This window comes from Bacillus cereus group sp. BfR-BA-01310 (assembly GCF_022664325.1).
Lineage (GTDB): Bacteria > Bacillota > Bacilli > Bacillales > Bacillaceae_G > Bacillus_A > Bacillus_A paramycoides.
This window is the reverse complement of the sequence record NZ_JAKUHD010000001.1, coordinates 346,029-576,714: the sequence shown is the minus strand read 5'-3', so window position 1 is coordinate 576,714 and position 230,686 is coordinate 346,029. Positions and strand designations below refer to the sequence as shown.

Below are 230,686 nucleotides of genomic sequence, written 5' to 3'. Positions count from 1 at the left end.
CGCTATTCTTTCATACGGGAGTAAAAACCCGTATGGACATCCTCACCAAAGTGTAGTGAGACGATTAAAACAGCGCGGTATAATGCTATATGGAACAAACAAGCGAACAATAGAAATAGAAACAGATGGTGAACATATTGCCATGTGGTCGAGCGGCTGGATGCCATTACTTAAGTAACTAATTATATAAGAGGTTATTGTCCCTTTTTGGAAAAAATGAATAACATATATTATAATTGTGAGAGAAACAATTAATTTCCTTTTTTGCTGAACAAAGAGGAAATTTCATTAGAATGTATAGACAACTACTCGTGTGTATATTAAGATGGGATTAGGCGAATAAGGTAATAATAACAAGTAGGTATTTCATGGGAAAGGATCGATGAAAATGAAAACGCAAGTTGTCATCAATGCCAAAATTTATACAGGTCAAGAAGTAGTGGAAAACGGATTTATTCGTTACGCAGAAACAATTAAAGAAATTGGTTTGATGGCTCAATATGTCTCACAAGAAAATGAAACTGTTTTAGATGCGGCAGGGAAGATTGTGATTCCAGGTATGATTGATGTTCATATTCATGGTGGGTACGATATTGATGCGATGGATGCAAATAGCGATGGATTAGTAACTCTTGGTAAAGAAATGTTAAAAGAAGGAGTTACAACTTACTTCCCAACAACAATGACACAAGCTCCAGAAGCGATTGAAGCGGCACTTAGTGCTGCGAAGGAAGCGAAAGAAAAAGGAGCACATTTCGAATATATTCACTTAGAAGGACCATATGTTTCAAAAAAACGTGCGGGTGCACAACCACTTGAACATATTGTTCCTGCGAGTATCGAGCAATTTAAACAATGGCAGGAAGCAAGCGGTAATCTAATTAAATTAGTAACATATGCGCCAGAAGAAGAAGGTGCGTTAGAGTTTGAACAGTATCTTGCTGAAACAGGTGTTGTTGGCACAATGGGGCACACAGATGCGATGGATGCACAACTGAAAAATAGAAAAATTACACATGCAACACATTTATACAATCAAATGCGTGGATTACATCACCGTGAACCAGGAGTTGTTGGTCATGTGTTATTAAATCCAGATGTAATGGTTGAAGTAATTACAGATGGCATTCATATTCACCCTGATATGGTGAAATTAGCATATAAATTAAAAGGACCGAAAAAAGTAAGTGTCATTACTGATGCAATGCGTGCAAAAGGTCTTGAAGATGGATTATATGAGCTTGGCGGACAGCCAGTACATGTAAAAGATGGAAGTGCCCGATTAGAAGATGGAACGTTAGCTGGTAGTATTTTGAAAATGGATCAAGCCTTCCGAAATGTAATTGAATTTACAGGATGTTCAATCGAAGATGCAGTACTGATGACATCAGTTAACCAGGCAGAAGAGTTTGGATTAAATAATAAAGGTGCGTTAGCGGTAGGTAAAGATGCAGACTTTGTTGTTATGACTGAAGAATTACATGTATATGATACGGTTCGTTTAGGAACTCATATGAAGGAAGGGAAGTAATTAGATGAAAATTCTTGTTGTAAAAACTCCAGAAGAATTAGCAGAAGCAGGCTATAAGTTAATTGAAGAGGTTGTAAAATCAAAAGAAAATCCAACATTAGGAATGGCTACTGGAAGCTCTCCATTAGGTATTTATGCAGAAATGCGAAAAAATAAACTTGATACAAGTCATGCAACCACTGTAAACTTAGATGAGTACGTAAATTTACCACACGAAGATAAAAACAGCTATCACTATTTCATGCAAGAACAGTTGTTTGATCATCTTCCATTTAAACAAACTTATGTACCAAACGGGATGGCAAGTGATTTAGAGGAAGAGTGCAAGCGTTATGAAGGCATTCTAGCAGCTAACCCAGTTGACTTACAGATTCTTGGAATCGGTGAAAACGGTCACATCGGATTTAATGAGCCAGGAACACCATTTAATTCTCCAACTAACATTGTGGAATTAACAGAATCTACGCGCCAAGCAAATCTTCGCTTCTTTGAGAATGAAGAAGATGTGCCGACTCATGCGATTACAATGGGAATTGGAAGCATCATGAAAGCGAAACAAATTCTACTTGTTGCTATGGGATCTAAAAAGGCAGAAGCTATTAAAGAATTATTGCAAGGTGAATATAGTGAGGTGTGTCCTGCTACAGTTTTACAACGTCATCCGAATGTAACCGTAATCGCAGATCCAGAAGCTCTATCTTTATGCAGTGAGGCGATTGCTGATGAACATCGACAAGTATTCACCATTTCCGATCTATTATCAGATTCAAGAGTGGGTGAAACAGCTAATTGAGGACGGCGAATGGAAGCCGGGAGATAAAATTCCATCTGAGAATGAACTTTGTGATAAGTTCGAAGTGAGTCGTATGACAATCAGACAGGCAATTAATAACTTAGTGGAACAAGGATATTTATACCGGAAACGTGGAATTGGAACATTCGTTCAACTTCCGAAAGTGGAGCAAAAGTTGCAAGGAATGATGGGATTCACAGAAGATATGATTTCTCGTGGTATGAAACCGAGCAGCCAGTTATTGAGCTTCCGCCTAGTTCCAGCTACTGCTAAAATAGCAGACCGGCTGAGAATACAAGAGGGAGAGTCGGTTTATGAAGTGAGGCGTACTCGCTTAGCTGATGACGAACCGATTGCATTTGAGACGACATATTTGTCGCCAACTCTTGTGAATGATATTAACGAAGAAATATTGCAACAATCTTTATATGAACATTTAGAGAAAAAACTAGGCTTTAAACTTGTTCGCGCTACTCAATCAATTGAAGCTTCAATCGCAACAGATAATGAAGCTGAACATCTGCATATTCCTAAAAAGGCGCCTGTACTTGTAATGCGTCAATGGTCATATTCAGAAGGTGAGTTACCGTTAGAGTATGTGAAATGTATTTATCGCGGTGATCGTTATAAGTTTATTACTAACATCGCACGTAACAAGTAATATATTTCAGTTTGTGAAGTACAGTGAACTTTCATGTGTTCAACATGTAAAGAAAATAAAAATACGACTCATCCTTATAAGGATCGAGTCGTATTTTTATTTTCTTCTTTATTATGAGCAAGCACTTGGTTAACTGCATCTTTAACAGCATCGACTACATAGTGAGCATGTTCTTTTACCGCGTCATCAGCCTGAGACATAGCAAAACTATGAGGAGTTAGAGTAAACATAGGGATATCATTGTAAGAATCTCCGATGCAAGCAACCTCTTCGGGTTGTATTTGAAACTCTTGTAATAAAATGGAGATAGCGGAGCCTTTACTAACATTAGGTGGCATTACATCTAAGCACTGTTCAGCTGAAATGAAAGTACTAACTTTCCCCTGAAATTTTTCATCAATTTTTTTTTGAAGAACTTGTAAGCTTTCCTTAGTTCCACCAACAGAAATTTTATTTGGAAAAATTGTATCGTCTATTTTCTGTAACAAATGTGGTTCTTCAACGGAAGTCATCGTTACTTGTTTTTCAAGTTCATGAATAAAAGGTGTCTTTTCCTCAATGTAGTAATTATGCTCATCACTTACATAACGGAAATAAGGGTCTTCGTTCGTCATCGCTAACAATTCAGGTAGAATACTGGAATCGAATGTTGCAGATAATAGTTGCTTATTTGCATGAGTATATACGAAAACACCATTCACACTAATACGATGAAAATGTGTATTTACAGCTTTCATTAAGTCTGCGATTTCATTATCAAGTCGTCCGGAAGCGAAACAAAGAATAACATTTTGCTCAGCTAGACTACGAAGTGCTGCAATATCTTGTTCGTCAATTAGACCTCCGTGTTGCATCATTGTACCGTCAATATCACTTACAAACATTTTAATCATGTTGCTATCTCCTTTCTATGTACAGTTGCCCTTACATTATACGCATCATATACAAACATGTCTAAAAAATGAATTTTTAACAAATGGTAGATGTTTTACATTGACGACAAAGAAGAATATTCTGTAACATAACAGTAGGCTATTTAAGTACGAGGGTGGTGTTATATGAGTAATTATCTAGAAATTAAAAAAGTTTTAAATAATAATGTCATCATTGCTAGCCATCCTGAACACGAGGAAGTAGTAGTGATCGGTAAAGGAATTGGATTTGGAAAAAAGGTTGAAGATGTGTTGGAGCAAGAACAAATTGAGAAAATGTTTGTTTTAAAAAATGAACGTGATCGAGAACAATACAAACTTTTAGTGCCACATGTGAGTGAAAAGCTAATTGAATTGATGAATGATATTATGTTATACATTCAAGAAAAAGCGGAGTCTCCATTAAATGAGCATATTCATATCGCTTTAACAGATCATATTTCTTTTGCAATTAAAAGGCTGAAACAAGGACTTACAATAGATAATCCTTTTTTGGTTGAAACGAAAATGCTATATCCAGAGGAATATAAAATTGCTGAAGGAGTTGTACATCTGTTAAACTCTCGTTTGCAAATTACATTGCCAGAAGGGGAAGTTGGCTTTATCGCACTTCATATATACAGCTCGCTTACAAACTCTGATTTATCTTCTGTTAATCAAAATTCCCGTCTTATTGCACAACTGGTGTCTTTAATTGAAACAAACCTACAAATTACATTAGACCAAGAAAGCATTCATTACTTACGCCTTATTCGTCATTTGCAATATGCTATTGAACGGGTAAAAAAAGGCGAAAAAGTAGAAGAGGCACAAAGTTTTGCTGATTTATTAAAATTGGAATATCCAGTCTGTTACAATTTGGCGTGGAAGCTAGTCAAAGTAATGCAGAAAGAATTGCAACTACCTGTATATGAAGCGGAAAGTATTTATTTAACGATGCATTTACAACGGTTAGTGAAAGCAGAGCATGTGTAAAAAGACATATATTTTTGTCTAAAATGAAAACGTTAAAAAAAATGATTGAATCGCTTACAATAGTTATGTATAATAACTATTGCAAAGTTATACAAAATTCGACAAACACATTAAGGTGAGTAACGAAAACGTTTGCCTTAATTATAGTGAACTTATACGTAATCCTATTTTTGACACGTGTTACTGATTCGATCAGGCATGAGTGGAGAAAAGTAAGGAATGTAAGCTAGAGAAAGGGATATACTACCCTTTGTATAGCTATCGTTCTATCTTTTTTTCCTCATGCCTTTTTGGCGTTTGTCGAAAAGTATCAATATAGATAAGAGAGGAAGGGTTTCCATGTTTAAGAATATCTTTGGTGTTCTTCAAAAAGTCGGAAAAGCGCTTATGCTTCCAGTAGCGATTTTACCGGCTGCAGGTATTTTGCTTGGATTTGGTAATGCATTTCAAAATCCACAGTTAACAAATGTTATTCCTGCTTTAAAAGCAGATTGGTTCGTAATGGTTGCGAAAATTATGGAACAATCTGGTGATATTATTTTCGCTAACCTTGCGTTATTATTCGCAGTTGGGGTAGCAATTGGTTTAGCTGGTGGAGACGGAGTAGCTGGTTTAGCAGCATTCGTCGGCTACTTAATTATGAACAAAACGATGAGTGTGTTCTTAGAAGTAGATAAGTTAGTGAAAGTAACAAGCACTGGAACAGATCCAGTGAAAATTGGATTTGCAGATCCTGCATATGCAAACGTATTAGGAATTCCAACACTACAAACCGGAGTATTTGGTGGTATTATCGTCGGGATAGTAGCGGCATATTGCTACAATAAATACTTCAACATTGAATTACCATCATACTTAGGTTTCTTTGCAGGTAAGCGTTTCGTACCGATCGCGACTGCAACATTCTCTTTAGTAGTAGGTATTATCATGTGCTTCGTGTGGCCATACATTCAAGGTGGCTTAAATACGTTCTCGCATCAAATGATTGATGCAAATAGAACGTTAGCAGCATTTATTTTTGGTTTAATTGAACGTTCACTAATTCCATTTGGATTACATCACATTTTCTATTCACCGTTCTGGTTCGAATTTGGTCAGTACACAAATGCGGCTGGCGAATTAATCCGTGGTGACCAAAAAATCTTTATGGCACAGTTAAAAGACGGCGTAGAATTAACAGCAGGTACATTTACAACTGGTAAGTATCCGTTCATGATGTTCGGTCTTCCAGCAGCAGCTTTAGCGATGTACCATGAAGCACGTCCTGAAAATAAAACATTAGCAGCTGGTATTTTAGGTTCTGCTGCATTAACATCTTTCTTAACAGGTATTACAGAACCACTTGAATTTTCATTCTTATTCGTAGCACCAGTATTATTCGGGATTCACGCTGTATTTGCTGGTCTATCATTTATGACAATGCAAATTTTAGGTGTTAAAATTGGTATGACATTCTCTGGTGGTTTAATTGACTTTATTTTATTCGGTGTACTACCAGGCCGTACAGCATGGTGGTGGGTAATTGTTGTTGGTCTTGTACTAGCAGTTATTTACTACTTCGGATTCCGTTTTGCAATTCGCAAATGGGATTTAAAAACACCTGGTCGTGAAGTAGCAAATGCTAATGACGGTGCAGGAAAAGCAGAAGCAGGTGAACTTCCTCGTGAAGTATTAGTAGCACTTGGTGGTAAAGAAAATATCGCTTCTTTAGATGCTTGTATTACTCGTTTACGTGTTCAAGTTAACGAGCAAAAAAATGTAAACAAAGACCGCTTAAAAGAACTTGGAGCAGCTGGTGTACTTGAAGTTGGAAATAACATTCAAGCTATTTTCGGACCGAAATCTGACACATTAAAATCACAAATTCATGATATTATGTCAGGTCGTACACCTCATGTTGAAAAAGAAGAGCCTGTAAAGGTAGAAGAAACTCCTCAAAAAGTTGATGAAAATGAAACAATCGTATCACCAATTGAAGGAAAAATCTTACCGATTACAGAAGTACCTGACCAAGTATTCTCAGGGAAAATGATGGGAGACGGATTTGCAATTGAGCCGACTGAAGGAACAGTAGTTTCTCCAGTAAACGGTGAGATTGTCAATGTATTCCCTACAAAACATGCGATTGGTATTCAGTCTGAAGGCGGAAAAGAAATATTAATCCACTTTGGTATTGATACTGTAAAATTAAATGGTGAAGGCTTTGAAGCACTTGTAGCACAAGGTGATAAAGTGAAACAAGGACAACCATTATTAAAAGTAGATCTTGCATTCGTAAAAGAAAATGCACCATCTATCATTACACCAATTGTCTTTACGAATTTACAACAAGGACAACAAGTCGAATTGAAAAAAGATGGAAATGTTAAGAAGGGCGACAACGCTATTATTGACATTCAGTAGGAATTTGACGCAAAATGTTTATAATTATAATAGGCGATGTGGTTGACCGAACATCGCCTATTATATACAATAGATGATGTAGTACTCACGTCTATACAACTAAAAAAAATCGTAATTTAAAGGAGATAAATTATCATGGAAAAAATCTTTAAAGTAACTAGCGACTCAGGAATTCATGCACGTCCAGCAACTCTACTTGTAAACACTGCAAGCAAATTCGGTTCTGACATTAACTTAGAGTATAACGGAAAAAACGTTAACTTAAAATCAATCATGGGCGTTATGTCTTTAGGTATTCAACAAGGCGCAGAAATTAAGATCACTGCAAATGGTGATGATGCAGCTCAAGCACTAGCAGCTATCGAAGAAACTATGAAAAACGAAGGATTAGGAGAATAATGACTCTTAATATCCAAGGGATCGCTGCATCAAGTGGGATTGCTATTGCAAAGGCTTTCAGACTTGAGAATCCTGAATTTAACATTGAAAAGAAATCAATTACAAACGAAGCTGCTGAAATTGCACGCTTAGACGCTGCGCTTGAGAAAGCAAAATCTGAACTAGAAGCTATTAAGGACCACGCTTTTGCTGAGCTAGGTGCTGATAAAGCTGCTATCTTTGAAGCACATTTATTAGTATTAAATGATCCGGAATTAGTAAATCCAGTAAAAGATAAAGTAAATAGCGAAAAAGTAAATGCTGAATTTGCAATGGATGAAGTTGCATCAATGTTTATTTCTATGTTTGAAAACATGGATAACGAATATATGAAAGAACGCGCTGCGGATATTCGCGACGTAACAAAACGTGTTCTTGCACATTTATTAGGAATTAACTTCTCAAACCCTGGTACAATTTCTGAAGAAGTAATCATCATTGCTGAAGATTTAACACCATCTGATACAGCTCAGTTAAACCGTAAGTATGCAAAAGGGTTCACAACTGATATCGGTGGACGTACATCTCACTCTGCAATTATGGCTCGTTCTATGGAAATTCCAGCTGTTGTTGGTACGAAAGTTGTTATGGAGAAAATCCAAAACGGCGATATCGTAATCATCGACGGTTTAGATGGTGAAGTAATTGTAAATCCATCAGAAGAAACTCTTCGTTCGTTTGAAGAAAAGAAAGCGAAATTTGAAGAGCAAAAAGCTGAATGGGCAAAATTAAAAGACCAAGCTACTGTAACAAGCGATGGACATCACGTTGAGCTTGTTGCTAATATCGGTACACCAAATGACGTACAAGGCATTATCGATAATGGTGGAGAAGGCGTTGGTTTATACCGCACAGAATTCTTATACATGGGCCGTGACAATCTTCCAACAGAAGAAGAGCAGTTCGAAGCGTATAAAGCAGTTCTTGAAGGTGTAAAAGAAGGTCAACCTGTTGTTGTTCGTACACTTGACATCGGTGGAGATAAAGAGCTTCCATACTTACATTTACCAAAAGAAATGAACCCATTCTTAGGATACCGTGCAATTCGCTTATGTCTTGATGAGCAAGATGTGTTCCGTACACAACTTCGTGCATTACTTCGTGCTAGCGTATACGGTAACTTAAAAATTATGTTCCCAATGATTGCAACTCTTGATGAGTTCCGTCAAGCAAAAGCGATCTTATTAGAAGAGAAAGCAAAACTTGTAGAAGCGGGTACAACTGTTTCTGATTCTATTGAAGTTGGTATGATGGTTGAAATCCCAGCTTCAGCAGTATTAGCAGATCAATTCGCAAAAGAAGTTGATTTCTTCTCTATTGGAACAAATGACTTAATCCAATACACAATGGCTGCAGACCGTATGAACGAACAAGTAGCTTACTTATACCAACCATATAACCCATCAATTTTACGTCTTGTAAAAATGGTTATCGATGCTGCTCATAAAGAAGGCAAATGGGCTGGTATGTGTGGTGAGATGGCGGGAGATTCACTTGCTATTCCATTATTATTAGGTTTAGGTTTAGATGAGTTCAGTATGAGTGCAACATCAATCCTTCCTGCAAGAACACAACTAAGCAAGTTGTCAAAAGCAGAAATGGAAACTTTAGCAGAAAAGGCATTAATGATGTCAACTGCTGAGGAAGTTGTTGAACTAGTTAAAAGCATATAATTATAAAAAAACCTGAGTCGATTTGAAATCGGTCTCAGGTTTTTTCTATGAGAAAAGTAAAGCTTATTTTCTTACTATAGAGGATAAGGGACAGAATTAGATAGCGATTGCGATAATATCAGTTGGGCATACACGTAAAATGCCAGTAAAAGTATTTTGGTTTTGATTATTTTGATTGTTCTTATCGTCTTTATTGTTATCTTTGTTGTTATCAGCTAAAGCAGAGAAAAGAGCAACACCGTTACAGAATCCTTCAAAAATTACATTGCGGAATGATTGGTGGCCTCTAATGCTTAAAAGAGAAATTTCTGTTCCAACTGAAATGCTAGCAAGTACGTTACATACAGCAGGTCGTTGTGGTCTAACTTCTTCTCTCTCTTTCTCGGTGGTTGCACTCTCTTTCATGATGATGACATTCTCTAAAGTTATCACAGCATCCAAATGATCCAAACATAATCCTCATCACCCCCTTCACATTTATAATCTATGTAAGTTCGGTAGTTCGTGACTGGACAGAGAGTGGAATTTTTTCTAGGGGATTTTCTCATTTTAAACGACTAGATGGGTGTTTATTACGGGATGATGTTTAAAATAGCATAAAAAAGTGTAAAGACCACCAAAATGAATGAAATAGGTAATCTTTACACTTTTTTACTTTTATATAAAACGATGATATATACGGGAAGAGCTAAAAGTAGTGGTACGATAGATCGTGAGGTATGTAATCCTTCCTCTAATTGGAACGCTTCTTCTTTTGGGAATTGTAACACTGAAATATTTGCAGCATCGCCAATAAAATATAGAAGCAGTACAGTTACGATGTAACTTAAAAGCGCAATAAAGCTTCCGTATGAATTCAATGAAAATCCCTCTCTTGTTATCTATTTGTTACCATTGTATCATAATTGTAACAAAATAACACGCCTATATTTCAACAATCTAACAAACTTCGACATAAAACGTCATATATTTTTATAAAAAGGAAATGAAATTTATGATTTTACATGTATTAATGTCGAAATATCTGATTTGATATTACGAATATATGACAAAGAAAAGTAATAAAAAACGAAGGTAATTCATTACCTTCGTTTTTTATTACTTCGCCCATTCACTTACTTGCTCGACGCTCATGCGTGGTGCAGGGTGACCCTTTAAAGTTGATTCACCAATTGTAATAAGCATAATTGGTACGTAACGAGATGAAACATTGAATTCTTCCATTAATGCTTGTGAGTTGAAACCACCAATTGCGCAAGTATCCCAGCCAGTTGCTTTAGCTGCAAGCATAAGTTGCATTGCTGCTAAAGCTGCATTTGAAAAGGCAGCATCTCGCGGATATTGCTCACGATTATATGCAGATTCAATATTTGTAGCTAAGCGCTCTTTTGCCTCTTTTTTCATAAATCCTTGTTCTACAATTGGGCCGTAAACAGGTTCAATATTTTTATAAGCTTCTAAATCACCTAAAATAGCGACTACGGCAGAAGCATCAAGAATTTGTTGTTGGTTATAAGCAATTGGATGTAATCGTTTTTGTACATCTTCTCCTTGGAAAACAAGGAATTTCCAGTGTTGTAAGTTCCAAGCAGAAGGTGCTTGTGCAGCTGCTTTTAAAATATCGTGTAGTTCTGTAGATGAAATTTCTTTTTCAGGGTTGAATGCACGTGTAGATGTGCGTTCATATAAAACGTTAAAAAAATTATTGTTTGTCATTATATATCCTCCAAATTACATATCAACTTAATAAAAATACATATAATATATTCTACTTACATTTTGTAAGTTATCGAATTTAAGGATATAATATCTTTATTTTAATTGTCAAGTTTTAAACAATAAGGTAGGGCATTCATACAAACGATACACTTCATATAATCATACACTAAAAAAGGAATTTCCAGAGTAGATAAGCGCAGATAACATTCTCAATTAGCTTGTTAATATGTATCCCTCACTAATCGGATTTTTTTGGAACAATCTTTTATAAAATGATTGTGAGGAATTCAGTAGAACAAGATATATGAAGTGAGTGAAGACTAGTGATGAACATACTACGTTTTTTATTAGAGAATACTGTTTTCCAAAATGTATTACAAGATCTTCAGTTGAATGTCCTTTATATAGAAGATGGATGTACACATCAACAAACGATAGAAAATGTCCATCCAAAATGTATGTTTATAGCAAATAGTTTTGAAGAAGGAGAAATATTATTTCATAGAACTAGACCGCATATTGTAATTCTGTATGTAACAGATTTTGCTCAAATAAAATATATAAAGAATATATATGATCCGAAGAGTGCATTCATTGTCATTTGGGATCAACAGATAAACAATGAATTTGCAGATTTACTTATGTTGGGAATACGTAATATTGTTATAGCACCAGTAACCCCACAAGTGGTACTTGAGGAAGTAAATAAGAGTTTGTATCAGCTTTCTTTAGTACGACAAGTAAGTTTACAACAAGAATTACTTCAAATGATGTTTGATTTTCAAAATGATTTATTATTTATAGTAGAAGATGATGAAATTGTTGATTGTAATACAAATTTCTTGGAATTTTTCGGTTATGAAAATTTATTTGCATATCGCGAACAGCATTTAGTCTTTGCAGAACATCTTATTAGAGAGAATGGCTATTATTCGACGACCCACGATATAACATGGCTGGATGATACTTTAACAAATGGAAGAAGAATTAAGATGTACAATTATGAAGGAGAAGTGTCTACCTTTTTATTACGTGCCACACCATTGCCAGAAGATTTATCACGATTTGTAGTAAAGTGCACAGAGATTACAGAATTAGATGAAATCTATCAAGAACAAGAAAGATTGGCTATGATAGATTCATTGACAGAAATATATAATCGTTTAAAATTCCAACAAATATTGGAGACAGAGTGGGACAATGTAATACGTAAGGATGAAAAAATTGCACTTATTTTGTTTGATATAGATAATTTTAAAACAGTAAATGACACATATGGTCATGATTTTGGCGATTTAGCATTAATACAACTTGCAGATCTTATGAAATCTAAAGTTGAACATCAACATATATTTGCAAGATGGGGAGGAGAGGAATTCATAATATTAGTGACAAATACGGTAGAAAAAGAAGCTTTTCAAGTTGCGGAATCATTGCGATTTTTCATTGAAACAAAGCAATTCTCTGGAATTTCGAAATTAACAGCAAGTTTTGGTGTTGCGTTATATGAGCAAGGGATTACAAGAGAAGAATTAATGCAAAGGGCGGATATTGCATTATATGAAGCGAAAAAAAATGGGAAAAATCAAGTGTGTGTATATAGAAAAGAAAAAATGTGATTTTTCGCAACAAATTGTTGCGATTTTTTTTTATTGCCGGATAATAGAATGAGGGGGACTATTTGTAATGAAGTAATTACGGAGGAAATATATGTTTAAAAAAATAATGATTATGGTTTCACTATCTGCTGTTGTTTGCGGAGGAATATACTACTTTCTCTCTAGTCCAAAGGAACAAACAGTATTAACATCTAAAGTAACTCCTGCTATCGAGTCAGAAGTAAAGGATAATATAGAAAAAAAGGAAGAACAACAAATTGATTATGCCAGTATATCTCAACAGTTAGATCAATATTTAGTAGGAAAGCAATTTAATGGGACCGTTTTGGTGACAGATAAAGAGCATGTTATATTGAATAAAGGATATGGATATGCTGACGTTCAAAATAAAATAGAAAATACGCCTCAAACAAAATATCGTATCGGTTCTATTACGAAAACAGTTGTTGCTACATCCATTTTACAGTTACAAGAACAAGGGAAGTTAAATATTCAGGACAATGTAAATAAATACATTCCTTCATTTCCAGCAGATAAAAATATTACTTTATATCATTTATTAACGCATACATCAGGTTTACCGGAAAACGGAAAAGGAAAAGTTAATGTAGCTTCACGTATACATTTAATAAATTGGATTGGAAGTCAGACATTAGCGTTTCCACCAGGAACAGGCTGGAAGTATACGGATTATAATTATATGGTACTTGCTTATATTATTGAAAATGTAACGAAAAAGCCTTTAGGAGATTATATAAAAGAAAACATATTTACAAAAGCAGAGATGCATGAATCAGGTATGGGAGATATGGTACTTGGAGACAAAAATTTTACAAAGGGTTATGTGAAAAAAGATCAAGCACTTGTCCCAGCGCAGAAATTAGGGATGGATTGGTTATATGGCTGTGGTGAGATGTATACGACAGTGGGGGATATGAAAAAATTAGACGAAGCGATTATAAATGGCAAGCTTCTTTCAGAACAAAGTATACAAGCGATGTTTACACCATCTGCAGAGAGAAAATATGCATTTAGTTTTTACATATATCCAGATTATTTCCATAATCATGGTGTACTATCTGGTTGGAATACGTTTAACAATTTTAATAAAGAAAAAGGAACGTTTGTTATTTTATTTTCAAATGTGAAAAATAGTATGGATGATGATTTTAATAAGGAATTTCGAAAGATGGTAAATGATTTATTAGAACAAAGGGGATGAGAAGATGGAATATAAAAATGTATCAGTAGGTTTCATTGGTATTGGTGTGATGGGAAAAAGCATGGTTCACCATTTAATGCAAAATGGTTATAAAGTATATGTATATAATAGAACGAAGGAAAAAGCGGATTCTTTAGTACAAGAGGGTGCGACTTGGTGTGATACACCGAAAGCGTTAGTAAAGCAAGTTGACGTTGTTATGACGATGGTTGGATATCCTCACGATGTAGAAGAAGTATACTTTGGGATAGATGGAATTTTAGAACATGCAAATGAAGGTACGATAGCGATTGACTTTACGACATCTACACCAACATTAGCAAAACGTATTAATGAAGTTGCAAAAAATAAGAACGTATTTACATTAGATGCACCTGTGTCTGGGGGAGATGTAGGGGCGAAAGAAGCAAGACTAGCAATTATGGTAGGTGGAGAGAAAGAAATATATGATAGATGCTTACCTCTATTTGAAAAACTAGGAACAAATATTCAGTTGCAAGGACCAGCTGGGAGTGGGCAGCATACAAAAATGTGTAATCAAATTGCAATTGCTTCTAACATGATAGGGGTATGTGAAGCAGTAGCTTATGCAAAAAAGGCTGGACTTAATGCAGATAAAGTATTAGAGAGTATTTCAACAGGGGCAGCAGGTAGTTGGTCATTAAGTAATTTAGCACCGCGAATGTTAAAGGGAGATTTTGAACCTGGTTTTTATGTAAAGCATTTTATGAAAGATATGAAGATTGCTTTAGATGAGGCTGAAAAATTACAATTACCAGTACCGGGTTTAAGCTTAGCAAAGGAATTGTATGAAGAGTTAATGGAAGATGGAGAAGAGAATAGCGGAACACAAGTATTATACAAAAAGTATACAAGGGGGTAAATGAGATGGATCTTCAAAAGTTTGATACGATGATTGATGCTGTGCAGCGAGCAACTTGTGTACAGATTAATGGCAAGCAAAAAGAGGCTTTTAAACAAAAATATGATTTTGAACCAAATTTCGAATATGGGCGAGATGAACAAGGGCATTATGTTATTCGAACTTCAAAAAAGATGTTAGAAGAAATGGAGTTTTATTTGGCATTGAAGTATGATCGGGATGGAATTGATCTTTACATGCACGCTGAAATTGAAGGTACATGTCATGTATCTGTTAGCTATAGTGAAGAGGCACTACATCTACAAGAATTGTTTCAATTTCTAGAAGAGAATAAATAAAAAGTCCTCATTTGAGGACTTTTTATTTATATAGGTAGGTAAAATATTCAAGTTGTATAATTATAAGCTGGAAGCACGACGGCATCGTTCGATTGGGAATGGAATAACTTGTGCAATGTGATTAGGACCAAACTGTTTTGTGCGAGCATGACGTAATATATAAAATGCGCACAGAATAGAAACAGGAATAGCACCGTACAAACCAAAAAATAAAGCGCTTACACAAGATGCGACAAAACCTAAAACCCCAACTTCTAACTCTTCCATAATAGCTCCTAAAATGACAGGAATAGCTCCGCATGAAACTCCTAGTATAAGTGCGATAAGTAAACTCATGATTATCCCCCTCTGTTTGCAAGATTCTTTTCCTTCTTATTAGTTGTAGTATATCATATATAAAACAGAATTTTCAGAAAAAATTCAAAAAAAGTTCAATAAATGTTCAAAAAGTGTTGAGAAATGCACTTGATAAAGTTGAATTATGATCAGGGGATTTGATATATGCAAACGAAAGGGACAAACCCTTTTAGTAAATAAAAAATCAGGCTTACTTCATTTTTATGAAATAAGCCTGTTCCATAGGAGGATGTATATATGTAGAGTGAATAAAAGGTTGGAAAAGGGGGTCCAAATCCTTTTATTCAACCAACTACCTTAATAAATTGGAACCCAACCTTCTGTTGTAACAAAAATACGAATAGCTACAACTTGGCGATCATCTTGCAAGGTAAAATAATGCCTTGCATTTTCAGGAACAGATATAAGATCACCAGGTTCAAGTTCAACATCAAAGAATCGACCATCTTTTCCTTCAATAGCAAAGATGCCATGGCCACTGACAATAAAGCGAACTTCATCGTCAGTATGATGGTGTTCTTTTTGAAAATTAATTAATAACTCGTCAAGGTTAGGTGTGCTACTTGAAAGTGAAATTACATCATGAGCTTTATAACCTCGGCGTTCTGAAACATCAGCAATTTCTTTTGAAAACAATGCTAATATTTCAGCTTTGTTTTCATCTGTTAAGGAGTAAGTTTCTTTTAAATGAGTAGGAAGTTTAGAAATATTCCATTTCTCATATAAAACACCTTCTCCTTGTAGAAAACTTGATACTTCCACTTCATTTTCAATACGAACATTTACTTCATGAATACGAATTTGCGCCATTAGAAACGCCTCCTTGAATTGATAATAGTTTTATATGGAATTGGAATAAAAACTCATAAGCTTCTAATCTTTTCTTTGCATCAAAGCTATCTCGCCCCCATACGGTAATGCCATGGTTTCGAATTAATACTGCTCCTGAATCCCCTTGTATATGTGTTCGGAATTTCTCTCCAAGTGTTGGAATATGAGCATCATTTTCGATAATAGGGATGTTAATCGTTGCACCTTCTTCCCAAATATCAAGAGCTTTAATGATTTCTTGGTTCCGAAGAGACACTGTATCGCTATACAAATTTGTGATGACATTGTTATCAGTTGTATGAACATGAAGGACGCAACCAGCATCCGTGTTATTATAAATATGTGTATGTAATATTGTTTCAGCTGAAGGGCGTAGTTCAGTATCTGAAACAGGAAGTCCTTCGTGATTTACAAGTAAGAAGTCATCTGGAGTTGTTTTGGTTTTGTCTTTCCCACTTGCTGTAATAAGAAAAGTAAGCGGATCATGGCTTACTTTTATAGAAATATTCCCACTTGTTGCTGGAAACCAATTACGAATTGTTAATTCTTTTTTTATCTCGCTTAAGTTATGCCATTGACGGAAAAGCTGTTTCATGATTTCACCTCCAACAAATGTTGTAACTCAGATTGAATATCGTAAAACGTTTCAAATGGTGTATAAGCAATATGATTCTCCTCACATTTCGTAATAAGGAAGTCGCGAGCGAATACTTTATCGGCTTGTTTTGTTGCTTGTAAATCAGTAATGGAATCCCCTATTACAATATGGAAATCATCTGTAGAGCTTAGTTTACGAATCAATGATGATTTACAGAGACCACAACTATGATGACATTGTTCATCACAAGGATGAGGCCATTTCACTTCAACATAATCTCCTGAAAAATCAGTTGCATTACAATAAATTTGATCTTTAGGGACTATTCCTTGTAAGAGTGGATAGACGAAGAAATCCATCCCGCCAGAAATAACATAAAAAGAAATGTTGTTTTTATTTGCAAATTGTATAAATTCTTTAAAGCCAGCACGAATTTCCGATGTTTCTTTTAGATGCTTAATAATGTCGTTGTGTAAAGTGGTAGGTAATAATTTAAATAATTGAGAAACACCTTCTTGAATAGAAAGTTCTTGTGATAAAATTCTTTCTTTTATTCCCTCAGCTTCTGGTGGTGCGAAATGTTCCATGATGGACATGATATTATCATTATTTGTGATCGTACCATCGAAATCACAAAACACTTGAATACTCATAATTTCACCTCATAAGATGGATTTCCCCATATTTGTAGCGCACTTTGCAAATTAATCTCATTTACTTCATGGAGTGGAATGTTTTGCAAAGTAGCTTCAATTGCTGCTCGGAAAGCCTTTCCGCCGCCCTGTGCTCCATTTGGGTGGCCATGTATACCACCACCAGCGTTAATAACAACATCCTTACCAAAATCACGAAGGATAAAGGGAACGAAACCAGGATGAATTCCAGCAGATGGGACAGGAAAGCTTTGTTTGAAAAACGTGTCTTCTTTAGTCAATTTCTTTGTAATAAGAAGAGCTTCTTCTTTTTCTAATGCGACACTACCGTATGGTGATGGGAATAAAGAGAAATCAGCACCAGCGTAACGTAGTAATTTTCCAAGTAGTAATGGAGAAGAGAATCCGTATAGTTTCGATGAAGCGTAAGCGCCACTTACAGCAGGATGTGCCATAATAGGAATTGGAATTTCATCATCTTCTACAAGTGATTGCAGTACATCTAGCCCGTAAGAAAATACATTGAATAAAAGAATGTCTGCTCCAGCTACCACTGCACGTTTCGCATTTTCTTTTAAATCATAAGTTCGTCCTGTTAAATTTACTGCATACAAAGTTTTATGACCGTATGTTTCATATACAGATTGTAATACTTCTTTTCCACATTCGATTCTTTTCGTAAGTGGTGTTAATGAATTTTCAAATAAGATTTCATCATCTTTTACAATATCTATCCCACCAATTGCTTGATCGCGTAGTTGTGTTTTTAAATATCCAATATTACGGCCTATCATCCCTTTAAAAATACTCATTAGAAGAGGGCGATCTTGAACTTGTAACAGGTTTCGAATACCATCAATTCCAAATTTCGGTCCGGGGAACTGTTTTTTTAATTCGTCTGAGAATGTTAAATCTATTAGTTTAATTTCACCATCTAGCGATAGTTTTCCAAACGTTGTTGTCAAAATAGCTGGTAAGTCTGGGCTGAAGTTCAGTGATGGATAATGAATTTTAATAATTCCACGTGTTACCTTTTTAGCAAGATAAGAGTTTATATGTTCTTGTTCGTCTAATTCTTCTATATGAATGACATTCCCTTTATGTTGTTTTAATTGTTCTTGTAATAAGTGTGGTAAATGAGTCCATGAACCAATTGTTAAACCAATTGCAATTTGTTCCGCTTTTCTTTCTAAGTTGTGAGAATCATCATGGATTAAATATGTCGCTATAATTCCGCTCATTGTTATAACCTCCTAGTTAAATAAAAAAACCTCTCAGCTAAGGAGAGGTTTTTTTACAACCAGCTCCTTATCTGTCAGCGTAACGCTGCGAGAATTAGCACCGTGTCTACAATTGTAGATCGGTTGCCGGGCTTCGTCGGGCTCGTCCCTCCACCTGCTCTTGATAAGAAGTATTTAGAAATGTTTAAATTTTTATGATATCTGAATTTTGTCAGATATCTTTTATGTTGTCAATGACTTTTTGAAAATTTTTAATTTATCGATTCGATTAATGGCTTCTTGCAATCGTTCCTCCGTATGTAATAGACCGACACGAACATAACCTTCGCCATGTTCACCGAATCCAACACCAGGGGCAACAGCAACATGGGCCTCTTCAAGTAACATATCAGCAAATTGTTCAGAAGTGAAACCTTCTGGGACAGGAAGCCATGCAAAGAATGATCCTTTTGGAATAGTTACATTCCATCCGATTGAATGACAAGCTTTAATAAGAGCATTTCTTCGAGATTCATAACAATTTACAAGTTCTACCACACAAGACTGCGAGCTTAATAGAGCCTCACGGGCAGCTTCTTGTACAGCTCCAAAAATACTAACATACATATGATCTTGTAATAAGTTAATCGTTTCAATGACACTTTCATTGCCGACAGCAAAAGCGATACGCCATCCGGCCATATTGAAAGTTTTTGATAAAGTGTAGATTTCAATGCCGGTATCTTTGGCGCCGTCTGCTTGCAAGAAACTAACGGGCTTTTTTCCGTCAAATCCGATAGCACCGTATGCAAAATCGTGAATAACTAATATATTATGCTTATTAGCGAAATGAATTGTTTCATCAAAGAATTCTTTTGATGCTACAGCCCCAGTTGGATTATTAGGGTAGTTCAAAAACATTAACTTTGTTTGTTTGGCAATAGAGTCATCTATTTTTGAATAGTCCGGTAAAAAATTATTTTCTGAGACAAGTGGCATTATTTCAAAGTGTGCTTTGGCTAAAGAAACACCAGATAAATAATCTGGATACCCTGGATCTGGAACGAGAATAGTATCACCAGGGTTTGTAAAACAAAGTGGTAATTCAACGAGTCCAGCTTTTCCGCCAAATAAAATAGCGACTTCGGTAGCGGGATTTACTGTCACTCCGTATTCACGTTCATAAAACGTGGCAACGGCTTCTTTTAAGCTTTCATGTCCGCGAAATGGCGGATATTTATGATGAAGGGTCTTTTCTGCCGCATCTTGTAAAGCCTTTACGATATGCGACGGTGTTGGTTGATCTGGATTTCCTTGACCTAGATTAATAACATCGTGATCAGCTGCAACGACTTTGTTAACTTTTGCAACAAGTGAAGCGAAAAATTGTGTCGGCAATGATGTTACTACCTCGGAAGGTTGAAAATTTTTCATACTTTCCACCTCTTTTGAAAGTTGTTACAATTCTAGTGACAAATGATATAATCTTTCCAGTATTTTGTAAAGAAAAAAATAATGAATGGGGCTGACAAAATGAAAGTCGCATGTATTCAAATGGATATCGCATTTGGGGATGTGGAAAAGAATATTGAAAATACAAAAAAACAAATAAGCGAAGCTATGAAAGAGCAGCCGGATGTTATTGTACTGCCAGAACTATGGACAACAGGTTATGATTTAACGAGGCTTTCTGAGATTGCGGATAGGAATGGATTGGAAACGAAAGATATGTTGAAAGAATGGTCAAAACAATATGGTGTACATATTGTTGGTGGTTCTATAGCAAAGCAAACGAAGCAAGGTGTTACAAATACGATGTATGTTGTAAATCGCGAAGGGCAGCTAGTAAATGAATACAGTAAAGTGCATTTATTTCAGCTTATGGATGAACATAAGTATTTAATCGCTGGTAATGGGACAGGTGAATTTACGCTAGATGATGTAGAGTGCGCGGGAGCAATTTGCTATGACATTCGTTTTCCAGAGTGGATGCGTGTTCATACTGCTAAAGGCGCAAAAGTTTTATTTGTTGTAGCAGAGTGGCCGTTAGCCCGTTTAGCACATTGGCGCTTGCTTTTGCAAGCGAGAGCAGTTGAAAACCAGTGTTATGTTGTGGCGTGTAATAGAGCAGGAAAAGATCCGAATAATGAGTTTGCAGGTCATTCTTTAATTGTGGATCCTTGGGGTGAAGTTGTTGTAGAGGCAAGTGAAGAGGAAACTATTTTATTTGGAGAGCTTAAACTCGAGAAAATTAAAGAAGTACGTAAAGGAATTCCAGTGTTCGCTGATCGCCGTCCAGAATTATACAAATAAAATGTTGACAAGTGATTTTTATTCTTGGTATAGTCTTCATCATAAAGTTGAAAATTCAAAAAAATACAACTCTTATCAAGAGCAGGTGGAGGGATTTGGCCCGATGAAGCCCAGCAACCGACCGTAATACCATTGTGAAATGGGGCGTTTATTACGCCAAAAAGGCACGGTGCTAATTCCAGCAGAAAGTAAACTTTCTGGCAGATAAGAGGGGAGAAGATAAACTTCAAACCTCTTTCTTTGTGGAAAGAGGTTTTTCTTATGTTGAAAAACCTCTGAATTAAAAGGAGGAGAAGACGGTGGGATATTATTCATTAACAGAAGAAACAGCTGTGCAATACGCAAAAGAACATGGCTATTTTGAAAAGAAAGCAACTGTAGTCTGCCATGAAATTGGGGATGGCAATTTAAATTACGTCTTCAAATTAGATGATGGAGAGAAGACGATTATAATAAAACAAGCACTTCCATATGCAAAAGTAGTTGGTGAGAGTTGGCCACTGTCTATAAAAAGAGCGACAATTGAAAGTAAAGCACTGCAAATTTTTGCGAAGTATGTACCGGAATACGTTCCGGAAGTATACAGTCATGATGAGAAGCTGGCAGTAACAGTAATAGAAGATTTATCAAGGTTGACAATTACAAGAAAAGGATTAATAGACGGAGAAGAGTATCCGCTTTTATCCCAGCATATCGGTCGTTTTCTAGCGCATGTTTTATTTTATACTTCAGATTTCGGCTTACGCTCAGAAGAGAAAAGAGTGTTGGATGGCACATTTGTTAATCCTGATCTTTGTAAAATTACAGAAGATTTAGTGTTTACAGATCCATTTGGTCATTATGATACGAATGATTATGAGCCAGATTTGAAACTAGTAGTTGATGAACTTTGGAGTGACAAAACTTTAAAATTAAAAGTAGCGCAGCATAAATATAAGTTCTTAACGAGAAAAGAAGCGCTCATTCATGGGGATTTACATACTGGTAGTATTTTTTCATCACCTGCTGAAACGAAAGTAATTGATCCAGAGTTCGCAACTTATGGCCCGTTTGGATTTGATTTAGGTCAATTTATTGCAAATTTATTGTTAAATGCGTTATCGCGAGAAGAGGAAAAAAGAAATGTGTTGTTTTTCCATATAGAGAAGACATGGAGTTATTTTGTAGAAGCTTTTACGAAGTTATGGATTGGAGAAGGTGTAGAAGCATATACGAAAGAAAAGCAATGGTTACCAATTATTTTGCAAAACATTTTTAGTGATGCTGTTGGATTTGCCGGATGTGAACTTATTCGTAGAACAATTGGCTTAGCGCATGTAGCTGATTTAGATGAAATAGCAGATAAAGAAAGAAGAATCCAAGCTAAGAAACAAGCACTTTACTTAGGAAAAGAACTATTAAAATATGAATCAAAGAGCGCAGATATTCAACTGTTTCGAACATTATTTCAACATACAGTTTTAGGAGGCATAAAGGCATGAGTACAATTATTACTGTTCCGAGATCTGTAAGTTGGAAAGGCGATGCCATTGCGGTATTAAATCAAACCAAACTACCGCATGTCACTGAATACAAAACATTAACGACTATTGAAGAGGTATGGAAAAGCATCATTATGTTAGAAGTACGCGGAGCACCTGCAATTGGAATTGTAGCTGCGTTTGGTTTGGCACTTGCGGCAAAGAAATACAATGCACCAAATATCGATGAATTTCAAAAGAAATTTAATAGAGATTGTAATTATTTAGGGACATCACGTCCGACGGCAGTGAATTTATTTTGGGCAATTGATCGTATGAGAGAATCTATTCGAGAGATTGCTACAATAAAAGAAGCACAAAAAATATTAGAAGACGAAGCGCTTCGCATTCAGCAAGAGGATGAAGAGGTGTGCCGAAGTATTGGAGAACATGGTTTAACATGTTTTAAAGACGGTAATAAAATTTTAACAATTTGTAATGCAGGGAGTATTGCAACTGCTAGATATGGTACCGCATTAGCACCGTTTTATATTGGGAAAGAGAAAGGTGTGCATTTACATGCGTATGCGTGTGAAACGAGACCAGTGTTACAAGGTGGTCGTTTAACGACATGGGAATTAGAGCAAGCAAACATTAATGTAACGCTTATTACGGATAATACGGCAGCTCATGCAATTCGAACGAAAGAAATTAATGCAATTATCGTAGGGGCAGATCGAATCGTTGAAAATGGTGATACTGCTAATAAAATAGGAACATTAAATTTAGCTATACTAGCAAAGTATTTCGGTATCCCATTCTATGTTGCAGCCCCGTTATCTACATTTGATATTACGAAACAAACAGGTGCTGAAATTGTCATTGAAGAAAGAGACGAAACAGAAGTTACGAAAATTTTAGGAAAACAAGTGGCGCCAATAGGTACTTCTGTATTTAACCCTGCATTTGACGTAACACCACATGAATTAATTACAGGTATTATTACTGAGAAGGGTATTTTAAGAGGGAATTATAAAGATGAAATTACGTCATTATTTAAAAAAACAAGCTAATTAATGATAGCTTGTTTTTTTATGCCTAAAGTTTTCTGTTTCCCTTATTTATGTAATGAAGGGAGGAGAGAAGGATGGAAGAGTGGATCTCGATGATAGGTAATGTGGGGTTTCCGATTGTTGTAACATTATATTTACTACATCGTATTGAAAGTAAATTAGATGGAGTAATTGTTGCAATTGAAAAACTCCCGCAACAATTACTAAAGTATGAAGATCCTCGCGATAGAAAATAGAAGAAAGTTTGCTCTTTGTGAGCAAACTTTCTCCCGCTATGTGCGGGAGAATAATCAGTGAGGATGGACAAAATCCTCACTGATTAAATTTTCACGTTATTTCTCTTATTGAGCAGTATAACCACCGTCGATAACGACAGCTTGACCAGTTATACCTTTTGCTTTTTCACCAGCTAAAAATATAGCATAATCAGCAATTTCTTGTACTTGTAACAATCTTTTCTGTGGTACGAGTGGATAAATGACAGCTTCTAAAACATTTTCAAGTGGTACATTCCGTGTAGTTGCTAAGTCTTGTAGTTGATTGCGTACAAGGGGGGTATCAACATATCCAGGACAAAGAGCATTTACAGTAATTCCATGAGTTGCTCCCTCTAAAGCAGCCACTTTTGTTAATCCAATTACTCCGTGTTTCGCACTATTATAAGCAGCTTTTCCAGCAAATCCGATAAGGCCGTTAATAGAAGCAATATTAATAATTCGCCCATATTTTTGGTTCTTCATAATAGGAAAGGCATGCTTAATTGCGATAAACGGAGCAATCTGCATAATTTTAATAAGAAGTTCGAACTTATCCGTTGGAAAATCTTCAATTGGTGAGACATGTTGCATTCCGGCGTTATTAATTAATATATCTAATGAACCGAAATGAGTAACTGTTTGAGAAATTGCTGCTGCAATTTCTTCTTCGGAGGTAACGTCACATTTTAAACCGATAGCTTGAAAACCTTCTTTTTGCAATTGTTCAGCAGCTTCTTTTGCACGATCTTCAAGGCGATCACTAATGACAACTTTTGCACCTTCTTTTGCGAAAGCATTTCCCATTTCATAACCAATACCGCTCGCAGCACCTGTTAAAAAAATAACTCGATTTGTAACCATGATGAAAAACACTCCTTCATAATAAAGTGAAATTTAAATCAGTGGAGGGCATCCCTCACTGATTATTAGCCCACAAATAGCGGGCTAATAGTTCTCTTATTGCTCTATTTAGAGAAGCGATAATGAAATTCCTGCAAACATTTGGAAATAATGTCGTTAGCTATCTTGCTTTGCAAAATAGCCTCTGCTATACTATTTTGTAAAGCAAGGTACTTACGCTTATCTATCTTGTAAAACAAGATAGTGGGAGGATTTGAATTATGTCGACAAGTCAAATGCTAAAAGGGATTTTAGAAGGTTGCCTCCTTGCTATTATTTCTGAAGGTGAAATATATGGTTATGAAATGAGTGAAAAACTAGCGAAATATGGTTTCACAATGGCAAGTGAGGGTAGTATTTATCCGTTATTAATACGAATGCAAAAGGAAGGATTAATAACAAGTGTAATGAAGGAATCTCCATCTGGCCCAAAGCGAAAATATTATACATTAACAGAAAAAGGCGAAGAAGCACTAGATGAATTTATGGATCGCTGGGAAGCAATGCAAAGTAGTGTAGAGCGTCTACTGGAAGGGAAGAGGAGTAGAAAATAATGCTATCAAATGAAGCACGCAAGTTTTTATTAGATATGAGATTATTTTTGATTGCAAAGGTTTTACTTATGTATGGTAGTTTATATGGATTAATGAGATGGTATATAAAAATTGAAGAGAAAAAAGTGTGAATTAGGTGTTTAATAAGAAAAAGGCTGCTTTAGATATGCAAAAAAATATTTCCAAAGAAATATTATATTGGGATTTTTAGAGGGGTTACGTTTACTTTTAGTTCTATATTTTTATTTCTGGCAGCCGGCATTTGCTTTGTTGATGTGAATATGATGTTTTAAACAGTAACAATATTGTTACTGTTTTTTTCTGTGTAATAAAGGACTTTGTAAAGAAAGAGCTTTTTGCTCATTTGTTAATAATGAATTGATATGAACTTGATCAGGGCGGGGGACTATAGGATACATAAGGTTGGATGGAGAAGGATGATGTTCAGAACCTGTTGGAGAATGGGGATCAGCGTGCGTAAGTTTTCCATGAATCCGCCTTGTAAATAAAATATGACCAATTTCGTGAGCGAGGGTGTATATATTTTTTATTGGAGCAGCTGAGTTTGTTAAAACGATATAGCCAGTGAGTTGCTGTTGCTTCGCTAAAGAGTAAGCGCAGGCAATTACTGCCGTTTCTTTGAAATAATCACTAGCGATGTAGCAAATGTACAAATCACAATTTGGGGATTCGGAAATACAAGTGTTAAAAAAAGATGATAATTTCGGTTGGCTTTGAATAGAGTTTTTATAACTAATTTCTCCATTCGTAAAGCGGAATAACTCGTTTAATACAATTACATCTTTAATTTGAAATGTAATGGGATACCATATTGATTCTGCGACAGCTAAATCTTTTGCGATACGTTCGTCTGAAATATCAGCTCCTGGGGTAATGCAAATACATATATTTAAATATTGATCCATCGAAAACACCTCAAATGGAAAAAATTCTTCCTATAATATATGTTAGGAAAAAGTGGTAGGTATGGATAAAAACCCTAGTTGTCATTACTTCTATTTTTGGAGGCGTATAACCGTTTTTGTTGAAATATATATAATATAAGTCGAAAAATTTTCATAGTTCTATAACGTAGTATGGTCATCTTTTTGATATAGTAAAGAAAAGGGGGAGTATATATGTATACATTAAAAATTGTTTCAGACAGAGAAGCTCTTTATCAATTTGCGAGCTATGTAAGAGTTGTGCAAGGGGTTGAAGATGTATATGTAGAGGTGGGAGAACCTTTATATGAACATCCATTAATGAAATTTCATGTACATATTACAATTGAAGAAAAATATGACCAATATAAAGCGCTACAAGAAATAGCTAGATTAGTAGAATTGGGGCGTTTTACATATGTCCATTATCGTAATGAGGAAATTGAAGAGGCTTTTGAAACTGTAAAATACGAAAGTCTTAGAAAATAAAGGTAAAAAAGGAAGCGAAAGCTTCCTTTTTTAATTGAAAATTACATCAACAAAGGGAAGAGAATTTTGTTATGATAAGGAAGGGTGAGGAAAGGAGAGTTTGCATATTGGGGTATATTGAAGAGTTACGCAAAGTAGTTGGTACGAGACCACTTATTCTAGTAGGATCAGCAATTATTATATTAAATGATAATCAAGAAGTATTGCTTCAATATCGTTCAGATACATATGATTGGGGTGTACCTGGTGGGGCGATGGAACTAGGTGAAACGACAGAAGAAACTGCTCGTAGAGAATTATTCGAGGAGACGGGGCTAAGTGCGAAAATAATGCAATTTCTTGGTGTTCTTTCAGGAAAGGAAGTTTATTTCCGTTATCCAAATGGAGATGAAATTTTTAATGTAATTCATCTTTATCAGGCGCATCATGTAAGTGGAGAATTAAGGCTGGATCATGAAGGGCTGCAGCTTCAATATTTTCCGGTAGATAAGTTACCGAAATTGAATGAAACGACAGAGAAGATTTTACAAAAATTTTTATACGCATTAACAGAATAGAAGGTTAATTCCTTCTATTTTTATTATATTAAATATTTTGATTTTTTAGTATGTTTATAGTATGATAATGGTAGACATACATCTTATGGAAATCCATCTAAAAACTTATTAGGGTACATAAGAGAGGGGCAAGTACAAAATGCATAATGTTGTCATTACAGCTGCAGTTCGTTCACCAATTGGAACTTTTGGAGGAGCACTAAAAAATATAACACCAGTAGAATTAGCTGTTCCTGTACTTCAGGAAGCTGTAAAAAGAGGCGGAGTGGAGCCACATGAAGTTGATGAAGTAATTTTAGGTCATTGTATTCAAAGAACTGATGAAGCAAATACGGCAAGAACGGCTGCATTAGCGGCAGGATTTCCTGACACAGTTACTGGTTATACGATTCAACGTCAATGTTCTTCAGGTATGCAAGCGATTATGTCCGCTGCAATGCAAATCCAATTAGGTGTAAGTGATATTGTTGTTGCAGGTGGAGTAGAAGCGATGAGTTCGAGCCCTTATGCATTAAAACAACACCGCTGGGGACAACGTCTACAGCACGGAGAAATTCGTGATACGGTGTGGGAAGTTTTAGAAGATCCGATTCATCATATTATGATGGGGGAAACAGCGGAAAACTTAGTTGAACAATATGAAATTACAAGAGAGGAACAAGATGAAGTTGCGCTTCGTAGTCATACATTGGCGCTGCAAGCGATTGAGTCTGGATATTTTGACGATCAAATTGTTCCTATTACGATAAAAGAACGTAGAAAAGAAGTTGTATTTGCAAAGGATGAACATCCACGTACAGATATTACAGCTGAAAAATTAGCAGGATTAAAACCAGCTTTCCGTAAAGATGGATCAGTAACTGCAGGGAATGCATCTGGTCTTAATGATGGAAGTGCAGTTCTAGTATTAATGAGTGAAGAAAAAGCGAAGGAAAAAGGCTTACAGCCATTAGCTAAAATTGTTGGATATTCAGTAGCTGGAGTAGATCCGAAAATTATGGGGATTGGACCGGCACCAGCAATTCGCAAAGGATTAGAAAAAGTAGAGTGGTCATTAGAAGACGCTGATTTACTTGAAATTAATGAAGCTTTCGCTGCACAATATTTAGCTGTAGAGAAAGAATTAGGTTTAGATCGTGAGAAAGTGAATGTAAACGGTAGTGGTGTAGGACTTGGACATCCAATCGGTTGTACAGGAGCTCGTATTACGGTAAGTTTAATTCACGAATTAAAACGACGTGGATTAGAAAAAGGTATTGCCTCTCTATGCGTTGGAGGCGGTATTGGAGTAGCATTATTTATAGAAGCGCTATAAAAAAGAGGCAGCGATTGCTGCCTCTTTTTTATGACTCAAATAAATGATGAAATAATCGATCGCGATTTTCAAAGAAAAGTTTCGTCGTTTGGTAATGCTCCGTTTCTTCTAATGTCGATTCGTGAATCCCTTCTTGAGTTAAAGAGTATATAGTAGATTCGGGATAAGCCATTAAAATAGGAGAATGAGTCGCAATAACAAATTGTGAACCTTGTTCAGCTAGTTCATGCATACGAATAAGCATTGAAAGTTGTCTCATTGGGGATAAAGCTGCCTCAGGCTCATCTAAAATGTATAAACCTTGCCCTGAAAAACGATTCATAAATAATGAGAAGAATGATTCTCCATGGGATTGTTCGTGTAGTGAAATACCACCATAAGAATTAATAACTTTTTCCCCAAGTCCTTCTGAATCGTTATCCATTTCATCAATGTAAGAAGCGACGTTATAAAATGATTCGGCACGTAGAAAGAATCCGTCTTTTGGTGTGTTGAAACTTTTTGAAATTCGAATGTATTCATGTAAAGGTGAATGTGAATCATACGTGTTAAAACGGAAGTTCTTCGTTCCTCCTTCTGCATTAAAACCTAGAGAAACTGCAATTCCTTCGAGTAATGTTGATTTACCAGTTCCGTTTTCTCCAATAATGAATGTTACATTCGGATGGAAAACGAGTGATTGTAATGTTCGAATGGCCGGTAAACAGTATGGATATGCGGAAAAACTAGGGATATTTTCTTTTTGTAATGAGACACTTTTTAAAAAGGGTGTTTCGATCAATGTACAAACCTCAATTCATAAGGGATTTTGTTTCTAAAAAAGCAGCGAATACAAGTGTAAGACAGCTTGCTAATAATATCGTATATTGAAGTGCGCCAAAACCGAGACCTTCCCATCCGAAAGTCATTCTCTTCAATATAAAAATGAAAAGAACGCTCATAAAGCCAACTAGAGCAGGCGTATATTTTATAATGTTAAAGTTCTTCCATAGAAAAAATCCTATGTATGTACTTATTAAAAGAATAGCAAGAATAAGAGAAAAGAAAAGTGTTAACGACACATGAACCTCTCCTCATTTTCTGAATATTTCATGTGATTATAACATTTAAACTATCATATTCCAATGTGAAAATAAATATTGCATAGAGATTGTTCATGTCGTTATGATAGAATGTATTCTATTGAAAATATGAAAAGGAGTTAAAACATGCCGTTTACATTTGCACATCCAGCAGCTGTTCTCCCTTTCGCTAAGAAACATTCTAGCTATATTTCAGTGACGGCTCTTATATTAGGTAGTATGGCACCTGATTTTGAATATTTTTTACATTTTAGGCCATACGGTATTATTGGACATACATGGTCTGGGTTTTTATATTTGAATTTACCACTTGTTATTTTATTAGCATATGCATATCATCGTATTTTAAAAGGACCATTTATAACACATTTACCCAAGCCTTTTGCTAGTTATTATAAATATGTAGTAGATGAGAAGTGGGGGCTTTATACATGGAAAGATCTTTTTGTATTTTGCTATTCTGCTCTATTCGGTATGGTGACGCATGTAGTTTGGGATGCGTTTACCCATAAGACAGGCTATTTTGTTGTGAAAATGCCGTTGTTACAGCAAGGATTACATGGTATTCCGATTTATAAATATATGCAGCATGGGAGTACATGCTTTGGTCTACTATTACTAATATATGTACTATGGAAATATAGGAGAGAAACGGATAAAGATACTAGTCTAGCTTCGGAAAAAAGGAAATATTGGGCTTCATCAATCGTTGTGGCAGCCATTATATTTATCGTTCACGCGTTATTAGACCCCTATTTTCATATTTTCCAAATAGGAGGTATAATAGTAGCTGGACTGACAAGTTCGTTTTGTGGACTTCTCATTGTTTCTATAGTTTACAAAACAAGGGACTAATTAATGTATTTTAATGAATGATAGTGTTAGGAGAAATTAAATGATGAAAGCATGGAAAAGTATTTTTGTTTTATGTAGTTTTCTTCTTATGTTAAGTGGTTGCTTCCATCAAGAAGAAAAGAAAGCAGAACCTAAAAAGAAAGAATCTATTCCAGAAACAAAAGAGTATGGTGGGCGTGAGCTTAAAAAAGTAGGGCAAAAGGTGAAAGAAAAAGGATGGGGGACTTTTGAATTAGAACAGATCAATTCTGTGAATCAAACATTTGAAGTGGCCCCAATGAAAATTCACGTACAAGACGTTAAAGTAATCTTATTATCACAAATGAGCAAAGATGCAAAAAATACATTAAAAGTGTATACTGCATTAACTCCTGAAGAAGTAAAGCGTAGATTGGGAGATAAAGTTAGTCAAGAAGATGCTGAATTATACGCATCGTTAAGTGGAACAGAGATTAGTGATACGATTCGTTATGTTGAAATTACATATAAGGTAGAAAATAGTGGAGATAAAAATATGCAATTTTTCTCTATGAATGATGTTACAATAAATGACAAACAACATTTTAATGTAGCGACTCAAAACTTTTTATACGATGAAGATACCCTCGTTGGTACAAAGAGTGTATCAAGGGAAGATTATAAGCCTGGTGAGACACGAGAAGGAATTATCGGTCTAATACTCGATGATGGAAAAGAAAAGGTAAAGGATATTAAGTTTACGACAGATGATTTAGCAGCAGGAGATACAAATGAAACTGTTAAAGAACCGCAAACTTTTAATATTTCACTTTCTAAATAAGATATCTTAATAATAATGTAAGAAAAAACAGTCAGCATTCAAAATTATGCTGACTGTTTTTTTAGTTCTTTAACGTATGACTCTACATTTTGAAAAGGCACTTTAATTTTAAAAGCATCTTTTTGTTCATTAAATTGTTTTTCATTATAAGGACCGAATCGTTTATTGTGTTTTACATCGATAATCCAATAATGTTCACTTTTTTTATTTGTTATTGCTGAATCAGGATTATTTGGATCTGATTTTTCCTCAATTTGTTTTGCGATAATATATTTATCATCCCAAGCAATCTCTGTAATTTTTGCAGGGATATACTGTGTTGCATATACAGCATCCTGTGTGGGGAAAAGTTCAAATGCATCTCCAGAAGTATGCATGAGTTCGTATTCATCGTTAATCGTATAGGTTAAATGATTTGTATTGCCTGCACAACCTGTTAATAAGAATGCGGCAAATAGGATTATCCATCTTTTCAATATGGGAACCTCCTTTACAATGCTGTTGTAACACATTGTACAAGAAAAGTAAGAGAAACGCTAGTTTACAATGTTTTTTAGAAGTGGTACGATGAAACGGGTAAAGAAGGATATGAAGGAGTCGACACAGAATGAAGTTAAAGATGCATCGTCCAGCGCTTGTAATGAATCGCATAGGTGCTTCCCTTATTGACATGTTTTTAATCTCGGTTACGTACGGTGCAGTAGTAGCTATTATCACCGGAAACTATAGTGCTATTTTTAATCGTTTTAATATAAGTTTAGGTGACTATAGGTATGACCTCACACTTGTTTTCGTATTAATGGCAATCAATTTTATTGTGTTACCTTTTCTTTGGAACGGTTCTACACTTGGTAAAAAGGTAACAAGAACAAAAATAATCTCATTAACGAGTGAAAAACTAACGTTACAAACATTAATAATACGATTTTTTGTATTATTATTACCAGGCATATTATTACTTGGAATTCCATTAATATGCAATGTATATATGATGTTATTCCGCAAAGATAATTGTGGCTTCCATGATTTAATTGCAAAGACGAAAGTGATGAGTCTTGTATAAGCGATATGTAAATTATGTATTCTATTAAAAATAATAGTAATAAAGAGGGGGGAATCAGCGTTTCTCTCCCTATTGATTATAAGCCATACCAATCGTGTTTTTACGAGCAGCGAGACTCCCATTTAATTTAGATGGGAGTCTTATTTAAATTTTGTAAAAATAATCATTTACCTCTTATTATTTTACAAAATTCGATAAATGGAATTGATATAATGGAATTTATATAGGGCGGATATCTCCTATATAGTACCCTCCATATTGCTGAAGGATGTTTAAAGAAGCGAGTAGCTAATTCAAACATCCTATTTTTTGTTTAATAGATTGAAAATTAAGAAAATGATATAATGAATGCACATAATATTGTTATATAACAAAGGGGGAAGTTAGAATGACGGGAGGTAGCTTGATTTTTTGGGGAATTCTTATTTTTATCGGTTTAATTTTTGATCAATATAATAGTAAGAAAAAAGAAGGAGTAAAAAAGTAAACGTTTACAATTTATAGTGTTAACTTTTCCTGCTTGCAGACCAATCTAATAAAGGAGTATACTGAATGACGGTAAGACTTATAGAAGGGGTAATGAAAATGAAGCTTGCAGGAAAGGTTGCCATTGTAACTGGTGGTGGCATCGGTATTGGACGTAGTACAGCTCTTTTGTTGGCTAAGCAAGGCGCAAAAGTAATTGTGACGGACATTGATCAAGAAAGTGGACAAGCAACAGCGGATGAAATTACGAATCTAGGCGGAGAGGCACTTTTTGTCTCCTATGATATGGAAAAGCAAGGAGATTGGCAACGAGTTATCAGTTTTGCAATGGAGGCATACAGTCGTGTTGATATGCTTTTTCAAAATGCTGGTCTATATAAAATAGATTCTATTTTTTCCCGTCAACAAGAGAACGATTCCAATGTACTTTGTATTAATGACGTTTGGATAGAGATAAAACAATTAACGTCATCTTTTATGAAACAGCAAGAAGAAGTGGTGCTCAGTGACTTACCGGTTTTCGGTATTATTAGCACGAAAGGACAATCATTTCATACAATAGAAGCCCTAGTATAATAATGGAAAACCGCCCTCAGCATATATGTGGACGGTTTTTTTGTATGTTATATATTAAGAATTTACTTTTTAACGAATACGTTGTTCGGTTTGACTATCAAAGAAATGTGCTTTGTTTATATCAAATGCAAGTTTAATTTGGTCACCAGGTGAAAAAGTATGTCTTGCATCAACACGTGCTGCGAAATCTTGACTTCCAAGTTTCATATATAAAATGGATTCAGCACCTAACAACTCTGCAACTTCAATTTTTGTTGTAAAAGTAGTAGTTTGTGAAGCTTCTAAAAATAATAGTTCATCATGAATATCTTCTGGACGAATACCTAAAACAATTTCTTTGTTTACATAGCCTTGTTCGCGTAATAACTTCATTTTTCCTTCAGATACTTTAATCTTTAGTGCATTTTCTATAACGAAATCGGTTTCAGTTAATTTTCCACGGAAGAAATTCATTGCTGGTGAGCCGATAAATCCACCAACGAAAATATTTTCAGGTGTTTCATATACTTCTTTTGGAGTTCCGATTTGTTGGATTTTTCCGTCTTTCATAACAACAAGACGTGAAGCCATTGTCATTGCTTCTGTTTGATCATGTGTTACATAAATTGTTGTCGTTCCAAGGCGGTGGTGTAATTTGGAAATTTCTGAACGCATTGCAACACGTAGTTTTGCGTCTAAGTTTGATAATGGTTCATCCATTAAGAAAACTTTTGCGTCTCGAACAATTGCTCGACCTAATGCAACACGTTGGCGTTGTCCACCAGATAAAGCTTTTGGTTTTCTATTTAAATATTCTTCAAGCCCTAAAATTTGAGCGGCATCTTTCACCCGACGGTCGATTTCATCTTTCGGTATTTTTCGAAGTTTTAATCCAAATGCCATATTATCATATACACTCATATGTGGATAAAGAGCGTAGTTTTGGAAGACCATTGCGATATCTCGATCTTTTGGAGGAACATCGTTCATTAGCTTACCATCAATTGAAAATTCTCCCTTTGAAATATCTTCAAGGCCAGCCACCATTCGTAGTGTTGTAGATTTTCCGCAGCCAGAAGGACCAACGAATACGATAAATTCTTTATCTTGAATGTGTAAATTAAAATCTGTTACGGCTGTTACGTTATTATCATATATTTTATAAATGTTTTCTAATTTCAGTTCTGCCATGATATTTCCCCCTAGAAATTTATGCAAACGTTTTCTTTGAATTCATTATAAACGAATAGATTCAAAAAAGAAATAAAAACACTAGAAAAAAATAAAACGTTTTCATTCTTCTTATGAATATATAATAAGTTCCGTATGTTTTCTTAAAAAAAGAAAATAAACATTGTAAGCGCTATTTTAAATTTGGATAGAATCTGTTATCATTCAGTAATGAAAACGTTTGCGCCTTAAAAAAGAAAAAGAATTTATAGTATAGATGAAATGGGGTAGCATAATGGAAAAGCAATGGTGGAAAGAAAGTGTAGTATATCAAATTTATCCTCGTAGTTTTATGGATAGTAACGGTGATGGTATAGGTGATCTTCGTGGAATTCTTTCGAAGCTAGATTACTTAAAAGAATTAGGTATTGATGTAATTTGGTTATCACCAGTCTATGAATCTCCAAACGATGATAACGGTTATGATATAAGTGATTATTGTAAAATCATGCATGAGTTTGGATCAATGGGAGATTGGGATGAACTATTGCATGAAATGCATAAACGCAATATGAAACTTATGATGGACTTAGTTGTTAATCATACTTCAGATGAACATAATTGGTTTATTGAATCACGTAAATCGAAAGATAATGAATATAGAGATTACTATATATGGCGTCCTGGAAAAGACGGGAAAGAGCCGAATAACTGGGGAGCAGCTTTTAGTGGATCTGCATGGCAGTATGATGAAATGACAGATGAATATTATTTACATCTGTTTTCTAAAAAACAGCCAGATTTAAATTGGGATAATGAAAAGGTAAGACAAGATGTTTATGAAATGATGAAGTTTTGGTTAGAAAAAGGAATTGATGGATTCCGTATGGATGTTATTAATTTTATTTCTAAAGAAGAAGGCTTACCAGCCGTTGAAACTGACGAAGAAGGATATGTTTCAGGTCATAAGCATTTTATGAACGGTCCGAACATTCATAAATATTTGCATGAAATGAATGAAGAGGTATTGTCTCATTATGATATTATGACAGTTGGTGAAATGCCGGGAGTAACGACAGAAGAGGCCAAATTGTATACAGGAGAAGACCGGGACGAATTGCAAATGGTATTCCAATTTGAACATATGGATTTAGATTCTGGAGAAGGCGGGAAATGGGATGTAAAACCATGTTCACTCCTTACATTGAAACAAAATTTAACAAAATGGCAAAAAGCATTAGAACAAACGGGATGGAATAGTCTTTATTGGAATAATCATGATCAGCCGCGCGTTGTATCTCGTTTTGGTAATGATGGGGTTTATCGTACTGAATCAGCGAAAATGTTAGCGACAGTACTTCATATGATGAAGGGAACACCGTATATTTATCAAGGGGAAGAAATCGGAATGACCAATGTTCGATTTGAATCAATTGATGAATATCGAGATATTGAAACACTAAATATGTATAAAGAAAAAGTTATAGAGCGTGGCGAAGATAAAGATAAAGTGATGCAATCTATTTATATAAAGGGCCGAGATAACGCTAGAACTCCAATGCAGTGGGATGATAGAGAACATGCTGGATTCACAACGGGTGAGCCTTGGATTGCGGTAAATCCTAATTACAAAGAGATTAATGTGAAACAAGCGATGCGAGACGAAGAATCAATTTTTTATTACTATAAAAAGTTAATTGAGTTACGCAAAAACAATGAAATAGTAGTGTATGGAGCATATGATTTAATACTAGAAAATAACCCGTCTATTTTTGCTTATGTAAGAACGTATGGAGAAGAAAGACTTCTTGTTATTGCAAACTTCACTGCGGATGAATGTGTATTTGAATTGCCTGAGGACATCATTTATAGCGAATCAGAGTTATTAATACACAATTACGACGTGGAAAGCGGATTGATAGATAACATTACATTACGTCCATATGAAGCAATGGTGTATAAATTAAAATAAGAAAAAGCCTTATGCCCGAGCGGCATAAGGCCTTTTCTATTACCATTTTAATATTGAGAATCCATACGGAAGGAGTGTAACTTGTAGTACACTTGCTTCCGCTGAAAATTCTTCATTTGTATATATATCGATTATTTTTTTTCCGGTAATATGAAGAGGGAGTGGAGCTGTAATTTCGTTGTTAGTAGGATTTAAAACGAAAAAGATAGTTTCACCTTCATATGTTTTTGTATAAGAAATATAATTATGTTCATCATTTGCTTCAATAAATTGAAAAGCACCATTTCCTCCAAATGCTTTATATTGTTTCCGTAATGAAATTAATGTTTGTATATGTGTGAATAATAGGTGGTCTTGTTCTTTTATATCCCAAATCATACATTTACGACAACCTGGGTCCATTCCGCCATCCATACCGATTTCGTCTCCGTAATAAATACAAGGAGAACCAATGAAGGAAAGGGGGAATACATAGAGTAACTTTAACTTGTTTTTATCCCCGTTACATGTCGTTAAAATTCTTGGTGTGTCATGACTGTCTAATAAATGAAATGCAGCCTCGTTTACATTCATAGAGTAGGAATGTAAAGATTCTGTAATTTGTTTCATAAATTCACTTGCTTTAATGGAATCGTTAGCAAAGTAAGAAAGCAAAGCATTTGTAACAGGGTAGCTCATGACAGCATCAAATTGATCACCTTGTAGCCATGGGAGTGCATCGTGCCAAATTTCTCCTAAAATATATACTTCAGGATTTATTGCTTTTATTTCACTTCGGAATTCTCTCCAAAAACTATGATCGACTTCATTTGCTACATCAAGGCGCCAACCATCTATATGGAATTCTCTTACCCAATAACGACCTACTTCAAGTAAGTATTCTTTTACATCTGGGTGTGCAGTATTTAATTTAGGCATATATGGTGTAAACGCGAAAGTATCGTAATTAGGAAGTGGCTCGGTTATGATCGGAAATTCATGAATGTGGAACCACTCTTTATAAGCTGACTTCTCGCCATTTTCTAGTACGTCTTGGAATTTATCGAAAAAATATCCGCTATGATTAAAAACAGCGTCAAGCATTACTTTTATACCATGTTTATGACACGCCTGAACGAGTTCTTTAAAAGTTTCTTTTGTCCCAAATTGTGGATCAATTTCCATGTAGTCAATTGTGTCATATTTATGATTCGAATGAGCTTTAAAAATAGGAGTGAAATAAATGCCGGAGATTCCAAGCTTCGCAAGATAATTAAGATTTTGAAGAATCCCAGCAAAGTCACCTCCGAAAAAATTAGTCGCAGTTGGCTCTGTACTTCCCCAAGGAAGGGTATTCTTTGGATTTATTGCGCTATCCCCGTTAGCAAATCGTTCTGGGAAAATTTGATACCATACTGTGTCTTTAATCCAGGACGGGGCTTTGAAAACATCTTTTGCATGAATAAACGGAAAACAGAAAAAGTTACCAACATCGTCATTTGGGATGTTAGAAAAAAAACCGCGCTCTGTATAAATAAGAGTTTCTGCATCATTTTTTAATTCAAATCCATAACGTAAGCGTTTAAACTTTGGTTCAATCGAAATTGACCAATAATCAAATAGCTCAGTAGAACCAGTTTTTTTCATCGGTGTACTTGCTGTAATCCATTTCCCATCTTGCCATTCGTAAGGATCACCGTAGATAAGAGTGGCGGTGTGAACATCGTTTCTTTTTGTACGCATCCGGATGTGAATCGTTTTTTCGTCGTAAGCGTATGCATAATTATCTTTTGGCCTATGATAAATCGCTTCTTTAAACATATAGAAAATCCCCCTTTAATATCTCTATACATATCGTTCCCTTAAACGTAATAATAAAGAATGTGTTGCAAACGATTGCTTTTCTCATAACTTTAATATTGCTTATAAGAGTAGTATTCATTTCATATAAAGTCAATGTATAAAGAGTAGAAGAAGATTATTTTGAAAATTAATATTTGCAAAATGAATAAAAGGATGTATAATGATAGACAAATAGCGCAAACGTTTTCATAGATTATGATATTGTTTGCGCTTCTATTAAACCATCTAATGCAAACGTTTTCAATCAAAAGGTACATAGACAATTTAGGGAGGTTTTTGGGATGAAGAAAGCATTATCACTATTAACGATTTCAGCATTGTCAATCGGTATGTTATCTGCATGTGGACCGAAAGATTCAGGGAAAAAAGAAGCAAGTAAAGAGAAGAAGGATTATGATCTTCTCGTTTGGGAAGATGAGAAAAAAGGTGTTGGTCTAGAGCCGGCAGTGGAAAGTTTTGAAAAGAAATATAATGTGAAAGTAAAAGTTGTAGAGGTTCAGATGACGAAACAAATAGAAAAACTTCGTCTCGACGGTCCAGCTGGTACAGGACCAGATGTTGTAACATTACCGCATGATCATATTGGTAATGCGGTAACAGAAGGGCTACTTTCAGAGGTGAAAGTGGATGATACGGTAAAAAATAAATTTACAGATCTATCAATAAAGGCACAAACATACGACGGAAAACTATACGGTTTACCAAAAGCAATTGAAACACCAATTTTTATTTACAATAAAAAATTAATGCAAAAAGCACCAGAAACGATGGACGAGCTGTTTAACTTCTCAAAAGACTTTACGAAGGATGGCAAGTACGGATTTTTAGCATTAGGAGATAACTTCTACTTTGCTAACGCGTTTATGGCGGGTATGGGCGGTTATGTATTTGGTGAAAAAGATGGAAAACTGACTCCGACAGATATTGGATTAAATAATAGTGGTGCAGTACAAGGTGCTGAATATATTCAAAAATGGTATAAAGAAAAATTATTACCAAAAGGAATTATTGGTGAATCTGGCGGTTCAGCTGCAGATGGATTATTTAATGAAGGAAAAGCAGCATCTATTATGAACGGACCATGGGCATTCCAAGCGATGGAAAAGGCTGGAATTGATTATGGTGTTGCTCCAATGCCGAAATTACCAAATGGTCAACCGATGAAAACATTTGTTGGGGTAAAAGGATGGCATGTAACAAGCTTCTCTAAACAAAATGATTTAGCTACAAAATTTACTGAGTGGGTAACAAATGAAGAAAATGCAAAAATTCGATTTGAGAAAACAAAAGAAATTCCTCCAGTAAAATCAGTGATGGAAGATCCAGTTATTAAAGATAATGAGGCTGCAAAAGCAGTTGCGACTCAATCAGAAAATGGAATTCCAATGCCAAATATTCCAGAAATGCAAGAAGTTTGGAAACCAGCTGGAGATGCGCTTCAATTAGTTGTATCAAATAAACAAGAGCCAAAAGCAGCACTTGATGATGCAGTGAAACAAATTAAAGGTAATATTGAGGCAAATCATAGTAAGAAAAAATAAGGTGAAATTCGTGCCTCTAAATATGAGAGGCACGAATTCTCTCCCTTCCAAGTAGGAAGAAAAAAGGGGGAAGGAACATGCAAACATCTATAGAACCAACGAAAGATGTGAACGGTTCAAAGCATAGGAAATTAGCGACCATGTTATCAATCATTCCAGGCATTGGTCAACTATATAATAAACAATACGTAAAAGGTCTTATTTTTCTAGTACTAACAGGTTCATTTATTGTAGCATTTGCTGATTTATTAAATATAGGATTATGGGGAATTGTAACACTAGGTACAGAAGTTCCACGCGACCATTCTGTCTTTCTATTAGTAGAAGGGATTTTGGCACTTATCGTCATAGTGTTCGGACTAGGAATATATGCATTTAATTTATATGATGCATATCAAAATGGGAAGAAACGTGATATAGGAACACCATTAAACTCAGTAAAAGAGCAATATCGTAACTTATTAGATCAAGGTTTTCCATATTTAATGGTTTCACCAGGGTTTCTATTACTTATCTTTGTTGTTGTATTTCCAATCATTTTCGTAATTTTAATTGGATTTACGAACTACGATTTGTATCATTCGCCACCAGCTAAATTAGTAGATTGGGTGAGCTTTAAAAACTTTATTGATATTTTCACATTACCAATGTGGAGAGATACATTTTTAAGTGTATTCTCTTGGACTGTCATTTGGACATTCGTTGCAACGACATTACAAGTAGCACTTGGAATTTTTTTAGCGATTATCGTAAATCAGCCTGGTATTAAAGGGAAGGCGATTATTCGTACAATCTTTATTTTACCGTGGGCTGTTCCAGCATTCGTGTCTATTCTTGTATTTGCTGGTATGTTTAATGAGACATTTGGAGCGATTAACAATCAAGTATTAGATTTATTCGGAATTGAAAAGGTTGCTTGGATGACTGATCCATTTTGGTCGAAAATCGCTTTAATTATGATTCAAACATGGCTTGGCTTCCCGTTTATCTTTGCAATGACGACAGGTATATTGCAATCGATTCCAGGAGAATTATATGAAGCAGCTACAGTAGATGGTGCAACAGCTTGGCAACAGTTCCGCAAAATTACATTGCCACTTGTTTTATATGCAACAGCGCCAATATTAATTACGCAATATACGTTTAACTTTAATAACTTTAGTATTATTTATCTATTTAATAGCGGGGGACCTGCTGTGTCTGGACAAAATGCAGGTGGAACGGATATTTTAATTTCATGGATCTATAAGTTAACGATGACTTCGGCGCAGTACGGAAAAGCAGCAGCTCTTACAATGATTTTATCGTTAATCGTTATTACAGTTGCGTTATGGCAATTTAAGAGAACAAAATCATTCCAAGAAGAGGATATGATGTAAATGAATATTAAACGACAAAAGATGTTACGTCTTTCATTAAGTTATTTCGTTATCTTCATAATGTGTGTCATTATTTTCTATCCATTGCTATGGATTATTGGCTCATCGTTTAATCCAGGAGATAGTTTGTCTGGTTCTAGCATTATTCCGAAAAATGCAACGTTAGATCATTATCGTCAGCTACTTGATCTTGATTCAAGTAATTACTTACTTTGGTATAAAAATACTTTAAAAATTAGTGTAATGACGATGATCTTTTCGGTGTTAGCAATTAGCTTTACTGCTTATGCGTTTTCGAGATATCGTTTTGTTGGAAGAAAGAATGGTTTATTAACATTTTTAATTCTCCAAATGATCCCGAACTTTGCAGCGTTAATCGCGCTATATATATTAGCTCAGTTAACAGGATTAATTGATACACATCTTGCATTAATTTTAATTTATGTAGGCGGAGCAATTCCGATGAATACATGGCTTATGAAAGGGTACTTTGATACAATTCCGAAAGAGTTGGATGAATCAGCTCGTATGGATGGAGCAGGGCATTTTCGTATTTTCTGGCAAATTATTATGCCACTTGCAAAACCAATCGTAGCGGTTGTAGCGTTATTCACTTTCATCGGTCCGTTTACGGATTTTATTTTAGCAAGTGTTATTTTGCGCACACCGGAAAATTATACTTTAGCAGTTGGATTATATGAAATGGTAGCGAAAAAATTTGGTAATGAATTTACGACATTTGCAGCGGGTTCAGTATTAATTGCAATACCAATTTCGATTTTATTCCTATCATTACAAAAATACTTTATTTCTGGTTTAACAGCTGGAGGTACGAAAGGATGAAAATGGGACATTACGTCCCATTTCTCTTTTCATCTCCCTATAAAAAATTTGTAGGGAGATGAAAAGAGATTTGACATCACATGCGAAAAGATGTGAAATAAATAGTATATTATAGTATAGGAAAATAAAGCTATATCCCTTACAATACATGGAGAGGGAGAAGATAATAATTTTTGCAAGATAGAACGAAGTGATGAAAGTTTGTGATTTCTCCTATTACTTGCAACGATTGCGAGATAACAATATATGAAATATGGCAGAAAAGTGAGAGGAGGGGATTTTTATGACAGTTACAATTAAAGATGTGGCGAAGAAAGCAAATGTTGCGCCATCGACGGTTTCACGTGTAATTGCTGATAATCCAAGTATAAGTGAAAAAACAAAGCGCCGTGTTCGAAAAGTAATGAGTGAACTAGGCTATCACCCGAATTTAAATGCAAGAAACCTTGCGAACCAAACAACGAAAACGCTTGGGCTCGTTATGCCGAGTTCGGCAAGTAAAGCTTTTCAAAATCCGTTTTTCCCAGAAGTTATAAGAGGAATTAGCTCATTCGCACACATGGAAGGGTATGCGCTCTATATGTCGACAGGTGAAACGGAAGACGAAATTTTTAATGGTGTTGTAAAGATGGTACAAGGGCGTCAAATTGGTGGAATTATTCTTTTATATTCAAGAGAAAACGACCGAATCATTCAGTATTTGCATAATCAAAATTTCCCGTTTGTTTTAATCGGAAAACCATATGATCGAAAAGATGAAATTACATATGTAGATAATGACAATTATACGGCTGCAAGAGAAGTAGCGGAATATTTGATTTCATTAGGGCATAAACAAATCGCGTTCATTGGCGGTGGCTCAGATTTACTTGTAACGAGAGATCGTTTGGCAGGTATGAGTGATGCTTTGAAACTAGCAGACATTTTATTACCGAAAGAGTACATTTTACATTTTGATTTCTCAAGAGAAGGTGGACAACAGGCTGTAGAGGAGTTAATGGGACTTGAACAACCACCGACAGCAATTATGGCAACTGATGATTTAATTGGACTTGGCGTACTAAGCGCACTTTCTAAAAAAGGGTTCGTTGTACCAAAGGATGTTTCTATTGTAAGCTTTAACAATGCCTTATTATCAGAAATAGCTAGTCCACCACTTTCGACAGTTGATGTGAATATTTATCAATTAGGGTATGAAGCAGCAAAAGCTTTAGTTGATAAGGTGGAGCATTCGGAGTCTACTGCAAAATGTATCATTATTCCGCATAAGTTATTGAAACGTCAAACTTGTGATCATTATGCATAAAAAAGCTAAGAGTTTAACTCTTAGCTTTTTGCTTTAGAAAGGCTTCTAAACGGTCACAGCCTTCTTTTAAAGTTTCGATACTATAAGCGTAGGAAAGGCGAAGGTAGCCTTCACCGTATTCAGAAAATGCCGTTCCAGGAACGACGGCCAGCCCAGCTTCTTTTACAAGATCAAGTGCAAAATCAAATGATGAAGATGTTAAGTTTCCGACATATGGGAATAAGTAAAACGCACCCGTTGGCTTCTCGACTGTTAAGCCCATTTGAATGAGTCTATTATATACATAATCAAGGCGCTTTTTATATTGGTGGCGCATCATCTTCGGTGCATCTTTAGCAGCTGTTAAAGCCTCGATTGCAGCATATTGGGCAATGGAAGTAGCGCATGTAACATTGTATTGGTGAACTTTTAAAATATGTTTTGCTAAATAGCTTGGGGCAAATAAAAGTCCGATACGCCAGCCAGTCATAGAGTGTGATTTTGATAAGCCGTTAATGACAATAGTCTTCTCTCGCATTTCTGGGAAATGAGCAATAGACATGTGCTTTTCTTCATATACAAGTTCACTATAAATTTCATCAGAAAGAACGAATATATTTTTATCTTTTAAGACAGATACAATATCTTTTAATTCTTCTTTTGATAGGGTAACACCAGTTGGATTAGAAGGATACGGTAAAACAACGCATCTTGTTCGTTCAGTAATTGCATTTTGCAATGCTTCAGCTGTTAAACGAAAACCAGTTTCACGAACATCTATAAAAATAGGCGTTGCACCGCATAGTCGAATAATAGGCTCGTAACCTGGATAAATAGGAGCAGGTAAAATCACTTCCGTTCCTGGTTCCAAAATTGTACGGAATGCAACATCAATCGCTTCGCTAGCACCGATTGTAACAATGGTTTCGTTTTCAGGTGAATAGTGTAAATCGTAATTATCTTTTACAAAGTTACAAGCCGCCTCGCGTAATTTTAGTAAACCAGCGTTATGTGTATAGCTTGTATAATTTTCTGTAATGGCCCGTTTAGCAGCTTCTTTTACTAGAGAAGGTGTAGGGAAATCGGGTTGCCCAATTGTTAAAGAGATAAGATTATCATAGTTTTGAATCATGTTAGAGAACTGGCGGATTCCAGAAATTTGGATGTCCTTCACTCTAGGGTTAATGAATTGTTCCATTGTATCTCCCTTTCTTCCGTTTGAAAATTAAGTTCATTTTATCATATTTTTCATTATTACGCTTTGTATATAAACTTTATCCTGCTATTGGTGAGCGGTAAGGATCTCCTATATTAAAATTCAATGGAAGTAAGAGATAAGAACAGATTAGGTGTGAGGTAATTAAGATTTCCCTTCAATCTAGGTATAAATGTTGCTGTACGTATTGCACAAAAAAAGCCGCTGAAAGCGACTTTTTAATAACCGTATTCCCAATCTATTTCATCTTCGTTCCAAAGTACTGAAGATACTTTGCCAAGATGGACAACAGATTTATTTACAGCACATGTACAGTTTTCTTCCCCCGTTTTATGTTGCAATTCTTCGTATACTGATTTTTCAACGTTTTCTAGCACAACCAAATTTTCTTCTTTTAAAACAAGCGTAGTACCCGCCATATTTATCTTCCTCCTACTAAAGTAATGATCACTTATTTGTAAACATAGATAGTATGGATTATATGCTGTATTTTGCGATAGTTGTCCGTCCAGTGAAGTGTTTTTTATTTTCTTTGTAATCCGTATTCATTGTATACTGCACGAAGGAAATTTGGTACAGGGTTTACAATCATTTCGGAAATCTGTAACATTTATTATTAGTTGTTAACAAATAATTAACAAATATGTTAAGAAAAATCAAAATTTTAAAACAAATAGACTTATAAATGATATAATCATATCAAAATACATATAGGGGATGAGAGGCTATGGAGCTTATCCGTGATTTAATGATCCAAATTGCCATCATTATTTTGCCACTATTTTTATATGAAGCGATTCGTTTAAATCGTTATCAAGAAATGCTTCCGAAGCCTAATCGCTACTTTATTATGTTTTTATCTAGCGTTACACTCGTTCTCTCCATGACATATTCTATTTGCTTTGGTACCGTTTGCGGATACAATTTTCATCCAATCCCGATTGTTAGTGGTTTTTTATATGGTGGGATTGTTGGGCTCATCCCTGCCATTATTTTTGTTACATATGAATGGTTTTTAAAGGGAATCAGTTGGTTTCCTATCGTAGAAGTAATATTTCTTTCGATAATTCCATTGTTCTTGTCAAAGAAATGGTCTCTTTTTTCAAGAGATAAGAAGCTAATATTAGCTTTTATGATTTCATCAGTTTATGTTCTTGTTTCATTAGTATTTAGCATGTTTAATGTCCTTTTGGAAACAGGTTTTACACCATATATATCTCATCTATATAGTAGGTATATATTTGCTTCACTTATTATGGTTATGACAATGGTATTTCAAGTATATTTGACTGAGTATTTAAATGAGAATGCATTATTGCGTACAGAGATGCAAAAATCAGAAAAACTTAATATTGTAAGTGAGTTAGCTGCAAGTGTAGCGCATGAAGTTCGAAATCCCCTCACTGTTGTACGGGGATTTATCCAATTACTAGAGAGTACGGAAGACGTGAAAAATAAAGAGTATATGCGTCTCGTATTAGCTGAACTAGATCGTGCCGAACAAATTATTTCAGATTATTTGAATTTAGCAAGGCCACAAATTGAAAAGAAAGAACATATTTGTTTATCAGCGCAATTGATTGAAATGACAACTCTTATGTCATCATTTGCAGCGATGCAAGGTGTATATTTGCAAGTTGAGATTTCTGAGAGTCTTTACACAATCGGTGATAAGACGAAGTTGAAGCAAGCTATTATGAATGTTGTTAAAAACGGTATTGAAGCAATTCAAGGAAACAAAGGGTATTTAAAAGTAACAGCTGTTCAAAAAGATGAAATGATCGTAATAAGAGTTAAAGATAGTGGTGTTGGAATGACAAAAGAACAGTTAGCAAGGCTTGGACAACCTTATTATTCTTTGAAAGAAAAAGGAACAGGATTAGGCCTTATGGTAACATTTAGTATTCTACAAGCACATAATGGTACACTGGAATATAAAAGTGAAAGTGGAGAAGGAACTGAAGCGATTATTATATTGCCAGCTGTAAGAAATAAGGAATAAAAGTTACCGGTAGAAGGTAACTTTTTATTTTATGTTACATTAGAAAAATATATATGATTTTACTCATTTGTTTTTTCTTGTTTTGTTCGAACAAATAAACTTCTAAATGATTGAAAGAAGCTTTGCTCTTTTGAGGCGGCGACTAATCTTTTTGTTTCTTGAATTTCGCGAATAACTTGCATAAGCTGTGCATCACGGCTACTGTCTTTATTGTAAATTTGGTTGACAAGTTTATTCATTTTCTCTTCTTGTTTGGATTCTCGCTTATACATATGATTCATTAATAAGTCCATCTTTTCTTTTTGGAGTGCATCTGTTTGAGCAGCATGATCAACTAGCTCTTGTAGCATTTTTTCTTGTGAACCTTCTTTGACATAAACTTGTTGCATCAGTTCATCTAACTTCTCATCTTTTAAACGATTTTGTGTAATAAGGGTAGAATTTTGATGAATAATTGCCTCATTTAATTGAGCGAGCATTTCAAGCTTTAACATGAATTCTTCAAAGTTACGCCCGTCATCTTTTGTTTGTACTTCTTGTTTGTTTTGTGCAATTGGTATTGGGGGATTATCTTTTTCCTTTAAAATAATTGGAATTGTTTCTGAAATATCTTCTTGTAATGTCGCTGCTCTTTCGTGTATGGATTTTAATAGTTTTAAATCATCCATTCTATAAATACGCGCATCAGCAGCTTTTGAAATGATATAACCATGTTCCTCTAAAAGTTGACTATATTTTCGAACTGTATGTTTTGGGATGCCTGTTTTATTCGTGACATCTTTCGTTTTATAAATTGCTTCCATGAAATTTCCTCCCCAAAAAGTATCGTATATACCAATTCAATCTTTTATGATAACTTCCTTTGAAAAAGAATGTCGGAAGGTTATTAGTTTTCTACAGGATTAGTGAAAAGGTGAGGGAAAATGAATGTTTTTGGCGGAATGGAGAGGAAGAGCTAAAATAATGTCTGAAAACATATATAGAAGAAGTTTGTTATAATAACTGAGGAAAAGAAATTGGTAGGAACATGGAGGTACACATGAAGCAATTAAAAGGTATTATCATTTCAATTATTGCAATTCTTTCTCTGCTGGTAGCGGTCTATGAAGTACTTATTCCAGAGGAGACAAGTAATAAAAAAACAACAACTACGTATGATCAAGTTTTAGAGTTCCCGAAAGAACGTTATCCAGAGACGGGAAAACATATAACGGATGCTATAAAAGAAGGGCATTCAGAAATTTGTACAATTGATCGTAATGGTGCAGCGGATAGAAGGAAATTATCGTTAGCACCATATCCGTCGAAGAAAGGTTATGATCGCGATGAATGGCCAATGGCGATGTGTAAGGAAGGCGGAAAAGGAGCTCATATTGAATATATAAGTCCAGCAGATAATCGTGGTGCAGGTTCTTGGGTAGGGAATAAGCTAGATAAATATCCAGATGGTACGCGTGTGAAATTTGAAGTGAAGTAGTAACCGGCGTACATTTCATAGTGGAGGAGAAGGATAGTTATGGAATTAACAATTTCATATTCGCAATTAATGGTGATGAACTCTGATAATCAGCAGCCTTATGTAGATTGGACTCCTGAAGATTTTGAAAGAGGTTATGCTGAGGTGGATGGAGCGATTATTTTTGAAGCAATCTCTGACTATACTTGTGAAGTGGAAGTGACTTGTGGAAAGCATATTGAGAAGGAAGAAGTGGTTCGAACGATATCAGTTCCTTTCACTGTGAAGAATGAAGGAGTTTTTATAACGAGTATTCTTTCTAATAAATTTCATATTCCTATTCCGAATGGGGAATATATGATAGTCTTGCAGGCGACTCCTCTTGAAAAGCCAACAGACGATGAATTGTATAAAGTACGATACGACTTCTGTTTTGAGAGTGTAGAATAAAAAAACGTGTTATCCTTTTTGAAGGATAACACGTTTTTTTATTATGCATTTGTCTTTAGGAGAGAACGAGCGTCTTTCGCTGCCTGAACCATATACTCTAAGGCAGGTATAACTTCTTCGGTTCTTCTAGTTTTTAAACCACAGTCTGGATTAATCCAGAAATATTTAGGATCACATACTTGTAAAGATTGTTCTACGATTGTAAACATTTCGTCTTTACTTGGGACACGTGGGCTATGAATGTCATATACACCTAGACCAATTCCTTTTTCATATGTTGTATGTTTTAATGTATCAATAAATTCCCCATGACTTCTTGATGTTTCGATGGAAATAACATCTGCATCTAATGCGCGAATTGCATCTACAATATCTTCGAAGTTACTGTAACACATATGAGTGTGAATTTGTGTTTCATTTTCTACAGAAGATGTTGCTAAAAGGAATGATTGAACTGCCCATGTAATATATGCATTCCAATCTTTTTCTTTTAACGGCATTCCTTCACGAAGTGCTGGCTCATCGACTTGGATTACCCTAATTCCGGAAGATTCAAGTAATTCAATTTCATGACGAAGTGCTAATGCAATTTGATATGAAACTTCTTTTCTTGAAATGTCATTTCGAACGAATGACCAATTTAAAATAGTGACAGGTCCAGTTAGCATACCCTTTACTACTTTCTCTGTTAAGCTTTGTGCATATACAGTTTCTTTAATAGTCATTCCATTTATAAAGGCAACATCGCCATAAATAACAGGTGGTTTCACACAGCGAGAGCCGTATGATTGTACCCATCCATTTTTAGTAAAGGAGAAGCCAGCAAGTCTTTCACCAAAGTATTCGACCATGTCAGTTCTTTCGAATTCACCGTGTACTAGGACATCAAGACCAATATCTTCTTGGTAACGAATCCACTTCTCAGTTTCCTTTTCAATGAATTGATTATATTGTTCATTTGTAATATCGCCGTTACGCCACTGTTTACGTGTTTGACGAACTTCAGTCGTTTGTGGGAAGCTACCGATAGTTGTTGTTGGTAACAGTGGTAACTGTAAAGCCACTTGCTGTAATTCATATCTTTTTTCAAATGGAAGAGGACGTGAGAAATCATCTTCTTTAAGTGCTGTACGCGCTGCTTTTACATCTTCACGATTACGTGCAGCTGATGAACGGATTGCATGATGTACATTACGATATGTTGTCAGCTCGTCACTGATGCTTTCAACACCTTTAGTAAGAGCAGATTGGATAAGGACTAGTTCTTCTAACTTTTGATTGGCAAATGCAAGTGCATCAAATAGTTCGGTTGATAAATGCTTTTCTTCTGTTTTATCAATTGGAGTATGCAATAAGCTACAAGAAGGTTGAACAATTAAACCTTCGACTGTGACTTGATTTTGTAATGTTGTAAATAAAGAAAGTATATCATCAAGATCAGCTCTCCAAATGTTACGTCCATCTATACAACCGATAGCTAAAATTTTATCAGCTGGGAATCCATATTTTGAAATAGCATTTACATTACCTTCTTTGCCATGAACAAAGTCTAATCCAATACCAGAAACAGGGAATGTAATAATTTCTTCATAGTTTTCTTCTACACTATCAAAATATGTTTGTAGAATAAGGTTAGCATTTGGAACTTCTTTATGAATAGCTTCGTAAAGTTCTTTCGCTTGATTAATTTCATCTTTTGTTAAAGATGCAAAGATTGGTTCGTCAACTTGAATAATTTGTGCTCCAGCTTCGTGTAATTCAGAGAATAATTGTACGTAAGGTGCAACTAGCTGTTTTAAAATAGTGGCAAATTGATCTTCGGTATAACCTTTTGCTAGTTTTAGGAATGTATAAGGTCCTAAAATAACTGGTTTTCCATCGACGCCTAATTCTTTTTTTGCTTCTTCATATAAACGAAGGGGACGATTGTCTTTTAAAGAGATTTGTAACCCTTCTTCATATTCAGGAACAATATAATGATAGTTTGTGTTAAACCACTTTGTCATTTCAGAAGCAACATGATCTTTAGATCCACGTGCCATTGCAAAATATACATCAAGATAAGATGTAAACTCTGAAAAACGTGATGGGATGAATCCTAACATGTAGGCTGTATCCAGAACGTGGTCATAATATGTAAAATCGCCTATTGGAATTAATTCAATTCCTTTTTCTTGCTGTACCTTTACGTGTTGAAGGCGGATGTCTTTCATTGTCGTTAAAAATGTCTCTTCATCAATTTTATTGGACCAAAAAGCTTCCAATGTTTTTTTCCACTCTCGTTGTAGTCCGATACGTGGATAACCTAAGTTACTTGTTTGAATTGCCATTTCAAATTCCTCCCTAATTGAAAGTAAGCATTTCCGTTTACTAGGAAATACCTATAACAAAAAGCATAAAGGCATAGAAAATAAGCCTTCCTTTTTGTTCTTAACACCTCATCATCATCCGTGAGTCTATCAGTGTTGTTAAAATAGGCAGGTCTCCTGACTTATGCTTCATATAATTTCTTTCACCTTCCCGTTTTCACAGTGGCACAAAAAAGAAATCTCAGCATTTACAGTGGCGGGACCGTGTTGGAGTTTCACCAAACTTCCCTTTTAAACACGAAATAAAATTTTCGTGTACCTATTTTCCTTTTGAAAGGAATTTAACAAGCGATATGATATTGAAACAAATTCTAACATAATTTTTGGAATTTTGTCTACTGTTTTAAAATAAGAAAATTCTAAAGTTTTTACTTCTCTGTATTTGTAATTTTGAAAATATTTAGGCTGGTTTTTATACTAGAATGAGGTCGTTTTGAACTGTAACAAAATGGTGGGATTAAGTTTTTCTAAAAGAGGTGATACCTCTTTTAGAAAAACTTAATCAGTCTCTACTCCTATTTCTGAAAGGCGACTTGCAGTTGCATCTTTTAGGAGTGTGTTTAGCCAGCGCAATTCAACATTAATATGCTCAATGACGCTCTGTAAAATATATAGTTGGGCACGAGGTACTGTTTGTTTGTTATGATCGTATATTGTTTGCATTGTATGTAAGTATTGAACCGTATCATCTCTCTTTTTTTCTAAAATAGGAACTAGTGCTTGTTCGTCACTAAAGTGAGCGAAAGAGAGCGCTGAATAAATTGGTTTATATATTTGGTTTTTTGCTTCAAATTGTTTTAATAATAAAGTATGGAAAAGGTTTTTTCCTTCCTCGGTTATATGGAAGATTGTTTTATCTGGTCTATTCGTATCTCGAACAATATTTGTAACACGAATTGCACCTTGCTTTTCTAATTGCTCGAAGGCATAGTATAGTGATCCCTTGGCATATTTAATATAACAATCCATTTGTCTTTCTTTCATTATGTGCTGTACTTCATATGGATGCTTATCCCCTTCGAGTAGCAAGCCGAGAATGACTAATTTCATACTCATGCTGTCTCAACTCCTGTATATAGAAATTTTATACATATTATAAACGGTATATCCTCTTTCATAAAGGGATATACCGTTTCATTTTTCCATATTAGCTTACTTGTTTTTGTTTTTGTTTCGTTTTTGGTCCTGTTAAAAGACGTTCTTTTCCCATAAGTAAAATACAGATTATACTTAGTATAGCTGGGATAAGTGCCCAAAAAAATGTATTAGCAATAGATGTTGCAAGGGCATCCTTAATTCCGCTTAGTATTTCAGGTGGTAGCTTTTCAGTAGCGTTTGGTGATAATAAGAAGCTGGTGTCTCCACCTTTTGGTGCCATTTTTGCTAATTCAGGAGGAAAGACTGCCTTTAATTTATCAGTGAAGATATGATTTTGAATCGTACCGAAAATAGTGACACCAAGGGTCATTCCTAGTGAACGGAAGAATGAATTTGTTGATGTAGCAGAACCGCGATCTCTCATTTCTAGTTTGTGAATAGATGCCATACTTAAAACTGAGAAGGAGAATCCAACTCCAAGTCCAGCGAGAATCATAAACATTGTTACGAGTGTACGAGGTGTTTCCATTGTTAAGGTGCTTAGTAAATAAATACCAAGAACGAAGAAAGCTCCAGATACCATCATAATGTTACGATAGCTTGTTCGTGAAGCTAACTGTCCACCAGTTTGACTCCCGATTACAGACCCTACCATCATTGGTGTTAAAATTAATCCAGCATTTGAGGCCGAACCACCGAGAACACCTTGAACGAAGATTGGAATATAAACTGTGCAGATGATAAAAGCTGCACCATAGAAAAAGGCAACCCCTTGGCTGGCTGCAAATAAAGGCTTTTTAAATAAATGGAAAGAAATAATAGGCTCAATCGCGTTTCTTTCTACGAAGAAGAAAATAATAAGCATAATAACAACTGCTGTAAATAAACCAATAATTACATTAGAATTCCATGCATATTCTTTACCGCCAAGTTCTAGAGCAAACATTAAACAAACGATACTAATGACCAGTGTAATGGCGCCAGCCCAGTCAATTTTTTGTTTTCGATATTCTAGAGACTCGTTGTAGTATTTAGTAATGAAGAAGAAGGAGATAAGTCCTAATGGAATATTAATATAGAAGACCCAGTGCCAGCTTATATAATCTGTAATATATGCACCTAATAAAGGTCCGAAAACACTAGATGTCCCGAAAACAGCACCAAATAGTCCTGTCATTTTCCCTCGTTTTTCAGGTGGGAATATATCATACATGATTGTAAATGCGATAGGCATAAGAGCGCCGCCACCAATTCCTTGAATGGCTCTATAAATACTTAGTTGTTCAATACTTGATGCTGTCCCGCAAAGGGCAGAACCGAATAAGAAAAGAATTAGTCCACCAATATAAAAACGTTTTCGTCCGTACATATCAGACAGCTTACCGAAAATAGGCATTCCGGCCATTGTTGCTACCATGTATGCAGATGTGACCCAAACGAATTTGTCGAACCCTCCTAGGTCTCCGACGATAGTTGCCATCGCGGTTGCGACTATTGTATTATCCATTGCTGCCATTAGAATACCAAGCAATAAACCAGCAACAACAAATTTTGTTTTGCTTGAGTCTTTTTTTGATAGTTGTGTTTCCAAATATAGCCCTCCTTTAATAAAAATTAAACTAACTTAAGTTTTTGGGTGCAGTGCATAAAAAACTTCATGTACAGTTTGTCTCGTTCCGGATTTATTTATAAAAAATTGCACTGACATGATATAAAGATTAGAAATCATAAATTATATTATAGTCAAATTTGACTAAAAGGCAAACTTTTTCTTTCACCAAATTATTCTCTTATCCCGTTATTTACGGGTAGTAAGACTTGACGTTATTACATAGTCAATGAGGGAAAATGTAAAAAAATATTTAATAAAGAATAGCCCCTGTCACCTATTAAAAATGGTTTTTTCTTTATATTGTCGAATAGGATAAAAGGAAGAGAAATAATTAATGCTGTTTGTAACAAGTTCCAATATTTTTTTGTGTGATTTATTATGTAGATAGGCAGAATAAAGTTGTATAGATGATACATCTGGAATGAGGTGAATTTACATTATGAAAATATGGAAACGAATTTCGGATCAAGGAAGGTATTTTATACCGTTGCAGCCTGTTTTGTGGATTGATGGTTCAAAAAAAGAAACGGAAATTCCTAATGTAGCCGTCACATTGCAAATCCGTAGTATGTATAAAGAAAAATTTTCATATGAACTAGCCTTTGATGTCAATGATATACTTATTATTCGTCTTGAAGTTGAAAATAAAGGAGTTGAAATGATTTCACGAGTTGTCGTAAGTCATATGATTCGTGACTATTTTGCGTATATCCCCAATTCTTTAAAGACAGATAAGGGGATAAGTGAATTTTTATTTCAGCTTGTAAGGTGGCGAATCGATAATTTATCACCAAATGAAAAAGTGGAATTAATTTGTAAAATAAAAGCAAATAAAGAGAAAGCTCCTCCAAATTCAGTATTTCAAGCTACATACACATGTCAATATAAAGGATTATCATATGGCCCACTGCAAACAAATGAAGTGGTTGTAAGGCAATGATAAAAAGGAACCTGAGTGAAAGGTTCCTTTTTTAATGAAGATTGTGTTTCTTGAGTAATTTCTTTTGTTCTATCCCTTTTTTTCCTACATAGTTATTTTTGTATCCAACATATAGAATGAATAGAAATGAACTAACATTTACTATAGCGTCAATTTGATCGTTTGTAATGAAGTTTATTCCGAAAGATTTAAATAGTAGTTTTAATGATAATAAAAAACCAGCTAGTAAGCGCATAATATCTGATAGATTTTCTTTTTGAGGCACAAAATCAATTGTATAATTATAGAAATTTGCAAGGTGATGAGTGAAACTTTGATTTGAAGAAGTATGATATGAAGAAATTTTCCTGTAACATTTTTTTGGATTTTGTTACAAAAAACATTTTTTTGTAACAAAATCCTTTAAAAATATATGTAATCAGCATATAATTATGTTGGATGTGTCAATGCATTTTGCACAATGCGTTTTATTTTAAAAGTGTAGAGGAAAATAAGCTCTACACTTTTCCTTTTTAGGAAATTAAAAGAATATTTGTAAGTTGTTGTGAGATAACCTTTGTACTGTGTAAAATGGACAAAGAGATTATTTGATAGAAAGCGGAAAGGGAATGATGGAATGATAGACGTGAGAGACCAACGATCATCTTTTATCAGGTGAATTATTATAGTTGTTCTTGCAGTTATTAAAACTGAGGTAAATTCCTTTGTGTTTGAAGCTATTACATAATTTGAAACTACTACATAATACAAATGTAGAAACGAAAAACGTAATTTTAAGTACTAAATTTGTGCAAGAAAAGAGAGAAACTGTACAAGCATGATAAATAATTATTGATGATCTTCGTAAAAAGATGTGAGGGTGAAATAGATGAAGAATTTACACATTTTGCATGGGATTTTTGGCGCGATGATCGTTTATTAATAGGAGGAATAGATGTTGAAATATAATAAATTAGCAATTGTAACTGCATTATCAATGACTTTACTAGCTGGTTGTTTCGGTCCGAAACCAGAAGAGGAACTATATGTTGCATTTGAGAATGCTGCCAAGCAAGAAAAAACAATGTTTGAAGATGCGAAAAAGCTTGAATCATTAGAGAAAGAAGGACAAGCATTATATAATCAAATTGTTCAAGAAGGAAAAGATAATAATCAGGCTGTTAAGGAAAAGCTTGATCAAGCAGTGAAAAATACAGATGAACGAGAAAAAGTTCTTATTAAAGAAAAAGATGCTTTAAATAAAGCGCAAGAAGAAGTGAAGTCAGCTGATAAGTATGTGGGGAAAATTGAAGATAATAAATTAAAGGACCAGGCGGATAAAGTAAAGAGTACTTATGAGAAACGACATGATTCATTTAAAAAAATGTATGATAGTTATAATAAATCTTTAAAGCAAGAAAAAGAATTGTATACAATGCTACAAGATAAAGGGACAAAATTAAAAGATATTAGTGAGAAAGTAAAGACAGTAAACCAATCTTATAAGGATATTGAGCAAGAAAAAGATAAGTTTAATGAATATACAAAATCATATAATACAGAAAAAGTTGCATTCTATAAGCAAGCAAATATTAAAATTAAAGAAGATAAAAAATAAAACAGTTTGGCCTATATTAGGCCAAACTGTTTTATTTTTTTGTATAGGTACGGCTATACCATGGAACTGGTTCGCTTAATTTTTTTTCTTGTTTTACTGCTTCCGGACCAATATAATCTTGAAGTGTTTTTTTTGCAATAGTTAAAGATAAGGTTGTTTTCGGATTTCGATAGGAGGATTCAAGATGACCAAGATGTGGTAGGGTGCGAAAATCATCTTTCGTAGGAGGGATATGGAAAAAATAATCACCTAAACGTATGAGAACATCAGATTGTTGTTGACTAAAACGCGGATTTCTAGAAAAATGTAATCCTTCTTTGATAGCTTTTTTTTCAGCAATGAGACGTTCTAAAGCGGTCTTTTTTAACCAGTATAAGTATTTAGGATTAGTTGCAGCTTTAGCATGTCGATTCACAACGAAAATAGATTGAGCTAGTCTGTTAATAGAATGTTGGTTATGTAATTGAGATTGTGGTTGTGAAGGTTTCATATTGAATCTCCTTTCAAGTTTTCCTTATTATAACATAAATAAAATAGGTTTTTATTATATGCAAAAAGTGATTGTATATATTTTCAATATTAAAGCAATATTGTTACAAAAAACAACTATTTTGTATAATAGTGATAGAATATGTTTTAGAAATTTGATAATGAAAGAGTGAGAAGTTTGAAAGAAATATTAAAACAACAATATGCCATTATAGACATAGGCTCCAATACAATGCGTTTAGTTATTTATGAAAAACAAAACGGGGGTTTTTATAAAGAGATTGAAAATACGAAAGTGGTTGCTAGGCTAAGAAATTATTTAGTCAATGGTGTATTAATTGAAGAAGGAATAGAAGTGTTGTTGCAAACATTATTTCAATTTCAAGAAAGTACACGATTCTATAAGTTGCATCATGTACTTTGTGTTGCAACGGCAACAATTAGACAGGCTGAGAATCAAGATGAAATTAAAAAACTTGTTGAAGGACAAACAGATTTTACTCTTAGAGTTTTATCAGAATATGAAGAAGCACGTTATGGTTATTTAGCAGTTATGAATTCTACTTCGTTTTCAGAAGGAATTACAGTTGATATCGGTGGGGGAAGTACAGAAGTTACATACTTCCGTAATAGAGAAATTTTAGAATACCACAGCTTTCCTTTTGGAGCACTTTCTTTAAAGCAACAATTTATTCAAGGTGATATTCCTACTATAGAGGAGTTAGATGAGATTAGAAGGTATTTATGTAGTCAATTCCGAACGCTACCATGGATAATCGATAAAAAATTGCCTCTTATCGCAATTGGGGGTAGTGCGAGGAACATGGTGAAAATCCATCAAAATTTAATTTGTTATCCTATAGCTGGACTACATTTATACAAAATGAAAGAAGAAGATATTAAAAATGTGAAAGATGAATTAAAACAATTATCATTCATAGAACTTCAAAAATTAGAAGGATTAGCAAAAGATCGAGCAGATACAATTATTCCAGCTGTCGAAGTATTTCATATGCTTGTTAATGTTATACAGGCACCGGCTTTTGTATTAAGCAAAAAAGGATTAAGAGAAGGTGTTTTCTATGAAGAATTAACGAAAGATTTGGGGATTTCATACTATCCGAATGTAGTGGAAGAAAGTTTACATTTATTATCATATGAATACGAATTAGATATGGAATTTGTTATTCAACTTATTAAACTAGGAACATTAATCTGTAAAAAACTTGAAGGAGTTGGACTCATTTCTATGTCAGCGAAAGACTGGGAAATATTCCATCAAGCAGCGAAAGTATTTAATATTGGAAAATATATAGATGAAGAAGCGAGCCGTTTACATACGTTTTACTTACTAGCGAACAAAACAATTGATGGTATGATGCATAAAGATCGAGTTAGATTAGCACTTATAGCTTCTTATAAATCAAAAATGTTATTTAAACAGCATTTGGCACTGTTTGAAGGGTGGTTTGATAAAAGTGAACAAAAGAAAATTCGATTATTAGGGGCTGTATTACAATTTTCGGCTGCTTTAAATGTGAGACAAAGGCCGCTTATTGAAACGATATATATAACGGAAAGTAAAGAAGGTTTAACATTCAGGATTTTATGTGAACAATCGGCATTAGCGGAAAAAGTCCAAGCGGAAAAACAAAAAAAACAGCTAGAAAGAGTATTAAAAACGAATATTAACTTAGTATTCGAATTAAAACAATAAATGGTACGGATGTCTTTACAAAAAATTAACACTTTAGAATATTGTAATTTGATAAAATAAAAGGAACTAAATTATATTAAAAAAGTTTCAAAGGGAAGTGTGAAGAGAATGGAATTGCTAAAGGGGAATTTAGTAAATTTAAATGATACAGCTTATTATAATAATCGTGAATTAAGCTGGCTAGCGTTTAATGAACGTGTACTACAAGAAGCACAAGATGAAAATAATCCACTTTTAGAAAGATTAAAGTTTATTAGTATTTTCAGTTCAAATTTAGATGAATTTTTTATGGTGCGCGTAGCAGGTTTGAAAGATCAAGTAAGTGCCGGATTTAATCAGCCAGAAAATAAGGCAGGTTTAACACCGAAGAAACAGTTAAATAAGATTGCGATAAAAGCTCATGAGTTAATGACTGTGCAGTATGACACATTTAAAAATTATGTATTACCGGCGCTTGAACTAGAGGGGATTGAACGTTTAACATTCCGTGATTTGACGAAAGAGCAAAGGGAATTTATCGAGGAGTATTTCGATGAACAAATATTTCCAGTTTTAACCCCTGTAGCTATTGATGCGTATCGTCCATTTCCGATGTTATTAAATAAAAGTTTGAATTTAGCTACTATTTTATATGATGAGAAGCAAGCTGAGGAAGAAAATCGAACGAAGTTAGGAATTGTGCAAGTACCTTCATTACTTGAGCGTTTCATATTTTTACCGAGTGAGGGACAAAAGCATAAATTTATTTTATTAGAAGATGTAATTAGTGGTTTTACCCATAAATTATTCACAGGATATAAAGTATCATCAGTTACTCGTTTTCGTATTACACGTAACGCGGATTTAACAATTCATGAAGAAGGTGCACGCGATTTATTAAAAGTAATTGAAAAAGAATTGAAAAAGCGTAAGTGGGGAGCTGCCGTTCGTTTAGAGGTCGGTAAAGAACACATTGATGAAAGAGTATTGGCGTTACTATATGAGGTGTTGGAAGTAAAAGATGAAGATGTGTACATGATGGATGGACCGCTAGATTTAACATGTTTATTCTCCTTATATAAAAAATTAGCGCCTTTATATGAGCATCTTGTATATCCGGCCCTTATTCCTCAACCTCCTCAAGATTTAGGTGATGAGGAAGATGTATTTGAAAAAGCGATAGAACATGATATTTTATTACACCATCCCTTTGAGTCGTTTCAGCCAGTCGTTGATTTTGTCCGTGATGCGGCAGAGGACTCGAATGTACTTGCGATTAAACAAACATTATATCGTGTAAGTGGAGACTCCCCAATAATTCAGGCTTTGAAGGTGGCGGCTGAAAAAGGAAAACAAGTGACGGTATTGGTTGAATTAAAGGCGAGGTTTGATGAAGAGAATAATGTTCATTGGGCTAAAGAACTGGAACAGGCTGGATGTCACGTTATTTACGGAGTAAGTCACTTAAAAACGCATAGTAAAATCACACTTGTTGTAAGGAGAAAAAACGGGAAAATCGAAAGGTTTGTACATCTTGGAACAGGAAATTATAATGATGCAACAGCGAAGTTGTATACTGATTTTGGATATATTACATCGCGAAAAGACTTTGGTGTAGATGCAACGAATTTCTTTAATTATTTGAGTGGTTATACAACGAAACCGCATTTTCATCATCTATCTGTTGCACCGTTTGATATAAGAGAGCAATTTATGGACTTAATAGATGAGGAAATCCGTTATCATAGACAATATGGAAATGGATATATTATCGCTAAGATGAATTCATTAACAGATAAACCATTAATAAAAAAAATGTATGAAGCATCACAAGCTGGGGTAAAGGTAGAGCTCATCGTTAGAGGGACATGTTGTTTAAGGCCTGGGATTCCAAATGTAAGTGAAAATATTCGTGTAGTTAGTGTTGTTGGAAGATATTTAGAACATAGTCGTATTTATTATTTCCATCATAATGGCGATGAAAAAATATATTTATCTTCAGCTGATTTGATGACGCGAAATATGGAAAAACGAGTAGAAATATCCTTCCCAATTTTAGATATTGAAATGAAAGCGAGAATAAAGGCAATTTTACAGCTTATTTTAGCTGATAACGTGAAAACACGTGAACAAAATAAAGATGGTGACTATTACTACATAATTAATAGTAGTATAGAAGAAATTGATAGCCAAGTGAACTTATTTAAGATGGCGTATCAAAATACAGACGCTGAATAATGAAAAAAAGTAAAAACCTCTTATTGCAATTAAGAGGTTTTTACTTTTTTCTCTATCATATGTTCCATAAATGGAAGAATGAGTAAAGAGAATAGTTTTTATTATAGGCATGTGATGAATCGGTTCGTTGGTTTAAATTAATAATAGAATGGTTGTTGACAAGGCCCTCCGTAACAAGGGAAAGGTGCTGGTGGTGGGAAAGGCGGTGGATATGGCGGATAAAACGGTCTAGGGCCGAAAGCTAATGCTCCACCGAGCAATCCTCCAGCAATTCCAGCTAGAAATGGAACGCCGAAAAATGGAAAGAAGCGTGAGTCGCTGACTGGACCAATAGGTGCTGAACGAACTGGGACTGGTTGATAATATGGATACATGAACAAACCTCCTTTACTGGACTCACTTTTATCATATGGTGAACCAAGTGTGGATGAGCGCGTACAAGAAAGGATGTATAAGAAAATAGGCAAATATATGTTACGAATGTTGCAAGGTAAAAAGCGTAATTTCAGGTTTAGCCATAAAGCGGAATGGGACACGTGTTCTTCCAAGACCTCGATTGACATAGAGAGTCAAATTTCGATGGTTATAGAAACCTTCAATGTAGTATTTCGCGAGGGCTGGGGTAATAATAGCACCTAAAAAAGGAAGTTGTACTTGTCCACCGTGGCTATGACCAGAAAGTTGAAGATTGATTGGATATGTAGCGATTTTGGGTGCGATATCTGGCTCGTGAACAAGAACAATTGTATAAATATTTTGCTGGGCATGTTGTAATGTTTCCTCTATTTTTGGCTTGCCTAGTAGTATATCATCGATTCCAAAAATGGAAATTTCACTATTATCCAATAAACGAATTCGTGTTTCTTTATTTTGTAAAAGTTCAAAACCAGATTCACGCATGATGTGATCATAGTATTCAGTTCCATATCCGCCGTGGTCGTGATTTCCATAAATAGAAAATTTACCGAATGGTGCTTTTATATTTTTTAAAATGGATGCAACAAAAGGAGCTTCAGTATATGTTTGGTAATTGTCAATGAGATCACCAGTAAAAAGGACAATATCTGGCTTTTCGGCATTGATTTTGGAAACGATTTGAGATAGCTGTTGGAGTGAGAAATAGTATCCAAGATGTAAGTCACTAAATTGAAGGATCTTCATACCGTGAAAACTTCCTGGTATGAGTGGTGATTTAAGTGTATGTTTTGTAAAAGAGACGCAATGAGGTTCTATATATTTCGCATAATAATAGCCGATGCTAGCGGTTATAAATGAATATAGACAAGTGCGTATTCCAACTTTTAAAAATTTCCTTCTTGTAATTTGCTTCATAATAATGTGAGTATACCTATTAGGTTTACAGCAAAGGTATGTATTCCATATACAGGTTACTCGAATCTCCTTTCAGTTTGTTTTTTAAAATATATTTTAGATTCGAGAAAAGTAGTATAAATTAAGAAAAATAGAAGAGAAAGAAATTTCTCTACATTAAAATATCAGAAAACTTTAAAAATATAAAGATTTCTATCAAATTAAATGATAAAATGAATGTGTATTCATTTTTAGGAGGGGATGTAATTGAAAGAAAAAGTAGTTATTATAACAGGTGGATCGAGTGGAATGGGGAAAGGAATGGCGACTCGTTTTGCAAAAGAAGGGGCACGAGTTGTTATTACAGGGCGTACGAAAGAAAAGCTAGAAGAAACAAAGCTAGAGATTGAACAGTTCCCAGGGCAAGTATTACCTGTACAAATGGATGTACGCAATACTGATGATATTCAAAGAATGATTGAACATATTGATGAGAAGTTTGGACGAATTGATATTCTAATAAATAATGCAGCTGGAAATTTTATTTGTCCAGCAGAGGATTTATCTGTAAATGGCTGGAATTCTGTCATTAATATTGTATTAAATGGAACGTTCTATTGTAGCCATGCTGTCGGGAAATATTGGATTGAGAAAGGTATAAAAGGAAATATCATTAACATGGTGGCAACATATGCATGGGATGCAGGTCCAGGAGTTATTCATTCAGCTGCAGCAAAGGCTGGAGTATTAGCAATGACGAAAACACTTGCTGTTGAGTGGGGACGTAAATATGGAATACGAGTTAACGCTATCGCACCAGGACCAATTGAACGCACAGGTGGTGCCGATAAATTATGGATTTCAGAAGAAATGGCTAAGCGTACATTGCAAAGTGTTCCACTTGGTAGACTGGGTACACCAGAAGAAATTGCGGGTCTGGCTTATTATTTATGTTCAGATGAAGCTGCATACATAAATGGAACTTGTATGACAATGGATGGTGGCCAACATTTGCATCAATATCCATTTTAAAAGGGATGAAAAAATGAATGATTTATTCATTTCTTCGCGGTAAAATATGACGAAATTGTGACATGTGAAAGAAAAGTGTTTACAAGAGGGGATATATACGTTATATTTAAGACCTCTTTTTTCTTCATAGTAGAATTGCTAATTCCCCTTAGCATTTTACCCCTCTAATCCCTTCAGGAACACTGAAGGGATTTTTTATTATTTTTCCGTAAATATCGTGTTATAATTTTGAAAAGTAAAGGGAGGGAAGCGCGTTGATAGATGCATTAGATGTAATGAGTAACTTGGATAAAGTCCTTCCTTATTATCAAGCTATTTTTAGTGCTGATGAGCATACAGTAATTGGATATGAAGTCGTAGGACGTATTCAAACAGAAGAGGGCATACAAAGTTTAGCCTCTTTCTTTCATGATGATTCTATTCCGAGTGAGTTCCAACTTGAAGCAGATAACATTATTGTAGAAAAAGCTTTACATAGGTATTTAGAAAGCGATCAAAAATTATTATTATTTATACATCGGAATGCTAATGTATTAATGAATGATGAAGATGAAAGTTTACTTCAACTTTTGTTGATGTATGAAAAACAAGGTTTAAACTTGAAATGCATTGTTTTAGAGATAACAGAACATGAATGTAAAGAAGATATAGAACAATTTAATCATTTACTTATGTACTATCGTACATACGGTATTCAAATTTCGATTAATAAAGTTGGAACAGGTACAAGTAACTTAGAGCGTATTAGCGTGTTAGCGCCGGATATTTTAAAAGTAGATTTAACAAATTTAAGGCAAACTGCACTTTTACAATCTTATCAAGATATTTTATATTCCCTATCATTACTTGCAAGAAGAATTGGTGCAACATTGTTATATGAAGAAATAGATGCTTTTTATCAACTGCAATATGCTTGGAAAAACGGTGGTAGATATTATCAAGGTAATTATTTGAAAGAATGTTTACCAGATTTTATTGAAACAAATGTTTTAAAAGAGCGACTTGGTAATGAATGTCACCAATTTATTCAGCATGAAAAGAAGAAATTACAAAAAATTTATAATTTAACAGAGATGTTACGTAATCAAATTGGAGATGTTTTATCCAAACAAAAAAAGAATGAAGATATAAATGATTGGTTATTACAATTTAGCCAAAGCGTATCACAATATAGTTTTCGGATATTTATTTGTAATGAAGATGGTTTTCAGCAATCGGGTAATATCATGAAAAAAGATGGTGAATGGATCATTATGCCAGAGTATTATAGGAAGAACTGGAGTTGGCGCCCGTATTTTCTAGAGAATATAATGAAAATGCGTTTTGAGAATAAGGCAAGACTTTCAGATTTATATGCTGATATCGAAACTGGTGAAATGGTACGAACATTTTCTTTCCCAATTGATGATGAAAACTTTTTATTTATAGATTTATCTTATGAATATTTATATGAAGAAGATGTTTTATTTTAATGCACGAAGAGATTCGTGCATTTTTTTGTTTGTTTTTATCATAAATTGGTAATAGTGAAAATGATGATGAAAATGCTGTCTATCGTTGTAAAGATTTTACGAACGAAATCATCCCTTTCTTTGCATAATCATTGTTACAATGAATACTACAAAGACAAGCTCTTTAAAGGGAAGGTGAAAAAATGAGGAAATATGGAATATGGTTTGTTCTATTTGTATGTGTTGCCTTTCTAGTTGGCTATAGTGTCACAACTGTTTTAGGAAAAGAAGAAGTAAAAGTGGATCGGAAAGAAGTATTTACAACGATACAAAAAGGGTATGAGACACAATTTTCAATCCGTGGGAAGCATTTGCCAATGAATAGGATGATAGAGACGTTATCACCGTATTTTACAGATAATTTCCTTCAAGTTTTTACAGATGAAAACAGTAGAAATGATAAGCAGAGTGGTGAATATTTACTTCCGGCAAAAGAAGCTCCTTTCTCCTTTAATTCAGAAACAAAAATGTCTTATGATGAAGAGCATAAAAATTTATATGTATATGAGCGGGCGAAAAGTGGACAATATCAAATTGTGACATTGCAAAAGGACAACGGGAAATGGAAATTAGCAGGGTATCATGAAAGTCAGGAACTTTTAACTGAAATAAAAAGGTTACAACAATTATAAAAATAGGAATAGGTGTCTTCCTATTCCTATTCTATATTTAATAACTGCTGTAATTTTTCGATTTGAAAACCTGCGACAACTTCTCCGTCAATTACAACTGTTGGAGTTGAATAGGAGTCATAGTCATGTAAAAGGCGATTGCGAGCGGCAACGTCTTTTTTTACGTCAAATTCTTCATATGTAACGTTATTATGTTTTAAAAATTCTTTTACAATGGCACATGGCGGACAATCTGGTTGTGTATAAAGCTCAATTTTTTTCATTGTAATTCCTCCCTTTTTCTGTTTTTTATTATATTCTGCCAGTATAAAAATCGCAATAAAGAAGAGAAAAGATGAACTTTCTTCTTTTTACTTCGTATTTCGACAAATTTTAGTTGAGTTTCTGGCCAAGAACCTTTATCCTAGAGTGTGGAACATTTTTTCTGCTATGACGGATAGAATGAGTATAGCTGTAAAACCTATTGGTAGGAAGATCAGAGAAAGGAGAGATTTCATGTCTCTACTCCAAGGAATTTTAACTCGACTTGTTAGTCTACAAGAACAAGCTGAAAGCGGTGAAGTAGCACAACGCTATTTTGAAGTGAACGGTGAGCGCAAATGTAGCGTGAAATTTTTCGATAAAAGTGAAATGTATGAGTTAGAAGTGTATCAACAAGGTGAAAAACCTCAAGTGTATCAATTCGATAACATCGACATGGTTGCAATTGAGATTTACGATATCATTTCTTGATACATATAAAAAAGGTACTGCCAAATGGTAGTACCTTTTTTAGTTATATTACTTAAAAAGCTATACAGGTAGTGAAAATCGCATTTTTAGTCCCGATCATATAAAGGAGTTTTTACAAACGTATATGTATAGGAATTTTTTGTTTTTCCTACAATGGTAGTAAATATAAAATAGGAGGTGTGAAGAATGGAACGCTTACCGATTGTTATTTGTCCGAATTGCCACAATCACGCTGAAATTATTCATGTATTAACCGCCCAGTCTAATCAAAATATAATTTATACGTGTAGGTTTTGTCATTATGTAATTCGAAATATTGAAACGAATAAAGGATAGTAGTTATAATTTTTGTTTTTGTCCCATACAATGAGAATACGAAAAGTCTGTCTAATTGAAAGGACGTGACTATGTGGACGGTGAGCATACATTTTATAATGTTTCAGAGAGACATTTGAATTTTGATATGGTCTTTAACCGCATTTGCAGTTTCATTGAAAAGGATCCACGAAATTTATATCGATTATCTATTGGGACAGACTCACAAGCGCATCAAAAGGATACGAGGTTTATTACAGCGATACATATTCATCGGGTTGGAAAAGGAGCATGGGGATGTTTGCACCATAAATCAGTAAAAAACAAGCCAGAAACATTGCGTGAGAAGATATATTTAGAAACACAGTTTAGTCAAGAAATCGCCTGTCTATTTACTCCCAATCGTATACAAACAATATGGGATTTATTGCACCCATACGCTCAAGAAGGGGCAGGGTTCATAATGGAAATTCATTTAGATATCGGGAATGATGGTTTAACAAAAGAATTTATTTTAGATATGACGATGAAAATTCAAGCAATGGGATTAACCGCAAAAATTAAACCGGATTCTTATGCGGCGTTTAGTTATGCAAATCGATATACTAAATAGTACGAAACGATTTCTATATATTTGCGGCTTTTAAATGTAATTGTCAAAAACTGAATATTACATCTATTAAATAGGTTGAAAATTTTATATAATAAGGGTGACGATGCGAGTGTAAGGAGAGGAGTATATGGAAAAGGAATTAATTTTAACAAAAGAAGAAGAAAGTTTATTACTGGATATTCTGTTTCAGCAAAATTACGCGAGCGAAATTTTAGCTGTGGAGCTTACAGATATTGAGAATGGTTTAAAAAAGACAGATGTGACACAATATAAAAAAATAACAAGATTATTTTACCGATTAAAAAATAAAGGGTATTAAGTGCTACCGGAATGGTAGTCTTTTTTTTGTGTTGTATGCTAAAATAGCTGTGTATCTTTATTTTTATTAGAATAACGTAAGGACAAAATAATAATATGAAAACGCTATCATAAAATGTGAATAGGATCGAGAATATTAGCAGGAAAAAGGGAAGATGGGGGATGTAACATGATTAGTATTCCGAAAGACGAGTTTCAACAAATTCTTGTGAAGGATTTAATGATTTCATCAGAGAAGGTGGCACATGTCCAAATAGGGAATGGTTTAGAACATGCTTTACTCGTTCTTGTGAAATCTGGATATTCGGCGATTCCTGTTCTAGATCCTATGTATAAATTACATGGGTTAATTAGTACTGCTATGATTTTAGACGGTATTTTAGGGTTAGAGCGCATTGAGTTTGAAAGACTTGAGAATATGAAAGTGGAACAAGTGATGAAGGAAGATATTCCAGTTCTTATGTTAGAAGATTCCTTTGCAAAAGCTTTAGAAATGACAATTGATCATCCTTTTATTTGCGCTGTCAATGAAGAAGGGTACTTCGAGGGGATTTTAACACGTCGAGCTATTTTAAAATTGTTGAATAAAAAAGTGAGACAGCATAATCGATAACGTGAAAAAAGTGACTTCATAGAAAAGAAGAAGTCACTTTTTTTCGTGCATATCAGTAGTGTATGTATTATATTTAAAAAGACATAAAACATAAGAAAAGTTTGAGCTGAAAAATCGTTCTTCTGTATAAAAGTGTTTAATTAAATTAAGGATGAAAAGCTTATTGAAATTAGGTGTATGGAAGCTAAGGAAAGAGGGAGAAAGTTGCAAATTGATGATTTTCAAATGATGGTTGTGTTAGCTCAGGAATCAAATATGAGAAAAGCGGCGGAACGTTTATTTGTTTCCCAACCTGCGCTTAGCCAACGATTACAATCTATGGAGAAACAATGGGGAATGAAATTTTTTATCCGTTCACAAAAAGGATTGACAATTACACCTGAAGGGGAAAAAGTCGCAAATTATGCAAAAGAAATGTTGCAAAAGGAAGAAGATATAAAAAGTGAACTGGCTGTTTTTAGAACAGAAACTTACGGGACGCTAAAGATAGCTGTTGCGTCAGTCATTGGTCAATATTGGCTTCCGCCTGTTTTGAAAAAATTTGTGCATAAGTATCCTTCTGTGAAGATATCTCTGTTCACTGGCTGGAGTAGTGAAGTTCAAAAGCAATTTTATGAAGGGGACGTTCACGTCGCTATATTAAGAGGGTCACAAGAATATAAAGGACAAAAGCAACAATTGTTTGAAGACGAATTATATTTAGTTGATAAAGAAATAAAAGATATTTCGATGTTAAAAGAGACGAATAGACCATTTATTCAATTTAAAAGTGACTCGACCTACTATGGACAAATACAAAATTGGTGGTATGGGTTATTTTCCAATCCACCTAAACGGACGATTGTAGTTGACCAAATTGAAACGTGCAAACAGCTCGTTTTAAATGGTATAGGTTATGCTCTTTTACCTTCGACGGTTTTAAAAGAAGTGCAGGAAAATATGTATAAAACACCTGTTCAATTAACGAGAGAAACATGGTTATTGACGAGTGACTCAGCGAGACAATTGAAGCAAGTGCAAGCATTTTTAGAAATTATAGAAGAAATTCAAATGGAAAAATAAGATTATTGTCTTGCTACTCGCTCTATCGTTTGGTAGAGTAACAATATAAATGGATTTAGGAGGCAACAAGAATGAAAATGATGGACGCTAACGAAATTATTTCGTTTATTCAAAAAAGTGAAAAGAAAACTCCTGTAAAGGTATACATAAAAGGGGAATTAAAAGAGGTAACATTCCCTGAAACAGTACAAGCATTTGTAAATAAAAAATCTGGTGTTTTATTCGGAGAATGGTCTGAAATTAAGACAATTCTTGAAGAAAATAAAAAGCACATCGTTGACTACGTTGTAGAAAACGACCGTCGTAATTCTGCAATTCCGATGCTTGATTTAAAAGGTATTAAAGCTCGTATCGAGCCAGGTGCGATTATTCGTGATCATGTTGAAATTGGTGACAATGCAGTTATCATGATGAATGCAACAATTAACATCGGTGCTGTAATTGGTGAAGGTTCTATGATCGACATGAACGCAGTACTTGGTGGACGCGCAACAGTTGGTAAAAATTGCCATGTAGGTGCAGGTGCTGTACTTGCAGGTGTTATTGAGCCGCCTTCTGCAAAACCAGTTATCGTTGAAGATGATGTTGTAATTGGTGCAAATGTAGTTGTTTTAGAAGGTGTAACAGTAGGTAAAGGTGCAGTTGTAGCAGCAGGAGCTGTTGTAACAGAAGATGTGCCTCCATATACAGTTGTTGCAGGAACTCCAGCACGTGTAATTAAAGAAATTGATGAGAAGACAAAAGCAAAAACTGAAATTAAACAAGAGCTTCGTCAATTAAACCCAGAGAAATAAAAAAACAAAAAGCGTAAGAGCATAAATGGGCTCTTACGCTTTTTATAGATAGAGGTGCAAAAATGACAGTAAGCAAATTTGTCAAAATTCGTAGAGATTTACATAAGATCCCGGAAATTGGATTTAAAGAGTGGAAAACACAACAATATATTTTAGATTACATAGGAACCCTCCCTAATGAATATTTAGAAGTGAAGACATGGAAGACAGGTGTAATCGTTAAAGTAAATGGGGAAAATCCAGAGAAAATAATAGGCTATCGCGCAGATATAGATGGTTTACCAATTACAGAGGAAACAGGGTATGAGTTTGCTTCTGTTCATGAAGGAATGATGCATGCATGTGGGCATGATTTGCATACGACAATTGGTTTAGGCCTTCTAACAGCAGCTGTAAGCGAAAGAATAGATGATGATATTGTGTTTATATTCCAACCAGCAGAAGAAGGGCCAGGTGGTGCTCTTCCTATGTTAGAAAGCGAAGAGCTAAAAGAATGGAAGCCGAATATAATTCTTGGTCTTCATATTGCACCAGAATACCCTGTGGGGACAATTGCAACCAAAGAGGGGTTATTATTTGCAAATACATCAGAGTTATATGTTGATTTAAAAGGGAAAGGTGGACATGCTGCATATCCGCATACAGCAAATGATATGATTGTTGCAGCAAGTCATCTCGTTACACAACTTCAATCAGTTATTAGTCGTAATGTGAACCCTCTTGACAGTGCTGTAATTACAATTGGGAAAATCACAGGCGGTACAGTTCAAAACATCATCGCGGAAAAATCTCGTTTAGAAGGAACGATTCGTACACTATCCGTTGAGTCAATGAAACGTGTTAAAAGTCGAATTGAGGCAATTGTCGCGGGTATAGAAGCTTCTTTCCAATGCGAAGCTATTATTGACTATGGAGCAATGTATCATCAAGTGTATAATCATGAAGAGTTAACGAGAGAGTTTATGCAATTTGTAGGTGAACAAACAGATATGGATGTCATTACATGCACTGAGGCAATGACAGGTGAAGATTTTGGCTATATGCTTCGAGAGATACCTGGATTTATGTTTTGGCTTGGAGTAAATTCAGAACATGGTTTACATCATGCGAAATTAAAACCAGACGAAGAAGCTATTGAGCAAGCAATAGCATTTTTAGATCAATATGTGAAGTGGAAAGGAAATAGAAAGTAAACTTACTTGCTAACTTTGCAAAAGTTTAGAGTAGGCGCCTCTTAGTTCCGAGACGAAAACATCTTTCATATTTGTTAGTGTTAGACAACTTCATACAAATGGATGAAGTGAAATTTAGCGTATTAATAATGAGCAGGGGGAAGCCGCTGCTCATTATTAATTCTCGCTAATAGGGAAGATAATTGTTTAACTACCGTATATATGTTTACTTTTAGTATAAAAAGTGTGTAAAATCAATGTGATACATAGAAAAAAGGGTGGGGAATTACGTGCAAATTAGCAGTGCGATTTTATGTTTCGTCTTATATGCATATGTTATTATTGCGGCGGTTTATTTTGGGATAAGTTTTTACGCCTATCGTTTAGCGAATAATAGTGAATATGAAGAAACATATAAATGGGTGAAAAGATATTTATCACCTGTACTAGAAATTATGAATGGATTTGTTCTTTTTTTATTTATTGGATTAATTGCTTTCTCAACTAGTTTAGTAGGGAATAAGACTACATTATTTGTACTAGGTATCATTATTTTTATGCTATTAGGAATTCGGATTGGTAATACGGTGTTTTGGAATGAAAGAAAAATAGATGGTTGGACAGGCATGTTAATTCCATGTATGCTAGCTGCGATCGTGACGAATATAGAACATGAATATTATCAATTACATTTTTGGCTTATCATTGTTTTAACAATCCTCTCTGTTTTGTATATAAGTACTGTCGTGCTAACATACATTGCAAATGAAAAAGGAGATGCAAAAGGTACGCGCTTCTTTAGAGGACGTGCATTATTATGGAGTGTGCCAACAATGGCAGTTATAGGAATTATTGCGATATTAGTAAATGGATATCAATTTACTAATTGGCAACTGTTTTTAGAAACTTGGTGGATTTTCATTGTTTCGTTTTTAGCTTTTTTAGGAGCAACGCATTATTTATTCCATCAACATCATTACATATTGGCACTGATATTCGCATTTACACAACTTTTATTTGCTTTTTTCGGACAAGAAACATTATTGTTCGTTTTTGAAACATTTAGTTCGTTTGGAAATATATTTGTATTCGGTATGTTAATTTTCAGTATCGTGTTTTATTTACAACAGTATTTTTATATGCAAAAACAAAAATAAGGATTATATACAGGTTTTTGTAGTGAATCTAAAGTATGTTACAATAAAATCACATAGTACTTGATGTTATTGGAGGAATTCCTGTGAGTGAAAAAGAGAAAGAATTTGCTGTCATTGGGCTTGGGCGTTTTGGTGGAAGTATTTGCCGCGAACTAGCGCAATTAGGTATGGAAGTAATGGCAATTGATTCAGATGAAGATAAAATTAATGAGTTTGCAAATATCGCTTCGCATGCTGTAATTGCGGATTCAACAGATGAGATGGTATTAAAAAGTCTTGGTATCCGTAATTTTGACCATGTGGTCGTTGCTATTGGAGATAATTTAAATTCAAGTATTTTAACAACGTTAATTCTAAAAGAATTAGGTGTGAAAAATATTACTGTGAAAGCTCAAAATGACTACCATGAAAAAGTGTTAAGTAAAATAGGGGCAGATCATATTGTGCATCCAGAACGAGATATGGGAAAAAGGATTGCTAATAATATCGCATCAAGTAATGTGTTAGATTACCTAGAGCTTTCAGATGAGCATAGTATTGTAGAGATTATTGCAAATAAGAAAATTGATGGGCACTCTTTAATTGAATTAGATATTCGTGCGAAGTTTGGTTTGAATATTGTAGCAATTAAACGTGGTAAAGAAGTTATTGTATCTCCTCGAGCTACAGAAAATATTCAAGCGGGAGATATATTAATTGTAATTGGTCATGATGACGAAGTAGATCGTTTTAAACATTTTTTAAGATAAGAGAAAAGGACAATGCCGAGAAGGCATTGTCCTTTTTCTTATATTTCCATAATGATTGGTAAAATCATTGGACGACGTTTTGTTTTTTCGTATAGGAATGGTGCTAATGTGTCTGTAATCTCATTTTTAATTTCAGACCATTGTGTTGTTTTTCGCTCCATTACTTTTTCTAAATGTGTTGTAATTAAAGTTTGAGCATCGTTGATTAAATCGCTACTTTCACGCATATAAACGAAACCACGTGAGATGATATCAGGACCTGCTGCAACTTTAAATTCTTTCATATCAATGCTTACAACTACAATAACAAGCCCTTCTTCAGAAAGGATACGACGATCACGTAATACGATATTACCGATATCTCCAATACCATTTCCATCGATATAGACAGAGCCAGATGGGATTTTCCCAGCTACGCTTGCTTCATCAGAACGTAAAGCAAGAACATCGCCATTATCCATGATGAAACAGTTTTCTTCTGGAATACCACAATCATTCGCTAATTTCATGTGCATACGTTGCATACGATACTCACCATGAATTGGCATGAAATACTTCGGTTTAATTAGTCGTAGCATTAGTTTTTGCTCTTCTTGTCCACCGTGTCCACTTGTATGAATGTTTGACAGCTTTCCGTGGATTACATCAGCACCAGCACGATACAACATGTTAATTGTACGGCTTACACTAATTGTATTACCAGGGATTGGTGAAGAAGAGAAAACAACTGTGTCGCCAGGAATAATTTGAATTTGACGATGTGTACCATTAGCAATACGTGAAAGTGCCGCCATTGGTTCACCTTGACTACCTGTACATAAAATAACAACTTTATTAGCTGGTAGGCGGTTTAGTTGAGATGCATCTATGAATGTATCCTTCGGACAGCGAATATAACCGAGGTTTTGTCCGATCTCAATAGCTGCTTCCATACTTCGACCAAATACAGCCACTTTACGATTGTTTTCAACAGCTGCTTCAATAACCTGTTGTAGACGATGGATATTGGATGCAAAGGTTGCGAAGATAATACGACCTTCTACTTTGCGGAAAATATCTTGAATACTATCACCAACGCGGCGCTCAGACATTGTAAAGTTTGGAACTTCACTGTTTGTACTGTCAGATAAGAGACAAAGTACACCGTCTTTTCCGATTTCAGCCATTTTAGTTAAATCTGCTGGCTCACCGACTGGTGTGAAATCAAATTTGAAATCACCAGTATGAACAACTTGTCCTTGAGGTGTTTTCACAACAACTCCGTATGAATCTGGAATACTGTGTGTTGTACGGAAGAAGGAAACAGATGTTTTTTTGAATTTTATAACATCATCTTCTTGAATTTCATAAAGTTTCGCTTTACGAAGCAATCCGTGCTCTTCTAATTTGTTTTTAATTAGGGCAATTGCTAATTTACCGCCGTAAATCGGAATGTTCACTTGACGTAATAGGTAAGGGATTCCACCAATATGATCTTCGTGACCATGTGTAATGAATAATCCTTTAATTTTATCTTCGTTTCGCACAAAATAAGTGTAATCTGGTATTACATAATCGATTCCGAGGAGTTCGTCTTCTGGAAATTTAATTCCAGCGTCAATTATAATAATTTCATCTTGAAATTGAACAGCATATGTATTTTTGCCGATTTCACCAAGTCCACCGAGAGCAAAAACAGCAGCCTGATCATTTTTTAGGAATTTCATATGATTATACGATCTCCGCTAATATTAAATCAGCGTTTTGTTTTTCATATTCAAGATGAGCACCAGTAACAGACTGAACAAACTCGATATTATATGCGAACTTTTGTAATTTTTTACGAACATCCTTTTCAGACGTAGCCTCTAAATATAAAACTTTTGTATTTTCACGTACTGGGACCTCAGTTAATTTTTCTTGATAAAATACTTTAAAAATCATTTGGAAAACCTCTCCTTGTCTATGTTTTGCATTATCTGTTACTTATTATAAAGCAAACAGTCACGATTTTCATGTTTTTTCGAATGAGAATGAAGAAAAAGCCCGAAATGGGCACAATTTAAGCGATTGTCTTTTTACGGACTAGATCATTTAAATAACGCTTGAGCTTTTTCTTCAGCTTCTTCAGCATGATTACTCCTTCCTTTCCTTATTTGAAACATGCATATTACTAGTGATAACTTCGCCCTCCGTACAAGAAAGAAGATTAGAAGTGAATTATGAATCTTGTCCTTTCAAGTACAGTGTAAGTTATCTTGTAGTAACGATTAGTAGCCGTTAGTTATAGCTATAGTATGAGAAAGAATGGAAAAGAAAATTCATCCGAACAAGTATCCACATTTTTTACTAATAGTATATGCGTATTCCATAAATAAGGTCAGAAAGTGAACGCTTTCTTCACAGATGTTTAATATGTTATACTTTTTTTTGGATTTTGAAAAGTGATAACCAAAATAGGAATATAGAGTGCCAGAAAGGATTTTGACAAATGAATGATAAAATTGTCTTTTTTGATATTGATGGAACATTATTAGATCATGATAAAAAAATTCCGCAATCTACACGAGATGCAGTACGACATTTACAAGAAAAAGGCGTGCATGTAGCAATTGCGACAGGACGTGCTCCATTTATGTTTGAAGATATTCGGAAGGAACTTAATATTCATAACTATGTCAGTTTTAATGGACAGTACGTTGTGTTTGAAGATGAGGTGATATTTAACAATCCATTACATCCAGCTGCTCTACATAAGTTTACTGAGTTTGCAAAAAAAGAAGGATATCCCCTTGTATATCTTGATCATCAAGAAATGAAAGCGACAGTAGAATATCATGATTATGTGAAAGAGGGGTTTGGGAGCTTACACTTTAAGCATCCAGCATATGAGCCTGAGTTTTATGAGGAACGCGATATATATCAAACGCTTCTTTTTTGTGAAGTAAATGAAGAAGAAAAGTTTATTCATCAGTATCCGGATTTTCATTTTATACGTTGGCATGCATATTCAATGGATATTATTCCTAATGGTGGTTCTAAGGCAAAAGGAATTGAGAAATTTATTGAGAAATTAGGGTTTAACCGTGAACAAGTATATGCATTTGGGGACGGATTAAATGATTTAGAAATGATTGAAGCAGTAGGAACAGGAATTGTGATGGGGAATGGTCATGAGGACTTGAAAAAACTAGCTAATTATGTGACAAAAGATGTTAGTGAAGACGGTATTTATCATGGGTTGAAATGGGCTGGGTTGTTGTAAGTGGATATGGAACCCATTTCATATAATAAAAAAGGCGGAAGTTAAATCTTCCGCCTTTTTACTTATCGCTCTAGAGGTTTTGAATCATCAGGAGCTGCAAATGGATTGTCTTTATTAATATGGTCATAGAACATAACACCATTTAAATGGTCGATTTCATGTTGGAATACAATTGCCGGTAACCCTTTTAATCGTAGTTTTACGTCTTCACCGTTAATAGTTGTGGCTCTCACCGTAATCCTTGTGTAACGAGGAACATAACCAGATACTTCACGGTCTACAGATAGACACCCTTCACCACTTGGTAAATGTGTACGTTCAACAGAATGACTAATAATTTTTGGATTAAATAATGCGTAACTATATAACGTATCATTTGTATCGGTCACATGAACAGCGATCATTTTCTTTGAAACACCGATTTGCGGAGCTGCTAATCCTATTCCAGGGCGCAAATTATATTTTTCAGCCATTTCAGGTTCTTGGCTATTTATTACAAATTCGATCATTTCTTTAAGGGTATTTGTATCTTCTTCGCTCGCTGGTAATGAAACTTCTTCAGCGACTTCTCGCAAAATAGGATTTCCTTCGCGAATTACATCATTCATTGTAAGCATATGTAATCTCTCCTTTCTTCTTTAGTCTACCAAAGGAGATAAAAAAAGTCATCGGCAAGTAAGGTAGGGCTACTTGGAAACAAATCTTCTATAGATAAGCTATGTGCATAATAAAAAGAAAAGACGGCAAAGCCGTCTGTTTCTTTCCATAGTTGTTTCATTTTACATTAGCGAATGCAAGCAGCACCAACGATAATTAAAAGGATAAACAACACAACGATTAATGCGAAGCCGCACCCAGATCCGCCGCAAGAACCGCCATAACCGTAGGAAGGATATGAACAAGTCGTTGGATAGCAATATGAGTATCCGTACATGAGATGACCTCCTTTATCATTTCCCGCTAATACTGCGGTTACTTTAATGTATGGAGTAGCAGTAAGAAATGTATGGGTGTTCACCTAGAAAAGGGAGAAGAGTTTGTATATTTTTATTGGGAAGAGAGAAAAACTAAGGAGAATTAAATCGTTTACATATTATTCTAAGAGCAAAAACAAGCTAAAAAGGGAATAATATAACAGTGGGTTAATGCTTACTAATACAGATGTGAAAAATAAAAACACGTTTGTGTAGAGGAAACCTGCATATTATTTATAAAAAAACGTATTCAAAGTAATTGACATCGTAATTAGAATAGTTGTAAACTAAAAAACGTGATCAAGATTGTATTAATATGTTTCTGAAAAAACATTAGTACAGATTGTTAGGTACACAAAATTATTCTCAACCGACAGACAAATTTGTTGGTTTACATTGTTACGTTTTCAGTCTAGCTAATAGATAGTGAAAGCGTTTCAGAATATGGTTCAAGAGAGGAAGAGGTGAACGGAATGGGTACTAAAACAAAAAAGACCCTATTTAATGTTGATGAGCAAATGAAAGCTATCGCAGCTCAATTTGAAACATTACAAATTTTAAATGAAAAAGGCGAAGTTGTGAATGAAGCAGCTATGCCTGAATTATCTGATGATCAATTAAAAGAATTAATGCGCCGTATGGTGTATACTCGCGTACTAGATCAACGTTCTATTTCTTTAAACCGTCAAGGACGTTTAGGATTCTACGCACCAACAGCTGGACAAGAGGCTTCTCAATTAGCAAGTCATTTCGCACTTGAAGCAGAAGATTTCATCTTACCAGGATATCGTGATGTGCCACAATTAGTATGGCACGGTTTACCATTATACCAAGCATTCTTATTCTCTCGTGGACATTTCATGGGTAACCAAATGCCTGAGAATGTAAATGCACTTGCTCCACAAATCATTATCGGTGCGCAAATCATCCAAACTGCTGGTGTTGCGTTAGGTATGAAACTACGTGGTAAAAAATCTGTTGCTATTACTTACACTGGTGACGGTGGTGCTTCACAAGGTGACTTCTACGAAGGTATGAACTTTGCGGGTGCATTCAAAGCTCCAGCAATCTTCGTTGTACAAAACAACCGTTATGCAATCTCTACTCCAGTAGAAAAGCAATCTGCAGCTAAAACTGTAGCACAAAAAGCAGTAGCAGCAGGTATTTACGGAATTCAAGTAGACGGTATGGATCCATTAGCTGTATACGCAGCAACTGCTTTCGCTCGTGAGCGCGCAGTAAACGGCGAAGGCCCTACTTTAATCGAGACTTTAACATTCCGTTATGGTCCACATACAATGGCTGGTGATGACCCAACTCGTTACCGTACAAAAGATATCGAAAACGAATGGGAACAAAAAGATCCAATCGTACGCTTCCGTGCATTCTTAGAAAACAAAGGCCTATGGTCTCAAGAAGTTGAAGAGAAAGTAATCGAAGAAGCAAAAGAAGATATCAAACAAGCAATTGCTAAGGCTGACCAAGCTCCAAAACAAAAAGTTACTGATTTAATGGAAATCATGTACGAAAAAATGCCTTACAACTTAGCTGAACAATATGAAATTTACAAAGAAAAGGAGTCGAAGTAAGCCATGGCTCAAATGACAATGATTCAAGCAATCACTGATGCTTTACGCGTTGAAATGAAAAATGACCCTAACGTACTTGTGTTTGGTGAAGACGTTGGTGTAAACGGCGGAGTATTCCGTGCTACTGAAGGTTTACAAGCTGAATTCGGTGAAGATCGTGTAATGGATACTCCACTTGCAGAGTCTGGTATTGGTGGACTTGCAGTTGGACTTGCACTTGAAGGTTTCCGTCCAGTTCCAGAAATTCAATTCTTCGGTTTCATTTATGAAGTAATGGATTCAGTTTCTGGTCAATTAGCTCGTATGCGTTACCGTTCTGGTGGACGTTGGACTGCTCCAGTAACAATTCGTTCGCCATTCGGTGGTGGTGTTCATACTCCTGAACTACATGCTGATAGCTTAGAAGGATTAGTGGCACAACAACCTGGTCTAAAAGTTGTTATTCCATCTACTCCATACGATGCAAAAGGTCTTTTAATCTCTGCGATTCGTGACAACGATCCAGTTATCTACTTAGAGCATATGAAATTGTACCGTTCATTCCGTCAAGATGTACCAGAAGGCGATTACACAATTGATTTAGGTAAAGCTGATATCAAACGTGAAGGTACAGATGTATCTGTTATCGCTTATGGTGCTATGGTTCATGCTGCATTAAAAGCTGCTGAAGAACTTGAAAAAGAAGGTATCTCTTTAGAGGTTGTTGACTTACGTACAGTTCAACCATTAGATATCGAAACAATCATCGCTTCTGTTGAAAAAACAGGCCGCGTAGTTGTAGTTCAAGAAGCTCAAAAACAAGCTGGTATTGCAGCTAACGTTGTAGCGGAAATTAACGACCGTGCAATCTTAAACTTAGAAGCTCCAGTTGTACGTGTTGCAGCTGCTGATACAGTATTCCCATTCTCTCAAGCTGAGAGCGTATGGTTACCAAACCATAAAGATATTGTTGAAGCTGTTAACAAAGTAATGAACTTCTAATTTTTAGTTTTTCATGTGCAGAAGAAATCAGCACATGCTGGTTTCTTTTGTACATATTCCATAATAATGAAATGAATCAGGGGGCTGAATTCCGTGGCATTTGAATTTAAACTACCAGATATCGGTGAAGGTATCCACGAAGGTGAAATCGTAAAATGGTTTATTAAACCAGGCGATGAAGTAAATGAAGACGATGTACTTCTTGAAGTACAAAATGATAAAGCAGTAGTAGAAATCCCTTCTCCTGTTAAAGGTAAAGTACTTGAAGTACTTGTAGAAGAAGGAACAGTTGCAATTGTAGGAGATACATTAATTAAATTTGATGCTCCTGGATACGAAAACCTTAAATTTAAAGGTGACGATCATGATGCAGCTCCAAAAGCTGAAGAAGCAGCAGTAGAAGCTCCAGCAGCGGAAGCTACTCCAGCAGCAACTGCAGAAGTAGTAAATGAGCGCGTAATCGCTATGCCATCTGTTCGTAAATATGCTCGTGAAAAAGGTGTAGACATTCATAAAGTAGCTGGTTCTGGTAAGAACGGCCGTGTTGTGAAAACTGACATCGATGCATTTGCAAATGGTGGACAAACTGTAGCAGCAACTGAGGCTCCAGCAGCAGTAGAAGCTACTCCAGCAGCAGCGAAAGAAGAAGCACCAAAAGCACAACCAATCCCAGCTGGTGAATATCCAGAAACTCGTGAGAAAATGAGTGGTATCCGTAAAGCGATTGCGAAAGCAATGGTTAACTCTAAGCATACAGCTCCTCACGTAACATTAATGGATGAAATTGATGTAACTGAGCTTGTTGCTCACCGTAAGAAGTTCAAAGCTGTTGCAGCGGACAAAGGTATTAAATTAACTTACCTTCCATACGTTGTTAAAGCTTTAACATCTGCATTACGTGAATACCCAATGTTAAACACTTCTTTAGACGATGCATCTCAAGAAGTAGTTCATAAACATTACTTCAACATCGGTATCGCAGCTGATACAGACAAAGGTCTATTAGTACCAGTTGTTAAAGATACAGATCGCAAGTCAATCTTTACTATTTCTAACGAGATCAATGATCTTGCTGGTAAAGCACGTGACGGTCGTTTAGCTCCAACTGAAATGAAAGGTGCTTCTTGCACAATTACAAACATTGGTTCTGCAGGTGGACAATGGTTCACTCCAGTTATCAATCACCCAGAAGTAGCAATCCTTGGTATCGGCCGTATCGCTGAGAAACCAGTTGTGAAAAACGGTGAAATCGTTGCAGCTCCAGTATTAGCTTTATCTCTAAGCTTTGACCATCGTTTAATTGACGGCGCAACTGCTCAAAAAGCATTAAACCAAATTAAACGTTTATTGAATGACCCACAATTATTAGTAATGGAGGCGTAATAACAATGGTAGTAGGAGATTTCCCAATTGAATTAGATACAGTCGTTGTTGGTGCAGGTCCTGGTGGATACGTTGCGGCAATTCGTGCAGCACAATTAGGTCAAAAGGTAGCAATCATTGAAAAAGCTAACCTTGGTGGCGTATGCTTAAACGTTGGATGTATTCCTTCAAAAGCGTTAATCAATGCAGGTCACCGTTATGAGAATGCAATGCATTCTGATGACATGGGTATCACTGCAGAGAACGTAAAAGTTGACTTTACAAAAGTTCAAGAATGGAAAAACGGCGTAGTTAAGAAATTAACTGGCGGTGTTGAAGGCCTTCTTAAAGGTAACAAAGTTGAAATCATTCGCGGTGAAGCTTACTTCGTAGATGCTAACACATTACGCGTAATGACTGAAGATGCAGCTCAAACTTATACGTTTAAAAATGCTGTTCTTGCAACTGGTTCTACACCAATCGAAATTCCTGGATTCAAATACTCTAAACGTGTTATCAACTCTACAGGCGCTTTAAGCTTACCTGAAATTCCTAAAAAACTTGTTGTAATCGGCGGCGGTTACATCGGTATGGAATTAGGTACTGCATATGCTAACTTCGGTACAGAAGTTACTGTAGTAGAAGCTGGCGACGAAATCCTAGCTGGTTTTGAAAAAGCAATGAGCTCTGTTGTTAAACGTGCTCTTCAGAAAAAAGGAAACGTAAATATCCATACAAAAGCTATGGCTAAAGGCGTTGAAGAAACAGAAACTGGCGTAAAAGTTAGCTTCGAAGTTAAAGGTGAAATCCAAACTGTAGAAGCAGATTACGTATTAGTAACTGTAGGTCGTCGTCCAAATACTCAAGAAATCGGTCTTGAGCAAGTTGGAGTTAAAATGACTGACCGCGGTATCATCGAAATCGATGAGCAATGCCGTACAAATATTTCAAACATCTATGCAATCGGTGATATCGTTCCTGGACCACCATTAGCTCACAAAGCTTCTTACGAAGGTAAAGTAGCTGTTGAAGCAATTAGTGGCCATGCATCAGCAATCGATTACATCGGAATTCCTGCAGTATGCTTCACTGATCCAGAATTAGCATCTGTTGGTTACACTAAGAAACAAGCTGAAGAAGCAGGAATGGCAGTAACTGTATCTAAGTTCCCATTCGCTGCAAACGGTCGTGCGTTATCATTAAACAGCACTGACGGTTTCTTACAACTTGTAACACGTAAAGAAGATGGTCTTCTTGTAGGTGCACAAGTTGCAGGTGCAGGCGCTTCTGATATTATCTCTGAGATTGGTTTAGCTATCGAAGCTGGAATGACAGCGGAAGATATCGCTCAAACAATCCATGCTCACCCAACATTAGGTGAAATCACAATGGAAGCAGCTGAGGTTGCTCTTGGAATGCCAATTCACATTGTAAAATAATTTAAGTAATGTAAATAACCCATCTCTTATTTTAAGAGATGGGTTATTTTTATTTCCATAAAATGAGTTGCAAGGTCTTTATATGTACTTGTCGAATGAATATATAATACTTTAATGAACTGTTAAAACATATGTTACTTTAAAAGTGGTATATATGCCCTCGTATAATATGTAATTGATTCAAATTTAACCCCATATATTAATAAAATAGAGCATGTCAAAGGAGAAGGTTCCATGAAAATATTACATGTTATATTTTATCATTTTCTACTATGGAGTGGTTTTTCCATTGTATTATCATTATCAAATGGAGATAAATTCCATTACAAAGTAATTCTCTTTTTCGTATTTCTTTATTTAGCGTATGTGATAGCATGTTTTGTATTACACGTCAGGAAACGGGCTCTATTTCTTACGTGTTCAAATTGTATACTTTTTTTTATTATATTATCGATTTTTTAAATTAGCGTTTATAGAAATACATTGTTCTTCCATTAAATAATTGTAACTCTCCTTCTAATTTCTTCGCTAGAAAACGGCTAAATTCGTTTGCTTTTCCTTTATCACCGAATGTTGCTGTAGTGGGTAAAGAAATCTGAATGAAAGATTGTTCATTTTCTATCCCGATTCCAACATAAATTGAATCATATCGATCGTGACTAGATTGAAGTTTTAATGTTGTTGCTGATGTATCTAATATTTCATAAGGAAAAGCTGTATTTGTATAAGTATAATTAATTTGATCACCAGTCTTGGAGGTGATGGTTTTATAGTAATGAAAAAGGTGTTTTACATCTTCTATTGAAACAGATTGTTTATTGGATTTAGGTACAAGTGTGATAAAGGCATGTTGCATATAAATTCCCCCTAGCTTAGTAGAATAATATAATTCTACATCCTACTGAATTTTTTGACAATTAAAAGGAGTATTACTTTTTTTGTTTAATATATTTATGAGTAGGAAGTGTTACTTAGAAAGGTGGAAGCTAATGTTTGAAAAATTGTATGATGAGCATGAAAGTGTGAAGGTACGATTTTTAGGGTTTATGACGCATGATACACGCTATGATTTTGGAGTTATTTATACAAATATGTTTTTTGGAAAGCCACTCATTGTTTGCATGCAAACAGGAAGATCGACTTTGCTTGGACGAGATGATGTGGAGAATGTTCAATATATACAAGAAACTTTTAAGTTAGGATCGGAAGAGGAAGCCGAGGAGGTAGCTCAGTTTTTTAAATTTCTTGTTCCGTCTACATCTTTACATGCGGAGTATGAAGAATAATTAATGAGAAACAGTCGTACGTATGGATATGGCTGTTTTTTCATGTTAATATCGCATACTAATTAAAATTAAAAATATTTAATGTGTTATACTAAAAACCTATTGACGTAAAAAGTATAACATATTAAAATAAAGACAGAAAGTTAAGCGGTTACAAAAGTTTTTGGGATTATAAACTTAGGGGGAAATGAAAAATGGGAACAATCGTATGTCAAGATTGTGAAGGTACAATTGCACACTTCGAGGATGAGAAAGTAACGGTACTTTACGGGAAATGTGGATCTTGCGGATGTGATCACACAGAGCATACAAAAGCCCAATAATTGATAGGAAATGGACAGCTAAAAGTTTTTAGGACCATAAACTTAGGGGGAAATGAAAAATGGGAACAATCGTATGTCAAGTTTGCGAAGGAACAATCGCACATTTTGAGGATGAGAAAACGACAGTACTTTATGGGAAATGTGGATCAAATTGTGACTGTGCTAGTAGAGACAATGCGAAAGCTTAATCATATATAAGTAGATTATTCTTAAAACTCAGGGGGAAATGAAAATGGGAACAATCGTATGCCAAGTTTGTGAAGGAACAATCGCACATTTTGAAGATGAAAAATCAACAGTACTTTATGGGAAGTGTGGATCTCATTGCGAATGTGACCATAAAGAACATACAAAAGCTTAATGATAAGAGAAAACGCCTACTTGTGTAGGCGTTTTTTTAATAGATTGTAGTTGTATGTCCAATTGTTGCAACGATTGCATCATCTCTAATAGGGATAAATCCTATCGCTGTTTGTGGCGTGTTAGGAGAAGCGTAGTGACTCATAATACGACTATCAATACGAGTAATAAGATCGGTCAAATAAGCTGAAATAAAAGCGTAAGGAATCCTTCGTTCATTTAATGAATAAATAATTTCCTCTTTCGTTTTTACGCCTACACCATGTCCGTAAAAAAAGGAATTTCCTAGATAGATTGTGTTTTCTCCTTGCCACTCAATCGTAGCTGGATTCACTTGTGGGTTTTTAAAGTAAACGAGGTCACCTGGAACGATATCGCCACTCGTTTTTGTTATGAGCTTTAAGTCGCGATCGTAGTCCCATGTATAAAGTAAAAGGTTCGCGAATAGACGGTTGAAAGTTTCTTCCTCATATAATGCTAGTAATGCTTTGTAAAAAATGATAATCATTGCGGTGGCGCATTCAGTTCCATATAGTTTTCCATTTTTAAAAATATCTTGGATGGCAATAGAGGGTGGTACGTTTGGAAGGAGTTGAAACCCTCCAAGTGATGTTCTTTCCCAAAACTGAGGGTTGCAAAAAGATTGTTGAAATGTACGAAACTGAAAGCCACTTTGAAAAAGTTCTAGCGCGGAAGTAATAATATTAACTCGTAAATTAAGATCAAAGCTGAGTTCATCAGCTGTTCGGAAGGAATAAACTTCTTGATTTCCCGCCATTATGGATAAAATTTGTTGTTTCTCAGCTGCAAATGGCTCATATTCATTTGTGATATAAGGGTGTACAATAGAACGGCCTATCACAATCATAATGGTATCCCCACCTATACGTTACATTCTTTAGTATCGTATGAGGAAAAGAAAAAAAGGTGAAAGAAAAGCCTATCAACTGATAGGCTTGTACTCTTTAATAACACGTAATGTTTGTAATGTCATATCTTCTGGGCCTTGTACAGGTAACCCAGCTTCTAAATTTTTACGAATATACTCTAAGTTTTCTTGTGTAATAATTTCCCCCGGAGTAAAGATTGGAATCCCTGGCGGATAAACCATAACAAAATCAGCTATAATACGACCTGCTGCGTTTTCAAATGGAATGACTTCCGTTTCTGAATAAAAAGCATCTCTAGGAGAAAGTGCTAGCACAGGTATTTCGGGTATTTCTACTTGTACTTGAACACCTTTATCCGCTCTATTTCTAAATGTTGCTGCTAAATCTTGTAATGCTCTAATAAGTATATTTGTTTCACTTTCTGTATCACCAAAAGTGACAAGACAAAGTATATTATATAAATCAGAGAGTTCGACTTCAATGTTGAAATGTTCTCTAAGCCATACTTCAGCCTGATGGCCTGTAATACCTAAATCTTTTACAGATACAATTATCTTTGTAGGATCATAGTTAAAAGTAGCATCTGTGCCTAGCATCTCTTTTCCAGGACAATAAAGATGCTCAATAACATTTATAGCATCACGAACATGTTCAGCTAATTGTATTGTTTGTTCTATGAGAGCTTTTCCTTCTGTAGCAAGACGTTTTCTAGCAACATCAAGTGATGCTAACAAAATGTAAGAAGTTGATGTAGTCGTAAGCATGCTAATAATGGATTGAACATGTTTTACGTTAACAAGACCCTCTTTTACATTAAGAATAGAGCTTTGGGTTAAAGACCCTCCTAATTTGTGAACACTTGTTGCTGCCATATCTGCACCCGCTTGCATAGCTGACATCGGCAGTTCATCATGAAAATGGATATGAACACCGTGAGCTTCATCAACAAGTACAGGAATATCGTAAGAATGAGCTAATTCTACAATCTGCTCTAAGTCTGCAGCAAACCCAAAATATGTTGGATTTATAACAAGTAAACCTTTCGCATCTGAGTGCTCTTCAAGAGCCTTTTTGACAGATTGAATTGTAATCCCATGTGAAATACCGAGCTTCGGATCAATCTCAGGATGCATGAAAATTGGTTTTGCACCTGAGAAAATAATAGCTGACATTACTGATTTATGCACATTTCGTGGCACGAGGATTTTATCCCCAGGACCGCAAACGCTCATCACCATTGTCATAATTGCACCACTTGTACCTTGAATAGAAAAGAATGTATGATCTGCACCGAAAGCAGCGGCTGCTAAATCCTGTGCTTCTTTAATCATACCCTTTGGATGATGTAAATCATCGAGCGGCGCAATATTAATTAAATCAATTGCTAATGCATTATGCCCAATAAATTCGCGAAATGTAGGATCCATGCCCTGTCCTTTTTTATGACCAGGAATATGGAATTGAATTGGATTTCGCTTACTGTGCTCAACTAAAGCGGTAAACAATGGTGTTTCGTATTGGGACAATCTATACACCCCTTCTTCTTTGTAATATTTATTAGAGTTTGTTTTATATGATTTCATCTCATTCTAAAAGGAAATTAAGATGACATACTTTTAGAACGTGACTTGTTTTTCTGCCATTCACAAAAGCCTTTTTTGGGATGGTAGTCTCACTTTATTTTCTATAAAACAAAAGCATTATATCACCAATAATTATAGATGTATAGAAAAAAATTATTTTCAAGGTGAGTATGTATAATAGTTATATTTTAAATACCGCAAAGAGGAAGACAATTCCATTGAAATGAATAAATGGTGTATAATGCAGAGTGGCTATAGTGAAGAATAAAAGTTTTTCTTAAAGGTAGCATAATGGAAAAAGAAAGAATACTGAATGAGGTGCAAAAATGGAATATCAATATCCACTTGATTACGATTGGTCAAATGAAGAAATGGTAGCAGTTGTAAAGTTTTATGAAGCAATTGAAAAGGTATATGAAAAAGGAGTTTTGAGAGAAGATTTGATGGAATTATATCGTCGTTTTAAAGAGATTGTGCCATCGAAGGCAGCGGAGAAAAAAATAGATAAAGAATTTCAAGAAGTAAGTGGATATTCTATATATCGTGCGATTCAAAAAGCAAAAGAAGTAGCGGAACAAAAGATTGTAAAAATGTAAAAAAATTTTGAAAAATAAAATACAAAGTGCTATAATGTGATAACAACTAAAAACGGACAATATAAATTGTCCGTTTTCTGCTATCGATTACAAAGTGCATATAAAGGAAGGAGTGATTGCATCGTAGATTCAATCTTAGCAAGGAATTGTTCGTTGGTCATTGCTGAAAACTCCTCTGGTGATATATGAATACCGACTAATAATTCTGCTTTTTTCACAGTAGCTAAACGTTCAATCATCTTTTGTAAGTCTTCCGTTTCAAGCGTTTCATGTAATTTTACACCTGGTTTAGTATGGTCAATGGACCAAACGAAGTCATTTGGAATATTTGTTTTTAAATCATTTAAATGTTCTAGGAAGGCGTGAGCCGTCTCCACTTTTTGTGGACACTCATAGATTAAACCAAAGTATATGAAGGCATGAGTACCCCATAAACCAATTTGAAAGTGTGGTAACATTTTATATCCACGTTTATTTGTTGAAAAAGCAACCCAAGTATCGTTTGGTGGATTGACTTTGCGGCGTGCATGTTTTGCTACATGGTAGAAAAAATTTTCATCAGTTTGTTGTGATAAATATTCTGCAAACTGTTCCCCTAAAGCTTCTAGCTTAGGATGAATATTCGTTTTAATTGCGCTCATTCGTTCTTCAAGACCATCAACAGTAAAGACTTCAAAATCAGTTGATGTGAATGTTTGTAGTGTCATGATTGTTCCTCCAACTCCTATTTTGTTTTAATTTTAGCATAGCTTGTACTATTCATAAAAAAAACAGCACAAAAAAATTTAAATAAAAAAATATAATTTTGTTGCATAGATGATTTATCCAACATAGTATAGTATAAAACAAAAAATCAGAAAATTGAATCAATTCTAGTCCGAGGGCAGACGAATATTGGGAGGAGGCAAAAAAATGAGACAGGTGATTAATGCGTTAAAGAGAACAGATGCTGAAAAAAGAATTCCGGTGCTACGTTTGGAGCTAGATTATGAATTAGCAACTTTATATGATGCGATGATGGAGAACGACAAACAGAAAAAAGAAGAGTGCGTACAAAAATTAGAAGTGTTAAGACTTGAAATGATCCGTTTAGAAGCGTAATAATAGTATATGTATAAATAATTAGTTGGTGCGAACCTTATAAAGGGTTCGTTTTTTCTGTGAACAGTATAGATCGGAGTGTTTAAACATGCAAGAAGTATGGAAAGACATCGATACACACGCGAAACAGTGGATTCGAGAAGCGGGAGAACGTTTAATGGCGTCGCTGGAAAAAGCACCTATTATAGAAACAAAATCAAATGCAGCTGATCTAGTAACAAACATGGACCGAGAAACGGAGCAGTTTTTAATTGGGAGAATTAAAGAAACATTCCCAACTCATTATATTTTAGGGGAAGAAGGCTACGGAGATGAGATTACTTCTTCTAACGGGGTTGTTTGGTTAATTGATCCAATTGACGGCACGATGAACTTTGTTCATCAAAAAAGGAATTTCGCAATCTCAATCGGGATTTATGAGAACGGTATCGGAAAGATTGGTCTTATTTATGATCCAGTTCATGACGAATTGTATCATGCGGTAAAGGGAAATGGCGCTTTTTGTAATGATTTATCTATTCCTCCGCTGGAAAAAGGAACAGTAGAGCATGGAATTATAGCTCTGAATGCGATATGGCTTACTGATAATCCATTGCTTAATATGGAAAAAATGATGATGCTCGTTAAGAAGGCGAGAGGTACGAGGTCATATGGTTGTGCTGCGTTAGAAATGGTATATGTTGCAACGGGAAGATTAGATGCATATGTAACACCGCGCTTATCGCCATGGGATTTTGGCGGGGGACAGATTATTGTAGAAGAAGTTGGCGGTAAAGTGACAACGTTTTTAGGAACGCCTCTTTCCATTGTAGAGAAAAGCAGTGTGTTAGTTGCAAAACCAGGGGTATACGAAGAATTATTCCCATTTGTATCTCAGTAACAAAAAAAGTAAGAGGCATAAAGGAGCTTCTTACTTTTTAATGTTATTGCGATTTACGCATTTTTCTTTTTGTTACAAAACCGTATCCAACTGTAACAAATGTGCCGATAATGCAAATAATAATGCCGATGGGACTATTTTCAGCAATCATAATTCCGATACCAATTAAGAAGATAACACCGATAATTGCTGTTAATAAAAAGCGATATTGAATGTGTTCCATTTCTTCACCCTCCAATCTCATTTTACTTTCACAAAAGTAAGAATACAACTATATTTTCATTCTTGATTTTATTTTGATTGCCATTGTATCCCCTTCGCTCTTATAATAGAGAAGGATTAAAAAGACATTAGGAGTTGGACATGTTGAAAAAACGACAAGATTTACGAAATATAGCAATTATTGCCCACGTTGACCATGGTAAAACAACACTTGTTGACCAGTTATTACGTCAAGCGGGGACGTTCCGTGCGAATGAACACATTGAAGAACGCGCAATGGACTCAAATGATCTAGAAAGAGAACGTGGTATTACAATTTTAGCGAAGAATACTGCGATTCACTATGAAGATAAAAGAATTAACATTTTAGATACACCTGGTCACGCTGACTTCGGTGGAGAAGTAGAACGTATCATGAAAATGGTTGATGGTGTTCTACTTGTTGTTGATGCATATGAAGGTTGTATGCCACAAACACGATTTGTTTTAAAGAAAGCTCTTGAGCAAAACTTAACGCCAATCGTTGTTGTAAACAAAATTGACCGTGACTTCGCTCGCCCTGATGAAGTAGTTGATGAAGTAGTTGACTTATTCATCGAACTTGGTGCAAACGAAGATCAATTAGAGTTCCCGGTTGTATTTGCATCAGCAATGAACGGAACAGCAAGCTTAGATTCAAATCCAGCAAATCAAGAAGAGAATATGAAATCATTGTTTGACACAATCATTGAACATATTCCAGCACCAGTTGATAACAGCGAAGAGCCACTTCAATTCCAAGTAGCACTTCTTGATTACAATGACTATGTTGGTCGTATCGGGGTTGGACGCGTATTCCGTGGTACAATGAAAGTAGGACAACAAGTTGCATTAATGAAGGTTGACGGAAGTGTAAAACAATTCCGTGTAACTAAATTATTTGGTTACATTGGATTAAAACGTCAAGAAATTGAAGAAGCAAAAGCTGGAGATTTAGTAGCTGTTTCAGGTATGGAAGACATTAACGTAGGTGAAACGGTATGTCCGGTTGAGCATGAAGAGGCTTTACCATTATTACGTATTGATGAGCCAACACTACAAATGACATTCCTTGTAAATAACAGCCCATTTGCAGGTCGTGAAGGTAAATTCATTACATCTCGTAAAATTGAAGAGCGTCTTCGTTCACAATTAGAAACAGATGTAAGTTTACGTGTAGATAATACAGATTCTCCTGATGCATGGATCGTATCTGGACGCGGAGAATTACATTTATCTATCTTAATTGAAAACATGCGTCGTGAAGGTTATGAACTACAAGTATCTAAGCCTGAAGTAATTATTAAAGATGTCGATGGCGTAAGAAGTGAGCCTGTAGAGCGCGTACAAATCGATGTGCCTGAAGAATACACTGGTTCTATTATGGAATCAATGGGTGCACGTAAAGGTGAAATGTTAGATATGGTGAATAACGGAAACGGTCAAGTTCGCCTTACTTTCATGGTTCCAGCACGTGGTTTAATTGGTTACACAACAGAATTCCTAACATTAACTCGTGGTTACGGTATTTTAAACCACACATTTGATTGCTACCAACCAGTACATGCTGGACAAGTTGGTGGACGTCGCCAAGGTGTTCTAGTTTCACTTGAAGCAGGAAAAGCATCACAATACGGTATTATGCAAGTTGAAGATCGCGGTGTAATCTTCGTTGAACCAGGTACAGAAGTATATGCTGGTATGATCGTTGGAGAACATACACGTGAGAATGATTTAACAGTTAACGTTGTAAAAATGAAACAACAAACTAACATTCGTTCTGCGACAAAAGATCAAACTTCAACAATGAAAAAACCACGCTTAATGACTTTAGAAGAGTCATTAGAGTACTTAAACGATGACGAGTTCTGTGAAGTAACTCCAGAATCAATTCGTTTACGTAAAAAGATTCTTGATAAGAGCGAGCGCGAAAGAGCTGCTAAGAAAAAGAAATCTGTTGAAGCGTAAAATTATAGAACAGCTACCTTTTATAAAGGTAGCTGTTTTTTTTATTTTATTTTTTTAGAATATTTACTCTTTTTGTAGACAGTAATTTTTTTGCGGGTTAATCTAGTATTAAGTACATAAAGAGAATTTGTTTTCATGAGAAGGGGTGAAAGGTAGTGCTAGAAAGAATGTCATTTTTCGCGAAATTGTGCAAAGTCGATGAAAATCCAGAACTAGGGATGTGGTTGCTTTATGGAACAATTATTATATTAAGTGCACTTGTATATAATTTAGGATTCGCAAGGAAACTATCGGTACTGAAAAATATAGTGATATATACATCTTTAGCAATTGGATGCACGGTATTAACTTTCTTTGCAGTTTTTTTACCTGTTGGAGAAGGGCTCGTTGTAGCGGCAATTGTACTTGGAATTTATAGACTGCGTTTACGTCAAGCTAGACAACAAAAAGCAGGGTGAAAAGGGGGACTTCCATGCGCTCAGTACAAGATACACTATATAATTGGTTAACAATTAAAACGGTTGCGGAAGCACGTCCAGATGATAATGCCGCACAAGAAACGTATTTATTATTTCAAAATATGATATATGAAGAGCATAAATTAAGAAATGTAGAAGTTGAAAAGAACGAGGAAATGTATTTGATTACTTATGAAATTGATGGGGAAATGAGGTGTGCAAGATTTCCAGTAGAAGCAATTGATTGTTTTTTGGATCAGATGAATCGTGAACCAGAAAAATACAAATAAGTCCTTATCTATATGATTAAGGACTTATTTACGATTTACCAATCGTCTTCTACTTTTTTATCACGATACAATCGGAAATTACCACTTGCATGGCGCTCCATAGTACGATCTGCAATTCGTTCCGTACATTCCATGCACATATATGTATGAATAGGGCGATTACGCAGTTTTTTTGCCATAGGATTTTCGTCATCTAACATATCTTTTTTATCACAAATCATACATTTGACTCTCATTTCGTCACCTCAATACGAATTCTATCAGTATAAGTATATCATGGAAGCATAATGTTTTTGAATAATAGCCGGAAAAAATAATATTTTCGCAATTCGAAAAATAAGTTATGATAAGGATATAGAAAGAATATTTGGAGGTGGAAATATGGCGAATGTAGTAGAGCCTACATTGACAGATGATTTAGTGCAATCGTTACGTAAAGAGTGTATCGTTATGATAGCAACGACAGATTTCGAAAAACAAATGCCTAACGTAAGTGCTATTTCTTGGGTATATGCAGTGAGTGAAACTAGTATTCGATTTGCGGTAGATCAACGCTCACGTATTGTGGAAAATATGCGGCATAATGCAGGAGTGGTTTTGACTATAATGGCGAATGAATCCGTATTTTCCATAAGTGGTGAAGGTGAAATTTTAACAGATAGAATGGAAGGGATTCCCCTAAAATTAACTGTAATAGAAGTAAATGTGCAAGAAGTTCGTGATGTTATGTTTTATGGAGCGAAACTTGCTACAGAACCAGCATATGAAAAAACATATGATCTTCGAGCTGCGAAAAAGCTTGATAATCAAGTGTTAGTAGGCATGAAAGAATTATAAATGGGATTAATAGGAAATTAGTTCATTAACTTTTGTAATTGAGTATTGTGATTTAATGTGAAAAATTATAATTAAAAGTAATATATTGAATAGAAATGAATAAAAAATAAAGAAAAGGTTTAATTTCTATGAATTTCGATTCTACCTCGTTTATACGGTACATATAATTATAACAATGGTTCGTCCATACTTTATGGATGAAACCCTTGTTCTACAAATTTAAAAGTGGAGTCAGGGGGTAACAGGTTGGATAAAATTTATGTGTTAGATACGAATGTACTTTTGCAGGATCCTTTATCTATTTTTTCATTTGAAACAAATGAAGTAGTGATTCCAGCAGTTGTATTAGAAGAGGTTGATTCGAAAAAACGTTATATGGATGAAGTAGGACGAAATGCTCGCTATGTATCTAAGTTAATAGACAAATTTCGTGAAATAGGAAAGCTGCATGAAAGTATTCCGCTAGAAAACGGCGGTACATTTCGTATTGAATTAAATCATCGCTCATTTGTTCAACTGCAAGATATCTTTGTAGAAAAAACAAATGATAATCGAATTTTAGCTGTAGCGAAAAACCTCTCTTTAGAAGAACAAGAAAAAGAGGATGGGAAATCAGTTATTTTAGTAAGTAAAGATGTACTCGTAAGGGTAAAAGCCGATGCAATCGGATTGCAGGCTGAAGATTATTTAAGTGATCGAGTAATTGAAGTGGAAAATATATATTCAGGATTTTTAGAAGGGTATATATCAAAAGAACAATTAGATTATTTTTATGAAAAAGGTGAACTACCTTTATCTGAAATTGCAAACCATCCTTTTTATCCAAATCAATTTGTTGTAATGAAAGATGCGCTAGGTGGCTCTAGCTCAGCACTAGGGATTGTCGATCATTTAGGTAAGAAGGTAAAGAAACTTATTTTTCACAATGAGCAAGTGTGGGGGATACGTCCGCGAAACGTACAGCAAATTATGGGATTAGAATTGTTACTTCGGGAAGATATTCCACTTGTAACGTTAACAGGGAAAGCAGGTACAGGAAAAACGTTACTTGCATTAGCTTCGGGACTGATGCAAACGGAAGATCTAGGGTTATATAAAAAACTACTTGTTGCGAGACCAATTGTTCCGGTAGGAAAAGATATAGGTTATTTACCAGGAGAAAAAGAAGAAAAGTTAAGACCGTGGATGCAGCCGATTTTTGATAATCTAGAGTATTTATTTAATACGAAAAAGCCTGGAGAGCTAGATGCTATTTTAGCTGGGATGGGTTCGATTGAAGTAGAAGCGCTTACTTATATACGCGGGAGAAGTATTCCAGATCAGTTCATTATAATTGACGAGGCACAAAATTTAACGAAGCATGAAGTAAAGACGATATTAACAAGGGTAGGGGAAAAAAGTAAGATTGTATTAATGGGAGATCCTCAGCAAATTGATCACCCATATTTAGATGAATATAATAATGGTTTAACGTATGTTGTAGAGAAGTTTAAAGAGCAGCGTATTAGTGGTCATGTAAAGTTTGTTAAAGGAGAGCGTTCTAATTTAGCTCAACTAGCAGCGGATTTATTATAAAAAGGAGTGGGCATAAGCTCACTCCTTTTTACCTTTTAACTATACAATTAAATAATTGTAAATTTACGGATGTTACGGATTGGATTTTGTCTATTAGATCCATCATGGAAATATAGATGAACAGGTCCGTCTATTCTTAACGGTTTTCCTTCTTTTGAAAAACCAAGAATAGCTTTTTCGACTGTTTCTAATGGAAGTGTAACTGTATTGTCTACTGTTTCAATTACGACTTGAGTAGCATCGTCTGAAAGTTCAGCGTTCGTAAGAAATGGATGAAATGGTATACCGAATGTACCGGTAATAAGCTGTTCTTTTTTATATTTCTTTACACTTTTTTGGATTGGTGGGAAGGCAGCACCATCACGGATTTCACGATCCCAATGTTCTGAAGTATGCTTTAAGTATGTTTCTAATTCGGATATTTCTTCTCTAGTTTCATCAAAGTAAGTTGTTAAATCTACTTTCCGGTCATCAAAAATCCAAACAGTTGGATCGATAGTGATCGGAAAACGAACTTTTCCATTAATAAATAAAATTTCGCTCATTGTTGTTCCCCCATTTGTGTTATACTCCCACTTTTCAGTATAATAGTATTAGACACTGTTGTCACAAAAAATGTTTCTATTGCAATTTATTAAAACTATCGCTAATATTAATAGATAGGATAGAGTAGGACGGAAATGGAGGGAATCAATTTGGCGTCTGAGACAGTATCAAATCATCAGGAAAAGGCACTTGCCCTTCTACAAACGGATGCGGATAAGATTTTAAGACTTATTAAGGTACAAATGGACAATCTTACAATGCCGCAATGTCCATTATATGAAGAAGTGTTAGACACACAAATGTTTGGACTATCCCGCGAGGTCGATTTTGCGGTTCGTCTTGGTCTTATTGCAGAAGAACAAGGGAAAGCAATGTTAGGAGAGCTCGAACGTGAGTTATCTGCACTTCATGAAGCATTTACAAACAAACAACAATAACGGGTTCAAATAAGGGGGCTCAAACTGAAATAGTTTGGGCTTTTTATTTGTATAATAAAGCAGGAAGAATCTATATACATATGGAATACAACAATAATTAAATTGAAACAGAAAGAGGAAATGGAATGAAAAAAGTATGGAAGTCAATGGATTATTCATTATTACTTCCTCTTATTATTTTATGTGTGCTAGGAGTAATAATGGTATATAGTTCTAGTTCCATTGTTGCGATTTCGAGGCATAATTGGCCGGCAAATTACTTTTTTAAAAGGCAATTAGTAGCTCTGGCTGTTGGAACAATAATGTTAGCGATCATCATTTCTATTCCTTATAAACTTTGGAGAAAGCGAATAGTTTTATTGGCAATGGGAATAGGTAGTCTTGGTTTATTAGCAGCAGCATTGGCTTTCGGTCAGGAAATAAATGGTGCAAAAGGGTGGATATTAGGTATACAGCCCGCTGAATTTGTTAAAATATCGATTATTATTATTTTAGCTCGTTTTTTTGCAAGAAGACAAGAGACAGATACGCCTGTTTTTAAAGGATCGGGAGTTACGCTTGCTTTTGTTGGATTGGCAATGCTTTTAATTTTAAAGCAAAATGATTTAGGTACCGATTTGTTAATTGGGGGAACAGTTGGAATTATGTTTCTTTGCTCGGGAGTGCGGATCAATTTGTGGATAAAACGAATTGTTTTAACTTCTATAATATGGGTTCCATCTCTTTATTTGCTAGCTAACTTTAAGTTAAGTGCGTACCAAAAAGCTCGCTTTTCAGTCTTTCTTGATCCATTTAATGATCCTCAAAATGATGGATTCCAGCTAATAAATTCTTTTATTGGAATTGCTTCAGGAGGACTAAACGGTCGAGGACTAGGAAACAGTGTACAAAAATATGGATACTTACCAGAACCGCAAACGGATTTTATTATGGCAATTATATCTGAAGAGCTTGGTTTTATTGGTGTGGCTGTTATTTTAATTTGTTTGCTACTTATTATCATTCGTTCATTCAGGATTGCTCAAAAGTGTAAAGATCCATTTGGAAGCTTAATAGCAATTGGTATTGCTAGTTTATTTGGGATTCAAACGTTTGTTAACGTAGGTGGCATGTCTGGATTAATACCACTTACAGGTGTGCCTTTGCCATTTATAAGTTATGGCGGTAGTTCCTTATTAGCAAATCTACTTGCAATGGGTATACTATTGAATATTGCTAGTCATGTAAAACGACAAGAGAAGCAACAAAACGAAATGACTAAAGAAAGAGAACAAGGTGGACCACATCTTGTTGTTGTAAAATAAAAAGCACACGAGGCTGTAAAGCTCAGTGTGCTTTTTACTTTGTTCACTTTTAATGTGATATACTATTTTATTGTTAAGGTTAAAAATATATCACATTTAAATTAATGTGATATACAATAAGGTTGTTAGAAAAGGGAGAGGTATGCTATACTATTTTTGTGAAACAAATTGATCAGAAAACTTATCATTTGTTGAAAAATAAGGTATGATGAATAAAAATAAAGTGAAGCTTTCTAAGTATAATATAATGTGGAAAGTGAAGAACTTCACGCTCTTTAGAGTGTGTATGTATTTTATCTCTAGAGTGGTAGGAAAGTAGAGGGGGAAAATCATGACAAAGCTGCAACGTATTCAAAAAGTATTGGTAGCTAACCGTGGAGAGATTGCAATTCGTGTATTTCGAGCATGTTCAGAACTTGGATTAAACACAGTTGCAATCTATTCGAAAGAGGATAGTGGTTCTTATCATCGCTATAAAGCCGATGAGTCCTATTTAGTTGGGGAAGGGAAAAAGCCAATTGATGCTTATCTAGATATTGAAGGCATTATTGAGATTGCGAAAAGTAATCATGTAGATGCAATCCACCCTGGATATGGTTTCTTGTCAGAAAATATTCAATTCGCAAAACGTTGTGAAGAAGAAGGGATTATCTTTATCGGTCCAAAAAGTAAGCATTTGGATATGTTTGGAGATAAAGTTAAAGCAAGAACACAAGCGCAGCTAGCACAAATTCCAATTATTCCTGGTAGTGATGGTCCAGTAAATTCATTAGAAGAAGTCGCAGAATTTGCTGAAAAGTATGATTACCCGATTATTATTAAAGCATCGCTTGGTGGCGGTGGTCGTGGTATGCGTATCGTGCGCACTAGTGAAGAATTAAGAGAATCGTATAATCGTGCGAAATCAGAAGCAAAAGCAGCTTTTGGTAATGATGAAGTTTACGTTGAAAAATTCGTTGAAAAACCTAAACATATAGAAGTACAAATTTTGGCAGATGAAGAAGGTAATGTTGTGCATTTATATGAGCGTGATTGCTCTGTACAACGACGTCATCAAAAAGTAGTTGAAATTGCACCGAGCGTGTCGCTTTCAGATGATTTGCGTCAGCGAATTTGTGATGCTGCAGTAAAGTTAACGAAAAATGTAAATTATTTAAATGCTGGAACAGTTGAATTCCTAGTAAAAGGTGATGAGTTTTACTTTATTGAAGTAAATCCACGTGTTCAAGTAGAACATACAATTACAGAAATGATTACAGGAATTGATATTGTTCAATCACAAATTTTAATTGCAGATGGACATGCTTTACATAGTAAGATTGTAAGTGTGCCGAAACAAGATGAGATTATTGTACATGGTTATGCCATTCAATCTCGTGTAACGACAGAAGACCCGCTTAATAACTTTATGCCTGATACAGGGAAGATTATGGCATATCGATCAGGCGGTGGTTTTGGTGTTCGTCTTGATACAGGTAATAGTTTCCAAGGTGCAGTTATTACACCGTACTATGATTCTTTACTTGTAAAAGTTACAACTTGGGCGCTTACTTTTGAACAAGCTGCTGCAAAAATGGAACGTAACTTAAAAGAATTCCGTATTCGTGGTATTAAAACAAATATTCCATTCTTAGAGAATGTAGTAAAACATAAAAACTTCTTATCAGGAGAATATGATACTTCGTTTATTGACGCGTCACCTGAACTGTTCTTGTTCCCAAAACGTAAAGACCGCGGAACAAAAATGTTAAATTACATTGGTACAGTAACAGTAAATGGCTTCCCAGGAGTAGGGAAAAAAGAGAAGCCAATTTTCCCGGATGCTCGTATACCAAGTGTAAAACACTCAGAACCAATTCAAAACGGAACGAAACAAATTTTAGATGAGCGCGGGGCGGATGGATTAGTAAAGTGGGTTCAAGATCAAAAACGTGTGCTTTTAACGGATACAACATTCCGTGATGCACATCAATCTTTACTTGCAACGCGTATTCGTACAAAAGATTTACATCAAATCGCAGAGCCAACAGCGAGAATGTTGCCAAACTTATTCTCCGCAGAAATGTGGGGCGGTGCAACGTTTGATGTTGCGTATCGTTTCTTAAAAGAAGATCCATGGGAACGATTACTAGATCTTCGTGAAAAAATGCCGAACGTTTTATTCCAAATGTTACTTCGTTCTTCAAACGCAGTTGGATACAAAAACTATCCAGATAATTTAATTCAAAAATTTGTAGAATGTTCCGCTCAAGCTGGAATTGATGTGTTCCGTATTTTTGATAGCTTAAACTGGGTAGAAGGTATGAGAGTTGCAATTGATGCTGTACGAGATACTGGTAAAATTGCAGAAGCGACAATGTGTTACACAGGAGACATTCACGATCCATTACGCAGCAAATATGATTTAAATTATTATAAAAACTTAGCGAAAGAGCTGGAAGCATCAGGAGCTCACATTTTAGGAATTAAAGATATGGCGGGCTTATTAAAGCCGAATGCAGCATATGATTTAGTTTCAGCATTAAAAGAGACGGTGTCGATTCCAATTCATTTGCATACACACGATACTAGCGGAAATGGTATTTTAACGTATACGAAAGCGATTGAAGCAGGCGTTGACATTGTTGATGTAGCGGTGAGTTCTATGGCTGGTCAAACGTCACAGCCGAGTGCGAATACTCTATACTATGCGTTAGGTGGAAATGAAAGACAACCAGATGTTAATATAGACTCATTAGAAAAACTATCTCATTATTGGGAAGATGTACGTAAATACTATGCGTCATTTGAAAGTGGTATGAACGCTCCTCACACAGAGGTGTATATGCACGAAATGCCAGGTGGACAGTATAGTAATCTTCAACAACAAGCGAAGGCAGTTGGTTTAGGAGATCGTTTTGATGAAGTTAAAGTAATGTACCGTCGTGTTAATGACATGTTTGGAGATATTGTAAAAGTAACACCGTCATCTAAAGTTGTTGGTGATATGGCATTATTTATGGTTCAAAATCATCTGACAGAACAAGATATTTTAGAGCGTGGACATTCTATGGACTTCCCGGGATCTGTTGTTGAAATGTTCTCTGGAGATTTAGGTCAACCATATGGTGGTTTCCCGAAAGAATTACAAAAAATTATTTTAAAAGGGAAAGAGCCATTAACAGTAAGACCAGGTGAATTATTAGAGCCAGTAGATTTCGACGCTTTAAAAGAAGAGTTATACCATAAACTTGGGCGAGAAGTAACGATTTTTGATGTAGTCGCATATGCATTGTATCCGAAAGTATTTATGGACTACGAAAAAGTTGCCGAACTTTATGGAAACGTATCTGTGCTTGATACACCGACATTCTTCTATGGTATGAGACTTGGTGAAGAAATTGATGTGGAAATCGAACAAGGTAAAACATTGATGGTTAAACTAGTATCAATTGGAGAGCCACAGCCAGATGGAAATCGTATTCTTTACTTGGAATTTAACGGTCAACCACGTGAGATTGTTGTGAAAGATGAAAGTGTGAAAGCAACAGTTGCCCAACGTGTGAAAGGAAACCGTGAAAATCCCAATCACATTAGCGCAACGATGCCAGGAACTGTTGTTAAAGTAGTTGTAAAAGAAGGCGATGAAGTGAAAAAAGGCGATTCTATGGCAATTACAGAAGCAATGAAAATGGAAACGACGGTTCAAGCACCATTCAATGGTAAAGTGAAGAAAGTATATGTAAATGATGGTGATGCAATTCAAACGGGAGATTTACTCATTGAATTAGAGCATTAAAATAAAGAAAAAGAGCTGTGCGAAAGCAGCTCTTTTTTTGTTGCAAATAATACCTTGCCGAATTGGCAAGGTATTAAAGTGTTACTTTATTTTATTTTGCTTAGAAGTCGATACGGCTTCTTTTGCATTGACTGTACTTCTTGTACCTAACATAGCTAAATAGCATAGTACTGCAAACAAGCAAGAAATGAAGAGTGAGTGTAATAATGCCATTGATAAACTAGCATTTGTATATACAACTAAAATTCCTACAATAGCTTGAAGTGTTACAAGGATAAATGAAATAATCCATCCCCAATATACTACACGCTGCTGTTTGTAATGACGAATAGCAATAATCATCACATATAGTATCCAAAAGAATATTAACATCGCTGCAACTCTATGTCCCATTTGAACCCACTCATGTAGTTGAGTTGGCATAGGTCTGTTTTTACTGCATAAAGGGAAGTCTGGACAGGCTAAGCTAGCTCGTTCGTGACGTACTAAAGCTCCTGTGTAGACAACGATATAACTGTAAATTGTTACACCATAAATATGAAATTTCATTTTTTTGTCCATAATAAGTGAACGTGCATCGAATTTCTGATCAATTTCAAAAATAAGACACGTTAACAAGATGACAGAAGCAAATGAAATTAAGGAAATACCAAAATGAATAGCTAGTACAGCAGGTATTTGTCCCCAAACAACTGCAGCTGCCCCCATTAATGCTTGTGCAACTAAAAATACGAAGGATAAAATTGCTAACGTCTTTGTTTCACGCACATGTTTATAATATTTCCAGGACAAGATACAAAGAAGAGTAACAAGGATACCTGCTGATCCCGATGTTAAGCGGTGACTCAGCTCAATAATAGTTTCCATTGATAAATTAGATGGAACAAATTCACCGTTACAAAGTGGCCATGATTTACCGCACCCTTGGCCTGAACCTGTTTTTGTAACTAAAGCGCCTCCTAGTAAAACTACTAATAAATCGAGACTTGTAATGACTGCTAACCATTTAATAAAGCGTTGCAATCTCTTTCACCATCTTTCTGCTATGAAGTTATTGCGAAATATTTTCATTCCATTATGTATAGAATAAAACGTGCTACAGTCCTATGATATATAAAAAATAATAAAATAGCAAAGAAATGAAGGGTGAGGACAACGTATACAGAATAAAGAAAAAATGGGATTTTAAATACATATTTTAGGCGAAAATGAGGCTATTTTGAAAAGAAATGGGGAGAATACATGCTAAATATGACAAAATAGTTTATTATAGAAGATAACATCATGTTATGATAAGGATAGGTTAGAATAAAGTTTTTTATTATTCGACACAAAAAGTTCATGTTTTCTTCACAAATTGTTCAGGAAATATGATTTAATATATTGGAGTATGGGCGTAGATTAGTAGTAGAATGGGTTAACAATATTTCTACTGTAATAATATTGCTATATAGAAGCGAAATATTTCGCTTAGAAAGATGATAGGTTTAAGAGGGGGTTAAAGTGATGAACCATGCAACAAGTGAGCTGCATGATGAGTCAGCTGTTTCAAGTGTACCGGAAACAACTCGGTTACAAGATTTATCAGCGCTCGTTAAAATGGGGATTGTAAACTCAAATACACTTACTGTATTTACAGGATTTTGGTTGGCTTTACATTTTAATGGATTGAGTGTTATGGACCATCTGGATAAGCTATTTTTCACAATCGTTGGTTCTGCATTAATTATGGCAGGGGTATGTTGTTTAAATAACTACATTGACCGAGATATCGATCCATTAATGGAGAGAACAAAAAACCGTCCAACGGTAACAGGTAAATATAAACCTGGATTTGCACTTGCATTTGGACTTGTAATTTTACTTCTTGGCTTCGTATTTTTATTACTTACGACACCAATGGCAGTATTAATCGCATTTATTGGTGCCTTCACATATGTAGTTTTATATACATTATGGACGAAGAGAAAATATACGTTAAATACTGTTGTAGGTAGTATATCAGGAGCTGTTCCACCTTTAATTGGATGGGCGGCAATTGATCCATCTTTAGATCATCCAATAGCTTGGATGTTATTTTTAATTATGTTTATTTGGCAAATCCCACATTTCCTCGCGTTAGCGATGAAACGTGTTGATGAATATCGCAATGCAGGAATCCCAATGCTTCCTGTTGTACAGGGATTTAATATTACGAAACGTCAGATTATGATCTGGACAGTATGTTTATTACCACTACCATTTTATATGAGTGGGCTTGGAGTAACCTTCATGGTAATTGCAACATTGCTTAACATCGGATGGATCGTACTAGGGTTTTATGGCTTCCGTAAGCAAGATGACATCAAATGGTCCGTAAAAATGTTTGTTTACTCCCTGAATTACTTAACAATCTTATTTGTGTCAATGATTGTAGTTACATTCTTCTAAGACAACGACATGATTGGATTTCTTTACGTTGAGATTTACTTTACTTAACTATAAAGTACAATCTAATTCACAAAGAAAGTGGGGGTTGTTTGTATGAAGAAACAGTGGCGACTGCTTTCGTTCGTTTCACTGCTGGCTTTACTGTTAGGGGGATGCGGTAAAGCCTTTCAATCTACTTTAATTCCGCAAGGGGAAGTAGCAAAAATGCAATACGATTTGCTCTTGCTAGCGAGTGCAATCATGGTAGGAGTAGTACTTGTAGTTACTATTATTTTCTTATATGTAATTGTGCGTTTCCGACAAAAAAAGGGTGAGGAAGATTATATTCCAGAGCAAGTTGAAGGGAATCACAAACTAGAAATTATATGGACAGTTATTCCGATTATTCTTTTATTAATCTTGGCTGTTCCGACTGTTACATATACATTCAAACTTGCTGATGTAAGTGCGATGGAGAAAAAGAATATTGATAAAGATACTATCGTTGTTGATGTAACAGCGAATCTTTATTGGTGGGAATTTTCTTATAAATCAGAAAAAATAGTAACTTCTCAAGATTTAGTTATCCCCACAGGCAAGAAAGTGTATTTGAATTTGAAGGGTGCCGATATTAAACATTCGTTTTGGGTTCCATCTTTAGCTGGTAAAATGGATACAAATACAGATAATGTGAACAAAATGTGGTTAAAGGCAGATAAATCGGGCACTTATAATGGTTTTTGTACAGAATTTTGTGGCCCATCACATTCTTTAATGCAATTCAAAGTGAAAGCTCTGGATGAAAGCGAGTACAAAAAATGGCTTGCTGACATGAAGAAGATTGATGGGAAGAAAGAAGTAGCCTCTACAAAGGCGCAAGAAGGTCAAGAAGTATTTAATAAAAGCTGTATTGGTTGTCATGCAGTTGGATCAAATGATAGTAGACCACCTTCTGCTCGTATCGCACCAAACTTAGCAAACTTTGCTGATCGCGATATGGTTGCCGGTATTGCCGAAAATAATGAAGAGAACTTAAAAAAATGGCTCAAAGATCCTGAAAATATGAAGCCAGGTAATAAAATGACTGGTAAATATGGTAACTTAACGGATGATCAAATTGATGCATTAAATGCATATTTACAAACGTTAAAGATTGAAAAGTAAAGAGGGATCATTTGCGAAGGGGAGGTTGAAAACGTGAGTTCTGTAGCAAAAAAACAGGGGATGGGTGCTGTCATATGGGATTATTTAACGACAGTAGACCATAAAAAGATTGCCATTCTCTATTTAATTGCAGGTGGATTGTTTTTTGTAATAGGCGGAATAGAAGCGCTATTTATTCGCCTTCAGTTAGCGATTCCTAACAATGCTTTTCTAGTTGGGGATGCTTATAACCAAGTATTAACGATGCACGGTACAACAATGATTTTCCTCGCAGCTATGCCACTCGTGTTTGCATTTATGAACGCCGCTGTACCACTTCAAATTGGAGCACGTGATGTGGCGTTCCCGTTTTTGAATTCACTCGGATTTTGGTTATTTTTCTTTGGTGGAGTATTTTTAAATTTAAGTTGGTTTTTAGGGGGAGCACCTGATGCAGGTTGGACATCGTATGCATCTTTAGCTTTAGCCTCCAAAGGACATGGTGTTGATTTTTATGTACTCGGCTTGCAAATATCAGGTATTGGTACATTGATTGGAGGTATTAACTTCCTTGTTACAATTATTAATATGCGTGCGCCAGGAATGACATATATGCGCATGCCGATGTTTACATGGACAACATTTGTAACATCTTCACTTATATTATTTGCATTTCCACCGTTAACTGTAGGATTAGGGCTTCTAATGTTAGATCGTTTATTTGGCACAAGTTTCTTTAATCCAGCATTAGGTGGGAACACAATTATATGGGAGCATTTATTCTGGATCTTCGGTCATCCAGAAGTATACATTCTTATACTCCCAGCTTTCGGAATATTCTCAGAAATCTTCGCCACATTTTCGAAAAAACGATTATTCGGTTATTCATCGATGGTGTTCGCGACTGTATTAATTGGATTTTTAGGCTTTATGGTATGGGCGCATCATATGTTTACCGTTGGTCTTGGTCCTGTTGCAAATGCTATCTTCTCAGTTGCAACAATGGCGATTGCAGTTCCGACAGGTATTAAAATCTTTAACTGGCTCTTTACAATGTGGGGTGGAAGTATTCGGTTTACAACACCTATGATGTGGGCAGTAGCTTTTATTCCATCATTCGTTATGGGTGGAGTTACAGGAGTTATGCTTGCGTCGGCACCAGCTGATTATCAATTCCATGATAATTATTTCGTAGTAGCACACTTCCATTATGTAATTGTCGGCGGTGTTGTATTTGGTTTACTTGCAGGTGCACACTATTATTGGCCGCTTATGTTTAATAAAGTATTAAATGAAACGTTAGGAAAGATAACATTTTGGTTATTCTTTATTGGTTTCCATTTAACTTTCTTTATCCAACATTTCCTTGGTTTAATCGGAATGCCGCGTCGTTACTACACATATTTAGAGGGGCAAGGATTAGAGGTTGGAAATATGATTAGTTCAATTGGAGCAGTATTCATGGCCCTTGGAACGATTGTTCTTTTGTTCAATGTTATAAAAACAACAGTATCAAAAGAAAAAGCTGGTCGTGATCCATGGGATGCACGTACATTAGAGTGGACAATGCCAGCGCCTACACCAGAATACAATTTCAAACAATTACCATTTGTTCGTGGGTTAGATCCGTTTTGGATTGAAAAACGCGAAGGTAATAAAGAGATGACAGCGGCGGAACCAGTCGGTGATATTCATATGCCGAATGCTTCATTTTCACCGTTTATCATTTCTCTAGGTCTATTTATAGCCGCTTTTGGTGCGATGTATATGCAAGGTGGCAAAGATAAATTTTGGTTATTAGTAGCAATTATAGGTTTGATCATTACATTCGGTACAATGTTCCTTCGCTCAGTAATCGATGATCATGGATATCATATTCATAAGGAAGATCTAGAAGATAAGGGGGGCAAGGCATAATGCATGTAGATGAAAAATTAACGAATGAAACATTTCCAGCAGAGCCTGAAAAAGCAACCCTTGAGGGGAAAAATAAGTTTGTCGGTTTTTGGTTATTTCTTGGAGGTGAAACAGTGTTGTTCGCTTCCTTATTTGGCACATATTTAGCGTTAAAGAATTCTACAAATGGTGGACCAACATCTCAAGAAATGTTTCAAATGCCGCTCGTTTTCATCATGACGATGTTGTTGTTGACAAGTAGTTTAACGAGTGTATATGCAATGTATCATATGAAAAATTTCAATTTTAAGAAAATGCAACTGTGGCTACTTATAACAGTGTTGCTTGGCTTAGGATTTTTGGGATTTGAAATCTATGAGTTTTATCATTATACACATGAATTTAAGCATACTATGAGAAGCAGTGCATTTGGTTCTGCATTTTATGCTCTTGTTGGTACGCATGGGCTCCACGTATTGTTTGGATTGTGTTGGATTTCGACATTAATCTTTAGAAATGCGAAGCGAGGCTTAAATTTATACAATGCACCAAAGTTTTACGTTGCATCAATTTATTGGCACTTTATAGATGTAGTTTGGGTGTTTATTTTCACTGTAGTATATTTGATGGGAATGGTGGGATAAACAATGGCAATTAAGCAAACGAATAATCCTAAGGTTGATCTTGTTTATCGGAAAAGAAAAAGTGCAGAGGAAATGAAGCACCAAGTTATTACGTTTGCACTAATGATCTTTTTAACATTTGTTGCATTTGCAGCGGTAGCATATCCGAAAACATTTAGTCCGATTTTTTCGGTGCCATTTATTTTATTGTTGGCAGTTGTTCAAGTTGTATTTCAATTATATTATTTCATGCATATGAGTCATAAAGGACATGAAGCGGCGAGTTTCTTCTTATACTCTGGATTGTTAATAGGTTTATTAACGATTTTAGCCTTTATGACAATTGTGTGGATTTAAACAGTAGTAGTTGGAGGGCTCTGATTTATCATAGCCCTCTTTTCATATGAAAGATAAGAATTTTGAAAAGGTAGGTGTGAAAATGGAGAATTTATGGATATTTGGTTTTCAGGCTTTATGGAGTCCGATTTTTCTGTTATTTATGACCTCGATTCTTATTAGTTATTTCTTAATTATTGGACCGTATAGAACACGATTTGAAAATGCGACGAAGGTAAGTAAAAAGCAGATTTTTTATTTTACGACCGGGATTGTTCTTTTGTATTTTGTAAAGGGAGGACCTATTGATTTAATTGGTCATATTATATTTAGTGCACATATGTTTGAAATGGCAGTAATGTACATTGCAGTTCCTCCATTATTATTGCTTGGTATACCTGTTTGGTTATATCGTTATATTACTTCTTTTAAGTTTGTTCAAATTGTACTAAAGGCTTTTGCTAAACCGCTTATTGCGTTGTTTGTATTTAATGGTCTGTTTTCCTTTTATCATTTGCCAATTGTTTTTGATACAGTAAAACAAAGTCAAATAGCACACCCCATTTGCCTCGCTATATTGTTTTTTACAGCAATGATGATGTGGTGGCCGATGTTAAATCCACTGCCGGAATATCAAACATTAAGTGATATAAAGAAACTTGGTTATATGTTTGCTAATGGTATTTTATTAACCCCAGCTTGTGCGTTAATAATTTTTGCGACTGAACCATTATTTGCAACATATACAGATCCGGCTGCTTGGATGAAGGCGATGGAGCTTTGTGTACCGGCTGGTACTTTATCAGATTTAAATATTACTGGACCAGAATTTTTACATTGGATACCAGTAGTGCAAGACCAACAAACAGGCGGTATCATTATGAAAATTGTCCAGGAAATAGTGTACGGCACGATTATCGGCTATGTGTTCTTTAGATGGGCACGTAGAGAGCGTGAAAAGGATAAGGAGCAATTACAGGAGCTACCACCGTATTTACAGACTAAGTAGAAAAAGCGTATGGGAGCCCATACGCTTTTTTCTTTTTTAGTTGTAGTGGACATTTAAAAAGATTGAATTTTCAATCTTTTTGTGTTAACCTAGTGTAGGCATGTACTAAAAGTGGATATAAAACTTACTACTAGCTTTAATACGTAATATTTCCAGATGTAGTGCTAGTTTTTTAGAGAGTTACAAATTTATATTGTTTTCTTTAATAAACACAAACTATTTTAAGGGGGATTTTAAATGGGTAGTAGTGGAAGTATGGTAAAGCCGATTAGTGGTTTTTTAACAGCGTTAATTCAATATCCAGTACCGGTAGTGGAGTCGCGTGCAGACATTGATAAACAAATTAAACAGATCATAAAAACGATTCATTCAACTAAATCAGGCTATCCTGGATTAGAATTGATAGTATTTCCTGAATATAGTACACAAGGGCTCAATACAAAAAAATGGACTACAGAAGAGTTTTTATGTACAGTGCCTGGGCCAGAAACGGACTTATTTGCTGAGGCATGTAAAGAATCTGAAGTATATGGTGTTTTTTCTATAATGGAAAGAAATCCTGATGGTGGAGAACCGTATAATACAGCAATTATTATTGATCCACAAGGTGAAATGATTTTGAAGTATCGTAAGTTAAATCCTTGGGTGCCAGTCGAACCTTGGAAAGCTGGAGATTTAGGCTTACCTGTTTGTGATGGACCTGGAGGAAGTAAATTAGCTGTTTGTATTTGTCATGATGGCATGTTTCCTGAAGTAGCCCGTGAAGCGGCCTATAAAGGTGCAAATGTCTTGATTCGTATTTCTGGATATAGCACACAAGTTAGTGAACAATGGATGTTAACCAATCGTTCAAATGCATGGCAAAATTTAATGTATACATTGTCAGTGAACTTAGCGGGTTATGATGGTGTATTTTATTACTTTGGTGAAGGACAAGTATGTAATTTTGATGGGACTACTTTAGTGCAGGGACACCGAAACCCTTGGGAGATTGTTACTGCTGAAGTATATCCAGAGCTAGCAGATCAGGCTAGATTAGGATGGGGTCTAGAAAATAATATATATAATTTAGGTTCAAGGGGGGATGTCGCGACTCCTGGTGGGGTGAAAGAAAACCCGTATACGTTTGTAAAAGATTTAGCTGAAGGTAAATATAAAGTCCCTTGGGAAGATGAGATTAAAGTAAAAGATGGATCCATTTATGGGTATCCAGTCAAAAAGACGATTCATTCATAGGAAAGATAAATAGAACAAGCGCATCATATTGATGCGCTTGTTCTATTTACTCAATAATTTGGAATTCTTTCAACTCTTTTTCAATGTTTTGTAGGAGCTGTTCGCTTTTTTGAAGTACATTCGTTGGGAAAATCTCGTCATCACCATATTCAACGCCGTGAGGGTAATAATGTTTTCCTAATAAGGGTGGCAATAGTTTTACTTGAGCGTGTCTGCTGCCGATGTCACCTTCAACAGCAAAACCTTGTACGCGTAAATAATAAACATCCTTTAATATTTCAAATTTATAATCATATGTAACGCGTTCGTAATCCCATTGTCCAGCAAGTACAAAATGATTGTTTTCCATAATCTCAGTTAAAAGAGTTAAATCAATGACTGCACCATTAAACTTCGTATTTGTAAATTGCATAGAATACCTCCTTCTTTTTTTATGGTGTTTTATTATTTTTATAATAGTATGAATAGTAAGAAAGTGCAATTCATATTGAGAGAAAAGGGATAATCCAGACTTTTTTCATGAAAATATGATATAGTGAAAAGAGTACGGTACACACAAAAAAAGGAAAGAAAAGGCTTTGTGTATATCTCAATTTTATGTTTTGTTCAGGAGGTATATCGTTTGAAGAAATTATTGCGTATCGTAATGATTACATTTTTAATTTTAGCTGTTGATTTATACGGGAAGTTACTCGTTTCACAATATATATTAACTCCATCGCACTCTAAGCAAGAAAATAAAATTGTGAAAAAGAAAAAGCAAGTAAATGAAGAATCCACAGACACTGTTTTAAATATGATTGGTGGGGATCCTGAGAATTTATTAGCAAAGTGGGGCGAACCGTCTCGAATAGAGCCGTCTGCTTATGGATATGAATGGTGGGTGTATAATCAAGATTTAACTCAGTATGTTCAATTTGGAGTTGCTGAACGTAAAGTTGTAACGGCGTATGTTGCTGGTGATCAAGTCAAGGTAGCACCCTATTATATAAATGAAAAGTATGAAGAGGTATATAAAAAAAATCCGCTTTCACATGAGATTTCATTAAAAAGAGGAAAGAATAGTTATCAATTTGAGTTATCTGATACGGAAATAATGGAACAACCACTAATCCCTGTAGAAGATGGGTGGGCACAATTATATTTTGATCACTTTACACATGAACTTGTTGGTGTTCGTTATATGGATGATGAAACGTTATTACGCCAAAGGCCGTATCAGCTTGTTTATTCAGGTGAATTAATAGCAGAACAGCCGTTGACGCCAGAAAAAATGAAGCAAGTAGAAAATGGAAATATGCAACAAATTCTCGACTTAACAAATATTATTCGAAGTCGTCATCAATTACCGTTGTTAACATGGGATCAACAAACTGCAGATGTTGCATTTGGCCATAGTAAAGATATGAAGGATAATAATTATTTTTCACACGATTCTCCCACCTTTGGTACATTAGGAGATCGTTTGCAACGTGGGCAAGTGGCCTTTCAACTTGCTGGTGAGAATATAGCCGCGCAACATAGTGATGGAATTGCAGCTGTACAAGGCTGGTTAAATAGTGAGGGTCACAGAAAGAATTTATTAAATGAACAATTTACTGGATTAGGTGTTGGGGTATATGATAAATTTTATACTCAAAACTTTATCCGAAAATAAAAAGGTGCATGAATCGTCTAAAAATAGGCGAACCATGTGCCTTTTTTTTCTTACAATATAGTAGATATACATGAAGAGGTGAGTAGTATGCCAACAACAAAAGGACCGTTACATCCATCGGTTCAACAGTTTAAAGAGTTTGTAAACCATCACCCTAAAATGGTTCATGAGGTTAGAAGTGGTCAAAAAACTTGGCAGCAATTTTATGAAGAATGGTACCTACTTGGTGAAGAAGATCAAATATGGGCAGCGTATAGACCTGATGGAGCACCTGCTTTTTCTTCAGTAAAAGAAAATAAAGAAGAAAAAGAAAATCGAACTGAGGAGGAAAAAACTGCTGATGTGATGGGGCAAATGCTTTCTTTCTTTAAAAAGCTAGACGTAGAACAAATGCAACACCATTTAGCAAATGTAACGAGTGCGATTGGTAGTGTGCAGCAAGTTATCCAACAATTTCAAGGGAACCGCACGCAGCAAGAACAAAATACTTCTGAAAATAATCCATTTTTCTTTCAAAAGGATTAGGGGGAAAGAGGATGAGAGCAGAGCTTATGGAGTTTATAAAGGCTGATGAGGATTTAACTCGTTATATTCGGGAACAGCCATACTGGTACCGGAAATTAACACGTAATCCAGAAGAAAAAGAGGCTTTTGAGTTAGCTGCCATGCAACATTTCAAAAAAACGATACCAGATAAAGTAGAAAAATTTCAAAATCAATTGGCGGTTGCCTCAATTATGATTGATATGTTCCAGTATATGAAGCAGCAAAATGCGACGTAAAATTGGAAGGGAAAACTATGTCCGTTATGCAAAACTTTTGTTACAATAGAATCGGATTATTAAAAAAGGAGTTGCAGCATGACGGAAATTTGTTTAGTACGACATGGACAAACTGATTGGAATTTTCAAGAGATTATTCAAGGGCGCGAAGATATTCCGCTCAACGAAGTTGGGAAAAAGCAAGCGAGTCAAAGTGCAGCTGCCTTGCAAGCGGAATCGTGGGATATAATTATAAGTAGCCCGTTAATTAGAGCGCAAGAAACGGCTAAGGAAATTGCTGGGGCTATTGGATTGCAATCTATTTTATTAGATGAACGATTTATGGAACGTAATTTTGGGGAAGCTTCCGGGAAACCAGTTGCAGCCGTTAGGGAGTTAATTACAGAAGGTAATGTAGAAGGAATGGAGCAGGATGAAGAGATTGTAGAGCGCTGTTTTACCGCATTACAAGAGGTTGCAGCAACACATGGAGATAAACGTATTATCATTGTTGCGCATTCACATGCAATAAAAGCGATTTTACACGCAATTGCGCCAGATGAAATTACATTTAAAACGCCATTAAAAAATGCATGTATTAGCTACGTGAAAGAAAATGGTGGGAAATGGGATGTTCTTAAATATAATATTGCGGAGCATATTATTGTATAAAAGTACAAGGGAATTGTATGGAAATGAGTTAGAATCATATCTTTCTTTTAGGTGAGACACTTCAATTAGTAGTTCTGTTCCAAATGTGTTATGATGAATACTCGGAGGTGTCTCTCATGATTGTAGCGACGCTGGAAAGCGTATTGATTTTAGATAAGGCAGAGCAGCTTGCAAAAGCGATTATCTGTTCAGATATAGCAGAAGATTATCGTAAGTATTATAAGGATTTGCAAGAAGATATGGAAGTCCAGACGTTAATTCAGCAATTTACAGCGATGAAAGAGCGATATGAAGAAGTGCAACGTTTTGGTAAATATCATCCTGACTATACTTTCGTTTCGACGAAAATGAGGGAATTAAAGCGTTCTGTAGATTTGCATGATAAGGTTGCAGCCTTTAAAAGAGCAGAAACTGATTTACAAAAGTTATTAGATGAAGTAAGTGTAGCAATTGGTTCTGAGGTGTCATCTTCCATTAAAGTTCCAACAGGAAATCCATTTTTTGATGTGGGTGGCTGTGGCGGTGGCTGTGGTACCGGAGGCGGTTGTGGTTGTAAAAAAACGGGGTAATTTACCCTGTTTTTTAGAATATAGAAGAAAACGTATACAGAGTTTGTCCTATAATGTCATAAATTTCTGATTGGTTTTCATAAAATATAAGAATATAAGTTTTTAAAAAGGAGAAGATGGAGAAGATTATGTTCGGGCAACGACAAAGTATGATTGTTTATTTACATTCATTGAAACATGCCAAGATTTTAAGGAAATATGGTAACATTCATTACATATCAAAACGATTGAAATATGCCGTTGTATATTGTGATATGGAACAAATTGAGCATATGATGCAAAAATTGAATAAACTTCCTTTTGTAAAAAAAGTAGAACAGTCGTATCGCCCGTTTTTAAAAACGGAATTCGAAAATTCGCGTCCTGACCGGGCAAAAGAATACGATTATAGCTAAGTAAAAAAATCCCCCGCTAAATTCAGTGGGGGATTTTTTTACTTGAAATAACGTGTTATCTCATTGGAGGAATGAAATTGTTCATTCGTAAAATACCAATCAGATGATTAAAAAATAGTTCTTTTTCAGGGAAAGTTGTTGATGGTTTTACAGTAAAGGGTGTAACTTTTTTTCCTATTTGTTCTGCCATTTCTTCAAATAAAACGACACGTTTGCTTTTTTTATTTTCAAGTATAGGAATGCCTTCACGACATATGTATAATGGCTGGAAATCGCCAGTAGTTGTCGGTTTTAGTATTACAACAAGTGAACACACTTTTTTTTCGTTTTTTACAGTTTCAAATTGTAACATATGTGTTACACGTTCTTGGTTTGTTTTGGCAATTTCAAGTAATTCATATAAGTCAGAGTAGCCTTCTCCGAGTTCTATAAAGCGTTGAATCATATTTTTTCCTCCTCTTTCTTTTACTGTACCATCTCACTTTTTAAATGAAAAGTAGACAAAGAAAAAAACCCTGCAAAGCAGGGCCCTTCTAATACTAGTATGTACTAGTAAGAAGGCAAAGGGAGAGGAGAAACCGGAGGAAGAACTTATGGGGAAACGTAAGTCTTCTCCGCGGTTGGCAACAACATCGAAGGTGATGTTGTTATATTTATTTATGTCCAATCTAAATGAAGATATACATAATGAAATTAAAATTTATGTTTGGCTTTTTATTTTTCTTTTTTTTATTTTATGATAGGATAAAAAAGGTAAAGTAGAGCTGATGTACATAAATGGTTCTTGTTCGCAAATAGTGAGATGAATATGTAAGAAATAGCGAACGGTTATTTTAACTAAAGTTCTCTATTGGTTAAGTAACGAATTAGTGAAGAATTGTATGGTTTGGTAGCGGTTACTGAATTCAGATGGATTTGCTGTAATCGCTCGATAGATTGAAATAAAGGTAGTGACAACAGATGAGAGTAGTTTCAGGAAAATGTAAAGGGCACCCACTTAAAGCGGTACCTGGTAATACAACACGGCCAACGACAGATAAAGTGAAAGAATCTATTTTTAATATGATAGGTCCTTATTATGATGGTGGTATCGCTCTTGATTTATTTGGTGGTAGCGGTGGCCTTGGAATTGAGGCCATAAGTAGAGGGATTGATAAAGCGATTTTTGTTGACCGAGATAGTAAAGCGATAAAAGTAATTCATCAAAATTTAGAAAGCTGTAGAATACATGAACAAGCTGAAGTGTATCGAAATGATGCAGAGCGTGCGGTAAAGGCGCTTATAAAGCGTGAAATATCATTCGATCTTATACTAATAGACCCTCCATATAAAGATCAAAGAATTGTATCTCTAATTAGTGTGATGGATCAACATGGATTGTTAAATGAAGATGGATTAATTATGGCAGAACATGGCGATGACGTAGTTTTACCTGATTCTATAGGAGAACTTGTAAAAGTGAGAGCAGAAAATTATGGGATTACAGCAATTTCGATTTATAAGTATGAAGGTGAGGGGACAGAATGACAAGTATAGCTATTTCTTCAGGAAGTTTTGATCCAATTACCCTTGGACATTTGGATATTATTAAAAGGGGAGCAAAAGTATTTGATGAAGTGTATGTAGTTGTATTAAACAATTCATCAAAAAAACCATTTTTTTCAGTAGAAGAGCGCTTAGAGTTAATTAAAGAGGCAACAAAGGACATCCCGAATGTAAAAGTTGATTCACATAGTGGATTATTAGTGGAATATGCAAAAATGCGTAATGCAAATGCGATTTTACGCGGGTTACGAGCGGTTTCTGATTTTGAATATGAGATGCAAATTACTTCTATGAATCGAAAATTAGATGAAAATATCGAAACCTTTTTTATTATGACAAACAATCAATACTCATTTTTAAGCTCGAGTATTGTGAAAGAAGTTGCAAGATATGGTGGAAGTGTAGTAGACCTTGTTCCTCCAGTTGTAGAGCGTGCTTTAAAAGAAAAGTTTCAAACCCCGTTAAAGTGAACGGGGTTTTTCTTTATCCTCTATTTGCGGACAGTAAGACTCACACCTCAAAATTCGGCTGAAGCAATGAATTTAGGTGGGAGTCGGGCTGCCCGTAAAAGCCCGATTGGTGAAGGTTAATAAAATCTGTAGGGGATGAACAAAACCTCCACGGATTAAAGTTTCACTTTATTAATGCGTAAAAACAGTAAGATAACATATAAATATAAACAAAATAAAGTGAAGATAGGTCCGTAGTGTATAAACGATGTCCAAACATCATTAAGTGCAGAAGAATGATTCGATAAAAATACGGGAATATCTTCTTGTGTAGGTGAGAAAGAATGAACTTTTTCATAAAATGGTCCCCAAAATATAAAAGTGAGAATAGGAGCGAAAATACTTTGGATAATTCGCGCTAAAAAATATGGTTTAAAGCGGATGTCTGTCTCCGCTAATATGCTTGCTACTTGAGCTTGAATAGAAAGACCACTAAATGCTAATATGAAGCTTGTTACCATCGCTTGTTGAAGAAGTGTGGTTTCATTTATTTGACTAATCATTTGGCTTCCAAGTGTCATTTCAAAAATACCAGATAGTATCGGAATGTTAAATTCGGATGTTAGTTGGAAGAATGATAAAATATGTTGCATAATAAAAGAAAGCGCTTCTGTAATTTGGAAAACAGTAATCATTTTATTTAAAACAGAGAATAAAATAATAAACCCACCAATCATGAGTAATGTTTGAATAGAAGAAACGATAGCGTCTCCGAGTAGTTTTCCGATTGGTCTTTTTTCTTGCATACGCGTTTGGTGGAGGACTGAGAAAGGGTTTTGAAAGGGACGTTTTTGGATAGTATGTTTGTCTTTTATGTAGGTATCGTTATTGCCGTAAAAACGCATAATTAATCCGACGGCAAAGTTACTTATATAATGTGCAGCTGCTAATACAAACCCTAATTTCGGATTATTGAAAAAACCGATAGAAACAGCTCCGAAAATAAAAAGTGGATTAGAAGAATTTGTGAAAGATACGAGTCGTTCTGCTTCAATTTGTGTTAGTTGATTGCTTTTGCGTAGTCTAGCGCTTAATTTGGCGCCAGCAGGGAATCCTGAAGCCATTCCCATTGCCCAAACAAACCCGCCTACCCCTGGAACACGAAAAAGTGGCCGCATTAGCGGCTCTAATATAACACCGATAAATTTTACAACACCAATACTGATTAGAAGTTCCGCAATGATGAAAAACGGTAGTAGTGAAGGGAATACAACTTCCCACCATATATTTAACCCGCGAATTGAAGCTTGCAAGGCAGCTTGGGGGTGGAGTACAAGAGAAAAGGTTAAAAATAACATTGATATGGTAAGAAAAGCAGTTTTCCATTTTTCGTACATGTAAGAAAATCCCCCTTTGTCCCAAAAACGTTCATTTCAGTATACGTGGATATGTGGTGAATTTAGACCATAAGTATGAAAAAGGAATGAAAAAAATTAAAGGGTGAGAAAAATGAAGGAACCAAAAATCGGTTTAGCGCTTGGATCTGGAGGTGCGAAAGGTTTTGCTCACATTGGGGTAATAAAAGTGTTAAGGGAAGCTGGCATTCCTATTCATATGATAGCAGGTAGTAGTATAGGAGCATTAATAGGCACATTTTATGCAGCGAGTAGTAACGTAGAAAGACTGTATAAATTGGCAGCTGTTTTTAAAAGGAAATATTATTTAGATTTTACAGTTCCTAAAATGGGATTTATTGCTGGAAAACGTATCAAAGATATGATTAAAATGTTTACATATAATAAAAATTTAGAAGAGTTAGATATCCCAACAGCTGTTGTGGCTACTGACATTTTGAAGGGGGAAAAAGTTGTCTTTACAAGCGGTCCGATTGCAGAGTCAGTTCGAGCTAGTATATCTGTACCGGGGGTGTTTGTTCCGGAAAAAATAGATGGCCGCTTATTAGTAGATGGAGGAGTAATTGACCGTATTCCAGTATCAGTTGTAAAAGATTTAGGTGCTGATATTGTTATTGCTGTTGATGTATCTCCGATTAAGGTGAATGGAGAGGTTACATCTATTTATGATGTGATTATGCAAAGTATTGAAATTATGCAACATGAACTTGTGTTGAATCGGCAAATAGCATCAGATTTAATGATGCGACCAGCTGTAGAACAATTTAGTTCGCGTGCTTTTACACATATTGAAGACATTATTAGGGTCGGAGAAGTGGAAGCAGAAAAACACATTTCAAACATTTATTTACTAATTGAGCAGTGGAAGGAGAAACATAATGTTTAAGCGTTTTCGGTTTATATATGCAATTTTAATAGGGGTTATATTGGCGATGTTACTTGTTTATGTACGTTTGCCATATTATGTGACAAAACCAGGTATGGCGGCGAAATTAGCGCCATATGTTCAAGTAGATGGTGGAACGAAAGAGTCTGGTGATTTCATGCTTGTCACTGTCTCGATGGGACCTGCCAATGTGGTGAATTTAATAGCCGCGCAGTTTAATAAATATACACATATTTCGAAAGCGGAAGAAATATTACAAAGAGGCGAGAGTGATGAAGAATATCAATTTCGCCAAAATTATGCAATGAAAGATTCGCAAAATGCAGCAATCTATAATGCTTATAAACGTGCAAATCGTTCCGTGTCTTTTGAAAATAAAGGTGTACTAGTTGCAGGTGTAGCAAAGGGTATGCCGTCAGAAGGAAAGCTGAAGCTTGGGGATGTTATTATAGCTGTCGATGGAAAAATATTTGACAAGACGGAACAATTTATTGAGTATATGACAGGGAAAAAAGAAGGGGATACAGTAAATATTGAATATAAGCGAGGGGGAAAGCAGTTTAAAGAAAATTTAAATGTAAAGACAATTCCTAACGGAAATGGACGCGTTGGTATAGGGGTCTCTATCGTTACGGAAAGAGAATTAGTAGTGGATCCGAAAGTGAAAATTGATTCCCATGAAATAGGGGGACCATCAGCAGGTTTAATGTTCACATTAGAAATTTATAATCAGCTTGTGGAAGAGGATTTAACGAAAGGACATGAAATAGCTGGAACAGGTACAATCAATGAACAAGGAGAAGTTGGTCCAATTGGTGGTATTCAGCAAAAAGTGGTAGCTGCTAGTGATGCGGGTGCTGAGGTATTCTTTGCGCCGAATGAAAAAGGTGCGGAGAAATCAAATTATAAAGATGCGCTTGAGGCTGCAAAAGATATTAAAACAAAGATGAAAATTATACCAGTGGATACATTGGATGATGCGTTGAAGTATTTGGAAAAAATGGGCGAAAAAAAGTAAACCTCTCTGAAAAAGAGAGGTTTTTTTATAAGAATCTTGTTGTTGTTTCGTCGTAACGAATTGGATGATGCGTTGCGTCTTGCTTTAGTGATTGTGTCCGTATTGGTTCTTTCATTATGGAGAAATATACAGCATTTGCTTTTCGTTCTATGTCTAAAGTAGGGTGTTTGAATGTTTTTGTATGGGTAAGGATTGGGAGATCTATTTTTTTCTTATTTTTAGAAAGGTAAGTTTGTCCTTTTTGTGACATACCGAGTAGACGGATATACGGCGCGTATTGCTCTATATTTGCATTGTATATTTCTTCCTTCGTTGTATTTGTTAAAATATGTGTACAAGCTCTTTGTAATCTAGTCCATGTATAACGTTTTGTTTTTAATGCTTCCATGAATGAATGGAACGATGAACTGTCCTGTATTTTTGATAAAATACGATGCTCTAAACCTTCTTCTATTTCATATATATGTTGTAAGTCTTGAGAAGACATGGTCATGAGTTTGTATTTGAAAAACGAAAAGTAATTTTCCCAGTTATGTAACACACCGTAGTTTTGCTTGTAATTTTCTAAAAGAGAAGCAGACGTTTTCGGGATAAAAGGCTCAATAGTTGAAAATGAACTGTTTTCGCTAAATAGTTGCTTACGAATACTTGTTGCGCTTGCAATATGTTTATTATGAAATGTTTCATCATGATAATGAGAGGCGAATCTTTTTATAGTTTGTACTTGCATGGCACTATTTTGTGAGAGAATTGCCTTGATGTATTGTAAGCCTAAAATGTTATTTGGTTGTGACATATCTACGTTTTTTTCGGGTGGTAAGATGCGTAGAAAGGCTTCAGATGTTGCTTTTGCGTAACTATTCCCCTCGTTCATAAATTGTTTTACAAGACGATTAAAAGTCTCTTCTTCATTTTTTTGTACAGAAATGGTATTATAAAAATTTTCAGTTTGCCCATCTTCACTACCGAAACAAATTTCAGAAACACGAAGGGCGTTTAAAATGGAAATTGCGCCATTTGCGAATGTTTCAGCCTTTTGTGTTGCAAATGCATAAGGAAGCTCTACAACAAGGTCTACGCCGCTTGCTAAGGCCATTTTGGTACGATACCATTTGGAGGTGAGTGCAGGCTCACCACGCTGTAAAAAAGGACCGCTCATAACGGCAATAATAATATCAGACTGTGTTAACTTTTTTGTTTGTTGCACATGATAAGCATGACCGTTATGAAAAGGGTTATATTCAACAACAATACCACTGGCTTTTATGGTAATCTCTCCTTTCGATGTAGCATCTTTTTGGAAAACGTGATAATCTATATATTATTTCCTATGATGACTTCATTATAGTGTAAAGAAAAAACATTGACAAATATAAAATGGCTAGCTATAATTTTGTTTGTTGCCTTGAGGTGATATGATATGAAATGGTCCATCCATCAATTGAATAAATTGAGAAATAAAGGATTGACATTGGATGAGATGGTAGATGTAAGTGAGCTAAAAGAGGTCGAGAAAGATATTCGTGAAATTAATCCTGTCCATGTAACAGGAAGAGTTGATTTTGGCTCCGGTAAGTTTACGTTTCATCTACATATAACTGGAAGCATGGTTTTACCATGTTCTCGCTCTTTAGTAGATGTGACATTACCATTTGACATTAAAACAACTGAGGTGTTCCAAACTTCTGAAGAGGAGTTTGAAACAGAAACTGAAATTCATTGTTTAGAAGGAGAAGTACTTGACTTACTGCCCGTAATCAAGGAAAATATACTTTTGGAGATTCCAATGCAAATTTTCAGTGATGATGTTTCTGGTGGAGCACCGACGCAAGGTCAAGACTGGCAAGTGATTTCGGAAGAAAACAAAGAAAAGCCTGTTGATCCAAGGTTGGCAGGACTTGCAAAGTTTTTTGACAAATAATCGGAAGACTGGTTCAGGCCTTCATATGAAAATAACTATTTCTTTTAAGGAGGTGGGAAGAATGGCTGTACCTTTTAGAAGAACTTCTAAAACAGTAAAAAGAAAGCGTCGTACGCATTTCAAATTATCAGTACCTGGTATGGTAGAGTGCCCAAGCTGTGGTGAAGCGAAATTAGCTCACCGTGTATGTAAAGCATGCGGTACTTACAAAGGTAAAGAAGTAATCAGCAAGTAATTGCAAAAAATAAACGTAGAAGATATCTTCTACGTTTATTTTTTTTGTCTTATTCTTTATTTGTTGTATTCTATCTTTTCTAGTAACTGCATATGCTTAATAAAAAATGCATAGGGAGGACTAGAGAGATGGCGACAACAAGACAAGATGCTTGGACTGATGATGAAGATTTGCTTCTGGCAGAAGTAGTACTCCGGCATATTCGTGAAGGTGGAACGCAACTTTCCGCTTTTAAGGAGGTGGGAAGACATTTATCTCGTACACCTGCAGCGTGTGGATTTAGGTGGAATTCTTACGTTAGAAAGCAGCACAGAGAACGTATTGAAGAAGCGAAACAACTGCGTAAAGTGGAAAATTATGAAGTGAAAGAGACAAAGATAGTGGAGGCGCCTACGTCTCTTACATTAAATGATGTCATTGATTTCTTACAAAGTTATAAAAACGAAAAAGATTCAACTGTGTTGCAGCAACAAATTGAATCATTACAAACCGAAAGAGCGCGTCTTCTGGAGCGATTATCAGTATATGAGGAAGAGTATAGAACATTACTTGATTATATTGATCAAAAAAGAAGTGTAATGGTATTAGAGGGAAAAGAAAGAGATGTTGTTCGTGCGAATGAAAAATTGGAGAAGTTAAAGAAATAAAAAAACAGCTGTTATGCAGCTGTTTTTTTATTTCTTAAGCAGATTCTTCGTTTGTAACCGCATTCAAATTTGTTTCTGGTTGCCAAATGTAAAATTCACCATCGGTTACTGATACTTTTTGGAAATTTAATTTATCCCAAAAACCTGCTGATTGGACACGTGCTATCGTTTTAATCGGGAATTGTAGTTGCTTCGCGTAATTAACGAGCATTTGTCCAAATCCTTGTTTTTGAAAAGTTGGTAACACCTCGAGTTTATAGAGTTCTATATAAGGACCAGTGATTTCGAAATTTTCTCCACCGTTCCTTTTCATATATAGACTCATACGCGCGATTAGTGATCCACCATAGTAAATACCATAAAATGGAGATTCACTATCATTTTCAATAATATTTGCCTGTAATTCTTCAAGCATGGATAACTCTAAAGCTCCGCAGCCTTTAAACTTTTTAAATTCATCTAACGTTTTATAATTGATGAGCAAACGCTCAACTTTTGGGAATATCATTACATCACATCCCTTTCTTATCTTGTTGAATGCAGAAAAGTATAAATATTTATAATAATAGTATAACTCATTTTTAAATTTTTATGAAGAAGATAGAATATTTCTTTCATTATTTTTTTGAGGATTTGCTAAACTAAGAGTAGAACTATGTATATAAGTAGTATATACATAGTGAAAGAAGAGGTTGCATTAGTTACAAGATGATTGAATCCTCAACTATGTTATTGTAATTTAGTAAGATGTAAAGGGGGGAGGACAAGGAAACTTATGTAAATTACTATTATAAGTTCCTTGTGTAAAGATGAAAATTGGAATTGTTGGACCGGGGGCTATTGGTCTCCTATATGCATTTTATTTACAAAAAAGCAATCAAGATGTTACGTTGTTTACAAGGACCGCTAAGCAAGCGGAGGAATTAAACTTAACGGGTGTAACGTGTATTAGGAATGGAGAACGTGAAACAGTGTTTCCATCTATTTTACCGATAGAATGTATGCTGAATAAAAAGTTAGATTATATATTTATTGCTGTAAAGCAATATCACATAACTGACATATTACCTTTTGTGCAGGGAGAATCGTCATTAATCTTTTTACAAAATGGAATGTCCCACCTTCATGTTATGGAAAAATTAAGGAATGAACGTATAGCGGTCGGGATTGTGGAGCATGGTGCAAAAAAAGAGGATGGACATACAGTTCATCATACTGGAATAGGTGTTACAAAATTTGGTGTAGTACGCGGTCAATCTAGTTGTTTTAAAAAGGTATTTAATTGTTTCTCTTTTGATTATTTTCTGATTCAGATAGAAGATGATTGGAAGGGGATTATGTGCAATAAATTAGTAGTCAATGTGTGTATTAATCCATTGACGGCATTATTGCAGGTTCAAAATGGAGAGTTAATTTCAAATCCTTTTTTTTATCAAATGATGGAGCAAGTATTTCAGGAAGTTGCATTCCTTCTTAAAGAAGAAGAGAAAGAAACGGTATGGCAACTGGTACGCCGGGTATGTGAAAGAACATCTCATAATACATCATCTATGTTAGCGGATGTAAGAGCGAATAGACAAACGGAAGTTAATGCAATTATTGGATATGTATTAGAAGAAGCTAAGGAACAACAACAATCAGTTCCGACACTACAATTTCTGTTCAAGGCAATAAAAGGAATGGAAGCATAAGTGTTATTCTTTGCTTTTACGTGAAACATTGACTACAATGTGGGTTGGTGAGAGAACAGGATACGAAAGGAAGAATTATATGGAGATAAAAGAAATCTCTGTTCCACTACAAGGAGTTGTAGCGGACTATATGAACGGTAAAAAAGAGATACAGTCATGTTTTGATTATATGTTAACAGAAGATGCTTTTAAACAGCGTATACATGATTTGCGCGAGAGAAAGTTTTTCCGTCAAGATTTAGTAACGCATTTATTAGAATATAATACACAATTACAAGCAGGAGAATTTACAATTCAAAATATAAAAGCGCTTGAAGATGAAAATACATATGTAGTTATAGCTGGACAACAAGCGGGGTTATTAACGGGACCGCTTTATACAGTGCATAAAATTATTTCAATTTTACAGCTTGCGAAAGAAAAAGAAGAGAGCTTAGGGGTTCGAGTTGTTCCTGTCTTTTGGATTGCTGGTGAAGACCATGATATGGATGAGATTAATCACACTTTCGTAACGAAAAATAAAAAAATAAAAAAGACTATTTTTCATGATCGTCATCCGAAAAAGGCGAGTGCTTCTGAGTCTGAGCTTTCTATTGAAGACTGCAGAAAATGGATTGAGGAGATTTTTAAAACATATCCAGAAACTAATTTTACAAAGGATGTATTACAATTTATTGATGATGCTTTGAATAAATCGAATACGTATGTAGATTTATTTGCTTACCTTATTATGAAATTGTTCGCGAATTCTGGTTTAATTCTTGTAGATTCACATCATCCTACATTAAGAAAATTAGAAGTGCCGTTCTTACAAAAAATTATAAGTAAATATAAAGAAATTCAAGTAGGACTTCATAATCAACAGGAAGTAATTAAGGAACTAGGATTTAAACCGATTATTGAAACGAAGTCTAACGCGGTGCATATATTCATGGAAATTGATAATGAGCGAGTATTGCTTGAAGAGGATCAAGGGAAGTTTGTTGGAAAAGATGGAGTACATTCATTTTCTTATGAAGAATTGATGGAAGAGATGGAAAGAAGTCCAGAGCGTTTTAGTAATAACGTTGTCACACGCCCTCTTATGCAAGAGTATATGTTTCCTACGTTAGCGTTTATTGGCGGGCCAGGGGAGTTAGCTTATTGGAGTGAATTGCAACAAGTGTTCCATACAGTCGGTTTCCAAATGCCACCTGTCGTTCCGCGTCTTACAATTACTTATATGGAGAGAGATATTGCGACAGATTTATACGATTTAGACTTGCAAGAAATGGATCCATTTCTAAATAATATAGATAATTTGCGTGATAATTGGCTTTCTAATCAAATAGAGGAACCAATAGGCGATCGATTTGTAGAAGCGAAAAAAGAAATAATTGATATTCATACATCATTACAACGATTTGTGAAAAAAATAGATCCAGGATTAAGTGAGTTTGCAGGAAAAAATGAACTGAAAATTAATGAACAAATTGAACTATTAGAAAGAATGTTGAAAAGAAATGTTGAGAAGAAGCATGAGGTTCAGCTAAATAAATTCCGTCGTATACAATTTGCGCTTCGTCCGTTAGGAGCACCGCAAGAACGTGTGTGGAATGTATGCTATTATTTAAATCAGTTCGGTCTTGATTTTGTTGACCGAGTAATGAAACAATCCTTTTCGTGGGATGGAAAACATCATGTAATAAAACTATAGAATCTTGCTCTTTGGAGCAGGATTTTATTTTTATTACATCGAATTAACTGTAAAGTGAAATTTTTCTGAATTATCATTCTTATATTAATGTACGGAATCGCAATGCAGCAGATATATATATATGACAAAATAGCACAAAATGTAAACGGATTATTATCTTTTTCGACAGGTTTTTATTTAAATTCCCGCAAAAGATGATAAAATTTAGTATATAATAAAATAAAATAGCGATTTGTATAGTATGCTGCCTTTGTTGGTAAGTTAAATGAGTCGTTCTTTCGTAGCATTTCGTTCTCTAGTAGTAAAATATGCGTTTAGAGGAAGAGATGCATTCAACATAATTAATTGGAAAAAGAGTAGGTGCAACAATGTTTAAACACGTAACAGTACTTTTGAAAGAAACAGTAGATGGCTTAGATATAAAGCCGGGTGGTACATATGTAGATTGTACACTGGGTGGAGGAGGACATAGTTCTTATTTATTATCCCAGCTAACTGATGGTGGAAAATTAATAGCATTTGATCAGGATGAAATAGCGATTCAAAATGCGAAGGAAAAGTTTTCTTCTTATGGTGAACAATTTGTAACAGTGAAGAGTAATTTTCGTTATTTATCTGAAAAACTACATGAATTAGGTATCACAGAAGTAGACGGGATTTTATTCGATTTAGGTGTTTCATCCCCACAATTAGATACACCAGAGCGTGGTTTTAGTTACCATCATGATGCACCGTTAGATATGCGGATGGATCAAGATGCCCCATTAACAGCATATGATGTTGTGAACAGCTGGTCATATGAACAACTCGTAAGAATTTTCTTCCAGTACGGTGAAGAGAAATTTTCAAAGCAAATTGCAAGGAAGATTGAAGCGTATCGCGAGAATAAAGCGATTGAAACGACAGGAGAGTTAGTGGAATTAATTAAAGAAGGTATTCCAGCTCCGGCCCGTAGAACAGGTGGACATCCTGCGAAGCGAGTATTCCAGGCGATTCGTATTGCTGTAAATGATGAATTAAAAGTATTTGAAGAAGCGTTGGAATCTGCAATTGAGATGGTCAAGCCTGGTGGAAGAGTTAGTGTTATAACATTCCATTCTTTAGAAGATCGTATTTGTAAAACGACGTTTAAGCGAAATAGTACAACGCCGCAATTACCACCAGGACTACCGATAATCCCGGATGAATTTAAGCCGAAATTAAAACTTATTACAAGAAAACCGATTTTACCTTCTGATATCGAATTAGAAGAAAATAATCGGGCACGTTCTGCGAAGTTGAGAATCGCTGAAAAAAGATAAAAAGGAGAGAGAGGTATGACTAATTTAGCTGTTAAGTACAAACAACAAGCGCAAGAAGAGGTACAAATTCAAACGCCACCACAGCAGATGGTTAAGCCGAAAGTAAAAGCGAAAATTACAAGAATTGAAAAGCTGTTGTATGTAGCGTTTATTGGCTTTTTAATATATGCCTGTGTAGCTTTTATTGGAAATAAAGCGGGTCTTTATCAAGTTAATGTAGAAGCAGCGACGATAGAAGAACAGATTGTGAAGCAACAAAAAGAAAATCAAGAATTGCAGGCTGAAGTAGAGAAGTTAAGTCGTTATGAACGTATCGCTGAAGTTGCAAAAAAACACGGGCTAGAAATTAATGCGAATAACGTGAAGGGCCTGAAGTAAGGCAAATAGGTGTGAAGAAAAGATGAAGAGAAATATGACCAAATTTCATACCAATAAAGGAGCAGGTTATTTTATGATATTTTTCCTCCTGCTCTTTTTGCTGTTATTAGCCCGATTTTTTTACATACAAGTAACAGGAACAGTGGATAATCATGATTTAAAGAAAATTGCTGAGCAAAAACATAGTAAAAAAGGAGTTCTCGAAGCGAATCGAGGAACAATTTATGATCAAAATGGTCATGTGTTAGCGCAAGATGCAAATTCCTATAAAATTGTAGCGGAATTAAAAGGTGCTAAACCTGTTGAGAATAAAGAGGATACTGCAAAGAAAATTGCTGGAGTACTCGGAAAAGGCGAAGATCAGATTTTAGCCGCTTTAAATAAGGATAAAAGTCAAGTGGAATTTGGAACAATAGGCAAGGACTTGACGAAAGAACAGAAAGAACAAATAGAAGCATTGAAATTGCCGGGGATTTCTTTTATTACCGAAAATGCGAGAGTGTATCCAAATGGAGATTTCGCATCTTACGTCATAGGTCATGCGAAACCGGATGAACACGGAATCTCAGTAGGTCAATTTGGCTTAGAGAAGAGTTTGGATAAATATTTAGGTGCCTCTAATGGTGAGGTAGCTTATACAGGTGATCGTAAAGGAGTATCTCTTGACGGTGGAAAAGTGAATGTAAAGGCACCAAAAAATGGAGATAACGTGTATTTAACGCTTGACCAACGTATTCAAAGTTATTTAGAAGACGCAATGAAAGAAGCGAGTAAACATTATGATCCGAAAAGTTTAATAGGAATTGTTGCGGATCCGAAAACGGGAAAAATATTAGCGATGTCTAGTAAACCTAGTTACGATCCGAATCAACGTAATATTGATTATTATTTTAATGATGCAATTGCAAATGCATTTGAACCTGGATCAACAATGAAAATTTTCACGTTAGCTGCGGCCATTAATGAAGGTGTATACAATGGGCAAGACTTTTATCAGTCTGGTACATATCAAGTGGGTAATCGCAAAATAAAAGATCATAACGGCGGCGCTGGATGGGGCTCTATAACATTTGATGAAGGGGTAGAGCGCTCTTCAAACGTAGCGTTTGCAATTTTAGGTGATCAAAAACTTGGTCCAGAACGTTTCCGAAAATATATTCATAGTTTTGGATTAGACGAAAAAACGAATATTGATTTATCTGGTGAAGGGTCAAATACAATTTTATTTGATCAACAAATACAGCAAGTAACAACAGCGTTTGGACAAGGTTCTACAGTGACACCAATCCAACTTGTGCAAGCTGCAACAGCGATTGCGAATGATGGGAAAATGATGAAACCTTATACAATTGATAAAGTTGTGGATCCAATAACAGGTAAAGTGCAGCTAGAGCATAAACCAGAAGAAGTAGGAAAACCTGTTTCAAAAGAGACAGCAGCGCAAGTAAGGCAATTACTAGAACGTGTTGTTACATCACCGAAAGGAACAGGAACTGCATATAAAGTTGATGGGTATTCAGTCGGTGGTAAAACAGGTACAGCACAAATTCCTGACGGAAAAGGTGGCTATATGACAGGAAGAGAGAATTATATATTCTCATTCCTAGGTATGGCACCGATGGACGATCCGCAACTTGTTGTGTATTTGGCCGTTAAACAGCCGAAATTAAAAGATGATGAAAACGGGGCTCAACCTTTAGCTGATATCTTTAAATATGTAACGAAAAATAGTTTAGAGTATTTAAAGATTAAGCCAAATGAAGTAAAAGATCCGAAAAAATATGTGAAAGAGCAACAAACTGTCGTTCCAGATGTAACCGGAAAAACGATGGAAGAAGCGAAAAAAGCAATTGATAAAGCAAAACTTCGTCCAATCGTATTAGGTGAAGGGAAAGTGCAGCAACAAGTGCCAAAAGCGACTGAACAAACATTGAAGGGTGATCGAGTCTTCTTAGTAGGAGATAAGCCTACAATGCCAAATATACAGGGATGGGCACTGCGTGATGTTATGAATTTAGCAAAAACATTAAAGCTTAACTTAAAACCTTCTGGTACAGGGTATGTAACGGAACAAAGTGTGGCTGAAGGAACATTGTTGCAACCTGGTACAGAATTAGATGTAACACTCGTACCACCACTTGAGCCGCAGCAAGAAGCAGAAAAGCCATAATGGTAATAGGGAAGAAGTTCTAATTAAATAAGTACAAGCATATATTGGAACAAGCTAGGCGTAAGGGAGGCTTGTTCCAATATGCGTGTATCAAATGTAACAGTTAGAAAACGACTTATTTTTATACTTATATCGGGAATACTCGTTTTCACCATCATCGATATTCGTCTTGGATATGTGCAATTTTTTCTTGGGAATATGTTAACGGATCGTGCGAAAGATTCATGGAGTCGTAATATTACTTTTGAACCAGAGCGAGGGAAAATTTTAGATCGAAATGGTGTGGAGCTTGCTACGAATAAAAGTGCACCGACCGTCTTTGTTGTGCCGAGGCAAATTGAAAAACCAGCAGAGACTGCAGAGAAGTTAGCTGCAGTATTAGGTGTGGAAAAAGATGATATTTATAAGCGGATTACAAAAAAAGAGTCGATTGTAAGGCTTGATAAAGGCGGAAGGAAAATATCGCATGATAAAGCGAAAGAAGTACGAGGGTTAAGCTTAAAGGGTGTTTATATCGCAGAGGATTCCATCCGGTACTATCCATTTGGTAACTTTTTATCACACGTATTAGGATTTGCGGGCAGTGATAATCAAGGGCTTATGGGACTAGAGAAATATTATGACAAAGAGCTAAATGGTGATAAAGGTCATGTGCGATTTTTTGCAGATGCGAAAGGGCAGAGAATGCCTAACGTTGGTGATGATTTTAAAAAACCAGAAGCCGGCTTGAATTTAGGATTAACAATTGATTCACGCATTACAAGGATTATGGAAAGAGAAATGAATATTGCGGAATCGACGTATAATCCAGACGGTATGATAGCAATTGCGATGAATCCGAAAAATGGTGAAATTTTAGGTATGTCAAGTCGACCGAGTTTTGATCCAGCAGACTTTCAAAGTGTTTCTCCGGAAGTATATAACAGAAACTTACCTGTATGGAGTACGTATGAGCCTGGGTCAACATTTAAGATTATTACATTAGCCGCAGCCTTGAATGAAAATTTAGTAGACTTAGAGAAAGATACGTTTTATGATGATGGAGCAGCTGAAGTTGGTGGAGCTAGGTTGCGATGTTGGAAAGCTGGAGGTCATGGTAGCCAAACGTTTTTAGAGGTAGTTCAAAACTCTTGTAACCCGGGATTTATTGAACTCGGTGATCGTCTTGGTAAAGACCGATTGTTTAAATACATTCGCAATTTCGGATTTGGACAGAAGACCGGAATTGACTTGCAAGGTGAAGGTAGCGGGATTTTATTTAACTTAGATAAAGTTGGTCCAGTCGAGCAAGCAACGACTTCATTCGGGCAAGGTGTTTCGGTTACACCAATTCAACAAGTAGCGGCAGTAGCGGCTGCTGTAAATGGTGGAACTTTGTATCAACCATATATAGCGAAGGAATTTATTGACCCGAAGAATAATCAAGTTGTCAGCAAAAAAACGCCTGTTGCGAAAAGAAAAGTTATTTCCAAGGAAACTTCAGAGAAAGTTCGTTATGCATTAGAGAATGTTGTAGCGAAAGGGTCCGGTAAAGGTGCTTATATTGATGGATATCGTGTAGGTGGAAAAACCGGAACTGCTCAAAAGGTGAAAGATGGAAAATATTTAGATAATAACTATATTGTATCTTTTATCGGTTTTGCTCCAGCAGATGATCCACAAATTGTTGTTTACGTTGCTGTTGATAATCCGAAAGGAGTCACTCAATTTGGTGGAGTTGTTGCGGCTCCAATTGTTGGGAATATTCTTCGAGATGCACTTCCTGTTATGGGAGTGGAGCCGAGAAAAGAGCAAGTTGAGAAAGAATATAAATGGGGCGATACACCAACTGTGGAAGTTCCAAATTTAATTGGTATGACGAAGAAAGATTTACAAACACAACTTGTCGATTTGAAGCTTGATATAAGTGGTGATGGAGAGAAAGTAATTAAACAATCACCAGAAGCTGGTGCGAAAGTTAAAGAAGGTTCGAAAATTAGAATTTACTTCGGGAATTAAAGGTAACCGATTGTGTTTTATGGTACAATTGGTGGAAGTGAGTTCTTTTTAGAAGAGTTGCTTTATTTGAGACTATAAGTGTCTCGTTAATAAATAAGTCTATTTATTAGACTGTAGTAGCACTTACCTCCAGTTTTTATATGACTAGGAGGTAACGTGGTACTAACTTAAAAATAAGAGATAAATAAACAATGTAGAGAGGGTTTAGTGAAATGAAGTTGCATACACTTGTATCATGTTTGCATGATTTTCCAGTTGTTCCAAAAGAAAATCCAGAAATAACATCTATTGAAGCTGATTCACGTAAAGTGAGAGAGGGAAGCTTATTTGTATGTATGAAAGGATATACGGTTGATAGCCATGACTTTGCTAAGCAAGCAGCCGCACAAGGAGCGGCTGCTATTGTTGCGGAAAGACCAATTGATGTTGACGTTCCAGTTGTACTTGTGAAAAATACTTTTCGTTCGTTAGCGGTTTTAGCTGATTACTTTTATGGCCAACCAACACACAAGTTACATTTAATCGGTATTACAGGTACAAATGGAAAGACAACAACATCGCATATTATGGATGAAATTATGCGCGCACATGGTCATAAAACAGGGCTAATTGGAACGATTAATATGAAAATCGGTGATGAAACATTTGAGGTGAAAAATACAACACCAGATGCACTAACACTTCAACAGACGTTTTTAAAAATGGTTGAACAAGGTGTGGATAGCACAGTAATGGAAGTTTCGTCTCATGCTTTAGATCTTGGTCGTGTACACGGATGCGATTATGATGTTGCAGTATTTACGAATTTAACACAAGATCATTTAGACTATCATAATACGATGGAAGAATATAAACATGCGAAGGGATTGCTTTTTGCGCAGCTGGGCAATAGTTTTAATCATAATCGTGAAAAGTACGCTATATTAAACAGTGATGATCCAGTCGCGGAAGAGTATATGAGAAGTACGGCAGCTACTGTCGTTACATACGGTATAGAGGTTTCAAGTGATATTATGGCAAAAGATATCGTTATGACGAGCGGTGGCACAACATTTACACTTGTAACACCATATGAAAGTGTAAATGTTACGATGAAATTAATTGGTAAGTTCAACGTATACAATGTATTAGCTGCTACAGCAGCAGGGCTTGTTTCAGGCGTGAACTTACAAACAATTATTGACGTAATTAAACAGCTAGCTGGTGTTCCTGGGCGTTTTGAAGTTGTTGATGGCGGACAGAATTACACAGTTATTGTCGATTATGCACATACACCGGATAGTTTGGAGAACGTACTGAAAACAGCGAAACAGTTCGCAAAAGGTGATGTATATTGTATTGTTGGTTGCGGTGGTGATAGAGATCGGACGAAAAGACCGGTGATGGCAAGTGTCGCAACTAAATATGCATCTCAAGCAATCTACACATCAGACAATCCAAGAAGTGAAGATCCAGTGGCTATTTTAGATGATATGATAAACGGTGCAAAAGGGAATAATTATGAAGTAATTGTTGATCGGAAAGAAGCGATACGCTATGCGATTTCAAAAGTGAAAGCAGAAGATATTATTATTATTGCTGGTAAAGGGCATGAAACGTATCAAATTATTGGTAAAGAAGTTCATCATTTTGACGATCGTGAAGTCGCTAAAGAAGCAATCACGGAGCGTTTAAACAACGAAGAGTAACAGCATGAGAGGAGGACTACATGTGCTTGAACAAGGTTTATTAGTAACGGCTGGGGTAGCATTCTTAATCTCTGTTGCCCTTTCGCCATTATTTATTCCATTTTTAAGAAAGTTAAAGTTCGGACAGAGTATTCGTGACGAAGGACCGAAGTCACACCAAAAGAAATCAGGGACACCAACGATGGGTGGTATTGTCATATATGTATCTATGATGGTGACTACGCTTATTATGGCGATTAAATTTAACCATTTAGGTGCAGAAGTATCATTGTTATTATTAGTTACATTTGGGTACGGATTAATCGGGTTTTTAGATGACTACATAAAAGTAGTTAAGAAAAGAAATCTTGGTTTAACATCAAAACAAAAATTGATTGGTCAGCTTGTAATTGCTATTGCGTTCTTTTTAATTGGAAAAGGGCAAGCATTTCACACGTATATCATGATTCCGGGAACTGATGTTAAATTCGAACTGAGCTGGGCATATTTTGTTCTTGTATTATTTATGCTTATTGGTGGATCGAATGCGGTTAACTTAACAGATGGTTTAGATGGTTTATTATCAGGGACAGCTGCTATTGCATTCGGAGCATTTAGTATTATTGCTGTGGCTCAAGAACAATTTGGGGTAGCGATTTTCTGTATGGCAGTTGTAGGAGCTGTACTTGGCTTTTTAGTATTCAATGCGAATCCAGCGAGAGTATTTATGGGGGACACGGGTTCTCTAGCTTTAGGTGGTGCAATCGCAGCTGTAGCGATTTTGTTAAAACAAGAATTGCTACTTGTTATTATTGGCGGCGTATTCGTAATGGAGACTTTATCTGTTATTATCCAAGTTATTTCGTTCAAAACAACAGGAAAGCGTGTCTTTAAAATGAGCCCATTACATCACCATTATGAATTATGTGGTTGGTCAGAGTGGCGCGTTGTTGTGACGTTTTGGTCTGTAGGATTTTTATTAGCTGTGCTAGGAATTTATATCGGGGTGTGGATGTAATTGAAAACTGTAACTGAATATCAAAATAAAAATGTTCTTGTATTAGGTATTGCTAAAAGTGGTTATGCAGCAGCTACTTTATTAAAAAAATTAGGAGCAAACGTTATTGTAAATGATGGGAAACCATTAGCGGGTAATGTACTTGCTGCTGAATTACAAGCGAAAGGAATGGATGTTGTGTGTGGTGGACATCCGTTAGAATTGTTGGAGAGAAACATTTCACTTGTCGTAAAAAATCCAGGAATTCCATATTCTAATCCACTATTAGTAGCGGCGAAAGAAAAGCAAATTCCGGTTGTAACTGAGGTTGAATTAGCATATCGCATTTCAGTAGCACCGTTTGTTGGGATTACAGGATCTAACGGTAAAACAACAACGACTATGTTAACGTTTGAAATGTTGAAAGAAGGACAAAAACATCCTGTTATTGCGGGGAATATCGGTACTGTAGCTTGTGAAGTTGCGCAATCCGCGATAGAAAATGAAGTTGTCGTTACAGAACTTTCATCGTTCCAATTGATGGGAGTAGAATCGTTCCAACCAAAAATTGCAGCCTTTTTAAATTTATTTGAGGCTCACTTAGATTATCATGGGACGAAGAAAGAGTATGGTTTAGCGAAAGCAAATATTTTCAAAAACCAAACAGAAAACGATTATAGTGTAATAAATGCAGATGATGCAGAGGTAATGGCTTTATCTGCTTATAGTAAAGGTCAAAAAATACTATTCTCGACAACGAAAGAAATTGAAGATGGTGCGTGTATAAAAGATAACGCTCTTTATTTTAAAGGTGAAAAAGTTGTTGAAGTAAGTGATATCGTTTTACCTGGTCAGCATAATTTAGAAAATATTTTAGCTGCGATGAGTATCGCGAAATTATTAGGTGTTTCTAATGAAGCAATTACGGTAGTGTTAAAACGTTTTACAGGCGTAAAACATCGTTTAGAATATGTAACAACTATTAATAACCGTAAGTTTTATAATGACTCAAAAGCAACGAATATGTTAGCGACTGAGAAAGCTTTATCTGCGTTTACACAACCGATTGTGTTATTAGCTGGCGGGCTTGATCGTGGAAATGAATTTGATGATTTAATTCCATACTTTAAACATGTCAAAGCGATTGTAACATTTGGACAAACTGCCCCTAAATTAGTAAGAGCGGCAGAAAAAGCAGGATTAGATGTAATTGAAAGTGTCGATACTTTAGAGGATGCAGTAGTGAAAGCTTATGCTCATTCTACAGATGGTGACGTTATTCTTCTTTCACCAGCATGTGCAAGCTGGGATCAATTTAAAACATTTGAAGAAAGAGGAGACATTTTTATACAAGCTGTGCATAAACTTATATAAAGTAAATCAAAACATCAGTAGGCTAACACCTACTGATGTTTTGTTACATAGGGCAAAAGGTTCTGCCCAAAGAGGTGGTGTTCATGGATAATGAAGAAAACGCCTGATTTTATTCTCATCATCGTTACACTTGCGTTGTTAACAATCGGAATGATTATGGTTTATAGTGCGAGTGCGGTTTGGGCCTCTTATAAAATGGGAGATTCATTCTTTTTTGCAAAAAGACAATTGTTGTTTGCAAGCCTTGGGGTAGTAGCTATGTTTTTTATAATGAAAATTGATTATTGGGTGTGGCGTACGTATTCAAAAGTAATTTTGCTAGTTTGTTTCATTCTTCTTATTCTCGTTCTTATTCCTGGAGTAGGTCTCGTTCGTGGGGGCGCGCGAAGTTGGATTGGAATCGGAGCATTTTCTATCCAACCGTCAGAGTTTATGAAATTCGCGATGATTATTTTCCTAGCAAAATTTTTAGCGGAACGACAAAAATTAATTACATCTTTTAAACGTGGTTTACTACCAGCTCTTAGTTTTGTATTTCTTGCTTTTGGGATGATTATGTTACAACCAGACCTTGGTACGGGAACCGTAATGGTTGGGACATGTATCATCATGATATTTGTTTCGGGAGCACGAGTCTTTCATTTTGCAATGTTTGGATTACTTGGCGTAGCAGGATTTGTAGGGTTAATTGCATCGGCACCATATCGAATGAAGCGGATTACATCTTATTTAGATCCATGGTCAGATCCGCTTGGAAGCGGATTTCAAATTATCCAATCGTTACTCGCAATTGGACCTGGTGGTTTATTTGGGCTTGGACTTGGACAAAGTAGACAAAAATTTCTTTATTTGCCTGAACCACAAACAGATTTTATATTTGCAATCTTATCCGAGGAATTAGGTTTTATTGGCGGTTCATTTGTGTTATTATTATTTAGTCTATTACTATGGCGCGGGATTCGTATAGCATTAGGAGCGCCAGATTTATATGGTACGTTTTTAGCAGTAGGTATTGTGGCGATGATTGCGATTCAAGTAATGATTAATGTTGGTGTTGTAACAGGACTAATGCCTGTTACGGGTATTACTTTGCCGTTTTTAAGTTATGGTGGATCAAGTTTGACCTTAATGTTAATGGCAGTAGGTGTATTATTGAATATAAGTCGCCATTCTCGCTATTAAACCCTGTTTATAAGACAGGGTTTTTCGTATGTGTGTGAAAATACAATATGTATATAGAAATAAATACGATTGAATAAGAACAGGGAAGTGGAGGAATTTGTAGTGCGAGTATTAGTTAGTGGTGGGGGGACTGGAGGACATATTTATCCAGCTCTTGCTTTAATTAGAGAAATAAAAAAATTAAATCCGGAAGCAAGGTTTTTATACATTGGTACGGAAAATGGATTAGAGAGTACTATCGTACCGAAAGCAGGTATACCGTTTCAATCTATTGTTATCAGTGGATTTAAACGAAAAATATCTCTCGATAATGTAAAAACAGTGATGCGTTTCTTAAAAGGTGTTCAAGATAGTAAACGATATATTCGTCGTTTTAATCCTGATATTGTTATTGGCACTGGTGGATATGTATGTGGTCCAGTTGTTTATGCTGCGGCCAAATTAGGTATTCCAACTATTGTACACGAACAAAATAGTGTACCTGGTGTAACGAATAAATTTTTAAGTCGTTATGTTGATAAAGTTGCTGTTTGCTTTGAAGCAGCTGCAGAGCATTTTCCTGAGTCAAAAGTGGTTATGACAGGTAATCCACGTGCATCAGAAGTAATGGATCAAAATGGAATGAAAGGGAAACGTTCAGTAGGACTATCTCTTCCTAAAAAATCCGTACTTATTTTTGGTGGGAGTCGCGGAGCTAGACCGATTAATGATGCTTTTGTAGAAGCGATTGAACAATTTGGGAATAAAAGTTACGAAGTATTATATGTAACCGGTGAAGTACATTATGATAAAGTTATGGAAGCCGTGAAACAAAAAGGGAATCCGAATAATGTTATTATTAAACCTTTCATTCATAATATGCCGGAGGTACTGACTGGTGTAGATCTTGTTGTTTCAAGAGCAGGAGCTACAACGCTTGCGGAATTAACAGCGTTAGGAAAGCCGAGTGTATTAATTCCAAGTCCGTACGTAACAAATAACCATCAAGAAAAAAATGCACGTTCAGTTGTTGATAAAGGAGCAGCTAAAATGCTACTTGAAAAAGATTTAACATCTGAAACGCTTATTCGTGATATTGATGAAATTTTATTAGATGCACAAACATTACAAAACATGAAACTGGCTGCTAAGCAACTAGGTATTCCAGATGCAGCAAATAAGCTGTATGAAGTAATGAACAAGCTTATTAAAAAATAACATTAGGTGAACGCCCTGCATATTACTGTAATAAGGAGACTTAATATGGGGGAGATTGTTATGGAACAATTAGTAAAAGAGCTTTTAGAAGCAAATGTTGGTCGCGTGTTAGTTAACGAACCGTTAGCACGTTACACGACTATGAAAATAGGTGGACCAGCTGATATTTTAATTGTGCCAAAGCATGTTGCCGGTATTGAGAAAACGCTAGAGTTAGTAAAGAAATATAAGAAAGAGTGGACTGCAATTGGTCGCGGTTCAAACCTTCTCATATCTGATCAAGGTATAGAAGGTGTCGTTATTCGTTTAGGAGAAGGATTAGACCACTTAGAAGTCGAAAAAAATAGAGTAAGAGTTGGTGGTGGATATCCTCTTATTAAATTGTCAACTTTACTTAGTCGCCAAGGATTAGCTGGATTGGAATTTGCAAGTGGTATTCCAGGAAGTGTTGGTGGTGCAGTATATATGAATGCAGGGGCTCATAACTCAGAGATATCGAATATATTAACGAAGACTCGTATTTTGTTTGAAAATGGTACAATTGACTGGCTGACGAATAATGAAATGGAATTTTCCTATCGTACATCTGTATTACAAAGGAAACGTCCTGGTATTGTTTTGGAAGCTGAGTTTCAATTACAGGCAGGAGAGCGTGAGGAAATTATAAGTAGCATGCAAAAGAATAAAGATTACCGCCGTGAAACGCAGCCGTGGAATCATCCTTGTGCAGGAAGTATATTTCGCAACCCAATCCCGTATTTTGCAGGAAATTTAATAGAAAAAGCAGGGCTTCGTGGTTATAAAATAGGTGGGGCTCAAATTTCTGAAATGCATGGAAATTTTATTATTAATACTGGGGCTGCATCAGCGCAAGATGTATTAGATTTGATTGCATTGATAAAGCATACAATTAAAGATAAATTTGGTGTAGATATGCATACAGAAGTAGAAATCATTGGAAGATAACGGTTATTCGTTCCGCTCATTATCATTTATGTTATAATAAGAAGATAAGAACGGCATGAAGAACATGCCGTTCTTTATGTTACGTAGGGGGATCGTACATGAAAAATAGTAAAGTGATTAAACTACAAGATCGTGTACCAAAATTAAAGAATCAAAAGAAAAAGAATAAAAAACCTGTTAATCATCGTTTAATTTTATACATATCAATTTTATTTTTATTAGTACTCTTTTTAATTTATTTTCGGTCTCCGCTTAGTAATATAAAAAAGATAAGTGTGTTTGGAAATCATTATATGACAGATGAACAAGTTATGAAGGAATCTGGTGTGACCTATGATACAAGTTATTTCCGAGTAACAGCACATAAAGCAGAAGAAAACTTAACGAAACGCAAAGAAATTAAAGCGGTAAATGTAAAAAAACGTTTTCCTAACAAAATTGACATTCATATTGAAGAATATTTAACGATTGGTTATATAAACAAAGATGGAAAATTACAACCGTTGTTAGAAAACGGGAAAACACTCGATGTACTTCCGAATGGTAAACTTCCTGTTGCAGCACCAATTTTTGAACCTTTTAAAGAGGAGAAAATGAAGGAGTTAATTGCAGAACTAGAAAAATTAACGCCGGCTATTTTAAGGTCTATTTCTGAAATTCGTTATACACCAACGAGCGCAAATGAAGACCATCTTACTTTATATATGAATGAAGGATATGAAGTAAGCACCACTATTCAAAATTTCGCAAAGCGAATGGAAGCTTATCCACTTATTATAAAAACAATTGAACCTGGTAAGAAGGTTTTAATTGACTTAGAAGTAGGCGCATATACGAAGGATTTAGGTGCTGAAGAAAAAAAGGAATAGAATGGTCGTTTTCACGACGTTTTTACGGATAAAATAAAATGAATGTTCTTTTATATGCATACTAATTTACGAGAATGCTTCATTTGATGAAAAATATGTAAATTTTCTTAGATTCATACTAGGATTGGTACAAGTTTCACTTTTCTACAAGTACATCTTAGTGTAGACTTATACTTGGCGGTAAACTTTACGCTTGAAATGGAATTATTTCAAGATAAAGCAGTTATCCACAGTTTACTGCGATATTCTTAAATGAATGTTAAATAAAAATAAGAAAAATATAGGGTTAAAAAAGGGAAACGTATAAAGACGTTGAATATTTTTCTTATAAATAGTAAAGTTGCGATTGTTGTTCCATATATTGAGTTGTATGGTATAAATAAAGAAGGAGGTGCCAAAGAATGAACAGCAATGAAATATATGTTAGTCTTGACATCGGTACATCCAATGTTAAAGTCATCATTGGTGAAATGGTTAATGACAGCTTAAACATTATTGGTGTTGGAAACGTAAAATCAAATGGTTTGAAGAAGGGATCGATAGTTGATATAGACGAGACTGTTCGATCAATTAAAAAAGCAATTGAACAAGCTGAGCGCATGGTGGGGATCCACATTGAGCAAGTTGTAGTAGGTGTCAATGCAAACCAGGTACAGTTGCTCCCTTGTCACGGAGTAGTCGCTGTATCAAATGAAGATCGTGAAATCGGGAATGAAGATGTCTTACGCGTTCTAGATGCAGCACAAGTTGTGTCGATTGCTCCTGAACGTGAATTTATTGATGTGGTACCTCGACAGTTCATTGTAGACGGTCTTGACGAGATTAACGATCCACGCGGGATGATCGGTGTAAGATTAGAAATGGAAGGTACACTTATTACAGGCTCGAGAACTTTACTACATAACCTACTTCGTTGTGTAGAAAAAGCAGGTCTTGAAATTGTTGATATTTGTCTGCAACCTTTAGCTGCTGCGACAGTTGCTTTATCTTCGGATGAAAGAAATAGAGGAGTAGCCCTTGTTGATATTGGTGGAGGATCTACTACGTTATCTATTTTTAAAGATGGAGAGTTGCAAGCAACGAGCGTATTGCCATTAGGTGGAGATCATATAACGAAGGATATAGCGATTGGGCTGAAAACTTCGACAGAAAATGCAGATCAAATTAAGCTGAAATATGGACATGCTTTTTATGATACAGCATCTGAAGAAGAAATGTTTACGGTTCCTATTATGGGAAGCGATCAAACAGAACAATATTCTCAATTGGAATTATCGGATATCATCGAGGCTCGTGTAGAGGAAATTTTAATGTTTGTTCAAGATGAAGTGCGTAAGTTAGGAGTGAAACAAGTAGCTTCTGGATATGTACTAACTGGTGGAATTGCTTCTATGCCAGGTGTTCTTGATCTTGCGTATGATATTTTACATGAAAATGTTCGTATAGCAACTCCTGATTATATTGGTGTTCGTGAGCCTCAATATACAATTGGAGTTGGATTAATTAAACACTCTTATCAAAAAGCTAAATTACGTGGGAAAAATGTGCAGGATAAGCAAGAGTATTTTGAACCAGTACCAGCACCAACGCCGGTACAACAGCAACCTGCAAAGCAAAAAACTCGTAATCAAAACAATAATAATCAAAATGATGACCGTATGATGTCAAAAGTAAAACGTGTATTCCGTTATTTATGGGATTAAAATTGGACACGAAAAATGAGGTTCTAGGGGGATTTCGACATGTTAGAGTTTGATACTACTCAAGATCAATTAGCGAATATAAAAGTTATCGGTGTCGGCGGTGGCGGAAACAATGCTGTAAACCGTATGATTGAACACGGTGTGCAAGGTGTAGACTTTATCGCTGTGAATACTGATGCACAAGCATTAAATCTATCAAAAGCTGAAATAAAAATGCAAATTGGTGGCAAATTAACGCGTGGACTTGGTGCAGGCGCGAACCCTGAAGTAGGGAAAAAAGCTGCGGAAGAAAGTAAAGAACAGATCCAAGAAGCACTTCGTGGTGCAGATATGGTATTTGTAACTGCTGGTATGGGCGGTGGAACTGGAACTGGTGCAGCTCCAGTTGTTGCTCAAGTTGCAAAAGAACTAGGTGCGTTAACAGTTGGTGTTGTAACACGTCCATTTACATTTGAAGGACGTAAGCGTGCAACGCAAGCTGCATCTGGTATTGCAGCATTTAAAGAAAATGTAGATACACTTATTGTAATTCCAAACGACCGCTTATTAGAAATTGTTGATAAAAATACGCCAATGTTAGAAGCGTTCCGTGAAGCAGATAACGTGTTACGTCAAGGTGTTCAAGGTATTTCTGATTTAATTGCTACACCAGGTCTTATTAACTTAGACTTTGCAGACGTAAAGACAATTATGTCTAATAGAGGTTCTGCTTTAATGGGTATCGGTTCTGGTAATGGTGAAAATCGTGCTGCTGAAGCTGCGAAAAAAGCGATTTCTAGTCCATTACTAGAGACATCTATTGATGGAGCTCAAGGTGTTATTATGAACATTACGGGTGGAGCAAACTTAAGTTTATATGAAGTGCAAGAAGCGGCAGATATTGTAGCTTCAGCTTCGGATCCAGAAGTAAATATGATCTTCGGTTCTGTTATTAATGAAGGGCTAAAAGATGATATCGTTGTAACTGTAATTGCAACTGGTTTTGATGATAGCGCTGCGATGCAGCCACCAAAACCAATTATCCGTCCGAATGTGAATCATGCACAACAGCAACAACCAGTAGCTCAACCTTCAAAACAGCGTGAAGTAAAACGTGAAATGAAACGTGAAGAGCCGATTGTACATGAGCGTCATACAGATTCAGATGATATCGATATTCCAGCATTTTTACGTAACCGTCGTAGACGATAAAAAAAAGGAGCTTTCATGCTCCTTTTTTTGTTGTCTGAATGCAAAAGATCTGCTAAGCAGGTCTTTTTTTATTGCTTGTCAATGGAGACCTTTATATTTTTGTGTACATATAGTTCACATTCATAATGTATACAAGTAAGGAATCTATATTATTCTATGAAAAAAATATTTTTATTTATTACCGACAGATTATGTCTAGAAATCACAAAATAACAAAAAAACCCCTCCGCAAATTGACACACTTTCCTAGTGGATATGCATTATACTAGTCTCAACTTAAAAAAAGAGGTGAATTGTTTGGTTGTTTACGCCGACGTTGTTTGGTTGTTAAACGCCTGCATTGATTTTCTTTTACTTTTATTAACAGCTACCGTGTTGAAAAAGAGGATCAAAAGATGGAGGCTAGTGTTAGGGGCATTTATAGGTTCAACCATTGTTATTTTCGCCTTTACTCCCTTTGCTTCTATGATGACACATCCAATTATGAAACTACTGTACTCGTTACTTATTGTGTATACAGCATTTGGATTTTCAACGTTTAGAAATTATGCACAAACCGTTTTTACTTTTTACTTTGTAACTTTTATAGTTGGCGGAGGATTAATTGGAACTCATTTCTTTTTGCAAACAAATGAAATGGTAAATGGATTAGTTCAAGCGAAATCGATTTCTTATGGAGATCCTGTCAGTTGGTTATTCGTTTTTCTTGGTTTTCCGATTATTTATTATTTCTCCAAGAAACGTATTGAAAGTGTAGAAGTTACAAAAATACATTATGATCAAATTGTAAAGGTAAAGATCCAATTAGCAGAGTATGAATTGGAATTAGACGGTCTAATTGATAGTGGGAACCAACTTCACGATCCTTTAACCAAAACACCTGTTATGATTATGCATATTTCATCATTAGAGCATTGTTTACCAACTTGGTTGACAGCGCAGATTTATTCCAAAACAGAAATCCCTCAAATACCAGAAAATGATTCTGGATGGGCGACAAGGTTGCGTTTAGTTCCTTTTCGGGCAGTAGGGATAGAACATCAATTTTTATGGGCGATTAAGCCAGATAGTGTTCAAGTTTATCACGAAGGAAATGCTGTGGTTGTAAATAAGGTTCTGATTGGGCTAAACACACAGCAATTGTCCACTAATGGAGAGTATCAATGTATTGTACATCCGAAAATGTTGATTTCACAAAAAGTGGTAATCGCTTAATTATGAGAGGCGGGATAATATGATGAAATTGAAATTTTATTTAGTATACCTTTGGTATAAAGTATTATTGAAACTAGGAATTAAGACCGATGAAATTTATTACATAGGTGGAAGTGAAGCACTGCCACCTCCTTTAACGAAAGAAGAAGAGGAAGTTCTTTTGAATAAATTGCCAAAAGGAGATCAAGCGGCGAGGTCACTGCTTATTGAACGTAATTTACGTCTTGTTGTATATATAGCGAGAAAGTTTGAAAATACAGGGATAAATATTGAGGATTTGATAAGTATAGGAACAATCGGTCTTATTAAAGCAGTGAATACATTTAATCCAGAAAAGAAAATAAAATTAGCAACATATGCATCTCGTTGTATAGAAAATGAGATTTTAATGCATTTGCGTCGAAATAATAAAAATCGTTCGGAAGTTTCTTTTGATGAACCACTTAACATAGATTGGGATGGCAATGAATTGTTGTTATCAGATGTTTTAGGTACAGATGATGACATTATTACAAAAGATTTAGAAGCTACTGTAGATCGTCATCTTTTGATGAAAGCATTGCATCAATTAAATGATCGTGAAAAACAAATTATGGAGCTTCGATTTGGGCTCGCTGGTGAAGAAGAAAAGACACAAAAAGACGTGGCGGATATGCTCGGAATTTCGCAGTCTTATATTTCTCGTTTGGAAAAAAGAATTATAAAAAGATTACGAAAAGAATTTAATAAAATGGTGTAAAGAATAAGACCAGCTTGGGATCCAAGCTGGTCTTATTCTTTTTTGTTGCATTAGGAAATGAAACGTTTATGAAAAATGATGAGAAAACCATATGCATAAAATCCCCTTCAAAGGAAATACTTTACACTGTACAGCAACTCCCGATAGGAGGGAACACTTTGACGAGAAACAAAGTAGAAATTTGCGGTGTTGATACAGCTAAACTTCCAGTACTAAAAAATGAAGAGATGCGTAAATTATTTCGTGAAATGCAAAGTGGAGAGATAAGCGCAAGAGAGAAATTAGTGAATGGAAACTTACGTCTTGTACTGAGCGTCATCCAAAGATTTAATAACAGAGGAGAATATGTTGATGATTTATTTCAAGTTGGCTGCATTGGACTTATGAAATCCATTGATAACTTTGATTTAGGCCAAAATGTTAAATTTTCAACGTATGCTGTGCCGATGATTATTGGGGAAATACGCAGATATTTGCGTGATAATAATCCAATTCGCGTATCTCGCTCATTGCGCGATATTGCGTATAAAGCATTGCAAGTAAGAGAAAAGTTGATTGCTGAAAATTCAAAAGAACCAACAGCAATGGATATTGCAAAAGTTCTCGAAGTGACACATGAAGAGATTGTTTTTGCGCTAGATGCGATTCAAGACCCAGTTTCATTATTTGAACCAATTTATAACGATGGAGGAGATCCTATCTTTGTTATGGATCAGTTAAGTGATGAAAAACAAAAGGACGAGCAGTGGGTTGAAGAACTAGCGTTGAAAGAAGGGATGAAGCGTTTAAATGATCGTGAGAAAATGATTATTCGAAAACGTTTCTTCCAAGGAAAGACACAGATGGAAGTTGCTGAAGAAATTGGGATTTCTCAAGCGCAAGTATCACGTTTGGAGAAGTCTGCTATTAAGCAAATGAATAAAACGATTCAAGGATAAGGCCCTCACCAGTTATGGTGAGGCCTTTTTATATGTAATGGAGTTGACGCTCATAGTAGGGGGGACGGATTCATATAATGAAAACGATATGGAGTTTCTCTGAGTAGCGGTTACTTCCTGTTAATCCCATTATTTGCGGGCAGTAAGACTCCCCACCACAAGATTTGATTGCAAAGCAAAGGAGTTAGGTGGGAGTCGGGCTGCCTGTAAAAGCCCGATTGGTGAGGGCTAATAATCAGTGGGGGATGAACAAAACCCCCACTGATTAAAGTTTCACTTTATGTGAGAAATAATGGTCTGCGTACTTACAATTTGCGATATAAGGGAGAGGATGAATATGATACGGATTTCGGAGTTTCAAATGAAGGATGTTGTAAATGTTTCAGATGGAAAGAGGCTTGGGAATATTGGAGATATTGATATTGATATAGACACAGGAAAGATTAGGGCGATTATTATTTCTAAGCAGGCACGAATGCTCGGACTCTTTGGGAAGGAAGTAGAATTTGTAATTCCTTGGGAACAAATTATGAAAATTGGGGAAGATGTCATACTTGTAAAAGTAGATCATGTTAATTCTGTAACAGAATCAATACAAACACCGACAATTTCTTAAAGAATATTACAAATTCCTCTTTTTTTTCTGTTGTCATTATGAAAAAATAAAAGTATGGTAAAATAGACAGGAAGTACCATGCTTTTTTTCTGTTATTTTAATTAAAAGGAGCCGCTTTATGAGAGAACCATTTAAATATGTGGACGGTATACTGTATTTACAAGCGTGGAAAGAACTTGGAAACATTACTGCTGGATTTACGACAAAAGATGGTGGGGTAAGTACAGGCTCCTTTCATGCGATGAATTTAGGATTACATGTGAATGATATCGTGGAGAATGTTCATGAAAACAGACGCATTTTAGCGAATAAGTTACAAAAACCATTAGAAAAATGGATTTGTTCTGAACAAGTTCATGATCATCATGTTGAAAAAGTAGGGCAACAAGAAAAAGGAAAAGGCGTCTATTTATATGAAGACGGTATTCCAAAAACGGATGGCATTTATACAACTAATACAGATGTACTCTTAACATCTTGTTACGCGGATTGTGTTCCACTCTATTTTTATGCACCATCACATGGTATGATAGGACTTGCACATGCTGGATGGAAAGGAACTGTAAAAGAGATTGCGAAAGAAATGATTCAAAAGTGGAATGCAGAGGGTGTTTCAAGTGATGAAATTCATGTTGCAATTGGGCCAGCAATCGGATCATGTTGTTATGTTGTTGATGATCGAGTATTAACAGCAGCTCAGCAAGTAGTAAACGGTCCTGTTCCTTATAAAGTAATTTCTGATGGACAGTATGCAATTAATTTAAAAGAAGTTAATCGTATATTATGTGTACAAGCAGGTATAAAAGAAGAACATATTGTAATGTCATCTCTTTGTACAAGCTGTGAAGAACAATTCTTTTTCTCTCATCGTCGTGATCAAGGTAAGACAGGGAGAATGTTGAGTTTCATAGGTTTTAAGGAGGAGTGAAGCAAGTGACAGTACAAGGAAATCTAGCAGTTGTAAACGAGGCGATTACAAAATCTTGTGCACGAGCTGGACGTTCGGTGAAAGATATTAAGCTCGTTGCAGTTACAAAAACTGTAGGAATTGAAAAAACAAACGAAGTAATTGAAGCTGGAATTATCGATTTAGGTGAAAATAGAAATGAAGGTTTTTTACAAAAATATGAGCATTTCGGCTCAAAAGTGAATTGGCATTTTATTGGCTCATTGCAAACGAGAAAAGTAAAAGAAATCATTAATGAGATTGATTATTTACATTCATTAGATCGTCTTTCGCTTGCAAAAGAAATTCAAAAACGTGCTGAAAAGAAAATTCAATGCTTTATTCAAGTGAAAACATCATCTGAAGAATCAAAGCAAGGATTGGCGATAGAAGAAACAATTTCTTTTATTCAAAGTTTGCAAGAATTGGATAAAATTGAAGTGGTAGGATTGATGACAATGGCTCCGTTTACAGAAGAAGAGGAAGAGATTCGTCGCTGCTTTAAGGAATTGCGCATGCTACAAAAGCAAGTTCAGGAGCTAGAATTATTACATGCACCATGTAAAGAATTATCAATGGGAATGTCCAATGATTACACGATTGCAATTGAGGAAGGTGCTACATATATTCGTTTGGGAACGGTTCTAGTAGGAAAAGTGTAAAAGGAAGGAGAAAGTTATTATGAGTTGGTCAAAAGTAAAATACTTCTTTTTTGACACACCGGAAGAAAAAGAAGCAGCTCAATATGGTTATGAAAAGGAGCAAACAGACATGAAAAAACAACAAGATCCCCCAGAACAACAAGATGTTCCGTTTGCGAAAGTGCAACCGAAGCAAAATGTTGTGAGTATTGAAACAGCAAAGCAACCTTCAAAAGTTGTTTTACTAGAACCACGCACATATTCGGAAGCACAAGGCATTTCGGATCACTTAAAAGGTAGACGAGCTGTTGTAATTAATTTGCAGAGAATGTCTACAGATCAAGCTGTACGTATCGTTGACTTTTTAAGTGGTACTGTATACGCTATAGGCGGGGATATTCAAAAAATAGGCCCGAAAACATTTATGTGTACACCTGAAAATGTAGATATTGTTGGTGCAATTTCAGAGTTGTTCGGTGAAGAAGAAGAGACGAATATAAAGAGGTGGTAATACGCCATGATAACAGTTCTAACAGTATTGCATTATGCTATTCAAATTTATTCCTATGCGCTTATCATTTACATTCTTTTGTCTTGGTTCCCAGGTGCAAGAGAATCAGCATTTGGTGATTTTCTTGCACGCATTTGCGAACCTTATTTAGAGCCTTTTAGGAGATTTATTCCACCGCTTGGTATGATTGATATTTCTCCAATTGTCGCGATTTTCACATTGAATCTTGCTGGTAGAGGATTGGCGAGTTTATTTCTTTATTTTGTTTAGCGAGAGGTTACATGCATGAGCATCTACGAGCATTTTAGACCTGATGAAGAGGTCTTTGTGGATAAAGTATTAGAGTGGAAACAGGCAGCTGAGTACCATCAAGTCAAGTTAACGGACTTTCTTGATCCAAGACAGCAACAAATTGTTTCTATGGTAATAGGACAAGGAGATGTAGCTGTACGGTTTGATGGTGCGATGCCTGAAGCCGAACGGAAAAGAGCACTAATTTATCCAGACTATCTAGAATTAAATGAAGAGGAATTTCAAGTAGAAGTATTAGAAATTGACTATCCTTCCAAGTTTTATACGCTAGAACATAGGCAAATATTAGGTGCATTCATGTCGCTTGGTTTAACAAGGGAAAAATGTGGTGATATTTTGCTGCAAGAAGATCGTGCCCAAATTGCAGTTGCGAAAGAAGTTGTATCGTATATTGAAATGAACTTACAATCAATAGGGAAAATGAAAGTCACACTTTCTCCTATACAAGTAGAGCAAATTTTGCAGGTAAGTGAAAAATGGGGAGAAAAATCTGGTACTGTGTCGTCACTTCGTCTAGATGTTTTATTAGCTGAAATGTTACATATATCTAGGCAAAAAGCACAACCCCTCATAAAAAATGGTCTAGTAAAAGTCAATTGGAAAACAGTAGAGCAAACTTCGTATGAATGTTTTCCAGGGGATGTTTTCTCTATTAGAGGGTATGGACGAAGTAAATTATTTTCCGTAGAAGGTAGAACGAAGCGCGACAAATGGAGAGTTTTGTATGGTATACTAAAATGATTGGTTTTTTAGAAGGAAATTCTCTTATTTTGTCGAAGAAAAGATATAATTGAAAGAGGAAATTTAGATAACTACTTGGAGGTGGCGTTGTGCCGTTAACACCATTAGATATTCATAACAAAGAATTTGGTCGCGGATTCCGTGGCTATGATGAAGATCAAGTAAATGAGTTTCTTGATCAAATCATCAAAGATTATGAATTAGTCATTCGTGAGAAAAAAGCTTTAGAAGAAAAGGTTGCACAATTAGAAGGAAAGTTAGATCATTTTTCTAATATTGAAGATACGCTGAACAAATCTATCGTTGTCGCACAAGAGGCTGCTGAAGAAGTGAAGCGTAATGCACAAAAAGAAGCAAAATTAATTGTACGTGAAGCAGAAAAAAATGCAGATCGTATCATTAACGAAGCATTAGTGAAATCAAGAAAAGTTGCTTTTGATATTGAAGAGTTGAAGAAACAAGCGAAAGTATTCCGAACTCGTTTCCGTATGTTATTAGAAACACAACTTGAAATGTTAAACAACGACGATTGGGATAAACTAATTGAGTTAGAAGACGAAGTAGACGAGCTGTTGAAAAAAGAAGAAACAGTGTAAGCTTGACGTTTTTCTCATTATTACATATAATTTTAAACAACATATTTATTAAGAAAAACGAAGATAGGGATAAGTACCTTTTTCATACCTTATATAGCGAACTGAGGATGGTGTAAGCTCAGGATAAGGAGATAATGGGAATATCACCCTGGAGTTCCACGCTGAACATTTGTAGTAAGCGTAGGCGTATATTCGCGTTAAGAATATAAAGAGGATCCTATACATTTGTATATGGTCTACTAGGGTGGTACCGCGGGAGACTTTCTCGTCCCTTTTTGGGATGAGAAAGTCTCTTTTTTATTCCGTTTTTTAAGGTCTTTCTTTTATACATTCAAGGAGGAATTGAGCATGGAGTACAAAAATACATTACTAATGCCAAAAACAGAATTCCCTATGCGTGGGAATTTACCAAAACGTGAGCCTGCAATGCAAGAAAAATGGGCTGAAATGAACATTTATGAAAAAGTGCAAGAGCATACAAAGGGTCGTCCTTTATTTGTACTGCATGATGGACCTCCATATGCGAATGGTGACATTCATATGGGACACGCGTTGAATAAAGTGTTAAAAGACTTTATCGTTCGCTTTAAATCAATGACAGGATACTGTGCACCGTATGTACCAGGTTGGGATACACACGGTTTACCAATTGAACAAGCTTTAACGAATAAAGGTGTAAAGCGTAAAGAAATGACAGTTGCTGAGTTCCGTAAGTTATGTGCAGAGTATGCATATGAACAAGTAGAACGTCAACGTGAACAATTTAAGCGTCTAGGTGTACGTGCAGATTGGGACAATCCATACATTACTTTAGAGCCAGCTTATGAAGCACAACAAATTAAAGTGTTTGGTGATATGGCGAAAAAAGGTTATATCTATAAAGGACAAAAACCAGTTTATTGGTCTCCAACGAGTGAATCAGCTTTAGCAGAAGCTGAAATTGAATATCAAGATAAAAAATCAGCATCTATTTACGTAGCATTCCCTGTAAAAGACGGAAAGAACGTATTAGAAGGCGACGAAAAATTCATTATCTGGACAACAACACCTTGGACGTTACCTGCAAACTTAGGTATTTCTGTTCACCCAGAACTTGAATACAGCATTGTAAAAGTAAATGATGAAAAATATATCATTGCTTCTGAACTATTTGAGACAGTTGTAAAAACGTTAGAGTGGGAAAATGCTGAAGTTGTGAAAACGGTAAAAGGTAGCGAACTTGAGTATACAGTTGCAAAACATCCATTCTACGATCGTGATTCATTAGTTATGCTAGGAGATCACGTAACAACAGATGCAGGTACAGGTTGTGTTCATACAGCACCAGGACACGGGGAAGATGACTTCGTTGTTGGTAAAAAGTATGGATTAGAAGTACTTTGCCCAGTTGATGATAAAGGTGTATTAACAAATGAAGCACCTGGATTTGAAGGCTTATTCTATGATAAAGCTAACAAGCCAATTACAGAAAAATTAGAAGAAGTAGGCGCGTTACTGAAACTAACATTCATTACGCATTCATATCCACATGATTGGAGAACGAAAAAACCAATTATTTTCCGTGCGACAGCACAGTGGTTTGCATCTATTGAAGCATTCCGTAAAGAGTTATTAGAAGCTGTTGCGGAAACAAAATGGGTACCAGCATGGGGAGAAACTCGTCTTCATAATATGGTTCGTGACCGTGGTGACTGGTGTATTTCTCGTCAGCGTGCATGGGGTGTGCCAATTCCTGTATTCTATGCAGAGAATGGTGATCCAATTATTACGGATGAAACAATTAACCACGTAGCAGATTTATTCCGTGAACACGGTTCTAACGTATGGTTCGAGCGTGAAGCGAAAGATCTATTACCAGAAGGATTTACACATCCAGGTAGCCCAAATGGTGAATTCCGTAAAGAAACAGACATTATGGATGTATGGTTCGATTCAGGTTCTTCTCACCAAGCGGTATTAGAAGAGCGCGAAGACTTACAACGTCCAGCTGATTTATATTTAGAAGGATCTGACCAGTATCGTGGTTGGTTTAACTCTTCATTATCAACAGCGGTTGCTGTAACAGGTAAAGCTCCATATAAAGGCGTACTAAGTCATGGTTTCGTATTAGATGGTGAAGGACGTAAAATGAGTAAGTCGATCGGAAACATCGTCGTACCGAAGAAAATTATGGATCAATTAGGTGGAGATATTTTACGCTTATGGGTATCTTCTGTTGACTATCAATCTGACGTACGTATTTCAGATGATATTTTAAAACAAGTAGCAGAAGTGTATCGTAAAATCCGTAATACATTCCGTTTCTTATTAGGTAACTTAGATGACTTTAATCCGAGTGAAAATACAGTGGCGGCAGCTGAGCTTCGTGAAGTGGACCGTTACATGCTAGTAAAATTAAATGACTTAATTACAAAAGTAAAAGAAGCGTATGAAGCATATGACTTTGCGGCAGTATATCATGCAATTCATAACTTCTGTACAATTGATTTAAGCTCATTCTATTTAGATTTTGCGAAAGACATTTTATACATTGAAGGTGCAAATCACCACGATCGTCGTGCGATTCAAACAGTGCTATATGATGTTCTTGTTGCATTAACAAAACTGGTAACGCCAATCTTACCTCATACAGCTGATGAAGTATGGCCATATGTTCCTGGTGCAGAAGAAGAAAGCGTACAGTTAACTAATATGCCAGAAGTTGTAGAAGTAGATGGTGCTGAAGCGTTAAAAACAAAATGGGATGCGTTTATGACGTTACGTGATGACGTATTAAAAGCGTTAGAAGTAGCTCGTAATGAAAAAGTAATCGGTAAGTCATTAAATGCAAGTATTACGCTATATCCAACTGCAGAAATGAAAACTATGTTAGAGTCTATTAGCGAAGATTTAAAGCAATTATTCATCGTTTCTGAGTATAAACTTGGTGGCATGATGGAAGAAGCGCCAGCAGATGCACCGAAGTATGAGCATACAGCGGTTGTTGTTGCTCAAGCAACTGGTGAAACATGTGAACGTTGTTGGGTAGTTTCAGAAACAATTGGTAAAGATGCTGAACATGAAACATTATGTGAGCGTTGTGCAACAGTTGTTAAAGAAAACTATGTAAAATAATAAAAAAACTGACTGTGCGTAAGTGCAGTCAGTTTTTTTATTGATGATATATTAAAATAACTTTCACTCTCTTTCCTATGAAGGAAAAATGTGTGTGAGGTAAGCATAGAAATTTCGGACACACTAATCGTACATTGCAGCTGGGAGGAATGTACACGTGAATGAAATTTATATGGAAATAAAAGAAGAATTACAATTGATGAGAAAAGAGTTGCAAGAGAGATTGGCTAAAGAAGTAATGCACACATATTATATGGAATTTGGGCAAGAACTTGGATATGAAATAAAGGAAGAGACAAAGAAAAAATTGCTATTACATGATATAAAAGAGGATTTAAAAGATGTAGAACGTGCATTGTTTAAAATGGAAATAGATATGTACGCTATTTGTGAAGAAACTGGGAGAGTAATTTCGGTAAAACAAATGAAAACGATGCCGACTGCCCGTACGATTCATGAATTTTTCTATGAAAAAGTAAATGTATGAATGTGCACAACGATATTATATTACCTTTTTTTAATTTATTTTATTCTTCTATAAAGGTTCATTGTGAAAAGGTTGCAGCTATGCTAAAATTTTGAGGTACACTGTCTTTGTGGGGGAAATGAAAATGATATATTATGTAATAGCGTTATTTGTCATTGCCATCGATCAAATATCGAAATGGCTAATTGTAAAGAACATGGAATTGGGTACGAGCATTCCGATTATCGATAATGTATTATACATAACATCACATCGAAATAGAGGAGCTGCCTGGGGGATTTTAGAAGATAAAATGTGGTTCTTCTACATTATTACAGTCGTTTTTGTAGCATTTATCGTAATTTATATGAAAAAATATGCGAAAACAGACAAACTTCTAGGGATTTCATTAGGTCTAATATTAGGCGGAGCAATTGGTAATTTCATTGATCGTGTATTTAGACAAGAAGTAGTGGATTTCATTCACGTGTATATTTTCTCGTACAACTATCCAGTATTCAATATAGCTGATTCAGCATTATGTATTGGTGTTGTATTAATTATTATTCAAACATTATTAGAAGGCAAGAAAACGAAGGAGTAATTGAATGAGTGAAGTAGTACAAGTAACAGTTGCAGAAGAACAAAAAAGCGAGCGAATTGATAAATTCGTTGCAGAAATAAACAGTGAATGGTCACGTTCACAAGTACAGCAATGGATTAAAGATGCTGTTGTGACAGTTAATGGGAAAGCAGTTAAAGGGAATTATAAAGTAAAAGAAAATGATGAAATTACAGTGACGATTCCTGAGCCAGAAGAGTTAGATATTCAACCGGAAGATATGAATTTAGAAATTTATTATGAAGATGCAGATGTACTCGTTGTAAATAAGCCACGTGGCATGGTTGTGCATCCAGCACCAGGGCACACAAGCGGCACGCTTGTAAACGGACTTATGCATCATTGTACAGATTTATCAGGTATTAATGGTGTAATGCGTCCAGGTATCGTACATCGTATTGATAAAGATACATCTGGACTGTTAATGGTTGCGAAAAATGATATGGCGCACGAATCACTTGTAAATCAACTTGTAGCAAAAACGGTAACGAGACGTTATAAAGCGATTGTACACGGTGTAATTCCACATGATAAAGGGACAATTGATGCTCCAATTGGTCGCGATAAGAAAGAACGTCAAAGTATGACAGTTGATGAAAATGGTAAGAACGCTGTTACGCATTTCCAAGTGTTAGAGCGATTTAAAGATTTCACACTTGTAGAATGCCGCTTAGAAACGGGACGTACGCACCAAATTCGTGTGCATATGAAATATATTGGTTATCCACTTGCAGGGGATCCAAAGTATGGTCCGAAGAAAACATTAGATATGAATGGGCAAGCACTTCACGCAGGTATTTTAGGTTTCGAACACCCTCGTACTGGTGAATATATTGAGTTTGAGGCACCGATTCCAAAAGTGTTTGAAGAAACACTAAATATTTTACGAAAATAGTATTGACAAATCATAAGAAAACTGAGATACTGACAACAGTTAAATAATGATCCTTTAACACAGCCCCGTGAGGTTGAGAAGGTAACGGTTTGAAATACTTAGGGTATGCTGTACCCTTTTTTCAAAAGTCCTCTCGCACACGCTGAGAGGACTTTTTTTATACCATTACTCTCACGCAAGAAAAAAAGCTTGGAGGTGTAGAGCATGCAAGAGAAAGCTGTCGTTTTAGATGACCAAATGATTCGCCGCGCTTTAACACGAATTAGTCATGAAATCGTGGAACGAAATAAAGGTGTCGATAATTGTGTTCTTGTCGGAATTAAAACACGTGGAATTTTTATTGCACAACGTTTGGCAGAACGAATTGGTCAAATTGAAGGAAAAGAGATGGAAGTAGGAGAGTTAGATATTACGTTATATCGTGATGATTTAACACTACAATCGAAAAATAAAGAACCACTTGTAAAAGGTTCTGATATCCCTGTAGATATTACGAAGAAAAAAGTTATCCTTGTGGATGATGTATTATATACAGGAAGAACAGTTCGAGCAGCAATGGATGCTCTTATGGATTTAGGTAGACCATCGCAAATCCAACTGGCTGTACTTGTTGATAGAGGACATCGTGAATTACCAATTCGCGCTGATTATGTAGGAAAAAACATTCCAACATCTAGTGAAGAGCGTATCGAAGTTGATTTGCAAGAGACAGATCAACAAGATCGAGTAAGCATATACGATAAGTAAAGCCCTTTTAAATGTAGTCCTGTGAGGCTGCCAAAGGGTCTTGGCTTTCATATGTCAAATTTGGCATACGAAAGTATAGGACTCTTTGTGCACAGGCACAAAGAGTTTTTTTATTGCAAAGATTATAACTGAAGGAGGATGTAACAATGGAACAAAAGCCAGTGTTAGACATTCATGAAGTACCGAAACCGGGAAAATGGTTATTATTAAGTATACAACATTTGTTCGCGATGTTTGGATCAACAGTGCTTGTTCCGTTTTTAACAGGACTGAATCCATCAGTAGCTTTAATATCAAGTGGATTAGGAACGCTAGCGTTTCTTCTTATAACGAAAGGTCAAGTACCAGCATATTTAGGATCATCATTCGCCTTTATTGCACCAATTATTACAGCAAAAACAGCAGGTGGACCTGGAGCAGCAATGCTTGGTGGTTTGCTAGCGGGACTTGTGTACATCTTAATCTCAATCGGAATTAAGAAATCTGGGTCAGAGTGGATTATGAAATTACTTCCGCCAATCGTAGTTGGACCAGTCGTAATGGTAATCGGTTTAGCTTTAGCACATACAGCAGTTAATATGGCGATGAACGGTGCGGATGGTAAGTATAGCTTTACACACTTTTCAGTAGCGCTAGTAACATTAGCGATTACAATTATCTGCTCTATATTCGGAAGAGGATTTTTCAGTATCATACCAGTGTTACTTGGCATTATCGGCGGATATATCTTCGCTTACTTCCAAGGGCTAGTAGACTTAAAGCCGGTAGCTGAGGCAAAATGGTTTGTTGTACCAGATTTTACAGTACCGTTTGTAACATACACTCCAGAGTTTTCATGGAAGATTGTACTTTTAATGGTACCAGTTGCACTAGTAACAATTTCAGAACATATCGGACATCAAATTGTACTTGGAAATGTTATTAAAAGAGATTTAATTGAAAAACCAGGCTTACACCGTTCAATCTTCGGTGATGGTATAGCAACATTGATCGCATCACTAATAGGTGGACCACCGAATACAACATACGGTGAAAACATCGGTGTGCTAGCAATTACGAGAGCATACAGTGTATACTTATTCATCGGCTCAGCAGTGTTCGCAATCATGTTCGGATTTATCGGTAAGATTTCTGCACTGATTCATTCGATCCCAACACCAGTTATGGGTGGTGTATCAATCTTACTATTCGGTGTAATCGCATCAAGTGGATTACGTATGATGGTAGATGATAAAACAGACTTAAGTGACAAACGAAACTTAATGATTGCATCAGTAATACTAGTAATCGGTATTGGTGGAGCGGTACTTCACGTAGGAGAATCGTTCCAAGTAGAAGGAATGGCACTAGCAGCAATTGTAGGCGTACTGTTAAATCTACTACTACCGGAAACGAAACAAATAAAACAATCTAAGCAGATTGCTTCATAATAATAACCTTTTAATTCAGTCCTGTGAGACCGGAAAGGGTGGCTTCTTTCTTGCACCCTAGTCTTACACGACTAGGGTATTTTTATGCAAAGGTTGTTATAAAAATACAAAAGTGGTAACATAAAAATCAGAAAGATGAGGGATGACGATGAGCCATTTGTTAACGATGAGTGAATTATCGGAAGTAGAAATTTCAGAAATCCTAAAAGACGCAGAAGATTTTGCGAATGGGAAAGAGAGCAAAACGACAGAGCAAACTTTTGTTGCGAACTTGTTCTTTGAGAATAGTACGAGAACGAGATTTAGCTTTGAAGTTGCTGAGAAGAGATTAGGACTTGATGTTTTAAACTTTTCAGCTGATGCATCTAGCGTACAAAAAGGAGAAACTTTATACGATACGATAAGAACACTAGAATCAATCGGAACAAAAGCGGTGGTCATCCGCCATGAGCAAGATCGCTACTTCGATGAGCTAAAAGATCAGGTGAATATCCCGATCTTAAACGCTGGAGATGGATGTGGAAACCACCCAACGCAGTGCCTACTCGACCTTCTTACAATTAAACAAGAGTTTGGAAGATTTGAAGGTTTGAAGATTGCAATAGTAGGAGATGTTCGTCATAGCCGAGTAGCACGTTCTAATGCAGAAGCATTAACAAAGCTGGGTGCAACAATTTACTTTGCAAGTCCAGAAGAGTGGAAAGATGAAGACAACACATTTGGAACATACAAACCATTAGATGAACTAGTTCCAGAAGTGGATGTAATGATGTTACTTCGTGTACAACATGAGCGTCATGATCATTATGAAACAGACATTATGAAAGAGTATCATGAGAAACACGGATTAACAGTAGAAAGAGAAAAGCGTATGAAAGAAGGAAGCATTATTATGCATCCAGCTCCTGTAAACCGTGATGTTGAAATTGCAAGTGAACTTGTTGAGTGTGAGCGTTCACGCATATTTAAACAAATGGAAAATGGAGTTTACGTAAGAATGGCTGTACTAAAACGCGCCTTACCAAATGTATTAGGAGGAATGAAACATGAATTACTTGTTTAAAAATGGTCGTTATATGAATGAAGAAGGAAAAATCGTAGCAACAGATCTTCTCGTACAAGACGGTAAAATCGCTAAGGTGGCAGAAAATATTACGGCAGATAATGCTGAAGTAATCGATGTGAACGGAAAGTTAATCGCACCTGGATTAGTAGATGTACACGTACATCTTCGTGAACCAGGTGGTGAACATAAAGAAACAATTGAAACAGGTACACTAGCAGCGGCAAAAGGTGGATTCACTACAATTTGTGCAATGCCAAATACACGCCCAGTACCAGATTGCAGAGAACATATGGAAGACTTGCAAAATCGTATTAAAGAAAAAGCGCATGTCAACGTACTACCATACGGAGCAATTACAGTACGTCAAGCGGGTTCTGAAATGACAGATTTCGAAACATTAAAAGAACTTGGAGCATTTGCTTTCACTGATGACGGTGTAGGCGTACAAGATGCTAGCATGATGTTGGCTGCTATGAAGCGTGCAGCGAAATTAAATATGGCAGTAGTTGCGCACTGTGAAGAGAATACTCTTATTAATAAAGGTTGTGTACATGAAGGGAAGTTTTCTGAGAAACACGGATTAAACGGTATCCCATCAGTATGTGAATCTGTACATATTGCAAGGGATATACTGCTTGCTGAAGCGGCAGATTGTCACTATCACGTATGTCACGTAAGTACGAAAGGCTCTGTACGCGTAATCCGTGATGCAAAGCGCGCTGGAATTAAAGTAACAGCAGAAGTAACACCTCATCACCTAGTGTTATGTGAAGATGATATCCCATCAGCTGATCCTAACTTTAAAATGAACCCACCGCTTCGTGGAAAAGAAGATCACGCAGCACTAATTGAAGGTTTATTAGATGGAACGATTGATATGATCGCAACTGATCATGCACCGCATACAGCGGAAGAGAAAGCACAAGGAATTGAAAGAGCACCATTCGGAATTACTGGTTTTGAAACAGCATTCCCACTGCTATACACAAACCTTGTGAAAAAAGGAATTATTACATTAGAGCAGTTAATTCAATTCTTAACAGAAAAGCCAGCTGATACATTCGGCTTAGAAGCAGGTCGCCTGAAAGAAGGTAGAACAGCTGATATTACAATTATTGATTTAGAACAAGAAGAAGAGATTGATCCAACAACATTCTTATCAAAAGGAAAAAATACACCATTCGCAGGTTGGAAATGCCAAGGATGGCCGGTAATGACAATCGTTGGTGGTAAGATCGCATGGCAAAAGGAGAGTGCATTAGTATGAAAAGACAACTTATCTTAGAAGATGGAACAGTATTAATTGGAAAAGGTTTCGGAGGAGAAATCGAAAAGTCAGGTGAGGTTGTATTTACAACAGGAATGACTGGATATCAAGAAACATTATCTGATCCATCATATTGCGGTCAAATCGTAACATTCACGTACCCATTAATCGGAAACTACGGCATCAACCGTGACGATTTCGAATCGATTCACCCATCTGTAAATGGTTTAATCGTAAACGAAATTTGTGATCACCCATCAAACTTCCGTAATGAAATTTCGTTAAATGATTACTTAAAAGAAAGAAACATCCCAGGGTTAGCAGGAATTGATACGAGAAAATTAACGAGAAAAATTCGTCAATACGGTACATTACGTGGACGTCTATGTAACATGGATGCAGATGTAGAATACATCGTGAGCCAATTAAAAGCGACAGTATTTACAGATCATGTGAAACGCGTATCAACGAAAGATCCATACCCAAGTCCAGGCCGTGGACACCGAGTTGTACTTGTAGACTTCGGAATGAAACATGGTATTTTACGAGAATTAAATAAGCGTGACTGTGATGTAATTGTAGTACCTTACAATACAACAGCAGAAGAGATTTTACGCCTTAGCCCAGATGGAATTATGTTAAGTAACGGACCTGGGGATCCAAAAGATGTACCAGAAGCAATTGAAATGTTAAAAGAAATCATAGGTAAAGTTCCTTTATTCGGGATTTGCCTAGGACATCAATTATTCGCTCTAGCATCTGGTGCGAATACAAGTAAGTTGAAATTCGGTCACCGTGGTTTAAATCACCCAGTAAAACACCTTGCAACTGGAAAAGTAGCAATTACATCTCAAAACCATGGTTACGCAGTAGAAGAAGAGTCAGTTAAAAATACAGATCTTGAAATTACGCATGTTGCTTTAAACGACGGAACAGTAGAGGGTCTTCGTCATAAGAAGTTCCCTGCATTTACAGTACAATACCATCCAGAAGCTTCAGCAGGACCAGAAGATGCAAATGATTTATTCGAAGATTTCTTAGCAATGATTGAAAACTTCAAGAAAGAAGGGGAAGAGTTATGCCAAAACGCCTAGACATTAACACAATTTTAGTAATCGGATCAGGACCAATTGTAATTGGGCAAGCAGCAGAGTTTGATTACTCTGGTACACAAGCTTGTCAATCTCTTAGAGAAGAAGGTTACAAAGTAATCCTTGTTAACTCTAACCCAGCAACAATTATGACAGATACTGCAACAGCAGATAAAGTATATATAGAACCATTAACATTAGAATTCGTAAGCCGTATCATTCGTAAAGAACGTCCAGATGCAATCCTACCAACATTAGGTGGTCAAACAGGGTTGAATATGGCTGTTGAACTTGCGAAATCAGGCATACTTGAAGAGTGCGGAGTTGAAATTTTAGGAACAAAATTATCAGCAATCGAGCAAGCGGAGGATCGTGATTTATTCCGTACATTAATGCAGGAATTAAATGAACCAATTCCATCTAGCACCATTATTCATACGCTAGAAGAAGCACATGAATTTGTAAAAGAAATTGGTTATCCAGTTATTGTTCGCCCAGCATTTACAATGGGGGGAACAGGTGGCGGAATCTGTAGTAATGAAGAAGAACTAATTGAAATCGTATCAGGTGGATTAAAACATAGTCCAGTAACACAATGTTTATTAGAAAAGAGCATTGCTGGTTGTAAGGAAATTGAATATGAAGTAATGCGTGATTCGAATGATAACGCGATTGTAGTATGTAATATGGAAAATATCGATCCAGTTGGGGTTCACACAGGTGATTCTATCGTTGTAGCACCGAGCCAAACATTAAGTGACCGTGAGTATCAAATGTTACGAAATACTTCATTAAGAATTATTCGCGCATTAGGAATTGAAGGTGGATGTAACGTTCAGCTTGCACTTGATCCACATAGCTTCCAATACTATGTAATCGAAGTAAACCCGCGTGTAAGTCGTTCGTCTGCACTAGCATCTAAAGCAACTGGATATCCAATTGCGAAGCTAGCGGCGAAAATTGCAGTCGGCTTAACATTAGATGAAATTGTAAACCCAGTAACGCAAAAAACATACGCTTGCTTCGAGCCAGCATTAGACTATGTTGTTTCAAAAATTCCACGTTGGCCATTTGATAAGTTTGAATCAGCAAACAGAACACTTGGTACACAGATGAAGGCAACGGGTGAAGTTATGTCAATCGGACGTAACTTAGAACAATCATTATTAAAAGCGGTTCGTTCTTTAGAACTTGGTATCTATCACTTAGAATTAGATCACTTAAAAGAACTTGACAAAGAAACAATGAAAAAACGCATTATTAAAGCCGATGATGAGAGACTGTTTATTGTAGCAGAAGCAATTCGTCAAGGTGTAACGAAAGAAGAAATCAACGAATGGTGTGAAATGGACTTCTTCTTCTTACAAAAAGTTGAAAACATCGTAAACATGGAACGCAAAGTAAAAGAAAATGTAGAAAATATGGAAGTATTACAATCTGCGAAAGAAATGGGCTTCAGTGACCATTACATCGCAGCTGCTTGGAACAAAACAGAGCGTGAAATTTACGATATGCGTAAAGAAAGCAATATGACGCCTGTTTATAAAATGGTAGATACTTGTGCGGCAGAGTTTGAATCTGCAACACCATACTACTACAGCACATATGGTGACGAGAATGAATCGATTGTAACAGATCGTAAGAGTGTAGTTGTACTAGGATCTGGTCCAATCCGTATTGGTCAAGGTGTTGAGTTTGACTATGCAACAGTTCACTCTGTATGGGCAATTAAAGAAGCTGGATATGAGGCAATCATTGTTAATAACAACCCAGAAACAGTTTCAACAGACTTCAGTATTTCTGACAAATTATACTTTGAACCACTAACAATCGAAGATGTAATGCACATTATCGATTTAGAAAAGCCAGAAGGTGTTATCGTCCAATTCGGTGGACAAACGGCAATTAACTTAGCTGCTAAATTAGAAGAACACGGTGTGAAAATCTTAGGAACATCACTTGAAGATTTAGACCGTGCAGAAGATCGTGATAAGTTTGAAGCAGCGTTAACGCAGCTTGGTATCCCGCAACCAGTTGGTAAAACAGCAACGACTGTAGAGCAAGCGGTAGCAATCGCTGACAAAATTGGTTACCCAGTATTAGTAAGACCATCTTACGTACTTGGTGGACGTGCGATGGAAATTGTATATCGTCAAGAAGAATTGCTGCACTATATGAAGAACGCAGTTAAAGTTCATGCGGATCACCCAGTATTAATTGACCGCTACATGGTTGGTAAAGAAATTGAAGTAGATGCAATTTCAGACGGTGAAAATGTATTCATTCCAGGTATTATGGAACATATTGAACGCGCTGGAGTTCACTCTGGGGATTCAATTGGAGTATATCCACCACAAAGCTTATCTGAAAAACTAAAAGAACAAATTATTGAACATACAATTGCACTTGGAAAAGGATTAAACATTGTTGGATTACTAAATATCCAGTTTGTAGTATTCAAAGATGAAGTGTATGTAATTGAAGTAAATCCACGTGCGAGCCGTACAGTACCATTCTTAAGTAAAATTACAGGCGTACCGATGGCGAATGTTGCAACGAAAGTTATTTTAGGTCAAAACCTTGTAGAACAAGGATATGGAACTGGCTATCACCCAGAAGAGAAGGAAGTGTATGTAAAAGCTCCAGTATTCTCATTTGCGAAACTACGCTCAGTTGATACAACATTAGGGCCTGAAATGAAATCAACAGGTGAAGTAATGGGTAAAGACTTAACGCTTGAAAAAGCATTATACAAAGGGCTAGTTGCTTCTGGAATTAACATTCCAACGCACGGATCAGTAATCATTACTGTAGCTGATAAAGACAAAGAAGAAGCGATGGAAATTGCAAAACGTTTCCACGAAATCGGCTATAACTTATTAGCAACAGCTGGAACAGCACAATCGTTAGCAGAGCAAAATATTCCAGTGCAAGTTGTAAATAAAATTGATTCTGAAGAATACAACTTACTTGATATTATCCGTCAAGGAAAAGCACAGTTTGTAATCAATACATTAACAAAAGGAAAACAACCAGCGCGTGATGGTTTCCGCATTCGCCGTGAATCAGTAGAAAATGGTGTGGCTTGCTTAACATCACTTGATACAACGAGAGCAATCTTGAGAGTACTAGAATCTATGACATTCTCAGCTCATTCAATGAAAGAAATTACGCAAACGAAGCGTCACGAGGTGGTACATGCATGATGCAAAAGCAAAATATGATCGTCGTTAACCAAAAAGAAATCGCAAAAAACATTTACGAATTAGTGCTTCAAGGGGATCTGGTGCAACAAATGAACGATCCAGGGCAGTTTGTACACATAAAGGTAGCAGAGGGCATTACGCCCCTTCTGCGCCGCCCAATTAGTATTTGTAATGTCGATCAAGACAAGAACGAATTTACAATGCTATATCGTGCGGAAGGACAAGGAACAAAAACATTAGCAAAAAGAAAACAAGGTGAACTTGTAGATGTGTTAGGACCACTTGGTCATGGATTTCCTGTAGAAGAAGCGGAAGCTGGACAAACGGCTTTATTAGTAGGCGGGGGAATTGGTGTACCACCACTATATGAATTGTCGCAGCGTCTTGTAGCAAAGGGAGTACGCGTTATTCACATCTTAGGTTTTCAAACGAAAGATGTTGTCTTCTATGAAGAGAAATTCGCAGAGCTTGGTGATACGTATGTTGCAACAGTTGATGGTACGCACGGTACGAAAGGGTTTGTAACAGATGTAATTGATAGCTATGGAATTGACTTTGACATTCTATACTCATGTGGACCTTTAGCAATGCTTCGTGCATTAGAAGGACGCTATAAAGAGAGAAAAGCCTACATTTCATTAGAAGAACGTATGGGCTGTGGCATCGGAGCATGTTTCGCATGTGTATGCCATTTGCAAGCAGATCCGAGTGGACATTCTTACAAGAAGGTGTGTAGCGACGGACCAGTATTTCCAATCGGGGAGGTTGTACTATGAACAGATTGCAAGTTGAATTACCAGGGTTATCATTAAAAAATCCAATCATTCCAGCATCTGGTTGCTTCGGATTTGGTCGTGAGTATGCACAGTTCTATGATTTAAGTGTACTTGGATCAATTATGATTAAAGCGACGACGGAACAGCCTCGTTATGGAAACCCAACGCCTCGTGTTGCTGAAACACCAGGTGGAATGCTAAATGCAATTGGGCTTCAAAATCCTGGATTAGAAAAGGTAATGAATTCTGAATTACCTTTTCTCGAGCAATTTGATCTTCCGATTATTGCAAATGTTGCTGGTTCACAAGCTGAGGATTACGTAGCGGTTGCGAAGGAAATCTCAAAAGCACCAAATGTTCATGCGCTAGAATTAAATATTTCTTGTCCAAACGTAAAAACGGGTGGTATCGCTTTTGGTACAAATCCTGAAATTGCTGCTGATTTAACGAAGCGAGTAAAAGAGGTTTCTGAAGTGCCGGTATATGTGAAATTGTCACCGAACGTGGCAAACATTGTGGAGATTGCAAAAGCAATTGAAAATGCAGGTGCGGACGGTTTAACGATGATTAATACATTGCTTGGTATGCGTCTAGATTTAAAAACTGCAAAACCAATTTTAGCAAACCGTACGGGCGGACTATCAGGGCCTGCGATTAAGCCAGTAGCAATTCGTATGGTACATGAAGTAAGTCAAGCGGTTAACATTCCGATTATCGGAATGGGTGGTATTGAAACTGCGGAAGATGTAATTGAATTCTTCTACGCTGGCGCAAGCGCAGTTGCAGTAGGGACAGCGAACTTTATTGATCCGTTCGTTTGTCCAACGATCATTGAAGAGTTACCTACATTACTAGATGAGTTAGGATTTGACCACATTTCGGAATGTCAAGGAAGGAGCTGGAAGCAAACATGTCACAGTCGTTAATCGTTGCACTGGATTTTCCAGGTAAGAAAGAGGTAGAACAATTTTTACATCACTTTGAAGGGGAAGAGTTATTTGTCAAAGTTGGTATGGAGTTGTTTTATAAAGAGGGACCTGCAATTATTACGTACTTAAAGGAAAAAGGACATAAAATCTTTCTAGATTTAAAGCTTCATGATATTCCGAATACAGTAAAAAGCGCTATGCGCAGCCTAGCTAGTCTAGATGTTGATATGGTAAATGTTCATGCTGCTGGGGGAAGCAGTATGATGAAAGCTGCGATCGAGGGATTAGAGGAAGGTAAGCAAGAAGGAAAAGAGAGACCGATTTGTATTGCAGTTACACAACTAACAAGCACTTCGGAAGCTATGATGAAAAAAGAGATTGGTATTGAGAAAACGTTAGAAGAAGCGGTTGCTCATTATGCCAAATTAACGAAAGAAAGTGGACTTGATGGAGTTGTTTGTTCAACACTTGAAGTACCAAAATTACGTGAAGTATGCGGGGAAACATTTGTAACAGTAACACCGGGGATTCGTCTTGCAAGTGATGATGTGAATGACCAAGTGCGCGTTGCAACACCGAAACGTGCGAGGGAACTTGGTTCAAGCTACATCGTAGTTGGACGTAGTATTACAAAAGCAGAAAATCCGCTTGAAGCGTATAAAACAGTAAAACAACAGTGGGAAGGTGTAACAGTATGAAAAAAGAAATCGCGTCGCATTTATTAGAAATTGGAGCAGTATTTTTACAACCGAATGATCCATTCACTTGGTCTTCTGGTATGAAATCACCAATTTATTGTGATAATCGTTTAACTTTATCTTATCCAAAAGTACGCCAAGCGATTGCAGCTGGATTAGAAGAGTTAATTAAAGAGCACTTCCCAACTGTAGAAATTATTGCAGGAACAGCAACTGCTGGTATTGCGCACGCTGCATGGGTAAGCGATCGTATGGATTTACCAATGTGCTACGTACGTAGTAAAGCAAAAGGACACGGTAAAGGGAACCAAATCGAAGGAAAAGCTGAAAAAGGTCAAAAAGTAGTTGTAGTAGAAGATTTAATTTCAACTGGTGGTAGTGCAATTACATGTGTAGAAGCACTTCGCGAAGCTGGTTGTGAAGTATTAGGAATCGTATCAATCTTCACATACGAGCTTGAGTCAGGAAAAGAGAAACTAGAAGCAGCAAACGTAGCATCATATTCTTTAAGTGATTACAGTGCATTAACTGAAGTTGCAGCAGAAAAAGGTATGATCGGACAAGCTGAAACGAAAAAATTACAAGAGTGGCGTAAAAATCCAGCTGACGAGGCTTGGGTTACAGCGTAACACGAAAAAAGACGACCGCGGGGGGAAACGCGGTCGTCTTTTTTATATCATTGTTAAAATTTCATGTAAAGAACATATAGTAGGAATATCGCACTTGAGCTGCGAGTTATCCCGATTTAACCATATCCCTTGCATTCCAGCTATTGTACTACTAATTGCATCTGTTTCTAATCGATCGCCAATATAATAGCAATCTTTTAGTTCAAAATTAGATTGTAATCCGGCCATTTGAAAAATTGCTGGATCGGGTTTTGAAATCCCGATTTTACTAGAAGTAAAAATATAGCTGAAATATTGTAGAATATTTAAAGCGGTCAACTTTTCAATTTGTTGTTCATAATCGCCGTTACTAATGATACCTAATGAATATCCTTTTTGCTTTAAGGATTGTAATGTATATAGTACATCTTCAAATGCAATCCAGTTTATTTTATACAGTTCGATATATTGATTGAATCTTTGCATAGATTCCTTAAGTGATAAATGTACTTCATATGCTTTAAATAAATGATACATTCGCAATGCTTGTTGCTCATGGAAGGATAATTGATTGGATAAAAATTTATTGAAATATTGTTCGGATAATTCATGCCACAGTTTCGTAGCCTCTAATTCGTTTCCTAGAAAAATATCATTATACTTCTGGAAGAAATGTGAAATGCCATTTCTCTCAGCGGCGTCATAATCAAGTAGAGTTCCATCGATATCAAAGAAAATTATATTAAAATCTCCTTACTAATAATTACTTATTGCTTTCTGCAACTTCATATCCTCTCACAAATAATAGAGTCATATAAGAAACGATAAATGAGAAGATGCTGTACATGCCAACCCAAAAGAAAAATTTTGGAGTAAAGGCGATAACACCTATTATTAAAAAACTAGCAAACGTTACAATTGGCATTACGTAATACATTCTCGTTCTACGTGTTCCAATTATTGAAACAATAAAGATAAGTAATGGACAAATTAATAAGAAGAAAATCAATTCATTCATAGTTATGTCCCCTTTTTTAGTAGAAGTTATTTGGTTCTCATAAACGTTTTGAATAATTGCTCTCCTAAAATAATTTCGCTAAGTGACAAAAAACACCTTTTGAAAGTCGTATCTTTTCTAAGAATAAAAAAAGTAATGATAGTGAGTAAATAAAATAATATTTGCTAATGAATAGAAGAAAGTGCCACCGGATAAGGTGGCACTTTCTTACTTTACTGAATGAGCTTTTTGCATCTTTTTAATCATACGAATCTGTCCGCGATGATTGATTTCATCTTCAAATACGTGAAACCATTTAAAGTAGTTATTTGCTGGTTTGTCATACCAAAAGTCTGTCGTTTTAAATAGCCATTCATCAGGCAACGATTGAAAAGTTTCAATCGTCTTGGAGCGTACTTCTTGTAATGTATTTATGTAAAATTCTATGGAGTTTCCTTTTATTTTCTCACGTCCAAGATCCCCTAACTCAACAGCAGGTAACCACCGTTTTAATTCAGCATCTGTCGGTTCACGATCTTCAAAGGTATGAATTTGGTAGTAAAATTCAATAGCGGCCATATGGTACAATAACATGCCGATTGAATTTGCCTCATCATCATATAAATAATCAAGTTCTTCAGTTGTTAAGCCTTCCACCGCTTGCATTGTTGTATAACGAGCGTAATTCATCATGGAAACAAGTTTTGAAAATTCAACTTGTAAACCATCTATTTTATCAATTACAAAATTCAATTTAAATTCCCCCTCTTTAAACGGATACTCCAGAGAGGGAATTCTATGTGCAGAGAAAAACTCCTGTTAAAAAGTTCATAATTTTTAACAAGGGATAACAATTAGCTCTCTATTTGCTTTTGTAATAACTTCATATCCGTCTTTTGTAATGACGATATCATCTTCAATTCTACAACCGCCCCAGTTTGGTATGTAAATTCCCGGTTCCACTGTAACAACCATGCCTTCTTGTAAAGTAGCTTTACTTTCTTGAGATAGACGAAGAGGTTCATGTATTTCTAAGCCAAGACCGTGCCCGGTAGAGTGGCCAAAATATTGACCATATCCGTGTTCTGTAATGTAGTTTCTTGTTATATCATCGATACTTTTCGCAGCTTCTCCAGGTTTAATTGCTTCAGTTCCACGTTTTAATGCTTCTAGCACAACATTATATATTTTTTTGAATTCTTCTGATGGCTCGCCGATTGCTACAGTACGTGTAATATCAGAACAATATCCATTATAAAGGGCACCGAAATCTAATGTAACGATATCGCCGCGCTCGATTATTTTATTTGATGCAACTCCATGGGGGAGAGAAGAACGAACACCAGAAGCCACAATGATTTGAAATGATGAGGATGTAGCTCCTTTTTTTCGCATGAAAAATTCTAATTCATCTCGGACATCAGTCTCACTTATTCCTGGTTTTAGAAATTGAAGGATGTGGTGAAATGCTTCGTCAGCAATATGAGCTGCAATTTTCATTATTTCTATTTCGGGAGTGTCTTTAATAATACGAATATCTTCGATGATTTCACACACCTGAACTATTTCCGCATGTATATATTTTTGTAAGTTCTTATATTGTTGTAGAGTCATGTTATTTTCTTCAATTCCAAGTTTTTGAATGTTTAATTTCGATACTTGATTTGCAATTTCTTCTTCTAAATTTCCTTTATGCATAATAATTTCGGCTTCTTTTATTTGTGATTTCGCTTGATCTACATAGCGAAAGTCGGTTATAAAAATAGCTTTATCCGCAGAGATTAAGACGACGCCAGCGCTACCTGTAAAGCCTGTTGCATATTGACGATTTTCTTTTTTTGTAATAAGTAATCCATCAATTCCGTAGTTATGTAGTTGTTTTTGTATTTTATTAATTCTTAAAGTCATGTTAATGCCCCCTTTTCACAGTATTGAATAAAGCAAGTAGCGTGCCAAAATCTATATTTAGAGAAAAGATAGTGGGAATTGCATATATTTTAGAGAAGGTAAGAAATTTAGCCCACTATTTGTGGAAGGTGGGCTGCTCGTGAAATACAGATTGCTTCAATTTATCAGTGGGGGAATGAAAAATACATCGATTCAAGATTCACTTTCTTTACACACTGTAAAAAAATTTATACAAATACGAAATAGCGTGTCAAATTTTTTGACAATATTGAAGTTAGGAAAGAAAAGTATACACGATTTTTAGATTATACATTTGGAAAAGTAGCATATCCTTTGTTTTATTTGAATATAAAATTTAATATATAAACAAATGATGATTATTGATATAATAGGTAATTGTTGGATTTCTCTCGAAGATAGGAATGCGTAACGAATATAAATGAATGAGGAATGTGAGTACATGAAGAAATTAAGTAAATTAATGTCATTTTGTTTAGCGATTAGTATGCTTGTTGTAACAGGCTGTGAAAAAAGTAATAACTACGTTCAACTCAATGAAAAAGTTGATCAGCTGGATGAAGCGCCGGAGGTGACAGAGAAAGAAGCTAAAAAGATCGTAAGAAAGAGTGTGGATGAAATTGCAAACTCTTTTAGTGAAATGGAAAAAGAAAATGGATGGAGTCGAAATAATCCTGGAGATTTGGATATAGCTAAAAAAGGGGTTAAGGGATTAGTTTCAAATAAGTTTGTAGAGAATCAGCTTCCTGGATTGCTTGATACATTTAATAGGTCAAGAGAAACGGATATGTTGCCATTCCCTATTCATATTGAGCCAGAAGTGAGGCTAACTTATTCGCAGAAAAATGATGTTTTAAAGATTGAGACACTCACCCTTGCAAATGATATGGGGAATGAAGCGGAGACGTGGGAATTTATTTTAGTTTATAAAGATGGAAAATGGTTAATGGATAGATGGTCATCAAATACTCCAGCAGATTTAAAGTTAACTAAAGAAGAAGCTAACGAACTTCTTAGAGTTCAAGGTTTCAAGAATGTCTCTTTTGTTAGAGAAGAGAATAGTGGCGATAAGAAATATATTTTTAAAGAAAGTAACGGGGTAGTTGCTGTGGACGCCCAAACATCTGTTATTACATACAATGTAGATGATAAAAAACAAGAAAAGATAACGAAAGAAGATGTTATTCAAGAACAAGAAACAGCTAAGAGAAATGATTCCAGTACGTATATTAGCTCAAAAAAAGAGAAGCAGCTCAAAAAAGAATCTTCTTCAGCATTAGGTAAAACTAAGGTTCTAAATGAGTTAGCAGCTCTAGAAAATCAAGAAAAACATACGAACGTTATGACAACAAACGATATAGTAAATGAAATAGAAGGAAATTATCAATTGTGGGATAGTAAATTAAATGAAATTTACAACACATTAAAAAATACTATGTCCCCTGATGCATTTCAGTCGTTAAAAACGAAACAAATTGCGTGGGTTAAAGAAAAAGAAAGTAAAGTTAAAGCAATTGGTACTGATCCAAACAATGGAACGATGAGACGTATAGAAGCTTCAGAGGAGAAATATAAGATGACAAAAGAAAGATGTTATGAATTAGTTAATGGATATATGAACTAAACTAAAAACATAAAAAAATGCGTTGCTTACAAGCAACGCATTTTTAAGTATTTATGCTTTTAATTTCATTACTGTGTCGGCATCTGGCGTTACATATATTGTTTGTTGATTATCATATGTAACAAATCCCAGTTTTGCACCGCTCGGTTTTTTGACATGGCGTATTTTTGTGAAATCTACAGGAACAGAGCTAGAATCTTTTGCTTTACTGAAATAAGCGGCTATTTTAGCAGCTTCTAGTAAAGTTTCTTCAGCAGGCTCCAAAGAACGAATGACAACGTGAGACCCAGGTATGTCTTTCGTATGTAACCAAATCTCATCACGACGAGCGAATTTCGTTGTTAAATAATCATTTTGTTTATTATTTTTACCGACGAAAATTTCTGTGCCATCACTAGCCAAATATTTATCCAATATTGGTTTAGTTGGTTTTTTCTTTGCATTCTTCGTCTTACGACTACGCACATAACCTTCTTCAGCTAGTTCCTCACGAATTTCTTCAATGTCTTTTGAAGAAGCAGCTTCCATTTGTTGCAGTAAGCTATCAAAATAAAGAATTTCTTCATTTGTTTTTTCGATTTGTTCTTCTACAATAGCAACCGAATTTTTCGCTTTTTGGTACTTTTGGAAATAGCGCTGTGCATTTTCAGATGGTGTTTTTAAAGGATCTAATGTGATTTTTACAGTTCTACTATTTTCGTCGTAATAGTTAACAACTTCAATATCTTTATCCCCTTTTTTCAAAGCATACATATTGGCTGTAAGTAGCTCTCCAAATAATTGATATTTATCTGCTTTTCCAGCGTCTTGTAATGTTTTTTCTAGTTTAATTAGCTTCTTTTCATTTTTTGACTTTTCATTTTGCATAAATCGCTCTAAATCGTGAGCTTGTTGTTTTACACGATCGCGCTCTGCTTTACCAAAGAAGAAACGATCCAACAACTCACTAACAGACGAAAATGTTTTTTCATTTCCTTGCAAGTGAGAAAGAGGGAATAGGTAAAAGAACTCTTTTCCATTTGCAGTTATCATTGTTGGCACGTACTGATGCGTTAGTAGGGGTTTTTGCAAGATGAAGAAAGCTTCAGATAATGCTTCTTCATTTACCATACCTGCTTTTTTCACTACTTCTTTTGCAAAGAGTGGGGAAATCCCCATAAAAGCTCCGACAAGCTGTTTATCCATATTTCCAGATAAAAAGTCTAGTGGTCTAATAAAATCATCCGTATTTTCAATGTGCAGTGGGTTGATTTTATGTTGGGCTGGTGGTGCAACATATTCAGCTCCCGCATATACAGTTCGATGACGGTTTACGGCTAAAGAAACGTGTTTTAAGCTATCTAAAATAACATTTGTTTTCGTATCTACTAAGATAATGTTACTGTGTCGTCCCATTATTTCGATTACTAATGTTTTTAAAGATTCGTCTCCGATTTCATTACGACTGCGAACTGTAATTTGAATAATACGTTCCAAGTCAATTTGTTCAATTTTTTCAATAAACCCACCTTCTAAATGTTTGCGAAGAAGCATACAAAACATCGGCGGTATCGCTGGTGAATCATAGTTTTGATTCGTTAAGTGCATACGCGCATATGTAGGATGAGATGAAAGAATCAGCTTTTGGTTTTTTCCGTTTGCTCGAATATGTAATAAAATTTCATATTTTGAGGGTTGATATATTTTTGAAATTCTTCCTGTTTGAAGAGAATTTGCAATTTCATGTGTAATCGCTCTTGTGAATAATCCATCGAATGCCATGAATGAACACTCCTTTCTAACTAAAAGTTAATTATAGCATTTTTTTGGACGAGGCTGAATAAGCTTTCATTAGAGTATGTCTGGAATCAGGAGGTCGATGGCAGAATGAACTGGTATGAAATGCGTGCACATGAAGTGGAGGAAAGAACGAATACGAATGTGGAGGTAGGTCTTACAGAGCAAGAAGCAGAGGGGCGATTAAAGAAATTTGGTACAAATGAATTGGAAGAAGCAAAGCGCCCTTCTGCGCTTATGGTGTTTTTAGCGCAATTTAAAGATTTTATGGTGCTTGTTTTATTTGGTGCTACAATTATTTCGGCTTTTTTAGGAGAGTATATCGACTCTATTGCAATTGTTGCAATCGTTATTATTAATGGTATCCTAGGTTTCTTTCAAGAGAGGAAAGCTGAAAAATCGTTGGAAGCTTTAAAAGAATTGGCCGCTCCTCAAGTTACTGTACTAAGAAACGGAAAGTGGATAAAGGCACCGTCTAAAGCGCTTGTACTAGGTGATATTATTAAGTTTTCAAGTGGTGACCGTATTGGCGCGGATGTTCGACTTGTGGAATCCTCAAGTTTATATATTGAAGAGTCGGCTCTTACAGGAGAGTCAGTGCCTGTGCAAAAGAAGGTAGAGGCGTTACAAGGTCAAGATGTTTCAATTGGGGATCAAAAAAACATGGCATTTATGGGGACGATGATAACGAGAGGTGCTGGAACAGGAGTAGTCGTAGCAACTGGAATGAATACAGCTATGGGGCAAATTGCAAATATGTTGCAAAATGCTGAGCAAATGGAAACGCCATTACAAAGAAGATTAGAACAGCTTGGGAAAATTTTGATTATTGTCGCTCTTATTTTGACAGCTCTTGTTGTACTAGCCGGTGTATATCAAGGGAATGAAGTGTATCACATGTTTTTGGCTGGGGTTTCGCTCGCTGTTGCGGCTATTCCGGAAGGATTGCCAGCAATCGTTACGGTTGCGTTATCACTTGGCGTACAGCGCATGATTAAAAAGAAGGCGATTGTGCGAAAGTTGCCGGCTGTAGAAACATTAGGCTGCGCCTCTGTTATTTGCTCAGATAAAACAGGAACAATGACACAAAATAAAATGATGGTAACGCATATGTGGTCAGGTGGAGAATTGTGGAAGGTAACAGGTCAAGGTTATGAGCCAACAGGTTCGTTTATGAAGGGTGAAAAAGTAATTGACCCTGCTAAGACGAAATCACTTTATCAACTACTTACATTTGGCTGTTTATGTAATAATGCGAATGTTATTCAAAAGAAAAAGACGTATGTGTTAGATGGAGATCCAACAGAGGGAGCTCTCGTTGCAGCAGCAATGAAGGCGGGGATATCACGTGAAGCTCTTAAAGGAAAGTTTGAAGTCATTCGTGAATTTCCTTTTGATTCAACTAGAAAAATGATGAGCGTTATCGTTCGTGATCGTGAAGGCAAAAAATTTGTTATTACAAAAGGAGCACCAGATGTTCTTTTGCAAATGAGCCAAACAATTTTATGGGGAAATAAACAGCAGCCTTTAAGTGAACTGTACCGAAAAGAAGTACAGGCAGCGATTCATAGTTTGGGAAGTCAAGCTTTACGAACGATTGCGGTGGCATTTAAACCGTTAAAAATTACAGATTCAATTGAACATGAAAGAGAAGTCGAGCAGGATTTTATGCTTGTTGGAATACAAGGAATGATAGATCCGCCAAGACCAGAAGTTGCACGAGCGGTGAAAGAGTGTAAGGAAGCTGGTATTAGAACGGTAATGATTACGGGAGATCATAAAGTGACAGCAATGGCAATTGCGGAACAGTTAGGGGTTTTACCACCGGGTGGACGCGTTGTAGAAGGAGTAGAACTTGCGAATATGGATGTGGAGGCATTAGAAAATATTGTAGAAGATACGTATGTATTCGCTCGTGTGTCTCCTGAGCATAAATTGAAAATTGTTAAGGCATTGCAAAATAGGGGGCATATAGTAGCTATGACAGGTGATGGAGTGAACGATGCTCCAGCTATTAAAACAGCCGATATAGGGATTGCGATGGGGATTACAGGGACAGACGTTGCAAAAGAAGCTTCTTCACTTGTGTTGTTAGATGACAACTTCGCCACGATTAAATCGGCGATTAAAGAAGGTAGAAACATATATGAAAATATCCGGAAGTTTATTCGGTATTTGTTAGCATCTAATGTTGGTGAAATTTTAGTTATGTTATTTGCGATGTTACTTGCTTTGCCATTGCCGATGGTTCCGATTCAAATTTTGTGGGTGAACTTAGTTACTGATGGTTTACCAGCGATGGCATTAGGGTTGGATAAAGCTGAAGGAGATGTGATGAAGCGAACGCCACGCCATCCGAAAGAAGGGGTATTTGCTAGAGGGCTTGCGTGGAAAATTATAAGTCGTGGTTTTCTAATCGGAGCAGTGACATTAGTAGCGTTTATTATTGCATTTAACCAGCATCCGAACGAATTGAAGTATGCACAAACGGTAGCATTCGCAACATTAGTACTTGCTCAGCTTATTCATGTATTTGATTGTCGCAGTGAACATTCTATATTTCATCGCAACCCATTTGGAAATATATATTTAGTAGGAGCGGTTATTATTTCCTTATTGTTAATGCTTGTAGTTATCTATTATCCGCCATTACAACCGATTTTTAGCACATTGCCGATACAAGCACGAGATTGGTTGTTAATTGGAGGATTATCATCTATTCCGACATTCTTATTAGTAGGATCCTTATTAACAAGAAAAAAAGAGGAAAAGAAAAAACCACTGTTATATAAGAAGGGATTAAACTTGAAATAGTCAATAATATGAAAATGTGATATAATTTACAGAAGGTAGTAGAGTTGCATCTCTATTACCTTTTTCATTGAGTTATTTCATGGCTTGGATGTGATAAAGATGATTTGTAGTATGACAGGATTTGGAAGGTCGAAAGTAGAAAACGATACTTTTCAAATTACAGTAGAAATGAAGTCGGTGAACCATCGCTTTTTAGAAATGAGTATTCGACTTCCGAAGCAAATGATGGTGTTTGAAGATAAAATTCGTAAAATAATTGCAGAACAAGTTCGCCGTGGACGTATTGAAGTGTCTATTAGTATAACAGGTGAAGGGCTTGTTGAAAGAAAATTAAGTGTGAATTGGGAGCTTCTTGAACAGTACCAATCCATTATGGAAGATATAAAAGGAAAATTTCAATTACAAGATTCTATTACACTTCAACAATTAATGGGAATGCCAGAAGTAACGGCAATTGAAGAAATAGAAAATGTAAATGTACAATTTGAAAACAGTTTATATGAGGCTGTTCGCCAAGCTGCTCATATGTTGAAAACGATGAGAGAGGGCGAAGGAGAACGATTACATAAAGATATAGCGTATCGTTTGCAAGAGATTCACAATTGTGTAAATGCAATTATCCCACATGCGCCAATTGTTACACAAAAATATCGTGAACGATTAGAAAATCGCTTAAAAGAATTACATAATCAAGATTTAGATGAACAACGATTGCTAACAGAAGTGGCAATATTTGCAGAGCGTTCAGATATTCACGAAGAACTAGTACGCTTACAAAGTCATTTAGATCAATTTCGTGAAGCACTGCAAATTGAAGAGCCTGTTGGAAGGAAAATGGACTTCATCGTGCAAGAGATGCATAGAGAAGTTAATACGATTGGTTCTAAGGCAAATGACTTAACAATTTCAAAATATGTCGTAGAAATGAAAAATAACCTTGAAAAAATTCGTGAACAAGTACAAAATATTGAGTAGCTTTCAAAAAATATATAAAGTTATACGTGGTGGAGAAATCGGATAGACTTACTAGGAGGCGCAAACTATGGCCATGAGGTTTTTAAATATTGGATATGGAAACATTGTATCTGCTCATCGAATTATTGCTATTGTAAGTCCGGAGTCAGCTCCTATTAAACGAACAGTACAGGAAGCACGTGAACATAATGCTTTGCTTGATGCTACGTATGGGAGAAAAACAAGGGCGGTTATTGTTATGGATGATGGGCATATTGTATTAAGTCCAATTCAGCCAGAGACGATTGCACATCGTTTGAATAATAAAGAAGATTTAAGTGAGGAAGGGTAGGTTTTACATATTTATGAGAAGTAGAAGAGGATTGCTCATCGTTCTTTCAGGACCTTCTGGGGTCGGGAAAGGAACGGTTCGAAAAGAGCTGTTTAGCCATGAAGATACGCGTTTTCAGTACTCTATTTCAGTAACGACACGTAAACCGCGTGAAGGTGAAGTAGATGGTGTGGATTATTTCTTTAAAGAGAGAGAAGAATTTGAAGGAATGATTCGTAATGAGAGGTTACTTGAATGGGCTGAATTCGTTGGTAATTATTACGGAACACCAATTGATTATGTTGAAAAAACATTACAAGAAGGAAAAGATGTGTTCCTAGAAATTGAAGTGCAAGGAGCAATTCAAGTTAAAAAAGCCTTTCCTGAAGGTGTATTTATTTTCTTAGCACCTCCAAGTTTATCTGAACTAAAGAACCGAATTGTCGGTCGTGGTACAGAAACTGAAGATGTTATTGAAAATCGTTTAACGGTAGCGAAAGAAGAAATCGAAATGATGGACGCTTATGACTATGTAGTAGAAAACGATCAAGTTGAATTAGCTTGCGACAGAATTAAAGCAATTGTGGTTGGCGAACATTGCCGCCGCGAAAGAGTAGCAAAATATTATAAAGAAATGACGGAGGGTCTATAATTATGTTAAATCCATCAATTGATTCATTATTAACAAAAATCGATTCTAAATATACACTTGTAACAGTAGCTGCGAAGCGTGCTCGTGAAATGCAACTTGCTGACAACTGTGTTATTGAACAACCTGTTTCTCATAAATGTGTAGGTAAATCATTAGAAGAAATCGATGCAGAAGTATTAAAATATGTACCAAGCGAAGACAAAATAATTGATTAAGACCATCTTTTCGACAAATTAAAACATAGACATTATAATTTTCTATGTAACGGTAACAACCTATTTACAAGTAGGTTGTTATTTTTTTACGACAGAGCTGAAAAGAACTTGTATAAAGAAGAAACGAAATACTAGCACTGACGAGCTGAAAAAATTCCATTTCAGCAGAATAAGTTTGAAAAAGAAAGAGGACGAGTCATATGCTAAAAGGGAAAAAGATACTTCTATGTGTAACAGGAGGCATTGCGGTTTTTAAAGCAGCTGCGTTAACAAGTAAAATGACACAAGCGGGGGCACTTGTAAAAGTGATGATGAGTGAGTCAGCAATGAAGTTTGTTACTCCTCTTACATTTCAAGCGCTTTCTCGTCATGATGTATATACAGATACATTCGATGAGAAAGACTCGGCGGTTATCGCTCATATTGATTTAGCAGATTGGGCGGATGTTGTACTTGTTGCACCTGCTACAGCCAATTGTATTGGAAAGTTAGCTGGTGGTATTGCTGACGATATGATTACAACTACTTTGTTAGCTACTACAGCGCCAGTGTGGATTGCACCTGCTATGAACGTGCATATGTATGAAAATAAAATTGTTCAAAAAAATATGATGACGTTAAAAACTTTAGGATATACATTCATTGAGCCTGGGGAAGGTTTTTTAGCATGTGGTTATGTAGCAAAAGGAAGATTAGAAGAGCCTGAAACGATTATTGCGCGTTTAGAGGCATCTTTCTCAGAGAAAAAGCCATTGCAAGGAAAGCGAATATTAATAACAGCTGGACCGACACGTGAAAAGATTGATCCGGTTCGTTTTATGACGAATTTTTCTTCTGGAAAGATGGGATATGCAATTGCGGAAGTGGCAGCAAACTTAGGAGCTGAGGTTATACTTATTTCAGGACCGACATCGCTAACTCCACCACTACATGTAACAACTGTACAAGTGGAATCTGCACAAGATATGTTAGAAGCTGTACTTAAGTATTATTCCAATACGGATGTTGTTATTAAAACAGCTGCAGTTGCAGATTACCGCCCGAAATATGTTCATGATAATAAAATGAAAAAGAAGAATGGCGATGCTGTTATTGAATTAGAAAGAACAGTGGATATTTTAAAAACGTTAGGTGAGAAGAAGGACCAACAGTTACTTATTGGATTTGCAGCCGAAACGACAAACATAGAGGAGTACGCAACGAGAAAATTACGTGAGAAAAATGCAAATATGATTGTTGCGAATGATGTGAAAGCCCAAGGAGCTGGATTTGGTACAGATACAAATATTGTAACAATGTATAGAAAAGATGGAGAGATTATTGAGTTGCCACTTTTAACGAAGAAAGAAGTAGCTCGTGAAATATTAAAGCAAATTGAAATGATGTTAGAAGATGATCGTTTATGAAGTTTGCGAGTGTAATTGTTGATGTACCTGCACGTCAAACAGATCGACCGTTTGATTATATTATCCCTAAAAAATGGGAAGATATTGTGCAAACAGGAATGCGTGTAGTAGTCCCATTCGGCCCGAGGAAATTGCAAGGCTTTATTATTGGCATAAAGGATTCGGTTGACGTAGAAAGTAAAAAATTAAAGGTACTCTATGAAATACTAGATGTCACTCCAGTTTTAAATGAGGAGTTATTAAAGCTTGGGTATTGGCTTACAAGTGAAACGTTATGTTATATGATTTCAGCTTTTCAAGTGATGCTGCCGACAGCGATAAAAGCAACGTATAAAAAGCGTCTGCAGCTTCGTAAACAAGAAGAAGTTACGCCAGAAATTCTTTGTTTATTTCAGGGGAAGGAAACGATAGATTGGGAAGCTATCGAGGCGCAGCCACACCTATATCGCACTATTCAACAAGAAATTAAAAATGGTACGATTGAAGTAGTTTATCAAGTAAAGGATAAAGTACAAAAGAAGAAACAAAGAGTAGTTCAACCAGAATTGCCGGAAGATAAACTAGAATTAGCGGCGTTTGAACTGAAAAGTAAAAAACAACAAGATGTACTTTATTATTTTGTAGAAAATTACAAAAGTGTACCGTTAAAAATTTTAACAGAAGAATTACAAATAACAGATGCTCCAATAAAAGCACTTGTTAAAAAAGGTCTAATCTCAGAAAAGTATGTAGAAGTATACCGGAATCCATATGACGATGATGATTTTGAACAAACGAAACCATTCCCGCTTACTGAGGAACAAAAGCAAGTAATTACACCGATTTTGTCATCGATTACAAATGAAACGTACAATCCATTTTTACTATATGGTGTTACAGGAAGTGGTAAGACAGAAGTGTATTTACAATCTATAGCAGCGGTGTTGAAGAAAGGAAAAGAAGCGATTGTGCTTGTTCCAGAAATCGCGTTAACGCCCCAGATGGTAGATCGCTTCAAAGGTAGGTTCGGTTCGCAAGTTGCGGTTCTTCATAGTGCGCTTTCTGTCGGAGAAAAATATGATGAATGGCGAAAGATTTTAAGAAAAGAAGTGAAAGTTGTAGTTGGTGCGCGTTCAGCTATTTTTGCTCCATTTGAAAATTTAGGGATCATTATTATTGATGAAGAGCACGAATCGAGTTATAAGCAAGAAGATAATCCGAAGTATCATGCAAGAGATGTAGCAGTGTGGAGAGGGCAATATCATAAGTGTCCAATCGTTCTAGGAAGTGCAACGCCGACACTTGAATCGTTTGCTAGAGCAAAAAAAGGTGTCTATGGGTTGCTTACAATGGAAAAACGTATGAATGAACAAGCTTTGCCGACGGTAGAAATTGTTGATATGCGGGAAGAGCTTCGTGATGGAAATCGCTCAATGTTTTCAAAGGCACTGCATGAAAAAATAGCAGATCGATTAGAAAAGAAAGAACAAATGGTTCTCTTTTTAAATAGAAGGGGTCATTCTACGTTTGTGATGTGCCGTGATTGTGGGTATGTCGTACAATGTCCGCATTGTGATATTTCGCTGACATATCACAAAATGAACCATCGTTTAAAATGTCATTATTGTAGTTATGAAGAAAATATGCCAACAGAGTGTCCTGCTTGTAATAGTACTTATATTCGTTTCTTTGGTACAGGGACGCAAAAGGTTGAAGAAGAAATCACAAAACTATTTCCAGAAGCGCGAGTCATTCGAATGGATGTGGATACAACAAGCCGCAAAGGAATGCATGAAAAATTATTAAAGGCATTTGGTGAAGAGAAAGCAGATATATTACTTGGAACACAAATGATTGCAAAAGGACTTGATTTTCCGAAGGTGACGCTTGTTGGTGTTTTAACGGCGGATACGATGCTTCACCTACCTGATTTTCGGGCGAGTGAAAAGACCTATCAGCTATTGACGCAAGTGAGTGGACGTGCAGGAAGACATGAATTGCCAGGGGAAGTTGTAATTCAAACGTATACGCCGGAACATTACAGTGTAGAATTAGCAAAGAATCAACACTATGATGTATTTTTTGAACAAGAAATGCAAATGAGGCGAATGAGGCAATATCCGCCATATTACTATGTTGTACTTGTCACTGTATCTCATCCAGAATTATTAAAGGCAGTCCAAGTGACGGAAAAAATTGTCGGTCATTTACGAATGCATTGTTCACAGCAAACGATGGTATTAGGGCCAGTTGCTTCAGCAATTCCAAGGATAAAAGATAGATATCGTTACCAATGCATGATAAAATACAAACGGGAACCAAACTTAAAGAACGTGCTCAAAATGGTAAATGAACATTATCAAGCAGAAATGCAAAAAGAGCTACAAATCTCAATTGATTTTAATCCAACAATGTTAATGTAGCGGAGGGAAATATGGCAGTTTTAGAAATTGTAAAGCATCCAAATGAAGTGTTAGAAACACCATGCGAAAGAGTAATTAACTTTGATAAAAAGTTAGTGAAATTGTTAAAAGATATGCATGAAACAATGTTAATTGCAGACGGCGTTGGTTTAGCTGCGCCACAAGTAGGTGTAAGCTTACAAGTAGCTGTTGTTGATATCGGTGATGATACGGGGAAAATCGAATTAATTAATCCGGTTATTTTAGAAAAACGTGGTGAACAAGTAGGTCCCGAAGGCTGCTTAAGCTTTCCGGGACTTTATGGTGAAGTGGAGCGTGCAGATTATATTAAAGTGCGTGCGCAAAATCGCCGCGGGAAAATATTCTTATTAGAAGCGAAAGACTTCTTGGCGCGTGCAATTCAGCATGAAATCGATCATTTACATGGTGTTTTATTCACATCTAAAGTGACGAGATATTATGAAGAAAACGAATTAGAATAGGTGTTAAAAGGAGCGGTTTTTGAATGATAAAAGTAGTATTTATGGGAACACCGGACTTTTCTGTGCCGGTGCTTCGTCGTCTTATCGAGGATGGATATGACGTAGTGGGTGTTGTAACGCAACCAGATCGTCCAGTAGGTAGAAAAAAGGTTTTAACACCTACGCCTGTTAAAGTAGAAGCGGAGAAGCATGGTATTCCGGTGTTACAGCCACTGAAAATTCGTGAAAAAGACGAATATGAAAAAGTATTAGCGTTAGAGCCGGATTTAATCGTAACAGCTGCGTTCGGTCAGATTGTACCGAATGAAATTTTAGAAGCGCCAAAGTACGGATGTATTAATGTCCATGCTTCATTACTTCCAGAACTTCGCGGTGGTGCACCGATTCACTATGCAATCATGGAAGGTAAAGAGAAAACAGGTATTACAATTATGTATATGGTAGAAAAATTAGATGCTGGTGATATTTTAACGCAAGTAGAAGTAGAAATTGAAGAGCGTGAAACAACAGGTTCATTATTTGATAAGTTAAGCGAAGCGGGAGCGCACCTTTTATCTAAAACGGTTCCTTTACTAATTCAGGGTAAACTAGAACCAATTAAACAAAATGAAGATGAAGTGACGTTCGCATATAATATAAAACGTGAGCAAGAGAAAATTGATTGGACAAAAACAGGTGAAGAAGTATACAATCACATTCGCGGATTGAATCCATGGCCAGTTGCTTATACGACTTTAGCAGGACAAGTTATTAAAGTATGGTGGGGAGAGAAGGTCTCTATGGCAGAGCAAGCTGAACCAGGTACAGTAGTAGCTCATGAAGAAGATGGATTTGTTGTTGCAACAGGGAATGAGACAGGTATTAAAATTACTGAATTGCAACCGTCTGGTAAAAAACGTATGAGTTGTTCACAATTTTTACGTGGAACAAAACCTGAAATTGGTACGAAGTTAGGAGAAAATGCATGAGACAAAATGTTCGTGAGTTAGCTCTTGATGGTTTAATTCAAGTAGAAAAAAGTGGTGCATATAGTAACTTACTTTTAAATAATTTGATTGAAAAAAGTACAATTGACAGAAAAGATATTGGTTTATTAACTGAAATTGTATATGGAACGATTCAACGTCGTGACACACTAGATTTTTACTTACAACCATTTTTAAGAAAAAAAGTTGAGGCATGGGTAAGAGTATTACTGCGCCTATCTCTATATCAAATGTTATATTTAGACCGAGTTCCAGAAAGAGCTGCTATTCATGAAGCGGTTGAGATTGCAAAGCGTCGTGGGCATAAGGGGATTTCAGGCATGGTGAACGGAGTATTGCGTTCAATTCAGCGAGAAGGTGTACCTTCGTTAGAAGAAATCGAAAATCCAGTAGAGCGTCTTGCAATTGCAACGAGTCATCCAATGTGGCTTGTACAAGAATGGGCATCTGAATATGGTTTAGAGACAGCAGAGAAAATGTGTGAAGTAAATATGTTGCCACCTGTACCAACAGCACGTGTAAATGTTGATAAAGTAACGGTAGAAGAAGCGGTTGCGTTATTAGCTGATGAGGGTATAGAAGCAAAACGCGGCGAATTGTCAGAGGATGCAATTCAAATTGAAAGAGGAAATGTCGCACATACAGAAGCGTTCAAAAAAGGTTTCCTTTCTATTCAAGATGAAAGCTCAATGCTTGTAGCACGCGCTTTAGAACCGAATAAAGGAGATGCAGTTCTAGATAGTTGTGCTGCTCCTGGCGGAAAAACAACTCATATTGCAGAGCGTTTGGACGGAACTGGTAAGGTAATGTCGCTTGATTTACACGCACATAAAGTACGTTTAATTGAACAACAGGCGAAGAGACTGGGTTTAGAAAATGTAGAAACGATGGCTTTAGATGCTAGAAAAGTTCAAGAGCATTTTGCAAATGAATCTTTTGACAAAATATTAGTAGATGCACCATGTTCTGGGTTTGGTGTTATTAGACGTAAACCTGATATTAAGTTAGGTAAAGATAAGGGCGATAGTGAACGATTATCAACGATTCAACTTGCGATACTAGAAAAAATAGCACCATTGTTAAAACAAGGTGGTCGCCTTGTTTATAGTACGTGCACAATTGAAAAAATAGAAAATGAACAAGTAATAAAGCAATTTTTACAAGAGCATCCTGAATTTGAGTGGGATACTACGATAAAAGAGCGTATGCCAGAAAAGTTAAATCCGTATATTGATGAGGGTCAAGTACGAATTTTACCACATTATTTTGCAACAGATGGCTTTTATATTGCTTGTTTAAGAAAGAAGGTGTAGCATCATGGAAACGACTGTAAAAAAACAAAAGAAAAATCTAGAGACAAAGAAACCATCAATTTATTCTTTACAACTTCATGAAATGCAAGATTGGTTAAAGGAACAAGGAGAACCTAAGTTCCGTGCAGGACAAATTTTTGATTGGCTATATAAAAAACGTGTAAAAAATTATGAGGATATGTCAAACCTTGCTAAAGGATTGCGCGATAAATTGTCGAATTCCTTTGATATTACTACTTTAAACACTTTAGTAAAACAAACGTCTTCGGATGGAACGATTAAATTCCTATTCCAGTTATACGATGGGTACTCTATTGAAACGGTACTAATGCGACATGAATATGGAAATTCCATTTGTGTAACAACACAGGTGGGTTGCCGCATTGGCTGTACGTTCTGTGCTTCTACACTCGGTGGGTTAAAACGAAACCTAGAAGCTGGAGAAATTGTAGCGCAAGTAGTAGAAGTTCAGCGTGCGCTTGATGAAACAGAAGAACGTGTAAGTTCGCTTGTTGTTATGGGAATTGGAGAACCATTTGATAATTATGACAACTTAATGTCATTCTTACGCATTGTAAATCATGAAAAAGGAATTCATATTGGTGCAAGACATATGACAGTTTCAACAAGTGGAATTGTTCCGAAAATTTATAAGTTCGCTGAAGAAGATATGCAAATCAATTTTGCGATTTCATTGCATGCTGCAAATACAGAGTTACGTTCAAAATTAATGCCGATTAACCGTGCTTATAAGCTACCTGATTTAATGGAAGCTGTTAAATACTATGTAAATAGAACAGGGCGTCGTATTACATTTGAATATGGCTTATTTGGAGGAGAAAATGACCAAGTTGAGCACGCTGAAGAACTTGCTGCGCTCTTAAAAGGTGTAAAATGTCATGTAAACTTAATTCCGGTAAACTACGTGCCAGAACGTGATTATGTACGTACGCCACGAGAGCAAATTTTCTTATTTGAAAAGACGCTAAAAGATCGTGGAGTGAATGTAACAATTCGCCGTGAACAAGGTCATGATATTGATGCAGCCTGCGGTCAGTTGCGTGCAAAGGAGCGCAAAGAAGAGACGAGGTGACGAGATGAAAGCCGTGTTTCTATCGGATAAAGGGAAAGTTCGTCAACATAATGAAGATAGTGCAGGAGTTTTTCACAATTTAGATGGAAATATTTTAGCGGTAGTAGCAGATGGAATGGGAGGTCATCGAGCTGGCGATGTAGCTAGCTCGATGGCTATTCAATTATTCCATGATTATTGGAAGCAAACGCATAATATGAATGAGCCTAAAAAGATAGAAAAGTGGTTACATACTAACGTTGGAATTATTAATGAGCGTATATATGCTTACTCTAAGCAGCATGTAGAATGTAATGGCATGGGAACAACGGTTATCGTAGCGATTTGTACACCTAGTTTTGTAACAATAGGTCATATAGGAGATAGTCGTTGTTATATGGTATCAGAGGGAGAAATATCGCTTGTAACGGAAGATCACTCACTTGTAAATGAACTTGTTAGGCACGGTGAAATTTCAAAAGAAGATGCAGAATATCACCCGAAAAAGAATGTTCTGTTAAGAGCGTTAGGAACAGAAGAAAAAGTCGGACTAGATGTTAAAACATTGGTGCTCGAAGAAGACGATCAATTGCTTCTTTGCTCTGATGGATTGTCTAACAAAGTCCCTATGGCTGATATGCAACAAATTTTACAATTGAATGAACAGCTCGGGGCGAAGGGAGAGCATCTCATTCAATTAGCAAATGATCGTGGTGGAGAAGATAATATCACCCTCGTTATTATTGATTATGCGGATTCGACAAACGAAAGTAGGTGAAGTGCAACGTGCTGATTGGAAAACGCTTAAATGACCGTTATAAGCTGCTGGAAATGATTGGCGGTGGAGGAATGGCCAATGTATATTTAGCTCATGATGATATACTCGGTCGAGATGTAGCGGTAAAAATATTAAGACTCGACTATTCAAATAATGAAGAGTTTATTAAACGTTTCCATCGAGAAGCGCAATCTGTTACAACGTTGTCGCATCCAAATATTGTGAATATGTATGATGTTGGGGAAGAGGATGGTATATATTATCTTGTAATGGAATATGTACCTGGACGAACATTGAAGCAATACATAATTGATCGAGGGATGTTACCGATAGGAGAAGCTCTTGATATAATGGAGCAGTTAACGTCCGCCATGGCACACGCCCATCATTTTGAGATTGTGCATCGCGATATTAAACCGCACAATATTTTGATCCGAGATGATGGAGTGATAAAAGTCACAGACTTTGGAATTGCGACAGCTACAAGTGCAGCAACGATTACACATACAAATTCGGTGCTCGGTTCGGTGCATTATTTATCACCAGAACAAGCGCGCGGCGGTATAGCGAATAAACAATCAGATATTTATTCACTTGGGATTGTTATGTTTGAATTGTTAACAGGAAGACAACCGTTTTCTGGTGAATCTGCTGTTGCAATTGCGTTAAAACATTTACAAAATGAAATGCCATCTCCAAAAAGATGGAATGAAAATATTCCACAAAGTGTTGAAAATATTATATTAAAGGCAACTGCGAAAGATCCGTTTCATCGATATCAATCTGCTAACGCGATGAAACGAGATATTGAAACAGCACTATACCCAGAACGAATAAATGAACAACCATTTTACATACCAGAAGATATGGAAGCGACGAAAGCGATTCCAATTATTCAACAAGAACAACTATTTCAAAATGTAAGTGATGAAACGATTGTATTAAAAGGAAGTAAAATGGATGAACAAGTAAGAAAAGAAGAGACCGAATCAGGTAAGAAGAAAAAACGAAGTAATAAATGGCTGAAAGTTTTAATTACAACATTTTTACTTTTAGCGATAGGGATAACCTTAGCACTTACTGTTATTCCAGGCTTCTTTATTCCGAAAGATGTGAAAGTTCCTGATGTGGCTGGTATGAAATATACGACAGCTGTAAATACATTAGTTGAAAAAGGGTTTGAAGTTACTGAACCTAATCTTGTATATACAGATGATGTTGAAGCCGGAAAAGTGATAAAAACAGATCCTATAGCAGGAAGAGTAGTGAAAGAAAACTCTAAAATTACTATCTATCAATCAGGTGGGAAAAAGAAAAGTAAGATGCGTGATTTGACAGGAAAAGATTTTGAGAGTATAAGAGCTGAGTTAGAAGAAAAATATAAACAAGTTACAATAAATTATATTGAAAATGATAAGCCGAAAGGTGAAATTGTAGAGCAAATACCAACGCCTGATCAAATGGTTATAGAGGCGGAACAAGAACTGAAAATTTGGGTAAGTAAAGGACCTTATCAAATAAGACCAGGTGATTTTTCAGGATGGACTGAAAATAGCGTGAAAGGTTATTTAAATGAAAGAAAGCTTGTTTCTGATATAAAAAGGGAATATTCGGATACAATTGATAAAGGCCTTGTTATTTCGCAATTTCCAAAGCCTGGCACACCTTTAAAAGAAGGAGATAAAGTAACGGTTATTATCTCCGATGGTCCGAAGCCTAAAGTGACGAAAACGGTAAAAGTGGATAACATTTCTATCCCATATGAAGTTTCTGCAACAGGTGAGAAAAAGCCGCAAACAATAGAAATTTATAAAGAAGATATGCAGCAAAAAATGGATAAACCAGTTGAAACGAGAACAATTACTGAGTCAGCGACTATTTCTTTAGAATTTGTAATTCAAGAAGGTGCAAAGGGACACTATAAAATTGTTCGGGATGGAGTAACGATTATCGACAAAGAAGTACCATATCCAGCTCAATAATAGTGAATTCCAATTTCTTCTTATAGAGAATGGGATGTATTACTCTTGCCTGTTATGCTGTCTACATAGTGGACGGTATAACAGGCAAAAATATATGATTCAAAAAGCTGTAAAAGTGATACTGTTGTAAATAATATTTCAAATTTGATGGTAGATTAAATATATGAACCTGGATATATATTTGGTGGGCTTTGAAATAATTGTTTAAAGAACTCTAGTCTATTCATATTTAATTGCAGTTTCATTTTATACAAAATAAAGGAGAATTATATGCCAGAAGGAAAAATTGTAAAAGCTCTAAGTGGGTTTTATTATGTGCAGAATGAGGAAGGGATTACACAATGTCGCGGGCGTGGTGTATTTAGAAAGAATAAAATTACGCCACTTGTAGGAGACCAAGTTGTTTTTCAAGCGGATAATCCGAATGAAGGTTATGTGTTAGAAGTATTTGATCGGAAAAATGAACTTGTTAGACCTCCTATTGCTAATGTTGATCAAGCTATTCTTGTTTTCTCTGCAGTAGAACCAGATTTTAATCCAGGACTGTTAGATCGATTTTTAGTATTGATTGAATATCATAACATTAAACCGATTATTTGCATTAGTAAGATGGATTTAGTAGATGAAAAAATGAGAGAGACTGTTGAATCTTATGCAAATGATTATCGTGAAATGGGTTATGATGTCTTGTTTACTTCTATAAATACATCGGAAAGTATCGACATTTTGAAACCATTCTTAGAAGGCTGTATTTCTGTCGTTGCAGGCCAATCTGGTGTTGGGAAATCTTCAATGCTAAACGTATTACGCCCAGATTTAGAATTGAAAACAAATGATATTTCTTCACATTTAGGGCGTGGAAAGCATACGACAAGACACGTGGAATTAATTACAGTTGGAAGCGGACTAGTTGCGGATACACCTGGTTTTAGTTCACTGGATTTCATAGATATAGAAGTAGAAGATCTTACATATTGTTTTCCAGAGTTGAAAGAAGCGAGCCAATACTGTAAATTTAGAGGGTGTACACACCTTGTTGAACCGAAATGCGCGGTGAAAGCTGCGGTTGAAGAAGGAAAGATTACCGAATATCGTTATAAGAATTACAAACAATTCGTAGAAGAAATTAGAGAGAGAAAGCCGAGGTATTAGTCATGATTAAAATTGCACCATCGATTTTATCAGCAGATTTTTCAAGATTAGGGGAAGAGATTAAAGATGTAGAAAAAGGCGGAGCTGACTACATTCACGTCGATGTAATGGATGGACATTTCGTACCAAATATTACGATTGGACCATTAATTGTAGAAGCAATCCGTCCGATTACATCATTACCGTTAGATGTACATTTAATGATTGAAAATCCTGATAACTATATCCCAACTTTCGCAAAAGCGGGAGCTGATATTATTACTGTCCATGTAGAAGCTTGTCCACATCTACATCGTACAATTCAGTTAATTAAATCTCATGACATTAAAGCGGGAGTTGTATTAAATCCACATACTCCAGTTTCAACGATTGAGCATGTATTAGAAGATATAGACATGGTATTACTTATGACAGTAAATCCTGGATTTGGCGGACAGAAGTTTATTCATTCTGTATTACCGAAAATCAAACAAGTTGCAGAAATGGTTAAAGAGCGAAATCTACAAGTGGAAATTGAAGTTGATGGTGGTGTCAACGCTGAAACGGCAAGACTTTGTATTGAAGCAGGGGCGAATGTTCTTGTAGCGGGATCAGCAGTATACAATCAAAAAGACCGCGGTGAAGCAATTCGTGTAATTCGCGGATAAAGAATGAACGAACCTTTATCCTAGTGAAGCTTCTAGTTCATTAAGACTTCACTATTTATACATGTTAGAGTGGCAAATAAGGAGAAAGGCAATCTACCGAATGGCAGATTGCCTTTTTACAATAGAAGGGGAAGGAAAAATGATTATTCATATTTTAGCGGGAGGACCTGCAGAATACTGCGCAGATTTTTCTCGGTATGAAAATGAAGAAGTAGTTTGGGCGGCCGTTGATAGAGGAGTGTACCGTTTGTTGAAAAGAGGAATCACTCCGGCTGTTGCGTTTGGGGATTATGATTCAGTTACTGATGAGGAATTAGCATGGATGGGACAGCAGACAAATGAATTACATATTGTCCCGCGAGAAAAAGATCAAACAGATTTAGAAATTGCAATTAGCTGGGCTTTAGAACAGAAACCAAAATTAATTCGTATTTTTGGTGCTACTGGTGGAAGACTTGATCACGGTTTAGCAAATATTCAGATGCTTTTAAAGGGATTAGAAGTAAATATAGAAATGTGTATTGTGGACAATAAAAATGAAATAATGGTGAAAAAGCTTGGTACGTATATAATTGAAGGAAATGAACATTTTCCATACGTATCATTTGTACCAGTTACTGAAAGGGTGGAAGGCATTACACTTCACGGTTTTAAGTACCCTCTTACTAATAAAACAATAGAGTGGGGATCGACACTTTGTATTAGTAATGAACTCATTAATGAAAAAGGTACTTTTTCATTTACTTCTGGCATATTAATGATGATAAGAAGCACTGATTGAAGAAACAATTTTGCTCCTTGCATCATATAGTGAACAAGTGGAGTAATGGGGATTAGGAGGGAAACCATGAGATTTTATACAATTAAGTTACCTAAATTTCTTGGTGGAATTGTTCGTGCGATGTTAAATACCTTTAAAAAAGACTAAAAAAAGCACCTATTACCGGTGCTTTTTCCATTGGTATAGTAAAAAAAGAGCCTAGCGGCTCTTTTTTTTATTATTAAACACGTTCGATTTTGCCAGATTTTAATGCTCTAGCAGAAACGTAAACACGTTGAACTTTACCGTCGATGCGTACGCGAACTTTTTGAAGGTTAGCGCCCCATTTACGTTTTGTAGCGTTCATTGCGTGAGAACGAGAGTTACCAGAACGAGCTTTTCTTCCAGTGATAGCACAAACACGAGCCATTTATATTTCCCTCCCTTGATACCTTACCATACGTAATTTTTCAATGTTAGTCTTTTATGCGATGCTAAAAACACTACTATAATTTAACACAACTAAAAAGAGAATGCAACACCGTAGGAAAAAGAAATCAAGAAAAATTACTTGACACTATATATCAATGAAGAAAAGTTGAAATCAAGAAAAATTGCTTGACATATTATAGTGGTACATGTTGTATAATAACAATGGACTATTTTGCTCATCATAAAAAAATGTAATTTAAAACATAAAATATGAGAGTGAAAAAGAAAGAACGATGGAATTTTCTTTAAAAAGATTATATGATAGTAACTAAAGTAGTCTAGCTCACTTTCACCATTTATGAAGGGGGAAACGAGATGTCAATTGAAATTAAAACGAAGTACGGTCAAATTGATATTAGTACAGATGTAATTGCAACAATTGCTGGAGGTGCCGCAGTAGATTGCTACGGTATCGTAGGTATGGCATCAAAAAATCAATTAAAAGATGGATTAACAGACATTTTACGAAAAGAAAACTTCACTAGAGGCGTAATTGTTCGTAAAAATGAAGATGAAGTACATATTGATATGTATATTATTGTGAGCTATGGTACGAAAATTTCAGAAGTAGCACATAACGTGCAGACGAAAGTGAAATATACATTAGATCAAACTGTAGGACTAGCAGTAGATTCTGTAAACATCTACGTACAAGGAGTTAAAGTAATAAACTTGTAATGTGCATTAAGGAGGAAAATCTGTGTCAATTCAAAAAATTGATGGGAAACGTTTATCACAAATGATCATTCAAGGAGCGAATAATTTAACAAATAATGTTCAGCTTGTTGATGCATTAAACGTATTTCCAGTTCCAGATGGCGATACCGGTACAAACATGAACTTATCAATGACTTCAGGCGCACGTGAAGTGAAAGCAAATCCTTCACAGCATGCTGGTAAAGTCGGCGTAAGTTTAGCCAAAGGATTATTAATGGGAGCACGTGGTAACTCTGGTGTTATTTTATCTCAATTGTTCCGTGGTTTCTCTAAATCCATTGAACAAAAAGAAGAATTAACAACAGTTGATTTTGCTGCAGCTTTAGAAGCTGGAGTAGAGGCGGCTTACAAAGCGGTTATGAAACCGATCGAAGGAACGATTTTAACGGTTGCAAGAGAAACGGGTAAATATGCAGTGACAGTTGCGAAAAAACAGCGCGACTTTGTTTTGTTTATGGAAGACGTTGTGAAAGAAGCAAATGCATCGTTAAATCGTACGCCAGATTTATTACCTGTATTAAAACAAGTTGGCGTTGTAGATAGCGGTGGTAAAGGTCTTGTTGTTGTATACGAAGGATTTTTAGCTGACTTAAAAGGAGAAACGATTTCTTCTGATGCGCCTGCACAACCATCTATGAATGAAATGGTACGCGCAGAACATCACCGTAGTGTACAAAGCCAATTGAGTACAGAAGATATTAAGTATGGATATTGTACGGAATTCATGGTGAAATTAGAGCCTGAAAAAATGAAGGAACATAATTTCTCTGAACAAAAATTCCGTGAAGATATTAGTGTGTACGGAGATTCACTACTTGTTGTATCGGATGATGAGGTTGTAAAGGTTCATATTCATGCGGAACATCCTGGAGATCCTATGAACTACGGACAGCGTTACGGTAGTCTAATTAAGATCAAAGTAGAAAATATGCGTGAACAGCATACTGCTTTATTAGATGAACCTACTCCGATGCCTGAACAAACGAATCAGCCAAAAGAGAAACAACCGTATGGTATTGTAACTGTAGCTATGGGATCTGGTATTAAAACTTTATTTGAGAGCATTGGCGCAACAAAAGTTATCGAAGGTGGCCAAACGATGAATCCAAGTACGGAGGATATCGTGAAGGCGATTGAAGAGGCGAATGCTGAAAAAATTATCATTTTACCAAATAACGGAAATATCGTGATGGCAGCAGAACAAGCAGCATCAGTGGTAGATCAAGAAGTTATTGTTGTTCGTTCAAAAACAGTTCCTCAAGGTATGGCTGCTATGTTAGCATTTAATCCAGTTGGAACGTTAGAAGAGAATGAAGAACACATGAAAGAAGCTTTATCCCATGTGAAAACAGGTCAAATTACGTATGCTGTTCGTGATACGGAAATTGATGGCGTAGCAATTCAAAAAGATGATTTCATGTGTATTGCAGATGGGAAAATTGTATCTACAAATGCTGAAAAAGTAGGAGCTGCGAAGCAATTACTAGAAGCGCTAATTGATGAGGATTCTGAAATCGTAACGATTCTACAAGGTGAAGATGCAACAGATGAAGAAGTGGCTGAATTAGTTACGTTTGTAGAAGAGAGCTTTGAAGATGCAGAAGTAGAAGTACATGCAGGGAACCAACCGGTGTATTCTTTCATCTTCTCTGTAGAATAAGAAAAGATTCGTTTTGAAAATAAATGGATTACTTACTTGCTAATGGATAAGAAGTAGTGATATGAAATTTATTACTAGTTTTTATTCAAAAGGCTAGCATATTGATGATAGAAAAGAGCCTTGCTGCTAAAAGTGAGGCTCTTTTCTTACGTGTTGTATAACTTTGTTTTATATAGAGGGATTAGAGTAGTTTCTCTTAGAATGCCTATGATAGAATATATAGGGTGAAAGAGAGCGATTACAGATGTTAATGATGTTAATGGTTAATCAATAGAGTGAAACAAAGAAAATAATGTGACGGAGCGTGAGAATCTTGAATGAAGTTGTACAAGTTCCTGTTACGGATGTAAAGGGAATCGGAGGAGAAACATCTGAGTTATTACACGAGATGGGAATTTATACAGTTTCTCATCTATTAGAACATTTTCCGTACCGTTATGAAGACTATGCGATGAAAGATCTTGCTGAAGTGAAGCATGATGAGCGTGTGACAGTTGAGGGGAAAGTTCATAGTGCTCCTTTACTGCAATATTATGGGAAGAAGAAGTCGCGTCTAACAGTTCGTGTCCTCGTTGGTCGTTATTTAATTACAGCTGTATGTTTTAATAGACCATACTATAAACAGAAGTTAAAGTTAGAGGAAACGGTAACAATTACTGGTAAATGGGATCAGCATCGCCAAACAATTGCTGTATCAGAACTTCATTTTGGACCAGTTTTACGTCAACAAGAAGTAGAGCCTGTATATTCAGTGAAAGGAAAACTGACAGTAAAACAGATGCGCCGTTTTGTTGCGCAAGCATTTAAGGAGTATGGAGATTCCATAGTCGAAGTATTACCAGACGGTTTGTTAAGTCGGTATAAATTATTACCACGCTATGAAGCGCTTCGAGCGTTACATTTTCCAGTGGGACAGGAAGACTTAAAGCAAGCGCGTCGCCGTTTTGTATATGAGGAGTTTTTCTTGTTTCAGTTGAAAATGCAAACACTTCGGAAGATGGAAAGGGAAAATTCGAAAGGGACGAAGAAAGAAATTTTGTCAGTAGAGTTACAAGAGTTTACCGATGCGCTTCCATTTCCGTTAACTGGCGCACAACGCCGAGTTGTAGATGAAATTATGAAAGATATGACATCTCCTTATCGAATGAATCGATTATTACAAGGTGATGTAGGGTCTGGGAAAACAGTTGTCGCTGCAATTGCTCTTTATGCGGCGAAATTGGCTCATTACCAAGGCGCTTTGATGGTTCCTACAGAAATTTTAGCTGAACAACATTATCAGTCGCTCGCTGAGACATTTTCGCATTTCGGTATGAAGGTTGAATTACTAACAAGTTCTGTTAAGGGTGCGAGACGTCGAGAAATTTTGGCGAAATTAGAACAAGGAGAAATAGATATCCTCGTTGGGACGCATGCTTTAATTCAGGATGAAGTTATATTTCATAGGTTAGGTCTCGTTATTACCGATGAACAACATCGATTTGGTGTAGCGCAGCGCCGGGTTTTACGGGAGAAAGGTGAAAGTCCAGATGTGTTATTTATGACGGCGACCCCAATTCCGCGTACGTTAGCAATCACTGCATTTGGAGAGATGGACGTTTCTATTATCGACGAAATGCCAGCTGGTAGAAAGGTAATTGAAACGTATTGGGCAAAACATGATATGTTAGATCGTGTTCTCGGTTTTGTGGAGAAAGAGATAAAAAAAGGAAGACAAGCATATGTTATTTGTCCTCTTATTGAAGAGTCTGAGAAGCTTGATGTGCAAAATGCTATCGATTTACATAGTATGCTGACGCATCATTACGAAGGGAAATGCCAAGTTGGATTAATGCATGGAAGGCTATCATCTCAGGAAAAAGAAGAGATAATGGGACAGTTTAGTGAAAATAAAGTGCAAATTCTTGTATCGACAACAGTTGTTGAAGTAGGTGTGAACGTACCAAATGCGACTGTTATGGTTATTTATGACGCAGAGCGTTTCGGTTTATCACAGCTCCATCAGCTGAGGGGGCGTGTTGGACGTGGTAGTGAACAATCATATTGTTTATTAATCGCGGATCCGAAATCGGAAACGGGAAAAGAACGAATGCGTATTATGACTGAAACGAATGATGGATTTGTATTGTCAGAAAAAGATTTAGAGTTACGAGGTCCTGGGGATTTCTTTGGAAGTAAGCAAAGTGGTCTGCCAGAATTTAAGGTTGCTGATATGGTACATGATTATCGGGCGTTAGAAACTGCTAGACAAGATGCGGCAATATTGGTAGAATCAGAAGCATTTTGGCACAATGATCAGTATGCTTCGCTGCGTACTTATCTTGATGGAACGGGTGTGTTCCAAGGAGAGAAGCTCGATTAAAGGGAGTCAACAAAAGTTTTTGTTGCATTCTACTTTTAATGATTATATACTACTGTTAGTACCTAGTCATAAAAATGGATGGTGCGGTATGAAAAAAAGAAGAAGTAAAAAAGAAAGACAAGAATTATTACAACAAACAATAGAAACGAATCCTTTTATTACGGATGAAGATTTAGCTGAAAAATTTCAGGTGAGCATACAAACTGTTCGTCTTGATCGTATGGAATTATCTATTCCTGAATTAAGAGAGCGAATTAAGCATGTAGCTACAAAGCAACATGAAGAAGATGTGAAATCTTTACCGTTAGAAGAGGTTGTCGGAGAAATTATCGATATAGAATTAGATAGACATGCTATTTCTATCTTTGAAGTAAAGATAGAACATGTATTTAAAAGAAATCAAATTGCTCGTGGGCATCATTTGTTTGCACAAGCAAACTCACTAGCTGTTGCAGTTATTGATGAAGAATTAGCTTTAACTGCAAAGTCTACCATTCGATACATTCGTCCTGTAAAATTAGGAGAGCGTGTTGTTGCAAAAGCGCGTGTTGAGGATGTAGAGAATGATAAAGGACGGACGGTTGTCAAAGTGCATAGCTTTGTTGGAGAAGAACTTGTTTTTACAGGCACTTTTGAAATGTATCGATCTAGTAATTATAGTGAGGAAGGTAACAACTTATGAAAATCGCAATAGATGCAATGGGAGGCGATCATGCTCCAAAGGCTGTAGTATTAGGAGCAATGAAAGCTATTAAGGAATATTCAGATATACATATTACGTTAGTAGGGAAAGAAGAGGAAATTCGTCAATACTTAACGAGTGAAGAGCGAATTACTATACTTCATACAGATGAAAAAATCGAAGCGACAGATGAACCAGTAAGAGCGGTTCGTCGAAAGAAACAAGCTTCAATGGTACTTGCAGCGCAGCAAGTAAAAGATGGTGTTGCGGATGCTTGTATATCAGCAGGGAGTACAGGAGCTTTAATGGCGGCTGGATTGTTTGTTGTCGGTCGTATGGAAGGGATTGAAAGGCCAGCTTTATCACCTACAATGCCAACTGTTGATGGGGAAGGTTTTGTTATGTTAGATGTTGGAGCAAACGTTGATGCAAAACCAATTCATTTATATCAATATGCAGTAATGGGATCTGTTTACGCAGAGAAGGTAAGAGGGATTAAAAACCCTCGCGTTGGACTTTTGAACGTTGGAACAGAGGATGGTAAAGGAAACGAGCTTTCAAAACAAGTATTTGCTATGCTCAAGGATGCGCCAATTAATTTCGTTGGAAACGTTGAATCAAGAGACTTATTGCAAGGTGTAGCAGACGTTGTTGTATGTGATGGTTTTACGGGTAATGTAGCGTTGAAATCATTAGAAGGAACAGCACTTGCGTTATTCTCTATGTTAAAAGAGCAACTAATGAGTTCATTTACGAGCAAATTAGCAGCAGCAGTATTAAAACCAAAACTTATGGTATTAAAAGATAAAATGGATTATTCGGAGTATGGAGGAGCGGCGTTATTTGGATTGAAAGCTCCTGTCATTAAGGCTCACGGTTCTTCTAATGACCAATCGATATTTAGTGCGATTCGTCAAACGAGAGAAATGGTAGCGAAAGAAGTAATTCCTACAATTTCAAGTGTAATGGAGAAGGAGCCGCTTCAATAAGAGGAGGATTTGAAATGGGAAAAATAGCATTTCTTTTTCCGGGCCAAGGTTCACAGGCAGTTGGAATGGGTAGACAGTTAGCGGAGAATAATAAAGAGGTTGCGAAAGTGTTTGCAAAAGCGGATGAAGTTTTGCATGATTCTCTTTCAGAAGTGATTTTTGAAGGACCGCAGGAAAAGTTAACATTAACGACAAATGCGCAACCTGCATTATTAACAACGAGTTTTGCAATTTTAACAGCTTTGAAGGAGTATGATATTATACCTGACTTTGTCGCAGGACATAGTTTAGGTGAATATAGCGCTCTTGTAGCGGCGGGTGCATTAACTTTCGAAGACGCTGTATATGCTGTAAGGAAACGTGGCGAATATATGGAAGAAGCAGTTCCAGGCGGGGAAGGTGCAATGGCAGCTATTTTAGGTGCAGATCCGGATATGCTGAAACGAGTTACAGAAGAAGTAACAAGTGAAGGATATGCAGTACAAATTGCTAATATGAATAGCACGAAGCAAATTGTTATTTCTGGAACAAAGCAAGGAGTAGAACTTGCTTCTCAGAGAGCGAAAGAAAATGGTGCTAAAAGAGCAATTCCGCTAAAAGTAAGTGGACCGTTTCATTCCTCGCTTATGAAGCCAGCTGCTGATAGGTTCCAAAGTGTTTTAAATGAAATTACAATTCAAGACACGGATATTCCTGTTATTGCAAATGTTACGGCAGACGTTATTACACGTGGTACAGATATTCAAGAAAAGCTAATTGAACAGCTCTATTCGCCTGTATTATGGTACCCATCTATTGAGTACATGGTGAATCAAGGGGTAGATACATTTATTGAAATCGGACCTGGAAAAGTACTTGCTGGTCTTATGAAGTCGATTGATTCTTCAGTGAAAGCATATGCGATATATGATGAAGAGACATTAAAAGATACCATTTCAAATTTGAGAGGAGAAAGCTGATGTTAAAAGGGAAAGTAGCATTAGTAACTGGTGCATCACGTGGAATTGGTCGTGCAATTGCGATTGATTTAGCGAAACAAGGGGCAAATGTTGTAGTAAATTATGCTGGTAATGAGCAAAAGGCGAATGAAGTCGTTGATGAAATAAAGAAATTAGGTTCGGATGCAATTGCAGTAAGAGCAGATGTTGCAAATGCTGATGATGTTACAAGTATGGTGAAACAAACTGTAGATACGTTTGGACAAGTTGATATTCTTGTAAATAACGCTGGTGTAACAAAAGATAATTTATTAATGCGTATGAAAGAAGAAGAATGGGATACAGTTATTAATACAAACTTAAAAGGTGTTTTCTTATGTACGAAGGCAGTATCTCGTTATATGATGCGTCAACGTCAAGGACGTATTATTAATATCGCTTCTGTTGTTGGTGTAACAGGAAACCCAGGACAAGCAAATTATGTTGCTGCTAAAGCTGGTGTAATTGGATTAACAAAAACATCAGCAAAAGAATTAGCGAGCCGAAATATTACTGTAAATGCAATTGCTCCAGGGTTTATTGCGACTGATATGACGGATGTATTAGATGAAAATATAAAAGCAGAAATGTTAAAATTAATTCCTGCAGCTCAGTTTGGTGAAGCACAAGATATCGCAAATACTGTAACGTTTTTCGCTTCTGATCAAAGCAAATATGTTACAGGTCAAACGTTAAATGTTGATGGCGGTATGGTAATGTAATAAAAGAATCGATTTCACCTAGTTTTTTTGGACAATATTTTATATAATATTTGAGGGGAGGTGAATAGAATGGCAGATGTTTTAGAGCGTGTAACAAAAATTGTCGTTGATCGTTTAGGAGTAGAAGAAACTGAAGTAGTACCAGCTGCAAGCTTCAAAGAAGATTTAGGCGCAGACTCCCTAGATGTAGTAGAACTTGTAATGCAATTAGAAGATGAATTCGAAATGGAAATTTCTGATGAAGATGCTGAAAAGATTGCTACTGTTGGCGATGCTGTGACTTACATAGAGAGTCATCTATAATGTTGAGTGAAGTCCCGTTTTTTAACGGGGCTTCTCGGCTTATATCTGGAGGGACCTATGCCGTACCGAAAACATAGAGAAAAAAAATACGAAGCAAAATATCGTGAAGCTTTTAAAGTATTTCAAGAAAAGATAGGTATTACGTTTACAGATGAAAAATTATTGATTCAAGCATTTACGCATTCATCGTATGTGAATGAGCATCGAAAAAAACCGCATGAGGACAATGAGCGTCTTGAATTTCTTGGCGATGCTGTATTGGAACTCACTGTATCACAGTATCTGTTTCAAAAATATCCGACAATGAGCGAAGGAGAGTTAACAAAACTACGTGCAGCTATTGTATGTGAGCCATCTCTTGTTCGTTTTGCAAACGAAATGTCATTTGGTAGCCTTGTTTTATTAGGAAAAGGTGAGGAAATGACGGGTGGACGTGAACGACCAGCCTTATTAGCGGATGTCTTTGAAGCGTTTATTGGTGCCCTTTATCTTGATCAAGGGCTAGAAACAGTTTGGGGATTCTTAAAAGAAGTTGTATATCCAAAAATTAATGAAGGTGCTTTTTCTCATGTGATGGATTATAAGAGTCAATTGCAAGAATTGATTCAGCGTGATGGTAGTGGCAATATTGAGTATCAAATTTTGCAAGAAAAAGGACCGGCCCATAACCGAGAATTTGTGTCACGTGTTACGTTAAATAACGTGGCGTTAGGTCTTGGTAGTGGTAAGTCAAAAAAAGAAGCAGAGCAACAAGCTGCTGCAGAAGCATTGAAAAAGTTAAAAGAACAATCATAAGGAATCCCCCTTTGAATGAGGGGGATTCCTTATGCATAGAATGAAACTTTCCTTTTATTTGTAAATAAAAGGATGGGGAAATCCGTATAGTAGCTTGTTTTCGTACAGACAACGTTTATAATAACGGAGAATAGGAGGAAGGCCTTTCGTGTTTTTAAAAAGATTAGAAATAGCAGGATTTAAATCTTTTGCTGAGCGTGTATCTGTCGATTTTGTTCCAGGTGTAACTTCTGTAGTAGGACCTAACGGGAGCGGGAAAAGTAATATTACTGATGCAATTCGCTGGGTACTTGGTGAACAATCTGCAAAATCATTACGCGGTGCAAAGATGGAGGATATTATTTTTGCTGGCAGTGATACGAGAAGAGCGGTTAATGTTGCTGAAGTTACATTAACTTTAAATAATGAAGACCAACGCTTACCGATTGAGTATAACGAGGTGTGTGTAACGCGTCGTGTATCTCGTTCGGGTGATAGTGATTTTTATATTAATAAACAATCTTGTAGATTGAAAGATATTATTGATTTATTTATGGACTCTGGTATGGGAAGGGAAGCTTTTTCAATTATTAGCCAGGGGAAAGTCGAAGAGATTTTAAGTAGTAAATCAGAAGAACGTCGTGGTGTATTTGAAGAAGCTGCGGGTGTGCTGAAATACAAACTTCGTAAAAAGAAAGCTGAAGGGAAATTGGCGGAAACACAAGAAAACTTAAATCGTGTACAAGATATTATTCACGAATTAAGTAGTCAAGTAGAACCACTAGAAAGACAAGCTTCTATTGCGAAAGATTATCTTGAGAAAAAAGAAGAATTAGAGAAAGTAGAAGCTGCGCTTATTGTGCATGAAATTGAAGAATTACATGAAAAGTGGGAAGCGCTTCGAAATCAATTTGGGCATAATAAAGATGAAGAAGCCAAAATGTCGACGAACTTACAAAAAAGTGAAGAAGAACTTGAGGAATTACGTGGGCAATTACAAGCGGTTGATGAATCTGTAGACTCCTTACAAGAAGTTCTCCTTCTTTCTAGTAAAGAGCTAGAAAAACTAGAAGGACAGCGTGAGTTGTTAAAGGAAAGAAAGCAAAATGCAACGACGCATTGTGAGCAACTTGAAAAACTAATTGTTGAGTTGGCAGAGAAAGCTAAAAGTTATGATGGTGAAATTGAAACAAGTACAGAAGCGTTAATGCAATTTGTGAATCAAGTAAAAGAGTTGGAGACAAAATTGCATGATAACGAGCAACTACTTGCAACTTTTGCCGAGAATTTAGAGGAACAGATTGAGAATTTAAAAGGTGATTATATTGAACTTTTAAATCAACAAGCAAGTCATCGAAATGAATTATCTATGATTGAAGAACAATCTAAACAGCAAAACTCTAAAAATGAACGACTTGATGAAGAAAATGAAAAATATGTACAGATGCGTATGGAAATTACAGCGAAAAAGGCGAAACTTGTAGAAAGTTATGAGCAAGTGAAAGAGAAAGTAGCTGGCATTATTTCCAGCATACAGAAGACAGAAGCTGCGCTTGGGAAATGTAAGTCGCAGTATAGTGAAAATGAAACGAAACTGTATCAAGCGTATCAATTTGTGCAACAGGCGCGCTCACGAAAAGAAATGCTAGAAGAGATGCAAGAGGACTATTCTGGTTTCTATCAAGGAGTGCGTGAAGTATTAAAGGCTAGAGAAAATAGGTTACAAGGCATTGAAGGAGCGGTTGCAGAACTTCTGACTGTGCCGAAAGAATATGAAATCGCAATGGAGATCGCCCTTGGGGCAGCGATGCAACATATCGTAGTACAAACAGAAGAACATGCTCGTAATGCAATTGCATTTTTAAAGCAAAATAAACATGGCCGTGCAACGTTTTTACCTCAAGCTGTTATTAAAAGTAGATCGTTATCATTTGATCAATTACGCATTGTGAATCAGCATCCATCGTTTGTTGGTGTGGCGGCAGAACTTGTGCAGTACAATAATAAATATGAGAATGTAGTTTCAAATTTATTAGGTACTGTTGTTGTTGCGAAAGATTTACGCGGAGCAAATGAGTTAGCGAAACAACTGCAATACCGCTATCGTATTGTAACGCTCGAAGGTGACGTAGTGAATCCAGGTGGTTCTATGACTGGTGGAGCTGTAAAACAAGCGAAATCCTCTATATTGGGGCGTCAACGTGAACTGGAAGAGTGGACTAATAAGCTAGCTGATATGGAAGAAAAAACAACGAAGCTAGAAAACTTTGTTAAAGCAGTAAAGCAAGAGATTCAAGAAAAAGAAGTACAAATACGCGAACTACGACAAGGTTTAGAAACAGAGCGTGTAGATGAACAGAAATTAAGAGAAGAAATTAGTCGTTTAGAATTAGAAGAACATCGTATTAATGATCGTTTATCTATTTACGATTTAGAGATTGAAGGATTTTTACAAGATCAAGTAAAAATGCAAGGGCGTAAAGAAGAGTTAGAAAAGATTTTAGCGACTCTTCAAGCAGAGATTACGGAATTAGATAGCAAAATCGTCGCTTTAACGAAACAAAAGAGTGAGCAACATTCTTCGAAAGAAAAAGTTCAGAAGGAAATGACTGAGCTAAAAGTACAAGCGGCTGAACAACAACAGCGTTTGTCTAATCAAAAAGAAAAAGTTGAACGATTGACGAAGGAAAAAGAAGAGACAGATGCGACGCTTGTAAAAACGAAAGAAGATTTAGCATTCTTAAAACAAGAGATGACATCTAATTCAAGTGGTGAAGAACAAATTACGAATATGATTGAGAAGAAAGCGTATGATCGTAATCAAACTTCGGAGTTAATTCGTTCTCGCCGTGAACAACGCGTAACATTACAAGAGAGAGTAGAGCATTTAGAACGCAATGTGAAAGAAACAATAGGTAAACATAAATATATTCTTGAAATGTTGAAAGATCAAGAAGTGAAGATTAACCGACTTGATGTAGAGCTGGAAAATAGATTGCAACATTTGCGTGAAACATATACTATTTCATTTGAAGCAGCAAAACTGAAGTATACAATGACGATGCCTGCAGAAGATGCACGTAAAAAGGTGAAACTAATTAAACTATCCATCGAAGAGTTAGGCACAGTAAACTTAGGGGCAATTGATGAATATGAGCGTGTAGCAGAGCGTCACACATTCTTGCTAGAGCAAAGAGATGACCTAGAAGAAGCGAAATCGACATTGCATCAACTTATTACGGAAATGGATGAAGAGATGAAAAAACGCTTTTCTACCACGTTTAAAGGCATTCGAACGGAGTTTCAATCTGTATTCTCTGAATTATTCGGAGGCGGAAGAGCGGATTTAGTAATGACAAATCCAGAAGATTTATTAAATACTGGTATTGATATCGTAGCGCAACCGCCAGGGAAGAAATTACAAAACTTAGGTTTACTTTCAGGTGGAGAGCGTGCTTTAACGGCAATTGCGCTCTTATTTGGTATTTTAAAAGTACGCCCAGTTCCATTCTGTGTGCTAGATGAAGTGGAAGCGGCTCTTGATGAGGCAAACGTTGCTCGTTTTGCACAGTATTTAAAGAAATTTAGTGATGAAACGCAGTTTATTGTAATTACACACCGAAAAGGTACAATGGAAGAGTCTGATGTACTGTATGGTGTAACAATGCAAGAATCAGGGGTGTCTAAGCTTGTTTCTGTTCGTTTAGATGATGGAGAAGAACTTGTGGCAAGTAAATAGGAAGGATGGGAAGTATGAGCTTTTTTAAAAAATTAAAAGAAAAAATTTCAAAACAAACAGATACGGTAACAGAGAAGTTTAAACAAGGATTAGAAAAAACGAGAAATTCATTTGCTGATAAAGTAAATGACTTAGTGTATCGTTACCGTAAAATAGACGAAGATTTCTTTGAGGAATTAGAAGAAATTTTAATTAGTGCAGATGTCGGAGTTTCGACGGTGATGGAATTAATTGATCAGCTGAAAGAAGAAGTGCAACGTCGTAACATTCAAGATCCGAAAGAAGTACAGGCTGTTATTTCTGAGAAGTTAGTGGGAATTTACAAAGGTGACAGCGATTTTAGTAATGAAGTTAATATACAAGAGAATCAATTAACAGTTGTTTTATTTGTTGGTGTTAATGGTGTTGGGAAAACGACGACAATTGGTAAGCTTGCACATAAATTTAAATCAGAAGGTAAGTCTGTCCTATTAGCGGCAGGAGATACATTCCGTGCTGGGGCGATTGAACAATTAGAAGTATGGGGCGATCGTGTTGGTGTAGAAGTAATTAAACAAGGATCAGGATCTGACCCAGCTGCGGTTATGTACGATGCTGTACAAGCGGCAAAGGCTCGTAAAGTGGATGTGTTGCTATGTGATACAGCAGGACGCTTACAAAACAAAGTAAACTTAATGAAAGAGTTAGAGAAAGTGAAGCGTGTAATTGAGCGTGAAGTACCAGGGGCTCCCCATGAAGTATTACTAGTTATAGATGCAACAACAGGACAAAATGGTTTAAGCCAAGCGAAAACATTCCGTGAAGCAACGAATGTTACTGGTATTGTTTTAACAAAGTTAGATGGAACAGCTAAAGGTGGTATCGTATTAGCAATTCGTAACGAAATGGATGTTCCGGTGAAGTTTGTAGGATTAGGAGAGCAAATGGATGATCTGCAGCAGTTTGATCCAGAACAATATGTTTATGGTTTATTTGCGAACTTAGTAGAAACAGAAGAAGTGTAAGCGAAAGAAGCGGTATTTCCGCTTCTTTTTCTATAAAAAACATGTGATGTTAAGAAAAAAACTTGACACTCTTTTATACTCCATGTAAACTAATTCATGTAAAGGGAAATCACTTAACAAAGGATGATCCAACATGCTCGAAAAAACAACGAGAATGAACTATTTATTTGATTTTTATCAATCGTTGTTAACGCAAAAACAAAGAAGTTATATGTCGCTTTATTATCTAGATGATTTATCTCTTGGTGAAATTGCGGAAGAATTTGATGTAAGTCGCCAAGCCGTGTATGATAACATTAAACGGACTGAAGCGATGCTTGAAGAATATGAAGATAAATTAGTATTACTTCAAAAGTTTCAAGAGCGACAGCGACTTGTTGCAAAGCTAAAACAGCTAATCAGCGAAGAAGAGCATGTGAATGAAGAAATGAAACAAGTTGTTGAAGCTATCGAAAAATTAGATTAGGAGGGCGGCAATATGGCATTTGAAGGATTAGCCGACCGACTTCAACAGACAATGCAAAAAATCCGCGGCAAAGGAAAAGTTTCTGAAGCCGATGTGAAAGAAATGATGAGAGAAGTTCGTCTAGCTCTTTTAGAAGCGGATGTTAACTTTAAAGTAGTAAAAGATTTTATAAAGCGTGTGTCTGAGCGTGCTGTCGGACAAGATGTAATGAAAAGTTTGACACCTGGACAACAAGTAATTAAAATCGTACAGGAAGAACTTACAGAACTTATGGGCGGAGAGCAAAGCAAAATTGCTGTTGCTAATAAGCCACCTACTGTTATAATGATGGTTGGTCTGCAAGGTGCGGGTAAAACAACGACGACAGGTAAGCTTGCGAATTTGCTTCGTAAAAAGCATAATCGTAAACCGATGCTTGTTGCAGCGGATATTTACCGTCCAGCAGCGATTAAACAGCTTGAAACATTAGGGAAGCAATTGGACATGCCTGTTTTCTCCTTAGGAGATCAAGTAAGTCCTGTTGAAATTGCGAAACAAGCGATTGCGAAAGCAAAAGAAGATCATCACGATTATGTTTTAATCGATACAGCGGGTCGCCTGCATATTGATGAAGAACTAATGGATGAATTAGCGAAAGTCAAAGAAGTTACGAAACCGGATGAAATTTTCCTTGTTGTCGATGCGATGACAGGACAAGACGCGGTAAATGTAGCACAAAGTTTCCATGAACAGTTAGGATTAACAGGTGTTGTATTAACGAAATTAGATGGTGATACGCGCGGTGGTGCGGCATTATCTATTAAGGCTGTAACAAATACACCAATTAAATTTGCTGGTATGGGTGAAAAACTAGATGCAATTGAAGCGTTCCATCCAGAACGTATGGCATCCCGTATTTTAGGGATGGGCGACGTCTTAACATTAATTGAAAAAGCGCAAGCTACAGTTGATGAAGAGAAAGCAAAAGAACTTGAGCAAAAAATGCGTACGCTTTCGTTTACGCTTGACGATTTCCTAGAACAACTTGGACAAGTGCGTCAACTTGGACCACTTGATGAATTGTTAGGAATGCTTCCTGGTGCAAATAAAATTAAAGGGCTGAAAAATGCGCAAGTTGATGAAAAACAAATTGGGCATATTGAGGCGATTATTCGTTCTATGACTAAATTAGAACGAGAACAACCGGAAATAATCAATGCTAGTCGTAAAAAGCGCATTGCCAAAGGTAGCGGTACAACAGTACAAGAAATCAATCGTCTAATCAAGCAGTTTGATGATATGAAAAAAATGATGAAGACGATGACTGGAATGCAAAAAGGTAAGAAAAAAGGACTAGGTGGATTGAAGTTTCCATTCATGTAAGGAAAAAAAGATGGCTCTGTTAAGAAAAAATACTTTACAAAGCAATAGTCTTTTTGCTAATATAATTATCTGTGTGAAATAAATTCGGAGGTGCTTTATAAATGGCAGTTAAAATTCGTTTAAAACGTATGGGAGCTAAAAAAACTCCTTTCTATCGTGTAGTTGTTGCAGATTCTCGTTCTCCTCGTGACGGACGTTTCATTGAGGAAATCGGTACTTACAATCCGGTTGCTCAACCAGCTGAAGTTAAGATCAACGAAGAAGCAGCATTAAAATGGTTAGGAAACGGTGCTAAACCATCTGATACAGTTCGTAACCTATTCTCTAACCAAGGTATCATGGAGAAATTCCACTTATCTAAACAAGGTAAGTAATTGAGGCAATGACTATGAAGAAGTTAGTCGAGACGATTGTCAAGCCTCTTGTCGATCATCCTGAAGATGTAAAAGTTACACAGGAACTTTACAACGGAGAGATAAAGTATCGATTAACTGTACATCCTGAGGATGTTGGAAAAGTCATTGGAAAGCAAGGGAAAGTTGCGAAAGCAATTCGAATGCTCTTGTATTCAGTGGGACATCATAATGATGAAAAAGTAACACTGGAAATTCAATAAACGTAAAAAGGGCGAGGAGTTATTTCCTCTCCCTTTTTTAACATTTAAAGAGAGATTGCATGTTCCGTATATGAAATGGAAATGCTTAATTTATATAGAAACCAGGGGTGACATACTATTTATGACAAAATGGTTTAATGTAGGGAAAATTGTAAATACTCATGGCGTAAGAGGAGAAATTCGTGTTATTTCTCGTACTGATTTTCCAGAAGAGCGATATAAGGTAGGAAACACGTTATACATATGGAATGAGAAAGGTACAGACTACCTTACTGTGAAGGTAACTTCTCATCGTCAACATAAGACATTTGATTTATTAACATTTGAAGGATACAACAATGTAGATGAAGCAGAGAAATTTAAAGGTTCTTTAATAAAAGTACCAGAAGAGCAGTTAGGCGAACTAGCTGAAGGTGAATACTACTATCATGAAATTATTGGTTGCAACGTTGTAACGGAAGAAGGAGAAGCGTTAGGGACAATCAAAGAGATTCTATCTCCTGGTGCAAATGATGTTTGGGTGATTAAACGTCCAAAGGGTCAAGATCTTTTAATTCCTTATATTGATGACGTTGTACTTCAAGTTAACATTGAAAATAAATTAGTAACCATTCATGTAATGGAAGGATTGCTATAATGAAAATTGACATTTTAACATTGTTTCCAGATATGTTTACGGGTGTGTTTGGGTCTTCAATTTTAAAGAAAGCACAAGAAAAAGAAGCGGTAGAGCTTCGTGTTGTCAATTTCCGTGATTATACAACTAGTAAGCATAATAGTGTAGATGATTATCCGTATGGTGGGGGCGCTGGGATGGTATTAACCCCGCAACCTATCTTTGCTGCGGTGGAAGAGTTAACGAAGGAAACAGACCGTAAACCGAGAATCGTCTTAATGTGTCCACAAGGAGAGCGTTTCACGCAGAAGAAGGCAGAAGAGCTTGCTGGAGAAGAGCATGTTATTTTTGTATGTGGCCATTATGAAGGATACGATGAAAGAATTCGTGAACATCTTGTAACAGATGAGATTTCTATTGGTGATTACGTATTAACGGGTGGAGAATTAGCCTCTATGGTAGTTACTGATAGTGTTGTACGTCTTTTACCAGGAGTACTTGGGAATCAAACGTCACAAGTGGAAGACTCTTTTAGCACGGGTTTGTTAGAGCACCCACATTATACACGTCCTGCTGATTTTCGTGGTATGAAGGTACCGGATGTATTAATGTCAGGAAATCATAAAAACATTGATGAATGGCGCCATAAAGAATCGCTTCGTCGTACTTACACACGTAGACCGGATTTATTGGAAGAACGAGAATTATCTAAGCAAGAAGAGAAATGGCTGGAACAGATTAAAGAAGACCAATAAGGACTTGATATATTTTCTGTTGCAACAGTCCTAACAATATGCTATTATAACATTTGTGCTACTGAAATCAGTAGCCGTATTAACGATGTTCCGCTGTAATTTAATAAGACTTTATAAGAGCATCTGTTTAAAGGAGAGAATTTAATATGCAACAATTAATCGCAGAAATTACAAAAGGCCAATTAAAAACTGACCTTCCTTCATTCCGTCCTGGAGACACTTTACGTGTACACGTAAAAGTAGTTGAGGGAACTCGTGAAAGAATTCAGCTTTTCGAAGGTGTTGTAATCAAACGTCGTGGTGGCGGAATCAGTGAAACATTCACAGTTCGTAAGATTTCTTACGGCGTAGGTGTTGAGCGTACATTCCCAGTTCACACGCCAAGAATCGCGAACATCGAAGTACTTCGCCGTGGTAAAGTACGTCGTGCTAAGTTATACTACTTACGTAACCTTCGCGGTAAAAAAGCACGTATTAAAGAAATTCGATAAGACATGTATGGGAGCTTGTAAATACGCAAGCTCCCTTTTTCCAATCTATATGAAATTTTGATATAATACGAACAGCTTACATAACTGTGGAGGGGAAAAGCATGAAGAAAGAGAAGAGTTCACTTTGGGAATGGATTAAAGCAATTTTGATTGCCATTGTATTAGCGGGCGTAATTAGACAGTTTTTCTTTGCCCCAATTCTCGTAGATGGTGTATCGATGTCGCCGACTTTACATGACCGTGATCGAATGATTGTTAATAAAATTGGCTATCACATAGGTGATCCGAAGCGCTTTGATATTATTGTATTCCGAGCGACGGAAGAAAAAGATTATATTAAGCGTATTATTGGCCTACCAGGCGATGAAATCGAATACCGTAATGATAAACTATATGTTAACGGGAAACCTTATGAGGAGCCGTATTTAGATAAGCAGAAAAAACAACTTGCTGACGGACCGCTTACATATGATTTTACTCTTGAAGAAATGACAGGAAAGAAAACTGTTCCAGAAGGTCAATTATTTGTTTTAGGCGATAATCGTCGTTTTAGTAAAGATAGTCGCTCAATTGGTACAATTTCAATGGACCAAGTGATTGGTAAAGCAAATATGTTATATTGGCCGTTAAAAGATGCACGTATTGTGAAATAAAAGAAAAAGAAGGTGGCAACATGGTAATTCAATGGTTCCCGGGACATATGGCAAAGGCTAGACGCCAAGTAACCGAAAAATTAAAGTTAATTGATGTTGTAATTGAGCTTGTAGATGCTCGATTACCTTTATCATCTCGAAACCCAATGATTGATGAAATTATTACACATAAACCAAGACTTGTTGTTTTAAATAAAGCGGATATGGCGGATGACCGTCTAACGAAGCAGTGGATTGCATACTTTAAAGAAAAAGGTCATATGGCAATTTCAATTAACGCACAAGCTGGACAAGGGATGAAGGAAATTACAGCGGCTTGTAAAGTGTTGGTTAAAGAGAAATTTGACAAAATGGTTGCTAAAGGTATTAGACCGAGAGCAATTCGTGCATTAATTGTAGGTATACCGAATGTTGGTAAATCTACGTTAATTAATAAGTTGGCGAAGAAAAATATTGCTAAAACAGGAGATCGTCCAGGTGTGACAACAGCCCAACAATGGATTAAAGTTGGGAAAGAAATGGAACTGTTAGATACACCGGGTATTCTATGGCCTAAATTTGAAGATCAATTAGTGGGTCTTCGTTTAGCGACAACGGGTGCAATTAAAGATTCAATTTTAAATTTACAAGATGTAGCTGTTTACGCATTACGTTTTATGGAGAAACATTATCCAGAACGTTTGAAAGAGCGATATAATTTAAATGAGATTCCAGAAGATATTGTGGAGTTATTCGATGCAATCGGAAAAAACAGAGGTTGCTTAATGGGTGGCGGAATGATTGATTATGATAAAACATCTGAGCTTATACTTCGTGAGCTTCGTGGTGGTAAACTTGGAAGAATGACGTTTGAGACACCAGAAGAGTTTGCAGAGCAGGTAGAAGATGTGGAAAAAGTAGAAGAAGTATAAGACGTGCGTTTGTGCGTCTTTTCTTTTTGGTTACGTTTAAAAAGGAGTGTACATATATGCAAAAAATGACTATACAAGAAGCTGAATGTTTACTGCAAGAAATTATGAGTGAAGAAGATGAACATTTTCAACTGTTATTGAAAGATGAGCGAAAAGGTGTTCAAAAACTAATTTTGAAGTGGTATAAACAAAAAGAATTAGCACAAAAAGAAAGAGAAAAATTTTTAGAAATGTCAAAGTATGAAAATGCGTTACGTGAAAAAGGTCTCACATACATTGTTGGCATTGATGAAGTGGGCCGAGGACCGTTAGCTGGACCGGTTGTGACGGCGGCTGTCATCCTCCCAGAAGATTTTTATGTTCCAGGATTAAATGACTCAAAAAAATTAAGTGAAGCGAAGCGTGAGCGTTTTTATGATGAAATTAAAGACCATGCGATTGCGATTGGAGTTGGCATTGTATCACCACAAGTTATTGATGAAATAAATATTTATCAAGCAACGAAGCAAGCGATGTTAGATGCTGTTGCTAATTTATCATGTACACCAGAATATTTATTAATCGATGCGATGAAGCTTCCTACATCAATTCCGCAAACATCAATTATTAAAGGTGATGCGAAAAGTGTCTCTATTTCGGCTGCATCTATTATTGCGAAAGTGACGAGAGATCGCATGATGAAAGAATTAGGAGAAAAGTATCCTGCATATGGATTTGAACAACATATGGGATATGGGACGAAACAGCATTTAGAGGCGATTGAAGTACATGGGGTATTAGACGAACATCGGAAATCATTCGCGCCAATTAAAGATATGATTCAAAAATAAGCTGTGAATATACAGCTTATTTTTTTATTTTGGTATACGAACATTATTATTTTCAAAAAAGAATAAAGCGATTTCAGTTTTCTGACACTTTATTGTAGACAGCGTGCCAATCATCTTATACAATGGCAATGTAATGTTTTTTAAACATTAAAAAACTTTTCGAGTAAAACAGGAAAACAGGGGAGGATGGGACCATGAATATCCATGAGTACCAAGGTAAGGCAGTCCTTAGAAGCTATGGGGTTAGCGTTCCGAACGGGAAGGTTGCATTTACAGTAGAAGAAGCTGTAGAAGCAGCGAAAGAATTAGGAACGGATGTATGTGTAGTTAAAGCACAAATTCACGCTGGTGGACGCGGCAAAGCTGGCGGAGTAAAAGTTGCGAAAAATTTAGAAGAAGTTCGTACATATGCGGAAAGCATTTTAGGAACTACACTTGTGACACATCAAACAGGTCCTGAAGGTAAGGAAGTAAAACGCTTACTTATCGAAGAAGGTTGCGATATTAAAAAAGAATATTATGTAGGTCTTGTATTAGATCGTGCAACTTCTCAAGTTGTTTTAATGGCATCTGAAGAAGGTGGAACAGAAATTGAAGAAGTAGCAGAAAAAACACCTGAAAAAATCTTTAAAGAATATATTGATCCAGCAGTAGGTTTACAAGGTTTCCAAGCGCGTCGAATCGCGTTTAACATCAATATTCCAAAAGAGCTTGTAGGACAAGCTGTGAAGTTTATGATGGGCTTATATAGTGCGTTTATCGAAAAAGATTGCTCTATCGCTGAGATTAATCCACTTGTTACAACAGGTGACGGTAAAGTAATGGCATTAGATGCAAAATTAAACTTTGATTCTAATGCGTTATATCGCCATAAAGACATTTTAGAACTTCGTGATCTTGATGAAGAAGATTCAAAAGAAATTGAAGCTTCTAAATATGACTTAAACTACATTCCTTTAGATGGAAATATCGGTTGTATGGTTAATGGTGCAGGTTTAGCAATGGCTACAATGGATATCATTAAACATTACCATGGTGACCCAGCTAACTTCTTAGATGTTGGTGGCGGCGCGACAGCTGAAAAAGTTACAGAAGCATTCAAAATTATCCTTTCTGATAAAAATGTAAAAGGTATCTTCGTTAACATTTTTGGTGGCATTATGAAGTGTGATGTTATCGCAGAAGGTGTTATTGAAGCAACGAAGCAAGTAGGTCTTGAGTTGCCTTTAGTTGTACGTCTTGAAGGTACAAACGTAGAGTTAGGTAAGAAAATTTTAAATGAGTCTGGTTTAAATATTGTTGCAGCAGAATCTATGGCAGACGGTGCACAAAAAATTGTTTCACTAGTGGGCTAATAGAAAGCGGGGGAGAAAAATGAGCGTATTAGTTAATAAAGATACAAAAGTTATTGTTCAAGGTATTACAGGTTCTCAAGGATTATTCCATACAAAACAAATGATTGAATACGGTACGAAAATTGTCGGTGGTGTAACACCAGGTAAAGGTGGCACTGATATTGAAGGTGTACCAGTATTTGATACAGTAGAAGATGCTGTGAAAGCAACAGGCGCAAACGCTTCAGTTGTATACGTTCCACCCGCTTTTGCGGCTGATGCAATTATGGAAGCAGTTGATGCAAAGATCGATTTAGTAGTATGTATTACTGAAGGGATCCCTGTATTAGATATGGTAAACGTAAAGAGATATATGGCGGGTAAACATACACGTTTACTTGGACCAAACTGCCCTGGTGTTATTACACCTGACGAATGTAAAATTGGTATTATGCCAGGATATATTCACAAAAAAGGTCATGTTGGTATCGTATCTCGCTCTGGTACATTAACGTATGAAGCTGTACATCAGTTAACACAAGAAGGTATTGGCCAATCTACTGCTGTAGGTATTGGTGGGGATCCTGTTAACGGTACAGACTTTATTGATGCGTTAAAAGCATTTAATGAAGATGAAGAAACGCATGCTGTAATTATGATTGGTGAAATTGGCGGTACGGCAGAAGAAGAGGCAGCTGAGTGGGTACAAGCTAATATGACAAAACCGGTTGTAGGCTTCATTGGTGGTCAAACAGCGCCAGAAGGAAAACGTATGGGCCATGCTGGGGCAATCATTTCTGGCGGCAAAGGAACTGCTGCTGAAAAGATTAAAACCATGGAAGCTTGCGGTATTAAAGTAGCAGAAACACCAGCTGTTATGGGTGAAACATTAATCTCTGTTTTAAAAGAAAAGGGATTATTTGAGACTTGTAAAAACTACTAATCTTTTTGAAAGGCACCTCCTTGTTTGAGGTGCCTTTTTACACTTTTTTCTGTTTACATAATAAAAATTATGGGTAAGGAGAATTAAGATGAAAAGAGAACGATTATTGCACCTTCATTACATATTGGCAGATCATTGGAAGGCAATGGAGAGGCTACTATATGTTGATCCAGAACTGAAGGGAATATACACTTATAGTCCGAATCAGTTTGAGTATTACACTGGAATATCCTCGGAAAAATCTTTAGAACTAGTAAATTTTCTTCAAATTTCAAATCTCCAACAATATGTATCCCAGTTAGAAAAAAAGAGAATATTTTATATAACAATATGGGATAAGGACTATCCACAATTACTGCGAGAAATACAAGATCCCCCTTTTGTTTTATACGGAAAAGGAGAAAGAGGTTTTCTAAATAAAGTGAATAAATTGGCAATTGTTGGAACGAGAGAGCCGTCTTTATATGGAAAGGAGAGTATGAGGTTTATCTTACACCCTTTACTTGAAAAAGAATGGCTTATTGTTAGTGGATTTGCAAGAGGGATAGATACAATTGCTCACGAAGTTACGGTAAGGCAGCATTGCCCGACTATTGCAATATTAGGACACGGATTATCTTATATGTATCCAAAGGAGAATAGAGCTTTATATGAAACGTGGAAAGACTATATATTGTTATTGACAGAGTATCCGCCGCATTATGCGCCGAAAAAATGGTATTTTCCAAAAAGAAATCGAATTATTAGCGGTATAAGTAAAGGTGTTTTAGTTGTAGAAGCAAAAGCGAGAAGTGGATCCCTTATTACTGCAGACCTTGCATTAGAACAAAATAGAGAGGTGTTTGCACTTCCTGGTCCTATATTTATAGAGAGTGCAGCGGGAACGAATCATCTAATTCAACAAGGCGCAAAGCTAGTAAGAAATGCAAAGGATATCCTTGAAGAAATTTTAAATTAACCTTATATTTTTATGTTTTTATTAAACAATTATTGACAAATGGTAGATTGTCGCTGTATGGTATATTCATTCTTGATTGACAAAAACAAGAGAAATCAATAAGATTGATGAAGACTTGAATCCACCTCTTAAGGAGGCACTAGCATGTCAGATTACCTCGTAATCGTGGAGTCGCCTTCTAAGGCGAAGACCATTGAAAAATATTTAGGGAAAAAATACAAAGTCGTCGCGTCCATGGGACATGTCCGCGATTTACCTAAAAGCCAAATGGGGATAGAAGTAAAGAATAACTTCACCCCGAAGTATATTACCATTCGTGGTAAGGGTCCCGTTTTAAAAGATTTAAAATCAGCGGCAAAAAAAGCAAAGAAAGTCTATCTCGCGGCCGATCCGGATCGTGAAGGAGAAGCAATTGCTTGGCATTTAGCAAATACGTTAAATGTGGACGTTGAATCAGATTGCCGAGTTGTATTTAATGAGATTACAAAAGATGCAATAAAAGAATCATTTAAATACCCTCGTGCAATTAATATGGATTTAGTAGATGCACAACAGGCAAGGCGTATACTCGATCGTCTTGTTGGCTACAATATTAGTCCTTTATTATGGAAGAAAGTAAAAAAAGGATTAAGTGCAGGACGCGTACAATCTGTAGCAGTTCGTTTAATTATCGAACGTGAAAGAGAAATTCAAAGCTTTGAACCTGAAGAATTCTGGACAATTAAAACAGAATTTGTGAAAGGGAAAGACACATTTGAAGCAAGCTTTTACGGTGTAGATGGTGAAAAAGTTCAATTAACGAACGAAGCACAAGTGAACGAAATAATCGAAAAGATGAAAGACAATGCGTTTTCGGTTGAAAATGTAACGCGAAAAGAGCGAAAGCGTAACCCTGCATTACCGTTTACAACATCTTCCTTACAACAAGAGGCAGCGCGTAAATTAAATATGCGAGCAAAGAAAACAATGATGCTTGCACAGCAACTGTATGAAGGGATAGATCTTGGAAAACAAGGGACTGTAGGTCTTATTACGTATATGAGAACCGATTCAACACGTATCTCAGAAACAGCTCAAACAGAGGCTCGTAATTACATTACTGAGGCGTTTGGTGCGGAATACATAGGAACAGAGAAGAAGAAAGAAACGAAAAAGTCGAAAGCACAAGATGCGCATGAGGCGATTCGTCCTACTTCGGTAATGAGAAAGCCAGAGGAACTAAAAAGTTTCTTAAGTCGTGATCAACTCCGTTTGTATAAACTGATTTGGGAGCGATTTGTTGCAAGTCAAATGGCATCTGCTATAATGGATACTGTTACAGCGAGACTCATTAATAACAATGTTCAGTTCCGTGCAAGTGGATCAGTTGTAAAGTTCCCAGGATTTATGAAAGTGTACGTAGAGTCGAAAGATGATGGTGCGGAAGAAAAGGATAAGATGTTGCCACCGTTAGAAGTAGGTGAAACTGTATTTTCAAAAGATATAGAACCGAAGCAACATTACACACAGCCTCCGCCGCGTTATACAGAGGCTCGTCTAGTAAGGACACTTGAAGAGCTTGGAATTGGGAGACCGTCTACTTATGTACCGACACTTGAAACAATCCAAAAACGTGGATACGTTGCTTTAGATAATAAACGCTTCGTTCCGACTGAGCTTGGTGGAATAGTAATCGAACTTATTTTAGAGTTTTTCCCAGAGATTATTAACATTGAATTTACTGCCAATATGGAGCAAAGCCTTGATGAAGTAGAAGAAGGAAATGCGAATTGGGTGAAAATTGTTGATGATTTCTACGTAGGATTTGAACCGCGCTTAGAAAAAGCGGAAAAAGAAATGCGTGAAGTGGAAATTAAAGATGAACCAGCTGGGGAAGACTGTGAATTATGTAGTCACCCGATGGTCTTTAAAATGGGTAAATATGGGAAGTTTATGGCTTGTTCAAATTTCCCGGAATGTCGTAATACAAAACCGATTGTAAAAGAAATCGGTGTTACTTGTCCGAAGTGTGATAAAGGACAAATTATTGAACGCCGTAGTAATAAAAAGAAACGTCTTTTCTACGGATGCGGTACGTATCCAGAATGTGACTTTGTATCTTGGGATAAGCCGATTGGTCGTAAATGTCCGAAGTGTGAAGGTATGCTCGTAGAGAAAAAGTTGAAAAAAGGCGTGCAAGTACAATGTATTTCGTGTGATTATGAAGAAGAACAACAAATGTGAGCGTAACTGCTCACATTTTTTTCGGGAAGAAAAGGAAAGGTGATATATATGACAACACAAGTAGTAAACGTTATTGGCGCAGGTCTTGCAGGAAGCGAAGCAGCTTATCAAATTGCAAAACGTGGTGTCCAAGTAAAATTATATGAAATGAGACCAGTGCGACAAACACCAGCTCATCACACAGATAAATTTGCTGAATTAGTATGTAGTAACTCACTACGCGCAAACACATTAACAAATGCTGTTGGTGTTATTAAAGAAGAAATGCGCCTAATGGATTCTGTCATTATTCGTGCAGCTGATGAGTGCTCTGTACCAGCAGGAGGTGCTTTAGCTGTAGACCGTCATGAATTCGCGGCGAAAGTGACTGAATATGTGAAAAATCATCCGAACGTAACTGTAATGAATGAGGAAATCACTGAAATTCCAGAGGGACCAACTGTTATTGCGACAGGTCCACTTACGTCTCCAAATCTTTCTGCACAATTAAAAAAACTAACAGGTGAAGATTATTTTTATTTCTATGATGCTGCAGCGCCAATCGTTGAGAAGGACAGCATTGATATGAATAAAGTATATTTAAAATCTCGTTATGATAAAGGTGAAGCGGCATATTTAAACTGTCCAATGACAGAAGAAGAGTTCGATCGCTTTTATGAGGCTTTAATTGCTGCTGAGACAGTGCCTTTAAAAGAATTTGAAAAAGAAATTTTCTTTGAAGGTTGTATGCCAGTAGAAGTTATGGCAAGTAGAGGAAGACAGACGTTAGTATTTGGACCGATGAAGCCTGTTGGGTTAGAAGATCCGAAAACAGGGAAAACACCATATGCGGTTGTTCAGTTACGTCAAGATGATGCAGCAGGAACATTATACAATATTGTAGGCTTCCAAACACATTTAAAGTGGGGGCCACAAAAAGAAGTGTTACAGCTAATTCCAGGACTAGAAAACGCAGAGATTGTACGTTATGGTGTAATGCATCGTAATACGTTTATTAATTCGCCTAATTTGCTTCGTCCAACATATCAATATAAACAACGTAATGATTTATTCTTCGCTGGTCAAATGACTGGGGTAGAGGGTTATGTTGAATCAGCAGCATCAGGATTATTAGCGGGTATTAACGCTGCTCGACTTGTACAAGGTGAAGAGCCAGTTGTATTACCACCTGTAACTGCAATGGGAAGTATGGCAAATTATATTACTGCGACAAATGCGAAAAACTTCCAGCCAATGAATGCAAACTTCGGTTTATTTGCACCGTTAGAGAAGAAAATTAAAAAGAAACAAGAGCGAAATGAAGCATATGCTACACGCGCTTTAGAAACAATTCAAAATTTTGTAAATATTTAATTAAATTTCTTGCAAAGGCTACTAAGTTGTGATACGATTTAGTAGCCTTTATTGAGGTGAGTTATATGGATGTGAATGTGAAGAAATTGTTACAATTATTCGTTGGATATTTACAAATTGAAAGAAATTATTCAAAATATACAATTGCAAGTTATCAAAATGATTTAGAACATTTTGTGCAATTTATGGAGCGAGAAGGCATATCCTCTTTTTTAGATGTTACATACGCGGATGTTCGTTTATACTTGACGACGTTGCACGATGAAAAGTTAGCCCGTAAATCTGTCGCAAGGAAAGTATCAAGCTTAAGAAGTTTATATCGTTTTTTGATGCGTGAAGGTTATCAAAAAGATAATCCGTTTGCACTTGCGTCACTCCCCAAGAAAGAATTGTCAATCCCAAAGTTTTTATATGCTGAAGAGTTAGAGGAATTGTTTGAAGTTTCTGATACAGAGACGCCATTAGGTCAAAGGAATCAAGCTTTATTAGAGTTGATGTATGCAACTGGGATTCGTGTAAGCGAATGCGTTAATTTGCAACTTACCGACATTGACTTTGCAGTGGGAACAATTTTAGTGATGGGAAAAGGGAAAAAACAAAGATATATTCCGTTCGGAAGCTATGCACAAGATGCTTTAATTACTTATATAGAGAACGGGAGAAAACAGTTAGCTCAAAAGACTGAAGAACAATCTCATATGGTATTTTTAAATGCGAAAGGTAAGCCGTTAACAGATCAGGGTGTACGTTATGTTTTGAACGAACTCATTAAGAAGGCTTCACTTACAATGCGGATAAATCCCCATATGTTAAGGCATACATTTGCTACACATATGTTGGATGAAGGAGCGGATTTACGTACTGTGCAGGAGCTATTAGGTCATGAGAATTTGTCGACGACACAAATTTATACGCATGTCTCTAAAGAAAGATTGCGTTCTGTGTACATGAAGCATCACCCGCGGGCATAAATTGCTTTTAAAGCTATAAAAACATATAAAGGAGTTTTTTCTATGGGAAATTTCCACGCTACAACGATATTTGCAGTTCATCATAATGGAGAATGTGCAATGGCTGGAGATGGTCAGGTAACGATGGGGAATGCTGTTGTAATGAAACATACAGCTCGCAAAGTTCGCAAACTTTTCCAAGGGAAAGTTTTAGCTGGTTTTGCAGGCTCAGTTGCTGATGCATTTACTCTTTTTGAAATGTTTGAAGGAAAATTAGAAGAGTATAATGGCAACTTGCAGCGCGCTGCAGTTGAGATGGCGAAACAATGGCGTGGTGATAAAATGTTACGTCAGCTAGAAGCAATGCTCATTGTAATGGATAAAACAACGATGCTCCTTGTTTCAGGTACAGGAGAAGTAATTGAACCAGATGATGGTATTTTAGCAATTGGTTCAGGTGGACATTATGCACTTGCTGCTGGTCGTGCTTTAAAGCAACATGCAAGTGAACATTTAACAGCGAAACAAATTGCGAATGCCAGTTTAGAAATTGCAGGCGATATTTGTGTTTATACGAATCACAACATAATTGTTGAAGAATTGTAGAATCGTAAGGGAGGCATTTTATATGCATTTACATTTTACTCCGCGTCAAATTGTGGAAAAATTAGATCAATACATCATCGGTCAAAAAGATGCAAAGAAAGCGGTTGCTGTAGCTCTACGAAATCGATACCGTCGCAGTAAATTAGCTGAAAATTTACGTGATGAAATTGCACCTAAAAACATTTTAATGATTGGACCGACAGGTGTTGGTAAAACAGAGGTAGCACGGCGAATGGCGAAACTCGTTGGAGCACCTTTTATTAAGGTTGAAGCGACGAAATTTACAGAAGTTGGATATGTGGGTCGAGATGTAGAGTCGATGGTCCGCGATCTTGTTGAAACATCCGTTCGTATCGTGAAAGAGGAAATGGTAGTTAAAGTTCAAGATAAAGCGGAAGAGCAAGCGAATCAACGTCTTGTTGAAATTTTAGTGCCGAGTCCGGAGAAACAATCTGGATTTAAAAATCCATTAGAAATGCTTTTTGGTGGTACTCAAAATTCAAACCAAACATCTGATGCACAGGAAGATGTTGAAATCGAAAAGAAACGTCAAGATGTGGAAAGAAAGCTTGCGGCAGGCCTTCTTGAAGATGAAGTGGTATCGATCGAAGTGACGGAACAACAGTCTTCTATGTTTGATATGTTGCAAGGAACTGGCATGGAGCAAATGGGAATGAATTTCCAAGATGCACTAGGAAGTATCATGCCGAAAAAAACGAAAAAACGTAAACTTTCTGTAAAAGAAGCAAGAAAACTCTTGACAAATGAAGAGGCACAGCGCTTAATTGATATGGATGAAGTTACACAAGAGGCTGTTTATCGTGCTGAACAGCTCGGGATTATTTTTATCGATGAAATTGACAAAATTGCTGGTAAGCAGTCGAATAGCGTAGATGTATCGCGTGAAGGTGTGCAACGTGACATTTTACCGATTGTAGAAGGATCGAATGTTGCAACAAAATACGGATCAGTAAAAACGGATTATATTTTATTTGTTGCAGCTGGAGCGTTCCATATGTCTAAACCGTCGGATTTAATTCCGGAATTGCAAGGGAGATTTCCGATTCGAGTAGAGTTAACAAAATTATCAGTAGATGATTTTGTTAAAATATTAATCGAACCTGACAATGCGTTAATTAAACAATATATGGCATTATTAGCGACTGAAGGTATAGAAATTGAATTTTCAGACGAAGCTATTCGTAAGATTGCTGAGATTGCTTATCAAGTTAATCAGGATACAGATAATATTGGAGCGAGAAGACTCCATACTATTATGGAGAAGCTCCTTGAAGATTTATCGTTTGAAGCATCTGAAATTACGTTAGAGAAAATAACGATAACACCTCAATATGTTGAGGAAAAATTAGCGACAATTGCTAAAAATAAAGATGTGAGCCAGTTTATTTTGTAATAGTGTCATCAGGTGACTCGCCCTAGTTTCCAAGTGATGAAAAAATATGTAAGTAACATGTAGGAGGAACTTTTGAAATGGAATTATTAGCAAAAACGAGAAAATTAAATGCGTTATTACAGAGCGCAGCAGGAAAGCCTGTAAACTTTAGAGAGATGTCTGACACAATGTGTGAAGTAATTGAAGCGAACGTGTTCGTTGTAAGTCGTCGCGGTAAATTATTAGGATATGCGATTCACCAACAAATCGAGAACGAACGCATGAAGCAAATGCTTGCAGAGCGTCAATTCCCAGAAGAGTACACACAAAGCTTATTCAACATTACAGAAACATCTTCTAACTTAGATGTGAACAGTGCTTACACAGCATTCCCAGTAGAAAATAGAGAATTATTCGGTCAAGGTTTAACTACAATCGTACCAATCGTTGGTGGCGGTGAGCGCCTAGGTACACTAGTCTTAGCTCGTCTGGGTCAAGAGTTCTTAGACGATGATTTGATTCTTGCTGAATACAGCTCAACTGTTGTAGGTATGGAAATCTTACGTGAAAAAGCAGAAGAAATCGAAGAGGAAGCACGTAGTAAAGCTGTTGTTCAAATGGCGATTAGCTCATTATCTTACAGTGAGTTAGAAGCAATCGAGCATATCTTCGAAGAATTAAATGGAACAGAAGGTTTACTTGTTGCAAGTAAAATTGCTGATCGCGTAGGAATTACTCGTTCTGTAATCGTAAATGCACTACGTAAATTAGAAAGTGCTGGTGTTATTGAGTCTCGCTCTTTAGGTATGAAAGGAACATACATTAAAGTGCTAAACGACAAGTTTCTACAGGAACTTGCTAAATTAAAAACAAACTAATTTATAAAAAAACTCTCCTCGGTTGAGGAGAGTTTTTTGTTTTTTAAGAGAATGATTTTGCTTACGTAAGGCGTCATGACAACGTTCATTAGAAAACTATTAATTAACCTTCAATTCCTTGCTTAAAGGAATTGAAGGTTGGTAATACTAGAATTTGAGCGTGAAAAAAAGAAAGTTTTACATTGTTCGCATTTTCGACTTGATTGTAATATTTCAGTATGATATAGTAAGCAGTGGTGTCAGTACAAAGTACACACGTTTACTGATTTAAGTGTTGGTGCTACGTTCGTAGTTTCGCTTAGAGATGAAGTAAACGGAGGATATCAAAAACCATTTAGGAGGAACTAAATTATGTCAGTAATTTCTATGAAGCAATTGCTTGAAGCTGGTGTTCATTTCGGACATCAAACTCGTCGTTGGAACCCAAAAATGAAGCGTTACATTTTCACAGAGCGTAACGGTATCTACATCATCGACTTACAAAAAACTGTGAAAAAAGTTGAGGAAGCTTACAGAACGATGCGTGACATCGCTGCTGAAGGTGGAGACATTTTATTCGTAGGTACTAAAAAACAAGCACAAGAAGCTATTAAAGAAGAAGCAACTCGTGCTGGTATGTACTTCGTTAACCAACGTTGGTTAGGTGGAACTTTAACAAACTTCCAAACAATCCAAAAGCGTATCAAGCGTCTTAAAGACATCGAAAGAATGCAAGAAGATGGTACTTTCGAAGTACTTCCTAAGAAAGAAGTTGTTCAACTTAAAAAAGAGTTAGAGCGTCTTGAGAAATTCTTAGGCGGTATTAAAGATATGAAAGGTCTTCCAAGTGCATTATTCGTAGTAGACCCTCGTAAAGAGCGTATTGCAGTTGCTGAAGCACGCAAATTACACATTCCAATCATCGGTATCGTTGATACAAACTGTGATCCAGACGAAATCGATCACGTTATCCCAGCAAACGATGATGCAATTCGTGCTGTAAAACTTCTTACATCTAAAATGGCAGACGCGATCCTTGAAGCAAAACAAGGTGAAGAAACTGTTACTGCGTAACAAATTTGGAAAGGTGATAAGGGGTTCGGCCTTTTATCACCTTTTTTAAGGTATAAACACCTTTATAAAAGGTATAAATACATATTTTAGGAGGATGAAAAATATGGCAATCACTGCACAAATGGTAAAAGAACTTCGTGAAAAAACTGGCGCAGGTATGATGGACTGCAAAAAAGCTTTAACAGAAACTAACGGCGACATGGAGAAAGCAATTGACTTCTTACGTGAAAAAGGTATTGCGAAAGCTGCTAAAAAAGCAGACCGCATCGCTGCTGAAGGTTTAACTTTCATCGAAACAAACGGTAACGACGGTTTAATCTTAGAATTAAACTCTGAAACTGACTTCGTTGCGAAAAACGAAGGTTTCCAAGCTTTAATTAAAGAATTAGCTGCTCACTTATTAGCTAACAAACCAGCTAACGTTGAAGAAGCTATGGCTCAAACAATTGAAGGTGGCAAAACAGTAGAAGAGCACATCAATGAAGCAATCGCTAAAATTGGTGAAAAACTTACACTTCGTCGTTTCGAAATCGTATCAAAAACTGATGCAGATGCATTCGGTGCTTACCTACACATGGGTGGACGCATTGGTGTATTAACAGTTCTTGAAGGTTCTACTGACGAAGCAGCTGCTAAAGATGTAGCAATGCACATTGCAGCAGTTAACCCTAAATACATCGACCGCGATGCTGTAACAGCTGAAGAAGTTGAGCATGAGCGTCAAGTATTAACACAACAAGCTTTAAACGAAGGCAAGCCTGAAAAAATCGTTGCAAAAATGGTAGAAGGCCGTCTTGGCAAATTCTTTGAAGAGATTTGCTTACTTGACCAAGCATTCGTTAAAAACCCTGATATGAAAGTTCGTCAATTCGTTGAGTCTAAAGGCGGAACATTAAAAGGATTCGTTCGCTACGCTGTTGGTGAAGGTATCGAAAAACGCGAAGACAACTTTGCTGAAGAAGTAATGAACCAAGTAAAAGGTAACAACTAATACAGATTAGGGAACACATTGTGTTCCCTTTTTTAAAATAAAGATGTAAGCAATTGGAGGTTCATTATGAGTACACCGAAATATAATCGTGTCGTTTTAAAGCTGAGCGGAGAAGCTTTAGCTGGCGAGCAAGGATTTGGAATTAACCCGGCTGTTATTAAGTCAGTTGCGGAACAAGTGAAAGAAATTGCAGAACTTGATGTAGAGGTTGCTGTTGTTGTTGGTGGCGGTAACATTTGGCGTGGGAAAATTGGAAGTGAAATGGGCATGGATCGTGCAGGAGCAGATTACATGGGCATGTTAGCAACAGTTATGAATTCATTAGCTCTTCAAGATAGCTTGGAGAACATTGGAATTCAAACTCGCGTACAAACTTCAATTGAGATGCGTCAAGTGGCAGAGCCTTACATTCGTCGTAAAGCAATCCGTCACTTAGAGAAAAAACGTGTTGTTATCTTTGCAGCAGGTACTGGTAACCCATACTTCTCTACAGATACAACAGCAGCATTACGTGCAGCGGAAATCGAAGCGGACGTTATTTTAATGGCGAAAAACAATGTAGATGGCGTATATAGTGCAGATCCATCTATTGACCCAACAGCTACGAAATACGAAACACTTACTTACTTAGATGTATTAAAAGAAGGTTTAGGTGTAATGGATTCTACAGCTTCTTCTTTATGTATGGATAATGATATTCCATTAATTGTATTCTCGGTTATGGAAAAAGGTAATATTAAACGTGCCGTTTTAGGCGAAAATATTGGAACAGTTGTAAGGGGGAAATAAATATGGGACAACAAGTATTGAAGTCTTCAAATGAAAAAATGGAAAAAGCAGTTGCTGCTTATTCTCGTGAATTAGCAACAGTTCGCGCTGGTCGTGCAAGCTCGTCTGTATTAGATAAGGTACAAGTTGATTACTATGGTGCACCAACACCAGTTGTGCAATTAGCGAACATTACAGTTCCAGAAGCGCGTTTACTTGTAATTCAACCTTATGATAAAACTTCTATCGGTGATATTGAAAAAGCAATTTTAAAAGCAGATTTAGGCTTAAACCCTTCTAATGATGGAACTGTAATTCGTATTGCATTCCCTGCATTAACAGAAGAGCGTCGTCGTGATCTTGTAAAAGTTGTGAAAAAATATGCTGAAGAAGCAAAAGTTGCTGTTCGTAACGTACGTCGTGATGGTAATGACGATCTTAAGAAGCTTGAAAAAGCTGGCGAAATTACAGAAGACGATTTAAGAGGATATACTGAAGATATCCAAAAAGAAACAGATAAATATATTGCAAAAGTTGACGAAATCGCAAAAAACAAAGAAAAAGAAATCATGGAAGTGTAATAGCGATAACTTCGCAAATATGACCCTCTTCTTAAGGGGGTCTTTTTACACTTTTAGGCATACGTCTGCTTGTTGGAGGGTATGAATGATGTTTAAAAAGTTTCCTTTTTTTAAAGCTAAAAAGGTCACATCGTTTGATCATCTCATTGAAGAAGTGAAAAAAGGATATATCCCAGAACATATTGCTATTATTATGGATGGTAATGGAAGATGGGCGAAGAGAAGAGCGATGCCTCGCATTGCTGGACATCATGAAGGCATGCAAGTTGTGAAGAAAATTACAAAATTTGCAAGTAAACTTGGTGTGAAAGTATTAACTCTTTATGCTTTTTCGACTGAGAACTGGAAAAGACCGAAAAAGGAAGTTGATTATTTGATGAAACTTCCAGAAGAATTTCTAGGTACATTTTTACCAGAATTGATTGAAGAAAACGTACAAGTCCGAGTAATAGGGCAAAAAGATCGTCTCCCTACGCATACGCGCAGAGCGATGGAAAAAGCCATGGAAGATACGAAAGAGAATACGGGATTAATTCTTAATTTCGCGTTAAACTATGGAAGTCGAGATGAAATCGTTTCTGCTGTGCAACATATGATGAAAGATAGTGAGGAAGGAAAAATTCGTACTGAAGAAATAAATGAAGAAATAATTTCTTCTTACTTAATGACGAGTTCTTTACCTGATCCAGAGTTGTTAATCCGTACAAGCGGAGAACTACGTATTAGTAATTTCATGTTATGGCAAATTGCTTATTCAGAATTTTGGTTTACAGATGTGTATTGGCCAGATTTTACCGAGGAACATTTGCTAAATGCGATTACAGACTTTCAGCATAGAGGGCGCAGATTCGGAGGCGTGTAGAAAGAGAGGGTTTGGTAGTGAAACAGAGAATTATTACTGGAGTGATTGCTGCCGCGCTATTCATTCCCATCGTAATTTACGGTGGTGTGCCTTTTACAGTTTTAGTGTATGCACTTGCTTCTATAGGTTTATATGAATTAATTCGTATGAACAAGCTTACGCTTATTTCGGTACCGACAGTTTTAGCTGCAGTATTATTGTGGGTTATTTTAATTCCAAGTAGTGCATCAGAGCTGTTTACATGGATTGGATTAGGTAAATTAGAAATCACATTTGTGATTGTTTTATTACTTTTATCATATACAGTCCTTTCTAAGAATACATTTACTTTTGACAATGCTTCATTTTTACTTATGGCAACGACATATGTTGGAATGGGATTCTTATATTTAAATGAAACGAGAATATTGGGAATCAAATATGTGTTCTGTGCACTATTTGTCATTTGGGCAACTGATTCAGGTGCATATTTCATAGGAAAAGCATTTGGAAAAAGAAAATTGTGGCCAGAAATTAGTCCGAATAAAACGATTGAAGGTTCATTAGGCGGTATTGTTTGTGGAATTGTTGTTGCACTTGTTTACAACATGTTCTTCCCAGTTGAAGCGAATATAGGAGTTTTAATCGTTCTGACGATTATCATTTCTATTTTTGGACAAATTGGTGATTTAGTGCAATCTGCATTTAAACGCCATTATGGTGTAAAGGATTCAGGTACAATTTTACCTGGGCATGGTGGTATATTAGATCGAACAGATAGTTGGTTATTTGTGTTACCAATTCTATACTTCTTATTACAATATAATTAATAAATGAACGAGGGGTTGGAGTCATGAAAAACATTAGTTTATTAGGTGCAAGCGGATCAATCGGTACACAAACATTAGATGTGTTACGCTCGCACCCAGACCAATTCCGTCTCGTTGCTTTTTCTGTAGGGAAAAATGTTGACTACGCAGTAAAGGTAATTCAAGAATTTTCTCCGCAAATTGTCTCTGTGCAAAGAGAGGAAGATGTTTTAAAATTACAAGCTGTTTCTGGTAATACAAAAGTCGTATATGGTAGCGAAGGCTTATTAGAAGTAGCGTTACACCCAGATACAGAAATTGTAGTGAATGCTGTAGTAGGTAGCGTAGGGTTGTTACCGACACTCCGCGCAATTGAGGCAAAAAAAACAATTGGAATTGCAAACAAAGAAACTTTAGTAACTGCAGGGCATCTTGTAATGGAAGCAGCACGAAAACATAACGTGTCGTTACTTCCGGTAGATAGTGAACATTCAGCTATTTTTCAATGCTTGAATGGTGAAAATGAAAAAAGGATCTCTCGACTAATTATCACTGCTTCAGGCGGAAGTTTTCGTGATAAAACGAGAGATGAATTGCATCATGTGACCGTAGAAGATGCGCTTCGTCATCCAAACTGGTCAATGGGTTCGAAAATTACAATTGATTCTGCTACAATGATGAATAAGGGGCTAGAAGTAATTGAAGCACACTGGCTTTTTGGTATCCCTTATGAGCAAATCGATGTTGTTCTACATAAAGAAAGTATTATTCATTCTATGGTTGAATTTGAAGATCGTAGTGTAATGGCGCAGCTTGGCTCACCTGATATGCGAGTACCAATTCAATACGCGCTTACATATCCCGATAGATTACCTCTTTCAGACACGAAACAGTTAAATTTATGGGAAATGGGAACATTGCATTTTGAGAAAATGAATCAAGAACGTTTCCGTTGTCTACGTTTCGCGTATGAAGCTGGAAAAACAGGTGGAAGTATGCCAGCTGTAATGAATGCGGCAAATGAAGTAGCTGTTGAAGCTTTTTTACAAAAGAGAATTGGTTTCTTAACGGTTGAAGACCTCATTGAAAAAGCAATGCACCATCACAATGTCATTGCGCGTCCGAGCTTAGAGGAAATTCAGGAAATTGATGCAGCCACAAGACGGTTTGTGATGGAACAAATTTAGCAAAGGTGGTTATGGAATTGAATACAGCGATTGCCTTTATATTAATTTTCGGTGCACTCGTATTTTTCCATGAGCTAGGGCATCTATATTTCGCAAAAAGAGCAGGTATTTTGTGCCGCGAGTTTGCGATTGGTTTTGGTCCGAAAATATTCTCATTTGAGAAGAATGAAACGGTGTATACGATTCGATTACTGCCCCTTGGTGGCTATGTAAGAATGGCTGGCGAGGATGCGGATACAGTTGAGTTAAAGCCCGGGAAAAAGGTTGGCCTTGTATTAAATGAAAAAGACGAAGTTGTGAAATTAGTTTTTGACGGACATGAAAAATATCCAAATGTTCGTGTCATTGAAGTCGAACAAGCTGATTTAGAACACAATCTTACAATTTCGGGATATGAAGAGTACGAGGAAGAGCAGCAAACATTCCGAGTGAATGAAAAAGCTCGTATCATTTCTGCGGGAGAAGAAATCCAAATCGCTCCGTATAATAGACAATTTGGCTCTAAAAAGTTGGGCCAACGTGCTCTAACAATTTTTGCAGGTCCTGCAATGAACTTTATTCTAGCATTTGTTATTTTTGTGATTCTAGGATTTGTACAAGGAGTTCCTGTTGACAAACCGATGGTCGGAAAAGTAATGGAGAATAGTGCTGCAGAACAAGCTGGATTAAAAGAAAATGATACAATTCAAGCGATTAATGGGAAGAACACTAGTACATGGAAAGATGTTGTATCAATTGTTCGTGAAAACCCAAATAAAGAAATTACGTTACAAGTAAAGCGTGATAGTGAGCAATTTAATGTAAAAGTAACACCAACGGTTGATAAAGAAGGAAAAGAAGAAGTTGGTAGAATTGGTGTTTACTCTCCTGTAGAGAAAACAGTGATGGGTTCTATTAAATCAGGATTTGAGCAAACGTACCAATGGACGAAACTAATTTTTGATTCTCTTGTGAAATTAGTAACGGGTCAATTTTCTATTAATGAGTTGTCAGGTCCAGTAGGAATTTATAATCTAACAGATCAAGTTGTAGAGTATGGATTTACGCGTGTACTAAGTTTAGCAGCAGTTTTAAGTATTAACCTTGGTTTATTTAATTTATTACCAGTCCCAGCTTTAGACGGTGGACGTTTGTTCTTCTTCTTAATTGAAGCGTTAAGAGGCAAACCGATTGATCGTCAAAAAGAAGGAATGGTTCACTTTATTGGTTTTGCATTATTAATGTTGCTTATGTTAGTTGTAACATGGAATGACATCCGTAAGTTTTTCTTGTAAAATAAGATGAAGTTTATAATGAAATAAAGCTCGTAGAATAAAATCCCTCACCTAACTCGAGGTGAGGGGTTTTACTGCGTGTAAGAGTAAAATGAAGAGGTGCGAATCAATGAAACAAAGTATGGTATTCAGTCCTACATTACGTGAAGTTCCAGCCGATGCTGAAATTAAGAGTCATCAATTATTACTTCGCGCAGGGTTTATGCGTCAAAATGCTTCAGGTATTTATAGTTTTCTACCATTTGGTCTAAAAGTATTACACAAAGTAGAACGTATTGTTCGTGAAGAAATGGAGCGCGCAGGAGCTGTAGAATTATTAATGCCAGCTATGCAAGCTGCAGAATTATGGCAAGAATCAGGTCGTTGGTATTCTTACGGATCTGAATTAATGCGTATGAAAGATCGTAACGCTCGTGAATTTGCATTAGGGGCGACACATGAAGAAGTAATTACTGATCTTGTACGTGATGAAGTAAAATCATATAAAAAATTACCGTTAACACTATATCAAATTCAAACAAAGTTCCGTGATGAGCAAAGACCACGTTTCGGTTTATTACGCGGAAGAGAATTTTTAATGAAAGATGCATATTCTTTCCATGCAACACAAGAAAGTTTAGATGAAGTATATAGCCGTTTATACGAAGCGTATTCTAATATCTTTGCTCGTTGTGGTTTGAATTTCCGTGCGGTTATTGCTGATTCTGGAGCAATGGGCGGAAAAGATACACATGAATTTATGGTATTATCAGATGTTGGTGAAGATACAATTGCATACTCTGATACATCTAATTATGCAGCGAACATTGAAATGGCTCCTGTTGTAGCTACGTATACGAAGAGTGACGAAGCAGAAAAGGCACTTGAAAAAGTAGCAACACCAGATCAAAAAGCAATTGAAGAAGTATCTGCATTCTTAAACATTGAAGCGGAAAAGTGCATTAAGTCTATGGTATTTAAAGTAGACGAGAAATTAGTAGTTGTACT

At 36.1% G+C, this 230,686-nt stretch carries 238 protein-coding genes, 2 pseudogenes, 3 riboswitches and 1 other annotated feature (2 of these 244 only partly in view); of the genes and pseudogenes, 189 read left to right on the top strand and 51 right to left on the bottom strand.

Annotation, left to right across the window (positions count from 1 at the left end; translation table 11 throughout):
• The 4 genes from MR109_RS02920 to MR109_RS02900 form a co-directional block, all read left to right on the top strand.
• Nucleotides 1–178 carry the 3' end of a ComEC/Rec2 family competence protein gene (locus MR109_RS02920; RefSeq protein ID WP_098473353.1) on the top strand. Its footprint begins 725 nt before the window's first position, so the window shows 178 of its 903 coding nt (coding positions 726–903); its start codon lies off the left edge, out of view; the stop codon is at nucleotides 176–178.
• Nucleotides 179–388: 210 nt separating this feature from the next.
• Entirely contained in the window at nucleotides 389–1,531 is a 1,143-nt protein-coding gene (gene nagA / locus MR109_RS02915; protein WP_002173290.1) for an N-acetylglucosamine-6-phosphate deacetylase, read from the top strand.
• A gap of 4 nt (nucleotides 1,532–1,535) precedes the next feature.
• Complete coding sequence (gene nagB / locus MR109_RS02910; protein WP_002173289.1) at nucleotides 1,536–2,324, top strand: glucosamine-6-phosphate deaminase; 789 nt, start codon at nucleotides 1,536–1,538, stop codon at nucleotides 2,322–2,324.
• Nucleotides 2,254–2,985, top strand: coding sequence for a GntR family transcriptional regulator (locus MR109_RS02900; protein ID WP_277930932.1), 732 nt, complete (start codon nucleotides 2,254–2,256; stop codon nucleotides 2,983–2,985). Before nagB ends, MR109_RS02900 begins: the two co-directional genes overlap by 71 nt.
• A 74-nt stretch (nucleotides 2,986–3,059) precedes the next feature.
• Here the strand turns inward: MR109_RS02900 and MR109_RS02895 are convergent, their stop codons facing one another.
• Nucleotides 3,060–3,878 (bottom strand): HAD family hydrolase, encoded by an 819-nt coding sequence (locus MR109_RS02895; RefSeq protein WP_242270920.1) that lies wholly within the window; start codon nucleotides 3,876–3,878, stop codon nucleotides 3,060–3,062.
• Between the two features lie 165 nt (nucleotides 3,879–4,043).
• On the opposite strand from MR109_RS02895, the gene glcT reads away from it, so the two are divergent.
• The 4 genes from glcT to ptsP all read left to right on the top strand — a co-directional run bounded on the left by glcT (nucleotide 4,044) and on the right by ptsP (nucleotide 9,406).
• A complete protein-coding gene (gene glcT / locus MR109_RS02890; protein WP_242270917.1) occupies nucleotides 4,044–4,892 on the top strand; it encodes a glucose PTS transporter transcription antiterminator GlcT in 849 nt (282 codons plus the stop codon).
• A gap of 339 nt (nucleotides 4,893–5,231) precedes the next feature.
• The gene (ptsG, locus tag MR109_RS02885) at nucleotides 5,232–7,295 is read left to right on the top strand and encodes a PTS glucose transporter subunit IIABC (protein ID WP_025150161.1); all 2,064 of its coding nucleotides are present in this window, start codon (nucleotides 5,232–5,234) and stop codon (nucleotides 7,293–7,295) included.
• 135 nt (nucleotides 7,296–7,430) lie between these two features.
• Nucleotides 7,431–7,694, top strand: a complete 264-nt coding sequence (ptsH, locus tag MR109_RS02880; protein WP_000411079.1) for a phosphocarrier protein HPr — start codon at nucleotides 7,431–7,433, stop codon at nucleotides 7,692–7,694.
• Nucleotides 7,694–9,406, top strand: coding sequence for a phosphoenolpyruvate--protein phosphotransferase (gene ptsP / locus MR109_RS02875; RefSeq protein WP_002173284.1), 1,713 nt, complete (start codon nucleotides 7,694–7,696; stop codon nucleotides 9,404–9,406). The genes ptsH and ptsP overlap by 1 nt, the downstream gene beginning before the upstream one ends.
• Before the next feature lie 96 nt (nucleotides 9,407–9,502).
• Here the strand turns inward: ptsP and MR109_RS02870 are convergent.
• From MR109_RS02870 to MR109_RS02860, 3 genes and pseudogenes are all read right to left on the bottom strand, one after another.
• Nucleotides 9,503–9,860 (bottom strand): annotated as a pseudogene (locus MR109_RS02870) (DUF3915 family protein).
• Nucleotides 9,861–10,047: 187 nt separating this feature from the next.
• The gene (locus MR109_RS02865; protein ID WP_002173282.1) at nucleotides 10,048–10,266 is read right to left on the bottom strand and encodes a hypothetical protein; all 219 of its coding nucleotides are present in this window, start codon (nucleotides 10,264–10,266) and stop codon (nucleotides 10,048–10,050) included.
• 238 nt (nucleotides 10,267–10,504) lie between these two features.
• Nucleotides 10,505–11,122 (bottom strand): nitroreductase family protein, encoded by a 618-nt coding sequence (locus tag MR109_RS02860; RefSeq protein ID WP_048374085.1) that lies wholly within the window; start codon nucleotides 11,120–11,122, stop codon nucleotides 10,505–10,507.
• 329 nt (nucleotides 11,123–11,451) lie between these two features.
• Between MR109_RS02860 and MR109_RS02855 the strand changes: the two genes are divergently transcribed.
• The 4 genes from MR109_RS02855 to MR109_RS02840 all read left to right on the top strand — a co-directional run bounded on the left by MR109_RS02855 (nucleotide 11,452) and on the right by MR109_RS02840 (nucleotide 15,187).
• The gene (locus MR109_RS02855; protein ID WP_071718756.1) at nucleotides 11,452–12,744 is read left to right on the top strand and encodes a GGDEF domain-containing protein; all 1,293 of its coding nucleotides are present in this window, start codon (nucleotides 11,452–11,454) and stop codon (nucleotides 12,742–12,744) included.
• Nucleotides 12,745–12,835: 91 nt separating this feature from the next.
• Complete coding sequence (locus MR109_RS02850; RefSeq protein WP_071718757.1) at nucleotides 12,836–13,966, top strand: serine hydrolase; 1,131 nt, start codon at nucleotides 12,836–12,838, stop codon at nucleotides 13,964–13,966.
• A 4-nt stretch (nucleotides 13,967–13,970) separates the two neighbouring features.
• Nucleotides 13,971–14,849, top strand: a complete 879-nt coding sequence (locus MR109_RS02845; RefSeq protein ID WP_002173278.1) for an NAD(P)-dependent oxidoreductase — start codon at nucleotides 13,971–13,973, stop codon at nucleotides 14,847–14,849.
• A gap of 5 nt (nucleotides 14,850–14,854) precedes the next feature.
• On the top strand, nucleotides 14,855–15,187 hold the full coding sequence (locus MR109_RS02840) for a DUF3909 family protein (RefSeq protein ID WP_048374081.1): 333 nt from the start codon (nucleotides 14,855–14,857) through the stop codon (nucleotides 15,185–15,187).
• A gap of 60 nt (nucleotides 15,188–15,247) precedes the next feature.
• On the opposite strand, the gene MR109_RS02835 is transcribed toward MR109_RS02840, so the two are convergent.
• The 6 genes from MR109_RS02835 to MR109_RS02810 all read right to left on the bottom strand — a co-directional run bounded on the left by MR109_RS02835 (nucleotide 15,248) and on the right by MR109_RS02810 (nucleotide 20,280).
• Nucleotides 15,248–15,523 (bottom strand): hypothetical protein, encoded by a 276-nt coding sequence (locus MR109_RS02835; protein WP_002173276.1) that lies wholly within the window; start codon nucleotides 15,521–15,523, stop codon nucleotides 15,248–15,250.
• A gap of 318 nt (nucleotides 15,524–15,841) precedes the next feature.
• The gene (locus tag MR109_RS02830) at nucleotides 15,842–16,354 is read right to left on the bottom strand and encodes a 1,2-dihydroxy-3-keto-5-methylthiopentene dioxygenase (RefSeq protein WP_071718759.1); all 513 of its coding nucleotides are present in this window, start codon (nucleotides 16,352–16,354) and stop codon (nucleotides 15,842–15,844) included.
• Nucleotides 16,332–16,970: a methylthioribulose 1-phosphate dehydratase gene (locus MR109_RS02825; RefSeq protein WP_048374079.1), complete on the bottom strand. Its 639-nt coding sequence runs from the start codon at nucleotides 16,968–16,970 to the stop codon at nucleotides 16,332–16,334. The genes MR109_RS02830 and MR109_RS02825 overlap by 23 nt, the downstream gene beginning before the upstream one ends.
• On the bottom strand, nucleotides 16,967–17,626 hold the full coding sequence (locus MR109_RS02820) for a 2-hydroxy-3-keto-5-methylthiopentenyl-1-phosphate phosphatase (RefSeq protein WP_242270915.1): 660 nt from the start codon (nucleotides 17,624–17,626) through the stop codon (nucleotides 16,967–16,969). The genes MR109_RS02825 and MR109_RS02820 overlap by 4 nt, the downstream gene beginning before the upstream one ends.
• A complete protein-coding gene (gene mtnW / locus MR109_RS02815) occupies nucleotides 17,623–18,867 on the bottom strand; it encodes a 2,3-diketo-5-methylthiopentyl-1-phosphate enolase (protein WP_071718761.1) in 1,245 nt (414 codons plus the stop codon). Before mtnW ends, MR109_RS02820 begins: the two co-directional genes overlap by 4 nt.
• Nucleotides 18,868–18,931: 64 nt before the next feature.
• A riboswitch (SAM riboswitch) is annotated at nucleotides 18,932–19,037 on the bottom strand.
• Between the two features lie 52 nt (nucleotides 19,038–19,089).
• Nucleotides 19,090–20,280 (bottom strand): pyridoxal phosphate-dependent aminotransferase, encoded by a 1,191-nt coding sequence (locus MR109_RS02810; RefSeq protein WP_242270906.1) that lies wholly within the window; start codon nucleotides 20,278–20,280, stop codon nucleotides 19,090–19,092.
• Nucleotides 20,281–20,379: 99 nt separating this feature from the next.
• On the opposite strand from MR109_RS02810, the gene MR109_RS02805 reads away from it, so the two are divergent.
• The 4 genes from MR109_RS02805 (at nucleotide 20,380) to MR109_RS02790 (ending at nucleotide 23,928) form a co-directional block, all read left to right on the top strand.
• Complete coding sequence (locus MR109_RS02805; RefSeq protein WP_242270904.1) at nucleotides 20,380–21,159, top strand: carbon-nitrogen family hydrolase; 780 nt, start codon at nucleotides 20,380–20,382, stop codon at nucleotides 21,157–21,159.
• A gap of 69 nt (nucleotides 21,160–21,228) precedes the next feature.
• Nucleotides 21,229–21,370, top strand: a riboswitch (SAM riboswitch).
• 88 nt (nucleotides 21,371–21,458) lie between these two features.
• Nucleotides 21,459–22,640, top strand: coding sequence for an S-methyl-5-thioribose kinase (gene mtnK / locus MR109_RS02800; protein WP_242270902.1), 1,182 nt, complete (start codon nucleotides 21,459–21,461; stop codon nucleotides 22,638–22,640).
• Nucleotides 22,637–23,692: an S-methyl-5-thioribose-1-phosphate isomerase gene (gene mtnA, locus MR109_RS02795; protein WP_242270900.1), complete on the top strand. Its 1,056-nt coding sequence runs from the start codon at nucleotides 22,637–22,639 to the stop codon at nucleotides 23,690–23,692. Before mtnK ends, mtnA begins: the two co-directional genes overlap by 4 nt.
• Before the next feature lie 74 nt (nucleotides 23,693–23,766).
• The gene (locus tag MR109_RS02790; RefSeq protein WP_002173267.1) at nucleotides 23,767–23,928 is read left to right on the top strand and encodes a YvrJ family protein; all 162 of its coding nucleotides are present in this window, start codon (nucleotides 23,767–23,769) and stop codon (nucleotides 23,926–23,928) included.
• A 105-nt stretch (nucleotides 23,929–24,033) separates the two neighbouring features.
• Here the strand turns inward: MR109_RS02790 and MR109_RS02785 are convergent, their stop codons facing one another.
• Nucleotides 24,034–24,810, bottom strand: coding sequence for a 3-hydroxybutyrate dehydrogenase (locus MR109_RS02785; RefSeq protein WP_242270898.1), 777 nt, complete (start codon nucleotides 24,808–24,810; stop codon nucleotides 24,034–24,036).
• A 260-nt stretch (nucleotides 24,811–25,070) separates the two neighbouring features.
• Here MR109_RS02785 and MR109_RS02780 point away from each other — a divergent pair, with 260 nt between their 5' ends.
• From MR109_RS02780 to MR109_RS02775, 3 genes and pseudogenes are all read left to right on the top strand, one after another.
• Complete coding sequence (locus MR109_RS02780; protein WP_048374071.1) at nucleotides 25,071–25,403, top strand: PadR family transcriptional regulator; 333 nt, start codon at nucleotides 25,071–25,073, stop codon at nucleotides 25,401–25,403.
• Nucleotides 25,403–25,534 (top strand): hypothetical protein, encoded by a 132-nt coding sequence (locus tag MR109_RS30015; RefSeq protein WP_277930956.1) that lies wholly within the window; start codon nucleotides 25,403–25,405, stop codon nucleotides 25,532–25,534. The genes MR109_RS02780 and MR109_RS30015 overlap by 1 nt, the downstream gene beginning before the upstream one ends.
• 33 nt (nucleotides 25,535–25,567) lie before the next feature.
• A pseudogene (locus tag MR109_RS02775) lies at nucleotides 25,568–25,696 on the top strand (DNA-binding protein); the annotation flags it as partial.
• Between the two features lie 15 nt (nucleotides 25,697–25,711).
• Here the strand turns inward: MR109_RS02775 and MR109_RS02770 are convergent.
• Nucleotides 25,712–26,329, bottom strand: coding sequence for an ImmA/IrrE family metallo-endopeptidase (locus MR109_RS02770; protein WP_098303921.1), 618 nt, complete (start codon nucleotides 26,327–26,329; stop codon nucleotides 25,712–25,714).
• A gap of 213 nt (nucleotides 26,330–26,542) precedes the next feature.
• On the opposite strand from MR109_RS02770, the gene MR109_RS02765 reads away from it, so the two are divergent.
• From MR109_RS02765 to MR109_RS02755, 3 genes are all read left to right on the top strand, one after another.
• Nucleotides 26,543–26,836 (top strand): DUF3928 family protein, encoded by a 294-nt coding sequence (locus tag MR109_RS02765; RefSeq protein ID WP_002173261.1) that lies wholly within the window; start codon nucleotides 26,543–26,545, stop codon nucleotides 26,834–26,836.
• 107 nt (nucleotides 26,837–26,943) lie between these two features.
• Nucleotides 26,944–27,393, top strand: coding sequence for an NUDIX hydrolase (locus MR109_RS02760; RefSeq protein ID WP_002173260.1), 450 nt, complete (start codon nucleotides 26,944–26,946; stop codon nucleotides 27,391–27,393).
• 139 nt (nucleotides 27,394–27,532) lie between these two features.
• Nucleotides 27,533–28,708: an acetyl-CoA C-acetyltransferase gene (locus MR109_RS02755; protein WP_178939020.1), complete on the top strand. Its 1,176-nt coding sequence runs from the start codon at nucleotides 27,533–27,535 to the stop codon at nucleotides 28,706–28,708.
• A 28-nt stretch (nucleotides 28,709–28,736) separates the two neighbouring features.
• On the opposite strand, the gene MR109_RS02750 is transcribed toward MR109_RS02755, so the two are convergent.
• Nucleotides 28,737–29,489 (bottom strand): AAA family ATPase, encoded by a 753-nt coding sequence (locus MR109_RS02750; protein WP_025150400.1) that lies wholly within the window; start codon nucleotides 29,487–29,489, stop codon nucleotides 28,737–28,739.
• 10 nt (nucleotides 29,490–29,499) lie between these two features.
• Nucleotides 29,500–29,769 (bottom strand): hypothetical protein, encoded by a 270-nt coding sequence (locus MR109_RS02745; protein ID WP_242270896.1) that lies wholly within the window; start codon nucleotides 29,767–29,769, stop codon nucleotides 29,500–29,502.
• A 147-nt stretch (nucleotides 29,770–29,916) separates the two neighbouring features.
• On the opposite strand from MR109_RS02745, the gene MR109_RS02740 reads away from it, so the two are divergent.
• Both MR109_RS02740 and MR109_RS02735 read left to right on the top strand, forming a co-directional pair.
• A complete protein-coding gene (locus MR109_RS02740; RefSeq protein ID WP_098303924.1) occupies nucleotides 29,917–30,645 on the top strand; it encodes a DUF4184 family protein in 729 nt (242 codons plus the stop codon).
• 40 nt (nucleotides 30,646–30,685) lie between these two features.
• Complete coding sequence (locus tag MR109_RS02735) at nucleotides 30,686–31,444, top strand: hypothetical protein (RefSeq protein WP_242270895.1); 759 nt, start codon at nucleotides 30,686–30,688, stop codon at nucleotides 31,442–31,444.
• Between the two features lie 44 nt (nucleotides 31,445–31,488).
• On the opposite strand, the gene MR109_RS02730 is transcribed toward MR109_RS02735, so the two are convergent.
• A complete protein-coding gene (locus tag MR109_RS02730; RefSeq protein ID WP_048374066.1) occupies nucleotides 31,489–31,920 on the bottom strand; it encodes a DUF3997 domain-containing protein in 432 nt (143 codons plus the stop codon).
• Nucleotides 31,921–32,051: 131 nt separating this feature from the next.
• On the opposite strand from MR109_RS02730, the gene MR109_RS02725 reads away from it, so the two are divergent.
• From MR109_RS02725 to MR109_RS02715, 3 genes are all read left to right on the top strand, one after another.
• Nucleotides 32,052–32,507, top strand: a complete 456-nt coding sequence (locus tag MR109_RS02725) for an RDD family protein (RefSeq protein ID WP_002173253.1) — start codon at nucleotides 32,052–32,054, stop codon at nucleotides 32,505–32,507.
• Nucleotides 32,508–32,895: 388 nt separating this feature from the next.
• Nucleotides 32,896–32,994: a hypothetical protein gene (locus tag MR109_RS02720; RefSeq protein ID WP_002173252.1), complete on the top strand. Its 99-nt coding sequence runs from the start codon at nucleotides 32,896–32,898 to the stop codon at nucleotides 32,992–32,994.
• Between the two features lie 65 nt (nucleotides 32,995–33,059).
• Nucleotides 33,060–33,569 (top strand): SDR family NAD(P)-dependent oxidoreductase, encoded by a 510-nt coding sequence (locus tag MR109_RS02715; protein ID WP_048374065.1) that lies wholly within the window; start codon nucleotides 33,060–33,062, stop codon nucleotides 33,567–33,569.
• Between the two features lie 69 nt (nucleotides 33,570–33,638).
• Here MR109_RS02715 and MR109_RS02710 read toward each other — a convergent pair whose 3' ends face one another.
• A complete protein-coding gene (locus MR109_RS02710; protein WP_242270894.1) occupies nucleotides 33,639–34,739 on the bottom strand; it encodes an ABC transporter ATP-binding protein in 1,101 nt (366 codons plus the stop codon).
• Nucleotides 34,740–35,013: 274 nt separating this feature from the next.
• Here MR109_RS02710 and MR109_RS02705 point away from each other — a divergent pair, with 274 nt between their 5' ends.
• Nucleotides 35,014–36,690 (top strand): glycoside hydrolase family 13 protein, encoded by a 1,677-nt coding sequence (locus MR109_RS02705; protein ID WP_002173249.1) that lies wholly within the window; start codon nucleotides 35,014–35,016, stop codon nucleotides 36,688–36,690.
• 39 nt (nucleotides 36,691–36,729) lie between these two features.
• Here MR109_RS02705 and MR109_RS02700 read toward each other — a convergent pair whose 3' ends face one another.
• Nucleotides 36,730–38,490, bottom strand: a complete 1,761-nt coding sequence (locus tag MR109_RS02700; protein ID WP_242270893.1) for an alpha-glycosidase — start codon at nucleotides 38,488–38,490, stop codon at nucleotides 36,730–36,732.
• A 323-nt stretch (nucleotides 38,491–38,813) separates the two neighbouring features.
• Here MR109_RS02700 and MR109_RS02695 point away from each other — a divergent pair, with 323 nt between their 5' ends.
• The 4 genes from MR109_RS02695 (at nucleotide 38,814) to malR (ending at nucleotide 43,601) form a co-directional block, all read left to right on the top strand.
• Complete coding sequence (locus tag MR109_RS02695; protein WP_242270891.1) at nucleotides 38,814–40,073, top strand: extracellular solute-binding protein; 1,260 nt, start codon at nucleotides 38,814–38,816, stop codon at nucleotides 40,071–40,073.
• A gap of 77 nt (nucleotides 40,074–40,150) precedes the next feature.
• Nucleotides 40,151–41,452 (top strand): maltosaccharide ABC transporter permease MalC, encoded by a 1,302-nt coding sequence (malC, locus tag MR109_RS02690; RefSeq protein ID WP_242270889.1) that lies wholly within the window; start codon nucleotides 40,151–40,153, stop codon nucleotides 41,450–41,452.
• A complete protein-coding gene (malD, locus tag MR109_RS02685) occupies nucleotides 41,453–42,295 on the top strand; it encodes a maltosaccharide ABC transporter permease MalD (RefSeq protein WP_025150412.1) in 843 nt (280 codons plus the stop codon).
• 283 nt (nucleotides 42,296–42,578) lie between these two features.
• On the top strand, nucleotides 42,579–43,601 hold the full coding sequence (gene malR / locus MR109_RS02680) for a maltose operon transcriptional repressor MalR (protein ID WP_002173244.1): 1,023 nt from the start codon (nucleotides 42,579–42,581) through the stop codon (nucleotides 43,599–43,601).
• A gap of 13 nt (nucleotides 43,602–43,614) precedes the next feature.
• Here malR and MR109_RS02675 read toward each other — a convergent pair whose 3' ends face one another.
• Nucleotides 43,615–44,778 carry an aminotransferase A gene (locus MR109_RS02675; RefSeq protein WP_048374059.1) on the bottom strand — a complete coding sequence of 388 codons (1,164 nt, stop codon included), beginning with the start codon at nucleotides 44,776–44,778 and terminating at the stop codon, nucleotides 43,615–43,617.
• Between the two features lie 236 nt (nucleotides 44,779–45,014).
• Entirely contained in the window at nucleotides 45,015–45,215 is a 201-nt protein-coding gene (locus MR109_RS02670) for a hypothetical protein (RefSeq protein ID WP_071718831.1), read from the bottom strand.
• A gap of 308 nt (nucleotides 45,216–45,523) precedes the next feature.
• On the opposite strand from MR109_RS02670, the gene kinB reads away from it, so the two are divergent.
• Complete coding sequence (gene kinB / locus MR109_RS02665; RefSeq protein WP_242270887.1) at nucleotides 45,524–46,798, top strand: sporulation sensor histidine kinase KinB; 1,275 nt, start codon at nucleotides 45,524–45,526, stop codon at nucleotides 46,796–46,798.
• Between the two features lie 59 nt (nucleotides 46,799–46,857).
• On the opposite strand, the gene MR109_RS02660 is transcribed toward kinB, so the two are convergent.
• Entirely contained in the window at nucleotides 46,858–47,601 is a 744-nt protein-coding gene (locus MR109_RS02660) for a DUF3967 domain-containing protein (RefSeq protein WP_242270878.1), read from the bottom strand.
• Between the two features lie 236 nt (nucleotides 47,602–47,837).
• Here MR109_RS02660 and nucA point away from each other — a divergent pair, with 236 nt between their 5' ends.
• Both nucA and comJ read left to right on the top strand, forming a co-directional pair.
• Entirely contained in the window at nucleotides 47,838–48,275 is a 438-nt protein-coding gene (gene nucA, locus MR109_RS02655; protein WP_025150416.1) for a DNA-entry nuclease, read from the top strand.
• A gap of 39 nt (nucleotides 48,276–48,314) precedes the next feature.
• A complete protein-coding gene (comJ, locus tag MR109_RS02650) occupies nucleotides 48,315–48,704 on the top strand; it encodes a competence protein ComJ (protein ID WP_242270876.1) in 390 nt (129 codons plus the stop codon).
• 41 nt (nucleotides 48,705–48,745) lie between these two features.
• On the opposite strand, the gene metE is transcribed toward comJ, so the two are convergent.
• The 3 genes from metE to MR109_RS02635 all read right to left on the bottom strand — a co-directional run bounded on the left by metE (nucleotide 48,746) and on the right by MR109_RS02635 (nucleotide 53,762).
• Nucleotides 48,746–51,034: a 5-methyltetrahydropteroyltriglutamate--homocysteine S-methyltransferase gene (metE, locus tag MR109_RS02645; RefSeq protein ID WP_242270874.1), complete on the bottom strand. Its 2,289-nt coding sequence runs from the start codon at nucleotides 51,032–51,034 to the stop codon at nucleotides 48,746–48,748.
• A gap of 129 nt (nucleotides 51,035–51,163) precedes the next feature.
• Nucleotides 51,164–51,351: riboswitch (cobalamin riboswitch) on the bottom strand.
• Between the two features lie 220 nt (nucleotides 51,352–51,571).
• A complete protein-coding gene (locus tag MR109_RS02640) occupies nucleotides 51,572–52,129 on the bottom strand; it encodes a PadR family transcriptional regulator (RefSeq protein ID WP_071718778.1) in 558 nt (185 codons plus the stop codon).
• A gap of 91 nt (nucleotides 52,130–52,220) precedes the next feature.
• Nucleotides 52,221–53,762 (bottom strand): MDR family MFS transporter, encoded by a 1,542-nt coding sequence (locus tag MR109_RS02635; protein WP_025147719.1) that lies wholly within the window; start codon nucleotides 53,760–53,762, stop codon nucleotides 52,221–52,223.
• Nucleotides 53,763–54,222: 460 nt separating this feature from the next.
• On the opposite strand from MR109_RS02635, the gene MR109_RS02630 reads away from it, so the two are divergent.
• Nucleotides 54,223–54,723 (top strand): hypothetical protein, encoded by a 501-nt coding sequence (locus MR109_RS02630; RefSeq protein WP_048374052.1) that lies wholly within the window; start codon nucleotides 54,223–54,225, stop codon nucleotides 54,721–54,723.
• 31 nt (nucleotides 54,724–54,754) lie between these two features.
• Here MR109_RS02630 and MR109_RS02625 read toward each other — a convergent pair whose 3' ends face one another.
• Nucleotides 54,755–54,988: a phage holin gene (locus MR109_RS02625; protein ID WP_025147721.1), complete on the bottom strand. Its 234-nt coding sequence runs from the start codon at nucleotides 54,986–54,988 to the stop codon at nucleotides 54,755–54,757.
• Nucleotides 54,989–55,657: 669 nt separating this feature from the next.
• Here MR109_RS02625 and MR109_RS02620 point away from each other — a divergent pair.
• Nucleotides 55,658–56,320 carry a YkyA family protein gene (locus MR109_RS02620; protein ID WP_048374050.1) on the top strand — a complete coding sequence of 221 codons (663 nt, stop codon included), beginning with the start codon at nucleotides 55,658–55,660 and terminating at the stop codon, nucleotides 56,318–56,320.
• A 31-nt stretch (nucleotides 56,321–56,351) separates the two neighbouring features.
• Here MR109_RS02620 and MR109_RS02615 read toward each other — a convergent pair whose 3' ends face one another.
• Complete coding sequence (locus MR109_RS02615; RefSeq protein WP_025147723.1) at nucleotides 56,352–56,810, bottom strand: YkyB family protein; 459 nt, start codon at nucleotides 56,808–56,810, stop codon at nucleotides 56,352–56,354.
• A 177-nt stretch (nucleotides 56,811–56,987) separates the two neighbouring features.
• Between MR109_RS02615 and MR109_RS02610 the strand changes: the two genes are divergently transcribed.
• Nucleotides 56,988–58,526: a Ppx/GppA family phosphatase gene (locus tag MR109_RS02610; protein WP_242270873.1), complete on the top strand. Its 1,539-nt coding sequence runs from the start codon at nucleotides 56,988–56,990 to the stop codon at nucleotides 58,524–58,526.
• A 108-nt stretch (nucleotides 58,527–58,634) separates the two neighbouring features.
• On the top strand, nucleotides 58,635–60,743 hold the full coding sequence (locus tag MR109_RS02605) for a polyphosphate kinase (RefSeq protein WP_242270868.1): 2,109 nt from the start codon (nucleotides 58,635–58,637) through the stop codon (nucleotides 60,741–60,743).
• A 137-nt stretch (nucleotides 60,744–60,880) separates the two neighbouring features.
• Here MR109_RS02605 and MR109_RS02600 read toward each other — a convergent pair whose 3' ends face one another.
• Entirely contained in the window at nucleotides 60,881–61,117 is a 237-nt protein-coding gene (locus MR109_RS02600; protein WP_242270866.1) for a hypothetical protein, read from the bottom strand.
• Between the two features lie 100 nt (nucleotides 61,118–61,217).
• Nucleotides 61,218–62,075: a metallophosphoesterase gene (locus MR109_RS02595; protein WP_242270864.1), complete on the bottom strand. Its 858-nt coding sequence runs from the start codon at nucleotides 62,073–62,075 to the stop codon at nucleotides 61,218–61,220.
• A gap of 246 nt (nucleotides 62,076–62,321) precedes the next feature.
• On the opposite strand from MR109_RS02595, the gene fadH reads away from it, so the two are divergent.
• From fadH to MR109_RS02580, 3 genes are all read left to right on the top strand, one after another.
• Complete coding sequence (gene fadH / locus MR109_RS02590; protein WP_002173228.1) at nucleotides 62,322–63,086, top strand: 2,4-dienoyl-CoA reductase; 765 nt, start codon at nucleotides 62,322–62,324, stop codon at nucleotides 63,084–63,086.
• A 254-nt stretch (nucleotides 63,087–63,340) separates the two neighbouring features.
• The gene (locus MR109_RS02585) at nucleotides 63,341–64,558 is read left to right on the top strand and encodes an EAL domain-containing protein (protein ID WP_242270854.1); all 1,218 of its coding nucleotides are present in this window, start codon (nucleotides 63,341–63,343) and stop codon (nucleotides 64,556–64,558) included.
• Between the two features lie 182 nt (nucleotides 64,559–64,740).
• The gene (locus MR109_RS02580) at nucleotides 64,741–65,229 is read left to right on the top strand and encodes a DUF3993 domain-containing protein (RefSeq protein ID WP_002173226.1); all 489 of its coding nucleotides are present in this window, start codon (nucleotides 64,741–64,743) and stop codon (nucleotides 65,227–65,229) included.
• Nucleotides 65,230–65,255: 26 nt separating this feature from the next.
• Here MR109_RS02580 and MR109_RS02575 read toward each other — a convergent pair whose 3' ends face one another.
• Nucleotides 65,256–65,492 carry a glutaredoxin family protein gene (locus tag MR109_RS02575; RefSeq protein ID WP_002173225.1) on the bottom strand — a complete coding sequence of 79 codons (237 nt, stop codon included), beginning with the start codon at nucleotides 65,490–65,492 and terminating at the stop codon, nucleotides 65,256–65,258.
• A 232-nt stretch (nucleotides 65,493–65,724) separates the two neighbouring features.
• Between MR109_RS02575 and MR109_RS02570 the strand changes: the two genes are divergently transcribed.
• The 10 genes from MR109_RS02570 to MR109_RS02525 all read left to right on the top strand — a co-directional run bounded on the left by MR109_RS02570 (nucleotide 65,725) and on the right by MR109_RS02525 (nucleotide 72,754).
• Complete coding sequence (locus tag MR109_RS02570; RefSeq protein WP_000055151.1) at nucleotides 65,725–65,961, top strand: YkuJ family protein; 237 nt, start codon at nucleotides 65,725–65,727, stop codon at nucleotides 65,959–65,961.
• A gap of 186 nt (nucleotides 65,962–66,147) precedes the next feature.
• Nucleotides 66,148–66,297 (top strand): hypothetical protein, encoded by a 150-nt coding sequence (locus MR109_RS02565; RefSeq protein ID WP_002173224.1) that lies wholly within the window; start codon nucleotides 66,148–66,150, stop codon nucleotides 66,295–66,297.
• Nucleotides 66,298–66,370: 73 nt separating this feature from the next.
• Nucleotides 66,371–66,889, top strand: a complete 519-nt coding sequence (locus tag MR109_RS02560) for a ribonuclease H-like YkuK family protein (protein WP_242270852.1) — start codon at nucleotides 66,371–66,373, stop codon at nucleotides 66,887–66,889.
• Nucleotides 66,890–67,016: 127 nt separating this feature from the next.
• Nucleotides 67,017–67,208, top strand: a complete 192-nt coding sequence (gene abbA, locus MR109_RS02555; protein WP_002173222.1) for an antirepressor AbbA — start codon at nucleotides 67,017–67,019, stop codon at nucleotides 67,206–67,208.
• Nucleotides 67,209–67,376: 168 nt separating this feature from the next.
• The gene (gene cbpB, locus MR109_RS02550) at nucleotides 67,377–67,820 is read left to right on the top strand and encodes a cyclic-di-AMP-binding protein CbpB (protein WP_002173221.1); all 444 of its coding nucleotides are present in this window, start codon (nucleotides 67,377–67,379) and stop codon (nucleotides 67,818–67,820) included.
• 177 nt (nucleotides 67,821–67,997) lie between these two features.
• Nucleotides 67,998–68,882 carry a LysR family transcriptional regulator gene (locus tag MR109_RS02545; RefSeq protein WP_025147731.1) on the top strand — a complete coding sequence of 295 codons (885 nt, stop codon included), beginning with the start codon at nucleotides 67,998–68,000 and terminating at the stop codon, nucleotides 68,880–68,882.
• Nucleotides 68,883–68,953: 71 nt separating this feature from the next.
• On the top strand, nucleotides 68,954–69,676 hold the full coding sequence (dapD, locus tag MR109_RS02540) for a 2,3,4,5-tetrahydropyridine-2,6-dicarboxylate N-acetyltransferase (RefSeq protein ID WP_048374043.1): 723 nt from the start codon (nucleotides 68,954–68,956) through the stop codon (nucleotides 69,674–69,676).
• A gap of 62 nt (nucleotides 69,677–69,738) precedes the next feature.
• On the top strand, nucleotides 69,739–70,869 hold the full coding sequence (locus MR109_RS02535; protein ID WP_242270850.1) for an N-acetyldiaminopimelate deacetylase: 1,131 nt from the start codon (nucleotides 69,739–69,741) through the stop codon (nucleotides 70,867–70,869).
• A 269-nt stretch (nucleotides 70,870–71,138) separates the two neighbouring features.
• Nucleotides 71,139–72,005: a cytochrome C oxidase assembly protein gene (locus MR109_RS02530; protein WP_242270848.1), complete on the top strand. Its 867-nt coding sequence runs from the start codon at nucleotides 71,139–71,141 to the stop codon at nucleotides 72,003–72,005.
• An 83-nt stretch (nucleotides 72,006–72,088) separates the two neighbouring features.
• Complete coding sequence (locus MR109_RS02525) at nucleotides 72,089–72,754, top strand: potassium channel family protein (RefSeq protein WP_001290442.1); 666 nt, start codon at nucleotides 72,089–72,091, stop codon at nucleotides 72,752–72,754.
• Between the two features lie 38 nt (nucleotides 72,755–72,792).
• Here the strand turns inward: MR109_RS02525 and rnjA are convergent, their stop codons facing one another.
• Nucleotides 72,793–74,460, bottom strand: coding sequence for a ribonuclease J1 (gene rnjA, locus MR109_RS02520; RefSeq protein WP_002173216.1), 1,668 nt, complete (start codon nucleotides 74,458–74,460; stop codon nucleotides 72,793–72,795).
• Between the two features lie 4 nt (nucleotides 74,461–74,464).
• Complete coding sequence (locus MR109_RS02515) at nucleotides 74,465–74,677, bottom strand: DNA-dependent RNA polymerase subunit epsilon (protein ID WP_048374040.1); 213 nt, start codon at nucleotides 74,675–74,677, stop codon at nucleotides 74,465–74,467.
• A 547-nt stretch (nucleotides 74,678–75,224) separates the two neighbouring features.
• On the opposite strand from MR109_RS02515, the gene MR109_RS02510 reads away from it, so the two are divergent.
• Complete coding sequence (locus MR109_RS02510) at nucleotides 75,225–75,998, top strand: Cof-type HAD-IIB family hydrolase (RefSeq protein ID WP_048374039.1); 774 nt, start codon at nucleotides 75,225–75,227, stop codon at nucleotides 75,996–75,998.
• 62 nt (nucleotides 75,999–76,060) lie between these two features.
• Here MR109_RS02510 and def (MR109_RS02505) read toward each other — a convergent pair whose 3' ends face one another.
• On the bottom strand, nucleotides 76,061–76,615 hold the full coding sequence (def, locus tag MR109_RS02505; protein ID WP_242270846.1) for a peptide deformylase: 555 nt from the start codon (nucleotides 76,613–76,615) through the stop codon (nucleotides 76,061–76,063).
• A gap of 167 nt (nucleotides 76,616–76,782) precedes the next feature.
• Complete coding sequence (locus MR109_RS02500) at nucleotides 76,783–76,932, bottom strand: YjcZ family sporulation protein (protein ID WP_025147739.1); 150 nt, start codon at nucleotides 76,930–76,932, stop codon at nucleotides 76,783–76,785.
• A gap of 513 nt (nucleotides 76,933–77,445) precedes the next feature.
• Between MR109_RS02500 and pdhA the strand changes: the two genes are divergently transcribed.
• From pdhA to MR109_RS02475, 5 genes are all read left to right on the top strand, one after another.
• A complete protein-coding gene (pdhA, locus tag MR109_RS02495) occupies nucleotides 77,446–78,561 on the top strand; it encodes a pyruvate dehydrogenase E1 component subunit alpha (RefSeq protein WP_000536893.1) in 1,116 nt (371 codons plus the stop codon).
• Between the two features lie 3 nt (nucleotides 78,562–78,564).
• Nucleotides 78,565–79,542, top strand: a complete 978-nt coding sequence (gene pdhB / locus MR109_RS02490; RefSeq protein WP_000068162.1) for a pyruvate dehydrogenase complex E1 component subunit beta — start codon at nucleotides 78,565–78,567, stop codon at nucleotides 79,540–79,542.
• A 93-nt stretch (nucleotides 79,543–79,635) separates the two neighbouring features.
• Nucleotides 79,636–80,925: a pyruvate dehydrogenase complex dihydrolipoyllysine-residue acetyltransferase gene (gene pdhC, locus MR109_RS02485; protein WP_071718790.1), complete on the top strand. Its 1,290-nt coding sequence runs from the start codon at nucleotides 79,636–79,638 to the stop codon at nucleotides 80,923–80,925.
• 5 nt (nucleotides 80,926–80,930) lie between these two features.
• A complete protein-coding gene (gene lpdA, locus MR109_RS02480) occupies nucleotides 80,931–82,343 on the top strand; it encodes a dihydrolipoyl dehydrogenase (RefSeq protein ID WP_071718791.1) in 1,413 nt (470 codons plus the stop codon).
• 234 nt (nucleotides 82,344–82,577) lie between these two features.
• The gene (locus MR109_RS02475; RefSeq protein ID WP_071718792.1) at nucleotides 82,578–82,805 is read left to right on the top strand and encodes a hypothetical protein; all 228 of its coding nucleotides are present in this window, start codon (nucleotides 82,578–82,580) and stop codon (nucleotides 82,803–82,805) included.
• 1 nt (nucleotide 82,806) lies between these two features.
• On the opposite strand, the gene MR109_RS02470 is transcribed toward MR109_RS02475, so the two are convergent.
• The gene (locus MR109_RS02470; protein WP_025147743.1) at nucleotides 82,807–83,199 is read right to left on the bottom strand and encodes a DUF1885 family protein; all 393 of its coding nucleotides are present in this window, start codon (nucleotides 83,197–83,199) and stop codon (nucleotides 82,807–82,809) included.
• A 133-nt stretch (nucleotides 83,200–83,332) separates the two neighbouring features.
• On the opposite strand from MR109_RS02470, the gene MR109_RS02465 reads away from it, so the two are divergent.
• The 4 genes from MR109_RS02465 to MR109_RS02450 all read left to right on the top strand — a co-directional run bounded on the left by MR109_RS02465 (nucleotide 83,333) and on the right by MR109_RS02450 (nucleotide 84,313).
• On the top strand, nucleotides 83,333–83,629 hold the full coding sequence (locus tag MR109_RS02465; protein ID WP_048374035.1) for a DUF3055 domain-containing protein: 297 nt from the start codon (nucleotides 83,333–83,335) through the stop codon (nucleotides 83,627–83,629).
• A gap of 194 nt (nucleotides 83,630–83,823) precedes the next feature.
• Nucleotides 83,824–83,952 carry a GapA-binding peptide SR1P gene (locus tag MR109_RS02460; protein ID WP_000536778.1) on the top strand — a complete coding sequence of 43 codons (129 nt, stop codon included), beginning with the start codon at nucleotides 83,824–83,826 and terminating at the stop codon, nucleotides 83,950–83,952.
• A gap of 59 nt (nucleotides 83,953–84,011) precedes the next feature.
• Complete coding sequence (locus tag MR109_RS02455; RefSeq protein ID WP_002173207.1) at nucleotides 84,012–84,140, top strand: GapA-binding peptide SR1P; 129 nt, start codon at nucleotides 84,012–84,014, stop codon at nucleotides 84,138–84,140.
• A 44-nt stretch (nucleotides 84,141–84,184) separates the two neighbouring features.
• Nucleotides 84,185–84,313 (top strand): GapA-binding peptide SR1P, encoded by a 129-nt coding sequence (locus tag MR109_RS02450; RefSeq protein WP_000536785.1) that lies wholly within the window; start codon nucleotides 84,185–84,187, stop codon nucleotides 84,311–84,313.
• A 36-nt stretch (nucleotides 84,314–84,349) separates the two neighbouring features.
• Here the strand turns inward: MR109_RS02450 and MR109_RS02445 are convergent, their stop codons facing one another.
• A complete protein-coding gene (locus tag MR109_RS02445; RefSeq protein ID WP_071718794.1) occupies nucleotides 84,350–85,180 on the bottom strand; it encodes a protein-glutamine gamma-glutamyltransferase in 831 nt (276 codons plus the stop codon).
• A 75-nt stretch (nucleotides 85,181–85,255) separates the two neighbouring features.
• Nucleotides 85,256–86,728, bottom strand: a complete 1,473-nt coding sequence (speA, locus tag MR109_RS02440) for an arginine decarboxylase (protein ID WP_025147746.1) — start codon at nucleotides 86,726–86,728, stop codon at nucleotides 85,256–85,258.
• Nucleotides 86,729–87,111: 383 nt separating this feature from the next.
• Between speA and MR109_RS02435 the strand changes: the two genes are divergently transcribed.
• Nucleotides 87,112–87,381, top strand: a complete 270-nt coding sequence (locus MR109_RS02435) for a UPF0223 family protein (RefSeq protein WP_025147747.1) — start codon at nucleotides 87,112–87,114, stop codon at nucleotides 87,379–87,381.
• Nucleotides 87,382–87,461: 80 nt separating this feature from the next.
• Here the strand turns inward: MR109_RS02435 and MR109_RS02430 are convergent, their stop codons facing one another.
• Complete coding sequence (locus MR109_RS02430) at nucleotides 87,462–88,088, bottom strand: YktB family protein (protein WP_002173202.1); 627 nt, start codon at nucleotides 88,086–88,088, stop codon at nucleotides 87,462–87,464.
• A 205-nt stretch (nucleotides 88,089–88,293) separates the two neighbouring features.
• Here MR109_RS02430 and MR109_RS02425 point away from each other — a divergent pair, with 205 nt between their 5' ends.
• Nucleotides 88,294–88,482, top strand: coding sequence for a hypothetical protein (locus tag MR109_RS02425; protein WP_001250168.1), 189 nt, complete (start codon nucleotides 88,294–88,296; stop codon nucleotides 88,480–88,482).
• Nucleotides 88,483–88,570: 88 nt separating this feature from the next.
• Entirely contained in the window at nucleotides 88,571–89,362 is a 792-nt protein-coding gene (locus tag MR109_RS02420; RefSeq protein ID WP_242270845.1) for an inositol monophosphatase family protein, read from the top strand.
• A 43-nt stretch (nucleotides 89,363–89,405) separates the two neighbouring features.
• Here the strand turns inward: MR109_RS02420 and MR109_RS02415 are convergent, their stop codons facing one another.
• Nucleotides 89,406–89,585, bottom strand: coding sequence for a DUF5325 family protein (locus MR109_RS02415; RefSeq protein WP_000400127.1), 180 nt, complete (start codon nucleotides 89,583–89,585; stop codon nucleotides 89,406–89,408).
• Nucleotides 89,586–89,725: 140 nt separating this feature from the next.
• Between MR109_RS02415 and typA the strand changes: the two genes are divergently transcribed.
• The 3 genes from typA to MR109_RS02400 all read left to right on the top strand — a co-directional run bounded on the left by typA (nucleotide 89,726) and on the right by MR109_RS02400 (nucleotide 92,318).
• On the top strand, nucleotides 89,726–91,570 hold the full coding sequence (gene typA / locus MR109_RS02410) for a translational GTPase TypA (protein WP_002111487.1): 1,845 nt from the start codon (nucleotides 89,726–89,728) through the stop codon (nucleotides 91,568–91,570).
• A 155-nt stretch (nucleotides 91,571–91,725) separates the two neighbouring features.
• Complete coding sequence (locus MR109_RS02405) at nucleotides 91,726–92,028, top strand: YlaH-like family protein (RefSeq protein ID WP_002173199.1); 303 nt, start codon at nucleotides 91,726–91,728, stop codon at nucleotides 92,026–92,028.
• A gap of 14 nt (nucleotides 92,029–92,042) precedes the next feature.
• A complete protein-coding gene (locus MR109_RS02400) occupies nucleotides 92,043–92,318 on the top strand; it encodes a hypothetical protein (RefSeq protein ID WP_002173198.1) in 276 nt (91 codons plus the stop codon).
• A 35-nt stretch (nucleotides 92,319–92,353) separates the two neighbouring features.
• Here the strand turns inward: MR109_RS02400 and MR109_RS02395 are convergent, their stop codons facing one another.
• Complete coding sequence (locus MR109_RS02395; protein ID WP_002173197.1) at nucleotides 92,354–92,554, bottom strand: YlaI family protein; 201 nt, start codon at nucleotides 92,552–92,554, stop codon at nucleotides 92,354–92,356.
• Nucleotides 92,555–92,699: 145 nt separating this feature from the next.
• Between MR109_RS02395 and MR109_RS02390 the strand changes: the two genes are divergently transcribed.
• Nucleotides 92,700–93,155, top strand: coding sequence for a pyridoxamine 5'-phosphate oxidase family protein (locus MR109_RS02390; protein WP_242270843.1), 456 nt, complete (start codon nucleotides 92,700–92,702; stop codon nucleotides 93,153–93,155).
• A 246-nt stretch (nucleotides 93,156–93,401) separates the two neighbouring features.
• Nucleotides 93,402–94,730 carry a PhoH family protein gene (locus MR109_RS02385; RefSeq protein WP_048374028.1) on the top strand — a complete coding sequence of 443 codons (1,329 nt, stop codon included), beginning with the start codon at nucleotides 93,402–93,404 and terminating at the stop codon, nucleotides 94,728–94,730.
• A 47-nt stretch (nucleotides 94,731–94,777) separates the two neighbouring features.
• Here the strand turns inward: MR109_RS02385 and MR109_RS02380 are convergent, their stop codons facing one another.
• Nucleotides 94,778–95,275: a molybdopterin-binding protein gene (locus tag MR109_RS02380; protein ID WP_242270841.1), complete on the bottom strand. Its 498-nt coding sequence runs from the start codon at nucleotides 95,273–95,275 to the stop codon at nucleotides 94,778–94,780.
• Nucleotides 95,276–95,425: 150 nt separating this feature from the next.
• On the opposite strand from MR109_RS02380, the gene MR109_RS02375 reads away from it, so the two are divergent.
• The 3 genes from MR109_RS02375 to pyc all read left to right on the top strand — a co-directional run bounded on the left by MR109_RS02375 (nucleotide 95,426) and on the right by pyc (nucleotide 100,795).
• Nucleotides 95,426–95,713, top strand: coding sequence for an Fpa/YlaN family protein (locus tag MR109_RS02375; protein ID WP_242270839.1), 288 nt, complete (start codon nucleotides 95,426–95,428; stop codon nucleotides 95,711–95,713).
• Nucleotides 95,714–95,838: 125 nt separating this feature from the next.
• Nucleotides 95,839–97,017, top strand: a complete 1,179-nt coding sequence (locus MR109_RS02370; RefSeq protein ID WP_242270837.1) for an FtsW/RodA/SpoVE family cell cycle protein — start codon at nucleotides 95,839–95,841, stop codon at nucleotides 97,015–97,017.
• A 331-nt stretch (nucleotides 97,018–97,348) separates the two neighbouring features.
• Nucleotides 97,349–100,795 carry a pyruvate carboxylase gene (gene pyc / locus MR109_RS02365; RefSeq protein ID WP_242270835.1) on the top strand — a complete coding sequence of 1,149 codons (3,447 nt, stop codon included), beginning with the start codon at nucleotides 97,349–97,351 and terminating at the stop codon, nucleotides 100,793–100,795.
• Between the two features lie 81 nt (nucleotides 100,796–100,876).
• On the opposite strand, the gene ctaA is transcribed toward pyc, so the two are convergent.
• A complete protein-coding gene (ctaA, locus tag MR109_RS02360; RefSeq protein WP_098473389.1) occupies nucleotides 100,877–101,818 on the bottom strand; it encodes a heme A synthase in 942 nt (313 codons plus the stop codon).
• 483 nt (nucleotides 101,819–102,301) lie between these two features.
• On the opposite strand from ctaA, the gene ctaB reads away from it, so the two are divergent.
• The 7 genes from ctaB (at nucleotide 102,302) to MR109_RS02325 (ending at nucleotide 109,447) form a co-directional block, all read left to right on the top strand.
• Nucleotides 102,302–103,225, top strand: coding sequence for a protoheme IX farnesyltransferase (gene ctaB, locus MR109_RS02355; RefSeq protein ID WP_002173189.1), 924 nt, complete (start codon nucleotides 102,302–102,304; stop codon nucleotides 103,223–103,225).
• A 93-nt stretch (nucleotides 103,226–103,318) separates the two neighbouring features.
• Complete coding sequence (gene coxB, locus MR109_RS02350; protein WP_098303955.1) at nucleotides 103,319–104,368, top strand: cytochrome c oxidase subunit II; 1,050 nt, start codon at nucleotides 103,319–103,321, stop codon at nucleotides 104,366–104,368.
• Between the two features lie 60 nt (nucleotides 104,369–104,428).
• Nucleotides 104,429–106,264 carry a cytochrome c oxidase subunit I gene (gene ctaD / locus MR109_RS02345; RefSeq protein ID WP_176547739.1) on the top strand — a complete coding sequence of 612 codons (1,836 nt, stop codon included), beginning with the start codon at nucleotides 104,429–104,431 and terminating at the stop codon, nucleotides 106,262–106,264.
• Nucleotides 106,264–106,887, top strand: coding sequence for a cytochrome c oxidase subunit III (ctaE, locus tag MR109_RS02340; RefSeq protein ID WP_002173186.1), 624 nt, complete (start codon nucleotides 106,264–106,266; stop codon nucleotides 106,885–106,887). Before ctaD ends, ctaE begins: the two co-directional genes overlap by 1 nt.
• 3 nt (nucleotides 106,888–106,890) lie before the next feature.
• Nucleotides 106,891–107,223 carry a cytochrome c oxidase subunit IVB gene (ctaF, locus tag MR109_RS02335; protein ID WP_002173185.1) on the top strand — a complete coding sequence of 111 codons (333 nt, stop codon included), beginning with the start codon at nucleotides 106,891–106,893 and terminating at the stop codon, nucleotides 107,221–107,223.
• 82 nt (nucleotides 107,224–107,305) lie between these two features.
• On the top strand, nucleotides 107,306–108,211 hold the full coding sequence (gene ctaG / locus MR109_RS02330; protein WP_098304117.1) for a cytochrome c oxidase assembly factor CtaG: 906 nt from the start codon (nucleotides 107,306–107,308) through the stop codon (nucleotides 108,209–108,211).
• Nucleotides 108,212–108,448: 237 nt separating this feature from the next.
• Nucleotides 108,449–109,447, top strand: coding sequence for a formamidase (locus MR109_RS02325; protein WP_242270828.1), 999 nt, complete (start codon nucleotides 108,449–108,451; stop codon nucleotides 109,445–109,447).
• Nucleotides 109,448–109,493: 46 nt separating this feature from the next.
• On the opposite strand, the gene MR109_RS02320 is transcribed toward MR109_RS02325, so the two are convergent.
• Nucleotides 109,494–109,859: a YugN family protein gene (locus MR109_RS02320; protein ID WP_098473391.1), complete on the bottom strand. Its 366-nt coding sequence runs from the start codon at nucleotides 109,857–109,859 to the stop codon at nucleotides 109,494–109,496.
• A 210-nt stretch (nucleotides 109,860–110,069) separates the two neighbouring features.
• Between MR109_RS02320 and MR109_RS02315 the strand changes: the two genes are divergently transcribed.
• From MR109_RS02315 to MR109_RS02290, 6 genes are all read left to right on the top strand, one after another.
• The gene (locus MR109_RS02315) at nucleotides 110,070–111,104 is read left to right on the top strand and encodes a CAP domain-containing protein (RefSeq protein WP_048374019.1); all 1,035 of its coding nucleotides are present in this window, start codon (nucleotides 110,070–110,072) and stop codon (nucleotides 111,102–111,104) included.
• Nucleotides 111,105–111,191: 87 nt separating this feature from the next.
• Nucleotides 111,192–111,629: a YlbD family protein gene (ylbD, locus tag MR109_RS02310; RefSeq protein WP_048374018.1), complete on the top strand. Its 438-nt coding sequence runs from the start codon at nucleotides 111,192–111,194 to the stop codon at nucleotides 111,627–111,629.
• A gap of 11 nt (nucleotides 111,630–111,640) precedes the next feature.
• A complete protein-coding gene (locus MR109_RS02305; RefSeq protein ID WP_098303956.1) occupies nucleotides 111,641–111,886 on the top strand; it encodes a YlbE-like family protein in 246 nt (81 codons plus the stop codon).
• Between the two features lie 78 nt (nucleotides 111,887–111,964).
• On the top strand, nucleotides 111,965–112,537 hold the full coding sequence (locus tag MR109_RS02300; RefSeq protein WP_242270820.1) for a histidine phosphatase family protein: 573 nt from the start codon (nucleotides 111,965–111,967) through the stop codon (nucleotides 112,535–112,537).
• Between the two features lie 116 nt (nucleotides 112,538–112,653).
• Nucleotides 112,654–113,106, top strand: a complete 453-nt coding sequence (locus tag MR109_RS02295; protein ID WP_025147766.1) for a YlbF/YmcA family competence regulator — start codon at nucleotides 112,654–112,656, stop codon at nucleotides 113,104–113,106.
• A gap of 128 nt (nucleotides 113,107–113,234) precedes the next feature.
• Nucleotides 113,235–113,501 (top strand): YlbG family protein, encoded by a 267-nt coding sequence (locus MR109_RS02290; RefSeq protein ID WP_002088292.1) that lies wholly within the window; start codon nucleotides 113,235–113,237, stop codon nucleotides 113,499–113,501.
• Between the two features lie 55 nt (nucleotides 113,502–113,556).
• Here the strand turns inward: MR109_RS02290 and MR109_RS02285 are convergent, their stop codons facing one another.
• Complete coding sequence (locus tag MR109_RS02285) at nucleotides 113,557–113,946, bottom strand: DUF7147 family protein (protein WP_002173177.1); 390 nt, start codon at nucleotides 113,944–113,946, stop codon at nucleotides 113,557–113,559.
• Between the two features lie 515 nt (nucleotides 113,947–114,461).
• On the opposite strand from MR109_RS02285, the gene rsmD reads away from it, so the two are divergent.
• Both rsmD and coaD read left to right on the top strand, forming a co-directional pair.
• Nucleotides 114,462–115,028, top strand: a complete 567-nt coding sequence (gene rsmD, locus MR109_RS02280) for a 16S rRNA (guanine(966)-N(2))-methyltransferase RsmD (protein WP_002173176.1) — start codon at nucleotides 114,462–114,464, stop codon at nucleotides 115,026–115,028.
• Nucleotides 115,025–115,516 carry a pantetheine-phosphate adenylyltransferase gene (gene coaD, locus MR109_RS02275; RefSeq protein WP_025147769.1) on the top strand — a complete coding sequence of 164 codons (492 nt, stop codon included), beginning with the start codon at nucleotides 115,025–115,027 and terminating at the stop codon, nucleotides 115,514–115,516. Before rsmD ends, coaD begins: the two co-directional genes overlap by 4 nt.
• Before the next feature lie 155 nt (nucleotides 115,517–115,671).
• On the opposite strand, the gene ylbJ is transcribed toward coaD, so the two are convergent.
• Nucleotides 115,672–116,892, bottom strand: coding sequence for a sporulation integral membrane protein YlbJ (gene ylbJ, locus MR109_RS02270; protein ID WP_242270818.1), 1,221 nt, complete (start codon nucleotides 116,890–116,892; stop codon nucleotides 115,672–115,674).
• Between the two features lie 112 nt (nucleotides 116,893–117,004).
• On the opposite strand from ylbJ, the gene MR109_RS02265 reads away from it, so the two are divergent.
• Together MR109_RS02265 and MR109_RS02260 are read left to right on the top strand one after the other, a co-directional pair.
• A complete protein-coding gene (locus MR109_RS02265) occupies nucleotides 117,005–117,796 on the top strand; it encodes a patatin-like phospholipase family protein (protein ID WP_098473392.1) in 792 nt (263 codons plus the stop codon).
• Nucleotides 117,789–118,814, top strand: a complete 1,026-nt coding sequence (locus MR109_RS02260) for a SepM family pheromone-processing serine protease (protein ID WP_071718808.1) — start codon at nucleotides 117,789–117,791, stop codon at nucleotides 118,812–118,814. Before MR109_RS02265 ends, MR109_RS02260 begins: the two co-directional genes overlap by 8 nt.
• A gap of 25 nt (nucleotides 118,815–118,839) precedes the next feature.
• Here the strand turns inward: MR109_RS02260 and MR109_RS02255 are convergent, their stop codons facing one another.
• On the bottom strand, nucleotides 118,840–120,021 hold the full coding sequence (locus MR109_RS02255) for a nucleotidyltransferase (protein WP_242270817.1): 1,182 nt from the start codon (nucleotides 120,019–120,021) through the stop codon (nucleotides 118,840–118,842).
• A 213-nt stretch (nucleotides 120,022–120,234) separates the two neighbouring features.
• Here MR109_RS02255 and MR109_RS02250 point away from each other — a divergent pair, with 213 nt between their 5' ends.
• From MR109_RS02250 to MR109_RS02240, 3 genes are all read left to right on the top strand, one after another.
• Entirely contained in the window at nucleotides 120,235–120,735 is a 501-nt protein-coding gene (locus MR109_RS02250) for a YceD family protein (RefSeq protein WP_048374014.1), read from the top strand.
• Between the two features lie 61 nt (nucleotides 120,736–120,796).
• Complete coding sequence (gene rpmF, locus MR109_RS02245; protein ID WP_001984764.1) at nucleotides 120,797–120,970, top strand: 50S ribosomal protein L32; 174 nt, start codon at nucleotides 120,797–120,799, stop codon at nucleotides 120,968–120,970.
• Nucleotides 120,971–121,098: 128 nt separating this feature from the next.
• A complete protein-coding gene (locus MR109_RS02240) occupies nucleotides 121,099–121,617 on the top strand; it encodes an RsfA family transcriptional regulator (protein ID WP_098303961.1) in 519 nt (172 codons plus the stop codon).
• 34 nt (nucleotides 121,618–121,651) lie between these two features.
• On the opposite strand, the gene MR109_RS02235 is transcribed toward MR109_RS02240, so the two are convergent.
• Nucleotides 121,652–122,125, bottom strand: a complete 474-nt coding sequence (locus MR109_RS02235; RefSeq protein WP_048374012.1) for an N-acetyltransferase — start codon at nucleotides 122,123–122,125, stop codon at nucleotides 121,652–121,654.
• Nucleotides 122,126–122,426: 301 nt separating this feature from the next.
• On the opposite strand from MR109_RS02235, the gene panE reads away from it, so the two are divergent.
• From panE to pyrE, 39 genes are all read left to right on the top strand, one after another.
• Nucleotides 122,427–123,308, top strand: a complete 882-nt coding sequence (gene panE, locus MR109_RS02230) for a 2-dehydropantoate 2-reductase (RefSeq protein WP_242270816.1) — start codon at nucleotides 122,427–122,429, stop codon at nucleotides 123,306–123,308.
• A 79-nt stretch (nucleotides 123,309–123,387) separates the two neighbouring features.
• Nucleotides 123,388–125,004, top strand: coding sequence for a bacillithiol biosynthesis cysteine-adding enzyme BshC (gene bshC, locus MR109_RS02225; protein WP_242270813.1), 1,617 nt, complete (start codon nucleotides 123,388–123,390; stop codon nucleotides 125,002–125,004).
• Between the two features lie 368 nt (nucleotides 125,005–125,372).
• On the top strand, nucleotides 125,373–126,305 hold the full coding sequence (gene rsmH / locus MR109_RS02220) for a 16S rRNA (cytosine(1402)-N(4))-methyltransferase RsmH (RefSeq protein ID WP_002173165.1): 933 nt from the start codon (nucleotides 125,373–125,375) through the stop codon (nucleotides 126,303–126,305).
• Nucleotides 126,306–126,320: 15 nt separating this feature from the next.
• Nucleotides 126,321–126,683 (top strand): cell division protein FtsL, encoded by a 363-nt coding sequence (gene ftsL, locus MR109_RS02215; protein ID WP_002173164.1) that lies wholly within the window; start codon nucleotides 126,321–126,323, stop codon nucleotides 126,681–126,683.
• 22 nt (nucleotides 126,684–126,705) lie between these two features.
• On the top strand, nucleotides 126,706–128,853 hold the full coding sequence (locus tag MR109_RS02210; RefSeq protein ID WP_459553067.1) for a penicillin-binding protein: 2,148 nt from the start codon (nucleotides 126,706–126,708) through the stop codon (nucleotides 128,851–128,853).
• Nucleotides 128,854–128,934: 81 nt separating this feature from the next.
• Nucleotides 128,935–130,851, top strand: coding sequence for a stage V sporulation protein D (locus MR109_RS02205; protein ID WP_242270810.1), 1,917 nt, complete (start codon nucleotides 128,935–128,937; stop codon nucleotides 130,849–130,851).
• Nucleotides 130,852–131,063: 212 nt separating this feature from the next.
• Nucleotides 131,064–132,539: a UDP-N-acetylmuramoyl-L-alanyl-D-glutamate--2,6-diaminopimelate ligase gene (locus MR109_RS02200; protein ID WP_242270808.1), complete on the top strand. Its 1,476-nt coding sequence runs from the start codon at nucleotides 131,064–131,066 to the stop codon at nucleotides 132,537–132,539.
• A 22-nt stretch (nucleotides 132,540–132,561) separates the two neighbouring features.
• Nucleotides 132,562–133,536, top strand: a complete 975-nt coding sequence (gene mraY, locus MR109_RS02195; protein ID WP_242270805.1) for a phospho-N-acetylmuramoyl-pentapeptide-transferase — start codon at nucleotides 132,562–132,564, stop codon at nucleotides 133,534–133,536.
• The gene (gene murD / locus MR109_RS02190) at nucleotides 133,537–134,889 is read left to right on the top strand and encodes a UDP-N-acetylmuramoyl-L-alanine--D-glutamate ligase (RefSeq protein WP_242270803.1); all 1,353 of its coding nucleotides are present in this window, start codon (nucleotides 133,537–133,539) and stop codon (nucleotides 134,887–134,889) included.
• A gap of 90 nt (nucleotides 134,890–134,979) precedes the next feature.
• Entirely contained in the window at nucleotides 134,980–136,071 is a 1,092-nt protein-coding gene (spoVE, locus tag MR109_RS02185) for a stage V sporulation protein E (RefSeq protein ID WP_002173158.1), read from the top strand.
• Nucleotides 136,072–136,173: 102 nt separating this feature from the next.
• A complete protein-coding gene (gene murG, locus MR109_RS02180; RefSeq protein ID WP_025147785.1) occupies nucleotides 136,174–137,268 on the top strand; it encodes an undecaprenyldiphospho-muramoylpentapeptide beta-N-acetylglucosaminyltransferase in 1,095 nt (364 codons plus the stop codon).
• Between the two features lie 60 nt (nucleotides 137,269–137,328).
• Nucleotides 137,329–138,234 (top strand): UDP-N-acetylmuramate dehydrogenase, encoded by a 906-nt coding sequence (gene murB, locus MR109_RS02175; protein WP_033719437.1) that lies wholly within the window; start codon nucleotides 137,329–137,331, stop codon nucleotides 138,232–138,234.
• A gap of 98 nt (nucleotides 138,235–138,332) precedes the next feature.
• Nucleotides 138,333–139,103: a cell division protein DivIB gene (gene divIB, locus MR109_RS02170; protein ID WP_242270801.1), complete on the top strand. Its 771-nt coding sequence runs from the start codon at nucleotides 138,333–138,335 to the stop codon at nucleotides 139,101–139,103.
• Between the two features lie 401 nt (nucleotides 139,104–139,504).
• A complete protein-coding gene (ftsA, locus tag MR109_RS02165; RefSeq protein WP_242270799.1) occupies nucleotides 139,505–140,806 on the top strand; it encodes a cell division protein FtsA in 1,302 nt (433 codons plus the stop codon).
• A gap of 39 nt (nucleotides 140,807–140,845) precedes the next feature.
• Complete coding sequence (gene ftsZ / locus MR109_RS02160) at nucleotides 140,846–141,997, top strand: cell division protein FtsZ (RefSeq protein WP_002173153.1); 1,152 nt, start codon at nucleotides 140,846–140,848, stop codon at nucleotides 141,995–141,997.
• Between the two features lie 297 nt (nucleotides 141,998–142,294).
• The gene (gene spoIIGA / locus MR109_RS02155; RefSeq protein WP_242270797.1) at nucleotides 142,295–143,212 is read left to right on the top strand and encodes a sigma-E processing peptidase SpoIIGA; all 918 of its coding nucleotides are present in this window, start codon (nucleotides 142,295–142,297) and stop codon (nucleotides 143,210–143,212) included.
• A 19-nt stretch (nucleotides 143,213–143,231) separates the two neighbouring features.
• A complete protein-coding gene (gene sigE / locus MR109_RS02150) occupies nucleotides 143,232–143,951 on the top strand; it encodes an RNA polymerase sporulation sigma factor SigE (RefSeq protein WP_000976947.1) in 720 nt (239 codons plus the stop codon).
• Nucleotides 143,952–144,109: 158 nt separating this feature from the next.
• Nucleotides 144,110–144,889, top strand: a complete 780-nt coding sequence (sigG, locus tag MR109_RS02145; protein WP_000197755.1) for an RNA polymerase sporulation sigma factor SigG — start codon at nucleotides 144,110–144,112, stop codon at nucleotides 144,887–144,889.
• A gap of 337 nt (nucleotides 144,890–145,226) precedes the next feature.
• Nucleotides 145,227–145,505 (top strand): YlmC/YmxH family sporulation protein, encoded by a 279-nt coding sequence (locus MR109_RS02140; RefSeq protein ID WP_242270795.1) that lies wholly within the window; start codon nucleotides 145,227–145,229, stop codon nucleotides 145,503–145,505.
• Nucleotides 145,506–145,623: 118 nt separating this feature from the next.
• Complete coding sequence (pgeF, locus tag MR109_RS02135) at nucleotides 145,624–146,433, top strand: peptidoglycan editing factor PgeF (protein WP_242270793.1); 810 nt, start codon at nucleotides 145,624–145,626, stop codon at nucleotides 146,431–146,433.
• A gap of 5 nt (nucleotides 146,434–146,438) precedes the next feature.
• On the top strand, nucleotides 146,439–147,113 hold the full coding sequence (locus MR109_RS02130; RefSeq protein WP_002173149.1) for a YggS family pyridoxal phosphate-dependent enzyme: 675 nt from the start codon (nucleotides 146,439–146,441) through the stop codon (nucleotides 147,111–147,113).
• A gap of 19 nt (nucleotides 147,114–147,132) precedes the next feature.
• On the top strand, nucleotides 147,133–147,603 hold the full coding sequence (locus tag MR109_RS02125; RefSeq protein WP_002173148.1) for a cell division protein SepF: 471 nt from the start codon (nucleotides 147,133–147,135) through the stop codon (nucleotides 147,601–147,603).
• A gap of 6 nt (nucleotides 147,604–147,609) precedes the next feature.
• Nucleotides 147,610–147,873, top strand: a complete 264-nt coding sequence (locus MR109_RS02120; RefSeq protein ID WP_002173147.1) for a YggT family protein — start codon at nucleotides 147,610–147,612, stop codon at nucleotides 147,871–147,873.
• 15 nt (nucleotides 147,874–147,888) lie between these two features.
• Nucleotides 147,889–148,656, top strand: coding sequence for a YlmH family RNA-binding protein (locus tag MR109_RS02115; RefSeq protein ID WP_048373984.1), 768 nt, complete (start codon nucleotides 147,889–147,891; stop codon nucleotides 148,654–148,656).
• Nucleotides 148,657–148,745: 89 nt separating this feature from the next.
• Nucleotides 148,746–149,252 (top strand): septum site-determining protein DivIVA, encoded by a 507-nt coding sequence (divIVA, locus tag MR109_RS02110; protein WP_001131611.1) that lies wholly within the window; start codon nucleotides 148,746–148,748, stop codon nucleotides 149,250–149,252.
• A gap of 51 nt (nucleotides 149,253–149,303) precedes the next feature.
• Nucleotides 149,304–149,528 (top strand) — a binding site (T-box leader).
• Between the two features lie 72 nt (nucleotides 149,529–149,600).
• Entirely contained in the window at nucleotides 149,601–152,366 is a 2,766-nt protein-coding gene (gene ileS2 / locus MR109_RS02105; protein WP_242270790.1) for an isoleucine--tRNA ligase, read from the top strand.
• Nucleotides 152,367–152,523: 157 nt separating this feature from the next.
• Entirely contained in the window at nucleotides 152,524–152,853 is a 330-nt protein-coding gene (locus MR109_RS02100) for a TraR/DksA C4-type zinc finger protein (protein ID WP_071718822.1), read from the top strand.
• Nucleotides 152,854–152,977: 124 nt separating this feature from the next.
• Complete coding sequence (gene lspA, locus MR109_RS02095) at nucleotides 152,978–153,436, top strand: lipoprotein signal peptidase LspA (RefSeq protein WP_048373978.1); 459 nt, start codon at nucleotides 152,978–152,980, stop codon at nucleotides 153,434–153,436.
• A gap of 4 nt (nucleotides 153,437–153,440) precedes the next feature.
• Nucleotides 153,441–154,349 (top strand): RluA family pseudouridine synthase, encoded by a 909-nt coding sequence (locus MR109_RS02090; protein WP_242270788.1) that lies wholly within the window; start codon nucleotides 153,441–153,443, stop codon nucleotides 154,347–154,349.
• Between the two features lie 204 nt (nucleotides 154,350–154,553).
• Complete coding sequence (gene pyrR, locus MR109_RS02085; protein WP_001156491.1) at nucleotides 154,554–155,096, top strand: bifunctional pyrimidine operon transcriptional regulator/uracil phosphoribosyltransferase; 543 nt, start codon at nucleotides 154,554–154,556, stop codon at nucleotides 155,094–155,096.
• Between the two features lie 146 nt (nucleotides 155,097–155,242).
• Nucleotides 155,243–156,526, top strand: a complete 1,284-nt coding sequence (gene uraA / locus MR109_RS02080) for a uracil permease (protein ID WP_242270787.1) — start codon at nucleotides 155,243–155,245, stop codon at nucleotides 156,524–156,526.
• 148 nt (nucleotides 156,527–156,674) lie between these two features.
• Nucleotides 156,675–157,589 (top strand): aspartate carbamoyltransferase, encoded by a 915-nt coding sequence (pyrB, locus tag MR109_RS02075; RefSeq protein WP_000018850.1) that lies wholly within the window; start codon nucleotides 156,675–156,677, stop codon nucleotides 157,587–157,589.
• Nucleotides 157,573–158,859, top strand: a complete 1,287-nt coding sequence (gene pyrC, locus MR109_RS02070) for a dihydroorotase (RefSeq protein WP_001108374.1) — start codon at nucleotides 157,573–157,575, stop codon at nucleotides 158,857–158,859. Before pyrB ends, pyrC begins: the two co-directional genes overlap by 17 nt.
• The gene (locus MR109_RS02065) at nucleotides 158,856–159,953 is read left to right on the top strand and encodes a carbamoyl phosphate synthase small subunit (RefSeq protein ID WP_242270785.1); all 1,098 of its coding nucleotides are present in this window, start codon (nucleotides 158,856–158,858) and stop codon (nucleotides 159,951–159,953) included. The genes pyrC and MR109_RS02065 overlap by 4 nt, the downstream gene beginning before the upstream one ends.
• Nucleotides 159,938–163,156, top strand: a complete 3,219-nt coding sequence (carB, locus tag MR109_RS02060; RefSeq protein WP_242270783.1) for a carbamoyl-phosphate synthase large subunit — start codon at nucleotides 159,938–159,940, stop codon at nucleotides 163,154–163,156. The genes MR109_RS02065 and carB overlap by 16 nt, the downstream gene beginning before the upstream one ends.
• On the top strand, nucleotides 163,153–163,932 hold the full coding sequence (pyrK, locus tag MR109_RS02055; RefSeq protein ID WP_002173137.1) for a dihydroorotate oxidase B electron transfer subunit: 780 nt from the start codon (nucleotides 163,153–163,155) through the stop codon (nucleotides 163,930–163,932). Before carB ends, pyrK begins: the two co-directional genes overlap by 4 nt.
• On the top strand, nucleotides 163,929–164,858 hold the full coding sequence (gene pyrD, locus MR109_RS02050) for a dihydroorotate oxidase B catalytic subunit (protein WP_071718827.1): 930 nt from the start codon (nucleotides 163,929–163,931) through the stop codon (nucleotides 164,856–164,858). The genes pyrK and pyrD overlap by 4 nt, the downstream gene beginning before the upstream one ends.
• Nucleotides 164,843–165,559 (top strand): orotidine-5'-phosphate decarboxylase, encoded by a 717-nt coding sequence (pyrF, locus tag MR109_RS02045; protein ID WP_002173136.1) that lies wholly within the window; start codon nucleotides 164,843–164,845, stop codon nucleotides 165,557–165,559. Before pyrD ends, pyrF begins: the two co-directional genes overlap by 16 nt.
• Nucleotides 165,556–166,188, top strand: a complete 633-nt coding sequence (gene pyrE / locus MR109_RS02040) for an orotate phosphoribosyltransferase (RefSeq protein ID WP_242270781.1) — start codon at nucleotides 165,556–165,558, stop codon at nucleotides 166,186–166,188. The genes pyrF and pyrE overlap by 4 nt, the downstream gene beginning before the upstream one ends.
• 42 nt (nucleotides 166,189–166,230) lie before the next feature.
• On the opposite strand, the gene MR109_RS02035 is transcribed toward pyrE, so the two are convergent.
• From MR109_RS02035 to MR109_RS02020, 4 genes are all read right to left on the bottom strand, one after another.
• Nucleotides 166,231–166,908: an HAD family hydrolase gene (locus MR109_RS02035; protein WP_242271214.1), complete on the bottom strand. Its 678-nt coding sequence runs from the start codon at nucleotides 166,906–166,908 to the stop codon at nucleotides 166,231–166,233.
• 22 nt (nucleotides 166,909–166,930) lie between these two features.
• Nucleotides 166,931–167,185 (bottom strand): YbeF family protein, encoded by a 255-nt coding sequence (locus MR109_RS02030; RefSeq protein WP_025148304.1) that lies wholly within the window; start codon nucleotides 167,183–167,185, stop codon nucleotides 166,931–166,933.
• A gap of 207 nt (nucleotides 167,186–167,392) precedes the next feature.
• Entirely contained in the window at nucleotides 167,393–167,917 is a 525-nt protein-coding gene (locus tag MR109_RS02025) for a DinB family protein (protein WP_071718835.1), read from the bottom strand.
• Nucleotides 167,918–168,001: 84 nt separating this feature from the next.
• Nucleotides 168,002–169,072, bottom strand: coding sequence for a M24 family metallopeptidase (locus MR109_RS02020; protein ID WP_242270779.1), 1,071 nt, complete (start codon nucleotides 169,070–169,072; stop codon nucleotides 168,002–168,004).
• A gap of 460 nt (nucleotides 169,073–169,532) precedes the next feature.
• Between MR109_RS02020 and MR109_RS02015 the strand changes: the two genes are divergently transcribed.
• Entirely contained in the window at nucleotides 169,533–170,714 is a 1,182-nt protein-coding gene (locus tag MR109_RS02015) for a lysozyme inhibitor LprI family protein (protein ID WP_242270778.1), read from the top strand.
• A gap of 51 nt (nucleotides 170,715–170,765) precedes the next feature.
• On the opposite strand, the gene MR109_RS02010 is transcribed toward MR109_RS02015, so the two are convergent.
• Nucleotides 170,766–172,475: an Rqc2 family fibronectin-binding protein gene (locus MR109_RS02010; RefSeq protein WP_242270776.1), complete on the bottom strand. Its 1,710-nt coding sequence runs from the start codon at nucleotides 172,473–172,475 to the stop codon at nucleotides 170,766–170,768.
• Between the two features lie 105 nt (nucleotides 172,476–172,580).
• On the opposite strand from MR109_RS02010, the gene MR109_RS02005 reads away from it, so the two are divergent.
• The 17 genes from MR109_RS02005 (at nucleotide 172,581) to spoVM (ending at nucleotide 190,604) form a co-directional block, all read left to right on the top strand.
• The gene (locus MR109_RS02005) at nucleotides 172,581–175,304 is read left to right on the top strand and encodes a calcium-translocating P-type ATPase, SERCA-type (protein ID WP_048373955.1); all 2,724 of its coding nucleotides are present in this window, start codon (nucleotides 172,581–172,583) and stop codon (nucleotides 175,302–175,304) included.
• A 99-nt stretch (nucleotides 175,305–175,403) separates the two neighbouring features.
• The gene (locus MR109_RS02000; RefSeq protein ID WP_002173129.1) at nucleotides 175,404–176,279 is read left to right on the top strand and encodes a YicC/YloC family endoribonuclease; all 876 of its coding nucleotides are present in this window, start codon (nucleotides 175,404–175,406) and stop codon (nucleotides 176,277–176,279) included.
• A 67-nt stretch (nucleotides 176,280–176,346) separates the two neighbouring features.
• Entirely contained in the window at nucleotides 176,347–176,610 is a 264-nt protein-coding gene (remA, locus tag MR109_RS01995) for an extracellular matrix/biofilm regulator RemA (RefSeq protein ID WP_002173128.1), read from the top strand.
• 13 nt (nucleotides 176,611–176,623) lie between these two features.
• Complete coding sequence (gmk, locus tag MR109_RS01990; RefSeq protein WP_242270774.1) at nucleotides 176,624–177,241, top strand: guanylate kinase; 618 nt, start codon at nucleotides 176,624–176,626, stop codon at nucleotides 177,239–177,241.
• A 2-nt stretch (nucleotides 177,242–177,243) separates the two neighbouring features.
• Nucleotides 177,244–177,456: a DNA-directed RNA polymerase subunit omega gene (rpoZ, locus tag MR109_RS01985; protein WP_000933964.1), complete on the top strand. Its 213-nt coding sequence runs from the start codon at nucleotides 177,244–177,246 to the stop codon at nucleotides 177,454–177,456.
• 200 nt (nucleotides 177,457–177,656) lie between these two features.
• Nucleotides 177,657–178,862, top strand: a complete 1,206-nt coding sequence (gene coaBC, locus MR109_RS01980; protein WP_002173126.1) for a bifunctional phosphopantothenoylcysteine decarboxylase/phosphopantothenate--cysteine ligase CoaBC — start codon at nucleotides 177,657–177,659, stop codon at nucleotides 178,860–178,862.
• Nucleotides 178,859–181,264, top strand: coding sequence for a primosomal protein N' (gene priA / locus MR109_RS01975; RefSeq protein ID WP_242270771.1), 2,406 nt, complete (start codon nucleotides 178,859–178,861; stop codon nucleotides 181,262–181,264). The genes coaBC and priA overlap by 4 nt, the downstream gene beginning before the upstream one ends.
• Before the next feature lie 11 nt (nucleotides 181,265–181,275).
• Entirely contained in the window at nucleotides 181,276–181,746 is a 471-nt protein-coding gene (gene def / locus MR109_RS01970; protein ID WP_002173124.1) for a peptide deformylase, read from the top strand.
• A 23-nt stretch (nucleotides 181,747–181,769) separates the two neighbouring features.
• Nucleotides 181,770–182,714: a methionyl-tRNA formyltransferase gene (fmt, locus tag MR109_RS01965; RefSeq protein WP_242270769.1), complete on the top strand. Its 945-nt coding sequence runs from the start codon at nucleotides 181,770–181,772 to the stop codon at nucleotides 182,712–182,714.
• A complete protein-coding gene (gene rsmB, locus MR109_RS01960; RefSeq protein WP_242270767.1) occupies nucleotides 182,711–184,045 on the top strand; it encodes a 16S rRNA (cytosine(967)-C(5))-methyltransferase RsmB in 1,335 nt (444 codons plus the stop codon). Before fmt ends, rsmB begins: the two co-directional genes overlap by 4 nt.
• 4 nt (nucleotides 184,046–184,049) lie before the next feature.
• Nucleotides 184,050–185,138, top strand: coding sequence for a dual-specificity RNA methyltransferase RlmN (gene rlmN, locus MR109_RS01955; RefSeq protein ID WP_002173121.1), 1,089 nt, complete (start codon nucleotides 184,050–184,052; stop codon nucleotides 185,136–185,138).
• A gap of 4 nt (nucleotides 185,139–185,142) precedes the next feature.
• Nucleotides 185,143–185,895: a Stp1/IreP family PP2C-type Ser/Thr phosphatase gene (locus MR109_RS01950; RefSeq protein ID WP_242270765.1), complete on the top strand. Its 753-nt coding sequence runs from the start codon at nucleotides 185,143–185,145 to the stop codon at nucleotides 185,893–185,895.
• A gap of 8 nt (nucleotides 185,896–185,903) precedes the next feature.
• Nucleotides 185,904–187,877: a Stk1 family PASTA domain-containing Ser/Thr kinase gene (pknB, locus tag MR109_RS01945; RefSeq protein ID WP_242270763.1), complete on the top strand. Its 1,974-nt coding sequence runs from the start codon at nucleotides 185,904–185,906 to the stop codon at nucleotides 187,875–187,877.
• Nucleotides 187,878–188,147: 270 nt separating this feature from the next.
• Nucleotides 188,148–189,029 (top strand): ribosome small subunit-dependent GTPase A, encoded by an 882-nt coding sequence (rsgA, locus tag MR109_RS01940; RefSeq protein WP_098473411.1) that lies wholly within the window; start codon nucleotides 188,148–188,150, stop codon nucleotides 189,027–189,029.
• Between the two features lie 2 nt (nucleotides 189,030–189,031).
• On the top strand, nucleotides 189,032–189,676 hold the full coding sequence (gene rpe / locus MR109_RS01935) for a ribulose-phosphate 3-epimerase (protein WP_002111395.1): 645 nt from the start codon (nucleotides 189,032–189,034) through the stop codon (nucleotides 189,674–189,676).
• Between the two features lie 100 nt (nucleotides 189,677–189,776).
• Nucleotides 189,777–190,457 carry a thiamine diphosphokinase gene (locus MR109_RS01930; RefSeq protein ID WP_242270761.1) on the top strand — a complete coding sequence of 227 codons (681 nt, stop codon included), beginning with the start codon at nucleotides 189,777–189,779 and terminating at the stop codon, nucleotides 190,455–190,457.
• Between the two features lie 66 nt (nucleotides 190,458–190,523).
• Complete coding sequence (spoVM, locus tag MR109_RS01925; protein ID WP_001213599.1) at nucleotides 190,524–190,604, top strand: stage V sporulation protein SpoVM; 81 nt, start codon at nucleotides 190,524–190,526, stop codon at nucleotides 190,602–190,604.
• Between the two features lie 73 nt (nucleotides 190,605–190,677).
• Here the strand turns inward: spoVM and rpmB are convergent, their stop codons facing one another.
• Nucleotides 190,678–190,866 (bottom strand): 50S ribosomal protein L28, encoded by a 189-nt coding sequence (gene rpmB / locus MR109_RS01920; RefSeq protein WP_000124776.1) that lies wholly within the window; start codon nucleotides 190,864–190,866, stop codon nucleotides 190,678–190,680.
• Nucleotides 190,867–191,243: 377 nt separating this feature from the next.
• Between rpmB and MR109_RS01915 the strand changes: the two genes are divergently transcribed.
• From MR109_RS01915 to MR109_RS01725, 39 genes are all read left to right on the top strand, one after another.
• A complete protein-coding gene (locus MR109_RS01915; protein ID WP_002173116.1) occupies nucleotides 191,244–191,606 on the top strand; it encodes an Asp23/Gls24 family envelope stress response protein in 363 nt (120 codons plus the stop codon).
• 22 nt (nucleotides 191,607–191,628) lie between these two features.
• Nucleotides 191,629–193,305 carry a DAK2 domain-containing protein gene (locus tag MR109_RS01910; protein WP_048373932.1) on the top strand — a complete coding sequence of 559 codons (1,677 nt, stop codon included), beginning with the start codon at nucleotides 191,629–191,631 and terminating at the stop codon, nucleotides 193,303–193,305.
• A gap of 313 nt (nucleotides 193,306–193,618) precedes the next feature.
• Nucleotides 193,619–195,667: an ATP-dependent DNA helicase RecG gene (gene recG, locus MR109_RS01905; RefSeq protein WP_071718847.1), complete on the top strand. Its 2,049-nt coding sequence runs from the start codon at nucleotides 193,619–193,621 to the stop codon at nucleotides 195,665–195,667.
• Between the two features lie 88 nt (nucleotides 195,668–195,755).
• Nucleotides 195,756–196,349 (top strand): transcription factor FapR, encoded by a 594-nt coding sequence (gene fapR, locus MR109_RS01900; RefSeq protein ID WP_242270759.1) that lies wholly within the window; start codon nucleotides 195,756–195,758, stop codon nucleotides 196,347–196,349.
• Complete coding sequence (plsX, locus tag MR109_RS01895) at nucleotides 196,346–197,338, top strand: phosphate acyltransferase PlsX (RefSeq protein ID WP_098473413.1); 993 nt, start codon at nucleotides 196,346–196,348, stop codon at nucleotides 197,336–197,338. Before fapR ends, plsX begins: the two co-directional genes overlap by 4 nt.
• Before the next feature lie 14 nt (nucleotides 197,339–197,352).
• Complete coding sequence (fabD, locus tag MR109_RS01890; RefSeq protein ID WP_002173111.1) at nucleotides 197,353–198,297, top strand: ACP S-malonyltransferase; 945 nt, start codon at nucleotides 197,353–197,355, stop codon at nucleotides 198,295–198,297.
• On the top strand, nucleotides 198,297–199,037 hold the full coding sequence (gene fabG, locus MR109_RS01885; RefSeq protein WP_002173110.1) for a 3-oxoacyl-[acyl-carrier-protein] reductase: 741 nt from the start codon (nucleotides 198,297–198,299) through the stop codon (nucleotides 199,035–199,037). Before fabD ends, fabG begins: the two co-directional genes overlap by 1 nt.
• Nucleotides 199,038–199,106: 69 nt before the next feature.
• A complete protein-coding gene (acpP, locus tag MR109_RS01880) occupies nucleotides 199,107–199,340 on the top strand; it encodes an acyl carrier protein (RefSeq protein WP_002014515.1) in 234 nt (77 codons plus the stop codon).
• Nucleotides 199,341–199,397: 57 nt separating this feature from the next.
• Nucleotides 199,398–200,135, top strand: a complete 738-nt coding sequence (gene rncS / locus MR109_RS01875) for a ribonuclease III (RefSeq protein WP_048373923.1) — start codon at nucleotides 199,398–199,400, stop codon at nucleotides 200,133–200,135.
• Nucleotides 200,136–200,283: 148 nt separating this feature from the next.
• A complete protein-coding gene (gene smc, locus MR109_RS01870) occupies nucleotides 200,284–203,853 on the top strand; it encodes a chromosome segregation protein SMC (RefSeq protein WP_242270757.1) in 3,570 nt (1,189 codons plus the stop codon).
• 14 nt (nucleotides 203,854–203,867) lie between these two features.
• Nucleotides 203,868–204,857, top strand: a complete 990-nt coding sequence (gene ftsY, locus MR109_RS01865; RefSeq protein WP_002173107.1) for a signal recognition particle-docking protein FtsY — start codon at nucleotides 203,868–203,870, stop codon at nucleotides 204,855–204,857.
• Nucleotides 204,858–204,990: 133 nt separating this feature from the next.
• A complete protein-coding gene (locus MR109_RS01860; RefSeq protein ID WP_000891061.1) occupies nucleotides 204,991–205,323 on the top strand; it encodes a putative DNA-binding protein in 333 nt (110 codons plus the stop codon).
• 12 nt (nucleotides 205,324–205,335) lie between these two features.
• On the top strand, nucleotides 205,336–206,685 hold the full coding sequence (gene ffh, locus MR109_RS01855) for a signal recognition particle protein (protein ID WP_242270755.1): 1,350 nt from the start codon (nucleotides 205,336–205,338) through the stop codon (nucleotides 206,683–206,685).
• 101 nt (nucleotides 206,686–206,786) lie between these two features.
• Nucleotides 206,787–207,059 (top strand): 30S ribosomal protein S16, encoded by a 273-nt coding sequence (gene rpsP, locus MR109_RS01850; protein WP_000268750.1) that lies wholly within the window; start codon nucleotides 206,787–206,789, stop codon nucleotides 207,057–207,059.
• 14 nt (nucleotides 207,060–207,073) lie between these two features.
• Nucleotides 207,074–207,301, top strand: coding sequence for a KH domain-containing protein (locus MR109_RS01845; protein ID WP_000737397.1), 228 nt, complete (start codon nucleotides 207,074–207,076; stop codon nucleotides 207,299–207,301).
• A 121-nt stretch (nucleotides 207,302–207,422) separates the two neighbouring features.
• Complete coding sequence (gene rimM, locus MR109_RS01840; RefSeq protein WP_002173105.1) at nucleotides 207,423–207,938, top strand: ribosome maturation factor RimM; 516 nt, start codon at nucleotides 207,423–207,425, stop codon at nucleotides 207,936–207,938.
• Nucleotides 207,938–208,672: a tRNA (guanosine(37)-N1)-methyltransferase TrmD gene (trmD, locus tag MR109_RS01835; protein WP_242270754.1), complete on the top strand. Its 735-nt coding sequence runs from the start codon at nucleotides 207,938–207,940 to the stop codon at nucleotides 208,670–208,672. Before rimM ends, trmD begins: the two co-directional genes overlap by 1 nt.
• A gap of 146 nt (nucleotides 208,673–208,818) precedes the next feature.
• On the top strand, nucleotides 208,819–209,163 hold the full coding sequence (gene rplS / locus MR109_RS01830; RefSeq protein WP_001186517.1) for a 50S ribosomal protein L19: 345 nt from the start codon (nucleotides 208,819–208,821) through the stop codon (nucleotides 209,161–209,163).
• 101 nt (nucleotides 209,164–209,264) lie between these two features.
• Nucleotides 209,265–209,816 (top strand): signal peptidase I, encoded by a 552-nt coding sequence (gene lepB / locus MR109_RS01825; RefSeq protein WP_025148333.1) that lies wholly within the window; start codon nucleotides 209,265–209,267, stop codon nucleotides 209,814–209,816.
• A 20-nt stretch (nucleotides 209,817–209,836) separates the two neighbouring features.
• A complete protein-coding gene (ylqF, locus tag MR109_RS01820; RefSeq protein ID WP_242270752.1) occupies nucleotides 209,837–210,727 on the top strand; it encodes a ribosome biogenesis GTPase YlqF in 891 nt (296 codons plus the stop codon).
• A 56-nt stretch (nucleotides 210,728–210,783) separates the two neighbouring features.
• Complete coding sequence (locus MR109_RS01815) at nucleotides 210,784–211,557, top strand: ribonuclease HII (protein WP_242270750.1); 774 nt, start codon at nucleotides 210,784–210,786, stop codon at nucleotides 211,555–211,557.
• 194 nt (nucleotides 211,558–211,751) lie between these two features.
• A complete protein-coding gene (sucC, locus tag MR109_RS01810; protein ID WP_002173100.1) occupies nucleotides 211,752–212,912 on the top strand; it encodes an ADP-forming succinate--CoA ligase subunit beta in 1,161 nt (386 codons plus the stop codon).
• Nucleotides 212,913–212,931: 19 nt separating this feature from the next.
• Nucleotides 212,932–213,834: a succinate--CoA ligase subunit alpha gene (gene sucD / locus MR109_RS01805; RefSeq protein WP_000115186.1), complete on the top strand. Its 903-nt coding sequence runs from the start codon at nucleotides 212,932–212,934 to the stop codon at nucleotides 213,832–213,834.
• Between the two features lie 88 nt (nucleotides 213,835–213,922).
• Nucleotides 213,923–214,792 (top strand): DNA-processing protein DprA, encoded by an 870-nt coding sequence (gene dprA / locus MR109_RS01800; protein WP_242270748.1) that lies wholly within the window; start codon nucleotides 213,923–213,925, stop codon nucleotides 214,790–214,792.
• Nucleotides 214,793–214,936: 144 nt separating this feature from the next.
• Entirely contained in the window at nucleotides 214,937–217,015 is a 2,079-nt protein-coding gene (gene topA / locus MR109_RS01795) for a type I DNA topoisomerase (protein WP_002173098.1), read from the top strand.
• Nucleotides 217,016–217,063: 48 nt separating this feature from the next.
• Complete coding sequence (trmFO, locus tag MR109_RS01790; RefSeq protein ID WP_242270746.1) at nucleotides 217,064–218,368, top strand: FADH(2)-oxidizing methylenetetrahydrofolate--tRNA-(uracil(54)-C(5))-methyltransferase TrmFO; 1,305 nt, start codon at nucleotides 217,064–217,066, stop codon at nucleotides 218,366–218,368.
• A gap of 71 nt (nucleotides 218,369–218,439) precedes the next feature.
• The gene (gene xerC / locus MR109_RS01785; RefSeq protein WP_082147959.1) at nucleotides 218,440–219,339 is read left to right on the top strand and encodes a tyrosine recombinase XerC; all 900 of its coding nucleotides are present in this window, start codon (nucleotides 218,440–218,442) and stop codon (nucleotides 219,337–219,339) included.
• A 42-nt stretch (nucleotides 219,340–219,381) separates the two neighbouring features.
• Nucleotides 219,382–219,924 (top strand): ATP-dependent protease proteolytic subunit HslV, encoded by a 543-nt coding sequence (gene hslV, locus MR109_RS01780; RefSeq protein WP_002173095.1) that lies wholly within the window; start codon nucleotides 219,382–219,384, stop codon nucleotides 219,922–219,924.
• Between the two features lie 22 nt (nucleotides 219,925–219,946).
• The gene (gene hslU / locus MR109_RS01775) at nucleotides 219,947–221,338 is read left to right on the top strand and encodes an ATP-dependent protease ATPase subunit HslU (protein WP_002173094.1); all 1,392 of its coding nucleotides are present in this window, start codon (nucleotides 219,947–219,949) and stop codon (nucleotides 221,336–221,338) included.
• Nucleotides 221,339–221,415: 77 nt separating this feature from the next.
• A complete protein-coding gene (codY, locus tag MR109_RS01770) occupies nucleotides 221,416–222,195 on the top strand; it encodes a GTP-sensing pleiotropic transcriptional regulator CodY (protein ID WP_000421290.1) in 780 nt (259 codons plus the stop codon).
• Nucleotides 222,196–222,546: 351 nt separating this feature from the next.
• Nucleotides 222,547–223,248, top strand: coding sequence for a 30S ribosomal protein S2 (gene rpsB / locus MR109_RS01765; protein WP_000111485.1), 702 nt, complete (start codon nucleotides 222,547–222,549; stop codon nucleotides 223,246–223,248).
• Nucleotides 223,249–223,351: 103 nt separating this feature from the next.
• Nucleotides 223,352–224,239, top strand: a complete 888-nt coding sequence (gene tsf / locus MR109_RS01760) for a translation elongation factor Ts (protein WP_001018579.1) — start codon at nucleotides 223,352–223,354, stop codon at nucleotides 224,237–224,239.
• Between the two features lie 66 nt (nucleotides 224,240–224,305).
• Nucleotides 224,306–225,028 (top strand): UMP kinase, encoded by a 723-nt coding sequence (pyrH, locus tag MR109_RS01755; protein ID WP_002173093.1) that lies wholly within the window; start codon nucleotides 224,306–224,308, stop codon nucleotides 225,026–225,028.
• A gap of 2 nt (nucleotides 225,029–225,030) precedes the next feature.
• A complete protein-coding gene (gene frr, locus MR109_RS01750; protein WP_000531505.1) occupies nucleotides 225,031–225,588 on the top strand; it encodes a ribosome recycling factor in 558 nt (185 codons plus the stop codon).
• A gap of 85 nt (nucleotides 225,589–225,673) precedes the next feature.
• Nucleotides 225,674–226,450, top strand: coding sequence for an isoprenyl transferase (gene uppS, locus MR109_RS01745; RefSeq protein WP_002173092.1), 777 nt, complete (start codon nucleotides 225,674–225,676; stop codon nucleotides 226,448–226,450).
• Nucleotides 226,451–226,467: 17 nt separating this feature from the next.
• Nucleotides 226,468–227,259 carry a phosphatidate cytidylyltransferase gene (cdsA, locus tag MR109_RS01740; protein ID WP_002173091.1) on the top strand — a complete coding sequence of 264 codons (792 nt, stop codon included), beginning with the start codon at nucleotides 226,468–226,470 and terminating at the stop codon, nucleotides 227,257–227,259.
• 23 nt (nucleotides 227,260–227,282) lie between these two features.
• Nucleotides 227,283–228,425 (top strand): 1-deoxy-D-xylulose-5-phosphate reductoisomerase, encoded by a 1,143-nt coding sequence (dxr, locus tag MR109_RS01735; protein ID WP_002173090.1) that lies wholly within the window; start codon nucleotides 227,283–227,285, stop codon nucleotides 228,423–228,425.
• A 17-nt stretch (nucleotides 228,426–228,442) separates the two neighbouring features.
• Nucleotides 228,443–229,699 carry an RIP metalloprotease RseP gene (rseP, locus tag MR109_RS01730; RefSeq protein WP_002173089.1) on the top strand — a complete coding sequence of 419 codons (1,257 nt, stop codon included), beginning with the start codon at nucleotides 228,443–228,445 and terminating at the stop codon, nucleotides 229,697–229,699.
• A 109-nt stretch (nucleotides 229,700–229,808) separates the two neighbouring features.
• On the top strand, nucleotides 229,809–230,686 hold the 5' portion of the coding sequence (locus MR109_RS01725) for a proline--tRNA ligase (protein ID WP_002173088.1). The gene runs 823 nt beyond the window's last position; only the first 878 of its 1,701 coding nucleotides appear in the window; it begins with the start codon at nucleotides 229,809–229,811; its stop codon lies off the right edge, out of view.

Excerpts from the sequence above, each read along its gene's own strand:
- nagA (WP_002173290.1), top strand. The coding sequence starts at position 389 with ATGAAAACGCAAGTTGTCATCAATGCCAAAATTTATACAGGTCAAGAA.
- nagB (WP_002173289.1), top strand. The coding sequence starts at position 1,536 with ATGAAAATTCTTGTTGTAAAAACTCCAGAAGAATTAGCAGAAGCAGGC.
- MR109_RS02900 (WP_277930932.1), top strand. The coding sequence starts at position 2,254 with ATGAACATCGACAAGTATTCACCATTTCCGATCTATTATCAGATTCAA.
- MR109_RS02895 (WP_242270920.1), bottom strand. The coding sequence starts at position 3,878 with ATGATTAAAATGTTTGTAAGTGATATTGACGGTACAATGATGCAACAC.
- glcT (WP_242270917.1), top strand. The coding sequence starts at position 4,044 with ATGAGTAATTATCTAGAAATTAAAAAAGTTTTAAATAATAATGTCATC.
- ptsG (WP_025150161.1), top strand. The coding sequence starts at position 5,232 with ATGTTTAAGAATATCTTTGGTGTTCTTCAAAAAGTCGGAAAAGCGCTT.
- ptsH (WP_000411079.1), top strand. The coding sequence starts at position 7,431 with ATGGAAAAAATCTTTAAAGTAACTAGCGACTCAGGAATTCATGCACGT.
- ptsP (WP_002173284.1), top strand. The coding sequence starts at position 7,694 with ATGACTCTTAATATCCAAGGGATCGCTGCATCAAGTGGGATTGCTATT.
- MR109_RS02860 (WP_048374085.1), bottom strand. The coding sequence starts at position 11,122 with ATGACAAACAATAATTTTTTTAACGTTTTATATGAACGCACATCTACA.
- MR109_RS02855 (WP_071718756.1), top strand. The coding sequence starts at position 11,452 with ATGAACATACTACGTTTTTTATTAGAGAATACTGTTTTCCAAAATGTA.
- MR109_RS02850 (WP_071718757.1), top strand. The coding sequence starts at position 12,836 with ATGTTTAAAAAAATAATGATTATGGTTTCACTATCTGCTGTTGTTTGC.
- MR109_RS02845 (WP_002173278.1), top strand. The coding sequence starts at position 13,971 with ATGGAATATAAAAATGTATCAGTAGGTTTCATTGGTATTGGTGTGATG.
- MR109_RS02840 (WP_048374081.1), top strand. The coding sequence starts at position 14,855 with ATGGATCTTCAAAAGTTTGATACGATGATTGATGCTGTGCAGCGAGCA.
- MR109_RS02835 (WP_002173276.1), bottom strand. The coding sequence starts at position 15,523 with ATGAGTTTACTTATCGCACTTATACTAGGAGTTTCATGCGGAGCTATT.
- MR109_RS02830 (WP_071718759.1), bottom strand. The coding sequence starts at position 16,354 with ATGGCGCAAATTCGTATTCATGAAGTAAATGTTCGTATTGAAAATGAA.
- MR109_RS02825 (WP_048374079.1), bottom strand. The coding sequence starts at position 16,970 with ATGAAACAGCTTTTCCGTCAATGGCATAACTTAAGCGAGATAAAAAAA.
- MR109_RS02820 (WP_242270915.1), bottom strand. The coding sequence starts at position 17,626 with ATGAGTATTCAAGTGTTTTGTGATTTCGATGGTACGATCACAAATAAT.
- mtnW (WP_071718761.1), bottom strand. The coding sequence starts at position 18,867 with ATGAGCGGAATTATAGCGACATATTTAATCCATGATGATTCTCACAAC.
- MR109_RS02810 (WP_242270906.1), bottom strand. The coding sequence starts at position 20,280 with ATGAAAAATTTTCAACCTTCCGAGGTAGTAACATCATTGCCGACACAA.
- MR109_RS02805 (WP_242270904.1), top strand. The coding sequence starts at position 20,380 with ATGAAAGTCGCATGTATTCAAATGGATATCGCATTTGGGGATGTGGAA.
- mtnA (WP_242270900.1), top strand. The coding sequence starts at position 22,637 with ATGAGTACAATTATTACTGTTCCGAGATCTGTAAGTTGGAAAGGCGAT.
- MR109_RS02790 (WP_002173267.1), top strand. The coding sequence starts at position 23,767 with ATGGAAGAGTGGATCTCGATGATAGGTAATGTGGGGTTTCCGATTGTT.
- MR109_RS02785 (WP_242270898.1), bottom strand. The coding sequence starts at position 24,810 with ATGGTTACAAATCGAGTTATTTTTTTAACAGGTGCTGCGAGCGGTATT.
- MR109_RS02780 (WP_048374071.1), top strand. The coding sequence starts at position 25,071 with ATGTCGACAAGTCAAATGCTAAAAGGGATTTTAGAAGGTTGCCTCCTT.
- MR109_RS30015 (WP_277930956.1), top strand. The coding sequence starts at position 25,403 with ATGCTATCAAATGAAGCACGCAAGTTTTTATTAGATATGAGATTATTT.
- MR109_RS02770 (WP_098303921.1), bottom strand. The coding sequence starts at position 26,329 with ATGGATCAATATTTAAATATATGTATTTGCATTACCCCAGGAGCTGAT.
- MR109_RS02765 (WP_002173261.1), top strand. The coding sequence starts at position 26,543 with ATGTATACATTAAAAATTGTTTCAGACAGAGAAGCTCTTTATCAATTT.
- MR109_RS02755 (WP_178939020.1), top strand. The coding sequence starts at position 27,533 with ATGCATAATGTTGTCATTACAGCTGCAGTTCGTTCACCAATTGGAACT.
- MR109_RS02740 (WP_098303924.1), top strand. The coding sequence starts at position 29,917 with ATGCCGTTTACATTTGCACATCCAGCAGCTGTTCTCCCTTTCGCTAAG.
- MR109_RS02735 (WP_242270895.1), top strand. The coding sequence starts at position 30,686 with ATGATGAAAGCATGGAAAAGTATTTTTGTTTTATGTAGTTTTCTTCTT.
- MR109_RS02725 (WP_002173253.1), top strand. The coding sequence starts at position 32,052 with ATGAAGTTAAAGATGCATCGTCCAGCGCTTGTAATGAATCGCATAGGT.
- MR109_RS02720 (WP_002173252.1), top strand. The coding sequence starts at position 32,896 with ATGACGGGAGGTAGCTTGATTTTTTGGGGAATTCTTATTTTTATCGGT.
- MR109_RS02715 (WP_048374065.1), top strand. The coding sequence starts at position 33,060 with ATGACGGTAAGACTTATAGAAGGGGTAATGAAAATGAAGCTTGCAGGA.
- MR109_RS02710 (WP_242270894.1), bottom strand. The coding sequence starts at position 34,739 with ATGGCAGAACTGAAATTAGAAAACATTTATAAAATATATGATAATAAC.
- MR109_RS02705 (WP_002173249.1), top strand. The coding sequence starts at position 35,014 with ATGGAAAAGCAATGGTGGAAAGAAAGTGTAGTATATCAAATTTATCCT.
- MR109_RS02700 (WP_242270893.1), bottom strand. The coding sequence starts at position 38,490 with ATGTTTAAAGAAGCGATTTATCATAGGCCAAAAGATAATTATGCATAC.
- MR109_RS02695 (WP_242270891.1), top strand. The coding sequence starts at position 38,814 with ATGAAGAAAGCATTATCACTATTAACGATTTCAGCATTGTCAATCGGT.
- malC (WP_242270889.1), top strand. The coding sequence starts at position 40,151 with ATGCAAACATCTATAGAACCAACGAAAGATGTGAACGGTTCAAAGCAT.
- malD (WP_025150412.1), top strand. The coding sequence starts at position 41,453 with ATGAATATTAAACGACAAAAGATGTTACGTCTTTCATTAAGTTATTTC.
- malR (WP_002173244.1), top strand. The coding sequence starts at position 42,579 with ATGACAGTTACAATTAAAGATGTGGCGAAGAAAGCAAATGTTGCGCCA.
- MR109_RS02675 (WP_048374059.1), bottom strand. The coding sequence starts at position 44,778 with ATGGAACAATTCATTAACCCTAGAGTGAAGGACATCCAAATTTCTGGA.
- MR109_RS02670 (WP_071718831.1), bottom strand. The coding sequence starts at position 45,215 with ATGGCGGGTACTACGCTTGTTTTAAAAGAAGAAAATTTGGTTGTGCTA.
- kinB (WP_242270887.1), top strand. The coding sequence starts at position 45,524 with ATGGAGCTTATCCGTGATTTAATGATCCAAATTGCCATCATTATTTTG.
- MR109_RS02660 (WP_242270878.1), bottom strand. The coding sequence starts at position 47,601 with ATGGAAGCAATTTATAAAACGAAAGATGTCACGAATAAAACAGGCATC.
- nucA (WP_025150416.1), top strand. The coding sequence starts at position 47,838 with ATGAAGCAATTAAAAGGTATTATCATTTCAATTATTGCAATTCTTTCT.
- comJ (WP_242270876.1), top strand. The coding sequence starts at position 48,315 with ATGGAATTAACAATTTCATATTCGCAATTAATGGTGATGAACTCTGAT.
- metE (WP_242270874.1), bottom strand. The coding sequence starts at position 51,034 with ATGGCAATTCAAACAAGTAACTTAGGTTATCCACGTATCGGACTACAA.
- MR109_RS02640 (WP_071718778.1), bottom strand. The coding sequence starts at position 52,129 with ATGAGTATGAAATTAGTCATTCTCGGCTTGCTACTCGAAGGGGATAAG.
- MR109_RS02630 (WP_048374052.1), top strand. The coding sequence starts at position 54,223 with ATGAAAATATGGAAACGAATTTCGGATCAAGGAAGGTATTTTATACCG.
- MR109_RS02620 (WP_048374050.1), top strand. The coding sequence starts at position 55,658 with ATGTTGAAATATAATAAATTAGCAATTGTAACTGCATTATCAATGACT.
- MR109_RS02615 (WP_025147723.1), bottom strand. The coding sequence starts at position 56,810 with ATGAAACCTTCACAACCACAATCTCAATTACATAACCAACATTCTATT.
- MR109_RS02605 (WP_242270868.1), top strand. The coding sequence starts at position 58,635 with ATGGAATTGCTAAAGGGGAATTTAGTAAATTTAAATGATACAGCTTAT.
- MR109_RS02600 (WP_242270866.1), bottom strand. The coding sequence starts at position 61,117 with ATGTATCCATATTATCAACCAGTCCCAGTTCGTTCAGCACCTATTGGT.
- MR109_RS02595 (WP_242270864.1), bottom strand. The coding sequence starts at position 62,075 with ATGAAGCAAATTACAAGAAGGAAATTTTTAAAAGTTGGAATACGCACT.
- MR109_RS02580 (WP_002173226.1), top strand. The coding sequence starts at position 64,741 with ATGAGGAAATATGGAATATGGTTTGTTCTATTTGTATGTGTTGCCTTT.
- MR109_RS02575 (WP_002173225.1), bottom strand. The coding sequence starts at position 65,492 with ATGAAAAAAATTGAGCTTTATACACAACCAGATTGTCCGCCATGTGCC.
- MR109_RS02570 (WP_000055151.1), top strand. The coding sequence starts at position 65,725 with ATGTCTCTACTCCAAGGAATTTTAACTCGACTTGTTAGTCTACAAGAA.
- MR109_RS02565 (WP_002173224.1), top strand. The coding sequence starts at position 66,148 with ATGGAACGCTTACCGATTGTTATTTGTCCGAATTGCCACAATCACGCT.
- abbA (WP_002173222.1), top strand. The coding sequence starts at position 67,017 with ATGGAAAAGGAATTAATTTTAACAAAAGAAGAAGAAAGTTTATTACTG.
- cbpB (WP_002173221.1), top strand. The coding sequence starts at position 67,377 with ATGATTAGTATTCCGAAAGACGAGTTTCAACAAATTCTTGTGAAGGAT.
- MR109_RS02545 (WP_025147731.1), top strand. The coding sequence starts at position 67,998 with ATGGAAGCTAAGGAAAGAGGGAGAAAGTTGCAAATTGATGATTTTCAA.
- dapD (WP_048374043.1), top strand. The coding sequence starts at position 68,954 with ATGAAAATGATGGACGCTAACGAAATTATTTCGTTTATTCAAAAAAGT.
- MR109_RS02535 (WP_242270850.1), top strand. The coding sequence starts at position 69,739 with ATGACAGTAAGCAAATTTGTCAAAATTCGTAGAGATTTACATAAGATC.
- rnjA (WP_002173216.1), bottom strand. The coding sequence starts at position 74,460 with ATGAAATTCCTAAAAAATGATCAGGCTGCTGTTTTTGCTCTCGGTGGA.
- MR109_RS02515 (WP_048374040.1), bottom strand. The coding sequence starts at position 74,677 with ATGATTTTTAAAGTATTTTATCAAGAAAAATTAACTGAGGTCCCAGTA.
- MR109_RS02510 (WP_048374039.1), top strand. The coding sequence starts at position 75,225 with ATGAATGATAAAATTGTCTTTTTTGATATTGATGGAACATTATTAGAT.
- def (WP_242270846.1), bottom strand. The coding sequence starts at position 76,615 with ATGCTTACAATGAATGATGTAATTCGCGAAGGAAATCCTATTTTGCGA.
- MR109_RS02500 (WP_025147739.1), bottom strand. The coding sequence starts at position 76,932 with ATGTACGGATACTCATATTGCTATCCAACGACTTGTTCATATCCTTCC.
- pdhA (WP_000536893.1), top strand. The coding sequence starts at position 77,446 with ATGGGTACTAAAACAAAAAAGACCCTATTTAATGTTGATGAGCAAATG.
- pdhB (WP_000068162.1), top strand. The coding sequence starts at position 78,565 with ATGGCTCAAATGACAATGATTCAAGCAATCACTGATGCTTTACGCGTT.
- lpdA (WP_071718791.1), top strand. The coding sequence starts at position 80,931 with ATGGTAGTAGGAGATTTCCCAATTGAATTAGATACAGTCGTTGTTGGT.
- MR109_RS02475 (WP_071718792.1), top strand. The coding sequence starts at position 82,578 with ATGAAAATATTACATGTTATATTTTATCATTTTCTACTATGGAGTGGT.
- MR109_RS02470 (WP_025147743.1), bottom strand. The coding sequence starts at position 83,199 with ATGCAACATGCCTTTATCACACTTGTACCTAAATCCAATAAACAATCT.
- MR109_RS02465 (WP_048374035.1), top strand. The coding sequence starts at position 83,333 with ATGTTTGAAAAATTGTATGATGAGCATGAAAGTGTGAAGGTACGATTT.
- MR109_RS02460 (WP_000536778.1), top strand. The coding sequence starts at position 83,824 with ATGGGAACAATCGTATGTCAAGATTGTGAAGGTACAATTGCACACTTC.
- MR109_RS02455 (WP_002173207.1), top strand. The coding sequence starts at position 84,012 with ATGGGAACAATCGTATGTCAAGTTTGCGAAGGAACAATCGCACATTTT.
- MR109_RS02450 (WP_000536785.1), top strand. The coding sequence starts at position 84,185 with ATGGGAACAATCGTATGCCAAGTTTGTGAAGGAACAATCGCACATTTT.
- MR109_RS02445 (WP_071718794.1), bottom strand. The coding sequence starts at position 85,180 with ATGATTGTGATAGGCCGTTCTATTGTACACCCTTATATCACAAATGAA.
- MR109_RS02435 (WP_025147747.1), top strand. The coding sequence starts at position 87,112 with ATGGAATATCAATATCCACTTGATTACGATTGGTCAAATGAAGAAATG.
- MR109_RS02430 (WP_002173202.1), bottom strand. The coding sequence starts at position 88,088 with ATGACACTACAAACATTCACATCAACTGATTTTGAAGTCTTTACTGTT.
- MR109_RS02425 (WP_001250168.1), top strand. The coding sequence starts at position 88,294 with ATGAGACAGGTGATTAATGCGTTAAAGAGAACAGATGCTGAAAAAAGA.
- MR109_RS02420 (WP_242270845.1), top strand. The coding sequence starts at position 88,571 with ATGCAAGAAGTATGGAAAGACATCGATACACACGCGAAACAGTGGATT.
- MR109_RS02415 (WP_000400127.1), bottom strand. The coding sequence starts at position 89,585 with ATGGAACACATTCAATATCGCTTTTTATTAACAGCAATTATCGGTGTT.
- typA (WP_002111487.1), top strand. The coding sequence starts at position 89,726 with ATGTTGAAAAAACGACAAGATTTACGAAATATAGCAATTATTGCCCAC.
- MR109_RS02400 (WP_002173198.1), top strand. The coding sequence starts at position 92,043 with ATGCGCTCAGTACAAGATACACTATATAATTGGTTAACAATTAAAACG.
- MR109_RS02395 (WP_002173197.1), bottom strand. The coding sequence starts at position 92,554 with ATGAGAGTCAAATGTATGATTTGTGATAAAAAAGATATGTTAGATGAC.
- MR109_RS02390 (WP_242270843.1), top strand. The coding sequence starts at position 92,700 with ATGGCGAATGTAGTAGAGCCTACATTGACAGATGATTTAGTGCAATCG.
- MR109_RS02380 (WP_242270841.1), bottom strand. The coding sequence starts at position 95,275 with ATGAGCGAAATTTTATTTATTAATGGAAAAGTTCGTTTTCCGATCACT.
- MR109_RS02370 (WP_242270837.1), top strand. The coding sequence starts at position 95,839 with ATGAAAAAAGTATGGAAGTCAATGGATTATTCATTATTACTTCCTCTT.
- pyc (WP_242270835.1), top strand. The coding sequence starts at position 97,349 with ATGACAAAGCTGCAACGTATTCAAAAAGTATTGGTAGCTAACCGTGGA.
- ctaB (WP_002173189.1), top strand. The coding sequence starts at position 102,302 with ATGAACCATGCAACAAGTGAGCTGCATGATGAGTCAGCTGTTTCAAGT.
- coxB (WP_098303955.1), top strand. The coding sequence starts at position 103,319 with ATGAAGAAACAGTGGCGACTGCTTTCGTTCGTTTCACTGCTGGCTTTA.
- ctaD (WP_176547739.1), top strand. The coding sequence starts at position 104,429 with ATGGGTGCTGTCATATGGGATTATTTAACGACAGTAGACCATAAAAAG.
- ctaE (WP_002173186.1), top strand. The coding sequence starts at position 106,264 with ATGCATGTAGATGAAAAATTAACGAATGAAACATTTCCAGCAGAGCCT.
- ctaF (WP_002173185.1), top strand. The coding sequence starts at position 106,891 with ATGGCAATTAAGCAAACGAATAATCCTAAGGTTGATCTTGTTTATCGG.
- ctaG (WP_098304117.1), top strand. The coding sequence starts at position 107,306 with ATGGAGAATTTATGGATATTTGGTTTTCAGGCTTTATGGAGTCCGATT.
- MR109_RS02325 (WP_242270828.1), top strand. The coding sequence starts at position 108,449 with ATGGGTAGTAGTGGAAGTATGGTAAAGCCGATTAGTGGTTTTTTAACA.
- MR109_RS02320 (WP_098473391.1), bottom strand. The coding sequence starts at position 109,859 with ATGCAATTTACAAATACGAAGTTTAATGGTGCAGTCATTGATTTAACT.
- ylbD (WP_048374018.1), top strand. The coding sequence starts at position 111,192 with ATGCCAACAACAAAAGGACCGTTACATCCATCGGTTCAACAGTTTAAA.
- MR109_RS02305 (WP_098303956.1), top strand. The coding sequence starts at position 111,641 with ATGAGAGCAGAGCTTATGGAGTTTATAAAGGCTGATGAGGATTTAACT.
- MR109_RS02300 (WP_242270820.1), top strand. The coding sequence starts at position 111,965 with ATGACGGAAATTTGTTTAGTACGACATGGACAAACTGATTGGAATTTT.
- MR109_RS02295 (WP_025147766.1), top strand. The coding sequence starts at position 112,654 with ATGATTGTAGCGACGCTGGAAAGCGTATTGATTTTAGATAAGGCAGAG.
- MR109_RS02290 (WP_002088292.1), top strand. The coding sequence starts at position 113,235 with ATGTTCGGGCAACGACAAAGTATGATTGTTTATTTACATTCATTGAAA.
- MR109_RS02285 (WP_002173177.1), bottom strand. The coding sequence starts at position 113,946 with ATGATTCAACGCTTTATAGAACTCGGAGAAGGCTACTCTGACTTATAT.
- rsmD (WP_002173176.1), top strand. The coding sequence starts at position 114,462 with ATGAGAGTAGTTTCAGGAAAATGTAAAGGGCACCCACTTAAAGCGGTA.
- coaD (WP_025147769.1), top strand. The coding sequence starts at position 115,025 with ATGACAAGTATAGCTATTTCTTCAGGAAGTTTTGATCCAATTACCCTT.
- ylbJ (WP_242270818.1), bottom strand. The coding sequence starts at position 116,892 with ATGTACGAAAAATGGAAAACTGCTTTTCTTACCATATCAATGTTATTT.
- MR109_RS02265 (WP_098473392.1), top strand. The coding sequence starts at position 117,005 with ATGAAGGAACCAAAAATCGGTTTAGCGCTTGGATCTGGAGGTGCGAAA.
- MR109_RS02260 (WP_071718808.1), top strand. The coding sequence starts at position 117,789 with ATGTTTAAGCGTTTTCGGTTTATATATGCAATTTTAATAGGGGTTATA.
- MR109_RS02250 (WP_048374014.1), top strand. The coding sequence starts at position 120,235 with ATGAAATGGTCCATCCATCAATTGAATAAATTGAGAAATAAAGGATTG.
- rpmF (WP_001984764.1), top strand. The coding sequence starts at position 120,797 with ATGGCTGTACCTTTTAGAAGAACTTCTAAAACAGTAAAAAGAAAGCGT.
- MR109_RS02240 (WP_098303961.1), top strand. The coding sequence starts at position 121,099 with ATGGCGACAACAAGACAAGATGCTTGGACTGATGATGAAGATTTGCTT.
- MR109_RS02235 (WP_048374012.1), bottom strand. The coding sequence starts at position 122,125 with ATGATATTCCCAAAAGTTGAGCGTTTGCTCATCAATTATAAAACGTTA.
- panE (WP_242270816.1), top strand. The coding sequence starts at position 122,427 with ATGAAAATTGGAATTGTTGGACCGGGGGCTATTGGTCTCCTATATGCA.
- bshC (WP_242270813.1), top strand. The coding sequence starts at position 123,388 with ATGGAGATAAAAGAAATCTCTGTTCCACTACAAGGAGTTGTAGCGGAC.
- rsmH (WP_002173165.1), top strand. The coding sequence starts at position 125,373 with ATGTTTAAACACGTAACAGTACTTTTGAAAGAAACAGTAGATGGCTTA.
- ftsL (WP_002173164.1), top strand. The coding sequence starts at position 126,321 with ATGACTAATTTAGCTGTTAAGTACAAACAACAAGCGCAAGAAGAGGTA.
- MR109_RS02210 (WP_459553067.1), top strand. The coding sequence starts at position 126,706 with ATGAAGAGAAATATGACCAAATTTCATACCAATAAAGGAGCAGGTTAT.
- MR109_RS02205 (WP_242270810.1), top strand. The coding sequence starts at position 128,935 with ATGCGTGTATCAAATGTAACAGTTAGAAAACGACTTATTTTTATACTT.
- MR109_RS02200 (WP_242270808.1), top strand. The coding sequence starts at position 131,064 with ATGAAGTTGCATACACTTGTATCATGTTTGCATGATTTTCCAGTTGTT.
- spoVE (WP_002173158.1), top strand. The coding sequence starts at position 134,980 with ATGAAGAAAACGCCTGATTTTATTCTCATCATCGTTACACTTGCGTTG.
- murB (WP_033719437.1), top strand. The coding sequence starts at position 137,329 with ATGGAACAATTAGTAAAAGAGCTTTTAGAAGCAAATGTTGGTCGCGTG.
- divIB (WP_242270801.1), top strand. The coding sequence starts at position 138,333 with ATGAAAAATAGTAAAGTGATTAAACTACAAGATCGTGTACCAAAATTA.
- ftsA (WP_242270799.1), top strand. The coding sequence starts at position 139,505 with ATGAACAGCAATGAAATATATGTTAGTCTTGACATCGGTACATCCAAT.
- ftsZ (WP_002173153.1), top strand. The coding sequence starts at position 140,846 with ATGTTAGAGTTTGATACTACTCAAGATCAATTAGCGAATATAAAAGTT.
- sigE (WP_000976947.1), top strand. The coding sequence starts at position 143,232 with ATGATGAAATTGAAATTTTATTTAGTATACCTTTGGTATAAAGTATTA.
- MR109_RS02140 (WP_242270795.1), top strand. The coding sequence starts at position 145,227 with ATGATACGGATTTCGGAGTTTCAAATGAAGGATGTTGTAAATGTTTCA.
- pgeF (WP_242270793.1), top strand. The coding sequence starts at position 145,624 with ATGAGAGAACCATTTAAATATGTGGACGGTATACTGTATTTACAAGCG.
- MR109_RS02125 (WP_002173148.1), top strand. The coding sequence starts at position 147,133 with ATGAGTTGGTCAAAAGTAAAATACTTCTTTTTTGACACACCGGAAGAA.
- MR109_RS02120 (WP_002173147.1), top strand. The coding sequence starts at position 147,610 with ATGATAACAGTTCTAACAGTATTGCATTATGCTATTCAAATTTATTCC.
- MR109_RS02115 (WP_048373984.1), top strand. The coding sequence starts at position 147,889 with ATGAGCATCTACGAGCATTTTAGACCTGATGAAGAGGTCTTTGTGGAT.
- ileS2 (WP_242270790.1), top strand. The coding sequence starts at position 149,601 with ATGGAGTACAAAAATACATTACTAATGCCAAAAACAGAATTCCCTATG.
- lspA (WP_048373978.1), top strand. The coding sequence starts at position 152,978 with ATGATATATTATGTAATAGCGTTATTTGTCATTGCCATCGATCAAATA.
- MR109_RS02090 (WP_242270788.1), top strand. The coding sequence starts at position 153,441 with ATGAGTGAAGTAGTACAAGTAACAGTTGCAGAAGAACAAAAAAGCGAG.
- pyrR (WP_001156491.1), top strand. The coding sequence starts at position 154,554 with ATGCAAGAGAAAGCTGTCGTTTTAGATGACCAAATGATTCGCCGCGCT.
- uraA (WP_242270787.1), top strand. The coding sequence starts at position 155,243 with ATGGAACAAAAGCCAGTGTTAGACATTCATGAAGTACCGAAACCGGGA.
- pyrB (WP_000018850.1), top strand. The coding sequence starts at position 156,675 with ATGAGCCATTTGTTAACGATGAGTGAATTATCGGAAGTAGAAATTTCA.
- pyrC (WP_001108374.1), top strand. The coding sequence starts at position 157,573 with ATGAATTACTTGTTTAAAAATGGTCGTTATATGAATGAAGAAGGAAAA.
- MR109_RS02065 (WP_242270785.1), top strand. The coding sequence starts at position 158,856 with ATGAAAAGACAACTTATCTTAGAAGATGGAACAGTATTAATTGGAAAA.
- carB (WP_242270783.1), top strand. The coding sequence starts at position 159,938 with ATGCCAAAACGCCTAGACATTAACACAATTTTAGTAATCGGATCAGGA.
- pyrK (WP_002173137.1), top strand. The coding sequence starts at position 163,153 with ATGATGCAAAAGCAAAATATGATCGTCGTTAACCAAAAAGAAATCGCA.
- pyrD (WP_071718827.1), top strand. The coding sequence starts at position 163,929 with ATGAACAGATTGCAAGTTGAATTACCAGGGTTATCATTAAAAAATCCA.
- pyrF (WP_002173136.1), top strand. The coding sequence starts at position 164,843 with ATGTCACAGTCGTTAATCGTTGCACTGGATTTTCCAGGTAAGAAAGAG.
- pyrE (WP_242270781.1), top strand. The coding sequence starts at position 165,556 with ATGAAAAAAGAAATCGCGTCGCATTTATTAGAAATTGGAGCAGTATTT.
- MR109_RS02030 (WP_025148304.1), bottom strand. The coding sequence starts at position 167,185 with ATGAATGAATTGATTTTCTTCTTATTAATTTGTCCATTACTTATCTTT.
- MR109_RS02020 (WP_242270779.1), bottom strand. The coding sequence starts at position 169,072 with ATGACTTTAAGAATTAATAAAATACAAAAACAACTACATAACTACGGA.
- MR109_RS02015 (WP_242270778.1), top strand. The coding sequence starts at position 169,533 with ATGAAGAAATTAAGTAAATTAATGTCATTTTGTTTAGCGATTAGTATG.
- MR109_RS02010 (WP_242270776.1), bottom strand. The coding sequence starts at position 172,475 with ATGGCATTCGATGGATTATTCACAAGAGCGATTACACATGAAATTGCA.
- MR109_RS02005 (WP_048373955.1), top strand. The coding sequence starts at position 172,581 with ATGAACTGGTATGAAATGCGTGCACATGAAGTGGAGGAAAGAACGAAT.
- MR109_RS02000 (WP_002173129.1), top strand. The coding sequence starts at position 175,404 with ATGATTTGTAGTATGACAGGATTTGGAAGGTCGAAAGTAGAAAACGAT.
- remA (WP_002173128.1), top strand. The coding sequence starts at position 176,347 with ATGGCCATGAGGTTTTTAAATATTGGATATGGAAACATTGTATCTGCT.
- gmk (WP_242270774.1), top strand. The coding sequence starts at position 176,624 with ATGAGAAGTAGAAGAGGATTGCTCATCGTTCTTTCAGGACCTTCTGGG.
- rpoZ (WP_000933964.1), top strand. The coding sequence starts at position 177,244 with ATGTTAAATCCATCAATTGATTCATTATTAACAAAAATCGATTCTAAA.
- coaBC (WP_002173126.1), top strand. The coding sequence starts at position 177,657 with ATGCTAAAAGGGAAAAAGATACTTCTATGTGTAACAGGAGGCATTGCG.
- priA (WP_242270771.1), top strand. The coding sequence starts at position 178,859 with ATGAAGTTTGCGAGTGTAATTGTTGATGTACCTGCACGTCAAACAGAT.
- def (WP_002173124.1), top strand. The coding sequence starts at position 181,276 with ATGGCAGTTTTAGAAATTGTAAAGCATCCAAATGAAGTGTTAGAAACA.
- fmt (WP_242270769.1), top strand. The coding sequence starts at position 181,770 with ATGATAAAAGTAGTATTTATGGGAACACCGGACTTTTCTGTGCCGGTG.
- rsmB (WP_242270767.1), top strand. The coding sequence starts at position 182,711 with ATGAGACAAAATGTTCGTGAGTTAGCTCTTGATGGTTTAATTCAAGTA.
- rlmN (WP_002173121.1), top strand. The coding sequence starts at position 184,050 with ATGGAAACGACTGTAAAAAAACAAAAGAAAAATCTAGAGACAAAGAAA.
- MR109_RS01950 (WP_242270765.1), top strand. The coding sequence starts at position 185,143 with ATGAAAGCCGTGTTTCTATCGGATAAAGGGAAAGTTCGTCAACATAAT.
- rsgA (WP_098473411.1), top strand. The coding sequence starts at position 188,148 with ATGCCAGAAGGAAAAATTGTAAAAGCTCTAAGTGGGTTTTATTATGTG.
- rpe (WP_002111395.1), top strand. The coding sequence starts at position 189,032 with ATGATTAAAATTGCACCATCGATTTTATCAGCAGATTTTTCAAGATTA.
- MR109_RS01930 (WP_242270761.1), top strand. The coding sequence starts at position 189,777 with ATGGCAGATTGCCTTTTTACAATAGAAGGGGAAGGAAAAATGATTATT.
- spoVM (WP_001213599.1), top strand. The coding sequence starts at position 190,524 with ATGAGATTTTATACAATTAAGTTACCTAAATTTCTTGGTGGAATTGTT.
- rpmB (WP_000124776.1), bottom strand. The coding sequence starts at position 190,866 with ATGGCTCGTGTTTGTGCTATCACTGGAAGAAAAGCTCGTTCTGGTAAC.
- MR109_RS01915 (WP_002173116.1), top strand. The coding sequence starts at position 191,244 with ATGTCAATTGAAATTAAAACGAAGTACGGTCAAATTGATATTAGTACA.
- fapR (WP_242270759.1), top strand. The coding sequence starts at position 195,756 with ATGAAAAAAAGAAGAAGTAAAAAAGAAAGACAAGAATTATTACAACAA.
- plsX (WP_098473413.1), top strand. The coding sequence starts at position 196,346 with ATGAAAATCGCAATAGATGCAATGGGAGGCGATCATGCTCCAAAGGCT.
- fabD (WP_002173111.1), top strand. The coding sequence starts at position 197,353 with ATGGGAAAAATAGCATTTCTTTTTCCGGGCCAAGGTTCACAGGCAGTT.
- fabG (WP_002173110.1), top strand. The coding sequence starts at position 198,297 with ATGTTAAAAGGGAAAGTAGCATTAGTAACTGGTGCATCACGTGGAATT.
- acpP (WP_002014515.1), top strand. The coding sequence starts at position 199,107 with ATGGCAGATGTTTTAGAGCGTGTAACAAAAATTGTCGTTGATCGTTTA.
- rncS (WP_048373923.1), top strand. The coding sequence starts at position 199,398 with ATGCCGTACCGAAAACATAGAGAAAAAAAATACGAAGCAAAATATCGT.
- ftsY (WP_002173107.1), top strand. The coding sequence starts at position 203,868 with ATGAGCTTTTTTAAAAAATTAAAAGAAAAAATTTCAAAACAAACAGAT.
- MR109_RS01860 (WP_000891061.1), top strand. The coding sequence starts at position 204,991 with ATGCTCGAAAAAACAACGAGAATGAACTATTTATTTGATTTTTATCAA.
- ffh (WP_242270755.1), top strand. The coding sequence starts at position 205,336 with ATGGCATTTGAAGGATTAGCCGACCGACTTCAACAGACAATGCAAAAA.
- rpsP (WP_000268750.1), top strand. The coding sequence starts at position 206,787 with ATGGCAGTTAAAATTCGTTTAAAACGTATGGGAGCTAAAAAAACTCCT.
- MR109_RS01845 (WP_000737397.1), top strand. The coding sequence starts at position 207,074 with ATGAAGAAGTTAGTCGAGACGATTGTCAAGCCTCTTGTCGATCATCCT.
- rimM (WP_002173105.1), top strand. The coding sequence starts at position 207,423 with ATGACAAAATGGTTTAATGTAGGGAAAATTGTAAATACTCATGGCGTA.
- trmD (WP_242270754.1), top strand. The coding sequence starts at position 207,938 with ATGAAAATTGACATTTTAACATTGTTTCCAGATATGTTTACGGGTGTG.
- rplS (WP_001186517.1), top strand. The coding sequence starts at position 208,819 with ATGCAACAATTAATCGCAGAAATTACAAAAGGCCAATTAAAAACTGAC.
- lepB (WP_025148333.1), top strand. The coding sequence starts at position 209,265 with ATGAAGAAAGAGAAGAGTTCACTTTGGGAATGGATTAAAGCAATTTTG.
- ylqF (WP_242270752.1), top strand. The coding sequence starts at position 209,837 with ATGGTAATTCAATGGTTCCCGGGACATATGGCAAAGGCTAGACGCCAA.
- MR109_RS01815 (WP_242270750.1), top strand. The coding sequence starts at position 210,784 with ATGCAAAAAATGACTATACAAGAAGCTGAATGTTTACTGCAAGAAATT.
- sucC (WP_002173100.1), top strand. The coding sequence starts at position 211,752 with ATGAATATCCATGAGTACCAAGGTAAGGCAGTCCTTAGAAGCTATGGG.
- sucD (WP_000115186.1), top strand. The coding sequence starts at position 212,932 with ATGAGCGTATTAGTTAATAAAGATACAAAAGTTATTGTTCAAGGTATT.
- dprA (WP_242270748.1), top strand. The coding sequence starts at position 213,923 with ATGAAAAGAGAACGATTATTGCACCTTCATTACATATTGGCAGATCAT.
- topA (WP_002173098.1), top strand. The coding sequence starts at position 214,937 with ATGTCAGATTACCTCGTAATCGTGGAGTCGCCTTCTAAGGCGAAGACC.
- trmFO (WP_242270746.1), top strand. The coding sequence starts at position 217,064 with ATGACAACACAAGTAGTAAACGTTATTGGCGCAGGTCTTGCAGGAAGC.
- hslV (WP_002173095.1), top strand. The coding sequence starts at position 219,382 with ATGGGAAATTTCCACGCTACAACGATATTTGCAGTTCATCATAATGGA.
- hslU (WP_002173094.1), top strand. The coding sequence starts at position 219,947 with ATGCATTTACATTTTACTCCGCGTCAAATTGTGGAAAAATTAGATCAA.
- codY (WP_000421290.1), top strand. The coding sequence starts at position 221,416 with ATGGAATTATTAGCAAAAACGAGAAAATTAAATGCGTTATTACAGAGC.
- rpsB (WP_000111485.1), top strand. The coding sequence starts at position 222,547 with ATGTCAGTAATTTCTATGAAGCAATTGCTTGAAGCTGGTGTTCATTTC.
- tsf (WP_001018579.1), top strand. The coding sequence starts at position 223,352 with ATGGCAATCACTGCACAAATGGTAAAAGAACTTCGTGAAAAAACTGGC.
- pyrH (WP_002173093.1), top strand. The coding sequence starts at position 224,306 with ATGAGTACACCGAAATATAATCGTGTCGTTTTAAAGCTGAGCGGAGAA.
- frr (WP_000531505.1), top strand. The coding sequence starts at position 225,031 with ATGGGACAACAAGTATTGAAGTCTTCAAATGAAAAAATGGAAAAAGCA.
- uppS (WP_002173092.1), top strand. The coding sequence starts at position 225,674 with ATGATGTTTAAAAAGTTTCCTTTTTTTAAAGCTAAAAAGGTCACATCG.
- dxr (WP_002173090.1), top strand. The coding sequence starts at position 227,283 with ATGAAAAACATTAGTTTATTAGGTGCAAGCGGATCAATCGGTACACAA.